Origin of the sequence: Bacillus sp. SG-1 (assembly GCF_000181495.1) — a bacterium.
In the GTDB taxonomy this organism is placed as follows: domain Bacteria; phylum Bacillota; class Bacilli; order Bacillales; family Bacillaceae_B; genus Rossellomorea.
The window spans coordinates 230687-461372 of sequence record NZ_ABCF01000001.1 but is presented as its reverse complement, the minus strand read 5'-3'; the positions used below and the strand labels follow the sequence as shown (position 1 = coordinate 461372).

Here is a 230686-nt window from a genome sequence, read left to right as displayed (position 1 = left end):
TAAAGGATGATTTTCGGTTATATCGACATGCTCCAAATAAAACAATATAGTATCCTTTTCAACCAAAATTTCATCCGCCAGACAATCATGAAAACTTATAAATTGAATGTAATCGTTAGTAGTCCTGTATTTCCATTCCATCGGTTCACCTGCTTGTCTTTAATTTAATGAACGCATGTCACTTATTGACATTTTTTCGTTCTAAATTATTTTTTACCCCTATAAACATACCAATTATAATGTAAAATACCCCATTACCCAAGATGACTAAGCCTACAAACGCTCCTCCTATAGCTCCACCTGTTCCATTTCCGTCCCTGCTATGGTTAATCTTAACAAAGACACTACCTGAGATAAAACCAATGCTCGGTTCAAAGATTATCTCCTTCAAATGAATCCCCTTTAATAATGAAAGTACAGGAATCAAATGAATTTATGTTCTTCATCAGGCTTTTATGAATTAAACGATAAATCCCCTCTCAAAGTTCCGATTTCCCCTGAAACATTAGGTAAAGATATGACAAGGTATCGCAACGCAAAAATGCCCCCTATCCATTCATGAACAGGAGGCTTTGCTTTTGGGTGAAGCGGAGCTCTTATTGTTACTCCTCCGGCTGATCCATTGGAACATTCACATTGAAACTAACCCCGAACTTGTCCGTTACCATTCCGTATAAGGGGCTGAAATCCGTCTTATGAAGAGGGATAACGACTTGTCCGCCATCTTCTAAAGCAGCAAAGATTTCTTTTGCTCTTGCCTCTTCTTTAGGTTGAATCGCAATCTGAATTGAATTGCCCGGTTGATAAGGCATGCCTTCGTATGTATCGGAGAACATGAGATCACCTTCGCCGACTTTCAAGTGTGCATGCATAATGCGATTCTTCATGTCATCAGACAGTGGATAATCCGGATTATCCGGTCCTTCTCCATACGTCATGATACCCATCACTTTACCGCCAAGTGCTTTCTCGTAAAAATGGACCGCTTCTCTCGCATTACCATCAAAAAATAAATACGGATTCAAACTGATTGACATCATTCAACAACCCCTTTGGAATAATTTGGACATCTTATTTTAGGATACATGGTTATAGAACTTGCACCAGAAAAACAGACATAATGCACAGCTGTTTGACTTCTGACTAATTCATTTTATTTACAGCGCCATGTTCTGCAATACCGGTGTTTGCTTCGATTTTCGATAAGACGCCCAGCGGAAAATAGTCTTCTAAACATAAGAGCTATGAGCGTTTTATCGTTTTTAGATTCTTTTATACATCATATCCTTGCTTTCTCCATTGATAAATAACGGATCCAGGATAGAGCTTCTGGCTTCTGGATAACGGTATGTCAAACTCTTGCCCCGCCAGTTCGAACGCAAGCTTATGGGGGTGTCCCTCTTTAATAAGCTCAATGACCCTTTTCTTAAATTCTTTCCTAGGTGTTCTTTTTGTTTTAACTTCAGCGGGTCTCTTTTTAAAAGCAATTTTTGCTTTCAGAGACTTTCCAAAACTCCATAATGCTCTATCAATCTCCTTCACCTCGTTTAGGCTGTACTTCTCACTCTTCCCATAGTGAGAGACAAGAAATTCCTCGAAAAACTCTCTATAAGATAAGTAATCTCTTAGTTTTAAAGTAGTTCCTTTTTGATTGAGTTCCTCGGCAAGCAGTGCTCTCTTTGCTCTTTCTACATGTTGATCATATAATGGGTAAATTCCTGGTGATAAGATATGGAGGACGAATGTAGGTATGACAACGGAGCCAGAAGCCCACAGTGGAAGTTCTGACCCTGTAAGTTTATCTACTGCTGCTGAATCAAAAGATTTTTCATCACGGATGGTCGCGGCTAATTCATAAAATTTCCTACTATAAAAGATAGGTTTATGTTTGTCCTCATGGTAAGTATTAGGTTTAGGAGTTTTAAGTCTATAGGATACCCCTTTTAGGTTATAATCTCCTGCTGGATCCTTTACGACTTTGCCATCTTTCCAGTGAAGCATTCCTATTATACTCTCTGCAAGTTCATCAATATTGTTTGCTGTCTCAATACTTTTTAAAGACTCTGTGTAAAAGTGGTGAGGATACTTACTGTCATCAAATTTATTCGACCATGCATGAACAAAGGCCCTCATATTTCCCCTCCAGTTATCAAGCTATAAAATGGATAATTCCTTAACGATTTTTGCTGCATCCTCTAATCCTTCATAACTTGCTTGTCCTTGTCCGAAGAATGGTGTAACTAAAAAGTAGACTTTACGGTCAGAGGAAAGATTAACAGCGTAAATAGCAAATAGTTTGTTGCGTCTATCATTCCATTCTTTTATAAGTTCCGTTTGAAAATGCTCCAAAAACATCTTGGAGTACTTTCGATCATAGGAAAGCAGAAGCTTCACATTTGAATTTTCTAATAATGTCTCTTTAATAAGTGTAAATCGATTATCTCCTACACTTCTTAAATAAGCCCTGTTTGACTGCCATATATCATTATATTCTTCAATGTCCGTATTTGACCTCCTCGGAAGCGGAAGAAATTCACATAGAAAGTGATCGCCACCTTTTTTGCCAAGCTTTTTCTCTTCAAAAACAAAACTTCTTATTTCGTCACCAGTTGGTTCTACTCCATTTAAACTGAGGAGAAACGCAGCCATATATCTCCATACATTTGGTCCCTTAAATGTCTGTAGAGGTATTCCATATAACTCTTCCCAAACATGCTGAAAATCCATTTCAATTTCAAATTCACTTCTTAATGAAAGACTTCCCTCTAATGTTTTCGTTTGCTGTCTCCATATCTCAGCGCCTCCTTCTTCCATCCCCATAAACCAAATCGAACTGTTCACATTTCCATAACCGAGCCAATTATATAGACACTTATCTACTAATGATTGTACTACTGTCGCTATAATCTTCTCTCCTTTAGATTTATTCAATGGCAAATGCTATTTTTGTAAAAATCAGAAAATTACATCTCTAATATTACCAAATTATTGGTATATTTTCCATGTAATCACAGATAAATAAAAACGCCTGCAAAATCACAAGCGCTTTGTTCTCTCCTGATAAACGACAGGTACCCATCCCGCCTCTTTATCCTATGTAATGGTGTTGCATTGCTGTCACTGATTTCCTAATAAAAAGTTCTTTGTTTCACTCTCGAATGATCCCCCGGCTTGAACCCAGGAGGACTTCCTTTCCTCTCTGGTTTCGGTAGACGAAATCCATTTCCACCTTTTTGTACCCTTCTGATGGTTCCACTTTTGTAATCTGGAGCTCACATGTTATGGTGTCTCCTGTAAAAACAGGTCGGATGAATTCGTTGTGCATATCTCTTGCGATGTAATTCAAATCACCGCCGATTTTTGTACCGATGCTTGCCGTCAACAACCCTTGGACCATTACGCGGCCATGTTCATCAGGTTCCATATGATGTAGGCCCTGGTCACCTGACAGCTGTCCAAACTCCATGACCTCTTCCCGCGTGAACGTTCTCTCCCAAGTAAAAACATCTCCTGTTTTCATTCTCTTAGCTCCTTTTCTCCGACTCTTACCTGCTATTTTACTTTAGTTTATTTGTGATGAAAGAAGGGGAACTTTTTTGCATGAAATGACCGTCAGTGTTAGATAGAGCTGTTCTTATATCTATGTTTGAGAATCCGTTCAGTAATAAATCCAATGAAAGAACCAATTAAGACAGGAACAAATGAAGCGCCTACTTCAAAACTGAACCCATCCGATGAGATATCTTTATAATAACTCCACTGTAACAAGGAAATCTCAAATATGTTTCCAATCGCATATAGAATCGTTATGGAAAATAACGCCGCGATTAAAGGAAACCAAAATAATTTCTTCTTCATGGATTGAACCTCCATTCTTTAAGGCTTTACAGAAATCCCTTTAGGTTTTCCAGGGCTATACTTATTTGCTACTTTTGTAATTAGTGGTGTTCCAATTATTGTCGGCAGGAACCAAAAAATAAGGACAGGAAGTTCATTTAGCACCGGTACCCTCGGAATATTGACAACAATCGTTGCAGTGACGATGCCGATATACGAACCGAGCATAGCGCCGATGTGGGTGCTGAGCCAATTTTTCCACCTGATTTTCCCCGCCAGGTAACCCCAAAGCGCAAGCCCGTAAGAAAAAACCGCGATATAGAATAGGTAGGCACTTTCTTCCCAGTGCAGGATCGACAAGCTGACCGCTGTGAGGAAGACGATTACATAGAAGAAGTGATAAATCTCACCTGAGACCGTATGCCTCCCTTTCCGTTTCTTCGATGTCATCGCCAATACACCACTAATTAAACAAACGCAGCCTGCAGCGATATGAAACATTAATAACAGATTGAACATGAGCCACCCCTCCAGTTATTGTTATAAGTGATACCGTGTTCTCAATTTATTCGCCCTATGGCTTTCGATTTACAAAATCCGGGTCTTCTCACCGTCGTTTATTTTAATATGTATGTAACTTGAAGATCCCGAATGAATCCGGTTAGGTATTTCTGATACATCCAGCAATTCTTTCAAATCAATTTGTTTCTGACGATTTGCTTCTATGCTTATGGTATACGGACCGTTTTTATTCATGAGTGACTCTGCCCTATAATTACCATCCCAATCTGAATCGATGAATTCCAGCTTAAATGTCACATCTTCACTGCTGTGATTCTTAAGGACCAGGCTGCATTCGCCAGTCATTATATCTTCGCTCGCCTCTTCAAAGTGACATGATCCATTCTCACTGAGTGAAACAGCTGCAATGCCATTGGCCAGTGTTTCCTGGTAACTGTAAATCAGCATTTTGGGTAAGAAGGCATAAATAATGGAAATAATGACGAGTGTACGAAGTCGATATTTTTTTAAGCCGAAAACAATCAAACCAATGGTTATTAAAAATAACATGGAGCCTATGATACCCAGCAAGTTATATCCATCGCTGGTTCTTATCGGAAAAGACATGAACGTGGATCTGGCGTTTAATGGTTAATAATCAGGATAAGGGAAAAATAAGTATACACAGATTGCAAATAACACCACCGCTAAGATAAGTGCTGCTTTATTTCTTATGTAGTCATCTCCAACATTCCTTTGTTTACTTCTCATAGCTGCCTCCATATTGTTTTATCGGTCCTTCAGTATAAAAATGCCCGATGGGGGATGGTGTTTCCTTATTGTTCCTCGCAGGTTCAACCAAAGTAGTCAACTTTCGACCGTTCCCATGCCAGTGGAGTATCCCTCTTGTAGATAACGCCTTCTAAACCAGTGCCAGCAAGCAGGTCATGGAGATTCTCTTCCTTGGAAAAAAAGAGGGCTGCATTTCCATCGAAATAACAAGTCAGTACAAAGTCTGCATTCTCATCTTTAACCGTCACTGGTCCTGTACAAAGATTTGATAGATCTTCAATGCTTGCATTAAGAATATCAAGTGACCCGCCACCATCCATCATGCTCATATACTCTATTTTACGGGCTCCCTTTGAAGAAAATAGCTTCCTTATCGGTTCTAGCAGAAATAGAGACAGCTCATCCTCTTCAGGATAAAATAGCGAAGTGTCCATGGCAGCCTCCAACTTTGAAAGCATCCGGTGATGGGAGTTTTTAGCGAAGCCACCAAACAACCGGGCATGCATAGCAAAAGCAACTTCCCCCACCCTTTTAAGACCGCTGATTTTCATCATTTCTTTCCAGGACACAGGCGTACCATACTGAAGAATATCTTCCTTCACCGGGTAATAAACATTATACTTGGCACTTTTGTCTGACACCCACCCGTCTGGCATTTTAATAAATGGATAAAAAAGGCAGCTGCTGATTTATATTCATCAGGAAGCAAAGTTAAAAGCGGGTGATCTCTGGTTTTATCTAAATCAGGGAAAAAATATTTTACAGACAAGGTCCTCATCCTTTTTTGCTCATAATTTGGTATTCTTCATTTCCTATTCTTTAGATAGTAAATGATCAAGAAGATCAGGATTGACAAAATGATAAAGGGCACAAGCCCATACAAAAAGAGCCCAATAGGTCCCAATTGCATGTAACCACCCCCTTTATAGTCGTGAAATGAGCTTCCTCTATTCGAATGATTCCGCTATATCTAACATGGTTTCCTTGTTAACTACAGTATCAAAACCAATTGTGCGGTACTCTAAAATGTAATGATAATCACCTTCAGTCCAATGTAAAGATGGACCCGTTACTTCATTCTCGGTATAAAAGCCTTCATTCCCATTGATTTTGACATCTTCTTTTTCAATGTTCCCTTCATAGGAAACCGGTGCCGTGTGTACAGTTAACGTAAAAATTTCCCCGTTTTTCCCCGTTAGGCTTGTTTCGTACCTGCTTGATTTGTGCGGCGGCTCAAATATTTCATATCCTTCGATCGCCACAGGGAATTCCGTTGGCAGCTTAGGCTCAATCCCCTTTTCCGCCAGCTCAGCGGAAAGTTCACTGTGATTGTACTCCACCAGGTCTTCTCTGCTGTGGCTGCACCCGAAAAGAAGAGAAGGAAATGCAACCAGCATAAATAGTAATTTTTTCATATGATTAGCCTCCCTTATGTATATCTTTACGGGGCAATGAGGGAAAAGTTTCAATTTCCTATACGCTGAGCGGCTACTAGAATTTTGCAGGTTATTGAATATCTTTCTGGTACTAACTTCAAATTCCCTTTTCATAATCTTTTTCTACTCTTCTTTCCACTGACTGTATATACTCAGCAGTATATTTTTTACCAGGCAGAACGTCGGTGTCCGTCACTATCCATTTACCTCCCGCTTTTTGAAGAGATACTAATTGGTTGTTTCCGCTATTTGGATCTTTGTGTAGTACGAAGCCTTTTATTTCATTTCTGAAAGCAAGGGTGTATCTTGGATGAAATTGAGATGAGGACGGCAATTCATTTATTAAATCATTAGGCAGAGAGGTTAGTTCTATATTTACATATTCTGATAGGTTCAAGTGAAATTCTTCCTGGAATTCAACAAGCACGATTTCGTTAATAGCCTTTTGCTTTAACTCTTGTATTTCATCACGTTTCTTTAAATGCTTAGCATTAATCTTGTCAATTTCATCGAAACCTGCTAATTCTTCCTTGTAATCTGTTCGTGTATCTGTTTCATCGACAGTCATACTGAAAATCAAAAGAAAAATTGCAGTAAAACCTACTGTTAATACAACGATTGAGTTCTTGTTCTTCATACCTATCTCCCTTATCTAAAAACTAGAACCATTCGAAGCTTTCACACTTCTCACAATCTCTTAATCACCTTATTTAAAACTGTACCAACGACAATAAAAAAGCTGGTACTAATCAACACTTTTACAGATGAAATTCCGACTACCTTCGCCTCCTCACTGAGTTGTTTTACTTCCATGACTGTCCACCAATCACCTACATCTGACAGGTATATGGCAAAGAAAAGCCACGTCAGGAAAGATAAAAATATAAATAAGAAGACGCCTATTCTTCTGTTCAAGTTCTTTCCTCCTTAAACCGATCTCTGGTTGGTTAAATCCAGCAAAAAAAGAAAGATACTCATGGACTCTTCAGTATCTCGTTTCACTTCCCAACAGAAGACTCAGAAAGGCTGTAAATAGTATGAGTATCTTTCAGTTTCATAATGGTTCCTTGTTTTTCGTGCAGCCAAAGGAAATAAAGTCCTCATTATCTCCAAGTATGACTTTGTAGTAAGGGTCGGCCATATCTGAAATGCCTGGCAGCTTTCGCTTTCTTGAATGCTACCCTCACTATCTGAGATTACCAGTTCGTTCTTTTCCTTTGTTTCTGAAAAGCTCTTCAGCTGATGGATTTTAATTTGTAATATGTCTTCTTCAGAACAACCGCTCATGACAATTATCATAAGGCTCTTTTCGTAAACTTTGTTGCTATTTAATACAAACTTTAAAAACTATACTTAATTAACCAGAAATAGCCTGTTAAACAAGGAAGAAAAGAGCTAATTCACCTTGTTCAGAGAAAAAAGCCTTTGTCTCCAAGGGAAAAATCCGGTTCTTTGGATTTTTCCGAGAGCAACAATATATACGAAAACAGCGTATCATAAAAAGCAAACTGGCTTTAATCAGTATATTCATCTAGTGATATTCCTCACTTCTAATGTGTGATGCAGATAGAATTATTGCTAAACTTTTTTATAAAAGAGTCCTGTCAAGACAGTAATAAAGCCAACCGCTAACATATCTGTACAAAATTGAATGGGCATCAGGTTTCCATCTTGCTGACACTCTGAGAGACCTTATGCTCTTGTTCCATTTACGTATATAAGATTAGTCTAAAAACTTTTCACTCGGTAATAAAGATAATTTTTCTATAGAAATATCAACGTTCCTATCGAGATACCACTTCACCAAATAGTAGCCTAAAGAGTAACCACCCCAAAACGGTAAACCCTTTTCTTCACTTCCGAACATATAAGAGTCAGTTGAAGAGCCTGTTTCTTCAAAATGATGTTTATATTTGGTTTCACAAAGGACTTTTGCTTGTTGTTCGGTCAGGGCATCTTTGTAAGGTCCAAGATAACTGTTACCTAAGGTTAATCTCACAAAGTGTTCTGCTAGTCCCTCTAAGATCATTCGGTCGAGTAAATTTGTATTTTCTTCATCCATCTTGAGAGCACTTATACGCCAATGGTGATGGTACTCGTGAGTCAAAACAGATTTAAGGGTTTTGCGGACGCTTTCTTCTGGAAGTACAGCAAAACACATCCTTCCATCCCATTCCGTAAAGGCTGAGACTCCACCAAGCTTTGACTTAACAAATTGATCATTTTCATCCAGAATAAACAGTTCAAGATTAATAGGGATGTTTGAAGGATATTGTCCTTGCAATCGTTCAAGCTCTTCTTTTATAAAGGTTTCATAATCAAGTTCCAACATGTTTATTAATTGCTTTTCGAGTGAGTCAATATCATTGTTGAAATGGAACATTCCGAAAAATAACATCAATCCTAAGTTTTCTTCATTAAACTTAAAACTATCTATTAGGTACTTTTCTCTGTTTCCTTCCGGATTTAATTTCACGGTTGTTATGAATTCCTCCATATCGCCAAGTCTTGAATTGCTTTCAACTAGATTTTTTGTTTGACTAATTGTTCTCCACTCCCAGAAAAATTATTTTCATCACAGAGCTTCTATTGCTGACACGCTCTTTAATTGAACATTTTTCCATTTTATTTTACCATAGTTCCAATTTATTAGGTTTTCAGCGGTGACGAAAAAACAGACTAAAATCTGATTTTTAGTTGAAAATACATACAAAAAAAGAGAGTACCGAATCAATGATCTTCGGTACTCTTTTTGATAAATCGAAAACCAAAAATTAGATCCTTTGATCCTCGTTACCAACAGCAACAGCCAGCATCCGTGCAGCCGCTTCCGGTGATTTCCCTTGACTGATCGCTGTTATAACGGAAACACCGTCAGCCCCTGCCCCAATGATTGGCGCAGCATTTTCGGCCGTAATGCCTCCGATGCCTACAAGCGGAATAACAATGCCGGATTCGCGCAATTCCTGGATGAAGGTCAATCCTTGTACCGCCTTGGCGTCTTCCTTCGTTAATGTTGGATAGATCGGTCCGATGCCAAGATAATCAGCTCCTGCTGCTATGGCGTGCTCCGCTTCCTCCAGAGTATGTGCAGAGACCCCCAGGATTTTCTTATTTCCGATTTTTCGACGGACGTCTTCTGCTGGTTCATCTTCCTGACCGATATGAACCCCATCGGCATCCAGTTCAACCGCCAGTTCGATATCATCATTGACGATGAACGGAATCTGGTTTTCCTGACAGATAGATTGCAGCCTTTTGGCAAGCTGGAGTTTATCCTCACCTTGGAGGCAGCCGTTTCCTTTTTCACGGAATTGGAAGAGTGTAATGTCTCCTTTGATGGCGCCACGAAGCACTTCTTCCGGATGTTGAAGACAGTTGGCGCTGCCCATGATGAAATAGACTTTAAGAAGTTCTTTTATTTGTTGGCTGCTATAGGTCATTCGTCACGGTTCCCTTCTTACGCCGGTTAAAGGCCCAATGATTGGTCGGCCCGTGTCCATTCCCAAGTCCCAGATCATCTTCAATGGCGGCTTTGATGAAGTCCTTGGCCCGCTCAACGGCTACAGGGACAGGCAGCCCGTCTGCCAGACCAGCTGTAATCGCAGCAGAGTAGGTACAGCCTGTGCCATGCGTGTTGCGGGTGCCGAATCTCTTGGAGGTGAATTCATAAAATTCCTCCCCGTCAAACAGTAAATCAGAAGCATAGTCAGCAGTATCGTCGTGTCCGCCCTTGATGATCACATGCTTGGCGCCCATTTCGTGGAGCTTTCTTGCAGCTTCCTTTTTGCCTGCGGCCGTATTGATGTTTGCTCCCGTCAGTACTTCAGCCTCCGGAATATTCGGGGTAATGATCATCGAAAGAGGAATGAGGTATTCCTTCATCGCAGAAATCGCTTCTTTCTGAAGGAGGCTTGCCCCGCCTTTGGCAATCATGACCGGATCGATCACAATATTTTTCCATTGATACCGCTCTATCTCACGGGAAACCCTCTCTATGATTTCCGCATTAAAGAGCATTCCGGTTTTCACTGCATCAGGCGGAAGGTCTTCCCCGATGGATTGGATTTGGCTGACCACCGCATCGGCATCCATCGGAAAAACACCCTGGACGCCAGTTGTATTTTGCGCGGTGACAGCAGTGAGAGCCGACATGCCAAATACGCCGAGTTCCTGGAAGCTTTTTAAGTCTGCCTGAATCCCGGCTCCGCCGCCGCTGTCAGATCCAGCAATCGTCAATGCTTTATTTACGTTCATCTGACATTCCTCCTTACTGACTGATTTTTTCAAAAGAACCACGTTTTACAACATCTGAAACATTGATGTTATAAAGGCTGTTTAGTAACTCGATCTGGAAGGTTCCGGGACCTTGATCCCCTATTGCTCCCGCAGCAAGTTCTGCTGCTGTTCCGTACACTACAAGTGCCGCCACGGCCGCTTTGACCGGGTCTTTTTCAACTGCTGAGAATGCGCCTATGACCGATGTTAACAGACAACCCGTTCCAGTGACTTTCGTTAGCAGAGGGTGCCCGTTGTTCACAAGGTAGGTGGTCTCACCGTCTGACACAACATCCTGTTTTCCGGTTATCACCGCAACCGTTCTGAGTTCTTGAGCCGCCGTTTTCGCAAGTTCATGTGTATTCCCCTTTGCTTCACCGGCATCAACTCCTTTAATGTCCCACTGCTGTCCGGCTGCATTGGCGATTTCGGCCGCATTTCCTCTAAGAATGGATATATTCAATTCGCTCAGTACTCTTTTGGCTGTTTCGGTCCTGTAAGTCGTCGCTCCGACCCCAACCGGATCGAAAATGATCGGTACCTCATGTGTGTTCGCTGATTCCCCGGCGATCAGCATGCTCTTTACTTCTTTTTCCGTCAATGTCCCCATATTAAGGACGAGCGCTCCGGCTATTCCAGCCATTTCTGCCACCTCTTCATGGGCATAAGCCATGACAGGTGAAACACCCAGCGCCAAAAGGCCATTCGCTGTAAAATTGGTCACCACAACATTGGTAATATTATGGATAAGCGGGTTCACTTCCCTGACTTTATCTAGAAGACTTCCAATCTCTTGAATTTTCATTATCTTTCCCTCCTTTTATTTCTTAGTTCATGACAAGTCCGCCATCGACGACAAGATTCTGTCCTGTGACAGCCCTTGCCCATGGGGAAGCGAAAAATACGATCGCATCGGCTACCTCAGCGGGATCTGTGACTTTTTTCAAAGGAGTGGAAGATTCAATGATCTCGAACACTTCTTTGGAAGTAGCTGCACTGGCATCGGTCACTCTCAACAGGCCGCCTGATACCATATTGGCCGTAATACCGTATTGCCCCAGCTCATTCGCCATATTCCTTGTAAAGCCCAGTAATGCAGCTTTGCTTGTCGTGTAATCATGATAAGGAACGACTGGATTTTGAAAAAGATTGGTTCCGACAGAGATAATGCGCCCAAATCCGACCTCTTTCATATCCTGAAGACCTGCTTGTGTGGTATTCAATGCTCCCCGCACGGCTCCTTCAAGCTGCAGATTGTAATCGTCCCAAGAAATCGTTTCAGCATTTTTCTTGGATACCGGATCGAATTGAAAATTTACGAGCGCATTATTGATGATGGTCGTAACCGGTGAACCGAAGCGGTCTTTGGCTTCCGCGAACATGTCCTGTACCTGTTTGGCATCCCTTACGTCCGCCCTTACAGCAATTGCCCGTTCCCCGATTTCTCTTTGCAACTCACAGGCTTTCTCCTCACTATTAAAGTAGTTGATTACCACTCTGGCTCCTTCTCTGGCAAATGCCGCCACCGTTTCTTTCCCGAGACCTCTGCTTCCGCCTGTTACAAGAACTACCTGCTCTTGAAGTTTCATATACAAACCCTCCTATGTCCGAATAGACCCAACTCATTAACTGCCCCCTGGTAAAATAAAAAAACCAGATCCACTTAAGGACCTGGTTTGGTTTGAAGTATGTAAAGGAAATAATCGTTCCCTTAATGACTACTTTCCCACGCTGGTATAATCCAGATCAGGTCCAAAGGGTAAAAAACAGATCGGTTTTTTTCTCAGCCCGCGCAACAGGCACCCCTAGCAGTAAAACTATGTAGTTGGTTGAGTTCATCTTAATCCTAAATTTAGTTTCTGTAAAGTCTCTTGCTTATTTTTGGCCTTCTTTTAAAACTTGAATCTCCTCTTGGTAACCTTCTCTTTAACATACTGAAAGCCATACAGCATCAGGGATTGAATGAAAAAGATAAGCGACACTTGCTTTTCTTTTAACCCGAATATGGAGGCAATACCCGATCTGGTAAGAAATTTCACGAAAACATAAATAAACAAACAATCCACAAGGAGGTTAACCAAAGTGAACCTCAAAAACTTCCCATACGTCCATTTCATAATCCAAATTGATCCTATAAAGAATGGACTCAAAAAAGGTATGATTCCAGGAACTTTCGGATGAATTTTTTCATAGATCAACCACCATCTCCTCTTTTTAGCTATAAAATCGACCACTGCCATAATGGAAATAATAAAGATTCCTGCTGGCATGAATCTTTTAAATGACTTTTTTCCAATCAAAGGGAGTGATAGAAAAGGGAGAACCAGCATGGAACCTAATAATATTTTCGGATATCTAATCATCTTCATCCACCCCTTAAAGTTAGGATACATTGCAGGTGATTATGTATTTTTTGATTTTGACTTCACCGCAAATCCCATCAAAATACGAGGTACGTCATAAAGCCAGGATTCCCACTAACAGGGTTTTATTGATTTCACCATAAAAAGAAACTTATACTCGTTATGTATAGACAAGACATGGAGAATATCATGCCGATTGTATCATTTCCCCTTGAATATCAACGTGATGACCATCAATTAACAATCTGATCAACAACGACCATGAGCAAAGAGAAACTCTCTTATTCGTGACTTTCTCTTTAACATATTGAAAACCGTACAACAGCAACGCTTCAATGAAAAGAATGAGCGACAGGTGAATCTTTTTTATCCTGACGAGCGATGCGATTCCAGACTTGGTTAAATAGTTTACAAATACATAAGTGAACAAGGAATCCACAATCAAGCTTATTAGAACAAATCTCGTAAATTTCCCATATGTAAGTTTTAATATCCACCTATAAAAAAGGGGCCGATGAAAGGAGTGATACCAGGGATTCGCGTATGAAGTTTTTCATACCACCACCATTTCCACTTCCTGGCCATAACACTGACTGCCCCGACAACTAGACTGATTAAGATTCCTGCTGGCATAAAACGTTTGAACGTTTTTTTCCAATCAAAGGGATTGACAGGAATGGAATAACCACCATGGCTCCCAATAAGAGCTTCGTGTTTCTTATCATCTTAATCCCCTTTACAATTAGGGTGTTAGACATTACGTGTGTACTTCTTGGTTAATAAATATTTCAACACCCAGCCAACCAAGATTCCAGGGACGATACATAACATGGGGAGCCACAAAACACCGCCTACCCCCAAAATATTCATTGTACCGGAATACATGACCCCTACCGTAACGAAATAAGCAGAAAACACAAATGGAAGATAGGAAAATGGTTTCTTTCCTCCTCCAGCATCCTTGAACGCATCCCACATCGCAAAAAAGTATATACATGGATAAAACATCAGCCATTGTTTGTCTGCAATCAGCTCCGCCTGCGTAAATTCTCCGTTGAAGCTGAGATAAATGACCTGATTGAAATGGGAGTATATATTGACCAGCACCTCTAAAAAGAGAAATAATATCCCCTTTATATACCTGCCATTCAGGATTTGACCGAAACCCGGAAGAGCGATACTCCAGACCAGACTCTCAATCGCTTTGTCTCGTTTTACCATGTCGGTATCACTTACGCTTTGACAAGCTATCGTGGTCCGTAGCTGTAGGAGGCTGCTCCATCCAGCCGTTCTCGATTAAGAGGTTCATTCCATCTTCCGCAAGTATCCCAATTTCAGCTATCATTTTCATGTAAGCCGCTGAAAAATCCCGTCTTTGAGACATTGACAATGCCTCCCCATAATAACCAACAGCAGAAGAAAGCAGCGTCGTGACATGGTATAACATCAGCTTATCGGAAAAAGGTGGAACAGTTGAATCGGTTACTTCAGTCTCAAATGTTGTTGGAACATGCAGGTTATCTTCCTTTAACATTTGTGACAGTCGTTCATATTGCTTCTGACATACCTTTCTTCCTCTGTCCATATAGTCGCGGACCTTTTTAGACCGTGCCACTTGACCAAAACCTAATTCCAGTACCATTTTCCCTACTGTTTTTTGGATATTGAGGTAAGTACCGCTAATTTCAATTGCATTAATAGGACGCCGGTCACCGAACCAACCGGTCATAAACGATTGTTTGTCAATAAAGTCCACCTTTGCTTTATTGTTAAGCACCGGCGGTTTGCTGATAATCCCTTTTTCCAACAAGATTTTGCTTGTCTTTTCGTAAAGCTCCATCGTTTCTTTTATACATTCACTAATATACTTTATATAGTCTTCCCGTAAACAACCGGCTATCCCTCCTGAATATCTGGTCATGCCATGGATTGCCATGATATGCACATAGACAATCATATATGTATCTGTAAATAAAGGAGGTGCGCCAACCGTCACATCTTCATCTGTGAATCCCGCTGGTATCGGTTCATTCTCTGCTTTTAAAAATTGCTTGACTTTAACGACATGCCCTTCTGCAAGTCCCAAGGCAAACTCAAGAACACCCCTGATTTGCTCATCTTTGACATGTTTTAAAAAATATTTAAAGACACATATTGAAAGAGTGTCATTAATATATTGCGACCAAAATAGGCCATGTTCAGAAGCATTCATATTCACCTGGTGATTTCCCATTAACCATATCTCCCTTCCATATACTGTACATTAGTTTAACCCCGTTCATAATGATTCATTCAAATTTGACACTATTTTGCCTGGATTATTAGAGAATGCTTTTTCAAGCCCTCAAACGTTTAGAAATGCTAGGCCCTTTTGTGATTTAAGGGCGTATTGCCTTTATAAATTTCCTTGAGACACTTTTCTGGTTCCTGAGCGTTCAAAAGTGTCTCTACAACCTCTCTTGAGACACTTTCAAGAATCCCGGGCGTTCAAAACTGTCTTTAAAAACTCTCTTGAGACACTTTGGCGGGTCCCTGGCGTTCAAAACTGCCTTTAAAACCTCTCTTGAGACACTTTCGAGGTTCCCGAGTAACCAAAACTGTCTTTAGAAACTCCCTTGTGACACTCTCGAGGGCCCCGAGCATTCAAAACTGCCTCTAGAAACTCTTTTGTGACCCTTTCAAGGTTCTCGAGTAACCAAAACTGTCTTTAGAGATACTTAGACGGACCCCGAAAGGTTTCCCAGGCGCCATATGCACCTTTACATAACCGCTTTTCTTAGGTTTCCCAAACACTATGCCCTCGACACCTAGCGTCTGAATAAGATAACCCCCACTAGCAAACCATATAAGCATACTTCATAGGACTTGGTGGGAAACTCACAATGCAAAAGAAATTGTTAAAGATCTTTTTAGGTATTGGCATGGTTTTAGTCCCATTTGCTTTTACAAGAGAACGGCTGAAAGACTGGATTCTTGTTTTTTTCCTAAAAGGCTACCTATCCAGTTTTATTGCCACAATGGTAGTGAAAAATAAGAATATCAGTTACCCGGTCAGGTTTATGCCAAAATACTTTAGTATCAGTGTAGTGTTTGATTATCTGCTGTTTCCTTTGTTATGTGTTTTTTATAATCGGACTTCACTCTCTTCCAAGCCTATCCCTCTTATCGGGCAATCGTTCCTTTATGCCATACCAATGACATTGCTGGAGAGTTTGCTGGAGCGATATACAGACTTGATCAAGTATAAAAAGAATTGGAATTGGATCATCACCTATGGCACACTGGTAACCACCTTTTTATTCGTACGTGGCTTTATGGCAGTCACAAGAAAATACAATATAGAAAAAGAGGTTCACCATCATCACCAATATGATTGACCACCCATACCACAAAAAAAATCGAGCATAGAACCTCAGGGGTCCTATACTCGATTTTTCTTTATTACTTCAAAAACGCTTGATAGTAACGAGTCATCGCTACTGCGAAATCTCCGCGTGTTACTTTCTCTTCAGGACTGAAGGAAGCCTTAAGAACCGGTATCAGGTCATAAGGTCCTTGCTCTGTTGAGAACTGCGCGTTAAGGATGTTCAGGTCCAGTGCAAGCTGCACATAACCTTTTAGTTCTGCCGGTACATTTCCAGCATCTTCAATTGCGATTCTTTCATCTTTGTACTGAACTGTTAAGTTACCATCAAATTGCTTTGCTTCTTCTTGCAATCCAAGCGCTTGAACAAGGGAATAAGCAAGTTCTGCACGAGTTACACTTGCGTTAGGAGAAAATTTCCCGCTTCCATCTACAAGCACAACTGGATTTTGAGTGTGGCTCTCATCGCGGAAAGCACCACCTTTTGCAACTGCTGCTTCTACAAACGCTCTATCTTCTGCTTTTACATCCTTGAAAGTCCCTTTTGGATCACCAGGAAGTGACTGGCGAATCTCAGCTCCCATTACCAGGTAGCGGGCAAGATGCTTTCTATCAAGGTTTGCATCAGGATTGAAATCTCCACTTGAAAGACCATCAAACAAACGTTCTTTGATTCCCATTTGGATGGCAGATGCAGCAGGATGCCCACTGATATCGTTCAGGCCGTCAAACCCGCTGACTTTTGTGAAAGCCAATTGTCCATCAACCGTTTCTGGAAGGCTCACACTAAGAGGGTTTGCTGCATTTCCTTTCAGTCCTCTTAATTCCGCTTTCCATACACCAGGCTGAGGAGAATTAACAGAAACAGTGCGGTCAGTATACAAAGGAAAGAGCAAGCTGATACCTGAGCTGTATTCCTCTCCATTTGGTGCAATCAGAACAAGGTTTACCGGATTTCCTGTTTCTTCAAGAAGTCCTTTTGCATTGACTTTTGCTGTAAGGGAAGATACCCCTTCTTCAACATTGAATTCATGCTGGTTAGTTGATACAAGTTTCATAGGATCATAATCAACTGAAAAGTCTTCACGAGTAGTTTCAGCTTCTACAGAGCTGTTAAAGTTTTGATTCACATTAAGTGTTTTACCGAACTCTTTGCCGTTGTAGATGGCATCAAGAGCTGCATAAGCATTCACATAGCCAGCTCCCACTTCCCAAGATTCATATCCTGGCATATTAGTAGCTGTTTGCTGAAGGATATTTTTCACTTCAGCTGGAGATAGAGTTGGATCAGCTTCAAGCATCAAAGCAACGATACCGGCAACATGAGGAGTTGCCATCGATGTACCACTCATTGTTGTATAGTATGGTACGTGTGCAGGATCAAGAGTTTCAACATCATCCTGAATCGCAAGGCTTGATACAGGAGCGATTACACGTGTCGATACGATATCCACACCAGGTGCAGTTAGAGAAGGCTCATCTTTCCACGTCCATTCCTGGCCGTCCATAACAAATGTTCCGCCTACTCCTTTTGTCCCTCTGGAAGAGAAGTCAGCAAGCGTACCGTCTTTAACGCCAGCTCCTACAGAAATGACCCATGGTGCTTTCGCATAAGGGTTATGAGTGTTTTCGCCAGGTCCTTCATTTCCTGCCGCGAACAAAACAGTGATGCCTCTGTCATACGCTTTTTTACTTGCAATGTTGATTGGATGGTTAGGATCGAAATCTCCCGAAGAACCCCAAGAGTTTGTGATGACTTTAATTCCGTACTGATATTGATTTGCGATTGCATAATCAAATCCGCCGATTCCATCAAGAACGAATAATGCTGCGCCGGATCCATAACCGATCAAATCCGCTCCAGGAGCTGCACCTTCATATTTACCTGAAGACATAGCACCTGTTCCGCCAACTGTACCCGCAACGTGTGTTCCGTGACCGGAGTTTGTATCCGTGTTGGCCACGTTTTCTTGATATGTTACTGGTAAAAGTGATGGAGACAAAGCATTCAGATTAGTAGATGCCATTACGTTTTGAACAAGATTTCTTCCTAGTTCATGGTCTTTGTGAGTACCGTCTACTCCACTGTCATTGACTACTACACCGACGCCTTCACCCGTTACAGGGAATCCGCCATTTACTTCTTGAAAAGATCTGTCAGTTCTTGCTTTGTCAACGCCTGTGATGGCTGTTGCATCTGCATTGAAGTATTCCAATTTCTCATTTAGATAGATGGATTGAACTTCAGATGATTCTGCAAGTTTTTCAATCCCTGCTTTAGTAGCTACAATCCCAGCCATCGGAAGGGATTTTAAAGTAACCCCTGTCGTTACTCCGGCTGCTTTTAAAAGATCAAGATGTCCTGCTTCAGGAGCACCGTCCCCTTTGAATGTAACAATCGCTTCTACAGATGTTGCGTTCTCCAGTGTTTTAAAGATCTTGGAATCTACCACAGCCCCCGTTGTCGTCTGTGCAGCAGCACCTCCGACGAAGAAGGAAGGAATGATCAAGAACACAGCCAGTAAAATCATACTAATTCGCTTCATAGTATTCCCCTCTCTCTTATTCTATTATTTAAGGCCAAAAGCTTTTTCAACTGCTTTGTATGCATCGATATAACCTGCACCTGTTTCCCAAGCTTCATAACCTGGCATTGGCTTAGCTGTCTCTTCAAGTATACTCTTCACTTCTAATGGTGTAAGAGTCGGATCTGCATCAAGCATTAGCGCAATCACGCCGGCAGCATGTGGTGCAGCCATTGAAGTACCGCTCATTGTTGTGTAGTAAGGGATATGTGCCGGATCAATATTTTGTACATCCTTTGCTGCTCCTAGTGCCACAAGCGGTGAAATTACGCGTGTCGAGATAATGTCGACGCCAGGTGCCGTGATAGTCGGTCGATCGGACCAAGTCCACTCCATTCCGTCCACGACTACTGTACCACCCTTGCCTTTTTCTCCTCTGGAAGAAAAGTCAGCAAGCTCATAATTGTCATTTCCTGCAGCTACTGTAACTACCCAAGGAGCTTTCTTGTAGTTTCCGGAGATCGTTGCCGCATCAGGTCCTGAGTTTCCTGCTGAGAAGACTGTAATGATTCCTCTGTCAAATAGTTTCTTTGTTGCGATATTGATAGGATCATATGGATCAAATGCTTGACCTGCCTGGCTAGTAGCTCCCCAGGAGTTAGTGATGACACGGATGTTGTATTCTCTTTGGTGAGTCAAGGCGTAATCAAATCCGCCGATAGTATCCAGCATCGCCAGCCCTGCACCAGAACCATATCCGATCAAGTCTGCAGCTGGTGCAGCACCTTCATACTTTCCTCCCGACATCGCTCCTGTACCGCCAACGATACCAGCAACATGAGTTCCATGTCCTGAGTTGTTATCTGTATTCGGTACATTTTCCGTATATGTAACCGGAAGGATTCCACTTAATGCATTCAGGTTGGTTGAGCCCATGACATTTTGAACAAGGTGACTGCCGTATTTCAGATCATTGTGGGTACCATCCACCCCGCTGTCATTGATGACGACTCCGATGCCTTTCCCGGCAACAGGAAAACCGCCATTTTCCTTCGTCCAAGCTGAGTTGGTACGAACTTCATCCACACCAGTGATGGAAGTTGCATCTTCATTTTCATACTCCAAAGCCTGGTTCAAGTAAATGGACACAACTTCAGAGGATTCTGCAAGTTTTTCTACCTGGCTTTTAGTGGCCAGCACTCCTGCCATTGGCAGACTTTCAAAGCTGATACCTGCATTAATGCCAGCTTTCTTCAAGATATCTGCTCTGTTATCCAGAACCCCATCTTTGAAAGTGACAATCACTTCCACCGGCTCCAATGCTGAAACCAGCTTCTCCACAAGGTTTTCATCTACAACTGCCTTGCTGTCCATTGAATTACTCGATGCCTCATGAGCCCAAGAGGAAGAGAACACCGAAATCATCAACAGCAACGAAATAAGTATTGATTTGATTTTCATTTTTTCATCTCCTTTCATTATAATCATTGTCTCACTTCCCCAATTTTCTGACTATTATGCAACAGGAGTAAAAAGACAGAGCAGGAGTTGTATATGAATACTACTTTAGTAGTAATGGGACTAGTACTTTTTAATAGGAAGAAACCGTTGATTTGTGAGGTTACGAGGGTAATAGAGGGATCGTACACAACCTAAGTACCCCATTCAGGACATAAAAAACGGTCAGAGGCTTATGCCTTGACCGTTTCCATATATTACATACTGATACTTTTCCCTCTCCCCTTCTTCAGGGCATTAACTACCAGAAAACCTACTATAAGCAGAAAGATGTAGAACAGGGTGTAGAACGTAGGAGTAAGGAGGACTGACAGTGTCTCTGAAAAAGATAAATCTGAGAAAACAGCGAACCCCTTTCCTTCTGCATTCCGTTCGATTCCGGGTAACCCTCCTTCTGTCAGATAAAAGAAAGCCAGGTTTGAGAAGAAGAATCCCAAGATGAGGACAATTAGTACATTCACCTTTGTAGTCTTAAAGAGGATTCCCAATACCACACCCATAAGCAAAAAAGCTGCAGGATACCAAAAAAGCAATGCTGCAAAAGAGGTCAATTCCTCAACTCCTTTTTGAATATTCGGAAATATTATAACATGACTTGTTGGATAAATGTGGGATTACTTCAAAATAAAAAAGCTGCCCACTAAAGGCAGCTTTTCTGATACAAAGAAAGTTTGAGCTGGAAGTTGATGTAGGTCCATCAGGCGTTTCTTCTATTATTTTTGATACCTGGCAGACAGTAGAATATAATCACTATAAGGACGAACGCATTGCTCAATCTAACCATCACTTATATGAGAAGGAAGATCATTCCCCTACGAATAACTGCCTTTACTGCACCTCTTGTGTCCCAGTTAATTTAAATGTGAGGTGACCAAATGATAAAGAAGAAAAGATTCATCTTTTTATTTATTGCGGTAGGTTTGATTTCACTTTTTGTTTTCCTTCATAACAGACCATCAGCTGATGTAGATGAAGTATTTTTACTTCCCGAAGGATTTAAGGGGTGTGTCTATATACACTATAATCAACCTGATGGTCAAAAACTTGAAGTTACAGATAAAAAGATTTTCTATAATGTTCCGAGGAGTGGAATCATTCACACATCTTCCCCTGCTGATTTTGCAAATTTAAGTTGGCATAAAATCTATGTCCAATATGTCAATAATGATGGAGAAAGATTAGATGAAGCCCAGGATGTAACAGCCAATTATAAAGGCGGGATGAGTTCCTCAAATAATGACAAGACCTCCGAAAGAAGATGGTTTTTATTTAATGAAAATGATTCATGTCATTAGGTGCAATTTTATATTTCAACAAAGTTTGAAATTGTTCCCCATACTCAAGAAGTCGGCGGCAAAGGCACCAATTTGTTCTGCACTGCATAAATCACGACCTGCGAACGGCTCTTCACATTCAACTTTTTAAAGATGTTGCTCACATGAATTTTGACCGTTTTGTCACTGACGTAGAGACGCTTGCCAATTTCTTTGTTTGATAATCCTTCGACCAGACAGCCGAGGACTTCCCGCTCTCTTTCAGTGAGGGAATTATCATCCCTGTCCTGCCTTTGGTTCTGCTGATGAAAGGTTAGCAGTTTTCTAGTCAGGGAAGGATGAATGACAGATTCCCCTGAAAACACGGTTCTTACTGCCTCCACCACTTGCTCTGATGGGGCGTCTTTTAAAAGATATCCGTCTGCGCCTTCTTTAATGGCCGCCATGAAATATTCTTCATGGCTGTGCATGGTCAGCATCAGTACTTTGATGTGCGGATACTGCTGTTTAAGGACCTTCGTTACCTCTACTCCATTCATCCCAGGCATATTGATATCCATCAGAATAATATCCGGATCCAACTCCCTTACTTTACTTAGCGCATCACTTCCGGAAACGGCTTCCCCGACAACGTTTATATCATCTTCAGACTCGAGGATGGTTTTCAGGCCATCCCGGAGTACCGCATGATCATCCACTAACATTAATTTGATCATAGTCTTTTTCTCCTTCCAATCCCATCTTTGGCACGATGATGGTCACTTCTGTACCTTCTCCTTCTTTACTGTCAATCTGCAGGGAGGCATTGATCTTTTCGGCAGAGTCATTGATTTGCAGGATGCCGAAATGAGGGCGTTCCCTCGCATTGAGCATCGCCTGGAAAAGCGAGAATCCCACACCGTCGTCTTTGATTCGGAGCAGAATATTTTCAGATTGATAGCTCAAAAGGATTTCTATTGAAGAAGCCTTTGCATGCTTAATGACGTTCTGTAAACTTTCTTGAAAAATATCAAACAATACCTTTTCCACCATCGAACTCAATTCAATTTCTTCTCCTCTGATTTCAAAGGAGATATTGAGATCGAATTCCTTCTTGACCGCCTCGATTTTTGAACCTACTGCTTTGGACAGGCCTACCCTTTCTGTAGGATACGGCCTCAACGCATAGATGGATTCCCTGACTTCTCGTAAGCTGTCCCGCAGTCCATAGACACTTTCATCCATGAGTTTCAGGGTCTCCTCCGGCTTTTTATTGAACCTGCGCCCGGCGGATTCTAATTTCATGATGGCCCCTGCAAGAGTCTGAGCGATTCCATCATGGATATCCCTCGCAATCCTATTCCGTTCTTCCAGCAGGATCCGCTTTTCCTTTTCTTTAAAAAGCATGCGTGTCTTGATGGTCACCGCCAGCTGGTTCGAAAGCGTTGCAATCGATTGGACGTCTTCATCTGTAAAACTTTTTGTCCTGTTCCTCGCGGCAACAAGCATTCCCACCGTTTCTTTTTCAACACGAAGCGGAAAATACACAAAGGCTTTGAGGCGGTCATTGAATAAGCTTCTGGATTTAGTTAAGTTAGTCCGTAAATCACCATGTATAATGGGCTCTTTCACTTCTTCAAACTCATTTGCCACTTCCTGGTCAAGCTCCGTATGCTGAACGTTGTCCCCTTTCTGGAATTGCATATACCAGTTCCCATCTTCCTTCACCCATAGTGCAAATGCATCTGCATTGATGAATTCTGAAAAATTGTGCTTCAATTCATGCAGCCAGCGTTCTCCTGGTACAAACTGATTAAGTTGGGAAGTGATGATAAAAAGCGACTTTAACCTTTTCTTTTCGGCACGCAGCCCCACAATCGCAGAGCTTAAAAGTGCAAAACCGACCAGCGGGGAAAAGAAAAAGAAGTATGAAAAAACATCGATTTCTCCCCTGTTCTGGCTTCCAAGCACATATAACATACCGCCATACAGCAAAGAAATAAGCACACAGTTTAATTCGGTAATCGTTTTCGTCGCCCACGCCTTCAATGTGTAAGCTTGCGGACGGATCAACAGAACGATATCGACTATAAGATTATTCACTAAGAAAAAGAATAACTGCAGGAAGAAATACTGTGTAATTCCCAGTAAGAAAGGGGTTTCTATAGCATTTTGAATGAACGGATCGAGCATTTTAAGAAAAACTGTTGCGACATACAGGCTGAGGACCAGCTGGGCAGGGTTGAAAATGATCGTCCTGAGAGGCCGCTGATGTTTAATGTTCACCAGTAGAACCGCAGCCGCGTAGGTCAGGGCTGCAACTGAAAAACCAAACAACAGGAAAATGACATAAACAATCGGAAACGTGATGGCCGTAAAACCTCTCCACACGGGCATCGGATAATATTCACTCACCATCAAAAATAGGAATAATAGAAAAAGAATCAGATAGTTTCCGATCGGCTCGACCGAAAGCAGTGCGGAAAACACTGTCAGCCAGCCTAGGAAAGAAATCATATATAAATAGACCCGTGAGTAAAGTTCCCTCTTTTCAAAAAGTGCCGGTTTCACCTTAACCCCCTCCTGATTTTTTCTAATTTTCGATAAATTCCCCTTTATATAATGTTATACTATCTGTCCTATATTTGTAGATAGTGAATATGGACTAAAATCATTCCATAATATTGCAATTCGCACCCCTGTTGTACACACTCATACCAGAGTTCTAGGCAGATTCGATAATCTATGTACATATCTTCACCTCATTCAGACCATTCGTGTACCAAGTGCCTCTTCCTAAGGACATGTCTCCACCTGAATCAGTCCACTCATGTACCAAGAGAACCATTCTTAGAACATGTCTCTACTTGAATTAGTCAACTCTTGTACCAAGTACTTAATTTTAGGCACATATCTTCTATTTATTCAAGACACTCGTATATCTAGAACACTATTATATACACACGTTTCCATTTCAATGAAAAAACTGCTTAAAAAGCAAAAAAAGCAGTCCCATGAAAATTATCATAGAACTGCTTTATTTAGGTCTCTTTTAATCTGGCAATTATTGTTGAGTATAAATAGACACTGAACCGCCATTAACATGGAAATTGCCCCAGCCATCATTATTGATGACGACTTGAGTACTATTATTGCCGGTTGTATCCACCCATGTTTCACCAGCATTTCTTTTTCCAACATACATCCACTTATTACCGCCGGGACCGTCCGTAATCAAAGTTGCCAATCCTGATTTGGAACGGGTTGTATTTCCTTCCCTAGTCCATCCAATAATGTCCCAGTGGTCAAGGTAGTCATGCTGGGTCCCGTAAGCATAGTTTTTACGAGCTTTGAGGATAGGTTCCAATTCACTTTGCAGTGCAGGAACTTCATAGGATGTATTGCCTTTTGTTCCATAGTAGTCTCCGTAAAATAGCGTTGGATATCCTTGAGAACGCGTAAGGATAAAAGCGTATGCCAGCGGCTTAAACCATGGCTGAACCGTTGACTCTAATGCCTGACCCGGCTGGGAATCATGATTTTCTACGATAGTTACTGCTTTTGTAGGCTGACTGGCAACAAGCGTTCCATTCAGAATGTTTCTCATATCATAATTGCCTCCGCTGTTCGATGCATAATGAAAATTATAGTGCAACGGAACATCAAACGCAGAATGGGTCCAGCCTGTTTTCGATAAGTAATTTTCTATGGCGCTTAAGTCATTCTGCCAGTATTCAGCCACCGTAAACAATTCTTTTCCAGTATTACTGCGAACGGTTGATACCCAATCCTGCAGGTAAGAATGCTTAATATGCTTGACTGCATCTAAACGGAAGCCGTCTAAATTCAGCTCATTTGCATACCATGTTCCCCAATTTTTATACTCCTGTTGTACATCAGGATGATCGAAGTCCACATCAGCGTACATTAGATAATCATAGTTTCCTTTTTCACTTGCTACTTCCCAATCCCAAGCCTTGCCTGTGCCCCTGAACTTGTACACTCTGCTCAGCTTCCGGGATTCATCCCAATCTGTTCCATCAAAATGATACCATTGCCATTTAAAATTAGAATGAACATTATTTCTACCAGGAAAATCAAATCCAGTCCAAGCCTCAATTTGATAATCCCCTGAAGTTTCATAGTTTCGATTATTGGGATCTACTTCCACAGCAGTGACCGATTGCGTATAATCCGCTCCTCCTTTATGGTTCATCACCACATCTCCATACACCTGCAGTCCATTCTGGTGCAAGGAGGAAATTGCATTCTGCAATTGCTGCTTTGTTCCATATTTCGTCCTGGTAGTCCCCTTCTGGTAAAACTCCCCTAAATCATACAAGTCATAAGCTCCATATCCCACATCGTTTTGTGAAGTACCCTTGTAGGCAGGCGGAATCCATACAGCACTTATGCCAATATCATTAAGATGGGCCGCATCATTATTCAGCCGATTCCAATGCTCACCATCATTTGGCAGATACCACTCAAAGTATTGCATCAGCGTACCATTCGTGCTGGCGAGTCCCTGAACGGGTGCTGCAGATAAAAGAAGAAATACCGCGACTAAAATAACCATCATTCTTTTACAAACTTTCATAGTAATCAACTCCTTTAATTGTGTGAAAGCGTTTGCACAAATATAGATTATCATAAAAAACTATACTTTTATCAAGATATAACTATATGAATAATTTTTGACATTCCCTATAAAAAAATCTCTCCTGGAAAAAAGAGAGCTCCTGTAAAGTCATGGGTTAGAAAAAGCTAATAATAGGTACCTGCTCATAAACACAAGCCTGAAAAATTGTCAGGTGAATTACCCTTTTTCTTACCAATTGCCTTAATATGCTCCTTGCAACTAATTTAGGCTTCCCTTGTTATTGGAACTATCCTTTAACACTTTAAAGCGCTAAGAGGGACAGTCCCTCTTAGCGCTTTAAAGTGTTAAAGTCAAACTTATATAAAAAGCCCTGGAAGTATCCCCCCAGGTATGTTTTTGCGATTTATAAATCATCTCCAAAGCAATCTATAATTATGGTTTATTCTGGAGGAGGTGCAACCGGAAAGGACAATGTTGTAGTAGTCCCCTCATTTAACTTACTGGTTACTTTTATCTTCCCATTCATGATTTGCACCAACTGGAAGACCGTCATCATTCCAAGCCCGGTCCCATTCTTCCCTTTGAGTGAGAAATAAGGTTCGCCGAGACGTGTCACTTGTTCTTCAGTCATTCCTATACCAGTGTCTATGATCTTGATAAACACCCTATTGTCTTTTTCATAGCACTTTATATCGAGCACTCCTCCACTTTCCATTGCTTCAATACTATTCTTTAAGATATTAATCATCACTTGTTGGAACTTATTTGGTTCACCGATAATCGTATGCTTGTTAGTCAGATCCATGTTAACGATGACATTATTTTTCATCGCTAGCGGCAAAATGATTTCCTTGGATTTTTGTATTTCATTTCTTATATCTAAATTTACACTTGTTTCAGGATGTGGCTTAGCAAACGAAAGATATTGATTGATGACCTCAGTAGCCCGGTCGATTTCTTCCACTGCGATTTGTGAGAGTTCTTTGTTTGCGCGGATATTTGCGGAGTCTTCATGAATCAATTGCAAGAAGCCCCTTACTGTGGTTAAAGGATTTCTTACCTCATGGCTGATGCTCGCTGCCAAGTGGCTGACCACCTGCATTTTTTCAAATTTAACAGATTCCAGCTGCAGAATATTTGTCGTTTTGATGATTTCACATAAATAAAAAACCAAAAAGGTGGAACCAGCCAGCATGCCTGTATAAATCATAAAAGAAATATAATCATAAAAATCAAAGACCATAGAAGGGATAAAGAAACCAAAGAAAGAATATCCAAGCGATAACAGCGTAAAAAGGTAAACCCTTTCTGTCCATGTTTTACCCGATAACTTCCGTGACAAATATAAGATGGCGAGACCTGTAAGCAAGGTAATAATAACCGTAAACATCAGACCGGTTCCCGAAAGTGGAATTCGAATCACCACCATTACCACCGACAAGCCAAGTAATACTCTCTTTCCTCCATAAATTCCACCTAACAAAAAAGGAATCAAACGAAGGTCATAAACAAAACCATTTTTCAAATCTACAGATAGACATAAACTTAAAAAGATGAGAAGCGTACTAACAATAAAAATAAGGAGTGGTTTGTTTAGAAGATGATAGTATTTGTGTTTTGATTGAAGATAAAAATTTAACATTAATATGATTATGAGGATAACAAGGAGGTTGATCAGTAATCCATTCAATAACTGGGAATAAATCATTCTTCTACCTCCTCCGTCACAGGTCTATAGTACTCTTTAAATATATAAAACTTATAAGAAAATAGCAAAAAATATTTGATTTTACGCCAAAAAACGCATCCCTCGTGATGGAATGCGCCTTCTAGATATGAGGTACATTAACACCTGACATACTTCCGTTTAAAGCCAACCCTACCTTTGTCTGCATCCTTCTGAATAGTTTCAAAGGCATTCAGTACAGCAGTCTTTTTCTTGCCGCGGCTAATCTCCACCGGGCCGATTGCCTTTGCGGTTTCTACTGCCTTTTCATGAAGGGGCGCGTAGGAAATCCCGACTGTATAGATAAAATTGTTCATAGAAGATTTAGTCCGATCAGGAGATTCATGAATCGTTTGCTCTACCTGCTTTAGCATGTGACTGAGCTTATCAGAGCTGAATTCTTCGTCCGGTCGATTCCCCAATAACCAGCAGTAACAGCTCCAGCCTGCCGACATTTTTAGTTCCTCGCCGCTTGCAATCCATTTATCAGAAACTTCCTGGGCAATATCGGTTTCCGCCAGTGTGACGGCAACCACATAATCGGACAGCATATAAAAATAGGCACTATCCATCCAGCGATCAAAATCTGACGCTGTCATGGCCATCGGGTCTGCAATGATGCCTGCAAAATACATGGCATCGTAGTTTCCAGTGGCGTAAAGCTCTTCTGCCAGGGCCTGATTTTTCTTGATTTTCTTTGCCAGCGGTTTCATTTTTCCAGTTGGTACGCCAAAAAGCGGCTCATGCGCACCGCTGCTTATGTATGATTTCTTCGTACGTTCCGTCGCGAGTGCTTCCAGTTCTTCCATGACAGTTTCAAGATTCATTGCGGCACTTCCTTTCTGTACTATCTTTCTTGTGAATAATAATGAACGTTATGTAAAAACTAAATGAATAGATATCATCTGAGACTCTAGGAAAGGAAACCCTATGACTTACTTACTTTTGTCCTGTATAGTTTTTATACTAGTTGCTTATTTCTCCCCCAAAAATCTTACCAAACCCGAGTTGTATGCTGTGTCAATGTTTTCAATACTGTTGGGATTTGTGATTGATATCATCCTGGATCTTAAATTAAATGTATATGGATATTTTGAACCAGGCGTCCAATTTGCAGGCTTCTTACCCATACTTATCTTGTTCCCAACATCCGGCGTCTTGTATATCAATTTTTACCCATTCAAAAAATCACTTAAATCTAAATTGCTTTACATCCTATTTTGGACAGTATTCAGCCTGGCCTATGAGTTCTTTGCCATTGTAGCTGGGTTCTTCTATCACAATGGCTGGACGTATACCTATTCTGCTCTCACCTATCCATTTTTATTAGTTCTGCAGCTTGTCCATTTTCATTTTTTCAAACATCTAGTAAAAAAGGAGTGAGAAAAACCTGTCCCAGGTATTTACTTGAGGCAGGTCTTTAACAGTTTACTTCGCGTTTTCATCAGGTTGATGAATTCCAAAAATGTTCCCTTCGGTGTCTTTGTAATAACCCTGCCACGCCATTCCTGGTAAAGCATACTTCGGCAAAGCGACCGTTCCGCCGCTTGCAAGGATCTTCTCTTCAGTGGAATCGTAATCTTCCACGCCCATCGTACAGGCGTACCCATTCATTGGCTGACCCGCTTCGGGTGGAGGACCTTGGCGCTGCATCAGTGCTCCATTGATCCCTGGCTGGTCTTCCCCGCCTCTCACCGCCCCCATATACGGCATGCCGGCAAATTCGCTCCAATCTTCAAACGTCCACCCAAACACTTCCCCATAAAACTTCACTGCGCGCTCCATGTCATCCACATGAACTTCAAAATGAACTATTCTTCCCATAACTGCCTCCCAGTGTTAATAATTTTGAACCTCTATTAGCTAGTTCGCCAATCCGGCTCGTTATCCTTCTTTTTTCCGAACAAATATTCGGTGTTTGGATTGAGTACATTTTGAATTATTAATTTATACGTCCTTTAGGCTCCTCTTGAAGACTTTAATTCTGTTTTCTGTGATCATCATTCTTTACAACAAATACCCTTAAGACCAACAAGCGACAGCAACCTCTCTGTATATGAATCCCAGCATTGGCACATCCTACTACAGATAAACTGCGAAAGGATGGGTGTTTTGAAAACTGAAGACAATAGAAACATCACATTGACTGCGACTGAGCTTAGCGAGCTTTGGAAGAATTACATTGGAGAAACGCTGCTCGACTGTGTTTACACGCACTTTAAAACTAATACCAATGATGAGCGCATAAAAGAATTGCTGGAGAAGGCGCACAATATGACGCAAAAGCATATTACAAAACTTAAAGAGATCTTCGATAAAGATGAATTTGTCCTTCCCAATGGTTTCGGTGACAAAGATGTCATCCGGGATGCCCCTCCGCTCTTTACTGATAAATTTTATTTGTTTTATTTAAAAGAAGTCTCCCGTATCAACCTGATTCAATTTTCAAATGCCCTGACGGTTTCGTTCAGGGAGGATATAAGAGAATACTTCGATGAGTGCATAGATGATACTAGTGAAATTCACCAAGATGTCATGAACTCCATGCTTACAAAGGGAATGGTCATCCGGGCACCTTATATACCTATTCCGAAAACCGTGGAATTTATTGAATCTAATAAGTTCTTGAATAATTTTTTTGGAAAAGAACGGCCTATCTCCGCTACTGAAATTATGGGGGTCTATGTAAACCTTGATTCCAACCAATTTGGAAAGTCACTGATGATAGGCTTCAGCCAAGTAATAGAGTCAGAAGAAATTAAAAAGTATATGCTGGAGGGGAGAGACCTTGCGCAAAAGAATGTCAAAGCTCTTCAAGATATGCTTACAAAAGATCACCTGCCTGCTCCGCAACTATGGGATCCAGAAGTATTAGAATCGAAGGCAGCCCCCTTTTCTGAAAAACTAATGTTGTACCATATTGCCCTTGCGAATGTGGGCAGTGTCTTGAACTATGGAGTAGGATTTACGTCAACCTATAGATATGACTTGGCCACCGATTTTCTGCGATTGGTTTCGGAAATAGCAAAGTTCTCAAATAAGGGAGTTAAATTGCTTATTGAAAAAGGATGGCTAGAGCAACCTCCGTTAGCTGCTGACCGTGATAAATTAGCGAAGTAGTGTGGAAAAGGTACAAGTTCATGGAGGATCCCCTCACACAGTCTCGCTGCACCTTATAACTTAAAAAACAATTCTCCGCCAATCGTTGATCAGCATGTCTGATTACACACTTATATTGGCGGTATTTTTTGTGAGCTCAACTAATTGTCCGGGTCCAATTGGTTTTGTTTCAAGAATATTCATAGGAAGAAAACTAAGGGAAAAGGTGATTATCAATGATTAATAAAATCGGGAAGATCTCGGTGTATGTGGAAGATCAGCAGCAAGCCAAAGACTTCTGATTAAGTAAAGGGGACTTCGTTTTTAAAAATTGGCAGCCGAAGGGACCTGGGGAGGATGAATTTACCACTCTAGTCCTCTACTCCAAAGCCGCGATGGAAATGAGTATTTATCAAGGGAAGATCAATAAGTACATATATAAGAAAAATACAGGCGTGTCTAATGGGTTGAATTGAGAAGTGCAAAATTATCTAATAACATTACATTAAACGCTCCGACCTAAGAGTAACGGGTTCGGTTTAGAAGTAGAAAAATGAAATTAACACTATGTTTAGGATACTAATTCGCATATGGATTGGTATCCCTTTTTTTGCTTATATATAAGGGTTTTACCGATTTCAACATATGATTTAGAGAGTGAATTAGCATACAAATCAGCAAGTATCTGCTAGACAGCAGACACCTGCCATTTAGTATGTTAATTACAATGTTAAATTGGAATATAAAAAGGTCAGCGGCTATCACCACTGACCGAACAGTTTATTCCATTAAAGCCCCCTATAATGGAACAACGATTTTCTTAGCCCCTAATTCTGAATGAACGTAAAGGAGTTTGACTTCCCTTTAATTTCTCCCTCAGGAGTAATGGAATAATCAGCAATCGAGTTTGTAGCTTTTTCAGGGTTTGTTAAGCCATCCTTCAAGTTAAAGGTCACTTCCCAGGCTTTTGAAGTGCTGCTGAAATGTGTCTCATTAGATAACAACTCAACATCCTCCATAGCTATATCCTCATTGCTCTCTTCATTGAATACAGCTAAGTCTTTCTCCAACTCCTCCATAGCGATTTCTTCAGCTTGTTCCTTGGTTATTTCTTCTGTCTCACTATTTCCGCAACCGACCAAAGAGAAGATTGCTAATAAGGATACTAATATAACAGAAATCTTTTTCATAAGTTTTCCCCTCCTAGTTATTACTTTTACGACAACGAACAGTAAAAAGTTTCAATTTTAATCTTCATCTTCCATTACCCTTTAATTCACACAAAGGGTGACTGTTACTTCAGCAAACTCCCCCTATAATTGAAGATAGCTACTCAATAACTTGTTATTCCAAAGATAAGTTTAAAAGCATTTCGATTCTTCTTCATCTTTTTAAAACCTTCTTTAAAGTCCATAACTATGACGGTTTTCAAGAGCCATATTCTTAAATATACAGAACGGAACTTTATAGGAGGGATGATTCCTTTTTGCTCATACTCGGTGCCATCCTCAAGTTCAGTTTCCGTCCTAACAATCCAAGTGTTCCCTATTCCAAACTCTATATATTTCATCCAGTATCCCCCATTACATAAAAGAAGTAACCACCATACGCTTAGAGTCTTCCAACACTTTATAAATAGATAAAAATCAAATTTCGATTTATTCCGTTAACCTGCTCCTTTAAACTAACAAACCCTTTATCTATATATTAACATATAATCCCATAAACCCCTCGATTACAGTGTTAAAGGCTTGCGAATAGTAATGAAAAAAGGGATGTCAAAAACATCCCTTTTTGTGCTGCTAATTATCGTTTTCTACTTCTGTTCCGAAACCGTTATGCTAAATCCACTGCTTTTTTTAATGATAATAAAGTGTTGAATATGGTTTGAAATAATTGTGATTTTGATTGCGATATCGAGTTTTGTACTTCAAAACCGAACCCGTTAGTTTAACTTAACAATCTTACTTTTCCTTCTTTGAATTAAAGAATTTAACGACAAAACCAGAGCCAAAGGATAACAACGTATAAACAAACACCCATCCCCAAAAAGATGAATTAAATATAGTATAAGTTGCAATAACAGAAGCTATAAAGACTAACAAAGGTACGATAAATATATTTCTGAAAATATAATATCCAAGTATTCCTAATACGATTGATAACAAAGGGAAAACAAACAAAACCAACTCAATTAAATTCACATAATCCCTCCCAAAAGCCTTTATTTATATATTAACATAAAGTCCCATAACCCCTCGATTAAGGTGTTAAAAGGCCTGCGAATAGTTATGTAAAAGGGGATGTCAATAACATCCCTTTTTGTGCTGTTAATTATCATTTTCTACTTCTGTTCCGAACCCGTTAACCTAAGAGCGTTTCTTTTTTTATCCACTTGTGGGCCTAGAACCGCAATTCATAAAAATTACCTTTCACGAGTTCTTAATTACTTTAAAACACAAACTTGAAATAATAAATGACAATACTAAAAGAGCAGGGAGGACGATAAAAAGTCCCAATAAATCAGTTTTATAATTCCACGGCACAAAAGCTTCCCATATTTCAGCCGTCACGTTCCATAGCACCAGAAAGATAAATAGAGTAAAGATGTAATATATTATTCTCTCTAACATTAGCTTCATCTTACAGACTCTCCCTTTAAAAGCTTTTTCAAACTATTTATAAATCAACATGGTTAAAAACTATTGAAATAAAATAACAGTCCATTTCCATTACTGGATGGACTGCTTTTTGGCCAGTATTTTTGTTCGCTTAAAACGCATTTAATTCTCAACAAATACAAGTCTTCCTCTTCATGCCAACCCTGTCCTTCGCTTCGATCTTTTTTATATAATCTTTCGCTACAGGAACTTTACAGGCAGTGTTTCCTACATCGACATGCACTTTGCCGATATGTTCGGCCACTTGTTTTGCTTCTTCCGGCAGCTCACTTACATAGCTGCCGACCGCGATTACAAATCCATTCATCACATATCTTACTCGGTTTCTTTCCTCGTGAATCGTGTCTTTCACTCTCTGTAGCAAAGTTCTAATCTCATCGATATCCAGCTCTTCATCGGCAGTGATGGATAGATAGTTGGAATAAGTGCTCCAGCCGCTCACTGCCGTCATCTCGTCATCGGACTTCATCCACTCTCTCGCTAATTCCAATGCATAATTGCTTTCAGCAGCTACACCGGCCACTGTATACTCCGCAATCATATACCAATAGGCGCCCTGTACCCATTCCTGCAGAGTTTCTTTTGACATCAGCTTCGGATTGATCGAGAGGCCCGCCAAATACATGGCATCATGATTTCCTGACCGAAAAAACTGAAGTGCCAGGTCGTGATCCTTCTTTACGTATTCCACCATCTTCTTCAAATCGCCTATCTTCACTCCGAAATATGGTTCCTTTACCCCGTGATTTTCATAGATTTTCTTCGTTTGCTTAGAACCCAGCGCTTCAAGCTTTTGCATGATATCTTCATATGTCATTCTACTCACCTTCTTTTTAAGCCTTCGTCAAACTCTTTTTCTCCAAGTAATCACGCAGCGAATCCAAATCCTTCGCACATGCTTTTTTGAATGGTCCCACCATCAATTTTCCAAACCATTTGGATAAGCCATTCAAGCCTTTGATTTCACCGATCATCGTGACGTCTGTTTGGTCCCCTGCTCCTGTAAGTAAGTAGGTAAACACAAACTCTCCCTTTCCAGTCGTTCCCTTCGTCCCGTCGCATCTCACGACAACTTTATCTGGTTCTTCCAGTTCGGCCACTTCAAAAAATTCGGTTGCCTCTTTCCCAAACATTTTTCTCGTTTCCCGCCACTGGCTGCCTTCTTTCATTAGTCCCTCATCATCTCTTTCGATTCTGACTAACCCCTGCATCCACTGTTCTGCCGAATCGAGATCAATAAGCGCCCGATAAGCTTCTTGCTTAGGTACTGGTAATGTTCTTTTTACTTCAAATTGAATACCCACTGTTTTCCTCCTTTAAATGCCTACATATGTACTTTATTAGACAACTTTGACACAATTCCTTTATTTAAGCCTCTTCATTACAGGTTTTATTCCTGTTTCATAATGACCTTTGCCTTACTTCTATACTACCTTAACTTTAAAGGAAGGTAAAAAAACCTCAGCCTGAAGTGTTTATGGCTGAGGGGGTTAAGAGGAATCACCTTAATTTCTCGCTAAATATTTTAAACTATTGGCCTTTTAACAATAATAATCTAGTTATCTACTTGATCGGCTTGTGTATTTTTAGTGGTCTTTCCTAGTGAAAAATGGATATTTACGCGGATTTGTTAGTTTCACCCATACAAGCCTGTCTAAAGTTACATACAATATAACAGTTTAGTGCAGGAGGTGAGATTAGTGGAAAAATTCATTGCAAAGCTAAGTGGACGAAATGAAGTTCCACCAGTAGACACAGATGCTTTTGGGGTAGCAAAATTTGTTTCTAACAAGTACTGTACAAAAATTAAATTCTTCCTCAAAGTCAAAGATATAGATAATTTCGTCCAAGCCCATATTCACTTTGGGAAGAGAGGAGAAAATGGTCCTGTCCTTGCTTTTCTTTTTGGAGCCGACTTAGCTACACTAGAGGAACAAAACGGAATTTCAACACGGCGCGGGATTGTTACAGGCGTGATTACAGATAAAGATATCGTTGATAATAATGTGGGTGTCGACGATGTCGAAGATTTACTGGAGCTTATGGAAGATGAACTCACATACGTGAACGTTCATACCGAGCAAAATCCTGGCGGGGAAATCAGGGGGCAGATCATTCCTCTTCGCCGCAGAAAATACTAGTGAACATTCCTGTATAAAAAGGGGCTTCTTATTTCAGAAGCCCCTTTAAGTATTACACTATATGTAAAAAGTAGCAGATACCAATAAACTCAGTGCCAGACAGATGACCGCCCACTTCTTGGATTGACTTACCAGCCGGGCATCTCCCTCTTTAAGATATTGAAAAAAGCTAAGTGTGAAATAATAGCAGAATACCATCAGGATCGCAGAAAGGATCCCGGAACATGTTGCAGCCATGCCATCGCTCCTTAATTTTATATGAATTTCTTGTTGAAGTTTTTTAATTGTTCGTTTGGTGGTAGTACTCTTAAAAGTTGTATATTCCTCCGGTCATTGATCCAATTTTACAATTAGCCTCCTCATTTCCGGACAATTCCTAAACTCAACACCCTTGGCATACCTAAGCCACCCTTCCCCTCTATAAAAGCTGACGTTTAATGGAGCGAATCTGTCCCCGGTGATTGATCTCATCTTCAAAAACATGGAACCATAAATAATAGTGATTATATGGGGCGCCATGACCCCATTCTTTTTCTGTCAGCAGCCAGTCATCATTGAGTTTTTTCAGTTGGCTGATCGTCTTTTCCTGACTTTGGTTAACTCACTCAAATAATATTCAAGAGGCTGGTTTCGAATTTCCAGCCTGGCCTTCTCACCCAGCTCCAAAGCTGTTTTCCATTGCTGAAGTTCCACCTCATTCAAGTCACGTTCTTCAAACGAAATCACTTGATGAACAAACTCAATGGAGGCAATATGTAATAGCAGTGCGCCAATGGAGTTGGCTCCTTCATCAACACTGTAATCCAACTCTTCCTGGCTCAGGTCTTTGATTTCTTCTAGAGTGACCGCCCTGGTATGATCGAGCATGGAGACCAGTTCTCCTATTTTTTCAGTGAACCCTTCTCTACTCTTGATTCTGTAATCAATCATCCATCCAACCTCCCCAGTAGTCTAGTTAACAGATTAACAAAATAATCATAAAATAATAGACTGATATTTATTGGATAGAAATGGTACAATAGAATCAGAGTTACATAATCACCGCTTAATCACCAAAAGGCATGATCACATTCCATCCATTCTGCTCAAACAGCATCTTTAACCCCCACAAATGATCGCTTCCAATTAAAAGAAATATTCTTTCACCCGCTTCGTCATCTGTTAAATCCACGACGTTTTTATAAATCATCATTTCCCTTTCCAGCCACTTTTTCATGAAGTTAATTCCTACCCTATCCCCTGTGCCATCCTCTATAGCAGTAAAGGACCAATATAACTTTTCTAATTCTTCCTGTAAGTTACGGCTGTTTAAAAGTTGAAAAGATGTCAGTAAGTGGGATTCCTCACTCAAAATAGGAATTTTTTCTTGCACAGAACTCATTAGCTTTAAAACTTCAGGATATGTATTTTGAATGGCACTGTTTAGTTTCTTCATTTCTTCACTTGAAATACCTGCATCCCAGTCAACTGCATAAACTTGATTATGTTCTAATTTCTTTGCTAACCGGAATCCAATCTGCTCAATTTCATGAACCTCATAACGCCGGTCAGCATGACTGAATTTTTCACTGAGTTGATAATGTTCTCCCTTATCCCATTCCAATGCTACTTTGGTTGGTCTTAATTGAGATAAGCAGTCAACAAGCTCTACCACTTCTTGTTCTTTCTTCTTTATCATATTTTCTTCCTGTTCGAAGTGAAAGGTCCCCGTCAGGATGATTTCTTTCTTCAGTTTCGTTTCCTCCTTACTCCCTGCATTTTCATTGTGGATAGACACGTGCCGAGTCATCCACCTTAAATTGCTCTCCAATTTCATTTATATATCCTTTTATCTTACTTAGGGCTATCCATTGCTTTTGAGATTAGAAAAAGTCCTCTTTAACCTTGCAAGCAATAAGTTTATATGTTTATCTTATTCATTGTATTTCTCAAAAACTTCATTTTTCATTTTGTTAAATCGATTTGGGCTTTCACCAACATAGTCTACTTTTTCTAATTTTTCTTTTGAAATGCTGGTATATGTTGTGGCTTTCTTTGTGATACTTAAATCATATTTCCCTTGATTTACACCCATCACTACGTACTCGCCTTTAGGATTTTCTTGTAAGAAGAGAAGATAATTGCCTCTTTTGTTCATGGGTACATAACCTTCCATGGTTTCTAAAATGTTATCTCGTACGAATCCTGGTTCATATACAATGATTATTGTTCCTTCGCTTACTTGACCTTTAAATATGTCATTGATCTTTATTTCTGTTTTTCCAACAGAATCAATATGTACTCCATTCTGATATATGTTTTGAATCGTTGGCTCTCCGTATAGCTTGCCTTTCACGATAAGGTCAGAATTATTTTCTAATTCTTCAAGTGATTCATACACTTGATAGTCTGCACTTCCACTTGAAACTGTGATTGCTGCACTTGAGGAAGAGGTAGTTAAGGGACTATTTCCATTACTAAAATAATATGCAAATACGAAAAAAGCTGAAATAATCAAAAAGTACTTAAGCGATTTCTTCAAACTCATCCCCCATTTTCATAAACCTTTTTTCTCAATGTAACGTCCTTTGGTTAAGTCAAGGCCTAAAACCAGTGTTACTTAACTGATAGTAATTGGAAGTGAATTGAATTTAGCTTTTCAATAACGGAGTCTAAATTTTCTTGTTGAAAATTCATAGTAATCATTGTATCAGGTAAGCTAATCCCCCATTCTCCTTTTCCAACCAAATCTCTATAAGCATCATCCAAAGCTTTTGACGTTTCAATCAATTGTTCCTGATTTATCAAAGGCAATTTTTCTTTAAAGGTATCTATTATGTCTTCAAATGTCTCATCAAACGTCAATATGAAAGAAGAGTGTTCATGATCTAGTACATAATCAGTTGATTTTAAAACAACTGACTCCATTGGTTTCGCCAACTCCCAATACACATCTGACTGGCTATCCGAAACAGGAAAACTACCACTCCTGGAAAGCTCTCTGATAAAATCATTAAAATTCCGCCACTCTTTTGCTCTTTCACTAAATTCATTGATTACTATAGCATTCTCCAATAGAGTCTCTTGTTTTTCCAGATAGGTATTCGTATTGAAAAGTAGTATACCTAATACACAGTTAGAGATTAGTGAGAGTATAAGAAAGACCTTTATCGATAACTTTTTCATATTGTCACCCTCCACTCTATTTCTTAATCTCAGTTCCTGCTGCTTTTTTGGTTAGTAAAAAGCCCTGAATTGCTACAAATAAAGGTAATATAAAAACACCTACAAGTGAGAGTCCAATTGTTTTTCGCTCTTTTTGTATTTCTTCGATACCCATGACCAACATTGCTAGACCTAAGAGAAAGACAATAATGTGGCTAAGCTCATAATTTAATTTTTGTATTCAATGCGAGTAGAGCTAATGTAAAAGTTGATAGTGAAAGAACATATCGTAAAATTTTCAACAAAATCACCTCCACCTTCTTTCATATAACTGATTACTTCTTAACATCCATTTAGGGTTAACTGGTCCATCACTGAGCCTTTTTCTCTTTTCTTATCTGATTACGAGTTATCTTCAGACCCGTAAATCCGGCTGCAAAGGATGGCGCTATACTCCAGGTAAGATAATTCCATTGCCCGGTCCCCAGTGAGATCAATAGAAATACAATCGGAAAACCGACTAACACCGTTAGAGAAACAAAAAGTGCTAATGTACTATTCTTCATACCTAACCTCCAGTTTATATTTATAACAGTAACCTAAACCTCTGCTACGGTTTCATTAATATTAGCTGTCCCAAACTTATGAACGTCATTGCTTTATCGCTATGTATAGAAGTAACCCCAGAATTGCACCGTTGATGATCAGTTGAACAATTTCCATATTCCCAAAATACGAAAGTAACCCGATTGCTAAAAGAATGCCCATGATAACAAATAATATAACTTTGAAAAAATTCATATTTTCTCCTTTATTTATGTGATAACCGGCTTTTGCTGCTAGAGGCTACTTAAATGAATAAAACTTCCGATTTAAAAAGAAGCCAAAAGCAGCTTTCATTTACTATTTTCTGTAATTACCCTATCATCATTAAATTCTTTCATTGCTTTCATCAGATTATTTTTTTGGTGAGGAGTATTCCGCATTCCAGCATCGAACAGCATGATTAAGTACTCCTTCACTTCTTCCGTGTGTCTTTCTGTGTAACGCCCCTCACTTTGTACTTCTTGAATCAGAGAGAGCTTTCTCTCATCCGGCAAATCGGGCCAATGATTGACAATCAGCTCCTCATCTAATATTTCTTTTACGTTTTCTGCATCCGAACTCGAGCAGCCAATTAGCATCGCAGAAAATAAAAGCATGAATAAAAGTAAAAATAACTTCTTCAATGGATCTTGCCCCCTCACCAAAGGTATCCCTCTATAGATCACAAAAAAAATTTAAATGGGATAAAGATATTTTCTCCACCAGAGATGTTGACCGATGAAAAGCCTTCCTGCCACTCCCTCATTTTCTACCTTTCTTAAAACAGGGTTACTGCCTAAAAATGGAATATTCATTAATTACAATGATAACATAAACGGCAATATAAGAGAGGTCTCGTTCATACAAAAGGGTAAAATTAAAACAAGCTATTTAGCTCACCTGTTAAAAACGGGCAGGATGCTAATTTACCTTAAAAATGTAAAAACAAAAGCAGGTCTAATTCACATCGAAATTAGCCTGCTATATCTGATGGTTTTTTATTATAAGGTTGTATTTAGGTGGAATCTTTGAACACCTACGCCATAGAGGTTACTGCCCAAAGAATTAAGCCCGAAATTATTAGCAAAAACACCATAAACGCACTAGAAATAAGGATAAGTGTCTTTACTATTACTGGCTCTTTCATTTGTTTATAAGCCACAAACCCCAATACAATTGAAGTTAACCAAACAAATACTCCCCACAATGAAAATAAGTAGGACGAATTGGCCAACCAAAACACAGTGATCAGTATGTGAAAAAACATCAAAAAGACTGTTAACCCCTTCATACCTCTCTCCTTTCAAATACCTCTTTTCTAAACATTCAGTTTTATAAAAGCTCCAATTTGCATCATAACATAATTTCCCTTTTTTTATTTTTAACTTCTTGATTTAGTTTGGAGACCCTACTCCACAGTTTATTCGTGTACACAACATTCGCTCATTGTGAATGTCTGTCCAAGGCAAAATCCCTTCATCCCTTTTATTTCATGATTGTGATAATATTCTATGTATTAACTTGTAACTCCACTATTTTGACAGTCAAAGGTGATAAGATTGGAATTTCATTTAATTGAATGGCTCGGTTCCTTTAATGCAGCTTCTGCCATCCTATTCAGCATATTATTGAACATAATCATCAGCATCCTGGGGATTATCCCAAGTGCCTTTTTAACAGCTGCCAACATTAAACTTTTCGGCTTTGAGTATGGTTTGATGATCTCCTTCATTGGTGAGGTGCTCGGTGCGATTGTCAGTTTCATCCTTTATCGTAAAGGAATCCAGAAATTCGTTCATAGTCAACGGATCAATCATAGATACTTGCTTAGGTTGAGGGAGTCAACTGGTACAGAAGCTTTTCTCCTTGTTTTAGGCTTAAGGTTATTCCCACTGATGCCTTCAGGGTTAGTGACTTTGTCAGGAGCATTCAGCAAAATGGGGACCATCAATTTTGCGGTGGCCAGCTCTCTTGGTAAAATCCCTTCCATCATTATTGAAGCTTATTCGATACAGGAAGTACTTATCATGAGCTGGAAAGGGAAAGTCATCCTTTTGGCATTGGCTTTGTTTCTGATTGTGTCACTGTGGAAACGGATGAACATGTCTGGAAAGTAGGTGCAATTCCACCTTTTGTAACAGGTTAATCATATAAAAAAAAATGCTCAGAGCATCCTCTGAGCATTTTTAATAGTCTAGTCTGCCTTTATTTGTTCTCTAGTGCTTTTACTAACTCTTCACCCATCAGTTCAGAAGAGAATGGGTCACGGCTTGTGATAATTTGGTCATCAGCCCACACAGCATGGGCTTTTTCATTTAGATCGCCTTTATCATAGTGGGCGACCTTTGTCATTTCCTGCTCAAGGCTGAACGGCAGGATATCAAGCAATCCTTCAGGTTCGATTTCATCTGGGTAACCTGTCACTTTCTTCCCTTCAATAATGCTTTTGCCGTCAGGGCGAAGCGTCCAAATCAGCGGAGCAGGACCATGACACTCTGCAGCCACTATCCCTCCGTTATCATAGACAGTATTGATGATTCGATGTAAATCCTCATCTTTAGCAAGATCATACATTGCTCCGTGTCCGCCTACAACTAGTACTACATCATATTCTTCAGCAAGTACCTCTGTTAGTTTTTGGGTTTCATCTGCACGTCCAGATTCATATAAAGCTTTATACGTTCCTTCAGGATCATAATCTGGTAAAAAGCTCACTTGATCCACAACAGGTTTTCCTCCCAGCGGAGAGGCGATATCTACTTGATGTCCTGCTTTCTCCAAGGCTTCTAATGGGGCGAATAGCTCTTCTCCCCACCATCCCGTTTCGTAATTATTCTCTTCATCCTTATATCCACTTGATAAAACAGCCAATACTTTTGCCATTTCCTATACCTCCTAAAATGATTGTGACTATTAAAAATATCGTAATATATATTTAGACTTAAAAGGACAGGCCAAACACTTCGGGGGTTCATTCTGACCCTGTAGGCAACTTCTCTTGATCCCTTAGATTATTTCACCTTAATGACAATTTTACCGCGTGCATGATGCGTTTCACTCAAGGCATGAGCATCTTTCAGCCCTTGCTCACTGAAGTCAAAAGTCTCGCCGATGACAGGCTTCACTTTCCCTTCAACATAGAGGTCAGCTAATTTTTGCAGCTGCTCGCCATTCGGTTCTAACCATACGAACCCTGCTTCCGCGTTGTAATTTGCTGCCTCTTCCTCAGAAGGCGGCTGGACGATAGAAACAAGCTTTCCATTCTCTTTCAGCACTTTATAGCTTTTGGATTGGATCTCTCCACCCATGGAGTCCAGGACAAGATCAAAATCATTTACTACCTCACTGAAATCCTCTTCTTTATAATTAATGACTTCATCAGCTCCGAGCGACTTTAAGAACTCTGTATTCTTCTCGCTTGCGGTTGTCGCAACATGGGCACCAAAGCTTTTGGCAATTTGGATGGCAAAGAGTCCAACTCCGCCTGCACCAGCATGGATCAATACCTTGTCTCCCTCTTGAATTTTCCCAAAGTCTACAAGACACTGCCATGCCGTCAATCCAGCAAGTGGAATGGATGCTGCTTCATCGAAACTCATCTCTTCCGGCATTTTTGCAAGCAGGTTGTCGTGAACTGACAGGTATTCGGCATAAGTACCCCGGTTCGTTGTTGCCGGACGCGTAAACACACGGTCCCCCACTTTAAAACCTTTTACATTGCTCCCTGTTTCCACAATGACTCCTGCTGCATCCCATCCTAAAACGATCGGGAATTCGAACGGTAGCATTTCTTTTAAATAACCTTCCCGAACCTTCCAATCAATCGGATTAATAGAAGTGGCATGCATTTCTACTAAGACCTGATTTTCCGCAATGCTTGGTTTTTCGATATCTTTCTCTACTAAAACGTCTTTATCTCCATATTCCTCAATAACTATCGCTTTCATCAAGCTTCCTCCTTATATCTTTTATTATTCACAAACACCGTCTGGCCCGCACGTCATGCCTTCACCAAAAAATTCAATTTTCGGCTTTACTTCGAATTCCTTCAAAGTGGCTTGTGGCAAGAGGATTTTTTGGAAATCAAAATCATCCAAGTCCTTGCCGTTTTTCACTTTGTCAGCCCAGTCTTGATTCGCAAGTGCCGCTTTCCCAATCGTGACGATATCTGCTTTTCCGTCTTTAAGTAATGCTTCAGCAGCATTAGGATCTCCTAAAGACCCGTTGGCAATGACCACTGTATCCGTATATTTTTTTACCAGTTCAACAAGAGATGGACCGTTATCACTGAATGCAGGGGCCGCTGCATCAGGCTCTGCAATATGAATATAGTCAATGCCCGCTTCTTCTATTTTGCTAAAAATGACTTCAGCATCTGATTCCCCGCCTGCCCATTTATGATCAGAATCGTTTACTTTCGTTTGGGAGAGGCGGATTCCGACTGGGTAATCGGCACCGACCGCTTCACGAACTGCTTTTATAACCTGGATTGGAAGGCGAAGACGATTTTCAAGAGATCCGCCATATTGGTCCTCGCGTTGATTGGTATAGTCCGTCAAGAATTGGTCAAGGACATATCCGTTTGCACCATGAATTTCAATGCCATCAAACCCTGCTTCCTTAGCATTTTTCGCAGCCTCCACAAATCCATTGATGACACCTTGAATGTCCTCTTCCGTCATTTCCTTTGGCATCGCGAACTCTCCGCTGCCGCCATAGAAACCAAGTTGCTCCCCTTTTGGTTTTACAGCAGATGGGCCAGCCGTTTCTGAAGAGAAGCGATTTCCCTGCGATAATGCGCCTGCATGCATAAGCTGAACGAAGATTTTAGCGCCTTGTTGTCTTACGGAATCAGTCACTTTTTTCCACGCATTGATTTGTTCATCATTAATAATTCCCGGTTGATTGAGATAACCCTGGCTGTATCGATCATCTGTATATGTGCCTTCCGTCAAGATGAAACTAAAACCGCCCTTGGCGAAATTCGTATAGTATTGAGCCATATCTTCTGTAGCCAATCCTTCCGGCGTCGCACTTGTACGTGTCATTGGAGCCAGGCCGATACGATTGGTTAATGAAATGTCCTTAATAGTTGTATTTGAAAATATAGTTGAAAAATCTTCTCTGGTCATGATTGGTGATTCCCTCCATTTATTGATCTTATTTAGGGTTCTTTTTATTCCCATAATTATTCGTATATAAACTGTACCGGATGGTAGGTACAATCCTAACAAAAAAAGAAAAACGGAGTCAACGAAACTGCTTGAGTGTCATCCATTTTCCTATTTCTCCTTTTTATCAACTTGTTAATTGATATTCATATTGAATCATTTCGATAATATCCCTAATTACTTCGATATCTTGTTTAACTTTCATTAATAAAATACCGCCCTCGATTGTCGCAATCAACGCCCGGGCTTTTTTCTGGGTGTTTAGTCCTGACGCAATCTCACCATTTTGCTGCATCTCATCAAGGAGCTGCTGTACTTTTTTCTCCCACTGTTCAAAAAAATGTGCGAGCTTCTCTCTGAATAGCGGATCATGTTCACTCAATTCTATTGCCAGGTTGCCAATGGGACATCCGCGTTTCCCTTCGTGTTCCATCTGTAACGTCAGGACTGTATCAAGCATTTTCTGCAGCTTTACTTTAGGAGGCAGAGACTGGTCAAGAATGCCGACAAACAATTCCTCTGTCATTTCAGCAATTAAATGATCGATGACCGCTTCTCCCAACTCCCGCTTCGACTTGAAGTAATGATAGAACTGCCCTTTCCCGATCCCTGTTTCTGCCAGAATCTCTGAAAGTTTGGTGTTCTCGTATCCTTTCGAGTGAAAAAGGGCGGAAACTGTGCAGATGATGTCATTAACTTTTGAACTCATTAGACTGATGCCTCCTCTCGTGGATTCTGGTTTATATAAAGTCATTCTGATTAGTAGAATTCAAGTAACATCTTTTTTGAATTTTATCATTAGATGGGGAAAAACGGAAGGGAGCTAATGAATGTAAATGAGTGGTGGATAAATTCCGAACCATTCGCAATGGAAAAAGAGGTGTTCTCCGAAAGTCCGAAAGAACACCTCACTTATTAAAACTCTAGAAACGAAGTAGCTTTCTGGGCACCCTTCCTTTTAAAACTCATGCCATTTGTAATCTTTATCCGAGAATTCGTTAGTGTTTTTTGGATAACCAAAATAATAAAGCTTGTTACCATTTGCATCATAGGCCACAGGATTGAGGTTTTCTAATTGCTCGCTAAAAGGAAATAAAAATGAAATACGTTCTCCCTTACTAACCTCCTGCCTTCTAACATATGGCTCTATGCCAGCCTCGATATAAGATACATTTTCATCCATGGACAGGATACTCATATAAGTGAGCGCATTATTTTCAGTGGTTACACTCATTCCGCCAACTAGTCTGACAGGGTCAGAATTATAAGACACATACGTAGAGGTATAACCTTTATACAACCAACCTGATTTACTAGCCAAAACCGTTCGATACTCTTTCTGTTCATCACTCTTATATAACATAACGGTATCGGAATAAACTTCATGCGTATCTATAAGTTCAAAATCTTTTGATAGACCCGCGGAACTTTCTGCAGCACTCTCCGGGGTAAACCGATAACCATTAACCACAATAAACAAAACAATGATTGCTGATATAATCATAACAAAGATTCCTTTTTTCATTGTCCCCTCCTGGTTGTTCTTTTCTTAAAATAGTTAGTGCTCATTATAAAGCAGCTCTTCTTTCCCACTTACTGTATTGATATACCGCCAAGTATGATCCTTGTCACTTAACCCGTACGCATGAACAGGCACCATACCGCCTGAAGTGGAAGAATAAATTACAAAAGTATCAATGTATTCATATTGTCTTTTTTCCGCCAGCTTTCCATCTTCTATTTGTACTTTTTCGGTGAGTGTGTTTAGACCTTGCTCGGGTGAAATCTTTTCGGTGATATCCACTTTCGTATCCGGTTTTAACGGGATTTCCTTGACGCTGCGCATCATCTTGAACTCACCTGATCTCGCATCAAAATGCATGGTGAAGGATCCGTCCGAAAATGCATATACAGGCAATGAGTCGAACATTGGCATAAAGCCAAATGAGTAAAACTTCGCATCATTATTGCTGGATATGTTCACATTGACACCGAGGTACTCGACATTAAAGTTCTTATCTTTTCCGTAAATCCTATTTATCATCGATGTTGCTTTTTCCTTTGCATCATCGACATCTAAAAGCTTCCCTTTCAGCTTAACAGAACCGGAGTCATCGATCCGCAGTGGATAGCCTGAGAATGCATCGACTTCTCCGCTAACATTTTTGTTTTTAGAGGTGAATCTATAGCTGTAATTATCATTTTTCTCCAAATGGATATTAGTGGAGTCCAGATTGAAAATAGATCCGATTCTTTGTTTTAGCTCAGTCTCATTTAATTGTTTTACTTCATCAGGCAGTTGATGGAACCGATTATACGTATAAGTCAGCTTATTGATTTCCTCGAGCGGCTTACTTAATCCCTCAATATCTACAGTTTCAAAATAGGAACTGTATCCATGATTGAACTTGTCGTAGTCCTCTTCAACTACCTGCCAATACTCCTCTGCAAGTTGAATCAGTAAGGCAAACACCTGCTGGTCGGTATTATCCCATCTGCCATCTGATTTCCTTAAGTTAAGATTGTCCAGCGTGGTATAGAGGGATTGCTGCTCTAAATACATGTTGAAATCCTTACGTTTTTGTTCCTCCAACCAGTTTAAGGACTGAGTCAGCTCTTCGACTCCTTCATTCAAGCCTGCAAAAGCCACCTCTTTTAAAAAGTTCAATTCCTCTACTGATGCTTCTGGAGCTGATTGAACGAGATACACTAGATCTTCAGCACCTCTGTGGACTTGATGGTACGCGGAAACCACTCCTTGTCGCTGGTTCTGATAATGATTTGCCAAGATTAATAGGAGGATACTGCTTATGATTACAAGAAAAAACTTCATCCGCCGCAACTTCATCGTTAATCGGATACGCTCATCCAAAGACTGGGGCACAGCAGGTTCCATGTCGCTTAAGCCGCTTGAGGCAAAGCCTTCACCAGAAGTATAGACTGTCCTGCAGTTCTCACACTCACTTAGATGTTCCTCCACTTTTTCTTTGACTGAAGGACTGAGGTCGCCCTCTTCATATAATGGGTATAAATCCTGAACTAGGTCACATGAATATTTCACTATCACTCACCTCCAAACTCCTGTTGATATTTCTCTTTGAACCTTTTCCTGGCTCGATAAATTCCCACCTTGACGCTCCCTTCTGTTTCACCAATTATGGCCGCAATTTCAACATAGGTCATTCCCTGTTGATCTCTAAGCAGCAGGAAAGTTCGGTCCCTTTCAGAAAGACTAGATAAAATGGATGAAATACTGGCCTTCTCCTCCATCGCTTTGAAGCCATCCTCCTTGTCCTGCCACTCTTCATCTATGAGATCGTTACTAATCTCGAACTTTGTGGAACTTTTTTTGCAGTAGCTTAGATATGTATTTCTTGCAATTGTAAACAGCCAGGATTTCAAAGAACTTTCTCCACGGAAGTTCTTCAGGGATTTAAACGCTTTGGTGAAAGTATCATGAGTCAGCTCTTCTGCTATATGGGGATTGCCTGTGTTCTTCAATAAGTAAGAGTAAATAGAACCTTTATATGTTTCGTACAACTCACTAAACGGTTCGGCCATCTCATCCCCCTTCTCCCTCACACGTATTGACTCTTTCGTTTGGAAAAAGTTACAGGGGAAATTTATTTTCAAAAAAAAAATCCTAAGAGTTTATTTTATCCCATCTGAGTTACAAACCTTTCCAATTTTAACATACTAATGCGCTGGATCCCGAGGGGGTTTTTCAATAAACGTAGTGGAATAATTTTTAAAGTGGCAAAATCGGTGAAACGAGAGCCTAATACTAACGGGTATTCGGGGGACGAATGAAGCGGAAATTGCATGCTAAAGAGAGACTAGCGGGCCAGTGATTCCCACCGCCCCTAAAAAACCTTGTGGTGAATTAGGGGCGGCTGCTTGTTCAGCAAATGCCCGGCTTTTGAATTTATTATTGGTTGCTTAACTTATAGTTCATCGATTGTCTTAAAAATCCCTGAATACATGTCCTTAATATGAGCATCTGTTTTTTCATCATTATATAAGCCAAATCCCCAGCTGTTTAATGTCTCGCCGTCTTCCGACATAAGAATTCCCACAGAGTGGTTAGTACCGCTGCTCCAGCCCCAAGAATCAGAATACTTTTCATCTTCCACAGTAAAAGGGATATGACTCCTAGCTGATATAAAAAAGATGGGAATAGCAGAATTCTTATACAGCTCAGCGTATTGACTTTCTGATGCCTCTATAAGATGCTCCTTTGTAATAAATATTGCATCATAGGGACTCAAATCTCTATTATTTAACTCATCAAAAGAAATCTCATTGAATTTCACTTGTACTTCTTTAATTGCAGGCGGCTCTCCAATAACGCCAATATTAAGGGCTTCCCCTTCGTACATCTCAAAGTCGGGATTTTGAAAACAAGCAGATAGCATGCCAAAGAGTACGATAACAATTATAAAAATGTGTTTTCCCTTCAATTTATCCCCCTCCACATAACATAAAACAGCAGTAATTAGACGACTGCAGAACATTTATAGTTTCGAATTATTCAGTCGCCATTGACACCTGAAGCATTTAGTTGACCTCTGGTTATTGCCCACAACTCAATTAGCAAAATTCAGCACCATTTATCATTCTTTTTAAAAATTCTATTTTTCTACTATCTTTATTATTATTGTTGTCTGCCCGGTAGCTATCCTTTGAAGAAGCTTCATAAACCCTTAAATATTGCTCTGGATTCAGTAGATAATACTTTACGTCTCCCAATTGATGCATTTGTAGATCATTTAACTGTATTCCTGCAAAACTCGGTAAAGTGTCAATAATACCAAACTCAACTGATAATCCATCTTTAGTGAACTCGTGTTCGTGCAAATCTATTAAGCTATATCCCATTAGCTCCATAATGTTCACTACATCGTTCCAGTTATGTATATTTAATTCAGGCGGTACTTCCCAGCCTCTTTCGTCACCTGGTATATGAATATCTAAGTCTTGTGCATCCCAACTCTTTCCGGTAACTATCTCCAAACCAACCGACCCCATTAACAATGGGATAATATTGATATCATTTAGCTTTTTTGTAATTTTAATAAACTCATTGAACTTGTGATTATCCATATGTCCACCTCTTTTCATTTTCACAATTATTTCTCTCGGCAAAACCTGTCTCAAGCAGGCCAGAGTCCCATCATAACCAGGAAAGAATGTTATCTTTCAATGCCCCTTTTAAAAGGAAACCCCAATAATCCATTTTCCTAATGTATAGCCTGCTGAAAGGCATAAAAAGCCAAACGTCACATAAAAACTATACTTTAAAAACGGATTTTTCTTTACAATTTCTTTCATCAGTTTCTGTCCTCCATCAGCTGTAAATCACCTTAATAATCTCTTTGTTTTCTTTTACGCGGCATATTAAGAAAAACCAATGCTATTCCTAGACTTAACAAGATCACATTAGAAAAAGTTACTCCTTTGTAAAATATATAATATGCACCTATCCCGGTTACGAAATAACCAAGTGCTTCTTTAATTGTACTAATAACTTTTTGTTTCAAAATCAGTACATCCCCCTCATTCTTTCACTATCTTTTTCTATTAAGCGTTACCCTCTCGTAAATATACGCTTGGCCAGACTCCCTTTATAAAGAGCACCCGCTGTTCTACGTTACTTCAAGCACAAATAGGATACTATTTTCTCTTTACCACCTTAGTATATAACCAAGGAATTCCCACATATAAAATAATCCCAGACAGAAAGGAAAGGAAGAGGAACTGACTAATAACATTATTTAAGAAAAGCAGCACTATCGTCCCTAAGACAAATATCCTCCAATAGAGAATTAAATTTTTCAGAACTATTCCCCCTGTTATCGAGATTTGATTTCAAGAAAAATTACGGATTTAATTTGAAATCTCCTATTAAATTCTTAATAATTAGGATAAATAGTTATAGGGAATTAGTAACTTATGTGCATAACAGATTTCACTCATTTTTATAAGCCTTATACCAATGATATGGTTGTATTTCTTTCAACAATTTGTATTCTAGTTCTCCACTTGGATGGGTTACAGCTGCTTTAACATTTTCTCCCCAGTAAAATAACCTCTCCTGACAGATGCCACAAGGAGTTAGAATTTTAAACTCGGAGTTTTCATCTTCCCGCACTACACAAATACTATGTGTGACCTTGGCGTTAAATTTATGTGCTTCAAGGATTGCACCAGTTTCAATACACAATTCTGTTGAAGCATTGATTATCTCTGGAGAGACACTGGTTAAGATTCGACCGTCTTCAGTGTGCATCGCCGCTGTTCCTCCCCAACCTTCTGGATACCTTTCTTTGATTAAATCAACCGCTGATTGATAAAGTTGTTCTTCAATATTCATTTTCATCCCTACAATATAATCAAATTTTTTATCTTTATTGACCCAAAACAAAACTCTCACCAATTATTTCGAAACAAATCACTTTCTCAAGGATATTTTAGAAGTATAAGCCTATCCTGTTATGGAAAAGCCCCTTTAGCATTTTGTCCTAATTTGCTTCCCGAACAAAGATTATCTCTATGTAAGAAGCACTTCCGTATGATCCTGTTCCTGGGGCAAAGATTTGAACTAATTCCCACCCCTCCTTGGCATGTGCATGAATGACTTCTTGATAATCTGAAGAAGGTTTGCTGTTAACCCCTTTCAAACCTGATAATTCAATCTTTTCAAATTTGTATTCTTTCACCATAATCATCTCCTTTATGATATACATCTACGAGTGACTATTAATAAAGTTTCATTTTTAGATGGGATTTTATAACATTTTTTAGCGAGTCAGAAATCTTATTCTCAGGCCGGTTTTAGTAGAAGTTGAAGATTGATTTAGTAAGGTCCTGGTAGAAATTATGATTACTACTGCGAGTGTTCGCTTCTAATTAACAAAGGTTTTACGCAAATACGGTCATGGTTTCATAGGACAAATTATATTATAGAGAGCCCAACTATACATTTTTATGTAATACCAATCCGGTCAAAAATTGAGCAGCTTACTCAAGAAAAAAAGAAGCTCATCCTTATCCGGATAGCCCTCATTGCTTGAATAAGAAAAGACATAATGACAAAACTAAAATATATTATCTTACTATCATTAACTATAAGCGGAGGCAGAAATGAAGATACTGAGTTTATTTGTAGTCTGTAGTATGGTGATGAGTGCTCTTACTGGCTTTGAAAAGCAACAGTATTTCAATATAAAAGAGGTTAATATCGAGGTAAAAGATAATATTCTTAGCTATGAGGTCATATTACAAACAGATGATGGGACACCCATTGAAAGCCGCTACGATTATCCAGGGCAAAAGATTCAGGGATTTGAATTAGCAGTGATTCCAAATAAACCATTGGCAGACCTTATGGAGCTTGAAATATATAAAGAGTCAAAGTTTACAAAAATGCGTCCAAACCAAATTGGAACTCGAGCTTCTTCTAGAGAGGATGAGATCATTTTATTTAGTGAATATGTTATAAAAAATAATTCAGACCTGGTAAAATTAGAAAAACTAGCAATGCAAGAGGCAATTTTATTCATCTTTGATGGTGCAAACAAAATAAAAGAACAGCCAATTTCAAGGAACTTATATTGAGTTTTTAAGGCTTCCAGGGGGCGTTTGCTTGTGCAGTAATCGCCCTTTTATCCGAAAATATAGGTGCATTTCACCTGATAGTTTTTGCAATCTCAACCATTTCATTTTTCGTTAAATAAGAACTGTCCATTTGCAGATATGTCCCATCTTTTATCCAAGTTAAAAGCCCGCCACTTATTAACTTTCCATTTAATTTTCTTCCACTGTTAGCCCATTCTTGATAACAAGCTGGGGGCATCATTGATTTTTATCCTATCTCCCTTCGAAAACTCTTCTGCCCATTGACTGATTACCCCTTTTGGAGGCTTTTTTTTCTTCTATCCTTATCATTAATTTCTCCTTATTTTCATTCAAATAATGCAAAGTAATGCCGCTTACATTTCCATCCTTATAATCGTGGGTTTTTATTTCTAAAGTCCACTCTTCAGGAATCTTTACTGGAACCAGCAATTTAAAATCCATCTTTTCCTTTAATTCATCTATTGTTATGCTGTTGTGTTTATACTTAATTTCATTAGCGGAGACTATTAAAGTAATAGTACTGAGAAATATAATCAGCAATAAACTTGAAATAAGTTTCATCCAAACACCTCGTATTCCTTTTAAACAGTATTATTCCCAATACTCTATATATAATTTAAATAAAGCGGATTGCATAAATAGCAACCGCTCCAGACTGAATGTATTTCTTTCGTTTATAGTTATTATCTAAGCTTTATCAGCAAACGCCCCTGCTGAAAATATGTATTGGCCAAAATCATTGACTTATCTTCAAGTAATGCCACGTTAATTGAAGACCCTATATACTTACTAAAATAGAATAAACAAATAGTAAAACTAAACTGACTCCAGTAACATATTTTGAGATTTGTTTAAGTCGATCACTTTCATATGTTTTAATTAACAAGTAGAAAAAGCCGATTACCCAAATACCGTTTTGAAAAAAAGTAGAAATTATATTTCTAAGCATATTGAAATAAAAAAAATAGTCCATCAGCGGCCCTCCTGTTGGCATAGTTCCATACCTGATTTACGTCCTTTTTTTGAACCCCAATCTTTTAGTGCTAACGTTAACCTGATCATTTACTTGAACAAAGGGCGACTGCCTGCTGAGCAAGCGCCCTCTTTACTTTAAGAAAGGAAGGGATTTTCTTAATAATATGTTGTATTCGTGGGTGTTAATCACACCATATATTAACATCCAATCAAGAACGAGTACAATGTCCTCTTGTCTTACTTCGTTCCTAATCTCCTTTCTAATGGTTCTGTCTCTGCTGTAGCCATGACTGATATAGAACACCGTAATGATGAAACCTAATAAAATCACGACGAGGAAATATAGCTCATTCAACTTGCTTCACCTCAGTTCTGCCGGCTGCCCGGATTCCTACTCTTTTCTTCTTTTTATGTTTCCTTCGTGGCTATCTAAATAGTTATGAGTTCAATTTCTCAAGTTTCATTGAATAGAGAGCTGCCGCTTGTTCAAAAAATTCAACAGTTATCGAAAGCTATTCTTAACGGTGTTCTACTCTGTTCTTCCTTCATATGCACCACCATCATAAACCCCTGATATCCAATAGAGTTCTCCGTCCATATCATAAGCCTCAATTTTAAGTGGGTCAGGTTCACCTTTTTGCGTTTCCTCTAATCCTTCAAAAGTAGTAAACCAATATCTTTCGCCTTCTGGTATATCAATTATTTTAGCTTGTTGCTCAATCGTCCTTTGTTTTACAATCACGGTCTTGATCTTTTCGTCTGTAATAACTCCAGCAAAAATAGCCATATGTGTATTATTATCCATTGTCCAATCAAACCCATCTTGGGGGGTTAATTCTGCATTTGTTGTATCTTGAAAGTAATCAAGTTCTTCTTCATAAAAAGCACCTCTAAATCCACTCTTATCTATATATAGAATCATTTTCCCGCCCTTATGCTCTTCAATATAAAGAATATTTGTCGATTGTGGAAACGGTACTAGTTTCATAACTTGTTCCTCAACTGTTGTTTTATTATTTGTACAAGCACTTATTGTGAGAATACAGAAAAACAAAACACCCAATTTTATTAATGGTTTTAGTTTCAAATAAGCCCTCCTCACCGCAGCTTTTTATCGTTTAATTAAACTGCCGTCTCATTTATGGAATAATGTTACATATTTTTATTTTAACATTTTTTTCTAACAGTCTTCGTTATTCACATACACAAAATAATTCAGTAAATATCTGATAAACAAAAAACGCACCGTAATTCTAAAGAATTACAGTGCGTATTGCTTTGATATTTACTTGATTGCATTTGTGAAGTAATCCTGTAAATGGTTCACAATGGCCTTTCCAAATAAACTAATTAACAGCAATCACTTTCGTTCCCGACAAGGGCTAATCCATTTTGTTCTTCATTGAATTCAAGAGTCATGTTCTCTGTCGTGGATTCAATTTGGGGGTCAATAGCCACCTTGATGTAGTTTATGGTAATTACTTTATCATTCTCATCCGGCTCATCCAGAGCCAGTCCTACTTTTGGCTGTCCTCAGCCAAAGCCGGCAAAATAAAGTCGAACATTCTGTGCGTCGTGTTCTTGGAGTAATTGCTTCAAGACGTCACGCGCTTGATCTGTAATATTCACGTTCTACACACCTCAATTTATTATTTGTAACCTTCCTTTGCTATTGTAACTTATGAAATGGGATAAAGTCGATTCAAAGACTCTTTCATTTCGGGTTTTACCTTAATTTTCGGTCGGACAGCCATTGCCATGGATTCTGCTTCTTCTATGCTGCCGGCTTTTCCAAGGGCCAATAAGGTTCCGATTGCGACGGTCCCTGTCCGATTGCTGCCGCCGCCACAGTGGAAATAGACTTTCTTTCCTTCGTTGTATGCGTCCACCACTTGGTCGACAGATTTCTTTATAGACTCATCCTGCATGTCGGCATCGTCTACAATCGGGCTGTGGATTCTGTCAAATTCCACTTTTGATGTTTCTGCACGCAAATCGAAGATGACATCCACCTTTTCATTTTCCAGCACCTCTTTTGCATCATCTGCGCCCCCGATAAAAATTCGGTCTTTGATTAATTCATTATAGTTTCTGGTTGTCATTTTTTTACCCGCTTTCTTTTTTAAAATAACAGCTAAGACTGTTCTGTATATTTTCTTAATTCGTCATATCCGGTGCGGTCATCACTCATCAAAGGAACAATTGCACATCGATCGCTCAACTCATTTGATACTTTTTGGATCCAAACAGTTTCCGCTATAGCTCTTCCTTTCAGCACCGGGTCACTCGTTTCGGTTGCGTAAAGGCTTTGATTGATCAACCACCATTTCGGGTTGATGTCAGCCCGTTTCAGATCATCCTGTAAGCGGCTGGCTTCCAATACTGGTGTCGCTTCCGCCAATGTCACGATCACAACACTTGTTTCTTCAGGGTTTCGCAATCGAGGCAATAATTCCTTGACACTCGCTGGGATTTCACCTGTGGAGCGAGCCAGTTCTTTATGGTAAGACTGGGCTGCATCGAGAAGCAGCAAGGTATGCCCGGATGGTGCCGTATCAATGACAACGATTTCTTCCTTAGCTTTATCGACCACTTCTGCAAAGGCACGGAAGACGGCAATCTCCTCAGTACATGGTGAATTCAAATCTTCTTCTATATAAGCCAGCGCCTCTTCATCAAGGTCCTCGCTCACATTGGACAACACTTCTGTTTTATAATCTTCTACCTCTTTTTTCGGATCGATGCGGCTTATCGAAAGGTTCGGATTCAATTCTCCCTGTTTGAACATGAACTCAAGATGAGCAGCAGGATCCGTAGTGGTCAGATGGACTTTATGCCCCTTTTCCACCAACCCAACAGCAATCGCAGAGGCCATTGTTGTTTTTCCAACTCCGCCTTTTCCCATTGTAAAAATAACTCTTGTACCATTGGATGAGAAGTCCTCCACCATCTCGTTTAATCCAGGCAGCTTGATGGTCTGTTTCTCTGAAGAAGCTTCTTCATCAGAAATGATTTGCTGATTCAAAAGATTTCGCAAGTTCGATAATCCCGTTAATGAATAAGAAACGAATGGCAGAGAAAAACTCGACACTCTTTTTAACTCTTCCGGCATGTGCTGTAATGCAGTTTGCTGACGGTGATATAACGATGCCGAAATTTTATCCTCTTCAACATGTGTTTGCATGAGGCCGTTAATGATAAGATGCTGGTTGCCGATGCCGATCTCCCGTAATTCTTTTGAGGCCCGGCTTGCTTCCTGTAATGATGATTCATCCGGTCGTGCTACAAGGTAAAGGGTCGTTTGCTCAGAATCTGCCAAAGCTTTCATTGTGTCGCTATACGCTTGTTTCTTTTCGGCAAGCCCCGATAACGGTCCTAAACAAGAAGCTCCATGTGTGCTCTCCTCAAGGAAACCGCTCCACGCCGTCGGCAGCTGAAGCAGACGAAGGGTATGCCCTGTAGGCGCCGTATCAAAAAGGATATGATCATATGATTCGATGACGGATCGATCGGATAATAAATTAGTGAACTCATCAAATGCTGCAATTTCGACCGTGCAGGCACCCGACAGTTGTTCTTCCATCGTCGAAACGACTGACTCAGGCAGCTTTCCTCTGAAGGGACCGATGACCTTTTCCCTGTATGTACGGGCTGCTTCCTCAGGATCGAGATTGCATGCTGAAAGATTCGAGGCCCCTGGGACTGGCATTGGCGTGTTGGTGAGATCCACTTCCAGAACATCCTGAAGGTTGGAAGCAGGATCTGTGCTGACAAGCAGAACTTTTTCCCCTTCTTCCGCAAGCTTCAGCGCGGTTGCACAGGCAGTCGACGTTTTACCGACTCCGCCTTTTCCTGTGAAAAATATAAATTTCGCACCTGCGATCGTTTGTGTATTGAACGGCTGGAACAAAGCTGTCATCCTCTCTATAGTAAATCCAGTTTCACGCGCGGCTTTTTCTCTGTTAGATCCTCCAATTTGATTTCGAACCACTCTGCCAGTTCGCTGTTTGAAGGATACTCGCCTGTCTTCACCAATTCTCCGTTCAATAATACAGCAGGCAGGGCCTCTGGTCCTTTCTCATGAAGCAATTGGTTGATTTCTTTATATTCCACAAAGGCTGCAGGATCATTAGCAAGGTTGAACCTTTTGACATGGAACCCTTTTTTCTCGAGAATGAATGCCGCTGATGCCATCCTGGTTAACTCCGGATCCACACTTGGTCCGCAAACACCTGTCGGACAGCATAGGGCCGGGTCGAAAATTTCAATTTTCGTCATATTTGTCCACTCCAATCTATAAAAAACCAATTCGATTTTTATATAAGTCTATGCTTATATAATAGAACTCTTATATAAGGAATTCAAGAAATTAAATGTTAAGACTATGTTAAGAGCTTTTCCATCGCCATAACGTCGACATATATTCCATCCAGAATCCCCTGGTTTTTAAACGTTCCCACTTCCCGGTAACCGCATTTTTGATAGAGCTGCTGCCCCAGCTTATTAAAGGGAAAGGTGAAAAGAACCAACTTGTGAAACCCATTTTCCCTCGCCTTCACTTCCAGGCTTGATAGAAGCTTTCTTCCTATACCTTTTCCTCTTGAATTTCTTTCTATGTAAACAGAAATGTCTGCCACTCCCGCGTAGGCTTTGCGAGGGCTGTACGGGTTTAAGGACGCCCAGCCGATTACCTCGCCTTCCAATTCTGCGACGATCCCCGTATATCTGCCTTGATGTGCTTTCAACCACTCCGCCATATATGTACGATCTTTGGGTTCCGTCTCCAACGTGGCCACCCGGTCTTCAATCCCCTGATTGTAAATGGTCAAAATCCTGTCGATGTCCCTAATCTCGGCCTTGCGGATGATGATTCTCTCCATACCCAGTCCACCCCTTTTACCGTAGGATAGCATAATCGAGTACGAGTGTAATCATGGAAAGCTCCTGGTCAACTGATATAGGGGGGATTGTTTCTCACGTTCAACAACGGGGTCGATTTTCCCCTTTTGGGATTCCACGGGGTCTATACACCTCTTTAACCGGGTCGAATTTTTCTTTTTGGATTCCACCTAGTCAGACCGCCTCTTCGACCGGGTCGATTCTCTTTTTTGGGGATTCCACCGGGTCCAAACACCTCTTTAACCCGGTCGATTCTCTTTTTTGGGGATTCCACCTGGTCCAAACACCTCTTTAACCCGGTCGATTCTCTTCTTTTCGGATTCCACCGGGTCCAAACACCTCTTTGACATGGCCGATTCTCTTCTTTTCGGATTCCACCGGGTCCAAACACCTCTTTAACCCGGTCGATTCTCTTCTTTTTGAATTCCGCCTGGTCGAAACACCTCTTTAACCCAGTCGATTCTCTTCTTTTTGAATTCCACCGGGTCTATACACCTCTTTAACCGGGGCGATTCTCTTCTTTTTGAATTCCGCCGGGTCTATACACCTCTTTAACCGGGGCGATTCTCTTCACTGGGGATTCCAGCTGGTCTAAACATTACGTGTATCACTAATTTCATTTCTTACCTAGCTTGTGACTCCTCCTCAAGGACATCAACTCATCCCAAACAAAAAATGCCTTTGAGACAACTCTCAAAGACACTAATTTCATATTTCAGCTACCCCACAAAGAAGCTGCACATAGCTGTTATTCATTTATAAAAGGCAGCTCATCTAATTCTTCCACATACTTGTCTTCAAACTTTGAAGGCAGGATATTTTCCTTGGTAAATTCATGTCTGGACACAAGATATTGTTCATCACCATTATCAAAATAGATCTGTGTCTCCTTTGAACTTCCATATTCAGTCTCAGAAAAAACATGTGCTACCTGGTAAAAGCCTCTTTCATTGAATTGGACATTATATTGATGTTTGCTTTCTTCTTCACTCCAAGATTGGTTTAAGGTTTTCTCTTCTATGACGACTTCCCTAGTTTGGAGTTCTGTTGTTACCCGGGTATCTTCCGGCATCCCGGAACTCATTGCAGTTAATACCATTAAAATGGTCAGAGAAAATTGCATCGTTCTCCTCCTTTGGTACTTTGATTTCCGTGATTTTTTGATGTCGATAACAGCAGTCGCTGACTATGTACAAATTTGGTGAAAAATTTTAAGAGACTCGCGTAGATCTATTCATGACACCTTACCCTATACCCAGATGTTTAAGAGCTAAACTTTATTTAAGCTATAAAACTATAATTTTTGTTTCACATAAATTAATAATCAAACTAATGGATGATTCTGGTAAATTATAGAAGGACCCATGCAATCTTTTTAAGGGAGGATTTTGATGGACATTCAAGCAATCACAGCTTATTTTTTGTCTTGTTAGCATTGGTCGGAATCATTTGTTTTTTCATTGGCCATTTTGTACTGAAAAGAACGAAGAGTTTTAAATCCGGTTATAGAACAGTGATTGGAGTAAGTATTCTAATGCTTGTTTTTCTGTTTAATTGGTTTCAATCCTCTGCATCCCATGCTTTTATGGGAACAATACCATGGTTATTCAATCAGGTATTAGCAATTTTTTTATGGGGTTTTTCTCATGATCACATGGTTTCTATTTAAGAGGATAGGAACCAAACTGCAAAATGAAGTTAAATAGAGATCGAATTTACACGCTATCTAATTTTCAAAGGGCTGTTATAACAAAGTGTGGGGTAATTTAATATAAGAGTTTAGTATTGAACATTTGTCGATTGAAGTGGAAGGTGTGCGACCTCCTGCGGGATTAGCGGGACAGGCGAGACCCCGCAGGCGAAGCTGAGGAGGCTCACCGCCCGCCCCGCGGAGTCGCACACCTGGAACGGAAATCGCTTTAGCTATAAGTCTACGAAAAAAGGTACCTCAAATAATCTGCTCCTCCCCTAAAAAAACTCCACAACAGTACAAAACCTGTTGCGGAGCTTTAATTCATCATTACCTTTTCCGTCTATCCTTCGCTTTGAGAAGCTGATTCATTTTATCAGCCCGACTGCTTTCATTAACTTCTGGTTTCTTTTTCTCAGGCGGTCTTTGCACTTTCTTCGGCTTGACCGTTTCAGCAGTCTCAACCGGTTTCTTTTCTGTTTTCGAAACCGCAGTCTTCTTACCTGCAGACGTTTTAAGTTTCTGGAATCGCTCAACCTTTTCTTGCTGGCTCTGTTTCCGCTTTGTTTGTCTCTGAACCTGTTTCTCACTCCACTTGGAGGCTGGTCCCAGCAGGCCAAAGCGGCGGAGGGCAATTTCCAGGAATAGCAGAAAGAATACAGCTAACAACAGCCATTGAGAAATACTAGACTTAGTAAAAGACTTAGGAAGGTCATCCTTATACAAGTTTTCGGACGAGTCGAGGACTTCCCCGCCTCCTGCCGCAGCAATTTCTTCAAGATTGGAACGGTTGGCTGTCAGTAGCTGGTATTCTGAAGAATAGGGAACTGAGATTCCTGTTTTGAATAACCCGGTTCCTTCTTCTCCACTTCCTTCATTTAATTGTAGGAAGTAGTTACCCGGTTGGGCAGCAAAAGTCATTTCGTACTGTCCTGGTCCCGTGGTTTTAAAGGAGGAGGGAATGTGCTCCCCATTATTATTCACCAGTACGGCTTCCATCGGTACCGCCTGAAAATCAGGCTGTGTGATCGTTACCTTCATGTCATTTCCTTCTCTTGCTTGCTTGACTTCGAAAGCGGTGTTTTGATAGTTTGGAAAGCTCCAGGTAATCAGCCTATTCCACATGTCAGGCCAGCCTTCCCAGCTCGGCCAGTCACCCGACCACGCACCGGGAATATCGGAGGTCCATGCGGCTGTACGGCCGATTCCATATTGCCACCTTGCCAGTACCGGATCTTCTTTTCCGCTCATCAGGATGGACTCTGCCCTGCCTTTCAGGGACGTCGCCACATACGTGTTCATTTGCGGAATGCCGCCACTGAATAAATCTGTAAAACCGCTGGCATCTATCACCGTTGGATAAAATGGATCATCCTCTATATAGGTTCTCGTTGTCAGGACGGTTTCCCTTGATAGAATGCTGGGGATGGTGGAAGAATCATTGACATCATAGAATCTGCCTCCACCTTCATCTGACAGCTCTTCAAGGAGCACACTATCCGACCCTTCCCCGATCGCCACAGTTGAAAGGGTAATGTTATTTTCCTTCCCTTCCTGGATGGTAGTCAGATAGTCCGGCGATGTAGCAGACTGGCCATCTGTGAGAAGGATAATATGCTTCCGCTGCAGTTCGAGCGGTGTGAGCTGCTCATAAGCAAGCTCGAGGGAAGGAAAAATATTGGTTCCGCCCCCGGAGGTCAATCCATTAATTTTTTCAATGACTTTCTCTTTATCCTTGATCGGTTCGGTATCGATGATCTGCCACGGCCTGTCATCGAAGGCAATAAACCCGAGCGTATCCTTTTCACGTAGAAGTTCCGCCGACCGGATGGCCGCCTCTTTCGCCAGTTGTATTTTGTATCCTGCCATACTCCCTGAACGATCCAGTACGATGACCATTCCCAGTGATGGCAGCTCTTTCTTGCCTTTCAGGTCCATATCGACGGGAAGCAGTTTTTCAATCGGTGTTTTGAAATATCCTCCCAGTCCAAAGCTGCTGTCTCCCCCAGCCATGATAAAACCTGTCCCGAAATCTTTTACCGCGCTGTGGATCGCGTCCATCTGCTGCTGCGTCACGCTTGTCGCAGGGACATTCACGAACACGATGGACTGATACTGTACATAGCCTGACAGGACGGTTGGCAGCAATTCGGTTGGGATGACATCGACCGACAAGCCGGATGCTGTCAGGGAATCAATCAAGTTTTTCCCTTGACCTTGTTCATCTTCTACAACGAGTACTTTCGGCTCTCCCTTTACATTCGAAAAAGCAAAGGCCTCATTATTCTCGATGATACTGTCTCCTTCGGTGATGACTTCTGCCCGGTATTGCCTGAACCCATCTTCAGCCGCTTTGTGCTGAAAGGTGAAACGGTTCTTTCCCGTTTCGATCGTTACATTGCTGTCAACAATCGGCACTTCATTTTCATAGATTCTGATTCTGCTTTCTTTGCGAACATTGCTTTCGAGTTCAATGTCCAGCTTTGCCGTTTCTCCGCGGAACTGATTGTCGGGGACATCAAAAGAACCCATCGCCACATCTTCACCAAATACCGGATCAACCGGAAAGACGTCGACAGTCAGTCCCTGTTGTTTGAGATAGGCTGCCTGTTTTACAGCATCCCCGGTGTTTTCGTTCCCGTCCGACAGCAGGACGACCCTGCCGTTCGTATAGGATGGAATGAGACTGCCGCCGAGCCTCAGCCCGCTGGATATGTCAGTGCTGTAAGTTTCGAGTTGACTCCGGAACTGTACTCCAGCCTCGGATTTTTCCTTCAATGGACGCTCGACGACCGCACTTCCACCGGCAGACACGACTCCAAACTTATCTTCCCGCTTCATTTCCTTAACTGCCTGGTCAATTGTCTGACGCAGGTGCTCTCTTTGATTGTCCAAGCTGTCAGACAGATCGGCGACATACACAGTCGAGTTCCCTTTTAGGGGTATCAGCACTTGAATCCCGGCCAATGCAAGGACAAGCATTAGGATAATCAGGGAGCGGAACGTGAGAATCAGGCGCTTTTCAAGCAGCGGTATACCTGTCCGGCTTTTCCAGTAGAAAAATAATCCCGTTGCCGCAATGGGCAGGAGCAATAGCCATAATGGCTGATCAAGCTGAAATTCCACGTCGGTACACCTCCCATTCCACGATCAGCAGGATGAATGCCAGCAGTGCCGCCCACTTCCAAAGCGGGTGGATGCTTTTATTTTCTTCCTGTTCTCCTTCACCTGCACTGCCAATAGTAAAGGACTTTTCCGGTGTGATAGCTTGCTCTTTTTCAGGCAGCAATACGGCCAGATAGCGGTCCCTCGTCCCGGTCGCAACCGTTTCTTTCAACTGATAGATACCAGGACTGCCAGGCATCTGCATGGTCTCTGAATCTACTGAAATATCATTTACCGATTGATCATTTTGGACATAAACCATTTCTGCCCCAGTAGCATCAGAAGAAAAGGTTACCTGTCTCTGTTCATTTGGAGAAGCATACCCGAGGGATTGATTTTCCTGTTGAAGAAACTCAAGGGCATTTTTCATAAAAATCGGGAAGCCGGGCTGCAGCGGCCAATCCGAATCTTGCAGGTCGAATCCGACCATCACCAATGGACTGCCATTGAAACTTCCCTTGCTGATGACAGGCTCATCGCCGCTGGAGACGACAGTTTCAAGCTTTGTACTTTCATACGGAGTTCTCTGTTGAAGGTAGACCTTCTCCATCTCCACATAGCTGAGGAGCGGACTGGATTCTGATCCCTTAAGTTCTTCTCCCGCTTCCACTTTCGCTTTCACCCCTAGAGTTCCGCCTACAGCAGGCGACAAAATCAGCTTGGGACCCGCTGGCCATTTTTCTTCCTCGATACCCGTTAAAATGTATAATCCATTTCCACCCTCAGGATACTCCCATTCTCCTGCATCATTTGCAGAGAGGACAACAGGATCATATCCAAGAAGAGGCAGGACTTTTTCCAAAAACGGGTTGGTCTCCCCTGCCAGATACACCTCTGTTTCTGCAGCTCCACCCAAAAATGCGGAAATCCGGTTATCTGCCTCATAGGCATCTTCGTATTCAATCGCCGCTTCATAAAACGGTGATTCTGGAAGGCCTTCGACATACAGCATTTCCGAACTATCCGCTTTTACTTCAATACTTTTTTTCACAATAGCTTCCGTCCCTTGGATAGAAACCTCGATCGTTCGGTCTTCCTCGCTTTCATTCGCTACCGTCACCACACCTGAGATGTTATCTCGCTTCTTAGCAACGCCGAATGAGCGCAGCGAAAGGTTATTCCGCTGATCTCCGATATTATGCACGACAAGCTTGTTGCTTATAGGAACATTGGCGAGCATTTCTTTATTCAGAGAGTCGGTATAGAGATGGATTTCCCCTTCTCCTTCCGGCACCAGTGAAAAAGCATATCCTGCCGCCTGCACCATATTGTCCTCTTCATAGGTCGGGGACAATTGCTTTAATGCGCTTTTCATGACTTGTTTCTCAGATTCACCTGTAAAAATCAATTCCGGAATCCTTCCTCCGGTCAGCAGGCTCATCTTCTGCCCGTCACCAAGTGAGTCGATTATTTCCAGAATGTCTTCTTTCGCTTCTTGGAACCTGGTCCCTTCCCCTTCAGCAGTCTGCATCGAAGCTGAGGTATCGATTACGGCAACCAGGTGATCTCCACTGATTCCTTTTCCGGAAAAATAAGGCTGAGCGAGTGCAAGAATCAGCATCAACACAATCAGAATTTGGAGAAGCAGAAGGAGATGACGTTGAAGCTTCCGCCACCACCGATTTGCTTTCCATTCCTGGATCAGCGAATCCCAGAGGAGCGTGGAGGAAATCTCTTTTTCTGTAAATTCTTTTCGAAACAAATAGAATAATAGTAGAATGGCCAGCGAGCTTCCCAGCCAGAAAAAAGCCGGTGTTAAAAATCCCATGTTTTCACCTCACATTACCCATCCTTTTGCAGCCATCTTGGAGAAAATCAACTCTTCCAGGTCTTGTGCAGACGAACACTGCAAAAAGCCGATTCCCCTTCCCTGGCAAAATTCCTCAAGCCCGGCAGTGTGAGCTTTCAGCCTTTCACTGTAATCCAGAAGAACTCTCTTGCTGATGGAGACTTCACTTTGCTGCCGGGATTCACTGTCAATAAGCTTTAAATCTCCATGGTAGGCTGGATTCAGTTCATCAGGGCTCAATACCTGAATGATCCTGATTTCCTGCCTGGAAGCCTGCATTCGTTTCAATGCTTCTTTCAGCTCTTCTATCGGTTCCAGGAAATCACTGATGATGATACTGAGCCCGTTCCTTTTCTGTTGTATGGTTTGTAGCCCGGTAGCAAAGCTCGTGCTGCTCCCTTCTCCATTCAAATCGGCCAAATAGTTCAACAGCCTGCCGGCATACGCCCGGCCCTTCTTGTATGTAAAAGGCGCGTCACCGGTTCCGACTTGATAGACCGAAATCCGATCATCATTTGCCAGGGACATATATCCAAGGCAGGCCGTAATGGACCGCGCCATTTCCCACTTTCCCTGTGGAACCATCATCGATTTCGACCCATCCAGGAATAAGGATACAAACAGTTCCTGCTCATCAAGATAGCGTTTAATATAATGCTTCTGAGTCCTCGCAAAGGCGTTCCAGTCGATCAACCGCGGATCGTCCCCAAGTGTATATGTCCGGAAATCGGAAAACTCAAGGGAGGTTCCCTGTTTGGAAGAACGCCTTTCACCTTTATGCATCCCTCTTACCGACTTGCGGAGTACAAGCGAATGCTTGGTGGACCGCTGTAAAATCCTTGGAGAAAGCAGGGTCATCCTTTTGCACTCCCTGCTTTGTCCAACTCAGCGAGAACTTCCCGGATGATTTCGTCCTGCGTGACGCCGGATGCCTCTCCTTCGAAATTCAGGAATATCCGGTGACGGAGGACTGGGAATGCGGCTTTCTTCAGATCTCCGACAGAAACGTGATACCTTCCTGAGAACAGGGCCCTGACCCGGGCGATTTTTATTAAGCTTTGCAGTCCGCGGGGACCCGATCCGTACCGGACATTTTTCTTCACGATGTCAGGTGCCCCCTCTTCATCAGGCTGCGTTGTCATGATTAGCGTAACTGCATAATCAAGGACATGGTCTGACAGCACAATTTCTTTTGCAAGTTTCTGAGTTGAGAGGATGAAATCTGCATCCACCTGTTTATTCAGCGAGATTTCCTCTACACCGGTCGTCCTCAGGGCAATTTTTTTCAATTCCTCCCGGCTCGGAGCTTCCACATTGATTTTCAGAAGAAAACGATCCATCTGGGCTTCCGGAAGCGGATACGTTCCTTCCAATTCAATCGGGTTCTGGGTTGCAAGAACGAAGAAAGGATTCGGCAGACGCTTCATTTCCCCGAGCACCGTGACGGTCTGTTCCTGCATTGCTTCCAAAAGGGAGCTTTGGGTCTTCGGTGTCGCCCGGTTGATTTCATCCGCGAGGACGATATTAAAAAATAACGGTCCCGGATGAAAATGAAATGTCTGTCGGCCTTCTTCGTCCGGCTGAATCATCATCGTTCCGGTGATATCTGTCGGCATCAAATCTGGTGTATACTGGATACGCGAAAACTGTAAATCCATGACATCAGATATAGTGCGGACCAGCATAGTTTTACCAAGGCCGGGCAATCCTTCTAGAAGAGCGTGTCCGCCGGCAAAGACGGCCCATAACACCTGTTCGACTGTTTCATCCTGTCCCACGATGAACTTCCCGATTTCCTCCTTGATGTGTTGATACGTTTCAGCTGCCTGCTGCAGCTCCTGTTCTTTCATTGCAAGTTCTGTCAATGGTCTATTCCCCCTGTGGATTCAATTCACTGAAGTAATTCTTCACAACATTTTCGAGGTTACCGGGAAGCGCCATTCTATCGACACTCTCCCTGTACGCCTGTTCATATTCTCCATATACTTCACTATAAGGCCTGGCGGATCCTCTCACAGACGGCGCCTGGCCGGATATCTCTTGTTCACCTGGACCTTGACCAAGCGGGCCGTTTTCGACCGACTGATTATTTTGACCGCCAAGTCGGTCCGGAACGGTCACAAGTTCTCTTGAACCCTGACCACTTCCTGCACCGCCGCCTCCGTTTCCTGAACCTGAACCACTTCCACTGCCGGAACCGGAGCCTGAACCAGAACCGGATCCCGAGCCCGAGCCACTGCCGGAGCCATTTCCAGACCCCGCTCCATTTCCGGAAGAGCTGTTCCCTGATCCCTGGCTACTTCCTTGGCCGCTTTGGCCTTGGGATGCCGATCCGTTACCGTTCGCTGCATTCTGTCCGGAACTGCCCTGACCGGCAGAAGCATCATTGAACGACAATGATTGAGCGGTACCTAAACCAGCGGCGGCCATGCCGTCATTCAAACCGGATGCGAGCTGCTGAAGCGACTTTTGGACAGAAGCGGCCTGGGATAATGAAGACGCTGAAGCCATCAAATCCTCAAGAGACTTTTCAAGTTCTGCCAGCATCTTTTCCAGCTGCTCTTCGGTCAATTGTTCCTCTCCCAGGTTCTCTCCGTCAACCGCCTTCTTCATCTGCCCAAGGGCATCCAGCTCCTCCCCGCTCAGGTTTTGTTTGTTCTTAAGCTTCTCCATCGCTTCCTGGAGTTTTTTCTGATCCATCTCCTTTAATGCTTTGGACAACTCGTTCAGGCTGCTTCCGGCTGCTTCTTCCGAAAGTGCATTCAGTGTTTTTTCAGCCATTTCGGCTTCTTTTTTCAATTCCGCTGCTTTTCTTTCTTTTTCCAATAATTTTTTCAGCGATTGTTCTGCCGTCTTACTTTCATTGAGTTCTTTTTGTAGCTGTGCCAGTTCTTTTTCAAGCTCTTCGCCGCGGTTCTTTTCCTTCTTTTTCGCCAATTTCTCTACTTTTTCTCTCGTTTCTTTCATGATCTTTTCCTCGGCTTCTTTCTGTTCCGCATGCTCCATCACCGTGTTTGGAAATACAAATGACAATGAAATAAGCAAGCCCAGGACAAGTGCAGAATAAAGAGGCTTCCGAGGCAGGTTAAACGGCTTTAATCGATCGACTTGCCTCTTAGTCTCCTTCATCTTGCTCAGCGCATCCCTCCGCTGTAGCTGATGCATGATGTCTTGTTTATCAAGGGCGGATAAGGCGGTCGAAACCGTCTCTTCACCTGTAAAATCATCGTATTTGCGGGCGGCCTCATCTCGTTTGGGCCTGGTGAAAATGGCGTACACCACGAAACCTGCCAAAACAAGTCCGCAGCTTAGAGCCATCTTTTCAATAAGAAATGGGATGATGAAGAGCCTTCCGGCAAACGCCCACACCGCGGCAGCCCCGGCGGCACTTAAAAGGCCATACGCCAATATGACGCTGAAGTGCCTGACCAGGAGTTTCTTCTGAAGCGGTAACAGCAAGGAAAGAAACAGTTTTTGCTCATGCATCCTTCTTTCTTCCTCGTTTGGAAGGTTTCATTCTCGGACGGAGCTTTGAAATGCTGATCCATAGGGATACTGCGGTAATGACCCCAAAGCTGATGACAAAACTGATCCAAAACGGGAAGTCTATCCCTGTTCTGTTCACAAATTCATCTTTCATATTCGGCTCAAAAATCGTCATTAGAACGAATGCAGGATTTGACATAATCATGAAATAGGGAGCCGGATTCGTCTGTGTCCCCGTTCCCATATAAAATGCCGTCATGGCAAACATCGTCAGAAAACCTGTGCCTGCCGTTAACAAGAGGGCTACACCATAGGTTGCAATCATGGACACAATCGTCTTCTGCAGGATCGTAGAGAACAAGATCCCGACACTTCCAATCGTAATGATTGTCATGACATACAAACCAAAAGTTGCTAAAAGGACCCCTGGTGATACACCTCCATATAAAAACACAATGCTATATAGCGGCAGAGAAGCTGAAATCATCAAGAATAAGAAAGCGACAGAAGAAATCAGCTTGCTCAGGATAATGCTTGTCGATGATTGCTCCGTCGTCAGCAGCATATTGAGCGTCTGCCTCTCCCGCTCCCCGCTGATGACACCGGCAGTCAGTCCCGGTGTCATAAACATGATCAAAGCAAGCTGGACCATGGACAGCACCGTAAACATAAATCGGCTTTCCTCCGGCCGGATATAACCTGATTGACTGTGCATCGTGGTGATATAAATGAAGCCGATAGCAATAACGCCCAAAGTGGCCAGGTAAAACAGAATCCCAAGAAAGCTTTTCAGCGACCGCAGCCTTAATTTGATTTCTTTATTCAGTACCGGGTTGATCAGAAGCGATTTCATCTACTCATCCCCTTTCGTAATTTCCAGGAAGATGTCTTCCAGATCTGTTTTCTTCTGAGTGAAGTCTGTTATCAAGAGACCGGCCCCAATGGCTTTTGCCAGAAGCTCCACTTGCTCGCGGTCCGTTCCCGAGTAGGCAAAATGGATCGTCCCCGGCTCCTTTTCATCTCTTATTACTTCCGCTACATGCGGGTCGTCTTCGAAGAAAGCAACTGCCTTTTCGATGTCTTCCATCACAGTGACATTCAAGATTTTGTTTGCCTGCAGCTTCTGATGGATGACCGACACCGAACCGGAAGCGACAAGCTTTCCATTTTCGATGACTCCCAGTTCATCACACATTTCAGCTAGTTCCGGGAGGATGTGGGAAGAAATCAGGATTGTCTTACCCATTGTTTTCAGTTCTTTTAAAATATCCCTCATTTCGATCCTTGCCCGTGGATCCAATCCGGAAGCAGGTTCATCAAGAATCAGCACTTCCGGGTCATGAATCAGGCATCGGGCGAGGCAGAGCCTTTGCTTCATCCCGCGTGAGAGAAGGTCGACGTAGGAATCTTTTTTATGTGAAAGATTCACGAGTTCCAAAAGCTGTGGAATCAGCGCTTTCCGTTCTGCAGCAGTAAGCCCGTAACTTGCTCCATAAAAATCGAGGTATTCGGAAGCCTTGAACTGATCATACACACCAAAGAAATCCGGCATGTAGCCAATCTGCTTTCGTACCATTTTAGGGTCTTTCGTTACATCAAATCCGTTAACATACGCGGTCCCCTCAGTCGGTGCCAGCAGGGTTGCCAGAATGGAGAAGGTGGTCGATTTGCCGGCACCGTTCGGACCCACCACGCCGAAAACCGTCCCTTTTTCAATGGAGAGGTTCATGTCATCAAGTGCGGTAAATGAACCATATTTTTTCGATAAGTTGACGATTTCAATCATTGGACGAACTCTCCTTCTATCGTTACTCCCGGTACAGGTACCTGCGGGTTATTCTTACCTCTTTTTTCAATACGGACAGTCAGTCTGCCGTCCTTGTCAATATAACGGCCGATATTTTCCTCCATCTTGATCTGCCTCAATCCGGACTCCAGCTCCTCTGCTTCTCCGGTTTCCACATCGATGATGAAAATGCCGTCATTACTTACAGCTTCCCTGAAAGTAAGCAGGAGCTTTGAATAATTCACTTCATTTTCCACAACTGAATCTGGAAGCTGGAACACAAGATCATATGTCCCTGGTTCGGCATCCACAAAGTAGTCGTCTCCCATAAACTCCTGGTGGTAGATCATGCCCTCTACGACGGAAACTTTCGGCTCCAGTTGATCATTTCTCAACGTGAATTCTCCACTGTTTTCCGTTTCAATAGAGATAGGCTGCAGGAACAGGTTCAATGATTCTTCATTGACCTCCTTGCCGTTGATCGTCATATCCATAAGAGATTCTTCTGCATAGCCGACAATCAACGGCTTATTTGTTGAAGAATTGTACATTTTCTTATCAAGCGCAAAATGGAGCAGGTTAAATTTCTTCCATTCATCACCCTTTCCATTCTGAACGCTTGGTCCATACATGTGTGGCTGCATGCCCGGGAACGCCCTGGATGCGGTATAACTGTTCGGCGCCCCCACCAATGCGGCCGGCTTCTTTTCAACCTCAACCTTTATCGTTTCTCCTTTTGCGATCGAACCGATTTCGTAGGCACTGCCCCCTGCAAGGATGAATACGTCTTTCAAATCATAGTTCATATTATTGGACACCGTACCCGTGATCAGCGTACCAGCAGCCGACAGATCCCCTTCAATGCGGCCAGTATCTATTGACGAGAATCGGTTCAATATTGAACGGGCAGACCAGAATTCAACATCCTGAAAGATCACTTTCGGACTTTCTCCCGTCGTTTGGACCATTGGATATTTATCGTAATTGACTTGTTCAACAAACTCCTGGTTGAACGGAATAGGATGCAGGCTTTCACTGCCGAATTCTACAGAATAATCCCCTCCGCTGCTGGAAAGCATGGAAGCGAAATGATACCCTGTACCAATGCCTTCCTCATTCACTGAGACAATCGCAGCTTGATTGACGCTTTCACCGCCGGCACGGTCTGATGCCCCGGTAAAAAAGATTCCCAGACTTGTCACGATGGCGATGGACGGGATGATCCACCATCCCCATTCCCGCTTATCCGCCTTTTTCAAAATAAAGTAAAGGACTGGTACGATGATGATAATGTAAGCCGCAAACAACCAAGCTATCAGCGAAACCGGGAGAAACGCGGATGAGAACATCTCCGTTGTGTATCGTAAAATGTCACGAACGCTATCATAAAAAGACATCGGATGATGCATTTGCGAGTCTACAGAAACCGTTAAAATCCTGTTCCACCAGCCACTGTTGCCTTCCCATGAAGCCAAAGGCTCTTCCGAAAGGTTATACGTCAGCTGGGAAACTTTCCCCATCCCAAAGCCTTTCTCGACTGCAAGCGGTTTCCCGCCTTCAACGATCAATTCGTCAGTATTCGAATCCGTTTCCCCAGTCATAAGTGTCATTTCCTGCAGTGATAACGGCTTTTCGCTGTATCCATTGAGAAAAGAGAGATCCTTCAGTTTGTCCTCCCCTGTAACATTCATAGGGATCATAGAAGCCAGATCACCCATCTTCTGCTGCAGATCCGGGGTGCTGCCGATAATCAAGTGGCCGCCCAAATCAATCCACTGCTTCAACGCTGCCTGTTTCTTATCTGGCAATTGATCAATTGAATAGTCATGGACCACCACTGCGTCAAACATATCGAACCCAAGGCTGTCCTCCGGCAATGTCTCAGCCGACAGTGGAAGCACCTCAGGCGTTTCCCCTTGATAGGAAGTCAATTTCAACACATTCATTCCATCAGGATTGTCACTCAACAGTCCAAGAACAAGCTTGTTTTCTTGAATGGTACTTGGCGAGAGATTAGAATCGCCTTTAATTTTGACTTGTTTTCCATCCTCCCATCCGCCTTCATAAAAACGGATGCTTTTTTGCTTGTTTGTATGCATGGGACCGCCAAAGTCATTCATCCCTGGTATAGAAAGCTGAATTCTCTGCTCTGTCCCAGCGGCGATTTCTATAGGAACGACCACATTTTCATAGGCATGATAATACGCACTTGAAGAGATCACCAGATCCCCGGCAAGGTCGTCTCCATCATTTGTAATGGTCACTGTCACAGGAAACGCTTTCCCCTGCTTGACCTTCCCATTGATTCCTTCCTCTACATCAATTGTAATTGATCCTGCTGCGGCAGCTCCCGTTCCCATCCAAGGCATAAATCCCATAAACAGGAACAGCACCGCCAAAATTTTCATTATGTACTGTTTCACCAAAAAACTCCCCCTATTAATCTTCTCTCTATTAAAGACGATGGACAGAACAAAAAAGTTCTCCTTTATTACGAAAATATTAATTTTTTTCTTTTCTGTGAATTCAACCCTCTCCCCCTCTCCTTCCATATCCAGGGCAAAACGAAAGGCGTAATCTCAGTTGTGGGGATTACGCCTTTTTTGACAGCATGTTATTTTGGCTTGTTGTTTAGATTATTTCGGTAGGTTTGTGGGAACTTCCTGCTTTTTGTTGGACTTTTCTGTGCTGAGATTCATGAAAGTATTGGGATTCTACTTGTCTTAAGTACCGATTGATGTGCGTTTTTCTAGTGGATGTTGATTGGGGACATACTCTCTGCATTTTCCGAGAATTCATCTCGTCATAATGCTGTTGGAAAGATGCTCCTTTCGCAAGTATCGTTGCTATATGATGAGATAGTTGATTTCCGCTCCAGGTGTGCGACTCCGCGGGGCGGGCGGTGAGCCTCCCTCTAGAAATGTTGGAGTATCAACCTTTGAAGCCGTTTTTCTGGTTAGAAAACTTTTTTGAACTGAATCAATTTAATAATATTTTCTAGATGTTCAATAATTTGTAAGGGGAAGCTTACGCTTCGCTAGAGCTAAATGGAAATCATTAACTCTAAAGTGCTTATGTGATGCACATTGGATCTCTGCGAATCTTATGATGACGTACCCTCCCATGTCTCTTGGCGTCTAGCGCGTACATTCCTTCGTTCGGTCTATTCATAAGGCAGAGGCTGGCAATGCTCCTCGAGGGACTCGTGGTCTAATGGCTCATTATGTGCCGGCTTCTCCGTGTCATCCTCTTGTTTAGATTTCAAACTACTTAGAAGTAGCTCAAGCCGCCTCTTGGAGGCAATGGAGGTCTCTCATCATAAGACTTGCATTAAAGTGCATACGTTTCACACACAAAGCGTGTAGAATCTTAAGTAACTTCCCACATAATACAACCATAGCTTCTTTCTTCTTCAATGGATTGACAGTTCGAGTTGTGTAGTAATGGTATAGGGATTTAAAGGCGATGTTATGTTGAATCAAAGGAAGTATGACTCGAAATAATATAGCCCTCAGTTTCCTTCTACCCCTTTTTGAGATTTTCTTCTGGCCTTTGTGTTGTCCGGAAGAGTTTTCCCTTAGTGTGAGGCCCGCTAATTTAATTAATTGGCGTGGATGCTCATATAGACTAAGAGAGCCTGTCTCAGAGAGTAATTCAACAACTGTGTTTTCACCTAAACCATCAACTGACAGTACAAACTCATAATCTGTCATTTGTTGTGCGAGTTCATTTAACCTGGACGATAAGGTCTCAAGTTGTTTTGAAAGAGCTTTGAATTGAGAAATTAAAGTACCCATCTCAAAACGTGCCATCTCTAACCCTTCTGTCAGTCCGATTGACTGTTTAGCCATTGATTTTAACTTTTTAATCTTAGAAAAGGAAAGGCATTGTAGCCCTTCTACACTTTTGTATAGGTAGATTAAATCTTCATCACTTTTTCTATAAAGGTCAATGGGTAAAGGGGTCATTTCAAGTACAGCACAAGCGTTTTTCCCAAAGCTTTTAAATATGTGGTGAAACTCAGGGAAATAAAGATCTGTCCAACGAACCATTCGATTTTTAATGGCTGTAAGATCTTCTTGTATCTTAGATCGCAGGCTTGCGCCATTTCGAAGTTCAGCTTCGACCCCTTCTAAGGTTCGTGTATAGTTGAACCGGCCGTCACGTATTAAGCTAGCGATAACACGAGCGTCCTTTTGATCATTTTTAGTTTGAAGGTTGTCATCTAATTCTTTAGTTCTATTCACATGCATAGGATTCACCATGACAAAACGGATACGCTGGCCAACCAAATACGCAGCTAAGTTCATCCAATAGTGTCCTGTAGGTTCAAATCCCACGATAACCTCTGATTTTTGATGTTGAATTTGTAGAGATTGAATCCTTTTATCCAGCTGATCAAATCCTGCACCTGATTGAAAGAAGGGAAACGATTTTTGTAAAATACGACCACGATCATCCATTGCACATGCGAAGTGTTTCTTTTTGGCAATGTCGATTCCAATGACCATAGTATCTTCAGAAACTTGATTAATTTTATGATTCGTATTACTATTCATTATGGTCCTCCTGTATGGTATTGAGTTTCGATTTGGTTGTTGATACTCAAGCATCATACAAGAGGACTTTTTCTTTTTCAAGACCGCTAAAGATTATAAACAGGAATGCTCCTCGGCTGCGCCTGTGGGGTCTCACCTGTCCCGCTAGTCCCGCAGGAGGTCGCACACCTTACGCTTCCAATCAACCATTCGTATATAGATCCAGAAAAGTTTGTGTAAAAAGCAACAAGCTATTAAAATACAGCCTAGTAAAAAATCGCAAACAGGTTCCAAAGTGAGTGAGCAATAATTGGAACTAGTAGATTTCTAAACCGGATGGCAAGAATACCTAATGCAATACCTAGAATAAGGGCGTCCCAGAAATTAGGGTGGAAGGAGGCAAAGACAACAGAGGATATAATCAACATTGGATAGCTGAACTTCTTAGGAGGAACTAGTATCAATAACCCTCTAAACATCAGTTCTTCATAAATAGGAGTAATAATAGTAATGATAATTAAGAGTTGCATGTACTCAAAAAAGTCTAAAGGTAACAAGTGAAACGAAAAAGGATGGTGCTGAATTAAAACAACGGTTGTTAACACACCCACGATCCATAGGTATGTTCTTTTCTTTTTTAAAGGGAAGAGATAACAAATAGCATAGTACTCCTTTTTTGCTATCAGTACTAATAAAATGACAAAATACATAATTACTAAGAGTTTATTTTGCAGTTTGGCGATATATATTTCTTCCGAGATGGTGCTCTTAATTAAGACGAATTGTTCTGGAATTTGTATACCGCTAATAAAAAGACCAATGAAAAAAATCACCAGGATCAGAATTGCATTCATGCCGGTCTTAATGCTCCCTTTTAGAGCCAAAATCCTTCCCCCAATCATCCACATTCTTATTTCTACTGTTGATTTGCGCTATTTCTATTAATAACTCCATAATAAACAAGGTCTTCAAATCTGCCTTCCTTCAAAACATGTTCTTTCAATTCACCTTCATTTTCCATTCCTATTTTCCGAAGTACTCTGCCAGAAGCAGGATTTGACCCAAAGTGACGGGCAAATACTTTATGATAGTTTTTCTCTTTAAAAGCAAACTCAAGAATTGCATGGGCTGCTTCAGTAGCATACCCTTTTCCCCAATAAGGCTCCCCGATCCAATAGGCTATTTCACCATTTTTAAAAGATTGATTGTTTGATAAGGCAATTGCGCCTAGTAACTTTCCAGTAGTCTTGTCTGTAACTGCAAACTCATACAACTTATCTTTATTATAGTTGTCCAAGTGATTTTTTATCCAAGACACTGCATCCTCCAAAGTATATGGATAAGGCAGGTATAAAGTATTTATATATAATTGATAATTATTACAGAGACCGGCTACTTCGGTGGCATCCCGTTGTTGAAACAACCTCAAAACCAACCGTTCAGTGGTTATGGTTCTACTTATACTATTGAATACCAACTCTTCTCCCCCCTTGCATTCCCATCATTATTTGTTTACTAATTTAAGAATCGGAGACTCCATATCTACCTGTTTTCGCACATAATCATCATGCAGAATTCCATAAACCGCACAGTCTTTATATTGGTTTTTCGAATTGCGAATCATATCCCTGATTATGCCTTCCTTCAGCATCCCTGCTTTACTCATAATTTTTCCGGACGCGGGGTTATCTGTATTATGGGCACCGGAAATTTTATGAACGTTCATATATGTAAAACCGAAATCCACAACGGCCTTTAAGGCTTCAGTGCCGTATCCCTTGTTCCACCAATGGTATCCAAGCGAATAACTTACTTCACAATTTTCTGTGGCTTGATCAAAATCATATAAATCGATTTCCCCAATCAGCTCGCCATCCACCTTTAGTTTAATGGCCCAGTAACAGAAATCATCCTTTTCATAATTAAAGACAATCTTCGTCAAACGCTCAATCGTTTGAGAAAGAGAGGTATGCGCTGCACTGATTCGATTGTCTGAAATCCTTTCATCCGATAACCAATGAGCGAACGCTTTTTGAGCATCAGTAAGTCTGAACTCTTCAAGGATTAATCGTTCGGTCTCTATAGAAGGTGTTCCTAAGTAATTCATCATTTTCCACCTTGCTATATTAGGTAGCAATTTTACGCTGCCGTCCTAATATTTCTGCATATTTTGGCCTAAGCATCCCATTAACTTAATCTATTTAATTTTTTCCTTATTAAATCAATAAGTAGATAAAAGAAAGTTACGTATATTAACCATTGAAAATTCTTCATTCCAATGCACATAATGCCCGCCTCTTACAGGTTGATATGTGATTGGGAGGGTATGCCTTTTAATTCTATTTATATAGTATTCTGTGCTTTTGGACTCATTTTCGTCTAAATCTTCAAAAGTACTGTAGATTAAATAGGTCGGGGTTCGCAGCTTCTTTAACAAGTTAGGGAGATTAAGATTATAATATCCAAACATAAGGTTAAGGCCACTTAATGAGAATTCTGCTGGATGTTTCAAAGCCGTTCGTATGTAATCGTTCTCTTTTATAAATACACGGTTACAAAATTTCTCTACTGTTAAATCAAAAGGATTTTCCTGCTCTTCATTCTGAGAAAATAAGGGTTCAAGTTTCTTCAAGAATGGTTTCCCGAATAATTTTACACATACATTCAGCATGGGAAAAGCATACGCAAACGGACCGAATTCAGATTTTGGGATTCTGGGAAACGGCTTATGTCCTTGGTCCAGTAATATGAGTTTATTGACTTTGTGAGGGTAATGAACTGCAAAAGCCAGTAATATAGCTCCGCCTAATGAATGCCCTATTAAGTTGGCTTGTTCCATCTGCATCTGTTCCATATATTCATTTACCCAATCCGCTAATTGAATAGCTGTTATTCTGCCTTCAATCCCCTTGCTTTTACCTAATCCAGGCAAGTCAATTAAATGAGTTTCAAACTCACCACTCAAATAGTCACCTATATTAAGTCCCTCATTCCCTGAGAAACCCGCAGCAGGCAGGAAAATCACAGGTTCCCCTTGGCCTACTCTTTCAACGAAATAATCATAATTTGAATTAATGTCTCTCACCTCCTAATAAATTTTGACTACTAAGGATTTTTATAAAGTAAAGATTGTAACGAAAATAATAGATGCCGAGGCAACAAAAGAAATGATGGCAGAGATATTTCGTTTCTCTATTAACTCAGTTAATCCCAAAACTTACATATATACTCGTAAGATAAAGAGCATTTATCATTTCTAACTTCCCATCAACCTTAATCTTCCTTATCCCATTTTGATAAGCAAACGATCAAACCATAAATTTCGTAAACCAGGCAATATATTTTGCACCCCAAATAAATATCAATTGAGCCAGTAATGTACCAAGCAAACGGGAAGTGATCATCATTAGGGACATACTCTTCCGCTTATTGTAACTTCCCCTCTCGTTGACCACATCATCTGCCATGACTGATAATTTAGGGTCGATGAATATAACCAAGAGAATGGTTGCGATTCCGTTGATCAAGCCTGATGCCATTGTCGCCGTATATCCCCTATCAGGAGCCAGCAATGCTGCATACAAAGCAGCCAAAACACCGATGGTATATATAGCGGTTACGAGCATATTGACAATAAATAAACGAACCGGAATATCTTTAACATTCGTATCACGCAAATACGAAAATTTAGGCAGGCTAAAATGGGTAATTCCTCGTTTTATGTACTCTAACGAAAAGATTCTTTTCATTAAAGAAGGAACGGATCCTTTTTCCTCAGATAAATGAATGATCGCCCTGGAAAACAGCGCGATGAAAGTCGGAAGTAAGATCATCCCGAACACTGTGCCGACTGTCGATGCTCCTATCAATATGAGAAATTGAGCTTCTACAAAGGCCAGCGTATTCTCTTCCGGTGCTGTATCGATCAAGGTTCCAGTGAAAGGCTGCTGCATCATATTGGCCATTCTTGAGACGATGACCATTATATTAAAGAGTGATAATGCTGATGCAATCATTTTAACTCTTGCACCTGAAAGCCTCACTGCATAGGCGAGCGTTTCGATTGAATGGATGATAAAAATGAACAAAGCGATAAATAATAATTTTTCTGTTAAAATTCCCATAGAGTACCCTTCTTCTTTAACATAATTTTGAGTCTATACTTCAAATACCAGCCATTCACAAACTTCGGTCATGCCATTTAGCTTTCTGCCAGGAAGACCCGGTATTTCATCAGACTGAAAGAATATAATTTCGCAAGGCCTTTGGTCTTACCATTATGTTAGGATTCACTAGTTTTATAGCATACTTGCCTTCCGTGGTTTCAACTGCATACATTCTATGTAAAAGCCCGCCAGTCAGTACTTGGGGTACATTCGTTAGTTCCCCCAGTTGAGAAGATTGGCATATCTGGTCCCAGTCCATCTGATATTCCTCAGCCATTTCGCCCCTCCTTCATCCACATATTTCCTTTCCTATATCTTACCATCCATTTCATAAGGACAAAACACTTTCCTGATATCGATTTCTGTTCGTTTTGTATGCTATTTTCGTTTACACTTAAAATAAATGCAAAAATATTTAAACTTTTTTGAACCAAACATGCAAAATTACTATCTAATAAGTATCGACCGAATCAGAGTCAGTCTTCTTATTCGATTTAATCATGCCAACTATAAATTAATCGTTCCTAATGAAGTGACCAGGAGGTGTGAACGTTTGCAGGAAAAAAAATTAATCAAGAAAGCTAAGAAAGGACATCATCCATCTTTTATACAATTGATGAAACAATATGAAGTTTCGATGTATCGAGTCGCAAAAGGAATCTTAAAGAAAGATCATGATTGCGCGGATGCCATTCAAGAAACCATCTTAATCTGCTTCAAAAAAATCGCTACTCTTCAAGAGGATAAATATTTCAAAACCTGGCTGATTAGAATACTGATCAATGAGTGTTATGCGCTCTTGGATAAGCGGAAAGTGGTCATTCCTGTCGAGTCCTGGAATGAAAGCGATAACTCCGAACTTGACTTGAAACTCTCCGTTCAGGAAGCCGTTTCTTCCTTGAATGATTCTTTAAGAACGGTGACCACACTCTATTATTTTGAGGACATGTCGATCAAGGATATTTCTGAAGCTATCAATATACCGGAAGGCACCGTCAAGTCCCGCTTATCTACTGCCAGACAGCAAATGATGACGTTTCTGGAGGAAGAAAAAACCCCTTTTAGAAGGAGCGTGTGGAAATGAATGAAGATAAATTCGACAGCAAAATGAAAGAGCTGTTTAACGATGATTCAATCCCCTCCATTGTGAAAAATAGAATAAATGATACATATGACATGATCGAATCGGAAAGTAAGAGGAGAAGAAAATTTTTTCCTTTTTCCATAAGTAAAGGATTGCGTGCCGCGCTTATAGGCGGTGGGCTGGTTGCACTATCAACTGTCGGAGTCATTGCCTCCCAAGGGTTTCAGTTATTCGATTCGGAAGGAGACGTCGTGATGGAATTGACAGAACCCCCTTATGATATCAGGGCGTGGGATGCTGAGAATGCAGAAGCATATAAGGAAAAAGTGGAACCGGGTGAAGCTCTCGTTTCCTATAGGGTTAGCGATTATCCTGAGAAAATTTTCACTGTCTACCGGCAGCCGAGATTGTTTTCCGACCATCAAGAATACAAAAATTCCATCAACCACGGATATGCTCCGAGCGAAACACTTCCTTTCGGGCTGACTTTCACAGAAGGAAAAATAACTGTCGATGCTGAGGAAAGCCAATTTAAGCCAGCGGAATCAGAACTTTATGCAAAAGCCAGATACAGTGAAGAAGAAGTTCTTTCAAAAATTGTGAAGGTAAAAGAAAAGAAAGATCAAATCGTGGCTGTAACCCACTATAAAAATGAAAAATTTGATGTATTTATCCGAAGCTCTTCAAAAGTGGAATTATACGAAAAAATGCCTTTGGATGATGGCGAGCTCGTTATCTCCAAAACGAAGATCAATCATCATGATGAGGCCTTTCACCTTAAACAGGAAACCGGGGCATTTCCATACCAGTCCATTCTCTGGATAAAGGAATATGACGGAGAGAAGCTCATGTATGAAGTACTTACTTACGCCCTGGATAAAGTAACAAAGGAACAGCTTATAGAAATTGCTGAGAGTGTTAATGGATAGAGCGGGCAACCATGATTCAACACTGCTCTACTTATGATTTTCATTTAACAGGAGGACTTTTATGAAACCATTGAAATCATCCGGAATACAAGTCCTGTTCATCCTGACAGGTATCCTTGCGATCAGTATCCTGCCTGCCATCATTAATGAAGTGTGGCATATCCTTTCAGGGTTCTTTTCCCTCGCAAACTTAGTATATATTAATCCGATTTCACACGTGGAAAGAGAACTTTTTCCATTCTTTTGGAACGCTTATGAATATTCACTTACGATATTTTTCTCTGCCCTGTTTTTGTCCCTATTCATCGCGATAATCGTTCTCTTTTTCTACTTTTTGCTCGGCAAGCCATTTCAAGTCCTGGTCGATTTTATTTCCTTTACGATGAGTTCACTTCCTGACATTTTCGTCATTGTCGGCAGCCAGCTGCTCGTTGTATGGATATTCAAAAGAACCGGGGTATTCTTGTTCGACTTTGTGGCGTTGGGAGAAGACAGGGCTTATATCCTGCCGATCCTTTGCTTGTCCATCCTCCCCACCATGTACTTCATCAAGACTTTGACCGTCCTCATGAAAGAGGAATTTGAGAAACAGTATGTAGAGCTCGCAAAGAGTAAAGGTGTGACTTATTTCGGTATCTTGTTTGTGCACGTATTCAGAAATACGATCATCAGTCTGGCCTACCACGGGAAAAATGTCATGTGGCTGATGCTCTCCAACCTTCTGATTTTGGAGTATCTATTCAATATGCTGGGTGTGACCACGTTTTTATTTTCTTATAACACCCCCACCCTATTTGCTGTGACTTCCATATTGCTGTTCGTCCCTATCTTTGTGTTTTTAAAGATTATCCAAAGATGGGCCAATTCAATGACAGGAAATGAGGTGGAATTATAATGTTAAGAGTAATCAGACAGCCATTATTCATCATCGGGTTTTCCATCATCTTTTTTATTACAGCAGCGAGCATCATCCATGCCACACATTATGACTCTGTCATCCCGCAAACCGAATGGCTGACAGACAGTGAAGGAAATATGATCAAAGGGGCTCCATTGCCACCGGCAAAAGACCACCCTTTGGGAACAGATAAATTTGGCTACCACATGCTTCAACGACTGCTGCAAGGGGCAAAATATACATTTGGTGCTGCCTTTCTGACATCGGTCCTCGGCTTTTTCCTGGCTTTTGTACTTGGGATCCTTCTAGCCTTTTGGCGAAAAAAAGGATCAAAAGCAATGGTAAAAGGAATCTCATCCTCCTTTTATTTTGTGCCTCAATCCATCATTGCCTATAATATCTTGTATCCTGTCCTATGGGAATCTCCTGAAGGATTTCCTTATTCATTAACAGGGAGAGTGGTCTATCAGATTGTCATGCTGGCGCTCATCCTGGCCCCAACGACAGCTTTGTTGATAGCCGATGAGACAAGGGAAATATTGAAGAAGGAATTTATCGAAAGCGCCATTACACTTGGAGCTTCTCCCTTTCACATTTTCAGGAAACATGTGCTGCCCCACCTGCGTCCAAGGCTGTTCATGATTTTCCCAAGGATTGTCGTCCAGGTGCTGCTTATCATCGCGCATCTAGGTATCTTCCAAATTTACTTTGGAGGCACCTCGGTTTGTTACGATATTATGTGCGACCCTCCGATGCCTGTTGCCAACGAATGGTCAGGGCTGCTCGGGATGTATATCAAACAGATCAATTACCAGTGGTGGCTCGCCCTTGGACCTCTGGGCTGCTTCACCTTAACCATCTTGGCCATCAACAGTATGGCTGCCGGAATTGAAAAAGGCTTAACACCACCAAAAGCTTATCGCAGAAGATGGAAAATCTGGAGAAAGAGAAAAATAGCTCCCATCCCCGGCTCTTCTTATTCTGTGGATGCCAATGATTTTAAAAGAGTTTCGAATGGGTGATAATTGATTTACCTGTGGGGCGGGTGATTATTTTAACAGCTATCACTCTGAGCCAGGCTCAACTCACCCTTTTTGAGCCTGGCTCAATTCACCCCTTTTGAAACTGGCTCAGCTAACAATAAGCTTCTAACAGAAATAGGATAAAAACGAGGAAAGGTACTGCAAATAAATGCTAATATATACATAGATTTAAATATAAGAGTTTAAACGGAACAAAACTGAATGGCTTCTAACACACTGTTAGAACCGCCATTAGTGATCGTTTACAAGAGGGAGTGGGGAAAAATGAAGATAAAAATAAAATGGTTGTTCATAGCAATACCAATAGTCTTACTTATCATGTTTGCGTTAACATATATTCCTCATAAAGTTGTGAGTATTGATCCATCCAACGTCTCCAAGATAAAGATCTTTGATGGAAACACAGGAAACCAAATGGAAATCACCGATGAAAGCAACATAAAACATGTCATTAATAACCTGAATGAAGTAACTTTCCAAAAAGGCAAATCCTCATTTGGATATATGGGTTTCAGCTTTAAAACAACCATTTTTGATAAAAAGGGAAAAGCCATAAAAGAGTTAACCATACACTCTAGTGATACAATCAGGTACAAAGGTTTTTTCTACAAGTCCGCTGATAACTCAATAGACTATGATTATATAGAGAAATTAGTTCGAAGATGAACACGTGGATGGGTTTTTAACTTGAAATTGTATAGAAACAAAATTGTTCTTACCAAAAAGGCTTAAAAAGTCCTCTAGGCCTTTTATAAGATGGAATTAAATTCTAAACCAGTAATAATAGCTTAATAGCAATAAACTGGCTGACATAATAAATGTGAAACTTCGTCTGTTTTCCGTTTTACGGGTTCCTCCGAAATAGAAATATAGAGAAGCCGATATAAAAGCCACATAAGCAATTAACTTAAAAATTATATCCATCTTCCACCTCAGGAAAGCCTTCTTTTTTCAGATGTTGACCTTTGATTAGCTTTTTGAACAGTCTCCTTAATTTGTAAGTATTTCTACGATTGATTCAACTATCCTCTCTACAGGTAAGGTACCGTCTATTACAAGATCGGAATCAGGTTTAATTGTTTTTTCCATTTCCAAGTATGCTCTACGTCCAGAATCTAAATACAACCTTATGTTTTCCTGTATATCTGAAGCTGAATTATCATTTGAAAAATCACGTAAAATCCGCCTACCCATCGCGACATCCAAAGGAGTATCTATATAAACAGAGACATCGATTAAATTTCTCATACCATAGTTCCTATAAGCAAAAGGGTAATCGATAACTATATACGCCGGCGCTTCCTTCAAGGTTGATAATTGCTGGATATCTTTAATGAGTGGCTCTAAATTCCACTCGTTATAATCCGCTCCCTCCTCCACCCACTGAATCAGGTCATCGGGGGATTCATGAAAATCGTACTCATCAAATAATAATTTCCTGGAATCTCCCAGGGTTTGATTCAGCGCATTCGTTACAGCTGTTTTCCCGCCTCCTGACACGGCTGCGATTGAGATGACTTTAGGCTTTACACTCATCCACATACTTCCTTCCTATCTATGAGAATTAAGGTATTGAAATCTTTCAAGAGCACTTCCCCAATCTACATCGTGATTTTCTTTTACAGCATAAATCAACTCATGAAAGATAGGCTGCAGTCCGTAAAACGACTGAACTCTTTCGAAGATACCTGTTTTATCTTTCCCATCATAATAGGTCAGTAATTTTTTTGTGAACTCCGGCCCATATGCCCAATAAAGTCCCGCAAAGTCAAAGGCAGGATCGGCTATTTGCGCATCCGTGAAGTCTATGATACCGCTGACACATTCTTCTTCTTTGTTATACAGTATATTTGCAGCCGTTAAGTCTCCGTGAATTACCGCTTTATTAACATTTGAATAAATGGGATTATTTGAAAAATCTTCATAGAATTGCTGGATTTCAGCTCTTTCAGAATGAGTTATATTAGGAAATACATAAGTCTTAGCTGATTCATACAGATTTTCCCAGTAAGTATCAGTATGAAAGGAAGTTATGTTCGTCTCCTTCAAAGCTGATAATTCAATACTGTGCAGCCTGCTGAGGAAGTCACCGAGGAGCTCGGCACTATGCAGGTCAAGTCGGGAATTTTTAATCTCACTCAATGACTTCCCCTTCATGAAATTATACTTGACACACTTGAGATTTCCGTCCATTTCGATTCCTTTATAACGAGGTATATCAAGCTTTGGCTCTTTGTGGGCCAAGTGCTTCAGTAAGATTATCTCATCCTTTACTTTCGACGCAACTTCTTCTGATCTGGGAAACCTGAATACAATTTCTTTGTTCACTATGAAAATATCATTGTCCCAGCCCTTCTCATATGCTGTTACTTCTTGGATTATTATGTCAGGAAACAAGACCTCGATTACTTTTTCAAATTGTGCTTGGTTCAAGATCGTCCCCCCTCAAATTATGTCAAACGGGAAGCGCCTATCCATTATGAACATCAGCCTCTTCAGCTTTCCTTTTTGCATACTTTCCGGCTTGAATGATCAGGATGGCGAATGTAGATAGAAAGGCATTCATAACAATAAAGAACCAGGCCCCGGATGGGATTTCCATGATAAAAGCATACAGCAGTCCCGCTAACATGCTGATCCCTACGACCACTACCAAATGGATGGTTTTGTCCAACAGAAAACTCGCTGCCCCGCTAAACAGTATTACTACCGCTCCCATGATGAAGACGTGGAAACCTATGACGAATAAGAATTCCATTTTCACAAGCCCCCTTGAATCCTACTTAATACCAATTATTTCAAAAATATTAGCCTTTATCAATGGATACTTTCTTATCTGACTCTAAAATAAAAAGGAGCAATCAACTAAGATTACGCCTCCACTACCAGTTTCCTTTCATACTATAGCTCTTTCCTATTGTTGAAGGAGAAAAAGTAACGCTGTATCGGCACCCGAGTTCCTTGATAACGGAATCCGTTAATTCACTTCCTTTTCTATTATGCTCTTCTTCGATTTCTATCCCATCTGACACTAATTTGTCTGCGGTCCAATCAACCCATCTGCCGTAATCAGCGGCCCACTTTATGAATTCTTCTTGCAGACCTTTTGAAAAATTGAAATCTTCAAGATCTAAATTGCAACCACATTTTCTGCACCATATCGGATCTGCCGCCATATCTCCTTCGACTTTTAGGTTAAAGGTTTCGTTTTGCTTACATAAACAACGCAAATAAGTTCCTGCTTTTTTTTAAATGGCTATTTTCGTAAGATTGTTGCTTCCAAAATAACCCCAAGTGCCGGGTTTTCCTTTCTTGTTTACCAGGGGATATTCTGTGAAATATGGCTAAATTCTTTGTAATTCATATTAGATATACTTCTCCATCCGGATATCCTTCCACATTCTTTCCTGCCAATATGTAAAATCCTCTATCTCGCCGATTTTCTTGTAGCCTAATCGTTGATAAAGCTTGATGGCTTGCTTGTTAAACTCAAATACACCAAGCTCAATCCGTTTAAGGTCTTCTTTCCCAATCTCTTTTTCCAAATGCTGAATAGCGTGAAAGCCAATGCCCTTGCCACGACCTTCCGGTTCCCCAATGGTAATTCCGATCCAGGCCGTTCCTTTTTCTTTTTTATAAAGATGCCCGGGATCGACCATATAATTCATTTCGCCAACAAGATGGTCATCCAAGTAAATTAAGTAATATGTATGGTTTTTCAGCCTGCTCGTCAATTCTTCGCGGGTCACTTCTTCCCTGCGGTGTAATTCTGTTTGGTTGAGATTTGGACGGATCAAGGGAATGATGCTGGGATCATTCTCCCACCGGCTGAAAGCTTCAGCTATTTCTGTTGTAGGTTCGACTACTCTTTCAAAACGCAAATTCATGTTTTCTCTCCCACCCCTTTTGTATAAATGTACCAAGAATCCTCCAACATGTCATCAGCATAAAAACGGGAACATCCTTTACGAGGACGTTCCCATATTGATGTTAAAATATAATCAAAGCATAAAGAGCAGCATGCTAATAGACACTGTCACAAGTCCCGCCTACCGGCTCATAATAGCAGTGATTTTTATATTGGCCAGCAAAAGGCTGACCGTACCAGGTTGGAGGACATGGCGCATAGGGGTTAAAATACCAAAGGGCATATTTCCCTGGATGCTGGGCCCAGTAATCCAAGTTCTTCTTGGCTAACTTTTTTTCTACAGACCTTGCTCTGTTATAAAACAAATTCCCTTTTTGAACCGCTTCAAAAGAGTAATTTCCACCCTGCACTTGGTAAATGACATCATAAATCGATCGTACATCTTTAAAATCCAGGCAATCTGCTTTCGCACGGTTAACGATGACATTACCGACATACAACATCCCCTGTTTTCCTTCACCTTCAGCTTCGGCTCTCATCATCCTTGCCATTAAGGCTACATCTGAATCCCGGTATTTTACTCTTGGCATTTTTTTCACCTCAGAAATATTGTATGAAAAATGCCCGCTTTCATGTCATTATTTATGAATTCCGGAAGCTTTTGTTTTTCTAAAAGATTAATAAGTTGCTAAGTAAATAGATGGCTGTCCCCCAAATAATCAAGGCAGATACTTTATTCAACATCACTAAATAGGCTGCTGCGTTACGCAGACTGCCTATCTGTTTGCCTAAGAAGGCCAGAGCCAAAAACCATATCCAGGATACGCCGATACAGGCTGCAGTAAACCCGAATTTCTCCATACCTGAATAGGAGATCGAACTGGTGCCAATAACGCCGATTGTGTCCATTATCGCGTGAGGATTCAACAATGAAACAGATGCCGCAAAGATAATTTGTCTTTTCGGCGAAAGAACTTTTCCTTCAGTTGAGGCCGAATCACCCTTGCTATTCCATGTCACTAAGCCCATATAGAGCAGAAAGATAATTCCGGCTGATAAAAGAACAACTTTTATCCAGTAAATCCCCAGGACAAGAATAGATACTCCTAAGACGGCCATCGAAATGAGGATGGTGTCACAAACGGATGCGGTAATGACAACCGGCAGGGTCCTGCTGAATTTCGGCTGAAGGGACCCCTGATTAAAAACAAAGACATTTTGGACTCCCAGCGGAAGAATCAGCCCAAACGCTAAAATGACACCGTGAAATATCGCACTTATCATTGCTGCTACATACCTTCCTCGTCTGCCAAATCAATCAACACTTGAATCTTGGCTGGCAGCTCATTTCGCTTGTTTTTCAAACGCTGTTTTCGTACATATTGTTGCTCTCGGAAAAATCCAAAGAGCCGGATTTTCCCCTTGGAGACAAGGGTTTTTTCTCTAAACAAGGTGAATTAGCTCTTTTCTTCTTGTTTTTCAGCTATTTCTGGTTCATTAAGTAAGTATTTTTTATAGAATGTATTAAATAGCAACAAAGTTTACGAAAAGAGCCTTTTAAAAGTTAAATAATATTCGTACCCCAGCATGGCTGCTCCTATTAAAGCAATTAAGATACTTAATATAAATGGAAATCCTAAGAAAAGAGATTGTACAACTTCATCCCCATATTGTTTATCACCAAAAATCGCAAACCATAACTTCGAATCACCAGACCAGGATGTAATGCTTGTTGCAAATACAGAGCCCGCTATTATGATTGACCCAGCAAAGATCAATCCGCCAAGAAAAAAGAAGCCGCCAATTATTGTTCTTTGCATCATGACTCCCCCTATTTCACGCCTTTGTTTTACATTCAACAAAATTTATAAACTCTTCAACTTCTTCAGAACTCCTTAAAATAATGATTTCCTTTTCTGTTGAAAGGTTTTCAAGTTTCGCTAAAACGATCGGCTTTTTTGTTTTAGGATAATCCCAAATCCACTTCAAAAATTTCAGATTCAGCTTTTCATGACAACCTTCTTTCATATCAGGCCTAGTCTTATTTCGGAATTTAATCATTCTTTTAAAAACACGATAGACACATACATAACGGGAAATATCCAAGAAAATGATTGTATCCGCGGCTTCCAGCCTGATGTTCAATGTGCTATTGTAATTCCCATCAATAATCCACTTATCATTTTTGACCAGAGCTTCTTGTATTTCTGTTTGCTCTTCTCTTTTAACAGGTGTCCAGTTCGGTTTCCAAAGCAGTTGATCCAGGTGCCAAACATTTGTATCCAGCGCTAGTCCTAATCTCCTTGCCAAGGTTGATTTCCCTGACCCTCCAGAACCTATAATTGCAACCTTCTTCATGTAATCCCTCTTCATCACGTTATGTAAATTATTACGAAAAAAGAAGCCTATCTTGTCTAAAGTAGAGGCACGAGTAATTCACCTTCTTATCACAGTGTTAATTGCCTCCGCCTCCACCGATATGCGGCCCTCCGCGTTTGGATCTCTCCAGTTCAATCGCCTTCTCTACTTCCTTCTCTTGCTCAGTCTGTTCTCTATAAGGCGAGTGATATCTCTTTTTGTGTTTTCGTCTTTCAGAATAGAACAATAGAGCAGCAAACAGTACTACAAACAACCCCCATAATATAGTAGAAAGCAATGTATCCCTCCTTTAATAATATGTACGATTGACGGGAGTTTAAGTTTCAGCTGAATTAGTGTGTCGGCACCCATATCGTGTCATTTGCCTGATAACACAGTTTGCTTGCCTGAATTTTAACAAACGATAATCTCAATGACCAATTTTTTCGGGTTATGGGACATCATCCCTTCAAGTATCCATTCTCACTGGTCTATTTAGTCCTTATTCTGACCATAATCCCGTTCTCATTAGATCGTTTACTCCCTTTTCAGACCAACATCCCTCACAAAATCCATTCTCATTGGTCTATTTGAACCCTATTCAGACCAACAACATTCATAAATTCCATTCCCGTTGGTCTAATTACTCCCTTTTCAAACCAACATCCCTCACATAATCCATTCTCCTTGGTCTGATTACTCCCTTTTCAAACCAACATCTCACATATAATCCATTCTCATTGGTCTATTTAAACCCTATTCAGACCAACAACATTCATAAATTCCATTCCCGTTGGTCTAATTACTCCCTTTTCAAACCAACATCCCTCACATAATCCATTCTCACTGGTCTGTTTACTCCCTTTTCAGACCAACAACATTCATAAATTCCATTCCCGTTGGTCTAATTACCCCCTTTTCAAACCAACATCCCTCACTTAATCCATTCTCACTGGTCTGTTTACTCCCTTTTCAAACCAACATCTCACATATAATCCATTCCCGTTGGTCTAATTACTCCCTTTTCAAACCAACATCCCTCACACAATCCATTCCCGTTGGTCTATTTAAACCCTATTCAGACCAACAACATTCATAAAATCCATTCCCGTTGGTCTAATTACTCCCTTTTCAGACCAACATCCCTCACTTAATCGATTCTCACTGGTCTGATTACTCCCTTTTCAGACCAACATCCCTACAAAAAGCCAATCTCAATGGGTCGTTTACTAAAATCAATGACAACTCTTCTTCAACACTCAATTAATCTATAATTTTGAACCTGATAAATCCGTAATAAAACCTTAATTAATCCTCACCTTTACTCGACTCTTCCAATAACGGAGCCAGTATCTCTCCATGTATCTCTTCGGCCGTCTTTCCATCGAGTGAATATGGTCAGCCTGCAACACCTTCACCTACAGGGAATGAGGTGCCGCCGATTATTTCACCTTCATACATAAAAACCCTGAATTCTGCTTCACCTGTAAATCCTGGTTGAGAATTATAAATTTTGCTTATTGGGTGTCCCTCCAAGATAAAGATTTCCTGCGTGATCTTTTTCCCACTATATGAACCTGGAGCAACCGGTTGAACTGCCCAGATTGCTAGATGCGGCAAATCGCCGAGTTCTTCCTTCGTAAAGGAATACTCATGGGTGCCTTCATACGAGATAATATCATACTGTTTATTCTGTAAGTACTGCCTAGCAATCTACCATCAGCTCCCAGTTTATCTTCACAAGCTGCCAGCAATAAGATAATAGCTATCACATTAGTTTTTTCATCAGTAATCCCCTAATGGGCTGACATATTGCCTGGAGTGTTAAACTCTATTTTTCTTCTGCTCTAACAACAAAACTCGTCAGGTGCTCGTCATCCACAGAAACATCAATCTTCCAAAGCCCTTCTTTATCCAAAGCAAATTTGGCTCCGCTTTGATTATTGTCAATTCCCCATTCATATAGTTGCACAGTCTCATCGGTCTCCTTGTGAGTGGCTGTCATAGTGTACTTTTTACCGTTAAAATCTGCTGAATCATCCAACAGGTATACATAGTAATGCCGCCCCTGCCCCACCGGAAAAGCCGGTTCATCCTCTTCCCCGTTGACCTTAGTTATCCCGAACTCCCCTTCCGTTCCATACAAAGTAAGATTGTCCTTAATAAATGGTTCAGACTCCTGCCAAACAATTTCTTCATTATTACTGCTGCAGGCTGACAAACTGAACAAGATCAGAACTAATAGAAACTTGAATTTAGATAAAGTACTCATTTTCACTCCTCCTTATTAATAAAAGATTCAATAATCTTTTCCATAATCCTGCCAGTTTAAAGTCTCCCTCCTAAATTTAAGCTTTTTTTAGATACCTGGTAAAAAACCCTCATCGCGTATCACAATGAGGGTCACAAATTAATTTTCCAAATGCTCAAGCTTGTAACCTCTCTTTTGCTCCCTCCCGCTTCAATAACCAGCCCATCGGGAGATACGTAAGGTAGAACACGAACAGAGTTGCAATTTCAAGATTAATGTAATACATAATACCTGATCCAAAGAAGGACAAAATAGTTTTGGATTCCGTAGGATTTGCCAAGTAGAAGAAATTAGTGCCGAGAAGATGATTAATAAAAAAGATAGGCAGCGCGATAAGGTTTAACAACAGGAAGCCGGTCCAGATAGCTTTCTTTGGCACCCGGTACCCTTCATAAACGATTAAATAGAGGACCGACCATGGAAGCGCCGAATGATGAAGGAAGTACTTGATAAAGCGATAATGAGGAAATTGATAAAACACTTCAGGTGTGACCATACTCAGAATTGCAGGCAGCGATCCGATAAAAAACAATAAATAAAACGCTTTCTTGCTAGGCTTCAAGAACAAAAAGATGCATAAGAAAGTACTGATGGAACACATGTGCAGAGGCAGATTCCCCACCTCCCATTGCTGTGTCAAAACAAGCCAGAGGTGCTGCGAAATTTCACCGAGAATCAGAATCCAGAATAACGTCCACTTGATAATCGATTTGTGAGGACTCAAGTGATGTCTGAATAAAATCAGCCAGAAAAAGACAGCCACAAACAGTATAAGCACAGTGATATGCGGTACAGAAAACAACTCAAATGTTCGCATTTCCGTAGCCGAAAACATCATGCCACCCCTATCCCTTTAGAAATAAAGTGGTTATCATGGATAGTTTATTCGGCATACATGGGAGTTTAGACGTTGTCCGCGAATTTTTGACAAAATCAGAGGCTGTCTTTCTGGAAAAAAGACCTGAAAGTATTTTCATGCAGGTCAGGAAAGGTGAATATCAAACTAATGCTCCACTCTGTTCCGATAATATTCAACCGCTTCTTTCAACCGATCATTCTCCTGTTTAAGGTCTTCTTTACTTATGTCTTGTCTCCACTTAAAAATTAGCAAACTAATAATAACAACTAAAGAAATACCCCATCCGAACAGATAAAAAGAATCCAAAGTTCCCGGATTAATCCAAGCGATATATTTATATTGCAATATCGTAAATAAAATCAGCATGGTAAACGCAACATATAACACCTTCCACCATGTCCTCATGAAATCACTCCAAACCGTATTAAGTAACCTCTTCCTTAATTCTCCTGTCAAAACCCAGATATCGCGTCCCTTGAAAAGTTAACTTTCCTAAATCTTCTTCAGCAAGCAACCCGTATTCCTGCCCTGAAACATGAAATTCCTTCCGATCACCACTTTCAAACTCAAAAGTAACATAATATCTTGTTTGAGATCTTGAAGAATGATGGTGATGGCTGTCTCCGTGATCATGCATATTCGCTCGTCTTGAAACATTCATTCGCTTAGATTTTACGATTGCAGGCACACTCAGCTTAGGTGACTGTTCATTCTTCTGCCACTGGCCTATTCCTTTGATAACAGAAAAAAGAATACCGCCAATTACAATAACAAAAATAATTCCGATAAAAATAGGGACAATTTGAAACATTGGATCTGGTGCAAATGGACCTGACATGAAACCATTCCTTTCATAACTTCTTTATTAACTTTACGAATCTATAGATAAAAAGGTTTCATCATCCATAAAGATATGGACATTTCATCTATAGGAAGTTCCAAATTTATTGCTCTTACTACATAATTATTTGGTCAATTACTCGTTTGGGTTGATCTTGTTTCCTTTAATTCGAACAAGTTTGGTGTTTCCAGTTTTTGTTGTAGAAAACTTTAGTTAAAGCTCTTTATCCGGATTTATTTTAAAATTTTCAAACTACCCATTCAACAAGAACCTAAGGCTTCGCCTACACATACAATATTCCATCCTGAAAAAAGGTGGTGTTGTGAATGAGCGCTGGAGGATACGGTTATGGATCAGGCTTTGCTCTGATCGTTGTGTTGTTCATCCTTTTAATTATCATTGGAGCTTCCTGGGTTGGAGGCGGCTACGGCTACTAATCAAAAATGAATGATGGAAGGCAGGTCTGTTCAGGCCTGTTTTTTTCTTGTCTTTAGGGGATTTATTTCGGAAGATTCTTGTAGCGAGTGTGAGATATGGCTTCATTCGACAAGGGGTTAGACGATTTTCTGGATTGGTTCAGTTCTCCGGGTATTGGACCATCTTTTTTGTTCTCAAAAATATTGGGTGTATTCCCGCGTTTATTAGTCCATTTGTTCTATTATTCTAAAGAAATTCGGATCATTCCGAAGGGTACTAGTCCATTTTTTCTGCTACTCTAATAAGTTATGTTTCATTCCTCCGGGCATTAGAGCATACCCCTAAAAAGTTCACCTGATATTCCCAAAAATCAGGCTCATCTTCCGGGGAAGAAGTCCACTCCTTACAAATTTTTCACCATACTATGTACTATCCGTCCCATACCTTCTCGTCGTTGCCTCGCACTCCCCCATCAATCGGGGGATTTTTTCCTTTTAGTGTTAGATTAGTACATAATATCAGCCAGCTACCTCCCCCCCCTATAGCGAAGAGGCTTTCAGTTTCCCCCTCTTTTTCTGAGGTTTATTTACAAGGTAAATTCCCAGTAGGATGATGCTTCCACCTGCCAAAGTGGTTAGATGCAGTTGTTCATCCAGCAGGAGCCATCCTGTTATGACACCAAATAAAGGTGCCAGGAATAAAAACGAGCTCACCTTCGCCGGATCTTCTTTTTTCAAAAGGTAAAACCAAATGGCAAATTGGACAATCGAAGCCATAATGGCAAGCCACATGATAATTCCAATAGAAGTAGAAGTAAAAATAATTTCTACCGGTTCAAAAAGGACACTGATCAGCAGAAGGAGAATTCCCCCGAACAGCATTTGATAGGCCGTCATTACCCAAGTATCGAATGACTGCCCCCATTTTTTCATGACAAGTGTGGCACTTGCCCAAAATACGGCACTCATCAATCCGAGGATAAATCCGACTTCTTGGATATCAAGGCTAGCTCCCAGTGTAATGAAGACACCGAGTATCCCCATCAATACTCCGAGCCACTGAAGCTTACGGTATTTCATCCCCATGAACAATGTACCAAACACCACAACCAGCAGCGGATTTGTAAATGTCAGAATGGAGGATTCCCCAGCTGTGATTGTTCTCAGGCTCAAGAAAATACTTCCCATGACACCGGCCGTCTGCAGGCTTCCAACCAGGATGATTTTGCTCCACTCTTTGAATTGGGCAGGATGCGGACGTTTAAACACTTTTACAGCAAGTGCCATAAGGATTCCTGCAATTGTGAAACGCAGCCCGACCAGCATCAAAGGAGAGACATATTCCAGCCCGATCTTACCGACTGCAAATGATGAGCCCATTAAGCCCGTTGTGGTGACTAATAGTAATACAAACAAGAATTTGTTCACGTTTCCCCCAGCTCCCGCTTTTCATTTATCTGATCTCTTTATCAAGCTATGATGTTAAAAAGTATATCAGGACTACCAACGAACTGGAAAATAATATGTCTTATTTCAAATAAAAAAGACCCTGCAGCCGAAGACGATTGCAGGGCCTATAAGTAAAATTTAGTTGTGGACCCGCAAGGTCAGGCCTTTAATTCAGCTTAGAAAGCTCATCATCAATGATCTGCTCCAAGACTTCTCTCGGGCGGGCACCTCGCAGTTCCGCATCTCCAATGATAAATGTTGGAACCGCCTGAATGTTGGCTTCTTCATAAACATGTTGTAATGCTTTTTGATGCACTTCTTTATATTTTCTCGTCTCAAGTGCTGTTCGGTACTCTTCCTGGTCCAAACCTAATTCACCAGCCAGCTTTGTCAATACATCTATATCACCTATATCGAGCTCGTCCTGGAAAAATGCTGTGAACATCCGGTGATTATATTCATTCGCTTTGCCGTGTTCCTTGGCGTACTGATAGCCTTCAAATGCCAGATGCGTATGAGGTTGCGGAGAAACTTTCGGCAGCACTATATTAACGCCAAGTCTGTCTGCCATCGGATATACACTGCTCTTCCACGTGGTTTGCAGATAATCTCCCTCCGGCTTCAATGTTTCAGTCGGATAGGGTCTTAGTTCATAAGGCATCCATTCAATCTCTACATCCTTGCCTTTTATCGCTTCTTCAAGCGGAAACTCCGCTAAGAAACAAAATGGTCAAACATAATCTGAATAAATTTTAATCTTCAGTGACATTATTGTCCTCCTTCATTTATTTTGACTTTTAAAATAAACCCTTTATACTTTCGGCGCAATGCATCAGCCTTGTTAACCCTTATTTTCTCTTTAAAAATCAAAATTAAACTGAGAGTCTCTTTTTTCAGTAACAAACTTAATTGGAGGATTAAAAGTAACCAGCCAGTACTTAAATAAGTAGTTCACTTTAGAGGTGCAAGTCCTAAAGTTTATAGTCTTTAGCATACACATCCGCACCATCATTGGTATGCTGTCTATTATTGAGATTACAGCATATCTTTTACTTCCAAATCTAAAATCGCATCACGTTTCGCAACACTTCAAGATATTTTGTAGTCCTTTGATTTACGCGGCGAATTCACTTGCGGAATGATATACAAAACCTAGAAGAAGGAATCATTTTTCTACCAGTTGCTAAGTTATTTTAATCTCCCAGTACATAGCTCATATTATAAGGTAAGAAATTTCCCTTATTAATGAATTGTCGAGGAAAATAGGTCAAATAAGCGAAAAATCTTCCGCTATTAACTAAAAAAACATGAAAATTGGGCTGCTGAGCATGTCTGTTATTTAACTCTCCCTAGCTAAATTCAGCAGTTTAACAGAAAAATTCCCCTTATTTTAAGTCCCCTTCCCCTTATTGTGTGATTTTTATTGCGAATCCATAGTAAAAAGCAGTCCGTTTTAAACTGCTTTTTCTAGTTTTGTACTACAGAACTGAAATACTAAGTACTTAAATGTATTGCTTTTTTCACGATGCTTTTAAGTATGAATTAAAGGGAAACAGTTCTTTTTATCTAGTCCAATGTATGGTTCTGGAAATTAGAGTAATAATATAGAAAAACTAAAAAGGTGAATTTTCAGTGGAGAATCAAAAACAAGTAATCGACACACTTAATGAAAAACAAAAAGCGTTTACACAGGACTGGTCCGAGTATTGGCACCAGTATTCTTCCTTTGATACATGGCAGTTTTGGTTCATGGTCATTATTTTTTTCGTTCCTCTGATTGTACTGTATTTTAAGCTTGATAGAAGCAAGGCTTTCCACCTCGGTTTTTTCGGTTTTAATATTCATGTTTGGCTTGGGTATATAGACCGGTTTGGGGTGGGTTACGGTTTTTGGGAATACCCATACCAGTCCGTGATCTATTTGCCCAACAACGTTAATCTTGATGCTTCACTAATCCCTGTTGTCTTCATACTGATGTATCAGTGGATTCTTGCAAATAATAAGAATTATTACCTCTATATGATTATTTTAAGTGCAGGATTGGCTTTCATCTTTAAACCTTTATTAGCTCTTCATTTTTTTATGACTTTTTATATCGATTTTCCTTATTTTCACTTATTTCTTGGATATTTAGTCATCTTTACCCTCTCTAAAGTTATAACGGATATTTTTCTTCACTTTCAACTGGGGAAATAGAAAAAGTGAAAGGTTCATTGATATGCAGGAAATAGTAGTGTTTGTTAATTACAAATGGCCCGCCATCGGCAAGGTATTCATGTAATTGCAGTGCTTCTGTAAACTGGGATAAAGTAATTTCGGCCTGCTTTACTCCCCGCCGCTTGAGTATCTATTGTCACCCATCATATAGTTTGAACTTTCCCCTTGCTTAGCGTTCGGGTTTGTTGGAATATGGGGATTATTATTGTTCTTCCTGCGTCGTAAATCAATGAAAAGAGCAAATAATAAAATACCGCCAATTACTGCTGCTGCCCACCACATATTTACACCCCTTTTTATATAGTTATACGAATGAACACAAAAATAAGTTTCAATATTATGCAAGCATTTTTTATCCGATTCCCTGCATCATTTCTAATCCGCCTTAGTTGTCAGATATACAAAAAACACCACATAATCAGGAGATTGCCCCTTAATGTGGTGTTTTCTGAGTTGATTAAGTACTAGTAAATTTTCTATACAGTTAGTTATCCAACCGAAAAGAAGCCTGGATTTCCTTCATGAGCTTTTCGGCACCTTCGCGGCTCAATGTCAATTTACCGTCAGCAATCTCAAGATTCCGTTCAGATTCTTCCCCGGTAATATCACAGGTCATACTAGGTTTATACTTCTGCAGGATGATTCTGTTTTCATCCATATAAATTTCCAAAGAATCTTTGACAGCAATCCCTAAAGTACGGCGTAACTCTATCGGAATGACGACCCTTCCCAGTTCATCTACTTTCCGCACAATACCAGTCGATTTCATAATGATGATCTCCTCTCACTATATTCAAACAGCGAAATTTTCTACATAGTCTAATACGAGTACCAAAATTCACAAGAATTACAGATACCTATTTCCAGCCGTGGAAAGATTCCCTCCGGCTCTGACAGGTCGCCAGATCACTTAAAAAAGACAGTTCTCCCGCAGTGTTGTACCACTTGGTAGTATATTTAAATTTAACCATAACCTAGGGCAAATCACCATATAATTACATGTGGCTGTCTTGCAACAAATAAAAACACCCCGTGATAATTCACGGGGTGATTAACTTTCTAAAAATTATTGTAAGCTTCCTCCCGCCTGGGTATAACGGGCATTGAATTCCTGCAAAAATTGGTTCGTGATCGCTGAATCATGGATGAAAAGCATGTTTTCATCATTAATATCATTTCCGTTCGTGCTCCAGTTTGTCGAGCCGACAATTACGGTTGGATCACTTGTCGTATCTGCATCGATCAACATTGTCTTGGCGTGAAGCTTTCTTGACTCGTTTGCTTTCAATACGGGTGCTGGGTTTGCCCAGCGGGTATTCGGGTTATTTGCACTTCCGGTCACGGTCCTTCCTGTCATATCAATGCTTGCAGACCAATATTGATTCCAGAAACTTGGATCAAAGACCCCTTTTAAGTCAAAACCTGTTGTTGTTCCTTCAAGGTCATTATAGGAGCCTTCCCATTTATATTTTAATTCATCGACCAGCGCCTGATCACTCCAGGCGAAAATCGTAAAATAGGTGTTTATATCAGCCGAAGTCTTAACAAAGTCAGTCATTTTTCCTACAGCATTATCGCCGGCAGAAAAATAGATTTCCACTTTAGTCCCATTAATATCAATCACATGAGTGGTATTATCTACTTTTCTTGTATTGAAATTAGAAATCGTTTTATCAGGTGTTAAAGAACTGCTTCCCCACATCTCGTTGAATTCAACCTCATAGATGCTTGCAAGCTCCGGCCAGTTGATTTCTACTACATGCTGCTGGTTCCCGTCCAGAATTCCTTGCTGCATGTTGGTTTCTGTACCATACAAGCCTGTTACGGTAAAATTCCAGCTGCCGGTGAATACCCACTTATCATCAATGACGGCAAATTTATTATGCATTTGCGTGTCAGGGCTGTAGTACGCATTTGCACTTTTCTCTTCAGCATCGACCAGCAGATGGCCTGTTTCATTGCTGTTTCCAATCCCAACTGTTACAACCGGAAAGTCAGAAGGAGTCGCAGGAAGACCCTCGCTTGTCCTGGCGGTACTTTCTTCAACTGCAAACATAGGAGAATCGGAAAATACAATAATATCATCAGCTGTTCCTACTTTTCCATCAAGCCCGCGGACCATTTTCTCAACATAAATCCTCATCGTCTGGAAACGCTCGATATAGTGAGGATCAGTTGCATCCTTGGAATCCGCGATCACCCTGACATCAATGCCTTCTGCCGCTTTATTGATCAGAGTATCCACGATACTTGGCAGATTGATTTCATATGTAGCAAAATCGATACTTTTTGTCGCTTCGTTCAGACGCTTGATCAACCGTTCTTCAAGATTTACATTATAGTTCGCTTCGTTCCCTGGGGATGAAGATGAAATATCAGCACATTTATTAAAGTACACATTAATGGCACCCGTCATTTCTGATACACTATTGAGGCGCTCTCCCGGGTCCCCGCATCCGGATCCGACCGTGCCGCTATTGGAAGTACTGCCTGAATTTAATCCTTTAGGTGTACCATATCCCCCGGCATATACGTCAGTCGAAGTATGCCAATTATTCGCTTCATTACCGCTGACCAGGGCATCGATCCTCTCCATCGTCGCTTTTGAAGAGTTATCGCCACTGTACCATGCGTCGACTGTGTCGACTATATTCCCTGCTGAATCTTTCAAAGTCAGGGACTCTCCGCTGTTACCCATGGCTCCAGAGTAGATAAGGTCAGCTGTTACACCACCAACCGTATTGTCGCTTGTTCTTTCCAATAAAAAATACTCTCCGGGGGCTACCGTTCCGGACAAAGCAATGGAAGGTGTCCCATCTGCCGAAGCCAGTGTCCATCCATTTAAATCGACACTGCTATCGGTCGGGTTATGTAATTCCATCCATTCATCATTATAGCTTGCGGTTGTCCCCATCCAGGCAATTTCATTGATGATCACGCCTGAACCCGTTGATGCACTGAGCGCATCTTGTTTCAGTGGTGCAAAAACAGAAAAAATAAGTGAAGCAATAACGGTGAATCTCAAACTTAACTTCATCTTAACCAACTCCCCTTTGTTTGTAAGCAGGCTATCTCGCTGCAAATACAACTATAAACAACCTCAAACATTATGTCGGCAGGTTTATTGTTAAATGTTATTAAGATTCTGTAAATAGGTACATTACTACCAGGAAAAGACGAAATGAAAAAACGCAACCCGGTAAAAAGGTTGCGCTTTTTCTCCATTATCTGTTAGTTCATTATTTGTACAAGGTAGTTGACTTCCGCTCCAGGTGCGCGACTCCGCGGGGCGGGCGGTAAGCCTCCTCGGCTGCGCCTGCGGGGTCTCACCTGTCCCGCAAGTCCCGCAGGAGATCGCACACCTTCCGCTCCACTCAACCACACGGAAATCAATCATCCCCTAAACACTATGTATACAAAAAGTCGGTCACAAGTTCCTCTTACCATTCATATTTGAATTTCGTCCAGCTACTCTATGGATTCATTCACCTCATATGTTTTGAGGTTTAACTTTTTCAGCTTGCCGGCATCATTGATAAGTACGCTGTTCTTCTTGAGAAAACCAGCTGCATAAATTAAAACAGCTAACTAAAACTTTCAGACACATCACACCATACCGCATTTCATTTGAACACTTTCTCCCTCATCCCCCTTGTCTGTCAATCACTTCACCGTTTTCAGAGAGTCCTCTGACTATGGTTTCTTCGCCAATCTTAAGGTAATAACGGTTTCCTTTATGGCTAACGATTTTAGCTGGATTAAACACTGTCAGGCCAGCAGAGCCTGCTGAAGCTTTTGTCTCCACTTTTGCAATTTTAGGATTGGTAAGTTCCCCAAAAACAACATGAAATTTATGAAGGTTGTTGCCTTCACTGTCGTCCACGATAAGGTGTTGATCATAGATTGTAAAGTTGTCATTTTCATAGTGTTCCCAGCCATGAACACCAACGTTTTCCCAACCGCTTTCATCATCCCCTTTAAAGAACGCAACTGCCAATGCTTCATAATCTGCAAAAGGAAAATCTTTTTTGTCAGGGAGAGTTGTGTACAACAAAACCGTAATGCCATCATAATGATGAGTATGTATAACATTTTCCACATCATAGGGGATTCCTTTTTCTATTGCTTCTTGCAAGGAATCGTATTTGCCCCATTCATAATCAGAAAACAGGAGCCAGACGGATATTCCTAATAAAGTAAGTGCCATGATGATTAAACTTTTTATTCTTCGCATATTTGCCTCCTTTCTGTACTATTCAACAGGCGCATAAGGTCTTCGTCCATGGAGAACACCGGACTTTGCTTCAAAGCCTCAACAAATACCTCCGTTATTTTTTCTGCTGATTCCTGGACACTTTCAACCGTGATGGTTTCCGGATAGGTTGTAAGATATGCAGTGATAAAAGCAGGATGTAGCGTTTCATACGCCTTAAACTGATGTAGTTTTTTATCTTCATTCAAGGCCTGTACACTGAGGGTGAACCCCCTCATTTCCTCGAGCATCCTGAGGGCATAGATAAGATTGTTCCGCTTTAACTCCTTCTGCATTGACAAGGTACAATAGACAAACTCAAAAGGCAAATCAAAACCTACATTATACCTGACAGGTTTGTTGGCGAAATGTTCGTTTTCCTTTTTCATTTTCAGCGACACAAGGCCTGTTTTATCCACGACTACTTTCCATAATGGTGATCTTACAGTCAATAATTCTCGTGGAACAATGGAAACATTGAATTCCAGTTTATTCTCCAACAACACAATTAACAGGAAAATATCTTTGCTGAACTTCTTTTCTTTGATATAGGCAGGTTTGAAGCTGCTGAGAATTTGATGCACCGCCTTTTTGGCGGCTTCTGCATCCTCTATCTCTGAAGTCGCAACCATCAAATCGATATCGGAATATTCATCCTTAAACCCATTCACACCCGAGCCGATTTGAACGACTCCTTCAACCAATTCAGCAGCCTCTAATCTTTTGATTGTTTGGTCAAAATAAGCCTTTCTCTCTTCTGCGCTATACATCTTCATCTCTCCATTCCTTCTATTTAGCTTGATAAGTGAAAATCTTCTTCATTAGACTTACGGTTCACTGTCTCAGCATTGTCAGACTTGTCTACTTCATCTATAGCAGGCTCCCATTTATTTTCTTCTGCTGATAAACCTTCAAGTCCTTTTGTAATCCCGTTCAATGACAGAATCGTCAAGGAGAAGAAGAACATTGGCACCATGAAAATCCACCAGTCGTTGAAGATGGAACGGTAATTCATCGCCATCAGACTGGCCCATTCCTGAACGAATGGCTTTGGCGGATCACAAAACGGGCCATAACAAACATCTGTTCCACCATAAAACAACTTGAAGAAACCCAAATGAGCGATGATCAACAGAACCTGAATGATGATTTTCGGGAAGATAATGAACAGTCTCACTTTTAAATGCGGCAACAAATGCTTCCTGAATAGAAAAAAAGGACTGCCCCCCAACACACGGGCACTCAGGATGAATTCCTTCTGTAATATCTCCCTTGTTTCATTCGCAATCAAAATCGCTGTCGTCGGGACAGTAATGACCGCCAGAGTGATGGACTGCCAAAGAACCCTCTCTGCAAACGTTGTCTCAAACCCTTGAGGCGGCTCCCACAGCAAGGGGTAGAGCACATTATAAGCAATGATGGACTGCGGGATAAAATAGAAAGAAGTGAAAACGGTTTGGGTTATGTATTTAGACGTGGTGTTAATAAATCCACCCGCTATTCCAACCAAGAATGCTATCACGAAACTTAATACAGATATGACAATCGCCGCTCCCAGTGTATACTGAGCTCCTTGCAGCACTTTGAAAAACATATCGTACCCTTCCCGGTCGGTCCCGAATGGAAATTCTGCTGACGGTTCAAAAGGTGCTCCGCCTGTAAGTTTACCGGATTTGTCATATGTAAGAACCGTTTGCGGGATTTCCCCATTAAATCCGAAATTAAAAACCAAACTACCTGCCAACATGAATATCACAAAACCTGCACAAAGAATGACCAGCCACTTATACTTCCGCTTTCCCATCACAGACTCATCTCCTTCCCAATTCTTCGTTTGAGCAAAAATTGCAGTCCTTTTAACAAAGAATATATCGGAATGAAGAGCAATATCGCCGTAATCGCAAAAATGGAAGGTGTGTTATACGTGAATAAAAAGGCAGTGACTCCGAACACATTAAACAAATATTCCAGTATGAGAAGGTTCGATAGCATCATCCAGACAATCTGTTTTGCGTGATACGTTAAACTGATTAAGATGTTCCGCATCATATGTACGAACAGCAGGTGGTACTTCCCCAGGCCTTTTCCCTTGGCTAGCTCAACGTAGGGCAGACTCTCTTCCTCTTTGGTAAACGAGACCATCAATCCCAAAAAGAAAAAAGCAGGCAGGATACTCAAGGTCACAGCCGGAAAAAGAATCACTTGATTTTGACCCGTGGATGCAACATCGATCAAGAGAATACCGGTCTTCTTGAAGTACCAAATCACAAAGATCTGCAGTGCAGCAATCACAAAAATATCCGGCAGCGAACTTACGATGACTGAGAACGTCTTGACGAGTTCCCTGATCCATTTTCCAACAGAGTAATAAAGCACAAGAAGCACCACTGACGCCGAAATAGCCAATAACAAAGCCAGGAATACAATCTTCGCGCTGCTAAAAAACGCTGTTAAAATAATCGGGAATAAGTCCCTTTCTACATCTGAAATTGGATTCACATAAACAAGATTAAACGGGGAAGACAAATCCTTTAAAACACTTAAGAGGCTGTCCCAATACCCCTCTACTGAAAATTTCTGTCCCTGAAAAAGACCTGCCCCCGCACTTACCAATATAATGCCGGAAATGGTCAGCAATGGCTGGAGCAAGTTTCTTATCAATGTCATTGCTAAAAACCGCCACCCTTTCCACATCGATTCATAATAGTTCTAATATTAACATAATTAACGCTCTGCGGATGATATTTTTACATTAATTAACAACTCATAGGATAGCGTGAATGCACCATCTAATAATGACTTCACCGACAATTGGCTTCGGGAGCTTGTACTTACCTAAGGGACATCAAAATTCGAAACGAAACTCAAAGCTGTCTTGAGATATCTTTCTAAAGAACATCAATCCCTCAAAACAAGCTCCAAACTGCCTTGAGACAACTCCTCAAGGACATCAAATCCCCAACAAAACTGACTTGAGGCCCCTTTCTCAAGTACTTCAAAACAAATACTAATCATAAAATGTCTCCATTTTCCAAATTTTCACCTTACATAATTCAAAACCAGATGAAAATACTAATGACGGTTGAAAAAAATTACTGGAGGAATTCACATGCAAAATCAAATGAACAACCAGCCCAATGCACAGCAAGTCCCGAATATGGCACCGAATCAAACACCCAATAAAAATCATGGTGGTCATGAGCTCTTTGATGCCCACGAAGTGATTGCCGGCATCATCTCTATGCTCGATCAATACCAAATGTACGATCAACACATCAAAGATCCTGAATTGAAGGATATCCTGCAGCGTCAATCTGCGTTTGTTACTCAAACTTACAATACAATGGTGAACAGTTTTTCAACTGGCCAGGACCCAAAAGTTCCGACACAGCAATATAAAATGACACAAAACAATAATACGGTGTACGGTGTCAAACCTGGACAGCCGAAAAAACCGAACCAATCTGTCAACGATCTTTCCGATCAAGGGCTCTCTGCTTATATGCTTGGAAACACAAAGTCTCTTTCCGGTCTGCTGGCAATGACTGCACTGGAAATGACAAACCCAGTTTTGCGCCGGGTTGTAGCTGACAGCATACCTAACTTCATTGAAATGAGTTATGAAATATTCTTGTACCAAAACAAGCACGGATATTACCAAGTACCTCAGCTTAAAGACCAAGATATGAATTTGATGCTGCAAAGTTATGCTCAGGCACCAATGAACAATCCCACTCACTAAGCTGCTAGAGGCTGGATATAAGAAAATTCTTATATCCGGCTTTATTTTTTCAATCCATCCGGTAGATTTGTTAAACTATTGCAAAACCCATTTATCACAAGCCTTTTTTTAAAATAAAATCCACCAGGATTCATACCTCCCGCAACAACTCCTACTACCCCTACTCCCCATTAAATATAAAAAGGTATACATATTAAAAGGAGGAGCGTTCATGAACGTCTTTTTCAGCTACATATTACTCGGATTATCGTTATCAGCGCCAATGGGGCCTATCAACGCAGCTCAATTAGACAAGGGGATCCGCTTTGGGTTCATGCATGCCTGGCTCGTCGGTGTGGGAGCAATGGCCGCCGACGCCATTTTCATGCTCCTGATCTACTTTGGTGTAGCTTCTTTCATTGACACTCCCATTATCAAAACATTCCTTTGGCTGTTCGGCTTTTTTGTCCTATGCTACACGGGGATTGAAAGCATCATTCACTCTTCACCTGAAAAAACAAGTACAGCAAGCAGGTCTGAATCCAGAGAAAAATCATTCCGCACAGGCTTTTTCATGGCCGCCTCCAATCCGCTGAACATCCTGTTTTGGCTGGGTATTTACGGTTCAATTCTGGCCAAAACTTCTGAATCAGCGAGTTCGATCCAGCTGTTACTATACAGCGGCTTCATCTTCCTAGGGATCACCATCTGGGACGTGACGATGGCCGGCATTGCAACAGGTGCAAGAAAATGGGCCAAGCCTATCTTTCTTCAAGGCATCTCTATTTTATCCGGCCTTGTGTTAATTGGATTTGGCATCTATTTTGGCCTTCAGGCGTATCAGCAGTTATTCGGATGATAGACAGACACCCATAGCTCCTTTCTCTAATAGGATACGATGTGTAGCCTATTGAAAGGAGTTTCAAGATGAACCTTTTGACAAAAAGTTGGATTGATGCAAATCAAACTGAACTGGAAGAATGGAAAAGAAACGCTTACAGCGAATTTTCTTCGATGATGCTTAGCACAGAAAATCCCTACCCATGCGTACCGGGTATCCAAGGATTTCAAAAAGACCAGCTGCGTTTTGGGTTTACAGGAAATCCGCATGACGATGCTTCGCGCAAGGAATTCGCATCGATGCTGAAAGAATATGGAAAGATATCCCGCGAGACGGGAAACTATGCCTCCATCGTCGTCTTTTTTGATTCACGGGAAGTTACCTATGAGAAAGATGCCAATAATCAATATCAAGACTTATTCTGGTCCATTCTTAACCGCGTACATGAACTGGATGAAGCTCCCTGGCCTGAAGACATTCCTGAAGATCCCCATGATACTGCGTGGGAATTTTGTTTTGATGGAGAACCGTATTTTGCCTTCTGCGCCACACCATCACATTTCGAACGAAAAAGCAGGCACTTCCCTTACTTTTTACTAGCCCTCCAGCCAAGATGGGTGTTTGACGAAATCAATGCATCCACTACCTTTGGTCAAAAGCTGAAAAAAGTCATCCGTAAACGCCTTAAGGATTTCGACGGTGCTGACGCACATCCAAACTTAAAATGGTATGGCCAGGACGATAACCATGAGTGGAAACAATATTTTTTAAGCGATGATGGGCAAACTCCTTCCAAATGTCCTTTTACTGCTATGAAAAACCGTTTAAAAAAGATACGGATCTAATCTTACAATTAAAAAACAAACGGATGAAACCTTTAGTAACGGGAAAAATGAAACAGAATGAAATCGTTATTAAAGGAGTCAATACCTGTGATAAATATTCAGCCTAATTGTTGGAACGAACACGGTGAGCTAAAAGCGGTAATTGTGTGCTCCCCGACAACGTTAGATGTACCCGATAAACAAACGGCAAAAGATGTACAATGGGAAAAACCTGTAAATCAAAAAAAATCACACGAAAATTTTAAGGATATGGTAGAGGCGATGAAAAATGCCGGGGTCAATGTCATAAACTATTCGGATTACCTTTCTCCAGAGGAACTAAAGCTTAATGAACAGCTGATCAACCGAGTATTTGTAAGGGACCTTGCCTGTGCTTTCGGCAATACATTGATTCCCGGGGAACCAGGCACCTCAATGAGACGCCCTGAGTATGTGCAATCCCATATCCTTTTCCAGCATTGGTATGGACCGGAAACTTTCGATATAAAAGCGAATAATCAGCTAGATGCACTGGAATATGGAGACGTACTGATTTTAAATAAAGATGCGGTATTTGTTAATGTAGGAATGCGCTCTAGCATGAAAAGCATCAAAGCCTTAAAGGAAAAAATCTTTCAAGCCGGATTCTCCGAAATTGGTGTCATCGACCTGCCGCGGAGAGCAGATACCCTCCATCTGGACATGAATTGCAATGTCGCTGGGGATGACCTGCTGATTGCCAAAAGCTACATGCGGTATTTCCCGGTTGAGGTGCTGACCGAATCAGGTTCAAATTTTCAAATGATGCAGCAATTTTTGAACCGGCATGGCTTTGATGTTGAGTGGTCAACAGAGATCAAACATACCGTCGCAGATATCAACTTTTTTAATCTCGATCCTGAAACTATACTGATCAGCACCGCTGCAACCCCAAAAATTTTCAAAGAACATCCAAAGCTCAAAAAGAAAAGATACATACAAGTTGATGTCAACGAGCTCGAAAAAGGCGGAGGCGGCATTCGCTGTATGACCCTTCCTCTTGTACGATCCATTTAATATTTTTTTATCCTCTGCTTAAAGGCGGTTGTCTCCTTACTAAATCTCGTGAGACAACCGCAATTTCTAAACCCTTGTATTGTGTCTGTTCTATCCAAAAAAAAATAAGCAGCGGACCTCTCGCTGCTTAATCTTTAAACCTTGCTATCAAAAACGAATCATACTATTTCAAGGTAGAAAGTGCCTCCCTCTCTGTGAAGAACCCTCCCTTTGAATGCCAACCTTATCATAGATCTTGATCGCATATTTATTTGCCGCAGGAACACTACAGCTAATTTATACTTTTACAGGTTTTCCCTATTCCATCTTCCCAATAATCCTGTAGAACCGTCACTCCGAACTTCACTTCACCAACTCGCATCTTGAAAAAGCCGGATGATTTCCGTCCGATTCCGTCACTTTTTCAAAATCTTCTTTATCGCCCTTCTCCACTTTCTTGGTCCAAACATTCCGTTTTCACCATCTAATTTAAATCTGAATTTTACAGCCGCTTAGCACCTTCACTCACTTCTGGACGGATCTCATATGATAACTTTTTATCATATATTCACCCACCTTCCCCTCCTATTCTCGACAGAATCTAAGTTTACATCAGGTGAAAAGAGGTCATTTATTTATTCCCATCTTTATTTAGGACTGTGATCCGTTAACTTTTTCATTTCTTCTACATTAATTATCCCCATTGACTTAAATACAAAGGCATATGCTGTGATTTTTCTTTGTACCCTTTTGGAAGGAAACATTTTCGTCACCCCTTCTTTTTTGGTTTTACTTAATAATATTCCTCTATGAACAAAATGTTTCCTTAAACCAAAATAATTGCTCTCTAAGATAATTCTTGCTCCAACTCCAGCAGCCTTTTCATCTCCTGTTGCTTCAACTGCCTCAATTCCGAGCGGCAGAGGGAGCAGTGCATCAATATATTGCCCTTATGATAAAATGTCTCAGCCGAAAAGGGTACTCCACATCGTTTACAAGATTGATGCATTGTGTGTTTCATGAAATACCTCCCAATACAAGGTTACCCCTAGTATTTTAATATCCAGCCATATTATTCTCTCTATCACTTTTCTAGAACAGGTGTAGTCTGTTTATGTTTCTCTTTTATCGACTTCCAATAGTCTCATTGGCCCGTTTATCTTGTTAATGGGCCAGTATCACTTCGTTATTTGAATCTCGTTGGCCCATTTATACCTTTAACGGGCCAACATCCCTTCTATATCTAATTCTAATTGGGCCATTTACACCTTTAATGGCCCATCATCTCTTCTATATCTTATTCTCATTGGCCCATTTACACCTTTAACGGCCCAACATCCCTTCTATACTTGATCCTCGTTGGCCCATTTACACCTTTAACGGCCCAACATCTTTTCTATATCTTATTCTCGTTGGGCCATTTACATCGTTAACGGCCCATCATCTCTTCTATATCTTATTCTCATTGGACCATTTACACCTTTAATGGCCCAACATCTCTTCTATATCTAAATCTCATTGGGCCAATTACATCGTTAATGGCCCAACACCTCTTCTATATCTTATTCTCATTGGGCCATTTACACCTTTAACGGCCCAACATCCCTTCTATATCTAATACTCATTGGGCCATTTACACCTTTATCGGCCCAACATCTCTTCTATATCTAATTCTCATTGGACCATTTACATCGTTAACGGCCCAACATCCCTTCTATTTCTTAATCTCATTGGCCCATTTACACAGCTATTAGACCAACACCCCTGCCAATTCTGATTCTCATTGGGCCATTTACCGTTAATGGCCCTGCATCCATTCTAATTTGATTCTTATTGGGATTCCACAAGCTAAATACAGTGGCTTCCTGTCTTCCATAGTTCATGAAGGCAAGAAACTCCATTTCCATTTAAAACTCCCTATAGAGGTTAAAAGGGAAATAGAACCAACCAAGTCGGGGAATGATAAAGACAATATATATACAGGAGGAATCCAGTTATGAGTGAAAATTCCAGCCTACTATCGATTTTTGCCCTTGGCGGCTGCAATGAAATCGGAAAAAATATGTATGTTCTTCAATATGGAGAGGATATTGTCATCATCGATTGTGGAGGGAAATTTCCCGATGAGACGCTTATGGGCATTGACTTGATCATCCCGGATATCAGCTACCTTGAAGAAAATGCGGATAAAGTGAAAGCACTTCTCATCACACATGGACATGAAGATCATATCGGCGGCGTCCCTTATCTTTTGAAGAAACTGAACGTACCAGTGTATGCCACTAACTTCACCCTTGGGCTAATAGAATTAAAACTAGAAGAACACAAACTCAGAAGAGAAACAACACTTGTTCCGATTGATGCCAATTCTACTGCAGACTTCGGGCAGATCAAAACTTCCTTCTTCAATGTCACCCATAGTATTCCGGACTGCCTCGGAATTGTATTTGATACGCCGGAAGGAACCGTCGTACATACAGGGGATTTCAAATTTGACTGGACCCCTCTCAACAATCAGAAAGGGGATATTCATAGAATGGCCGAAATCGGAAAAAAAGGGATCCTGGCTTTGCTGTCTGAAAGCACAAATGCTGAACGCGGCGGCCTTTCGCCATCAGAGCAAATTGTCAGCAGCCATATGGATGAAGCCTTTATGAAAGCTGACGGGAAAATATTTGTATCTACTTTCGCCTCTAATGTCAACCGGGTCCAGCAGGTTGTCCATGCGGCGATGAAAACCAACAGAAAGCTCGCCCTTCTTGGAAGAAGTATGATCAATGTGGTTGACGTTGCTATAGAAAGAGGTTATTTGAATGTCCCCGAAGGAATGATCATTGACCACAGGGACATCGACACTTTCAACTCCGAAAAAGTCGCCATTTTATGTACAGGCAGCCAAGGTGAACAAATGGCAGCACTTGGCCGGCTCTCTTCGGGCCAGTTCCGTGATGTGACCATTGATCCGGGTGATACCGTCATCCTGGCTGCATCCCCTATCCCCGGCAATGAAAAAGGAGTTTCCAGGATTATTGATAACCTGTTTAATCTCGGTGCCCATGTTATTTACGGAACAGGAAGTTCAACCGGCATGCATGTTTCCGGCCACGGATATCAAGAAGACTTGAAGCTGATGCTGACCCTCATGAACCCAACATACTTTATCCCGATTCACGGAGAAACCAGGATGCTGCATCATCACCGGATGCTTGCGGAATCTGTTGGGGTGGAGCCCGGCAATACCTTTATCATAAAAAATGGTGAGGTCGTCGATATCGAAGGGGGCGCAGCCAGACAGACACGTTCATTACCGGCTGGAGACACTTATGTCGATGGAGTCAGTGTAGGAGACGTCGGGAATGTTGTGCTTCGCGACCGCCGTCAATTGTCTGAGGACGGAATCCTGGTCATCGTCATTACATTGAGCAAAGCCGACCAACAGCTCTTATCCGGACCGGATACCATCAGCCGCGGATTTGTCTATGTAAAAGATTCCGAGGGCCTCCTCCGAAAAGTAAACAACATCGTCAGAGACACGCTAGATGACCTCCCGCAAGGTCATTTGCAATGGAAAGTCATCAAACAGAGCATCATGAAATCAGTCGGTCAGTATTTGTTTAAACAGACAAGACGAAAGCCGATGATCATTCCGATTATTATCGAAGTGTAAGGTTTTTGGGACTTACCAATTGAAGTATGAATAAGACCAAACATGCGGGTTTGGTCTTATTCCAAAATAGTTCTATAGAGATTTCAACTGGGTATTCCTTATTTAGATACTCTACATAGAGGACCTTAATTCCACATTCTTTCTCTATCGTCCTTTAAAAAACCTTTATAGGACTTTGACTATCAAAACTCTTTTCTACCGTCCTAGTGTCTAAAGGATCAGGAGTTGCTACTTTTTAAAAGTATCCGGCATGACCACTGCGACTACTTCCCCTTTCGCGCACATTTGATCATTTGCATAGACCTCTGTTTCCACCTTCCACTTTTTCGGATGAATTTCTTGAATATAGCCGTACGCTTTCAACGGAGTTTCCGCTGGAGTTGGCTTCAAGAAATCCACGTGCAAGGATGCCGTCACAAACCGGGGAGGTTCTTCTCCGCTTCCTATCTCGTGTCCATTTTTTCTGTGCAGGGCAATAGCGGCAGAACCAGTACCATGGCAATCTATAAGGGAAGCAATCAGCCCGCCGTAGACAAACCCAGGCATTGCCATATGCTCTTTCTTCGGTTCATAGATCGTGATAGTTCTTTCACCGTCCCAGCCTGTCCTAAATTGGTGTCCCTTTTCATTTAACCGGCCGCACCCATGACACCAGGCGAAGTCATCGGGATAATCATCTTGAATGGCCTTCTTCACTTCTTCCATTCCTATCATCCTTTCTATAATTCTACTTTATATAAAGTTACTTCTTTTATTTTGCTAGAAGTCCTGCTTTTTTTTTACTTCAATAGGACTACAACTTGACCGGCAATTCATACAATAGGATAGAATAGGTATATCTCACTCATCCGGCTGAATCAAAGCACTCTAGCCCGTTCGGTTACAAAGTGGAGTTTACCTGAGGTCCCGACCTCAGAGTCGGGGACCCCCGTCATAATGGCAAGAGTTTTACTGCCAAGGCTGGTCACTTTTTAGTAAAGGAGGAAATCTAATTTTCTATGAATATTTCAATTCGGGAAGTCAGACATTAAGAGTTGGTGCAAATTCGCAAACAACGCATACTTGCATACCAAGACCATATCCCATCCATTCCACCTAAACACTGGGGGGCGCTAAAAAGCGCCATTTCTTCAGAAGCCGATCAACAACCTGGTGTTGATCTTCTTGCAGCTGAGATTGATGGAAACATAGTCGGCAGCGTTGCTTTATTTCCTGCCAGAACGGACGCATATGAAGGCTGCGTTGATGAATTGGATTACCCTGAAACTCGTGTGCTTGCCGTAGCTCCGGAAGCCAGGGGGAAAGGGGTTGCCGCTGCCTTGATCAAGGAATCCATTAAACGTGCCAAAGCCAAAGGTTTTAACTTTATAGGCTTGCACACAGGTGAGTTTATGCATGAAGCCATCAGCTTATATGAACGTTTCGGTTTTAAGCGGCTGCCTCAATATGACTTCGAGCCAGCAGATGATGGCATCATCGTGAAGCTTTTCGACTTGCAATCTAAAAAAATTGTGAGTAAATGAGCGTTATACCGCCCATTTACTCACAAAAAGAGGCATTACATAATATGATGCAATGCCTCTTCCCTTACTATTCAAGTGAAATAACAGTCATTCACCTCTATTCAATTCTTCCCACTCTTTTCTTAATATCCCCATCTTAATGGCATCGAAGTATTCTCCATTGACAACCCTGGCATCTCTGACTCTTGCCTCTTCTTTCATCCCTAACTTTTCTGCAACCTTGACCATTCTTGTGTTTCCTGACCACGTTGACATTCCCAGTCTGTGCAGTTCACTGGAAGTGAAAAGGGTATCAATCCATAGTTTATAGGCTTCCGTACCGTATCCGCCGTTCCAATAATAAGGATCATAAATAACGATTCCTGTTTCGAGCCAGTTCGTATTTTTGTCAATCCAATAGGCACCAACGTACCCAATGGCCTTTCCATCGCATTTTATAACAAGTGCAGCTGGAAAGCCTGGAAAGATCAATTGCCCCCACTGTTGATGGTAGTCTGCTTTAGAAATTTTTTCTTCTGGAATATAAGGTCCATTCCACTTTTTTGCTTCTTGTCCCCTTTCTTCAAACTTCCAGAAGTACAGCTCCTCCATATCTTCTTGTGCTGCCTCTTTCAAGACAACTTTGTCACCAATAACTTCAATCATATTAAAAAAAACTCCAATCTATGTAATACTGCCCTATCATAATTTCAAAGGCTATTTTTGATCCCTTATCTTCTTCTCTACAATAAAAGCCAGATACCCTACAGCAAGAACACCCAATCCGCCCATAATAACGGCTGTAATTGAAAGTTGAGTAGGATTAAAGTTAATGAACATTGTTATAAAACTAAAGCCGGTAATGAATAGTAATAACCAGTGTGAATATCTCGAAAAAAATCGTTTCATTCCTTAACCTCCAAATTTAATTGCCTTTTAATGTTTTCTATCAAAATACGCTAATTCCTTCCTAACTGAATAAATCTCATGTTAGAAAAACATCTTCCCTTAGTGAATGAATTCTGTTTAGTAACATTTTATATAAAAGATAAATTAAGATTCATTTATATACGAAGGTGTGGTACTTTAGTAATGGTGATTAAAATGATAATTAAACAACTTTTTTCAAACTTGGCTATCCTCTCCTCCCTGTTATTTTTGTATATCCAATTAACAAACACTTCGCCCTTGAAGAGGTCTTCATCTCTTAACAGAAAATTGGTTATGGGGATTTCAGGCGGGTTATTCAGCAATATCCTGATGCAGTACAGTATGCAAATCGGAAACACCATTATAGATCTAAGGCATGTGCCTGTAATATTAGTTGCCTATTATGGCGGGAGCATCCCAGCTTTGATTGCCATGGTAATGGTCATCATCGGGCGTTTCATCATTGGCATTAATACTTCTTCCTATCTTGCGGTGATTCTGATTTGTACCATTACGGCTGCAGCCATCTATATTTCAAAAAGAAAACTACCAAAAAAGACAAAGATCCTACTGATCCTGACTTTTTCAAACGTTATCTTTTCTGTGCTGGTTTCTTATTTGTTAAAAGACCCAAGCACACTTTTGTTCCTTCTTCCGACCTATTGGATCATCTCCTATAGTGCAGGCTTTATCTCTTTTTATATTGTTGAGTACCTGCGCCGGAGCCAGGCCTTATTTGACCGTTACAAGTCTGAGTCTGCAACAGATGGACTTACGGGGCTGAATAACGTAAGGAAGTTTGATGAAATCTTTAATGACCTTCTAAGAACAATTCCAAATAATAACGAGAAGCTCTCACTTTTATATCTGGATATTGATTTTTTCAAAAAGGTTAATGATACATACGGACATCAAAATGGAGATATTATTTTGAAAGATTTAGGAAAGATCTTGCAAGAATCTGTTCGCTCCTTTGATATTGTCAGCCGCAATGGCGGAGAGGAATTCACCGTCATCTTACTGGATTGCCCTGTCGATCGGGCGAAAGAAATCAGTGAAAAGATCAGAAAAGCAGTAGAAGATCATGAATTCACGTTAACAGACGGACAAATCATCCACATTACCATCTCAATCGGCATTGCATGTTTTAACGATACAACTGATGATGTAACCTCATTGATTGAAGATGCAGACAGTGCTTTATACATGGCTAAAAAAACCGGCAGAAACAGAGTCTGTGTCTCTGAGAATATAAAAGCAGTAAAGATAACATATTAACCGCAGTAAGGTCCAAACTTGTTTTGGGCCTTTTTGTTATTGGGGGAAAAGATTTATCGGCGATTCCGCTCTACTTATCGGCGATTCATAAATTTTATCAGCGGTTAAGATCAATTTATCGACCAATCCACACATTTCGACACGATCCCCCCTCCCCGCTCTATTTGAGGCAACATGCCGCCTCCTGCCAATTTTTCCTTTTCACTACTATTTCCCATGATTGAAGCATAAATTGTACAAGCGATTGCCTTCAGAGACCGCCAGTTATTTTACATACCGTGACTAGAGAAATGAGGAGACTTAAGATGTTTGTTTTTATAGAAAAAGCTATTTTGGCGATGTCCGCCTTGAGGATTCTTTCGGGAAGCATTGAAATCGGTGCCGCATTACTTATGCTGAAGGTCAATGACATGGAAAAGGCGTTTGCCATTAACACGCTCCTAGCCTTTGTAGGCCCGACGATTTTCTTCTCGACTACTGCCATCGGGTTGATGGGTTTGTCAGGGAAAATTTCTTTGATGAAAGCCATTTGTTTGATATCAGGGGTTTTGCTGATTGGGCTTAGTTTGAAGATGAAATAAAACCGCCAGCATTCAACTTGCATGAATGCTGGCGGTTAATAGTGTTATAGATACATATGCACACCAGGACCGAATGGAATCCCGAGAAGAGCAAATGCAATTAATAGAATGAGCCAAATAATATAGAAGATGATACTATATGGCAGCATAAGGGCAATTAATGTTCCAAGCCCTGCTTTCTTATCGTACTCTTTCATAAATGCCAGGACAATCAAGATATATGGATTCAGCGGAGTTATGATATTAGTCGATGAATCTGCTATTCTATAAGCCGCCTGGATGAAGGCAGGATGGTAATCGAGCAGCATCAACATTGGCACGAATACCGGTGCTTCAAGTGCCCATTGAGCTGATCCGCTGAAGATGATAAGATTCAATACTGCAGTCAGCATAGAGAACCCCACGATTACCGGAAGGCCCGTCAGTTCAAGAGAGGTTAACGCTTCTGCTCCGTTAACCGCCACCCATGTTCCAAGATTGGTCCAATTGAAATAGGAAATGAATTGAGCTGCGGCGAATATCAAGACGATATAGCCTGACATATCTTTCATAGCCTCTGCCATGTACTTCGGAATATCACTTGTGCTCGTAATCTTTTTTACAGTGACCCCATAGGCAACACCCACGGTAATAAAGAAAAACAAAATGATAGGTACAATTCCGCTTAAGAACGGTGAAGGGATGATGCCTCCGTCTTCATTCCGAAGCGGTGAGTTCGGCCAGAACAGAACCAATGCAACCAATCCTAGGAATACCAGACCTGCTATTAAGCTGTTACGCAGGCCTTTACTTTCTAGAGGACTTGCTTCTTCCAAAACCTTGTCGACATCCCCTTTGTAGGTACCGAGACGAGGTTCAATAATTTTCTCAGTGATAAGTGCACCAACAACGGATAGAATGATAACGGATACAATCATGAAATACCAGTTATCTACTGGTGTTACGATAATATCAGAGTTTACACTTTTCGCTGCTTCTGTCGAAATCCCGGAAAGCAGTGCATCAGTACCGGCGATAAAAATATTGGCAGTAAAACCTGCTCCTACACCGGCAAAACCGGCTGCAAGCCCGGCCAGCGGATGACGTCCTACAGTATAGAACACCATGGCTGCTAAAGGCGGGACAAGAACAAACGCTGCATCAGATGCAAGATTTCCTAATATTCCGACAAAAATAACTGCATATGTGATCATTTTTGTCGGCGCTTTTAATATTGATTTTTTTATTGCACTTTCCATAAGGCCAACCTTCTCAGCCAAACCTATACCAAGCATCATTGCCAACACGAGGCCAAGCGGTTTGAAACCGGTAAAATTCGTCAGCATGGAAGAAAGTATGTATTGCAGGCCTTCTCCTGAAATTAAACTCTTGATCGGCAGCTCCTCTCCTGTTCCAGGGTGGACGACCGAAGCCCCCACACTGCTGACGATCCAGGAAATAATCATTACAAATGCTGCCAGATAAATAAAAATAAAAAATGGATCAGGCAGTTTGTTTCCAAGCTTTTCGATTCCATTCAGGAACCTGGTCATGCCTTTTGACTGTGGCTGATTCTCTACATTTGTTTCTGGCTGTGCCATTCCCTTCAACTCCCTCTTCCTCATTAACGGACCTTTTCCTTTTTATGTCCTTTATTAAGTATTATTCAACAAATAATTTAATAATCCTTTATTATTTGAAAATTTAAACTATTTTTTCTCCAGCAATAGTTCGTATACCTTTCGCGGCCTGCCACGACCAGTTGACTCTTCTCCCGTTACTCTGGCAACACCGATTCGTTCCATTTCAGACAGGATCCTTCTTGCATTTCTCTCTGTATTCTTCAACCATCTCGCAAGGTCTTGAGAAGTAAGAGTATCTTTATGATAGTGGTGAGAGAGTGATTGGATTTTCGATACAATCTGGGAACTAATATCTGCATCCTTGAATCGCTCTTGCCATAATTCTCCTGATTCCCGGGTATGATAGGCAACTTGTGGTGCATCATTTTCACTGAAGCTGGAGACTTCTTTATCTTCATTGATACTGATGATGACTGTCCCTTTCTCTTCCCTCGCTTTATCCAATGCCATTCGCACATGATCTTCTGCTTCCAGGACGGTAGAGCCAAACCCGATTCCTATACGGATGGGAAGATTGCTATTTACATAGCATTCATCGATAAGAGTGCGTGGAGAATGTTTTTTCGTGTATAACTCCAGTTCACCCCTGGTCGAATATAGATAAAATAGTCCGTCGCCCATTTGCACGATAGAACCGTTGATATCCTCCACGAAATCCAGCAGCGTCCGATGCAGTTCCAATTCTTGATGCTTTATCTTAAATGACATCTGATTGTTTCTTCCTGAAGGCGAAGGGTAGATTGCCTCTATTCCAACAATCACAAGCTGAGATTTTCTGTACCAGGTTGACTGGGCACGTTCTTTAATTAAGCCAAGCGCACGATGGACTGCCAATTCAGACTGAAAGACCCTGTATACCGGGATTCCCATATTTTTCAAGGCTGTGTATACAGAATGGATGCAAGTGACCGCTGCTTCAACATGTCCATCTTCAAATAATCTTTTATGAAATTGAATAATCTCATCCGCAGGAGAGTATCCATAAAATTCATTTGTAACAAATGAAAGGTCATGCAATGAGAATTGATCCTTAACCGCCTCGATTTCTTCCATCATAAGGGTGTCCAAGCTCAGTTTGCAGAGGATTTTCTTTTCTCTTACAAACGCCTCAAGCAACGTCCCCAGCAAGCTGGACCCATTTAATGGCGTATAGCTTCCATCGTTTTCTGTAATAAGTCCTTTAGATAAAGCAAAATAGTATGGTGCCTGCCCAGAGAAAAACCATTGATCGATGAATTCTTTATTCCTCTTGATGATCCCTTCTGTTTCTTCTGTTCTTTCATATACATAAGGGATGAGATTGAGTTCACTGAAGTGATCACCAGCCTTCATAATTTCAGTTACAGAATCTTCAGGTCCCACTACTCCGACTCTTATTTTCAACTTAACCACCTGCTTCTAGTTTTAAATATCCTGCCAACAATTCAACTCCCATCTTCAGGTCCTCCAATGTGGCGTATTCATCAGGGTGATGACTGAGTCCTTCTTTACAAGGTATGAAAATTAACCCAGAAGGCCATTTCTTTGCCATGTTCATGACATCATGCCCAGCACCGCTGTTCATTACCAGACTGGAGTATCCTTCATTATCTCCGACCTGGAGTAACTTTTCCTGAACTTCAGAATCCAGCGAGACAGAGGGATTATTGACAAGTGTATCTATCACTATTTTAACATTGTACTGTTGTTCAATCTCCTTGCATTTTTCTTTTACCATTTCCTCAAAAGAAGATTTCAGGCCATCATCGACACTGCGTATGTCAATTCCCAACTCAACAAGGGATGGAATGACATTCATGACATTTGGCTGTAGGTGAATGGTGCTTACAGTAGCGACGATTGGCTGTTCGCTTTCATTGCTCATTTGCGTCGCCCGGACTTCAATATCACTTATTAGAGGAGCAGCTGCAACTAGTGCATCCTTCCGATTCCCCATGGGGGTCGTCCCCGTATGACCAGCCTTTCCCTCAATCTTCACTTTCAGCCTGATTGGGCAGGCAACACCATGAACAACCCCGTATTGCTTCTGATGATCCTCAATCTGGGTCCCTTGTTCAATATGAAGTTCGACAAAACTTTTAATCTCGGAAGACTCACGTTCTGCCCCGGTAATTTCTCCCCACTTGAATCCTGTTTTTTCAACTGCCTCCCTAATGGTTGTTCCCTCTTCATCTTCAACACTGCCAATCTCTTTGTTTATCAGTCCGGACATCGCTTTACTGCCAATCGTTGATATTCCAAATCTTGCAGACTCTTCTGATCGGAAGCAAATTACTTCTATTGGATGTTTCGGTTGAAAGCCTTCTTCTTTTAATTTCTTGACTGCTCCAAGGCTGCACAAGACTCCTGCCGCTCCATCGTACCCGCCGCCCATTGAAACAGTGTCCAGATGGGAACCTGTAGCTACTGCAGGGAGACCTGATCGGTTTTCAGGTTCCCACCTTGCAATGATATTTCCAGCCTGGTCTTCAATAATGGTGAGACCCAGTTCTTCGGCTGTAGCCTTGAACACTTCTATAGAGCGGTCCTCTTCCTCTGTATAGCCCAATCTCGTGAAACCTTCAGCTCTTTTCATCGTTTCTGTCAAATTAAATGCCTTCAACGTTTCATCTAACCATTTGATCATTTTGACTCCTCCTTGTATCCAAATTGGATGACCGTTCTGATTAATGCATCGATTGCACACGGAATCACTTTTTCATCAAAGTCAAATGATGGATGGTGATGACCTGCCGGTAATGGGGAAGGAAAGATCAAGAATGTAGCCAATCCCCCTCGCTTTTGAACACGGTCAATCATGAATGTGACATCCTCAGAAGCCCCAAGAGGAAGACTAGGAATGACCTCTGTTACGGTGCTGCTATCTGCACAAGCTTCTTCTATTAGATTTATCAGTTCTGTATCACAATTACTTGCTATGGCAGTACCTGCCACCTCAGTCTCCGCCCTTACAGCGTACATGTCGGCAGAAGCTTGAATGATTCTCCTTGCTTCCTTAACCATGTACTCATTCAATTCGGTGGTTTCACCCCTGGTTTCAATTTCCATCCTTGCATAATCGGCAATAATGTTGCGCCCGCTGCCTGCTTCAAGCTTTCCAATATTGATTCTCGTTGCTCCGTCCTGATGGCGGGTAATTCCGTTTAGATGCAAACTTGCAGCAGCAGATGCCAACAATGCATTCCTGCCTTGATTAGGCTGGAGTCCTGCATGGGCGGATTTCCCGTGATAGGTGACATTGATCTTAGTCGTGGCAAGGAAGTTTGTTGTGGATGCTGCAACAACACCCGGCGGATAATCATGTATTCCAATATGCCCGCTTAAAAACAGGTCCGCATCATCAAGCCAGCCGGCCTCTACCATCGTTTTAGCCCCTCTTCCGCCTTCTTCTGCAGGTTGAAACAAAAGTGTAAAGCGGCCGCTCAAAGAGCCGATATTTTCCTTTATGAATTGGGCAATCCCAATACCAATTACGGAATGTCCATCATGGCCGCAAGAATGCATAAAGCCTTCTCTTTCCGAAACAAAACTCTTCTTCATTGGCGTGTGTTCTTCACTCTTGTTTTCATTAATCGGAAGCCCGTCAATATCAAATCGCATCGCAACATGTTTTCCCGGCTTTCCTGTGTCAATCTTTGCAACCAGACCCGTATGCCCGCCTTTCATTTTTACAAGCCATTCTTCCGGCACCCTTGCATCTGCGGCACGTTTTTCATGTTTTTCATTTTCTTCTTCAGATGGAAAACCCAGTCTCGCTTCACTCTTGATAGCGTCTCTACCCACAGCAAGTTCATATCCCAAGTTTTCTAATATTCTGCCAATCTTATAGGTGGTGACATATTCAGTCCAAGCTGTTTCTGGATACCGATGCAATTCTCTCCGTAACTGAATCAAAGAAGGTGTTTGTTCATTAAGGTATGAGTTTATTTTTTCAAGTACCATTATTCTCCTCCTCTATCATTGAGACTGATTAAGGTATCAACCGTTGCTTTCATCATGACAGCAATTCCGATCGGCAGTGCTTCTTCATTCAATCGGAATTCAGGATCATGCAGCGGCTTTTGGCCATCCCCTACAGAAGTACCCAGCCAATAAAAAGCACCGGGATACCTTAATAAGTACCTTCCGAAGTCTTCTCCCCCCATGCTTGGCGGGACATCAGGTGTTCCCTTTTCACCCAGGAGTGATTGAGCTGATTTTCTTATTTGTTCTGCCCACTCTTCTGAATTGACGGTTGCCGGATATCCGTCAAGGTATTGGATTTCTACTCTTGCTCCCAAGGATTCCGCTGTTCCTTCAACTATCTTGTGAAAGCGTTCCTTCATTAACCTTTTCGTTTCATCCGTGAAGGTGCGGACTGTTCCTTCAAACACCACTTCATCAGCGATCACGTTATAGCGGTATCCACCTTCAATTTTTCCGATCGTCAATACAGCAGATGCGACCGGGTCGACATTCCTGCTGACAATTGTCTGCAGAGATGAAATTATTTGATTGGCCGTAATTATGGCATCTACCGTCTGATGAGGCATGCTTGCGTGGCCTCCCGATCCCCTTACAACTACTTTAAATCGATCCGAGTTACCCATTATAGGGCCGGTTCTCACTCCGATTTGGCCCACCGGTAAATCTGGCCATACATGCTGTCCTAAAATGACATCCGGCTTATATGTATCGAACACTCCATCATCCATCATTGCCTGCGCTCCCCCAATCGGGGCATTTTCTTCTGATGGCTGAAATACCAACAAAACAGTGCCTTCAAGATCTTCTTTCTGATTATTCAGTTCAATCCCAACTCCAAGAAGCATCGCCGTATGGGCATCATGACCGCAAGCATGCATTTTCCCTTCAACCTTCGAGGAAAATTCAACGCGCGACCTTTCAGTTATTGGAAGCGCATCAATGTCGGCTCTTAAAGCCACCGTCTTGCCAGGTTTTGCTCCTTCAATAACCCCTAAAACGCCAAAACCGGCAAATCCAGTATGATAAGGGATATTATGTTCCTCAAGCTTCTCTTGTATTTTCCTTGATGTCTCTTCCTCTTCACCACTTACCTCGGGATACTGATGAAGCTCCCTACGAAAAGCAATAACTTCAGCAGCTGTAGCACTCGAAATTTCATCAATCTTCATAGTGTTTTTCCTTTCCGGCATTCCCTCTTAATTAAGGAAAGTTTCCTTTTTTGTTCCGTTATTTCTCATATTAGCATAAACATTCTTTGTTTTCATTAATATTCTAAAAATTTAAGTAATTCAACCAATTCCATGCTTTGCTTTTGTAATGTGTAACTCCCTTCCTTTCTTTTTAATCATAAGATCATTTCCTTATAAAAAGAGCCCTTAAAGGAGCTCTGCTTGTGGCGGCCATTTCCAAGACACTGCGCTTATACATTTCTTATATAAGGAATCTAAGTATTTCTATTTTCAACCCGGAAACATTATAAAAAAGTCAACTGTCCGTAATCGTATTGTTTCAGTTGATTAAGAATTCTGACGGCTGGTGTGAGATGTGTTTGTTAGGTTGGTTTATTCCTATCAAATTACGACATTACTGCTGTTTCATCAGACACACCGCTAAACTGGTGACCTTCACCCACAATCCTCCTCAAAATGCTTTCCTTCCCGAGGAAGCATTCCTTCCGGCGGGGTCCAGACACTTTGACAGATTTTATTTTTATCCGCAACCGAATAGGTATAAGCCCAATCCTTCTCATTGTCAAAAGTCACTTCAAGATGATAGGGGTTGTATTGCCTTCCCACCTGCCTCTGTATCTCCCATTCTTCTCCCGGATACTTTTCTGATAAGTACTCTTTCAAAGCTTCCGTTTTCTTAGTCACTTGAAACTCCACCCAAAATGGGCGAACTGTGAAAAAGAGAACGAGAAGAAATATAATTACTACAGCTGCCATGAAACTGATTTTCCTTACCTTGGCTGGCATTAAGCGAGCTGCACCGAAATCAACAGGACAAACAAACAGGATGCAACAATTTCTATCACTGTTATAGGATGCATAACGACCCTCCAGTCTTTTTATTTCTGAAATTTCAATCATTAAAGTATATCATTATATTTATTCTATAAGAATCTTTATTATTAAATAAACAAAACCCGGAGATTCGATTCCTCCGGGTTCTTGGTTATGTATTTTTTTGAAAAGAAAAACCTATATAACTTAATGCATTGGCAAGGTTTGATTCGATTTTTATGTTAACCAGATCAACATGTGACCTTACAGCCTGCATTGCAATTTCCGGGCGTATACCTGTAAGGATAGGTTCAACACCAACCAGTTTCATCAAATTCACGATACGGAGCAAAGAAAAAACGACTTCATCATCAATGTGGGTAATTCCTGATAGATCGATGACTATGTATTCAAGCTGCATGTCCTGACTTTTGGCCAGTGTCAACTCAATAATTGTTTCTGCTCGATCATTATTGATGATGCCGACAATTGGAAGTACTGCAACTCCATTGGTGATGGGCACTAATGGAGCAGACAATGTTTCAATTTGCTTATTTGCGTTATCAAGTTCCAAAACATAGGAAAGCAGTGAACTCATTGTTTCAAATAATTCCTTGTGTTCCTCTGATATCTTAAATGGATTTGTATCAAGCCCGCAAATCGTTCCATAGTTTCTTCCATCTTCATAATAGATGGGAATGCCGACAAAGCTTCCGCTTCCCAAGTTGTGCGTTACATTCAGTGATTTTGTTAAGTTATCGTTTGTAATATCCGGAATAATCAAAACTTTTTTTCCTACATCAACACTCACCTTGCAGAACGTCTCTTCGAAAGGAAGGGTATCTCCTTTTCTTAATAGTACTTTATCCTTATTGATTACTTTGACAATTTCGTTTGTACACCGATCGTTTTTTGCTATAAAAAGAGTGTTGATATCCAACATTTTGCTGATCATTCTGAGGATGCTGTCAGCAGCTTCATCAAAGTTCCTGTATCGATGACTGTGAATGATGTTTACCTCTGTTGAATCCATAATACATATTCCTTCCTTAGTTAAAACTTGAATCGATTTATTATACCCTCTTTTAACGAAGATAAACATTTTTATAGAAGAAATTTAGGCTTAAGGTCCCGATAATGTGAAAAACCAGGAAGCATGGACTCCCTGGTTTTTCCTATCTTTATTGTTCCATCCATTCTGGTTTGCCAAACCCTTTGAATTCTTCATCAATGATTGCTTCGAATTCTTCAGATCCCACAACTTCTTGGATGTCTTGTGCTAATTTGGAATCAATATCCTTTGTATTCATTACGACACGGTTACGGTACTGGTCAGGCATGTTTTCTAACTGAAGGGCATCCAAAAGGTCCATCTTGGCAGCCAGTGCAAAGTTTCCTGGAACAGCGGAAAGATCTGTGCTGTCAACCGCTCTTGGAAGCTGTGCTGCTTCAATCGGCTGGAACTTAAGGTTTTTCACGTTTTCCTCCACATCTTTTTCAGAAACTGTCAGCGGGTCAGAATCAGGGTTCAATGTGATCAGGCCTGCATCCTGTAGAATTTGAAAGGCGCGTGCAGCATTCGTTGGGTCATTAGGGATGGCAATAGTACTTCCGTCTTCAATTGCATCGATTGAATCGAACTTGTTCGAGTAGATGCCCATAGGAGCTGTCGGTACAGAAATGACTTCTGATAATTCAAGGCCGTTTTGCTCCGAAAATGTTTCCATATAGATTTTGTGCTGAAACAGGTTTGCATCAAGATCTCCTTGAGCAAGGGCATTGTTTGGCTGGATATAGTCACTGAATTCCCTGACTTCCACAGTGTATCCCTTTTCTTCCAGGCCGGGCTTAAGAGCCTTTGTGACCATATCACTGTAGGGACCGGCTGTTGCTCCAATTGTAATTTCCTTGCTTTCGCTTTCTGAACCGCCCGCTTCTTCCCCTCCGCAAGCAGCCAATAGACTGATCGTTGCTGTTAAAGCTAAAAATAAAATCCATTTTTTCATGTTCTTTTCCCCCTGAAATTATTATCTTTTATCTACTAATCTTGCAAAAATATCACCCGTGTACTGGATGATTTGAACCAAACAAATCAAGATGACAACTGTCGTCACCATAATGACATTGTCATAGCGATAATATCCAAAGCGGATTGCCAGGTCACCGACTCCCCCGCCGCCGACAATGCCAGCCATCGCGGAAAAAGCAACAAGGCTGATGGTTGTAATTGTTACAGCCTGGATAAGAGCTGGCCTCGCTTCCGGTAGAAGGACATCTTTAATGATCATCCAAGGGCTCGCACCCACGGATACCGATGCTTCAATCACACCTTTGTCAATTTCCCGCAAAGAGGTTTCTACCATTCTTGCAAAAAACGGAATCCCGGCGACAGACAGTGAAACCGAAGCCGCTGTTGGACCAATCGTTGTCCCTGTCAGAATTTTCGTCAATGGCAGCAATGCAACCAGTAAAATGATAAATGGAATAGAGCGGATCATATTGACGAAAAACCCGACAACTTTTTTGATAAAACTGTTTTGAAGGAACAACCCTTTATCTGTGACGAACAACAAGATTCCCAGCGGCAAGCCGATAAGAATCGATACGGAAAGCGATATCCCCACCATATAAATCGTTTCAAAAAATGCTTTGTTCAGCTCCGGTATGATGGCCGTCAATGATTCAGGCAGCATGCTCAAGCACCTCCAAACTTTGCGTTTTAATACGGATATAACGAATGGCCGCGTCTATTTCCGCGGCATCACCGATCAATTCCATAATGAAGATTCCCAAAGGTATATTCTGAATGTACTCAATTTTCCCATGCAGGATATTGCCTCTCACTTTATACTTCTGGAAGACATCAGAAACAACACTTTCTTCAGCAATCGACCCTTTGAACTGGATTTTAATCAGCTTACCTTGTCTGGACTGAAGCAGATGCGGCGGCAACTCAAACTGCAGGATATTCTCAATGAATTGCCGGGTCAAGTGCTCTTGAGGATTAGCAAACAAATCGTAGACTGAGCCTTCCTCTATAATTCTCCCATCCTGCATCACGGCCATCCTGTCACAGATTTCTTTCACCACTTCCATTTCGTGTGTGATGAGCACAATGGTCAACCCTAGTTCTTTGTTGATATCTTTCAAGAGTCTGAGTATTGACTTTGTTGTACTCGGATCGAGAGCGGATGTTGCTTCATCACATAACAGAACCGAAGGATTGTTTGCCAGAGCCCGGGCAATTCCCACTCTCTGCTTCTGCCCCCCGCTGAGCTGGGCAGGATAGGCATTCGCTTTATCACTCAATCCAACCTTTTTCAATAACTCTGTCACCCTCGGCTTTACTTCAGCTTTGGGAACCCTGGCCGCTTTAAGAGCAAATGCAAGATTCTCAAACACGGTCTTCGCTTTGATCAAGTGAAAATGCTGAAAAATCATGCTGATCTTCTGGCGTGCCTGCCTCAAATCCCTTGACGAAAGCTTTGTCAAATCCTGCCCGTCAATAATGATCTCCCCCGAAGTCGGCTTCTCCAGAAGGTTTAAGCAACGGATCAATGAACTCTTCCCCGCCCCGCTGTAACCGACTATCCCAAAAATCTCACCTTTATTGATCGTGACAGAAACATGATCCACACCAATGACGGTCTGCTTCTTCGTTTTATATTCTTTAACCAGATTCCTTATCTTGATCATGATGTACCCCCTTTTTTTGCCAAAATAAAAAATGCCCCTTTCAACTGAAAGAAGCATCCGTGTATCGATCACTTATCTTTCAGAATGAAATCACTCTGCAGGAATTAGCACCGTTCCATACTGGAGGTTGCCGGACGTCATAGGGCCTGATCCCTCGGTCACTCTTGATAATTGAATTTATGAAATTATTTTTTAATTCTATACAGGATAATAATCCCTATATTGCTGGAAGTCAATACACATTTTTCCTGAAATATTCATGTAAGCGTTACCTTTATTGATAGATCAATAAATTTTTTTTTTGAGTATTGCGACTGTTTTCTTATTTACACGCCGGGGTGAATCTGGTTAAGTAGTAAAAAAGGCATGTGATTGAACAGCTGGTTTGGGGTTTTCATAAGTGTATATCTGTCAAGCCTGAAAATTCTCTTGAAGACTTTCCTCAAGGACATGTTTCCTTCTTTTGGAGCTTAAAACTGCCTTGAGAGTATTAAAAAATATTAAAGGAGATTGCTAATGAATTTACAATACGAAATTATAAGTGAAGAAGATGCCGAGTGTTTGAGAGATACATGCAATGAGCTTATGGCGTTTCAGAAGTCTAGAGCCTCCATCAGTCCTGAATTTTTTGACAACATGAACTTTGAAACAAGGATGATCCCTTCTCTGAACAAAGCCATACATAACTATCTGGCAGCAGTAAAAGACGGAAACAATATTGTAGGATATGTTTACTCCAATATTTCACCCAAAGAGGCCTATGACAGTGATTTTGCGACCTTTTTTGACCTTTCATCTGTAAGCAAGGAAAATGTGGGATGTCTTTCGCAATTTTATATAAAAGAAGAGTACAGGGCGTATGGAGTCGGCTCCACCTTATTTAAAATGTCCATGGATTGGCTGAATCAATTTAATGATATTGAGGACTACTTTATCTTTGTTTCAAATGGGAATGATAATGCCTTAGAGTTTTATAAACGGAAAGGGTTCAAGGTCAGTCATGACATTCTGGATGGGTTTATCACGGTTTTGCGGAGCAGCAGGAGTGACTAATTTAACGGAAACACGGAGGAGAGCTGGGCTTCATGGGTTTGTGTTACCTTTTAGTAGGTGAATTATAGGGGCTTCAAAGAGAAATTGACTATTTTTTTGGGTCTACTGAAAAAGACGGACTATTCCCTAAGAAACTTAAATAGTCAGGTACCCCTAAACATGAATCTGATTGCAAAAGATTGCATTCCTATCCAACATCGCCTTGCTCCCCTACCGCACCATTTTTCTTTATAATAACTCCCTCCTATTTCTTCTTGACAGTTTTAAGAAATCGCTTTCAAGTGTATAGGCACCCTGACTTTTTTAGGATATTATGGAAGTATTAGGAACCAAAGTAAAGAGGTGTTCAGATGGGGAAATGGGAGATTTTTAAAAGCAGAAATTTTGTTATGTATTGGTTGGGTTATCTTTTTTCTACACTGGGAGATGCCATTTTTATTCTTACTATATCCTGGCTCATTGTTAAGATGACCGGTTCAGGTGTAGTGATGGGTACCTTTCTCTTATTTGTCGGGGTTCCCCGTGTGGTGTTTATGCTTTTCGGAGGGATTGTGGTTGACCGCTTCTCTTCCCGTATTGTGATGTTTTGGTCAGATACACTGAGAGCAGTTGTGTTATTTACTTATGCTGGCACATCATTGACCGGACATGTATCCCTTCCGTTTATCTTCGGGCTGGGGACGATCTTTGGCATAGTGGACGCTTTTTATTGGCCAGCAGTCACCGCCATTCGCCAGCGGATCGTTCATAAAGAACAGTATACACAGTCCAATTCCGTACTGACGGGAACCTGGCAGATAGCTGCGATTGCTGGGCCGCTCCTGGGTGGCGTTTTAATCAATCTGTTTGGTTTCACCCTCAGTTTTACGCTCACTGCCTTCAGCTTCTTGATCTCGGCAGCTACCCTCTTTTTTATCCAACTGCTGCCTATAGTAAAAGAACTTGTGACAGAGAAAAAATCAGTATTATCCGACATGCTTGATGGTGCACGATTCGTCGCAGGAAGTTCTATCCTTCTTGTCATCATTGTAACCGCTGTTTTTGGCAATATGGCCATGAGTACAATTCTTGTCGGTCTTCCCTTTCTTGCAGAAGAATACGGAGTTGGTGCACCAGGGCTGAGTCAGATGCAAGCTGGACTGGGAACCGGAGGAATTGTCGCTTCGATTTTGCTGTCAGTTTTTATTGTAATTAGGAGACCCAGTCTTCGCGCAAAGATGGCCACCTTGTTCATGCAAGGTACAATCATTTTCTTTATCGGGTTTACTCAAAATCATTGGCAGGTCGCTTTTCTGGTGGCATTGATCGGTGCTGCCGGCGCTACCCTTGGTGTACTTGAACAGAGCATCTCGCAAATGATCATTCCACAGCATATGATGGGACGTGTATACAGTATCATTTTGATCGCCGCCCAGGGAATGACCCCCGTCGCGCAGGCTACCAGTGGCTGGCTGATTGATGCAGTCGGTGTGCATGAAATTTATTTTTATGGCGGTGCCCTTGGGATGCTGTCAGGATTTATCGGATTCTTCACACCTGCAGTAATAAAGTATGGAACAGCTGCTGGAGAGACGGTAAAAGCATAATGATTTGAAATGCCGCCTGGATGGCGGCTTTCCTGGTTTCAGGGGGATTCATTTTCAAAAAAACTGCCCTGACAGCATGTTTCTATTTACCTGCCCTTTTTGTTTTGTAGATCATTTTGCAGTTTAGCGCATACTAGATTGGCAGTTGATTTTCCCCTATTCTAGTAAATCACCTTCCCCTGATTTGTATGTTGTTACACTCACATAATAATCTATCGACTATTAATATGTGAGTATCAAACCCAGCACCCAATCCAATACACCTTCTAAATAAAGATAGGGGTAAATTTAAAAAAAGCCCATCCCCCACTAAGAAGATGAGCCAAAAAATTCACCCTTGAATATCCCGACGATTGTACCCCACAAAACCGGCAGCCATGACAACGAGGGCTATTAATGTCAAAGTGCTAATACTTAAGATATTCATCTTCTCAATCGGCAGTTCCGGTATATGGCCGAACGGGGACAGATTTCCCACCCATTCGTCAAACTGGAATAAACCGCCAAGGTAGATGACGAAGAACGAATATCCAAGATACATCCACGTCACCCCTGTGAGATTAGGCAGAAAGCCGACAAGGAGCACGCCAAGCGCGATTACCATCCATATTGCAGGAAGATAGACCATTCCGGCTTCAAGAAAAGTCGTTAAGCCAATTCCTTTATCCAACACCGCGTCTGCTGTTACACCAAGACCTATTGCGGCAATACCCTGCATGACTATTGAGACAATGAGTGATAGTGCCAAATAGCTGCCCAGCAAACGAGTTCTTGATACGGGACGTGCAAGAATGTGTTCTGTGCGCTGAGCCTTTTCTTCTCCTTTTAGCTTAAAGACGACCATGAGGGCTGGCACTGTGCTGATTATCGCTAATACGGACATTATCTTTGCCGTGAATTGTTCTGTCAGAGAAAATCCATCTGCAGAAGGCAAAAGCTGCTGCATCATTTCAATCTCATTGAAGAAGGATTCTAAGTCACCAAAAACGGAACCGTAAGAAACACCCATGAGCAGCATTCCGACACCCCATGTAATCATGCCCGTCCGTTGAAGCCTTACTGCCAGGCCAAAAGGGCTCTGCAAAAACACCGAAGCGAATCTTTTACCAGGCCTCGATGGCAGAAAACCTGAGCCTATATCTCTAATGCTGTTCAGATATAATGCCAGAAACATAAGTGCCAATGAAACAGCGGCAGTTAAAATGATCGGCCACCAGTAGTTGTTGACATAAACCTCTGACCCAAGAATCCAGCCGAGCGGAGAAAACCAGGAAAGCGTCTCATTGCTTACGTCTCCAACAGCCCTGACTAGATAGGCCGCCCCCAGAATGGTAAAAGAAAAACCAATCGTTCCTCTTGAGGAATCAGACAACTGGGCAAAAACTGATGTGACGCCTGAGAAAAATAGTCCTGTCGAACCAAGGGCGGCTCCGTAAAGCAAAGAGCCTTTCAAATCTATGCTTTCGATTCCCATTGCATACAATCCTAAACCGACAATGAAGGCAAGCAGGACGTTTGTTAAAGCTACAACCAAAAGCGTCCCATTCAAATTAGCCAGCCTTCCTACGGGAAGCGACCGAATCATCTCAATTCGTCCTTCTTCTTCCTCGGCACGGGTATGGCGGACAGTCAGAAGAATACTCATGATGGCCACTGCAATCGCGGTAAAAAGAAGCATTTCATGAGCAAACATTGCACCATACGTATAGTTATCAATACCATAAGATTTACCGAGCATTGCCGTCATGGCAGGATTCATCATCGTTTCGGCAATCGCCTGCCTGCTTTCCTTTGTAGGATACAAACCTTTAAACGCTCCTGCCGTCATGTATGACAAAATTGCCAGCGATACAATCCATATCCCAATCCGAATTCGATCCTGACGCAATATGGTCTGTATCAACATACCTGTATTACTGAACAAGGGGCCAGCCATCAGGATTCACCTCCGGCTCCTGAAACGGTAACCGTCCTGTCAGCATCATAATGCCTCATGAATAAATCTTCCAACGTAGGAGGTGCACTTTCGAGCCTTTTGATTCCAAAGCCGCTGACAAAACGAATGACATTATCAAGCTCTTCGGAGTCTGCCTGGAAGGAAACCTCTTCACCGTTTTTCTTGATATCATGTACGCCTGCAACCTGATCAAGCGAGTCAAGCGGCCGAATGGTTTCCAGCAGTAAATGAGTTCTGGTTAAATGACGCAGCTCAGTCAATGTGCCTGTTTCTATGATTTGTCCTTGGCGGATAATTCCGACTCGGTCACATAGCTTTTCTACTTCTGATAAAATATGGCTTGATAACAGAACACTTTTCCCTTCTGCTTTCACTTCCCCGACACATTCCTGGAAAACCCGTTCCATCAACGGATCCAGACCGGAAGTCGGTTCATCCAGGATATAGAGATCAGCGTCAGATGCAAACGCGGCAACAAGGGCTACCTTCTGGCGATTCCCTTTTGAGTAGGTTCTGCATTTCTTCGTCGGGTCCAAGTTGAATTTCTCAATAAGCATTTCACGTTTTTCCTTATTTACTACATCTCTCAGTTTCATAAACAGGTCGATGACTTCCCCGCCGGTCAGATTCGGCCAGAGATTCACGTCTCCTGGAACGTAGGCTATCCTCTTGTGAATGTCGACTGCATCTTTCCATGCATCCTTTCCGAAGATTGTTGCTTCTCCGTTGGATGCTTTTAAGGCACCCAGCAGAATTCGGATGGTTGTTGATTTACCTGCCCCATTAGGACCAATGAAGCCAAAGACCTCCCCTTGGTTCACCTCGATGTCGACTCCGTTCAGGGCCGTGAATTCCCCAAATTTCTTGGTTAAGTTTCTCGTTTTTAATACAGCCATACCCTCTCCCCCTCTTCCTTGAGCTTACTTATAAAATGAATTTTTTAACACATTCAGATATTCATCCATTTGAGCAAGGGTTTCTTCTATATTTATTTCTTGCAGATTCATTCCTTTAACTTTCGCTTGTATTCTGTTTGAAAATCCCTCCAGCGACCAGGCGATGATGTCTACCGCTTTCTCGATATCCACTCCCTCTCTGAATTGGCTAGTGTCGATATCTTTCATCATATCCCTGTAGTTTTTGCTCAAAAACTCATTTTTGCGATATTCCAATTCTTTGCTTATGTCCTTATCCTCTTCAAAGAAGATTCCATTAAAAAAATCAAACACCTGAGGATATTCGTGAAATAATTCCATTTTCACTACAGCCATTTCTCGGTTTCTCACAAAAATGTCCCTTACTTTCCAATTGACTTCCTGCTTCATTTTCTCAATCAAAATGTCTACAAAATGATCGAACAGGAACAGATACAAGTCTTTTTTACTCTTGAAATAGTGAAACAACAACCCTTTAGAAATACCGGCCTCTCTCACAATTTCATTTGTGGAGGCATTTTTATAGCCTTTCATAGCAAACTCTTTTAAAGCAGCATTCAATATCCTGTCTTGCTTTTCTTGATCAATACTGAAAAATTTTATATCCATTGCAACACCTCCACGGAGTCGGATATATCATTGACCACTCCGGTCAACTACATGATACCCCTCGTTGACCAGAGTGGTCAATAGGAGTTCTTGTCAAAAAAAATCGAAAATAAAAACAACCCATAATTTGAGTTGTTTTTTATTATTCATCAGCTTTTATTCCTGCTCCGAAAGCTTTTTGCGGTCGGCAGCAGTTGGCGGTTCTTCCAGCCATCCATTCTCGATCATCATATTCAAAGCATCATTGGCATATTTGCCAACCCCTGTTGAAAGTGTCAGAAGTTGAGTATGAATGTCATGTCGCAATATCTTTGACAAAGCGGCCCATAATTCGTAATACCGGTGGCAGTGGCTATAGACGCATGTGATAACAATAACTTATCTGAAAATGGCGAGATTGTTGAATCAGTCACCTGGTCATCAAGCACCCGGGGACTTGGCAAATCATCTCTTTGCAGGAAGGAACTCAGCTCTGTGATCTGTTTGCCAGCCAATTGGGAGCCTTCCCGAAAAAACTGTCTGAGTTTTTCTGAAGAGGCAACCTGGCTGAAAGCAAGCATTAGGGCTTTTCCCAAAGCATTTGTGTAGATGTTTACTTGCAGATGTTTGATCTCCACGCCCAGTAGCGGTCGACCTTTACCTGCAATTATTGAAATAAAAGATTCTTTTTCAACAAAATCCACTTTAGCCGGATACGGAATTTCTGGTGCTGTGATGTCAAAGCCCTTAGACAGTAAAAGTGCAGTCGCTTTTTTATATACTTGAACAGAGTCTTGCAAACAACCTTCAAAATAAGAGACCACATCCTGGCGATAGGAGGTCGACAGAGCAGAACCATAGGCTAAAAAAGCAGCTCTGGCCATTTCTCTTGTGTAAAATACCATGAATATATCACTGAAGAGCCGCGGAGCTCCCCTGTGTACATCCTGTTCTCCGAATGCAGTAGGAATAGGGATACTCTCATGTTTGAACAGCATACTGATTTGCTCAAGATGTTTTTTTGAAAATGAAAGTGCCATATCAACAAAATCCCGTACCTCATCATCTTCTACCACTTCTAAGAAATGTTCAAAAACACAGCTGTATACGGAATCCCCTTGATAATTTGCGAACAGTTTTCCCAGCTCCGACGACACTAGATTCTTTTTTTCTGGTGTTCCAAGATTTTACTTTCTATGTTTCCAGTACTTCCGTTATCCAATATTCATCACCCCTTTTCTAAAAAAAATGCGGTTATTTGTCAGGCAAGCCAGGCGGATAATAATAAGGTGGTACTTTAAGCCAACCACGTTTTCTCATCAGCATTTTCAAAGTAGTACCGAACGTTGTCCACTCTGTATAGAAGCCAAACCACATCAAACCGACATCATTCCGTACTGAATCCGCCTGACCTTTGGCACTGGCCGTCATACAAGTCACCAATTTAAAAGCAATACCATTGGTAATCTCATCATCCGTCAATTTCACCCCAAGAGGAATATCATTAGGCTCAGACTCCGGCTTTGCTGATGTTACATCAGCCAGCGGAATTCCTTCTTTCTTCATAAAATCTGATAAAGCTTTAACCTGGCCTTCACAGAGACTTATAATGTCTTTCAACATCTCCTTAACCTCATCATCCGTCGTTGTATTCAAGCCGATTTCTTCGTAACGAATGAATTCTTCCATAAGTGTTAGATAGTTCCAGCAATCCCCTGCTTCAATGATATGTAATGGAGATTTAGGTTCGTCTATGTTATCAATGGCTGTTTTTAGTGTATTCCAAACTGTTTCAAATGGATTTGCCATGCCCACACCTCCTTTCTCCTATTATTTCTAATTAATTTTTAAAAATGTAAATAAGCGGACAATAGTTTTTCAGTATGAATCTTATTAAGCAGGAAAAAATACGGAATAACAGGAGGTGTAGCATGACAAACATATTTGCGTCTATAAAAGATTACTTACAAATGAAGTTGGATGATGAACCGAAAAATCCTTTGCATGTAGGAGAGGTGATGAGCCTTTGGATGTATCTGGCATTAATGGATGAAGCGACTGTCTATATCCAAATAGGGTTGAATACCACCAATGATGATGTTGTCCATAAGATGCTGACAGACAGCCTTAAACAATGTGATGAGCAGGGGAAGCGATTCCGTGAATTCATGAAAACCGAAGGCGTCCATTTACCAAGCACAAGTGAACAACGCCCTAACTCGGATTCGAATGCTGTGCCGCTAGGGGTCAAACTGACTGACGATGAAATCATGAATGGCCTCAGCATGAAAACGATGGCCGCTGTCATGCATTGCGCCGTATCAGCGAGTCAATCCATAAGAAATGATATCAGCTTGTTGTTCACCCAGACCATGATAGAAAAAATGAAGTTTGGTGTGGAACTGAAAGATGTCATGAGGAAGAGAGGCTGGATCAAAGTTCCGCCTTACTACTATCCACCAGGTATGCCGAAACAGCAATGAAACAAAGAGAAATCCTTCCTGGGTTTTTCTTTTTTCATTTTAGCGTTCACTTCGTTACTCAGTCAGATAGGAGCAGTTGTGGTTCTGAATGATTATCGAGACGTTTTGTTCAGCCACCACCTCGGGGACTGGCGTGATTATGAAAAGCATGATTAAGATAAGATTCGTTTTAAAAAAGGAGGTCATCCAATGTTACATGCTGCTCTATGGGGCGGAATCACCAGCTTATCACTCTTTATAGGGGCGTTAGCAGGAATCTACCTAAGAATTCCTAAACGCATTGTGGCTTATATAATGGCTTTTGGGACAGGGTTGATTATAGGATCTGCCACCTTTGACTTGTTAAGTGAAGCGCAAGGAAACGCAAACTTGCTTTTGATTACTGTTATGTTTTTACTGGGTGCCCTTCTCTTCACGATTTTTGAATTGGTTATTAGTAAAAAGGGCGGCAATGAACGAAAAAGATCTAAGAAGAACCCCCACGGTCATGCCGGCTTGGCTATTTATGTCGGTACACTTATGGATGCGATTCCAGAGTCCATCATCATAGGAATCAGTTTCATCGGCAGCCAGCCGATTCAATGGGTTTTTATTTTCGCCATTTTCATAAGCAACCTCCCTGAATCCCTTTCCAGCTCTATTGGGTTGCGGAAAGATAACTATAGTGTAAGGAAGATTTTATTTTTATGGGGCAGTGTAGTGGTACTTTCTTCCGTAAGTGCTATGCTGGGGTATGTCTTTCTGCAGGGAGCTTCCGAAAGTGTGAGCTATCTGATAGGTGCCTTCGGTGCTGGAGGTCTGATCGCCATGGTATCCTCGACCATGCTTCCAGAAGCATTTGAACAAGGGGGCCCGGTTGTCGGTTTTATTTCTTCATTAGGGATCATTCTTTCTTACATTCTCACAAACCTGCAGGGACCGGCATTTTGATTTGTAAAGGGATATCCGCTTCGAGAGGGTGGTGCTGGAAAAGAAGGAGGTCACGCACCTGCCGCTTTAATCATTTGTATGAATAACGAACTATAGAATTTGTATGAACAACGCAAAAAAACAGAGCCTCTCCATATGGAAAGACTCATTTGAGGCAGGTGATCAACCGCCCATTTTCCGGCGGGTGACACTCGCTTTTTTCGCTTGCTGACTTTTCATTCTTTGGTTGCCGGCAAATCCATTGCCTTGCTGCTTGTCATTACCCTGTGCCTGTTTCTTTCTTTCAAGCTGTTGTTTCATTGCTTCCTGTAAACTGATTTTCTTTTGGTCCTGCTGGTCTGCCATTGGGCTTTTCTCCTTCACATGTCATGCATGCATAATAAATTTAACTACACCTTCATTATAGTACAAGCCCTTCAATAAAACACCCACATTTTCGCTTTAATGCTTTAAATCACTAAGAGGGACTGTCCCGTGTTACTTTAGCGTAGCAGCGTGCTAGCAATTTGCTAAACCCCTGAGAGGTGGCTGGTTTGGTTGTATTCTTTGACGTCCCACTTGTTGTCCTGGAAATGAATCGTGTTGATGCAGGCATTGATCAGATGGGTTTTCCCGTAAACAAATTCACCCTCTGAGAGGTATTCCAACAGGATTCCGATTAGTGCCCCGTGTGCCACTAACAGTACATTTTTATCAGGGTAGGCACTCTGTATTTCGCCTATTCCTTTAAGAACTCGAGACAAAACCTCACTTCTTGTTTCTTGTCCTGGACTTCCCCCATTCGGATATTTCCTTCTGCTTTCCTCAATCAACTTACCCTCAGCTTCACCAAAGTTCCTTTCCACGAATTCTCCTTTCACAATAAGTGGAATCGTTAATCCTTCATTAATGATCTCAGCCGTCCTTCGGGCCCGTTTCAAAGGCGAAGTAACGATAACATCCCACTCTCCCTCTTTCAAGTGGTCCCGGGCCTGCCTCGCTTGAAGCTCACCCATTTCATTCAGTTCAATATCTGTGCTGCCCTGTAGTCTCCTTTCTTTATTCCAGTCGGTTTGTCCATGCCGGACGATGCAGATTTTCGTCATTCTTGCTTCCCCTCTCTTCTTTTTGTAGGGAGCTCCCCATTTTATCAACTATATTCTATCATAATTCCAAAATATGCTATCGACCACTGATACTCGTCCATTCCCTGCAAAGCTTGTTCGCATATAAAGATAGTAAGTCAAAAGATAAGAGAATTTTTATAGCGTTTTTTTATCTTTTGGCCAAAATAAAAAAGGAGTGAATTGGATGAAGAAGAATACTTGCGGTACCCATCACAAGGGGTGTCCTCCAGCGTTAAAGTGCGACACAGCCAAAACTAAACATGTCGATTGTGATGCCAAGTCCTGGTATCCTTACGGCGATGTCTATGTTCCTGTTGTGCTTGCGGATGTAAAGCTTCAAGCAAATGTAGAAGCGGATATCAAACTTCCTACACCGGCGAAAGAAATCAAGATGATCAAGAAGAACGTCTCCTTGAAGCAATGCGAAGCCCTTCGCCACCCTTACAGTGAATACAAAGTGAAGCTTTATATTACTGGTGTTGTACACAAAAACATCCAGTATGTAGATGCTTGCACAGGTTTTGTAAGAGACTACAGCGTAGATGTACCTTTCACTTGCAGTGATGAAGTGAAAATCCACCACCTGGTTGAGCAAATGAAGAGCAAGAAGAGCTCTTTGACAGCAGAATTCAGATTCCTTGCTAAAGACGGCCACGGTGCTGACAGATGCAGAGAGGGCTCACACACATTTGAATACTTCAATGAGCCAATTGATTGTATTCTTAAGATGGCTGACGTGTTCGAACTTGACTTGTTCAAAGATCACGATAAATGGGGCCGCTTCACACGCATCACTGAAAAAATGGACGTCAACCTTTGGTTCAAGCTTGTCCAAAAACAGGAAAAACCTGTATGCCCTCCAACATCTTATGAGCCATGTCATGATGGAGATGGCGATGGTGATGAATACCCAGAACCAAAAACAATGCTTGACAGAATCAAAGACAGAGTTGACCGCTTAAGCTAATTTGTTTGTTGGGTGTCTTTTTTGAGACACCCTTTTTTATGTTTAATAACTCTTTGTTCTCATAAGCCCGATTGAGAGCCTCATAGACCCTCTAGGACGCCGCCGATTCCTTTCAATTGTCCAATCGACAACCTCATTGGCTCTCTTTGACACCACCGATCCCTCTCAACTGTCCAATCGACAACCTCATTGGCTCTCTTTGACACCACCGATCCCTCTCAACTGTTCAATCGACAACCCCGTAGGCTCTCTTTGACGCCGCCGATTCCTCTCAAACAGCCAATCGACAACCCCATAGGATCTCTTGGACACCACCGATCCCTCTCAACTGTCCAATCGACAACCCCATAAGCACTCTTTGACACCACCGATTCCTCTCAAACACCCAATCGACAACCCCATAGGCTCTCTTTGACACCACCGATCCCTCTCAACTGTCCAATCAACAACCCCATAGGCACTCTTTGACACCGCCGATTCCTCTCAAACACCCAATCGACCACCTCATTGGCTCTCTTTGACCCACCGATTCCTCTCAAACAGCCAATCGACAACCCTATTGGCTCTCTTTGACACCATCGATTCCACTCAAACAACCAATCGACCACCTCATTGGCTCTCTTGGACACCGCTGATTCCACTCAAACATCCAATCGACAACCTCATTGGCTCTCTTTGACACCGCTGATTCCACTCAAACAGCCAATCGACAACCTCTTTGGCTCTTTTTGACGCCGCCGATTCCTCTCAAACAGCCAATCGACAACCCCATAGGCACTCTTGGACACCATCGATTCCTCTCAATTGTCCAATCGACAACCCCTAGGCTCTCTTTGGACGCCGCCGATTCCACTCAAACAGCCAATCGACAACCCTATAGGCACTCATTGGCACCACCGATTCCTCTCAAACAGTCAATCGACATTCCCCACCGTTGCCTCTACACACTTTTAACCCCTGTTTGCATTAGTAGTCAGCAGAAGATGATGGGCCATCTTTGCTGCAACGTTGAATTTCCACAAGTTGACTCTGAAAACCTTCAACCGACAACTCCGCACATCCTTTTAGGGCTACCCTTTGATCTCCTCCCGGTGTTGTAATCATTTCCTGATGCCATATGATATCGAAGGAGTTATATTTGAAGTTCACCGGAGAAACAAGAGTTTCTTCAAAGGAACGGTGTACACTGATATCTGGATCCATTTTTGAACGGAACCAGTACTCATGACTTTCAGCATATGAGATTTCCGGACTTGTAATGCAATTAACATTCACATGCCGCTCTAATGGCACTTCCATTTGAAGAGTATGCATTCTTCCACTTCCTGAAACAAATTCAAGATCCCCTATTAAGATCAATTTTATGAAGACGGTGTTAGATGGAAGAACAGCGTGCCCCTTGAAGGATTTGATTTTCCATGACATATTTGTCACTTCCATGACAGAATCCATAAGATTGAAACTGTCAAAAATATCAATTACAACCGTCTCCTTAAAAAGCATTACGGGCAATTTAACCAGCACTGGTTTGCTTTTCTTCGTGCAAGGCTTCTCGACTTTTTCTTCTACTGATTCACACTCAGTCGTTTCTTCGTCATCCATTTCCTCGCATTCTTCTGGTTTGTCTACAAGCTCTTCTTCCTCTCCATACAAGAATTCATAGTCATCTTCAGACAGAATGTCGGCTTCCTTCTCTTTTTCCGCCTTTACCAGATACTCATCTATCGATTCATCCGGTACCGAAATGATTTCATCTTTCTTTCGTTTTTTTGGAGCTGGGGATTCTTCCTCTTTATCCTCTTTGTTTTCCACTACCTCTTCCTTCTTAGAACTTCGAATAACTGCAGGTACAGGCGGAGGAGAGAAAATCAGCGGCGGTGCAATAGTGTCTCGTTTTCTTTCAACCTTTTCTTCCACTGAGTCTGACGATTCTTCTTCATTGTCCTTATAAAACGAACTTGGAAATGGATCTTTCCGCTTGGCAGCCACCTGTTCCCATAAAGAGGTAATCGTCCTTCTCTCTTCTCTGTTTTGGGCATATCCAAATCTATTTTCCCTTTGACTCATAAATTATTAGAAAGAGCAGCTTCACAGCGGCCTCTCTTTTTCACCTCCTCCTATAAAATTAAAATAGAAGATGGGATTACACTTTTCTCTAGTGTAACCCCTGTTCACCTTGTACTTTAATAGAAGTCCTTGTCTTCACAGTCATCGTCATGGTCATCATGATGATCATGGTGGCAATCGTCATTTGTGTGAGAAGCCACTCTGACCTGCTGTTCTTGAAGGACTCTGATTGTGAAGTCCAGGACCATTTTTTCCTCCACTACAGTGAACACTCCTTCTGCAAGCGGTGCTGCGCCGGTAGGAATCGGTCCTCTGTCGATAGCTTCATCCCACTCGATGATTTTGCTGGAAACCAGTTCACAGAATGGAAGTTCGTTATAGAACTGAGAGCTGGTCTGGTGGAATTGAGATAGGTCGCTGGACAGAAGCTCATCCTTCTCAGGGAAACCAGATGGAAGCGGCTGTGCGACAAAGAAATCAAACTCTTCTCTGGAATTGTTCCGCGGCAGCACCGGATCAGAAATATACTTATTAATTTCAGTAATGACAGTGAACGGAACGTCTACTGTATAGGAATGTAAATCTGATGCGATTGAGCTTGTAGTCGTTTGTTCGATATCAGTTGATGGGCTGGCATATTGAATGTTCTTACGGACAAACCCGCTGATGAATAATTTATTGGAAGGCAGCAGTAATCTGCACTGTGTAATCTTTACTCTCTTCTTAACATCCTTGATTTCCAATACAGGTTCAGGGAACGTAATTGTGGCACTCATATTAGCTGTTAAGGACAGTTCAGCCAATAGAACAGGCACCTTAGTAATCACCTTTCCGATTTTCACATGGGGATGATGGTGTTTCGGCTTGCAATGATTTTCATTTTTCTCTTTATAAGAATCTGACATTTTGGGGCCTCCTTAAATCTCAAGATAGTTCAATGTATGATGCACAGGAGTCTATGTATAGGCGGGCGCCCATGGTCAAACCCAGAATTTTCTAAGTGTTCCTTGGGATACTTGCCCATCGCTTGATATGACTGAGTTTTTAAAGGAGAAAAAAAGACACTATCCCTATTGAGGGATAATGCCTTCGTTCATATGGGAGTGGAAGTTGACAATTAGCAGTCGTTTAAGGTACCTAGAGTTGCTGTCGTTACTGCAAGCTGCTGGTTTTGAAGAACTTTAATAACAAATCTCAACTGCATTTTTTCCACCATTTTGTAAAAGCAGCCTTCTCCAACTGGGCCAGTGCCGTAAGTTTCACGGTCTGTTGCTTCATCCCATTCAACAATTGTGCTTCTTAACAACTCACAGAATGGAAGCTGGTTGTAGAATTGCGTGCTGAATTGATGGAATTGGGAGATGTCGCTTGATAGGAATTGATCTTTTTCCGGGAAGCCTTTGCCTAAGTCTTGCGCTCTGAAGTAATCAAATTCCTCGCGAGTATTAGAAGCAGGCAGTGCTACAGGGAAATCCAAGTCGATGTTTGTAAAACACTCAAACGGTACTCTAACAGTCAATGACTTAATGTCTGAAGATACACAGTGCCCATCAGCATCATAGCAAGGTGTTGCATATTGGATGTTTTTGCGCACATATCCCTTAATATATAAAGGGAAAGTATCGTTATTTTCCACCGAAAATGCCGGTGTCGCAACAGGCGGGGTAATCAAACGGCATTGAACTATCTCTACCCTTTTCTTAATGTCCTTGATTTCCATTACCGGTTCCGGGAATTCAATGTTGGCAACCATGTTTGTTGTCACCGCTCTTACAGCCAGTTGAACCGGTGTATGGATGATTCTCGTGTTGCCACCGGGTACAGCGAGAAAATCTACTACTTGATTATCGCATTCTCCGATATTTGCAGATTTATCAAAATCCACACAACCGTTGTGACGATCGTACTTATCACTCATTTTTATTCCTCCTTTGTATTTTACCTTCACTTTATCCTATGCGTACAGGCGTCATAAGCTTGGTCACTTTCATCAGTATAAATGCGGAATTTTAATTAAAATTACCTGTATTCGGTTATTACATTTTCAAAAAGTTAAGTTGAAAAATTTTAACTGGGTACGTGCACAGCCCCATTCCCTTCTTGCATAGGATTCATCATGAGGAGGGATTACATGGAAAGAAGTAACTTTCTTGCCGTTGATATAGGGAACAGCTGGTACAAAGTACTCGCATCTACTGATGGTGTCGTATCTGAATACCAGATGCCCAATGCAATTGCATTATTTGATGATGAATTTTATGAAATGCCTTATGAAGAAGAAGATGTTGAAATCGAGGAAAATCTGATTGTTGAGGTTAAAAGTCCTTCAGTAATGAATAAGAGGGAAATATTCTACGCAGGTAAATCTGCAGCAAGACAACGAAATGTCAGCTTGACGTCTGTCAACAACCAAAAAGTTGATGAGGTCCGTACTTACATCCTGTTGTTTTCGGCTGCCGCCTACCATGCCTTATTGACCAGTGAAAACGAAATGGATATTGTCTATGAGATCGACCAGCTGGCAGTATCATTGCCGACCACTCAATATAAAGAGAAAAAAGAGCAGCTGAAGCAGAGGCTCATCGGAAGTCATACCGTAATTCTGCACAAAGTGCCGGGAGTGCCGGAACCGAAAGAAGTTTGTGTCAAAATTAAAATCAATGATGTGATTGTAGGGGCTGAAGGTGCCTGCGCATACCTTGGTTTGACGCGTGATCAAGAAACATTGGGAATCAAAGACGACGGTCTCGTAAAGGATTCCGCCAAAGGCATATTGATCGGTGACTTGGGCGGAGATTCAGTCGATTTTGTCGGAATTAAAAACAGCAAACCGGTTGCGTCTGTAGAAGGAGAACACTTTGGCATCAACCAGTTCCTGGACATCATCATCCAAAAAGTCAGCAAGAATGAATTGTATAAGTTCGATTCCCGCTCCGAACTGGAGGAAAAACTATACGCAGGTCAGTCGGAATGGTATGTTGAACCATTTGCCGGAGTGCGGAAAGATATCAGTAAATATGTCATCCCGCAACTGAAATCCATGGCCATCAAATACCTGGAACTGTTTGACCGTGTAAGAAGCAGTTCGAATGAAATCAAAGGGGCGTCACGGTACATCGCAGTAGGCGGCGCAGCAAAACTTGCTCAAAAGCAAATACAGGAAGCGGCTGTGAGATGGAGCGAAAAGGGTCGCCCAATCAACCTTTATTTCCCTGAGGATCTGGAAAAACTGAACGTTCTGGGACTTATGATCCTTGCTAAAATGAATCATCTAAAAAAACAACAAGAAGAAACTACTGATCTAGCTGCCACTAGGGGTTGATCATGATGGGAGAAACGTACACTGACTATGTCAATAAAGTGGCGGTCACAATACCGGAAAAATACATTGACATTAAAACCGGTGATTCCCATGCAGTCTCAAAACTGATTCAGGAACAAATCGAATACCATGCCCATAATCACACCCTGGTCCACCTGGTCTTTTCAGCACTCGATCAATATTTCAGGCCTGCCGCTAAAAGCGGCGGCACCAACGCTGAAATTATCCAGGAACTCCAAGCAATCAAATTAATGTTGCAGCAAGGGTATGTTCCTGGCAGCACAAGACCCCCACATCCCACTTCCCAAGGCAGGCAAGACACTTCACCACTAAATATGAGAGACTTGAATGACATACTCGAAGCCTTCGGGGGCTGACACCCTGGAGGTTTTTTTATATTAGTGCCAGGCTCTACCCGACATTTGTCGAACTCCACTTTTTGGAGAGGAAACCATAGTCAGTACCCTGACATGGTTAGCTAATAGGGAATTTTCCTCTTCTGATGTGCCTCTGTAATAAATCTGTACAACAAAAAAACCAGCTCCCCATCAGGAACTGGTTTTGTATTGGTGGTAGTATGTAGGCCGCATTTGCCGTAAATCGTCTAAGAAAGTTTTAAACCACCACTCCTCAAAGTGGGTGTTTGCAGAAACGTTCCTGTCTTCCGCTATCCATGGCGGCCTGACATTCCGGCTTCGATGTAAAACTCCCTATTACAGTTTAAAGGTTAAAACTTTATTATCATTACGTACAACGCAGCTTGTATTAGTATACTATCTCATCCAGTTCGGAATATCAAGAGAAGTTTTTTCCATCATATCCTAATGATAAATGGGGTTATCGATCACAGAAAGCTTTACGAACCTGCATTCCGGCAAGCTTAATTTCTCATTGGGCTGATTAGTCCGGTTTCAGACCAACATTATCACAAGGATTCAATCTCATTGGGCTGATTAGTCTGGTTTCAGACCAACATCACACCAGGAATCCAATCTCATTGGGTCGATTAGTCCGTTTTCACACCAACATCCTCACAAAGATTCAATCTCATTGGGCTGATTAGTCCGTTTTCACACCAACATCCTCACAAAGATTCAATCTCATTGGGCTGATTAGTCCGTTTTCACACCAACATCCTCACAAAGATTCAATCTCATTGGGTCGATTAGTCCGTTTTCACACCAGCATCCTCACAAAGATTCAATCTCATTGGGCTGATTAGTCCGTTTTCACACCAGCATCCTCACAAAGATTCAATCTCATTGTGCTGATTAGCCCGTTTTCACACCAGCATCCTCACAAAGATGCAATCTCATTGTGCTGATTAGTCCGTTTTCACACCATCACCCTCACACAATTCTAATCTCATTAGTCTGATTGGCCCGTTTTCAGACCAACATCACACCATAAATCCAATCTCATTGTGCTAATTACTCCGTTTACAAACCAACATCCGAACAATCCAGAATATCACCGGCCCATTTAAGTCACTAACAGGCCAACGTCGCTCGCAAAATCCAACCTCATTGGCCCAATGACTCTGTTAAGGGGCCAATTCCGCAGCAACCTCCTAAGCTCACAAGTCACTCACTGCCTAAAAAATCATCCTTATATTACAAATTTTTGTGAATCCAACACTAACAAAGTCAACAAAAAAACCAGCTCCCCATCAGGAACTGGTTTTGTGATTGGTAGTAGTATGTAGGCCGCATTTGCCGTAAATCGTCTAAGAAAGTTTTAAACCACCACTCCTCAAAGTGGGTGTTTGCAGAAACGTTCTTGTCTTCCGCTATCCATGGCGGCCTGACATTCCGGCTTCGATGTAAAACTCCCTATTACAGTTTAAAGGTTAAAACTTTATTATCATTACGTACAACGCAGCTTGTATTAGTATATTATCTCATCTTCCATCAAATATCAAGAGCAGTTTTTTCCAAAGCTTCCTCTTATTCAACGCTACCCTTTCCCCACTCAAAAAATTACCCAAGAAAATAATTTCCATGCTTTAGCTAACGCTTGTTCGACAAACTATATACTAATTGAAGGTTTTTATAATTCGTCCAAAACGCACGTAACAAGGGTTTTTCCTATATAACTTGGTTCAATTACGACACATCTTTCAATTCTTCAAACCACTGAATCGACAAACTTCGGGTCGCGCCTGGCACTCCCCGAATTAGCAATCGACAAAACCGGGTGGTCACTGACCAACCGGTCATCTTCTTGATTCGACAAAACCTAGGGCGTACCAGGAACTAAAATAAATACACTTTCGACAAGCAATTTATGTGACAAATTCGGTCTTGAAGGATATTCTATTCATATCTGATTGGAATAGTCTCCTTTATTCCCTTTTACTAACCAGAAAAGGAGGTGGATGAATGAAGGTGATTTTGGCCTCTCCTGATTTTCATCAGCAGCGGGGAAATACGGTGACGGTCCAGAGGATTGCCGATGGGCTGGAGACTCACGGAGTCGATACAGAAATCGTTTCAGTGACAGGAGATCCTGGTTACACATCTCTACCCGAAGCCGATTTGATACACGGCTTTCATGCATATAAATTTTTTTCATTTAAACAACGACTCAAAGAAAACCAGGCCCCTTTTGTCATCACAATGACGGGAACTGATTTAAATCATGATTTATTTGATGAAAGTAGACGTGCCATGGTCCTTGAATGCTTGAAAGAAGCCAGTGCCATTACAGTTTTTGATGAAACTGCAAAAGAAACTTTAATGAAAGAAATGAATGGCATCCATTCTAAAATTCATGTAATCCATCAAGGTACCAGCAATTTGCAAGCTACTCAGAGAAAATTCTCAAAACAAAACGGAACGTTCCTTTTCGTACTTCCTGCAGGTATCCGAAAGGTAAAAAACATTCCTTTTGCCATTCATGCATTAAAGAAGCTTCACAACCGGCACCCGAAGATTCGCCTGCTGCTTGTCGGTCCAATTATTGAACATGATGAGGGGCGGTTGGTTGAAAATCTTACTGAAGAAAATTCTGATTGGATCTCATACATCGGCCAGCTTCCCCATAAAGAGATGGGAGCCGCATATGAACATGCCGATGTGGTTTTAAACACTTCCCATTCAGAAGGACAACCCGCGGCTATTTTGGAAGCCATGGAACATGGGTTGCCGGTCATTGCCTCAAGCAATACCGGAAACCGGAATATCGTGACACATGGAAAGACAGGCTTTGTATACACTAATGAGAGCGAATTCCTTGATTATGCAGAAACTTTGCTCAATAATAACCAGATGAGGAAAATATTTGGCAGGTCAGCCAAATCCTACATACTTCAGCACCATTCCAGGGAGTATGAAACAAATAAACTTCTCTCAATTTATAAAGAAGTAATCCAAACAAAGAAATCCTCAGAAATCAAAACAACAAGGAGTGAATGAATATGACGAAAAAAGAAATCATCAAATTGACTTCCCTTTCATCAAAAGGCGGCTGAGGATGCAAAATTGGTCCTGAAGACCTGGCGCAGGTTCTGCGTCATTTACCCCGTTCTGTTGAAGACCCTAATTTACTTGTAGGACTGGATACTTCGGACGATGCCGGAGTTTACAAGATCAATGAAGATACGGCCCTCGTTCAAACATTGGATTATTTCACTCCTATCGTGGACGACCCGTATATGTTCGGCCAAATCGCGGCTGCGAATGCACTTAGTGACGTGTATGCAATGGGCGGTAAACCGATCACTGTCATGAACATCGTCGGGTTCCCTATCACAACTTTGGATAAAAGCGTACTTGCCGATATTTTATCCGGCGCCTCAGATAAAGTTCGTGAATCAGGCGCAGTCCTAGTCGGCGGGCATTCAATCGATGACCAGGAGCCTAAGTTTGGCTTATCCGTTACAGGAACAGTTCATCCTGATCGAATCCGTTCTAATGCCGCTGCTAAACCTGGTGACAAATTGATTCTTACGAAACCGATAGGCATCGGTATCCTTACGACTGCCATCAAAAATGATAAACTTCCACAAGAAAATATCGAGGAAGTCATGCAGACAATGGCTGCTCTTAATAAGGAAGCAGCAGAAGCAATGGATTCCTTCCCTGTCAATGCATGTACAGATGTAACAGGTTTTGGTCTATTAGGTCATGCCATGGAAATTGCAGAAGGAAGCAAAAATGGTATCACTATCGAGAAAGATGCAGTTCCTGTTCTCGACAAAACGAGGGAACTTGCAGAACAAAATATCATTCCTGGCGGGACCCGAAAAAACCACAAATGGCTAGCCGGCCGGATTGATTACGATGAATCTGTTAAGGAAATTGACCAGTTGATCCTTTGTGATGCCATTACTTCTGGCGGCCTGCTCATCTCAATACCGGAAGAACACGCAGAAGCCCTTCAGAAGGAACTGAGTAACAGAAACTTAACTTCCGCTATTATTGGAACAGTAACAGCAGAAAACCCTGGAAAGATAACGGTAAAATAAAAAAGGGCTCTACTCGAGTCCTTTTTTACACATTCCCCCCGCTTCTTACAGGTTACTTAAAAACAAAAATTGGACTAACACGAAAAAAGAGGTGCACAAAGTTGAAAAAAAGCATATTTATTACAATATTATTATCCCTTGCCCTTTTGATTGCAGCCTGCGGAAATGGAAACAATGGGAACACAGGCAATAATAATGAAGAAACGAATAATGATAGTGCAAATGGTGAAGCCTTCACAATCGGTGTCATTCCTGCACAGACAGAAGGCGCCATGGAAAGCGCAATGGATAAATTGCAAGACTATCTGACGGATGAACTGGGAAGAGAAGTCAAAGTTGAAGTCTATCCCGATTATAATGGTGTAGTCGAAGCCATGAACTATGACAAAATCGATATGGCTTACTTCGGTCCGTTATCCTATGTCATTGCCCATGAAAAAAGCGGTGCAAAAGCAATCATTACGCAATTGATTGACGGAGAGCCATTCTACCATTCCTATATCATCACACATAATGATAATCCTTGGAACTCAATCGAAGAATTGCTTGAGAACAGCCAGGAAGTTAATTTCGCATTTGGTGATCCCAACTCTACATCAGGTTCACTTATCCCGTCCATCGAGCTTCAAGACCGCGGTGTATATCAATCAGACGATGAGCATGAATTTGAATCCGTTCGTTTTACAGGTTCACATGATGCAACCGCATTAGCTGTTCAAAATCAACAAGTCGATGCCGGTGCCATTGACAGCGCGATCTTCAACCAGCTTGTTGAATCAGGCAAGGTAGACGGCGAGCAAATCAAGACTATTTGGGAATCTGATAAGTTGTTCCAATATCCTTGGGCAGTCCACCAGAACACAGATGAAAAAACAATCGAAGCTTTGCAATCTGCTTTTCTTGCTATAGAGGATCAGGAAGTACTTGATGCCTTTGGTGCTACAGGTTTTACTGAAGCCAGCAATGAAGACTATGAGAGCATAAGGCAGGCAGCCCTAAAGCAGGGACTTATCGAAGAATAGAGTGATACAGCGTGTGGTTTAAAAGGAGAAGCTTCTTTACTTTTCTAATACTAATCATATTCGTTTACTTCAGTATGAAGCTGACAGAATTTGATTTATCCAAGTTCAGGGATTTCCGCAATATGATCGACTTTTTATCTCAGTGGTTCCCTATGGACTTTTCCCTCTTGCCGAAGATGATCGAAGATGGGTTGGAAACATTGGCAATGGCGTTTTTGGGGAGCTTCTTCGGCCTCCTGCTCGCCTTGCCTTTAAGTTTCATTTCAGCTAAAAACACATCCCCCTCCCCCCTCCTTTATAACACTGCAAGGGTGGGGTTGAGTTTTGTAAGGTCTGTACCGGAGATCGTTTTTGGATTGATTTTGCTGACTGCTCTAGGTCTTGGACCATTTCCTGCCGTGATTGCCATCATGATTCATAATATAGGTGTCCTTGGAAAACTGATATCAGAGCTCATTGAAGCTTCAGACCCTGGACCCCAAGATGCGATGAAAGCGGTTGGAGCTCAAAAGTGGTTCGCCTATTTTTTCAGCATCCTTCCACAGATCTGGCCAAATGTTCTATCCCACTACTTCTACCGATTTGAAGTGGCGATAAGAACATCACTGGTACTCGGTTTCATCGGTGGCGGCGGAATCGGGCAGCGTTTATTCAATGATTTCAAGACATTCCAATATTCTTCTGTTTCATTAGATGTGTTAATTATAATGATAATGGTAATTGTCGTCGACTTCTTGGGAAGTTATGTGAGGAATAAAGTCATTTAGGAGGCAGCGAATATGCTACATTTAAAAGATATCAGTGTTCATTACAGAGGCTCGAGTTTTCCAGCGCTGTCTTCTGTCAATCTTGATTTTAATAAAGGCGAATTCGTTTGTATATTAGGGAAAAGCGGTGCTGGTAAATCAACGTTAATCCGGACCATTAATGGATTACAGTCCCTTTCCAGTGGAGAAGTGTTGTGGAAAGGCAGCCCCCTTTCTTCTCATAATGAAGAAGAAAGCAGAAAGGCAAGGAGAGAAATGGGCATGATTTTCCAGCATTTCAACCTTGTTCCACGTCTTTCTGTCATGCAAAATGTGTTGACCGGGATGTTCGGGTATCGTTCTTCTTTTAAAAATCTTATTGGCTGGTTCACTTCCGAGGAAGTTCAACGAGCAAAGAAAGTGATTGAAGAAGTTGGCCTCTCCGATTTTACTGACAGACGCGTTGAGCACTTAAGCGGCGGACAGAAGCAAAGGGTCGGGATTGCCCGTGCACTTGTCCAAAATCCGAAAGTCCTATTAGGTGACGAACCTGTGGCCAGCCTGGACCCGGGCACTTCTAATCATATCTTTTCACTGATTCAGCTAATGCATGAACAACATGATTTATTGACCATCATCAATGTTCATGATGTTTCACTGGCAAAGAAATTTGCAGACCGTATCATTGCGTTGAAAGACGGTTCAGTAATTTTTGATGGCCTGCCGGCTGATTTTACAGAAAAAAAATATGAAGAGACATATGGATCCGCTAATTACCAACATCTTTAAACGAAAGGAAATCGAGCTTATGCATAAGAGTCCTTGAGTAGTAGATTGCACTAGGGTCGTGTACGACTCTGATCATAGAAATGTCATCACCAAACTAGTTGGCCATAATGAAAAATCGGTTATGCTGACTTTTGATGATGGTCCAGGAAGAGCTTTACCAGAGATTTTGGACATATTAGAAAAAGAAGATGTCAAAGCCGGATTCTTCTGGCAGTCCCGTCTGCTGCATCATCAACGACCTTGGAAAAGAGCTCTTGATTCCGGCCACTTAATAGGCACTCATTCCTGTAATCATAAGAATCTTACCCGGCTTTCATTTGAAGAACAGCTTGCCGATCTCTCTCGAAGCAAGGAAGCCATCAGTAAAGTAACAGGACAAAATGTTACTTATTTCCGTCCCCCTTTCGGTCAATTTAATGAAGATACGATTGCTGCTGCCTCTGAACTTGGAATGCACACAGTCATGTGGAGAATAGCTTCTATGGATTGGGAACTGAAAAATGATCCAGATCAAATTAAAACGTTTATCATGGACCATTTAGAGGATAAAGCGATCATTCTGTTACATGAATTGCCGCAGACTGTAAAAATCCTCCCGTCCTTAATCCGCCAAATTAAACAACAAGGCTATCATTTTCAATTGCTGGGCAGCTAGCTAAAATGCTTAGAAGTCTTACTTCTAAGCATTTTTCACATTCTACACGTTAAAAATTTACATCCTCTTTATTTACATTTTATAATAGGTAATTGGGGAACTCTTTACCGACAACACTATTCTTACAAATACAAATTGCCTATTATTTAGAGGAGGCCTCGGAATGCGAAGAGAACATAAGGATGTAAACGGATCATTTTTTGAGTGGGACTTGGATAACGGTGACATCTTTTTTGAAAATGATGAAGTCGTTTTATTCTGGGTGAAAACAGCGTTTAAAACCCTGTTTGATTCAATAGAAGAAATTGCGGGTGACAAGGAAGCACAGCTTGTCTTGGAAACTGCAGGCTATCGTACAGGAAAGATTGTATCCAACTTTTACAGCAATACTATTGGTGATCCGCAAGACATTTTAAAAAAGCTGCCAAACACGTATTTAACGGCGGGTTGGGGCAAAACCGATATTGTATCGGTTTCGTTTGAAGAAAAAACGGCCAAGATTCACGTTCGAAACGGCTGGGAATATAAGGTTAACGTTGCACAGAAAAAACAAGATGAAGGAACGTTCCTCCCCGGGCATTGGGCCGGAGTCTTTTCAGGTCTTTTCAATAACAATGTCTGGTACAAGGTGACAAAAAGCCAAGTCAAAGGAGAGGAATACAGCGAATATGAATTCTTCCCTTCATCTGTCACGCCTTCCTTGAATGTCAAGACCATGATTCAAGAACAGAAAGAGGCCGCGCAAGCAGAACTCGAGAAAGTCACACGTGAACGGACTAACTCCTTGTCTGAAATCATCAAAGAGATATCATCACCTATCATTCCTGTCATGGACTCCATTTTGGTCGTTCCCTTGATAGGTCGTTATGATGAGTTAAGGGCGGAAGAGCTGCTTGACAGGACGTTATTAAATCTGCCGCGGTATAAGGCAACTCATCTTATTGCGGATTTGACCAGCCTCAAGGGAGTCAATGATTATACACTCGACTTTATCGATAAGTTTGTAAAAGCCACCTCCATTTTGGGGACAAAGTGCATATTAGTAGGGATTTCTTCTGAATTAAGTATTCAAATCACCCAAAGAGGTCATAGAATTGATAAAGTCCCATGTTTATCCACCCTTCAGAAAGGCGTAATGCACGCATTGGATGAACTCGGACTGGAACTAACGAAAAAATAATAGAAATGATGGAGCATTAGTTTTTTATCTAATGCTCTTTTTTCGTATATAATAATGCTTTTTGAATGAAGAAAGTTGATTTCCGCTCTAGGTGTGCGACTCCAATAAACCATTCGTAAACCGAATCCAGAAGATGTATTGTAAAAAGCAACAGTCTATTAAGAAAAAAAGCCTTTTTAAACTCATCATATATCTGCTTGGTTCCCTGGTTTAGCTAAGAGATGAAAAGTCAACTCCTTTATAAAAATCTTGCTCTCCCCCATTCTTTCCTTCTTTCATTTTTACATTTTAATTATAAATATAGATTTGAGTGGGACAGCCGTGACATCCAAGTTGAGCCCGTTTTAACTTACCACTTATCACAAAGGAACAATGTTTTAGAGAAGACCATTCTTATAAGTAAGTTATTTTTGTTCTGTAATGGGAAAAGTAATGAGGACACTTTTTTAACAAGGAGGTTTGAGAATGAAGAAATGGGCGTTTGTTTCTGACTTCGATGGAACGATTTCAGATAGGGATTACTACGATCTTATCCTCGAAAACCACTATAACGAAGGGGAACAATTATACAAACAGTGGAAAAAAGGGGAAATGAAAGATATTGAATTCCTGCGAGAAGTATTTAAAAATATTAATGAGGACGAAGAAAACATCATAGATGAAATACGGACCCTCCCCATTGATGAGTATTCAATGGACTTTATAAAGAAGGTACAACAAAACGGTGGAGATTTTTACATCCTTAGTGCAGGTACCGATTACTATATCGACCATCTCCTTGATCACTATGGAATAGAAGATGTTAAGGTATTCTCAAATGAGGGCTACTATGAAAATCAAGGAATCCATTTAAACCTTGATGAATCACACCCCCACTACCATGATCGATATGGTATCGACAAATCCAAGGTCATACAGGACCTACAGAATGAATACGAGACCGTGCATTTCATTGGTGACAGCGAACCGGACACCCATCCTGCACAGCATGCCGACATTGTCTTCGCCAAAAAAGCTTTGCAGGAAATGCTTCGCGAGAAAAATGTTGACTTCGTTCCCGTAAAAACATTCAAAGAAGTAGAGGACTACTTACGAAAAGAAGGATATGTGGTATAAAATTAATGGGCAAAGAACGTTTTTATGTTCTTTGCCTTCAATCAATGAATAATACTCTCTAAAAGTTTTACATGTTCACGGTCTTCGTCCAATATTTTCTCGATGATTTGTCTGCTTTCAGGATCCAGGTCTCCTTTGACCATTTCCTCTGAGATTTCAATTCCATAATAACTTTCACCCTTTAAAGCACTTTGAAGGATCCCTTCCTTATCATCAGGAATCATGAATTCTCCTATATACCCTTGCACCTTTCCGATAGTGCCTTCATCATCCACTGGGGTGCCATTCAATTTCTGTATCCTCTCAGCAACCATCATGGCATGTTGTTTGTGGTTTTGCTGAATTTCCTGAAACCTTTGTTTTAACCCTGAATCATCAATCTTTTCAATTAAGTGCTCATACGCATGAATTCCCATATACTGTCCCCTCAGAAATTCATTCAAAGTTTTAATGACACTTTCACCTGGCATTTGTTTCACTCCTTTCTCTTTTTAGATTCTACCTGCCTCAAATTGTTATGTACGGTTTTAAAACTGCATTGTATTTTTACGCACAAATAATCCCCTAACCTAAGGAAAGGGGACGTATGAGTTCAATTTTGGTTTATCTCGATGAATAAATTCCTTCGACCTTATAAGCTACAGCTTCGGTTAACTCTGTCGTCATCTCAGGTAAAATTGAATTCAGCAAAGGATTCACCATTTTGGCAAGTGGTCCCTCCGCATTGATCTCAAGATAACCCGTCATGTTGGAAGTATCTTTCCCGATGGATTCTGACTCAAAAAAACCATGTCCTTGAAATCGCTCATTAATGCCTGTGAGATTAAACGTCACCTTTGATGGTTCCTGCCAATCTGTAATGTCGACCTTCAGGTGTATTTTCTTCTTTAGGAAACCCATATCCGTCTTAAATTTCCATGTTGATTCACTTTCGCTCAGGATTTTATGGTCGATATAACCAGGGACTAACGGTGCCCAAACATCCATTACACTCACATATTTCCAAAGCTCCTCCACCGAAGCTTCCACCTGCATTTTATGAAGGCCTGACGGCATGCTATCTCCTCCTGGATGTGTTCTCGTCTTCTTTATATGATATTAGAGAAAGTGGAGGTTATTACTGGAATATGGTATAAGCAAGGGTTCTCTATGCTGCAGGGGAGAATGTTTTCGGCTTTGAAACACCAAAGCCCTTACGATTTATAGGTAAGTTGGAGTAAATTGCTCCTCTCTCCTACAAATCCTTCTATAATTAATGCATCGTTTGGCTAAGCTGCTTCATTTACCTACAAAATAGCACGCTTTTTGTAGGTGAATATAAGAATTCGGCTTCAATACACAGAAATCCCCTAATGATTTGTATGTGACTTAGAGGAAACTGTCTCTCTCTCCTTCAAATCCACAATGCTAATAAATCAAACATAAAAAAGAGAGCCGATTCAGAATCAGCCCTCCCTGTAAAATATTAGTCTTCAATAACAACTTTCTGCATAACATCGCCGTTTCTTAGGTTTTTCGCAGTATCCAGACCAGAAGTCACTTTACCGAATACCGTGTGAACACCGTTCAAATGAGGCTGTGGCTCATGAACGATGAAGAATTGGCTTCCGCCTGTGTCTTTTCCTGCATGCGCCATAGAAAGAGAGCCCGCTTCGTGTTTGTGAGGGTTTCCTTCTGTTTCACAAGGGATTGTGTATCCAGGACCGCCAGTACCTGTTCCGTTAGGGCAACCGCCTTGGCTTACGAAACCAGGGATGACACGGTGGAATGAAAGACCATCGTAGAATCCTTCTTTTGCAAGTTTAGAAAAGTTTTCAACTGTTCCTGGTGCTTCATTCGGGAACAAATCGAATTCGATCTTTTCACCATTTTCAAATTGTATGTATCCTTTTTTAGCCATAGTGATAACACTCCTATTCATTAGAAATCAACTATTATCATACCATGATTTTCTTCAGAAGAAAAAGATTGTGAAAGATTTAAGGAAAAACAGCACCAGAATAGTCTGATGTTGTTTACTCAGCGCGGGAATTAGTCTTATTATCCTGCGGCCAATCCCATGCATCCTGTTCAACCAATCCAAGCAATTGCTCTCTTCTTGTAACAAGATTTGATAGGGCAATATTAAACTCCTGCGTTGATTTCACAGGCAGTCCCTCTTCCCTTAACGGTTTTATATCCAATGGCGGCGGGCTGCTCGGTGCAGGTTTAAAGAATACGGCATGCAACGTATCAAGGTAGTCGGTTACACTTGACCGCCCTTCTTTTATCCATACCTGATTTGGCTTATTTTCGTCCTTCACCCCAAATTCGTATACCGTCAATACCTCATCAAAGAGTGCCAATGCAACTGATGAAGACTGTTCCTTATCCTGAGAATGATAGTAGTGCAAAATTGGATAAGCTTTGTGCTGCTGAGTCAACACAATTAACTGTGAAGAAATATCTTTCATAAATAAGTCAATATTGTGGAGGTCTTGGCCATTCCAGCTGTTCTTCACAATTGTTACCCAGTCATTTCCAAGTCCGGTGATACTTTTCGCAAAAGCTCTCTTTTGAACGACACCGCTGACTACCGAAACAACATAAGAGACAGAAAGAGTGATAAAAAGCATACCTGTCCCGGTTGCAAAAGTGGTGACGATTTGCCAGAATCCTCTCTTGGGAATGTAGTCCCCTATACCCAGTGTAAATAAGGTAAAGCCGACAAAATAGATTCTCTCCGCTACAGTGGTGATAGGGTTCTTATTTTGGGAAAGAAGAATAGATTCAACATCAGCCGAAAACACAAGGGTCCAGCCAATCCAAAGCAAAAGAATCCATATAATAAGCGTCAACGATAATATCATTGGTCCAGCCAGCCTAAGTATCTTAGAATTATCGCTGCTTATTTTTCTAAGTGTGTACCAAAATCCTTTTCCTAATCTTCTTGATAACGGACCTCCTCCCCCATCCACCCAGATGGTGGTCCATAGGAGATCGACAATCACAAGAGCCAGAACAAGGATACCTGAAATTAAATATAGTACATTCAATCGCAAAACTTCCTTTCCCAATTAAAAAGTTATTCTCCGATAGTTGTATAAAATACCCTTCCCTCTTCTGGAGCAAACATTATCTGGAAAGGAAACATTTCCCCCTTCACGCGTTTATTATTCTGTGATAGGGTATAATACAGTAAGGCTCCTCCCGAATTCTATTCGCTTGTTGCGGGACACTTAACCACTGTACGGATCGGGAGGGGCCTTTTACTTATCTACATACGACACAACTGTTGAAACGCCGCGCTTATTGCTATCTACGGTAATAGCAGCGGTATATACAATCAGCAGCCTGAAAAGCTTGCGGTCCATTTGACTGCAAGCTTTTTGGTGTTAATTACCTGTTTTAAAATACCGGTCCACCCTTTATACTGACAAGTTGAAGAGAGGTGATGGCCCATGGCCGAATTAAAACAGTTTATTTTCTTTGACTTCGAGATGAAATGTGATGATAGAGGCATGGCATACGAAAACATGGAAGCCATTCGATTAGGGGCAGTCAAATATGACCTTAAAACAAAAAGCATCACTCAATTTGACCGTTATATACAGCCTGCCACACAGGAACCTTTAAGTGACTTTTGCAAAAAACTCACAGGTATAAACGATCGGGACCTGGAAACGGCAGACCCTTTCCCACTTGTCTTCAAGGAATTTCTTTACTGGGTGGGCGGTGTTAAGAAGTCCCGCTTCTTCTCTTGGTCTAAAAGTGATATGTCAAGGTTGAAAATGGACAGTGCGCTCCATGGGCTCCCTTCCGTAACAATCGATAAAATTCAAAGCCGGTATGTTGATTTCCAGCAAACATTCACTCAGCGTGTTTCCAAGGATAATCTATCTGTCGAAAACGCACTGGCTTTATATGGACTGCATTTTGAAGGTGAACCCCATAACCCTATGTATGACGCCTACAATACCCTGCAAATCTTTATGCATTATTACAGCCACCCGCTGACCTCAGAAATTGCAATGGTCAAAGCGTTCATCCTGCCTGATGAAGAGCTGGATCTGAAAACTATCAATAAAAAAATCAGCGAAGCATTGATACAGGATTTAACGACGTTGACAGCGAACCTGCACAACGCCTTTCGCTTAAGAGACGCTAAGAAACTATTGAAACAAGTAAGCAAAACTGTCCGGAAGTATGAAAACATCCTACTGAACCGGTCTGGTATTTTCACAAAGGATGTCCACCAGCTCGTGCAGCAATTAGTAAACTTCCATGAAAACTTAAAAGACTCTTACCATGAACATTTTGTTAGTTCCTCAAGAGTGATGATTCTTGATCATCATTCCATGCAATGCATCCAAAATATGAAGTGAAGCCGGAACGCTTCCTTCTACATACTCACGCCCTTTGTCTGACAAGGAGTATCATCATCATTCCGAAGAGTCCGATAACACCTATCAAGGCGCCGGTTAAAGCAAACGGCAGACTATCCCAGCCGCCAAGGAAAACAGCAGATATAAGGGCAAAGCCTCCTCCCGCCAACGCAATAACATAAAAAGCGGCAAATCGTTTTGACCTCGTAACATTTTTACTCAAAGCCAATGTGACAATCAAAAGCAGAATACTTACAACCACCAGCATCGAATCCCTCCTTCATAAGAAAAAGGAATGGAGAAAATCTCCACTCCGCCTTACTGAATCCATGTCACCGCATCTGTTCGGTGATCCTTATCAAAATGTTTCACTTCCAGATCAGGCATCATATCTTCCAACTTTGCGCCCATCTCCAGAAACTTCTTGTCACTGACCACCGCTACCTTATTAAACTCATGCATATGGTCTTTCCCGAACAAGAAATCCTCTTTCAACGCTTTCATGGAAAAATCCATATCATTCACAACGACCAGAAGATTCATCTCTTCATTCGGTGTCTTCTTTTCATGGAACGCTTTTTCAAATTTCTCCATATCTTCTTTTGTATAATCCCCTGTTACTTCCACTTCCATGAGATCATTTCGTCCACTCGGAATAATGTTAATCATGTTCATTCCTCCTTCATTAATGTCTCATTTGGTTTATACCCTTTTTGGACAGGGAGTTAAACGTAGTGAACATATGGTGATTTTCTTCGCGCTTATGCCTGTCAAAGTAACGAATTCCTTTATAACCTTACTAGAGGACGTTAATTTCAAATTCGACTAACTAACGTCCTTTAAAGGGCTTCTATAGGACGTTAATCTCATACACCCCAAATTATCGTCCTTTGAACCCGGCTAGAGGACGATTATCTAAAATTCAACTAACTAACGTCCTTTAAAGGGCTTCTATAGGACGTTAATCTCCTACACCCCAAATTATCGTCCTTTAAAACCCGGCTAGAGAACGATAATCTAAAATTCAACTAACTAACGTCCTTTAAAGAGCTTCTATGGTACGTTAATCTCCTGCACCCCAATTTATCGTCCTTTAAAGGGCTTCTATAGGACGTTATTTTCCTGCACCCCAATTTATCGTCCTTTAAAACCCGGCTAGAGGACGTTAATCTAAAAATTCAACTAACTAACGTCCTTTAAAGGGCTTCTATAGGACGTTAATCTCCTGCACCCTAAATTTTCGTCCTTTAAAACCCGGCTAGAGGACGTTAATTTCAAATTCGACTAACTAACGTCCTTTAAAGGGCTTCTATGGTACGTTAATCTCCTGCACCCCCATTTATCGTCCTTTAGAACCCGTCTAGAGAACGTTAATCTAAAATTCAACTAACTAACGTCCTTTAAAGGGCTTCTATAGGACGTTAATCTACTACCACCTCAATTTATCGTCCTTTAAAGGGCTTCTATAGGACGTTATTTTCCTGCACCCCAATTTATCGTCCTTTAAAACCCGGCTAGAGGACGATAATCTAAAAATTCAACTAACTAACGTCCTTTAAAGGGCTTCTATAAGACGTTAATCTCCTACCACCTTAATTTATCGTCCTTTAGAACCCGTCTAGCCGACGTTAATTTAAAATTCAACTAACTAACGTCCTTTAAAGGGCTTCTATAAGACGTTAATCTCCTACACCCTAAATTATAGTCCTGTAAGTTCAAACTAAAACCGTTAATCAATATAGACTGCGTGTTTCCCGTACCCTTCCTTCTTAAAATTAGTTGAAAGAGCTCTATAAATTCTTTTCTTGCCTAATAAACTGTCACAAATCTGATAAGTAAGTTGATTAGTAACTTTTAAATCTGGAAACAATAACCTGAATTCTTTGATCGTTCTTAATACAGCTTTTTCACAACTCTCCTTTCGCCCACAATGTGAGCAAACCAAAATCTTTCTGTTAAAATCCTGATAAAATCTCAAACACCCCGCACACAAAATCCCCTTCCGCAGATCCTCAAACCGATACTCCGGCAAACGGGAAAAATCCGACGACTTTTTATGGAGCGACAATAGCTTCTCCGCGAGCCTGATATCTGTCTTACTCGCTCGTAGATTTCTGTTTTGGAGTTTTTAAAAAAACGAGAAATTTGTGTAGGGTAAACAATTGAGGCTGTTTTAGCTGGAGGATTATCGAGGTGAAATTGTGGATTCACAAAAATGAGGTAGGATTCGATGGGATACCGAAAACCGGATTGTTCTGTAATCTGTTTAATCAATGATGCCGCCCTGCTCACCTGTATCAGAGGGTTTTTGATTCCTTTACCAATGGGAGACCGCCACTCGCCGTCATCGATGATAAAGTCTCCTTCGAAATTTTTTACTTCAAAATGGAAGATCGTTTTGGATGCAACGGCAAAGGAATCGATTTGAAATTCACTCCCTTGATGTTCCAGCAGCAAATCATTCAAAACCACCATGTCATTTACAAGAGGTTTTGTCCATTCATCGAACTGCACCTCTCCCTCATACCCTTTTTCTGCAGAAAGATAAGAATCTTTATCCTTCTTCTCCAACACCGTCATTGCGTTTAACGAGCGCAGGAACTTCAGTTCATCTGATTCACTTCTATTTTTTATAATCAATCAACATCTCTCCTTTCTAATCCATTTTATCCCAACAGTAAAACGAGTACCATTTTAAACCTCAAAAAACCGCGAACAAAATATCGCGGCTTTTCCTCCTACTTCATCAATCTTTCAGTTCCGGTCAACCGCTGCCCCTCAAAACTTAGGCGATAAATATCCGGCATCTCCAGCTGCTTCCAAAACTCGAAGTCAAAATGGGCATTAAAATAATTCATGATTAACACCATAATATTTCCGTGTGTTCCAATCACTATATTCTTTCCTTCATACTCTTCCAGAACCTCAAGTAAAACCTTTACTCCTCGTTCCTGCGCAGCTAGGTTGGATTCTCCTCCCTCCCAGGAAAAATCCCAATCCTCCCACACTTTCTCGATCGCCTGTTCAAAATTCTCTACTGGCTTTTCAGACAGAGTGCGTTCTTTAAACCCATCCATTAAAATAATATCCTGGTCAGATCTTTGTGCTGCTCCCTGAATAGTTTGGACCGCACGCAAATATGGGCTGGATATGAACACATCCACTCTTTCCTCTGCCAGCACTTCTGATATTTTAGCTGCATCAGCAATGCCTTTATCAGATAACGGTCTCCCCAATTCATCAGGTGTATAGGTCGAAAGAGCATGCCGTACAAAATATATATTCGTTTTCATCCCGCTTCCTCCTCAATCGAAAAATTCCATGTGCGGTTTGGTCGCACGATAGTAGTTCAGCCTGTCTTCCAATGTACCTGTGTGGAACTCAAATTTATGGCCGTCGGGATCTGTAAAATATACCGATTTCTTGTCCTCATCACTTCTATTTCGTCCTGGCAATATGTAACCCCTGGTCCCAATAGTTTCTCAAACACTACATGATAGTCTTCTTCTTCAATCGAAAATGCTATATGGGTATAAGAATCATTCCCACGCTCCACATCGGTCTCCTCATTTAGTGCCAGCCACATACCATTCAAATCAAAGTAAGCTGTTGTCCGTCCTTTAACCAACAACCTTGCATCAAACACTTTCTGATAAAATTGAATCGATCGCTCCAAGTCACTGACTGAAAACAAAAAATGGTTGAACCCTTTAACCAACATACTATCACCCTCCTCTTTGTACTTCTTGAGATTAGCTCGTCATTCATAGAGGTAAACCAGCATTATTTACTGGCAATACACGAGCTTTCCTTCCACCCCTATCCAACTAGTAATAGCCAGTGACTCATTTATGCTTGCCAACTCTGATACTGTACATTGCACAAAAACATGTACCAAATAGAACAATCAGTCTAGTAATCTACCAGCCTCTCTCAACAACACTCTTCAATAACCAATAATCCACCTCATCAATGATCCCGATACCTTCCTCCATATCCCACAACATAACCTCAGAAGTCTCATCATTCTTCTTAAAAGGCTGCAATTCTTGCATCACCCCTGAAAATACAGGATTATACTTAAGGGTTCCATCTTCTTTTTTTACTTTCATCAATCCTTGGAATTTCAAGTTCTCCGGAATCTGTCCAGTCTCTTCATAGAGCTCCCTCCAAGCACATTCGGCTGCTGCTTCGTCCAACTCTCTTTTCCCGGCAGGAAGCTCCCATTGTTTCCTCCAAGTGTTATAACCCAAAAGGAATTTCCCTTCACACTTTATGACAGCAAATGAGCCGGCGATGGGGTGAAATCTGTCCTGGTCCTCTTCTTTCATAGAAAGGAAGTCAAGATATTCCCACCCGTTATTTTTAGGGTTAATCAATTTCCCGTCCTCCCTTTCTTGGTAAAATACTGTTTGAAGCTATCGACAACATTGAACATAAATGAGATTTAAAACCTTACGATACTTACTCTTGATGAATCCCTTCAAAAGAGTTACGCTTAATTGTAGGAAGGAAGTGAAGAAATTGAGTATGGACATTTCAAATATTGATTATCGTCAAATCATCGAATATTCACTTGATCCAATAGTTATTCACAGCGATCTTAGAATTCTTTACATAAATAATGCGGCTGCTGAATTTTTCAATGGGAAAAAAGAGGACATCCTCGGGTTAAGTCCTCTGGATATTTTCCAGGAATCCTCCAAAGCTGCTATTGCAAAAAGAATCCAGTCAGCATATGAACGGCCTGCTGATGTAATAGAAGAAACAGTCTACAGGATGGATGGTTCAACTGTTGATGTTGAACTGTATTGCCACCCTGCTTTAATAGGGAATATTAAGGCGATTCAGAGTTCCATGAAAGACATCACCCAGAAAAAAGAAGATGAAAAGAAACATGCTGAGATGCTGCAGCAAGTTAATGCTTTATCTTCTACATTGGTTCCTGTTTCCGAAGGGGTATCAGTCCTGCCGCTTGTAGGTTCCTTTGATGACGAACGGGCGATGCAGCTTTTGGAAGATGTTCCAATGAAGGCTCATGAACAAAATGTTGAATGTTTAATTATTGATTTTTCAGGTATTTATAACATGGATACCGTAGTTACCAATACTCTTTTTAAAATAACCGGTGTCATGTCATTGCTAGGCGTCCATCCAATTATTACAGGACTCAGACCAGAATTGGCACAGCAGGTGACTAGAATCGGGGTCAATGTTGACTCTGCAAATATCTATTCAACAGTGAAGGAAGCGATCCGTCACTGTTGGAAATTGAAAGCCCATTAAAGGTTATTACTAATCTTCCTTGCCACTTCTTCAGGTCTTATATCCAATAAAGGAAAGTCATCCAGAGGGACCCATACCGGTTTATAGGTTCCTCTGGAGGAACCATTGAATTCTTCCGCTTTGCCTTCTCCTATTTTTCCATGCAATATGTCCGCAGAGTAAAAATACTGTCTCCCTTTAAAATTGACTTCAGCAATACATTCATTGAGCCGTACCCTTACCCCAAGTTCTTCGTATGCTTCCCGTATCGCTGCTTTTTCAGGTGTCTCTCCTTGTTCAATTCCCCCACCTGGAAAAACATAGTACTCTTCACCATTGTTTACCCTTTTAATCAGGACAGCGCTTCTCTCTTTAATAATAACAACAGATCCTCTATTTCTCATGGATTACTTATCCTATTCTTTCAAAAGACGATCTAGTTTCTCTTCCATTCTCTCCAGCCGTTCATGATCATCTTTTTTGTTTTTTCTGCCCAACAACAGTAGCAGAATCAAGACAACAGGGATCCCCAAAAGAAGAATAAACATTAGGAATTGAAAAAGGATATCGCCGCCATTAAAATTTGCCTGCATTAGGTACATCTTCATTCTCCTTAATTTCATATTCCATCTTTAAAAATTCGTATGTACTGCCATTTGTATCCTGCATAAACGTTTCTATTGGCAAAAAGCCGGCTTTTTCATAAACTTTTATTGCCCTTTGGTTAAAACTCGCAACGGAGAGTGATAGTTTAAGTGGCTCATAGTTTGCAATAGCAAACCTCATGCCTTCAAGAGCGAACTCCAATCCTAGCCCATTGCCCGTTAGTGCTGGTTTCATTCCCAACCCGATATCAACCGTGCCTGACTCTTTTTTCTGAAAACAAAAGTAGCCGATCATCTTTCCGTCTTTTTCAACTGTATAATAGCCTGACCTGTCTGGATGAAGGAATTCTTCCAGATCCTCTTGGTCTGCAGTCATGTTGTAAAACGAGTATTCGCCTTCATAGTTCCATTGATAGGCAATTTCCTCGGCAGCTTCATCTGTCATTGGTAAAAACTCATACATCTGTATCACCCTTTTTGACCATTTTATAATTTGTCAGTTCAACGCCTCTTTTTAAAACTTTCTGGGAGAAGATTACTTGAAAGCCCTTATTTTCAAAGAAAGGTTTAGCTGTAATACTGGCAAAGGTTTCAAGGTCCTGAATGTCATTTTTTCTTGCTGCCACTTCTAACTTATTCAACAGGGCTGAGGCAACCCCCTGCCCTTGATAATCTTTATGTACATACAAGCGGTCCAGCAACCCTGAAGAATCCATATCAGCAAAACCAACTATTTTAGCCTTGGCTATTGCTTTATAGCTGAAATTTTCATCGAAAGAACGGATCCATCTTTCCCTCATTTCATTGATGTCCCTCTTGGACACCCACGCCTCCAATTGATCCTGAGAATAATCTCTTGCATTCACATTGTGAACCGTTTCATAAAAAAGAGTAAGGATTTCATCTATATCATGAGTATTAATTTCAGTTATATTCATTTCAACCTCCTCATTCTTTTATTGGCCCAACTTTTACACGGGATAATTACAACGGCTATCCCCAACATGCAGCCTAGCATTCTTGAAAGGTATCTACATCATGAGTCTTTGTATATAGAGGAAATTCGTGATCGGTGCGATTGATCCTCCTTGATTTCTGACCATCTTATGTATAATGTTACCATTTTACAATCCCGATGTCTTCTCTCTACTGAATAGCAGGGTTACCATGAAATAATCACTACATAATACTTACGACAATAGTTAAACTACCAAGAGGAGGTGTAATAATGCGAAGGAAAAGGTCTGCCGTTTCTGTTGCCTTTTTGATTTTGACTACTTTAGCTGGAATCGTGTTATTGCCATTCGCAATCGTCAAACGTTCATTCAAGGACTGGCTCATTGTTTATTTAGTCGGAGTTATGGGAAACTCTTTGGCTGACCGGTACCTTGTGTCTAAGGGGTATTTGCGTTACAACATCAGACCCTATAAAGGGAAGTTCAAAATTCATTTGCCTTTTGACTACATTCATTATCCACTCATGCTTCTTTATTACAACCAATGGACATTAAACAGCAAGCCGGCTGGTATATTCTTAAAGCTTTTTCCTTTTGTTATCCCTCAGGTCATTTTTGAGACGATTGCTGAGAAAAAAACAAAGTTAATTTCCTGGAGAAAAGGATGGTCGTGGTATCACTCACTCATCTCACTGGTCATAAAACTATTACTCTGCAGAGGTACCATCGCGTTAGTAAGAATCATCAATAACGATAGAATCTCTGCCAAGAAAACACCGTTCCATGACGACCCGTCTCAAAATAACCAATAAAAAACGCTTCTCGCTTTGGAGAAACGTTAATTATCTTGATTCCTAATATCTTCCTCGGTGAACCTCTTCATGTGGATATCTCTGAGGATGTGTAGAAGCGCGCGAAAAATCATCATGAAACTGCCACCGAGGAAAAAGCTGGTGGCTAGAACTTGTTCAGCTTCAGTGATGAACAAAATGCTCCCAATCATGTACAGAATTCCTAACAGGATATCATTGAAGTATCCAATAATCCTGTACCGGTTTCCGATCACCATTTTTTTCTTTCGGCTTAAGTGTATCTGGATTGAATTGTCTTCAAACTCTTCCATTCGGTTTTTGATTTTTTTAAACACATAAATCACCTCTTGCTGCTATATCATCAGGCTACACTATATTTTGCTACATGTTATCCTTTTTACCCAGTGGTCATTTTTTTTAAAATCTTATCTTGAAAAAAATTGAATTTCCACTATTTTCTTTGGTCTATACTGCCGAACTTATTATTTACTTTTAAGCTGACTCGGTAAAAGATTGGTGAAAGAACATCCATATGTAGATTTTGGGAGGATTGGCAGGTACTTAGCTTCAAATGAATAGCTCACCTACAAATCCCAACCTAATTGGCAGGTGTATAGTTCCAACGAAAAAAAAAGGACGAAATTATATGCGATTTCATCCCCAAACTCTTGTGATATTTTTTCAAGACTACCGTACTCAATACATTTCAACGTTACTACATCTTCATCCCTTTGCCTCTCGCGGAAACCAGCATATCCCCTTTCGCCTTAACTTCTATTTTCCTGCTGTAAAAACTGTGCAGGAGCATCCCTAATACGATGATGAAGAGTCCTGCCATTGCCACGCCATTTGGAAACGGAGCCGATAACAGGAGAAATTCTCCGATAATGACGAACAAGACCTGCGTTGATTGAGTGGCCTCAACGGCAGCCAGTTTTGTCTGGCTTCCCCTGGCTTTATCGGTTGCGATGAAGAAAAGAGTGGTTGCAATGACCCCTGAACATATGGCGACTATGAAAGATTGCAGGATTTGATCTGTTTCCGGAACTCCGGCTTCCACCAAGCCTACCGCACCAATGATCAGCCAGAATGGAATGGTAGCCAGAGTCATCCCCAGTACCCTCTGAAAAGTATCCAGTCTTCCTCCACATACTTCCATCATCTTCCGATTACCCAATGGATAAGCGATTGAAGCAAGAAGAACCGGAAGGATACCCACCACGAGCATCTGTATGGTGATCCCATTTGCTTCCTGCATCTGTATGAGAATCACTCCTGACAAAATCAGTAAAGAAATAAGAAGTGCTTTCATCGGTACTCTTTGCCTTACCATAATAGCTCCTACTTCAGTTTGCCGGGTTTCAAAAAACAGCGGGCCAAGCAGCACACCCGCCACGATCGTCAGCTGCCATGTACCTGCAACAAGCCATCCTGGTCCATACGCAGCGGCATAGGTCAACGGCGCGTAAAACAAGACGAATCCGACAAAACTCCAGCCCAGCCACTGCCATGGATATCTGAACATCTCAACGAACAACTGCTTTAAATTCTTCCTGGCAAGGACAATAAGGAATAAAAACGGCACCATAAAGAAAAATCTTAACGAGGAACTCCAAAGCCAGCTTCCACCCGAAAGCTCCATGGACCGGTTTAGAATGAACGTTACTGCAAAAAACATCGATGCCAAAATACCAATTAAGATTTCTCTCATAGGGACACCACACTTTATTTAGGTAATAATAATATATGCCAGAGGAGATTGGTTTTTTCTTTTCACCTTTCTAACACGAAAAGAACTCTTATTGCACCAGAACACCTGTCATAATAGAGCCTTTCTTCCTCCTGATACAACAAATCCAGATTTTTGATTTATTCCTCATAGGCAGCTTGCCATTGCGTTTTATTTTTTATAGGAAGCAGCCTCTCAACATTCACACTCATAACTTCACCTTCTCTGAATAGATGTAGCTCTGTATAAAAGCAGCAAAGAGGAAAAAGACTGGTGAAAACACCAGGATGATGGTCCATGGCTCTCTTAGCGGGGGAAGAAAGAGAACGATTATTCCTAAGAACAATTGAGGAATGGCCCAAACCATCATCACCTTTGCTCCAAATTTATTAATTTGGTACCAGGCTTCTTCTGATTCAAAAGACCTTGGCAGCCTGACTCCATACCAGGAGTCCATACTGATCCTCCCTAAATACAGTGGGATGGCCAAACCAATAAACAAAATGGCAAGCCCTATCAGCATTAATCCCACAAAAATATTCATAATCCCCCTCCTTTGCTTAGGGCTAATGCATTCAATATAAACCTGTAATCACAATATTGAATACCAACCACTCTGCATTTTATTTATTTAAAACCGAACAACCTAAAAAATCATTTACAATGCGTGTGAATTTGTCAGGCGTTTCATAATGAGGTGTGTGTCCACAATTTTCTACCGTATATATACTCGCATTCTCTGCTTCCTTAAAGACGGCAACCTGTGTATTGCACGGTACAGGGTCACTTTCACCCATCAACAAAAGCATTTCATGCGGCAGTTCCTTCAGTGCAGGAAGCAGGGATTTAAAGATCTGCCCTTCTTCTCTTAATCTGTTGTAATGAACTTCAGACCGGTCAAAGAACAATTCCCATTCCTCATCTGTATAAAATGAGTAGTCGACTCCTGAATCAAGGTCATACCTATAAATCTTCATTCTTTCTTCCCCGAGCAAATCGCTGAATTCCATATACTTTTCCGTCAGTTCACGGATAGTCATTGGTTTCTTGGTGTCTGCCAATGATAGGCAGTCCTTTGCAGCTGCCTCATTTCCGGCTTCCGTAAGAAGGGATGCTGTTTTTCTTAATAGATTCCTTGACGTCAGTTGGAAATCAAACGTCGGCCCCTCAAGGATTATTTTATGTATAGAAGCTGGATATTCCGATGCATATAACACGCTCAAAAACCCTCCAAATGAATGGCCGATCAAAGACCACTTCGAAATATCCAATTGATTTCTGAGCGCTTCACAGTCATGGATAATATCCATCAGTCCAAAGGTTTCATCCGGACCGATTCCCTCAGACCGGCAAACTCCCCTTTGGTCAATGGCAACGACCATGAAATTCTCCGCCAGTTTTTCCGCCTGTGCAACGGAAAAGTCATAACAACTCTCTCCTGGTCCTCCATGCAAATATAAAATCGCATCCTTCTCAGATGCTCCATATACCTCAACATATAAATCTTTTCCTCTAATATTTATCAATTTACCTGGTTTCATATTCTCCCTCTTTTAGATCTGACCAGTCTCTTTTCAACAAAGAATAGCTAAAATGGTCATAGTATTTTCCTCTGTATAAGTGCTTCTCGCGATATATACCTTCTTTGACAAACCCTAATGACTCCAATAACTTGAACGATTTCTTGTTACCGATAGCAATATACGCATTGATTCGGTTAAGAGACAGATTGTGAAATCCACTGTCGATAGCGGTTATCAACGCCTCTTTCATATATCCCTTGCCCCAAAAATCAATCCATAAATCGTAACCAATTTCGGCAATATTGTTGACGGAATCCCAGGAATCAAACCCGCATGTCCCTAATGGTTCCCCATCACTTTTTCTGAAGATAATCCAACGGTTATTCCCTTTATCTTCCGGATTCTGGTTCCACTTTATGAACTCTTTCGCCTCTTCCCTACTGGAATAAATCTCTTCATCGTATAGATACCTGCATACTTCCTGATTGCTGTAGAGCTTGAAAATAAAATCTTCATCCCCCGGAGTGACGTTCCTTAAAAGTAATCGCTCTGTCTCCAAGTCGGGATAACTGCAGCCGGTTTTATCCACTTGTTTTCACCTCTTCCGTCTTATTCCTATACCAAATGAGTGTAGATAGAACGATTAAAATCAGCGCAGAACTTCTCACACTATTGAGAAAAACGCCCGTCCCCTGTTCATTCGGAATAATAGTAAAAGAAAAAATCAAAATGATTGCGTAAAAGGCCATGAGCGGCATTACGATCTTCTTGTTTTTAAAAGGATAAACTATGAAAAACAGCAAAAGGAGAAAAACACCATCATGCTTGATGGGAACAGGGGGTGAAACTTTATGGCATACAGGAAGAAATCAAATTGAGATATTTCGCTTTTTCCAAGCACTTCGCCATCGTCCATCCATCCTGAAATCAGCGCTGTATATTCCCACTGGTGAGGATCATCCATTAAGCCGCTTCCTTCGTACCAAGAAAAAATGGCTGTCATCATTATAAACAGTACCAAAACCGCAAGAATCAAAGATTTATTTTTCACTTTTTATCCTCGGCTTTCTTTTTTTGAATCGTGTCTAGATCTGCATATAAATAGCAGCCGCCGATCACCAATGCAGCCCAAGGAAAAAACCATAACAGGGAATTCATCAATTGCAGAACCTCTTTTGCCAGGATCAAGAGAAAAAACAGTAACAGCGAAACAGAAATATAAATTGAAGAAACAATTCTGTTCACATTCATCCCCCCTTTATAATTTTCGGAATATACTCATTTTAACACTTCCTATAATTGGTTATAATGGTAAAACAAAACTTCCGCCTAATTTTGGACGGAAGTTTCCCATTCACTATCTTTTTTTCTTGAATAAAGCCACTCTCAACCCGGCCAGCCCAAACACACTTTTCGAATTTGGCCTATCCTCCATGAAACGAATTTCCACTGGAGCGAAGGTTTGAAAGATGGTTTTCAGTTTCTTTTCTGAATACCCCAGCCCCCCTCTCATGCTCTTTAATCGGTAGACATCCCAATCTGATATGTCTGCCCCACCGAGAGGCCCTCCTTCTATGAAAGTGCTAAGCGCAAAGTACCCTCCCGGCTTTAATGCTTTTTCGACCAACTCAATATAATCCATTCTCCTGTGTGGGGCAATATGATGAAAACACCCGGAGTCATAGACAAAGTCATAATCTTGCTCTTTATAATCCATATCAAAAAGGTCTTCTCTTCTAAAATTAATAGCTACTCCCTTTTCTTTCGCACGTTCTGCCGCCCAATTCAACCCCTCCTCTGATGAGTCAACGGCATCAACTAAAAAACCCTTCTCTGCAAGGTATATTGCATTCCTCCCTGGACCGCAGCCCAATTCCAATGCCTTTCCCCCCGGTAGGATGCCTTTCTCTATGTACTTCACCAAATTTTCATCCGGCAGGTCAACAAAGAAAGGGACCTTTTTGTTTCTGTCTGCATAAAAGCCGTCCCAGTCAAAGCTTCTCTGTTCTTGAAGCAGTCCGTCCAACATTGTCAAAACATCGTTATTGCTCATAATCAATTCTTTCATTTTCCCATCCCCGCTTTCCAATTATCCTCTCTTCCATTTTACTAAAAGGAGCTGGAAAGCTTGTTACAACAGTATTAATACTTCTTTATTTTGGTGAAGATCCCTAAGCGCTTCTTACCCCTATATTCCATCTTCAGTACCCCCTGCATTCCTAAATTAACGAGATAACAACCTTCAAGGATCATGCACTTCAAAAGATTAGAAGTCTTATAAAAAGGAAATTCAGTCTTTTTAAGATGAGGTGTTTTAGGGATTCTCCTAATTTTTATTACAAATGTTACATATAGATGACAAAGGCTGGCTGCTCCGTCTGAAGTTGGATGAATATTCGTACTATTTACGTTATACTAATACAGGTGGAAGAGTTTAACATTTTTGCAGGGGGTATTGTAATGGAAAAAACGATCAGTAAGAATTGGGATTTGGATAGTATTTATTCGGACGGAAGCCAATCAGCGGATTTGCAAGATTTTATGAAACAGCTTGCATTATCCATTAAAGAAATTCAAACAGAAATGAAAACCATTCAAACTCATGAGTGTTTCTCGGTTAGTACAATGGTGAACCTGTTAAGAAGAATACAATCAGTTATGGAAGGCACGTTGCAAGTAGATGAATTTCTGATTTGTCTAACTTCCAATAACGTGGAAGATCATTCTGCCTCAGGCCTTGTTAACGAAAGTGCCAGATTGAGAAGCTCTTTTGAAATTCTCTTAGGGGAGCTTGACCACCTTCTTGCTTCCATGGCCGACGAAGACTGGAACCTGTTGATTAATAACGAAGAAGTAACCCAGTACCGTTTCTTCCTTGAAGAGAGAAAACAGCAGGCAAAGGAAAAGCTGTCATTGCCGATGGAGCAACTGATCCACACTCTCTCCGTCAATGGTTTTACAGCTTGGGAAAATCATTATGACCAGCAGATTGCGCAGCTGAAAATCCCGCTGGAGAAAGAGGGAGAAATAAAGGAGTTAACCTTAACAGAGGCCTATTATGAGATATTAACTTCCACAGACAGAAGTCATAAGCAAGATGTAATGAATGCCTATAATGAAGCATGTGAAAAAGTTTCCGATACATACGCGTCGATTTTGAATTCTATTTCCGGATTCCGCCTCGATGTTTATAAGCAGCGTGGGTGGGACAATATTTTAAAAGAAGCCCTTGACCAAAACAGGATAAAACAAAGCACCTTGAACACGATGATGGCTGTAATAAAATCCAATTATGGACTTCTTCACCGATTCTTAAAAAGAAAAGCGGAGCTGTCCAAAGTGGAAAAATTGAAATGGTTTGAAATTCCCGCCAACACTTTCACCACTGAAAAAACCTTCACTTATGAAGAAACCCGGGAAATCATCGTAAGCCAATTTCATGGATTCAGCGAAAAGCTGGGGAACTTTGCAGAAAAAACTTTTGAAGAGAGATGGATCGAAGCAGAGGATCGCCGGAATAAAGCTGGCGGGGCGTTTTGTGCTTCCATGCCACTGCAGAAGGAAAGCAGGATTTTAATGACGTTCAAAGGTACCTATCACGATATCATTACACTCGCACATGAACTTGGTCATGCCTATCATAACTTCATACTGGATGAGGAACCTGCTTTTGCAAGAAAAAAAGGAACGAGTGTCGCAGAATCCGCCTCTACTTTTTGTGAAAACCTTGTCCTGGATGCTGCTCTTTCACATGCAGAAGACAAGAAAGAACGACTGTCTTTACTGGAGTCCAAGATTTCCGCAGGGATGACCTACCTTGGATTAATACCGGCCAGGTTCCAATTTGAACAGAACCTCTATGAAAAGAGAAAAGAAGGGTTATTGAGCAGTCAGGAAATCACCGGATTAATGGCAGCAGCTGAGACGGATATCTACGGGGAGCATGTTGACGGTGTTCATGAATACAGCTGGGTTACCACTTCACATTTGTACAGTACAGAAAAGGCATTTTATAATATCCCTTATACCATCGGCTATCTTTTCAGTAATGGTGTCTATTCACTAGCCAAAAAACAAGGAGATTCATTCATCGATCAGTACGATGAACTCTTAAGAAATTCAGGCCGCATGACCGTCGAACAGCTTGCAGAATTCTATCTTAATGAAGACTTAACACAAGAGTCATTCTGGAAGGCGGCCATCCAGCCAGTTGCAGAAGCAATCGACGAATATATTAAACTTTCAGAAGATCTTATCTAATGCCTGTCATCTAAAATGTTGTGGTTATCTAACTGACTAAAAAGAAGGAAATTAATTAAAGAGAGTTGATTGGAATGGACGGTGCGTGACCTCCTGCGGGAGTAGCGTGACGTCTAGTTCCAGCGCCCAGCCCCTCGGGGTCAAATAACCCTGAGAGAATAAAAGGAAAAATCGCCTTTTTTTCTCTCAGGAACATTTGCCTGTCGGGACTGACCAGGGCGCTTCCACTTTTGATGACAGGTGAGACCAAGGTTACGTACCCACTGGAACGTAACCTCACAGGCGCTTGCGCCGAGGAGCATTCCTGTTTATAATCTTTAGCGGTCTTGAAAAAGAAAAAGTCCTCTTGTATGATGCTTGAGTATCAACAACCAAATCGAAACTCAATACCATACAGGAGGACCATAATGAATAGTAATACGAATCATAAAATTAATCAAGTTTCTGAAGATACTATGGTCATTGGAATCGACATTGCCAAAAAGAAACACTTCGCATGTGCAATGGATGATCGTGGTCGTATTTTACAAAAATCGTTTCCCTTCTTTCAATCAGGTGCAGGATTTGATCAGCTGGATAAAAGGATTCAATCTCTACAAATTCAACATCAAAAATCAGAGGTTATCGTGGGATTTGAACCTACAGGACACTATTGGATGAACTTAGCTGCGTATTTGGTTGGCCAGCGTATCCGTTTTGTCATGGTGAATCCTATGCATGTGAATAGAACTAAAGAATTAGATGACAACCTTCAAACTAAAAATGATCAAAAGGACGCTCGTGTTATCGCTAGCTTAATACGTGACGGCCGGTTCAACTATACACGAACCTTAGAAGGGGTCGAAGCTGAACTTCGAAATGGCGCAAGCCTGCGATCTAAGATACAAGAAGATCTTACAGCCATTAAAAATCGAATGGTTCGTTGGACAGATCTTTATTTCCCTGAGTTTCACCACATATTTAAAAGCTTTGGGAAAAACGCTTGTGCTGTACTTGAAATGACCCCTTTACCCATTGACCTTTATAGAAAAAGTGATGAAGATTTAATCTACCTATACAAAAGTGTAGAAGGGCTACAATGCCTTTCCTTTTCTAAGATTAAAAAGTTAAAATCAATGGCTAAACAGTCAATCGGACTGACAGAAGGGTTAGAGATGGCACGTTTTGAGATGGGTACTTTAATTTCTCAATTCAAAGCTCTTTCAAAACAACTTGAGACCTTATCGTCCAGGTTAAATGAACTCGCACAACAAATGACAGATTATGAGTTTGTACTGTCAGTTGATGGTTTAGGTGAAAACACAGTTGTTGAATTACTCTCTGAGACAGGCTCTCTTAGTCTATATGAGCATCCACGCCAATTAATTAAATTAGCGGGCCTCACACTAAGGGAAAACTCTTCCGGACAACACAAAGGCCAGAAGAAAATCTCAAAAAGGGGTAGAAGGAAACTGAGGGCTATATTATTTCGAGTCATACTTCCTTTGATTCAACATAACATCGCCTTTAAATCCCTATACCATTACTACACAACTCGAACTGTCAATCCATTGAAGAAGAAAGAAGCTATGGTTGTATTATGTGGGAAGTTACTTAAGATTCTACACGCTTTGTGTGTGAAACGTATGCACTTTAATGCAAGTCTTATGATGAGAGACCTCCATTGCCTCCAAGAGGCGGCTTGAGCTACTTCTAAGTAGTTTGAAATCTAAACAAGAGGATGACACGGAGAAGCCGGCACATAATGAGCCATTAGACCACGAGTCCCTCGAGGAGCATTGCCAGCCTCTGCCTTATGAATAGACCGAACGAAGGAATGTACGCGCTAGACGCCAAGAGACATGGGAGGGTACGTCATCATAAGATTCGCAGAGATCCAATGTGCATCACATAAGCACTTTAGAGTTAATGATTTCCATTTAGCTCTAGCGAAGCGTAAGCTTCCCCTTACAAATTATTGAACATCTAGAAAATATTATTAAATTGATTCAGTTCAAAAAAGTTTTCTAACCAGAAAAACGGCTTCAAAGGTTGATACTCCAACATTTCTAGAGGGAGGCTCACCGCACACCCCGCGGAGTCACGCCCCTGGAATGGAAATCAACAGACTCTATCACAAAATCACCATATTTACGAATAGAGCATATCTAATATAATCCCGAAAACCAATGGTTTCCGGGATTTTAGTTTATACTTTGATACTGGATGGTTTCTTTTAAATAGCCGGCATCTTGAGGAGAAACACTGAAATACTGCGCTTTCTCCCAGCTGTCTCCCAGTCGCTGCGCAATAATAGCCCCCTCTTCATGAAACCAAACTCGGGAATCTATTAAACCAGTATGCTGTCTTGGACTCATCACTGATATGTAAACATCCGGGTGGTTCAGGTCCATATGGGGGATCAATTTTTTCCTTATTAAGATAAATCATCATAATGTTATCGATGGCAGACTGATCTTCTATATTCGTGATAACTTTTTCAATACGGATAACTTCTTGATTACCCCCTTCCTGGTAACCTACTCTGATTTCCCGGGTTGCTTCCTCCACAGAAGTGTACAATCCAGTCAGAACCCCTATTGGAAAAAGTAAAATCATCACTAGTACCAACTTCCACTTTTTCATGAATCCATTCTCTCTTTACTGAAATTCCGGCTCTCCAGTTTACTCAAAATCTCGGATACTCCCATGGCTATTGATGCATTCAGCATGCCAAACAGTGAAAGCAGAAAACCTCTCCCATTATATTCACCGAAGAAGTTCATGATGCAGAAGATAAAGCTGCCGGCAAAAAAGACTAAACCGAAAAGAAATAAAAATCTCATCAACTATCACATCCTTAGTTACTAGGCTTGGTCGCCTGTTTATTTTGATCGACTCTCCACGATAGAATCGTCGTGCTGTCTCTTACATTGTTTTCACGTATTGTGTTTAAAAGTTCTGCAACCCCCTGTTGATTCGTCCTGCCATTAAAGACAGAAAAGATCTTGTCGGGACGTGCAAACTCTGTACCCGGACACTCTGTTAATCCATCAGTAGTTAAAAATATGTGATTGGTACCTTTTCTCAATTCTTATATGCCGGTACTGTAGCAAGGAACAGATTTATTAAAAGTGCTTTCTTGGCCAACCCACTCAAAAAAGCTGCGGTGGTTCTGCTGATATTCTCCAAGCTTGGACAAATCAGGATGATACAAGTTAAGAATACAGTCGCCGATGGAAAACCAGGAAAGGAAGTTTTCTTTTCTGATGACAAAAAGGCAGGCAGTCTCCCCCTTGATGGTTTTGCAAGCCTCCTGAAAAGACTCTCCTTTAAACGTTTGAAGAATCAAATCATTGATCTGATTGAAGGCCGGTTCACACTCTAAGTCCAGAAGATTCAATATCTCTTGTTTCCGCTCGTAAAACTCCGAAATGACAAGCTCGGCACTTTGAGCTGTGTTATGAGCATCCAGCAGGATAGCAAACTCCCAATCTTTCTCCTTGTTAGACCAAAGAAGGCATCCATCTTCATTTTTGCTTTGACCCGCAGACGAGTTTCCGCCAAAGTGCCCGACAACTACCCTATCAATCTCTTTCATGTGAACCTCATCCACAAAGGAATTTTCAGACCCTGCCCATTTATATTCTTTCATCAGTTTGACCTCATTTATGTTTGTATTTTTAAGTGATCGGTGACAACTTTAAATACTCTAGCAACTTTCTTAGCGGCCCTCATTGGAAGGTGTATCTTAGCTTTTTTATCACTTACATACAAATCGACCGCTGATTTGTGTGTCTTTCTACCAAAATCCTGAATCGACCTACCAAATAATGTTCGATTGGTGGTCATTTTAAAAATCGACCTACCATTTCCAGCACCTTGAGAATGCGAATCAATGCATTCCAATCACTTACCTACAAATTACTCCTTTATAGGTTCCTCTTATTTTCCGGCTGTTTCAGCCAATAGCGAAGCCCTTTTCCAGCTAATGGTTCGTCATTATACCGGGGGATCACGTGGAGGTGACTGTGAAAAATGAATTGATTGGAAACTTCGCCTACATTCCAGCCAAGCGTATATCCATCGGGTGAAAATTTCTCGTCCAGGTATGCTTTTGCTTCCTGTAATAATTCGTATGTATCGTTCCATTCTTCTTGGGTCAGTTCAAAAGCGTTGGCATGATGCTTTTTTGGCACTATAACGCCACAGCCTTCCAAAACATCCTGTTGATCATTATGCTGAAGAAAAAAACAAGTATCATTTTCAAATACGATATTTTGTTCAGGGTCCTTTTGCGGGTTGCAAAAAGGACAATCTTTACTGTCGGGCATATCCTTCCCCCTCTACTTTCTCTACTAATAATTTGCGATACATTCCATTGAGCATGACCGGGTCGTCCTTTTGAATACGCAGGGCACCATCCATTTTACTAATTAGTTCCCAATGATTAATCCCTATGTCTGTACCAAGGACCTTGATGACCGGCCGGAGAATCTTTGTAAGATAGAAGCCACTCTTATTAGATGAAAACTTATCGAATATCAGTATCGATCCGCCATTCTTTAACACCCGATTCATTTCTTGCAGACTTTTCAAAGGGTCAGGCACAACCGAAAGAATGAGGCTGGCAACAATGAAATCGAAAGAATCATCTGGGAAATTTATGTCCTGTGCATCCATTTGAACAAAATCTATATTTGAGTTTTTGTACTTCCCTCGAGCTATTTTCAACATATCACTGGAAAAATCGATGGCTGTCAAGTCCAGCAATCTATCATTAAAGAATTCAAGGTCTGCTCCAGTACCTATCCCGACAAATAGTACTTTACTTCCTTTAGGTAACTCCAGCCCTGTAAAAACTTTCTTTCTTGCATCCAAAAACAACCCTCTATTGAACAATTGGTCATAAATTGGAGACCAAACCTTATAAATGATTTTATTCCATGTACTGTTCATATTTTTAAACCCTTCAAAAAGTTATTTCATATTTCGAATGTTTCCCATATACATCAGCAACCCCCTTGAGAGGGTTATGTCGTTGATAAAAGGAGTTTAAACCATCATTACTGTACAGGCAATCAAAACGGATATACTTTTTCCCGCGATGATTTACCTCGTTTTTTGCCCACTCAATCAAGGCTTCACCTAATCCTAGACCGGCATATTCACGGTTTACAACAAGTCTATGCATGTAAACCGCATCACCTTGAGCCGCTTCTACTCCCCATATCTCCATGTCCCACTCGCCAGGTTCCTCTTCAAGAGTAAGGGATGCGACTGCCTCTCTTTCAATTTCAGCAAGATAGGTATTTTGTCTGTTTATGGATTCCATCACTTCTCCCATATTTCCTTCTAAATCAGTCAAATAATAATTCCACTGGGTTGTCCCCTTTGTCTTCAGCCACTCTGCAGCTTCAACCAGCAAGCTTAAAACTTTGCTGATATCTTCTTGTTTGGCTTTCCTTATAGTGAACATGCGGCCATTCACATGAAGATTCATCGGTATTCCTCCTTTGTAAAAGGTGCATTCGTATGGATTGTTGCTTTCGGACAAATCCCAAGAGCCGGTTTTCCCTTGGGTACAAGGTTTTTTACTCTCTGAACAGGGAGAGTAGCTCTTTTCTTTCTTACTTACAGGATATTTACTGTGAATTATTCCTATATTTTTTAAAATACAAATTAAATAGCAACAAAGTTTATGAAAAGAGCCTTGTTAAATTGAAGAGGGACAGTTCCCTGCTGCTAAATGTAACAGGGGACTGTCCCTAATTTGATTTATCGGAACGTAATTTCTTTAAAAGGGTTGATGGCTTCTGAGTATTCCTCTTCACCGATCAGCAGGATGGTCGGTTTCGTGGTATATGTTTCTCCACTTGATGCTGACCATTCTTCTGTTGATGCTGTGACAAATACTTCTTGATTCATATAAAGTTCAGACAGTCTGCGGGAGGCAGAATGAATGAAGGTGATTTTGCTTTCCCAATCTTCTGACCCCACTGTCACATATTCTGTGTCACCGAGCATGAACTCCTCAATGCCGGCAAAATATTTTTCAACTACTCCTTCGGAAGGCACCTTGGCAAAGCATGAAGTAAGTTCATCCCCTGGTTTGAAAAATGCTTCTAAATCGAGCAGTTCTCCTTTGAATGTACGGCCGGAGTTTTGAAGAATCTCTCCATAGCATGCCAGGACAGGGACCTCTGGCAGGGTAAGTGCGTACTGCTTCAACGTCGTCCCTTTCATGGTTTCATGTTCTGTAAACTCAGTCGTCAGGCAAAGGCCTTTCCAAGTATGGCCATTTTGGTCAATCCTGCTCACCGGCTCGACTTTCGTATTCTCTTTCATCATCGAGTATGGGCTGACATTCTGGAAATAATAGCGAATCCCGCCACCCCAAGGGTTCCACCATGCTTTTGGTCCAGCTTCAGGATACTGATTATGCAAGGCTTCCTTACCGTTCACTGTTAAGGAATAGATTCCCGGAAAATAAGCAGGTGACGCTTTAAACGAAAGGGCACCGTTATCGACAGACCAGTTACCATCGCTATTTTCCACCATGACTTCAGTCCGGCCTTTTACTAGCTGAATGGACTCAAAGACTGCTTTTTGACCTGGTGCACGGAAGCTTCCATTAACACGTTTTATCCCCGGAGAGCTATGTTCCACCTGAAGATCGATCTTCGTGACCTCATCCGCTTTTTTAGCAGCGCCCTCATAATTTTCACCATCACTGTTCAATCGAAGACTTCCGTGTACATAAGGAGTCAGCATCGACCTGAATGAATATTCCACCGTATGGCCAACAGAAGAAATAACATCACCATCTGCTGTTTGAAGAGCATACAAGGGTTGTTCCTTCAGGTCAGGTATATCTTCGCCTACTATGAATTCACGCCATTGTCTCCACGTACGGGAAGTATTAATACCTACTGCGACAGGGCCAAAGCAGATTTCTTCCTCCGGCTGGAGTTCCTCAACATTATACTCAACGCCGAAACGCCATTCGTCTTTCCTTCCATTGGCTGTCTCAGGCCAAGTCAATCCAGTGGTATCCCCTTGATTTCCTTTGATGAAAAACCAGTTTTCCGAGATCTCTTTATCTTTAATATAGTCGATGAACGGAATGGCAGCCTCTGTACCAACAACTACTCCATCCTTCTGAGGAAGAGCCATGCCTTTAAACTGTGGATACACAGGCTGAAGGAGATAAACATCCTTTTTCGCCTCAGTCCCTTTGTTGACTATTTCATGATTCATCTCAATGTAGCCGTCTCCAAAGATCTTTAAATAGGTATTCAACGTAAGTGAAGGAAAGGCTTCAGAATCCAGTGTAGTCTTCATTACGAACCCTTCAACAAGCTCTATGAATTCGATCGTTGAGGCTTCCTTCTTTGAGAACTCTTCACTGAATGGTTTTCCCAGTTTAGGTGAAAAGAAGGTTAAGGCCTCCCCTGAAGAGTAAATTGATCCAACTTTCACGATATGATTCCGCTTTTCCACTTCTACATAATATGGCCCGTTATAACCATACCAGTGTTCATCGGTCTCACCGCCAAACTTACTTCCATAACCAGGAAATGCCAATGCCATTTTAGCTTGGATTTTCATAGGCTGCTGATTTTCCCGTGATACAACTATTTCTATTTCTTCTGATAAAAAATCATTTTTTTTCAGTTTGACAGGAATCGGAAAAGAAGCTCTTTCTTTCCCTTTCAATACAGCCTTTACTTCTCTCCGTTCCCACTTAAGAACGGGATTCTCAGGCAATTGAATACTTAATGTACATTCTTCGTCCAGTTGGCTTTCAATATCAAGATGGACCAGCCCTTTTTGCCCTGCTCTCCAATTTTTATTGGTAGACCGGACAAAGACTTTAGCAGCCTGTTTTGGAAACACTCCTACTTTCAACGGAAAATCCATCCCATTGATGTTAACGATAGAACTAACTACCGGATGTGTCTTCCATGGGCTTGGTTCACGGTCAGGAATTGACAGGCTTACCGGAAACTCTCCTGTCCATTCTTCTTCCACTTGACCTGAATGATGGAATGAGTGTTCAACAATCTCATCAGCATGACCTGAAAGGGAAACATTAAGCGGCTCTCCTGTTTTGTTCACAACTCGGTATTTTACAGGATGCTTTTCTTTTTCCAGCAGTTTAAAGCCAGGCAAGCTGACTTCCAAAAACAGATCCTGGGTTTCAATCAGTCGTATCCCGCGCCCTGTACGTTCAATTTGCACTCGGACAAATTCTTCTCCTGCCTGCCACTTGTATTCAAAGAAGGTATGGTCATGTTCTTTTACACCATCCGGCTTCACTGTAATTTCGCGCTGACTGGTGGTGTACCAGTCATGTTTTTCAAAGAAAGGACGAAGCCATTCTATTTGCATCACCATTGGAATGAAGTTCATTAAATGAGTACTGTCATCTCTTTCTTCCCAAAAGAAACCGCATTTCTTATAAAGCGGAACGGCTTTCGTATTGCCCGGCCATGTGAATAAATCCAAGCGTGGCCATTTTAATTCTATTGTTTTATTCAATGCTTCTAAGACCAGCTTCTTGCCGATCTTCAACCCTTGATACCCTGGGTGTACATTCAGCAATGGGATGTACAATGCACCCGTGTCTTCCCGATATTGAGACAGCCCGCAGTAACCTACAACCTCATCTCCTGCCATAGCTAAAAATAAATGGAGATTAGTAGAGTTTGCCTCTTTTTCTATGACATCCTGTCCGGTTGTTATACCTGTATCTCCACCCCAGTTCTCGCGGCTTTCATTCCACATTTTCGCAATTCCTTTTGCAAGGCCCTCATGGTATTCTACTATTTTCACTTGTTCTGTTTTCGTTTTCATATGATCCTCCTGAGCTACGTCTTTAATGATCTAACCTCACATTTTTTACTTTCCTGAATAACATCGATAAATTTAATCATCCTTTTCTCCTCCTTCAAAAAATAGTTTTATGGAAAATTTTACTGCACTTCATAGTGTAAAATGATATGTCTCATAAGTAAAGAATATTCTAATTTGGCAGTAAATTCACCTTATGATAATGCTCTTTTTTTTGAGGTTCGGGAGAGTATTCGTCTGTTCGTTATTTAATGGGATCAAGCAATTCAACAGAAAGGCGACCTTTGTCTTTCCAATCATGATAGATTTCAAGACACCAGGTTCCCGTCAACCTGCTAAAATTTCGTTCATCAATCCAATTATGAAGGTCTTCATAAGCCTTCCGGATATGAGAATTGACACCCTGGTAATGGTATACTGCGTAACGCCGGGGAGGAACAGTAAGCGTCACCATACCCTCCGGAATTCCCTCAAACTTGCTCACTTCCTTGCAGATCCAGTAACCATCTTCTTCATCTGTACATTCACCTGCGATAAAAACTCCTATCTGCGTGCGGGGGTTTACGAGATGCTTAATTTCATGAGTGTGATTCTCCAGCCTATATGCTGCCACGGGAATTTCATTTATATATTGGTCGCCGGGACAAAGAACCCTGAAACCAACCAGTTGGATATCCTGCATATCAATCATTTTTATTTTCATTGCAGATTGTGCCATCTTCTGAACACCTCTTTTTTAATCAACTACACTACGAGATTTTGAGAAACAGAACAAACTTATGACCAGACACTTCATACTCACAGCCCAAGTCATTCCTGCCACACCGACTCTCAAGGATATCTCCTCTGAAACCATTGTGTGATCAGCTCTGTAATTCATAGCTTGGATGAAAATATAAACAGCAGCAGAAAAAATGAGAAAATGTATGAGCATCCATAAATACCCTGCCGAATTTCTCTTCGTTCTTACCCATAGTAGAAGAACACACAGGATCGTTCCCCCCATGACGATTGAAAATCCAGCCAATAACTTTGGCACTATCTCTTGCTCAAGCGGCATACTATTCTCCTCCTACCTTAAATATCACCATTATTCATCCATGTGTATAACTGTACGCTACCGAAAACCGAAACAAAAAGCAGGCAGAGCACGGCAACAACCCATACTGACAGCCGGTTAATATCAGCCAGCCCTTCAGCTCTCACGGCAACAAACAATGAAACACCCATCAGCATGACATAGCAGAAGATATTTAAAGTGATCCAGGCCATCCGTAGTTTTGTGCTCTTCAATTCGACCCCCTCCTTTAAAAGTTGGGTTTCTTTTAAATTTAATTACTTTCATGGGACCCGTTAGAAGCAGATTTTGCTCACTTTTAGCCTTATGAACCTTCCATGAGACATCCTAACCGCTAAACGAGCTCGCTTTTCCCCTTTTAAACTTTCCAAGAGCCCGCCTAACCCCTCAATTCACCTAGCCTCGGATCTCCACAAACCTTTTACACTTAATTGACCACGTCTTCTTTCTGCTCAAGCAGTGGTTCATACATCATCAAGGCATGATTTTCTGTTATATACTGATCGTCTATCAACGTCCGCTGAGAACTGAAAACTTTGCGGTGCAGTCGGTTATGCCTGATATATCCGCCCCAATGTTCATATGTAATCAGGTGGTCTTTTTCATAGACCTCGTATGACTGCAGAGGCTTATGGATCGTTCTCCATTCTCCAACGAGGTGAGTGTCGTTCAGATAGACATGGAGCTGGTATGGCGCGTCGGTCGTATTTTTGATTTGAAGGTCCAGGTAGTTATACGCACATGTTGCTCCGCTGCCGAAGGGCTGAGTCCGGTTGGAATCCGGAAACACGTCATAGCTGTGGCGATGCCGTTCCGTTACCGTCAAGGGGGTATGCAGGGTCATCCAATAAATCAAGTTGCTCAACTGGCAAAGACCGCCTCCAATGCCCGGTTTAAAAGAGCCGTAATGAAGAATCATCGCATCGACATAGCCTTTTCGTTTCGTTGTATTTCCGAGCAGCTTCCAATAGGAAAAGGTTTCTCCGGGCTCAATGACTATTCCGTCCAATGCCTTGACGGCAATTTTTAAATTGATTATTTTGTTATATTGGTACCACATCTCCACGTCTTTTAGCTTCCGAAGCAGAAGAGATTGATGTTTGAACGCAGTAGAGGGAAGTAATTCCTTGTGTTGATTCTTGGCGAAGGTTTCTGTGGATGTCGTCCACTCCATGTATCTTTTGGCACGATAATAGGCGGTCCCCAGTTGTATCCTAAGCTTCGAACGTTTTTTGGGCTTCATGGCCATAGATTTCAGAAAATCCAAACTTGTCACCGACTTTCTTTTATATTCCTATCTACCATTTTATACAGGTTAGTTCACGCAGGTTAATTCTTTATCTACTAAACCTGAAAATGACTAGCCATTTGTAGGTACTTTTCCGAGGTCCACAAAACCGGCATTCCCGACGGCTCCTCCTCCTTGCTTGGCGATAGCAGCAAAAACCCCTTCCGCCAGTTCTTACGCCTGAAAATGAATACTCATACACTTCACCCCTGGCTATTTTTAAAATAAATCAGGTTATCCGTCCACTCACCAAACTCGTAGATGAACGCTTTCCTAATGCATTCAAATTCCATCCCGACACTTTCAGCCAAACGAATGGAGGCCTGGTTATCAAGATTGATATGTGCCTCGATTCGATGATACTTCAGTTCTGAAAAAGCGATTTCCAGTGCGCCAGCGACAGCTTCTTTTCCAAACCCATTTCCCCAATATTGATTATGGATGCTGTAACCAAGTCTCCCCCATTGGAAGTCCTCCCTTGCCAATGTTGAAAAATCAACCATGCCAAGGTGTTTCCCACTCACTTTACCAAATACTCCAAACACATAAGCGGTATCTTCCGAAGCCAGAGTTTGGTGCTTTTCAACCAAGGAAGAAAACCATTCTTCCGTACATTCGCCCATATCCAGTTTTCCCTGATCATGCCTATACTGCGAAGCTCGTCTTCCATTAAATCCTCTATACCATTCAGAGTAATCCTTCTCAGCTAAGGGTCTTACTATTAATCTCTCTGTTTCTGTTTTATATGTAAATGTATTCAAATTCCCACCTGCTCCTCAATAATCAAAACATATTCTTAATTAAATTCATCCAGATTTCTCACTCTTTTCTTGAGTCAGGTTGAAGCCCTTTTAACAGCTCAATCATTTCCTCATTCTGTTTCACTGTTTTTCTTACCGATACCTCAATCGAAAATAAGGTGATCATTATTACAAGAATGAAAACTATCACGGTCCTCACCCTTTTCCTAGGATATTACTAAAATACCAATGACCTTCATTACACCCCAGCAGAATAAGGCAATACCCAAAAAGATCAGAGTTTTCAAATACTCTTTGGACCCTTTTAAAAACTTCCATTGCATGAAGGACTGAAAACCTAAAAACACAATGATAAATGAAATCCAATATATATTCATGGCAAGCCTTTGGTCGGACATATCCCCGACTTTTGTAAGGAAAACGAGAGCAATGAGAAGGATGACTCCTCTTCCCCAGCGATCCAGCAACTTTCCTTCCGTGTCGGAAATTTTTCGTGTGTCCTTGCCCAGCCATTTTGTCAACAGTTTCTCAGTAACCCAAAACAAAACAATAATACTTATGATAAAAATTATAAATTTCATACTTCTCCCCCACTATAAGACGAATGGAGTGATAGAAATGTTTCAAATATTTCAAAATCCGAGCAAACAAACTTAGGACCATGACAAAAAGGACGCTTAGACAAACAACGTCCTTCTCGAATACTACATTTGCACTCTCCTAAAATCCTCTTTCCGCACCTCATGTTTAAAATCTTTATCAGCACTCAAAACACTACTCTTAAACTTCCTTCCATAATAAGAATAGCCGGATGTTGCCTGGATGTACCCTTCCATCATAAGAGCAACCGCAAACATGACGGCGGCAAAGAACAGGATCGGCGTTAAGGGAACCCAAGGAGCACCTTGCAGATAACGGAATGTATCGCCAATCAATCCAGACCACTCGTAGGTGATCGACCTTGGTGGATCTGCTACAAGCTGGTAGTCCACATCCGTCCCTCCCAGGAAAAGTTTTAACAGTCCGAGGTGGATGAAGATGATCAATGTTTGAATTACCTGCTGGCCGAATAAAATTACTATCCTACCCCTCATTGCAGGGAGAATATGCTTAAGGATAATACGGAACTTGCCGGCACCCAAAACTTTTGCCCCCAAAATATACTCCTCCTTATAAACCCGGGCAATTACGTTTCCAAAAAGTGAGGAGAGGACCGGGACCGTCAGGAGAGTCAGAATAAGGATTTCCAGAAAAAAGCGTTCTGTTATAGTGGTTGAAAATCCCTGAGGAGGCTCCCAAAGTATGGGGAAGAGCAAGAAATAAGCCAAAATGGAGAGGGGAATATAGTGAAAGGAATCCACCGTACCATTGATGAATTTTCTGTATTTTTCGAGGTGAATACCCAAGATGATTCCTACTGGAAAAGATAAGATGAGACGCAAAAATGCTATGGTGAACGCTGATATTATGGTGTATTTCGCCCCAATGATTACTTTGCCCAACATATCCAATCCGAGTGGGTCCGTGCCAAACGGATACGCCCATTTTGGAGAGATAGGTGTGGACTCGACAGGCACATGATTTTCAGAAATATAGTAGAGCTTTCTGACTTCATTTCCCCATAGGAAACTATAGACAAAGCTGCTAATCAGCAAAATAACAATAAGAATAAAGCCTGTCAGAAAAAAGGGATGCTTCCAAATACTCCTTTTCACTAAAGCTCCTCCCCTCTATTTGCTTTTTTAGAAAGGAACAGCTCTCCCAAATTGTAAAAAACAAATAGTGGAATAAAAATCGAGAGAAGCGCAAGCACAAATAATTTAGGCTGCATCGTGGACATCAGAAACCTTGTTATACCCGGAATATTAAACAGGAGCTCAATCACAAATAAATTGGACAGCATGAACCACACCGTCTTCTTTGATTGAAAAAACACCGTAATGATGCTATTCCGCAGAACATGTATGACTAAGATCATGATTCTACCAACACCAATTGACTTTGCAAGCAGGACATAATCTTTTTGAATTTCCTCTTCAAACGAAATAAGGGTAACTCGAAAAAGCTGGATCGCCGGCAGTATTGCCAGAAGGAATATTGGCAGCATGTATGCTTTGTCATCGTAAGTTGAAGCCGTATTGAAAAGAAGGATGCCTGACTTTTTATAAAAGTAAATAATAGCGAGCTGCACAGTCATGATGATGAAGAGATCCGGCAGTGATTCGAACAAATAAAATACCATCTTAATCCTGTCTCGCACCCTTTTTCTAAAAAGCATTGTCAGGATTGTACTTCCTATTGCAATGAGCAAAGCTAAAACGAATGCAGAGAAGAGGATGGTCAAAGAATAAAAAATGGGATCAAAGAGATACGGAAACAACTCTCTTTCTTTCTGTCCGCCGATGACTGTATATTTGAGGGCTCCCGGATTAACAAGGGCGTGTACTATCTCTTCTATATCCCGCCAATAGTGGGAGAAATACAGGTCCTTTTCATTAAGTCCGGCGAGCAAAGCAGGAAGCCCTCCTGCAAGAATGATACCCGCAATTGATATCAGGAAAATGATCAACCGATGAAGGAATTTCATTCAGTTCCCCCTAACTGTCGGAATGGAACTTTTCAAGCTGCCGAACATTTTTTTCGATTCGTTCATATACTCCCTGTCTGCTTCTCCATATAAACGGACGCCTGTATGAAGGGTATCATCAATAATATAGTGGTAAATACCTGCAACCTGGCTGCTGCTGTATAACTTTTCTCCTTTGTGTCCGAGAATCTTCCTGATTTTCTCGCTTTGAAGATGAGGAAATAATTCCAACATAATTACATAGTCTTCCTTTTGTTGGGGGACCTCAAAAGACACAGAGAAAGAACCCCCTTTTTCAATTACAATTTCCTCTTCCATAACGACTGTTTTTAAATCGTCCTTTACTAACTTGGCTTGAAGAACTGAACCATGCGGAAGAGCACTCTCTCCTTTAAGGACTGCTTTCTCTTCCGTTCTGATGGTCTCTCCTTCGATGACATACTGTTTATGATGAAAAGCGGCTTCCTTGGAAGACTGGTCAAGGGAAGGACTGTTGAGAATAAAGCTTCCGATAACCGGCGCCAATATCAAAAGAGTACAAAGGATTGCCAGATTATGTTTTAGAGAATGAAAATACTTATCCAGCCAACGTCGCCTGTTCGCCTTCCTCCAGATCGTATCAAACTCGATAGATGTTTCTTCGTTTTTATCCACCTCATCAAAAAGTTTAGAGAAGTGTTCATCCTTCAACCTTATCGCCACCTTCCCGAAAGAACCTGTGGTTATCCATCCGCCGGAGTTGTTTCAATGCTGTATTTAACCTGGATTTTGCAGTTCCCAAAGGGATATTTAATGTTTCTGCAGACTCTCTTAACGTTAAGCCCAGATAAAAATGAAGGATGAGAATCTCCCGGCTTTTCAGGGACAGCTGTTTCACCGCATCCCATATCTCCTTCACTTCTTCATTTTTCATAAAGATTTCTTCAATTGAATTGATTTGGTCATCTTCCATGGTGTCGGTAAAGATGGAAAATGTATTGATCCATTTTTGCTTTCTCATGATGGACCTGGTCACATTGATCGTAATGGTATATATCCATGGTTTAATCGGGCGCAGCTGGTCATATTTATGATAGTTTGTCAGAACCCTGATGAAAGTCTCTTGTGTAATGTCGTCTGCCAAACTTCTAGACTTCGTCAGCATCAGGGCAGTCCTGTATACATAATTTTTATGGTCACGGTATAGATTCGCTGCATCTGATTCATTGAGCTGCAGTTCCATGTCATCCCCCTTCCTTTTCTGTTTAACTGTATTACTCCATAACTAATGAAATGGTTCGGTGTATTAGGAAATTTTTTCTGACTTATAAAAAAGGATAAAGAACACTCACTAAGGAGCTGAATCCGCACGCAACTTTTATGTTTAACCATATCTCTCGTATTCTATAAAAAAAGAGAACTTCCTTTTTACAGAAGTTCCCCAAATAAAATATGAGTCGCTATTTTTAAAACGGGACAAAGAATGGCTGGTCTTCAGGAGACAATATTTTCTGTATCCGTTCGCTGAAGTTTCCCCAAGTGACCATCTCCAGCGCTTGTTCCAAGGTAAAAAAACCTACCTCCAGACTCTCTTCACTCCTCCTTGGTTCTCCACCAACCGCTTTTCCAAGCCAGCAGGTCGCACAGACACCCTCTGTCAGATTCTGATAAATTCCACAAAACTTTGTTATTTCCATGATAATTCCTGACTCTTCCACAACTTCTCTAATAATTCCAACGGCTATCGATTCCCCTCTTTCGATAACACCTCCCGGAAATTCCCAGCCCCGTTTTTGCCCCCGGATAAGAAGGATCTTCCCTTCATCGTTCAAGACTACTGCCCCGGCTGATAAAGAATGCTCAGCACCCATTATGATTGCCTTTCAACAGTTAATGACTTCTCGATATAAGCCTTTATGTAACCTCTGTACTCATCGATTAACCCTTCCGGCAAGTCATCAAGGCTATAATACTCTAAATCAACAGATTCATCCCGGTTTATGATCAGTTCTCCATTTGCCTCTCTAGTAAAATAAACAGCTGTAACTGAATAGAGTTCATCTCCATTAGAGGGAACTTTAAAATAATAGTCCGGCCCCGAGAAAATATTAACCAATTGGAGTCCTCCAATTGTTAGTCCCGTTTCCTCCTTTACCTCACGCCTGGCTGTATCCTCAAGGCTTTCCCCAAGTTCCATCAAGCCTCCAGGCAGTCCCCAACCTCCGTCCGTTCGATGCTGAAGGAGCACTTCATTATTGTGATTAAAAATCAGGACAACGGCCCCCGGCAAGATCAATGGACGTGTGCCTACTATTTTTCTTAACTCTTTTACGTATTCCATGTTCATCCTCCTTTTTTCTCGTTTAGAGAATATCTTTCGTTTGCTTTCTGGGATGTACCATTTCATTTTACAGACTGCTGCTATTACAATTACAGACCAATAAGGAAAAAACCCGGGGTACAGATCCCCCCAGGGTATTTCATTAAATAACAAATACCTCAATCAAAAGTAATTAGTTCCTTTTTAATCCGCTCGGCAGCACCTTCCTTGAACTGAAGATAATGAGTATCATTAATCGATGCAGGCTCCAATTCATCATTTAACGAGATCGTTTCCATTGTATTTAATTTAGTCGCCGCCATCTCGCCAAGAACTTTCTCCAGTTCCGTATTGGTTTCTGCACTGCCAAATAAAAGATTAATATTGTTAGTCCCTAATTGCTTCAGCAAGTTTTTCAACACTGCTCCCGACAATTCCATTTTGTCTTGTTCATCCCAACCGTCTACATTCTCTTCCCAAGGAACATGTGCAGTCAGGAGCTCAACAGCTTTTTTCCCATCTATGGAATTCAGGCCTTTGTCCAGGTTTACCTGAATACCTTCCGGGGAAGTCCATGATACATCTCCTTCCGATTCGTATTCAGTTCCTTCCAAGGATCTTAGCATAAATTCAAACTCATCAACCTTAACAGCTGCGTAATAGTCAATCCGCATTCCCAGTGCTTCTGACACTGATTCCTTTACTGCTTGTGAACCCTTTTCATAAGCGTATATATGGGTAAGTTTATCTTTACTTTCTGCTGCTGTATCCGATTTTACAACAGGGACATAAGTATCCGAGGGAAGTGAAAGGAGATTGATGCTTCCCTTGTGTTTGCTGTAAGAGATGAGCAAATGGAGATCCGTTCTGTGATCTTCATTGGTTACTAAAAATAACAGAGTCGTCTGTTGATTCTGTTCCAAGGCTGTCAGCTTTTCCGCCTGATCAGCATTTTGATTGTTCGTGCCGCTAATAAAAGAGAAAGCGAGGATTACTGAAAGCGACAAGAGTACAGCCATTGCCATTAGTGGAGCTGCCCGATAACGTAAAGATTGCAGGATGCCTGATTGTTTTTGTCTTTCTTCCTCCTCAATCTTTCGGAACACTTTTTCTCTGTCCTCTTTCGTAAAAGTGAGGTCGGTATGATGAAATTCTTTCAATGATTTTTCTAAATCTTTATCTTTCATATACGTCGGCCTCCTCCAGTTTAATTTTTAACCTCTGCTTTGCTCTTCTTAGCCTGGTCTTCACAGTATTCACAGCAAGATCGGTTACTTCTGCGACTTCTTCAATGTTTAATGACTCAAAATAATATAGGTGAATCACTTCTCTGTATTTCTTTGGCAGTGAAAGTACGATATTTTTAATTTGCTGATTCTTGGCTTCCTTGAGCACTGTCGTTTCAGCTGAAGGAAGCTGGGATTTCGTATTTTCCTGTATGTAATCCAGCACTTGTACTTTTTTATGGTTCCAGCTCTTTAGATGGTCCTTGCATTCATTGATGGTAATCCGGTACAGCCATGTTTTTATTTTGGAATCACCCCTGAATGAATCAAGCTTTTTATAACATTTAACAAAAGAATTCTGAGTGATATCTTTTGCAATATCTGCATCTTTTACATAGGAATAGGCAAGTCTGACCAACTCATCTCCATACTCTTTCATGATTTCTTCCAGTAACAAATTTCGGTTGCTTTTATCCATGCTGCAGCTCCCTTTTCCCCTCACCTGTGTATGGATTTATTATTTGACGATTAACCCTGTCTAAAAAGTTTCATTTCTTCACATTTTTTTCTAAGTATTGCTGTTATTGATGTAAATATATAGATTTCCACTCCAGGTGCGTGACCACAAACTAAGCCTATATCGCGTTTACACATCAACCTTGAGACGAAAATTACATTTTAACACATAAAAGAGAGCCGATTTTGAAATCAGCCCTCCTTTTAGAGTCCTAAAACCTGTATCTTTTTATAACGCTGTTTTCGTATATATTGTTGCTCTCGGAAAAATCCAAAAAGCCGGATTTTTCCCTTGGAGACAAGGGCTTTTTTCTCTGAATAAGGTGAATTAGCTCTTTTCTTCTTGTTTATCAGCTATTTTTAGTTAATTAAGTAAGTATTTTTTATAGTTTGTATTAAATAGCAACAAAGTTTACGAAAAGAGCCTTTTATAATCCTATATTCCATTTTCCAATACTAAATGCTCTTTCAATGTCTGCTGCAAAGTAGCTTTTGTTTCCACATGACGTTCAAAGGAAACACCTGCATTGATCATTTTCCTGACTAGTTCGACCCTCAATCCCGTAAGGACAGCTTTACATCCCATCATTTGAATTCCGTTTAAAATCTTTTCAAACTGAACGATGACGTCCAATTCCATTTCGGCAACACCAGACAGATCAATGATTAAAGTATGAATTCTCATATTATTGATTCCCATTAATACCTTTTCTTCAAGTGTCTTAACGCGATCTGTGTCCATCATTCCGATCAAAGGAAGCACCGCTATCGAGCTGTTGATTGGAATGATCGGTACGGATAAGTTTTCGACTAGCTTTCTTTGGGACAGCAGCTGCTGATCTTTATAATCAGAGTAACTGATAAAGAAAGTATTAAGGAACTGATCAACACAGTCATTGATCCTTTTCTCCAAATCGAAGAATTCCTTTCGGGAAAATGGATGGTCCTCATTCACTTTGTCGTATTGATAAAGAAAATACCATAGCGTACGCCTGATAGCATGAACCCATTCCAATTTGAATGCTAGTGTAAGAGAATGCTCCGCCCAGGCAACCCCTTCTATTTTCGCAAAATCCACCAGCTCATCTTCCCTGTTTTCAGCAATGAAGAGGGCAAGCTTTTCTGCATTTTTTAATAGATCAATATTTCCTTTTTCTAAGATATCATTGATTTTGTTTCTAACGTTTACAGCTTCCGATAATAGTTTTTCTTTAAAGTTGTCTCGGTTCGCCTTAATAAACTCGGCAATTTCTTCTTTACTGGTAAATTCAATACTCATAAAGTACACGCTCCTTTAGGCAATCCTGTTAGTACCTCTATTCGATACTTCGAAGGAAAATCCTTCTAAAAATTTTACTGATTGTCATTCTTTTAGGCTCTTTTCTAAAACTTTGTTGCTATTTAGTATGAAATTCAAGAGAAAGAGACATATTTCACAGGAATTATCCTGGTAAACAAGAAAGAAAAGGGCAATTCACCCTGTTCAGTTAGATAAGCCCTTGTACCCGAGGGAAAAATCCGGCCCTTTGGATTTTTCCGATAGCAACAATCTATACGAACACAGCGTTCTTTTAAGAATATCTAGCGATTTTTAAATGAATGTGTAAAATAATGTCGTTTCTTATTTCTGCTCCCATGTGCGTGACACCAAGGGGCAGAATTATGCACTTGGCTGAGCGATTCAAAGTGTCATGCCAGCCTTTAGTAAGGGGCCTTCTAGTGAACTCCACTGCTATTTAACCTTTTCATTGACCAATTCAAACTTCTCTTTTGTGTTTAAGCTGTGATTACCATACTTTTCGTTTCCTGCTGGTATCTCCTCCGCTTCTTCAAGGGCTTTTGTCAGTCCCAGCAGCATCATTTTGGCTGCCAATACTGTCAACGTGAAGAACAGAACAGGGATAAAGGCAATCCAAGGGTAGGTGGTCCAAAGAAATTCCCACCATGCCCCTAAGGAACCTGACCACTCATGAGATAACGAAAGCATTTTATTATTATCAAAAACATCGGTTTCAATTTCAAACCCACCCATGAATATTCCCAGGACACCAAGGTGTGATATTAAAATCATCACAGAAATGAACTCTCTTAAGAAAACGATATAGATTTGGGGAACTAAGTAGGGACGGATGTGTAACAAAATAAAGTGACGTTTAAGGGCACCCAGCACTTTTGCACTTTCAATAAACTGTTTCTTCATGATCGTTTCGATTTCATTGCTGAATAACAAAGACACTGACGGCATGGATATACCCACCAAGATTGTAATGTAGATGAATAACTTATCACTGAATGAATAGTCAAAGGTTTCAGGATTCATTAACGGGCCGTACATCATCACCCACTGCATCAGTAAAAATGCCAGAAGTGTTGTTGGAAAATAATTAAATGCATCCACTATCGAGGCAAATAGTTTCTTCATTTTATAAAAGTAAAAATGGATTGCCAATCCTATCAGCACTGAAGGAACAACCCGCAGGAAAGCAATCAGCAGCGCAGCCCCAATCGTATACTTCGCACCTGTCAGCATCAGCAAAAAAACATCATGGCCAAAATTATCCGTTCCGAGAGGAGGGAATTCCAAAGGTGAGTAAGGCGGTCTGAGATACTCCCCATCTTCCCCTTTTAAAAGTCCGGTTCTAGGGACCTGATCCCCGGAAAACCAGTAATATACTAAACTTGCTGTGAAAAGGCCGAACAAAAAAATGAAGCCGGTCAGGAACTGAGGATTTCTAATAAGCCTTTTGATAATCATGCGGCTACTCCTTCCTGCCCTGTCTTCAACCGTATGAAGATACCGATAGCAGTAAGTATGATAAAAATTGGCACATAAAAAAGAATTAAGCTGAAACAAATCACATCTATCTGCGGAAATGCGAGAATAAAATGCGTCAGGCCATATATGTTGAACAATCTCTCAAAAACAATAAGGTTAGACAGAAGGATGAGAATGAAAGATTTCATATGGTTCATCAGGGAGGAAGAGAAGTTCCTGATGATATGCATCGAGAATATATACACCTTTCCCAGCCCTTTGCTTTCAGCCAGTTCCACATAGGGCTTGGTCAATTCATCTTCGACAAACAAGAGCAGCAGCTTAAAGATGAAGATTGTCGGAAGGATAGACAAAGTCACAATCGGAAGGATATAAACCGGGTCGTTTCCTCCTGCAACGGGGGCCAGCAGAATTCCTGTTCTTTTAAAAGTAACAATGACTGTAAATTGAATGATAATGATGATGAAAATATCGGGAATAGATTCTAGCAGTGATAATACTTTCAGCAAGTATGCAGACAATTTTCTAGGAAGTCGAATGGTCATGAAGGTTAAAATAAATGCAATCATTACTGCCAGCAGCAAAGACCCCAGAAAGATGATCAATGAATAATTGTAATACGCCCAAAAAGTTGGAAACATTGGATAGGTATTTCCTAACTCGTTCGTAATGGTCATTTCTCCAGGGTTGCTCAATGAACGAATAATCTCCCAAACATTGAGTATGTATTGCTTGAAATCCAGACTAATGCCATTTGTAAACAACCCTATAACCCCAGATATTAAGATCAGGCCAAGGGAAACAAAAAAGAATTTTACCACCATCAACATGATACTGCGAAAATGCTCCATCCTGCTGAACGTCCCTCCCTTATAAAATTTGATAGTCAGATAGAATAGGAAATTAACTAAACTTTGTTCAATATACAGTCTACATACTGTTTTTTTGCGGCAGTGTAGGAAGCCTCATCTTCCGGAAAGTCTTGGGCAAGGCGAATTTTTAAATTTTCGTATTCTTCCGCTGTGGATGGGTGACTGTTCAAATAGTCCCGAAAAGTGATGTGTTCTTTCCACCAGTCTCCTTCATATTCCACCACATGAAGAATATGCGTTTTGGTCAGGCTTTCTAGGTCTACGAATCTTGCAAATACCTGCTTACCTGGAATGTTCACCTGTGGCAATCGATAGTATCCTTCTTCTTTTAAACGGATTGTGTCAAACTGTTCGATATCCTCCATTGACTTGACCCCAGCCAGAATATCAATGATCGGTTTAGCTTTGATTCCGCAGATGGCTGTACTGCCAAAGTGCTCAAAATCCACCACGGATTCTCCGAGGATCTCCATCAATACTTGTTTTTCCTTTTGAAAAAGATCCGCCCAATCCTTTGAGTGCTCTTTCAGAAATACTTCACCTTTCTTTACACCAAGCATGTTATCCCCCTAAGTTTAAAACGTTTTTTTTAAACATACCGTTGATTCCCGCTCCATGTGTGTGACTTCAATAAAGAAATTCCACGAGCTAATTGTAAAATGGCATTACTTAATCACTGCCTTTTTCCGGTGCGACTAATTCTACTTTTATTCGATCGGGGTCCTCTAAGAATAACGCATAGTAAGACTCTCCACCTGCATAAGGGTGCTTGTCAGGATATAAAATCTCAATCCCTTTGTCTTTCAATTTATTAGTCATTTCATCTACTTGTTCCCTTGAAGTTGCATGAAAGGCCAGGTGGTTCAACCCGACTCTGCACCGGTGATAAGGAACCTCAAGAAATCGGTCTTCAGCCTGCACGAATACAAGATAAGTCTCGTTCATTTTCCAACTTTGGCCGCTCTCCCATTTTTGGTAAGATTGATAACCCAGTTCCTCCAGAAACCAACCCCAAAATTCCCTGGATTTCTTTATATCAGAAACATATATTTCAACATGATGAAGCATGCTGCTCTCTCCCTTCTCTTACTTCAACCGAACCCTATGAATAACAGGTGCGGTATCCCCTTGGACTTTAATTAAGGCTATATCGGTAATTTCCCCTGAAATGTTATCCAATCTATTTAAGCAGTATAGAAAGGCTTCACTTAATTTTTCTTGGGACAGCCTGTTGGCCAGAGTACAGTGTGGTATCCATTTATCCGGCATGTACAAAGTAGAGGCACAATTATTCCATTGGGTGAACGCCAGATAATGCCTTGAGTGCAATCCCTTCAATTCTTCAGTCATAACCGGGGGAAGATAAAGTGCTCCGGATTTCAAAAAAGAACCCAGAGAAGTAAAGTGGATGTCAATTGGCTTCTCCCTGCTATAAACTTCATCCATTCTTTCAATAAAGGAACGTTCATCGATCTTTTCATAACTCCCCAGGGTTATATGGGGGATTCTATCCATGACCTCATGGGCATAAAAGGATATGGACTTCTCATGTAATTCCTGCCATACTTCCCTGATGGCCTCGTCCGTTTCCTTATCAAATACCGCTATCACCCCATACATGACGTTCCCCTCCTTACCTCTATGAACAGCACATGACCGCTTTTTTTGAATCACTTTTCTTGATGAGGAGATTCCCTTCATCATCAAACTTGAATTCAATATTGGCCTCTCTCAATCTTTTATAAGCTGAAACAGCCAAGTCTTGATTTTGCTGAGAGACCTCCATCCATACGATGTAACGCTCTTTTTCAGCCTCAGGTGATTGGCAGCCTGTTGAAAATAGGATGAATAGCAGCAAAAGGACTTTCTGTAATGGTTTGTGCACCTTTATATCGTAACCCATTCATTTTCCAATATGGAATACAGGTGTGAGTCTCTCCATCCGTCCTTCATCTTTAAGTGGTGTCTCATTGTCCCTTCTTTTATCAGGCCCGCTTTTTCCAACACTCTGGTGGAGGCAGCATTTTCAGGATTGCATGTAGCATATATCCTGTGAAGGTTCAGAACTTTAAAACCAAATTCAACAGCCAATCTTGCCGCCTCAGTTGCTAATCCGTTTCCCCAGCTTTTCGGATTCAAAATGTAGCCAATTTCGCCCGCCCGATTCTGTATATCACTAATATTAATTTCAACTGCACCTATAACCTTGTCTTCTTCAATGGTAGTAATAACAAACAAGTAGCGGGTTCTGGGGTTTCTTTTGGCATCTGCCAATGCTTCTTTAACAAACACTTTCGTCTCATCAACTGTATTCGGGCCCCAGGGTTGATAGCGGCAAGCCTGCTCTTGTGAGGCGTAGTCATGGATTCCTTCCCAGTCGTTTTCCTGTAGTTCCCTCAACATCATTCTTTCCCCAGTCATAGTCAGCATCTGTACCAGCCTCCATTAAAGCTGAGTCCCAAGACATTGCCAAGATGTGTACCGAACTCAATGAAGCCTCTCCCTCTTGCCGTTAACACCTTTCCGTCTTGTACAACCAACTCATCAGAATAGTTTTCTTTTTCAAAAATACCTGATGACTCCCGTGCTTCTTCTGCTAGCCCGACTGTGTATCTTTTTCCTTTTAGGAGACCGGCTCTTGCTAAAAGATATGGCGAGCTTGAGATGGCTGCAATAACCGAAACCTTATCAGCCGCCGCTTCGAGAAAATGAAATATTTCTTCCTCATCTTTTAATAGCATGATATCCATACAGCCCGGGAGCAGTACACTATCAATTTCATCAAGGTCAATCTCCTGGATCATTCTATCGGGCAAACATGTTAATCCGGATTCACCTCTAACCGCTTCATTCCTCGTCCAGCACGTTACAACAGGCTTCTTCCCCTGCATTAGCACTGATAGAGCCACACTCAATTCATACTCACTGAACTGAGGATATAACAGTACTGCCGTTTTCTTCATTAGTATCCACCCTCACTCTTTGCATCCATTCCTTTTGAAGCATCCCGTAAATGACACGGTTATGATATTCTCCATTAAGAAATTCATAATCTCGTATAATGCCCTCCTGTTTAAAACCAAGTCTTTCAGCAACAGCTCTGCTCTGAATATTTCCACTTGCCATGTTGATTTCAACCTTGTTTAGTGTCCATTTTTCAAAAGCATGCTGGATGAAGCACTTACAGGAACGCGTCACCAAACCCCTGCCTTCAAAATCATTTCCAAGCCAATAACCAATTTCCGCTTTTCGATTGACAGAATCCACATATATAAATCCAATGGCACCAGCAAGTTCGCTGCCGGACCATATCCCTGCCCAAAATCCGTTATCATTGGCGAACCTGGTCAATGACTTTTCAATGAAGGTCTTGGAATCTGCGACTGACTTAGTTTTCTGAGGAAAGGATAGCCACTTTCCCAGATTTTCACGATTGGCATCGACCAACTTAAAAAGTTGTACAGCATGGTGTGGCTGCAATAGCGAAATATAGGTATCTCCGTCCAATTCAATTTTAAACATGTTTTCCCACTTCCTTTAAAGGCACTGAGAAAATAATAGGGGCTTCCAATTGATCTCCTTGGTTGTCAGCCATTTCAATCAGTGCAATTTCAGTGATCCTTCCTTTAATGGAGTCGTTTCTCTTCAAGCAATATCGAAACACCTTTGCCAGATCCTCTTCCGGCAATTTGTTTGCCAACGTACAGTGGGGGATCCATTTACCCGGCTCGTACAATGAGTTTGACGTGACATTATTGTTAAAGGTTTCATGATGTGATGCGTGAAGATCCAGAAGTTCCTTCGTCATAGTGGGAGAGAAAAAAAGAGTCCCGTAATTCAGGAAGGAACCAAGAGTATTGAAACAAATCTCCATTTCAGTTTTGTTCTCATATAATTTCTTTAATCCATCTATGTACACGTCTTTATCTATTTCACTATAGCTGGCTATTGTGATATGCGGCCTTGGGTTCTTGATTTCTTCCTCATAAAAAGAGAGCGATTCTTGAGCTAGCTCTTTCCATATTTGTTTAATCAACTTCTCTGTTTTTTCATCGAATAATGCTGCAATCCAATACATTACATTTCTCCTTTATCTACTCTTATGTGCCTTAATCTATTTGCCTAAATCAGCTTCTTTTCAAACATGACCATATCCAGGGCCCTGATTCCGTTTTCATAAATCGGTTCGGTGTATTCCGAAAAGAAATCCCTCTTTATCTCATTCATTCTAAAACCTGCTTTTTGATAAAAGGCAATGTTATCAATGCTGGAGTTGGCAGTTCCTACTATTATTTGCTTCACATTTCTTTTTTTGTAAAGAGAAAGAGCTTCATTTATCGCCGCTTTGCCAAGTCCCTTTCCTCTGAACTCAGGCACAATGGCAAAGTTCTTTAATTCAAGAGTACCTTTATTAACAGGAGTGAACAAGATTACACCAGCCATATGATCATTGTAGTGAATAGAAAACATCTCTCCTTCATCAATATAGCTGTTGACGGCGTCCTCACTTTCATCAGCAATCAACAGCAGAGGAAGGTAATCTCTTCTATTTTCTAATCTGACAGGTGATAATAAGAGTTTCATAGTTGTGCTGCTTTCTCGAATATATGTAAGGAGCTGTTTGTTTCCGTAAAAGCGTCATGTATTCTCTTCCTATTCCAGGGATGCATAGCTTCTGGAAGGGAGTCGAGGGCGAAAAATTTCCGTTGCTGAATTTCTTTATTTGGCAAGAACCTTCCCTCCTTATGAATGTCCGCCCTGAACAGCAGGACGAGATCATCTTTTTCAGGAGAAGAATAGACACCAACAAAATCAACGACCTCTACTTCGTATCCCGTTTCCTCGAACACTTCACGCATCACCCCTTCAATGGGGGATTCGTTATTTTCCAAATGTCCTCCAGGTAAGGTCCAGTTGCCTGACCCATAATTCAATTTGACACAAAGAACTTTATTCTCTTCGTTTCTCACAACTGCGAATACGCCTACAGAAGGCATGGTCACTCCTCCTTTTTTCCTTATGTCCAAACATCATTTTCGGCAGTCAGTTCTCCTTCTGCCTCCCCGGTATTCACCACACCTTTTGGTTCTACCAGCATAATGTGGCACTCGTTTTCAGCATGAGGTTTGTGCTCCACTCCTTTAGGAACAACGTACATTTCCCCTTTTGCAAGATTGACTATGCCATCACGAAATTCAATCGACATTTCACCTTCAATGACGATGAAGACCTCATCCGTTTCCTTATGCTCGTGCCATACAAAATCACCTTGAATCTTCACAAGCTTGATTTGATAGTCATTCATCTCAGCAATGACCTTCGGCGACCACTGTTCCGCAAACTTACTAAGCTTTTCTTTTAAATTAATGGGTTGATCGTTCATGGGCTTTACACTCCTGTTTTCAAATTTTGAATTGCAGCTAGAACCTTTTTAAAGGCACTTTCAACTTATATTTCACTCGGATTTGGTCTTTAGAACCTCTCTAAAAGCACTTTCCCCCATAACTCCACTCGAATTAGGTGTCTCCGGAACCCAACAGACTAGCAAGTGACCCAAATAGCCCTTAGGCACTTCTGTACAAATAGTGCAACCTTTAACCACCTAATTTATCGGCACATATCCTGTTTTCTGAATGAGCTCCTGCCCCTGTTGGGAGGTAATCCACTCGATGAACGGTTCGACGTGCGGATTATCCGTGCCGTTCGTAATGGCGTAGAACTCACCTGTTAGTAGGTACTCTTCACTTTGAATGCCCTCAATGTCTGGATCTACACCTTCGACCTTCAATAGTTTTATGCCTTTATTTTCTATCATACCAGTGGCAAAAAAACGATAGGAAAAACCAATGGCGTTACGGTAATTTCGGTAGTTTGAGGCTTTTTCGATGACTCCACCCATACCGCTGACTTTCTGATCGGTTGGAGGCTTCATAATTGGAACATCTCCCATCATCTTTTGCAATCCCGTTTGGCTGCCGCTTCCTTCCGGCCTTTGAAAAGCGATAATCTCTTTATCTTTCCCGCCGACTTCTTTCCAGTTCGTGATTTTGCCGGAATAGATTTGCTGAAGTTGTTCAATCGAGAGACTCTCAACCGGATTGCTTTTATGTACAAAAAAGACAAAGGCTTCTTTACCGATTGGTGTCATATTCATATTCTGCAATCTGGATTCCTGAAGCTCAGAGGGGCCTGCAGTAAATATTATATCCACATCGTTTTTGGCCAATCTATCATAGGCATTACCGGTCTTTGATGCCACCGCTTCACTCTCAGACGGATTGTCATGAGGATACTCCCCTTCAGGGTACACCGCCTGGACAAAAGATGCGATAACAGGATACAGTGCAGTCGCGCCGTCAAGTGTCGGCAATTGACCGTCTATCGAATAACTTGCCCCTCCATCCAGTGACACAGCGTCCGTGTCCTTTTTAAACGGTTCATAGTCACTAAGATCGACTTCTGCATTCTCGATTTCTATATGGTTTATGTAAGCTTCATATCCTCCGTACCCCGCCAAAGGAAGTAAAATAATCAACCCTGGAACCAACATCCTTGCCTTTTTAGGCAGACGTGCAAGCAATCCGAGGAAATACAAGTTACCTATTACAAGTATGGCTGCTGTCACTATCCCCGTGTAAATATATCCATTCTGTGAAGAAGTAAGAATTGAGTACCCCACAACGAACATACTCACAATTCCAAAAAAGACTGTGAAAGCTGCAGCCTGAATAATTCTCGTCCACATAACCGATCGATCTCCTTCACCATTATTCTCTTATTCTTCATCAGTACTTTTTCAACTAATTGACAGATATGTCTACATGGTTCATATGTATCCACACCTTTATATAGCTCCTTTTCCTGTAAAAACAGCTCAGTAATATCTCTCCAAAAGCTTATAGTCTTTTGTCTTTGCTACTGAAATGCCATGGTCCGCGGCAAAGCTTTCTAAATCCGTAAATATTGTTGAAGGTTGATAATCCAGCACCTTTATGTTCGCTCTTTGTTTCAGCTTGATTACAGCCTTCTTTTTTGACCAGTCTGTTCTTTTGAAAATGACTGATTTTATAAGCGAAGGGGGAAGCGCCTTTTTATATAATCGGAGGGTTAAGAAAAAAATACTGTATTCCAACTGACTTCCCTTAACCCGTAATTGATATTTAACCCCCAGAGACATGACCAGGCAGACGAGAATAAGCCACAGTATACCGTTAATTAATTGACTCCCAGAAAAAATATCGAAATTGATAAGTAAGAAGATAACTACTATCGAAGCTGAATGCGATTTTGCAATTCTCGTATAAGGCATTTCTATTTGTTTCCTTTCATTTCAGCGAATTCATCTTTAGTGTTGGTTGGCTTTTAACTCGGTACTATTAATCTTAAATATTGATAGATTTCTTACTGGAAACAAAAAAACCATAACTTGGTCTTTATTAATGAAACTCTCATCCACTGCATTCCGTATTAAGGTTAAGGAGTGGTACGTATGAAATTCAAATCAAGGAAAGACCTGTTATTTTATATAATATTTTGGGGCAGCATTATCGGTATTCTACTAACAGAAATCTCGAACAATGAGTATGGTCTAACGGCATGGCTTTTAAAGGCGTTAGCAGGTTTCTTGTTAATAATCCTCCTCTGGATTTGGTTCGGCACATGCTACATTTTCAAAGAGCAAAAGCTGCTTATCAGATATGGGCCTTTCCGGTGGAGAATATTAATTAAAGATATTAAGTCCATCAGAAAAGTAAAAAGCCCCTTCACCTCACCTGCCCTTGCTGTAAACAGACTCGAAATTTATTATCAAAAGTACGAAGTGGTCCAGATCTCACCCCAAGATCAGGATGCCTTTATCAATTATTTATGTAACCAGAATCAAAATATCAAACTGGAAACCCTTTAATCTTTCTCCTCTATCTGCCTTTTCAGTTCTTTTTCTATTTCTTCGTCCGAAGTCTTAGAAGGATATTCTTCCATCTGGCCTTCAATCATTTCCCGGATCATTTTTCCCGTTTTGGAATTATCAATTCCATTTCTTACTCCTGCTTCTATAATGGAATGAATAATATATAGGAACAAAATAATTAATAACACACCGAAAATAAGTTCCATGGAAACCCTCCCAGTTCATCATACAATTCAGAATTTTATCATAGTTGTCTTTCCTTTTGGGGCTAATCAGGAAAATCAGTAAAAATTTTGAAAATAAGTACCTGCGTTTAACCCTTTAAAAAGTTTGAATTACTAGTTTTGTTGTAAAAAAAGAATGCACCCTTTAAAGAGTGCATCAATAATTTGATGACGACCGGCTAAAAATGCCTGTTTATCCCTGTTCCTGATAGGTCTCCTTGAGAAAATCAACGGATTGCCGAATCAATTCCTTTAGTACCTCCACATCAATATCTGCCACTTTATTGATATATACACACGCTTTTCCCGAGGTGTGCTTTCCGAAACGCTCCAGAAGCCTTTCCCTGTCTGGATCACCGGTGGCAAAATATAGGCTGATCTTTGCTTTTCTCGGAGAAAACCCTACGAGTGGTGCGTCACCTTCATGCCCTGTTTTGTACTTGTAGTGATATGAGCCGAAACCTATGATACTGGGTCCCCACATTTTTGCTTCAAACCCTGTAGTTTCGGTGAAAATATCTAACAGTATATATGCATCCTCCCTTTTCCGTGGGTTCTCGACTGCCTCAATAAACTCAATCACATTGCTGTCATTTTCTTTTGTTTTAAGCTCATACATGACTTTCATCTCCTTCCAGTCCTGTAAAGACCGTGCTCTTATTTACAAAGCATAATGGGTTGCCGAAGGGGTCCTTTGCATAGAAAGATTCTTCCCCCCAGGGCCGCGTATTTATACCTTCTTCCAAGTATAACGCCTTTGAATCTTTCACTCTGTTATAAACTTCCTCAAGGCCTGAAACGGCAAGGTATATGTGTTCCGGATTACAACGGGACTCCACCCCATCACCATCAGCCATGGGATCAAAGCACGCAAGTATGGTCCCGCCACAATCAAAATAGTATCTTCCAGGTGAAACCCTTCGTCCTTCCACACCTAAGATATGCTTATAAAAATTGGCCGCTTCCTCAATATTGGATACCGGCAAGATGACTCGGTATAAATTCATTCTACAATTCTCTCCCTCTATATACTTTTGAGTGATAAGATTCTGTTCTATGTATCATCTCAACTATTAAATACACTGCTTAATTTTATTCAGATGCGTTTCTGCTCTCAGAATGCTCTGCTTCAACCATTCAGGCGATCTAGGGTGAGTCAAGACTTCCTTCGTTGTCATCCAATATATATCGTCGACCTCATCTTTGGCTTTTGGAAAAGGTTCGCCCTCGTCTATTTCACATAGCAACACGATGTTCAACACCTGTGAACCATCGCCCAGCAAGAAGGACGTGTTATTGACATGAGACATTTCCGGCTTAATCGTTATACCGACTTCCTCAAGCAATTCCCTTTTTAACGTCCTCTCAAGGATATCCTTTGAGTTCCCTTCCTTTTCTACCGTTCCTCCTGCAAATGATAAAAGCCCGCCAGCATGCTCTTCTTTTTGGCTGCGCTCAATAATCAGCCACTTATCTCCTCTGAACACAGCACCTTCTACATTGACATGAAACATAGTATTCACCCTATCTTTCTATTTACCTCTACCGGCATGACCATCCTTAACATTTTGGATTTATGCCCGTACAGGTCATCCTCGAATTCGGAAACCTCTTGAAACCCTTTATTGCTATAAAAAGCCTTTCCTGTTAGATTCTCTTCTTCTACATTTATATAAATTTTCTCAATGCCATCGATTGATTGGATACCTTTTTCCAAGAGTGCCGCTCCGAGTCCGTATCCTTGATTTTCAGGCAGCAAATAAATCGCTCCGAGTTCGACTTCCCCACCTTCTTTTACTTGCGAGAAATTGGCAAACCCTTTGATTTCCCCTTTTATTTCAACTACGTATAAAAAAGAAGTTTCCAATCGCTTTTCCATCATTTCGTGACTATATGCGCTCGCAAGGAACCGCTTTTGGATCTCGATTGGAATGATATCTTTATAGGTATCCTCCCAGCTGACTTCCGCCACTTTTTGTACCGCTTCAATATCACCCTGTTTCATCTCCCGAATAAGATATTCCACTCGTATTACCCCTTCAACTATGGATTTTTTCCTCTCTTAACCCTTTCAACGTTTGTCCCTTACATTCCTCCCCCTCTGAATTGCATGCGGCTTAAATATGTTTAATCAAGAGCTCCCCTCTTGATTAGCTAGCCTTTTAAAAGAAGGTCATTCCCTATCCATTCGACTGCACCTACAAGGTCTTCTGTGACGGCATCTGGTTCAATCCCTTGCCATGTATGACGGTGTGTTGTGAGTGAACTGATTCCCCAGCCCGTTTTGACAAGAACTTTCTTTGCTCCAACAGCCTCTGCCGCCGCCATATCAGAACTCCCTGTGTCTCCGACGATATAACATTGTTCAAGCTTCAGGTTATACTCGCTCTTCGCTTTTAGAAGCATACCCGCTTTCGGTTTTTGACAACTGCATTCATCATCAGGTTTATGCGGGCAGTAATAGATAGCATCCAGAAACGCCGAGTGTTCGGCCAAATCGCCCTTCATCCGCTCCAACCCTTTTAAAAGTTCCTCTTCTGTAAAATACCCTCTTCCAACCCTGGTCTGGTTGGTGAACAAAAAGACTTTTATACCTAGTTCGTTCAGCTTCTTTATGGCATGTGGGGAGAAGTCATACATTGAAAATTCAGAAGGGTGCACTCCCCCGCCTGTCCCGCCTATTGTTCCATCTCTATCTAAAAATACGGCGATAATGACTATCACTTCCTTCACTTACATTCATGCCAGAACAGGAAATATTACTGCATTTCAACGGAACTTCATTGAATAACGGTTCCAGCCAAGCCTGCATCGCTCTATGGTCCGTTCCCATTGAGTGCAAAATGACTAACGGTTTGCCCTCCCCTATAATCTTATAATGAATTCTGCCATAGCTCACTTTACATTCCATAGGTTTCATCTTCTTTCTTTTCGCTTATCTTTTATGATTTCGACCCTCTCTTATATTTCTCCTCCTGATTAAGATTCTGTTAAAATGGAATACATGATTGACTAAGGAGGAAACACTATGGCTGAGCACCACTTTCACTTAAAAGCAAACTGGCCTGGATTGCGAAATGATATCGGTGATATTGAAACGAAAAACATGAAAACCGCAATCTCCATTCCGAAAGAAATGGATGGACCTGGAATTGGAACAAACCCTGATGAAATGCTTCTTGGGGCAGCGGGGACTTGCTTCATTATCACATTGGCAGCCATGATGGAAAGAAGCCGGCTGGAGAAAATCGATCTGACCTTAGATTCAGAAGGAATTGTTGACGTTACCAAAGGAATCATCACTTATAAAAAAATCATTCACAAACCACTTATCACCTTGAAAAGTGACGCAACAGAAAGAGACATATCGCTTGCCAAAAAACTGGCGGAAAAAGCCGAGGCTTCCTGTATGATTACCCGCGCCATTAAAGGAAATGTAGAGGTTGAACTTCAAGCTGAAGTAGTGAAGTCAGAAGAGTAATTTATTAAAGCTAATTTGCACAATAACGATTTAATGGTTGCTTTCTTCTCAACGAACTGACAAACTAGAGAAACAAGATTGATACTGACAGAATAGAAGGTGAAGATATGATTGAAGTACGAACGTCCAAAGTCAGCGACGGAGAATTAAATAGAGGAGTATTTGCCACAAGGGATATTAAAAAAGGTGAGCTGCTGCATGAAGCTCCTGTCCTGCCTTACCCAAACAAAGAGCATGAGCACATTGAAAAAACACTTCTTGCTGATTATGCATTTGAATACGGCATTAACCATAGCGCATTGCTTCTTGGCTACGGGATGCTTTTTAACCATTCCTATGAACCGAATGCAACTTATGAAATAAATTTCCCTAACTTTACCTTCGACTTTTATGCCTACAAGGATATAAAAGCCGGAGAAGAAATTATGATTAACTATAACGGCGAAGTCGATGACAATGAGCCGCTTTGGTTTAATAAATAACATTTAAAAACGGAAGGCAGCCTGAGAGGCATGCTTTCCGTTTTTACTTTGAAGAATTTATTCAAATGCCCCTTAAATTCCTCAACCCCATAATAATTCCTATTGAGAGCATGACAATCAGAATGGACAATACCATAACAGAGACTTTTCCATTATAAACAACAGGCTCTTTTGCTCCGTATATTCCTTTTTTATCTGCCCTATGATAAATTCCATTATCCACTTCAACCGCAATCGCATTATCTGTACTTATATTTTTTATAGTATAAAATTTTGTCCCCATACTAAATTCATTGGAAAAATTCGCGGGGAGCTGCTGCATATCAGAAAATGCCGTCACCTCTCCGATTTTCATTTCAATATCAATAACAGGTTCTTCCGTAACTACATAAATGTGACCTTGCCAAACAATGAATGGATACGCCCATGAAGTGGCAATCGTATTAGATGCTATAGAGGTAAAAGATAACATTATTCCTAGTAAGCAAAACGTTATGCGAGCCATAGCTGAACCCCTTAAAATTAGAATTTTCCTATTTTATTAGACGTTCATTCTTTAAAAAGGTTTCTTTTGAAAGGTGCTATACCATTGATTAATGGTTGATTTAAAGTGTAGATTTGAGCAAAGGAAATGAGGTTTTTGCTTAATTACCTTTCTTTTTAAATCTGTTTCCGGTATTAAAATAAACTAATCCAAAAAGAATAAAACAAAAAAATAAAACCAGACCTATGAAATACATAGCTTGGATTTCTAATATTTCACTTAATGCCCACAATAAAATACTAAAGCTTATTCCGTACATAATTTTCCCTGTAAACTTGCAGAGCGCCATCTCATCAAATTCAGCCTTTTCACTGTCAGACATTGTATTATACCCTGCAATTAAGAATGCTCCCTTTCCTTTTGAAAGAAAGCTAGCTAGGATAAAAAAAGCAATAAATCCAATAATATTGATAATAGTTCCCACCATGCAAATACCTAACCTCCATTTCTTAAATGTTTATTCGTTATTTTTTCTATGCAGTTCTACTATTTATACGGTATTATGCAACTAAGGTTTCATTCATCAGTTTATTTCTCACTACAAAAAAGCGGATCCATTATCGGAACCGCTTTTCAACCATCTTACTATTTTCTCAGAAGGATAGTTTTGTCGCCCTGGTGCTAATAAAGGTTTTAATATATTGATCCAGCATCCTGTTACCACCGAAATCGTCTTCATACAAGCCCGTTATCGCCAGCCCGGCATCAACCTGCCCTTGTATTTGATCTTCTAAAGTATGACCGAATTCTACTGTATGGTTGGCTTCGAGATATTCCTTTATCTGTTCCTCATCCATATGATCCAATGAAGTAGAAGGAATCGAATGACGAACCACCAGTTTTCCCTGCATTTCCATTTCATCATCGAAAATAAATAATAACGGATTTGTAAACCCGGAAATCAGGGTACCGCCTTGTTTTAACACTCTGGCAGCTTCCTTCCAAACAGGTTTGATATCTTCTACAAATAAATTGGACACCGGGTGAATGATGATATCAAAGGTTTCGTTGTCAAACATATGTAAATCGGACATATCCCCCTGCACAGTTTTTAACTGGAGTCCGTCCCTTCCAGCTACAGCGATGTCTTGTTCTAATTGCGCTTCAGAGATATCCATTACTGTTACCTCTCCGCCCGCGGCTGCAAGTACAGGGCCCTGCTGGCCGCCGCCTGATGCCAGGCAAAGAATCTTCTTATCTAATAGTGATTCAGGAAACCAAGACCTCGGTACCGGTTTGGTCGTGGTCACTGTTATCTCCCAGTCTCCTGCCTTGCTTCTGCTGATTACCTCTTCACTCACTGCCTTTGTATAGACAGCTCCCTCTTCCACTTTTTTATTCCAAGCTTTTCTATTCTGATTCCTCATATCCATATTAACTGTTCCTTCCCTGATTGTTACTTTGATCGCTATTGAGGCATATGAATTTCATCATATATCTCCCTTTACCAATTCCCTGAAAACGTTATTAATCTCTTCATGAGGGACTTTATTATGATCCCTAAATGTTAGGGTAGTTCTAGAAAGCTTTTCCATTTCCGCCTCTATGAATGAGTAGAGAGCGGGGACTGTTATATTAATGACTTCTGCACCGGCTTTTTTCAGCTCTACTATACTGGCCAGATCCTCACAAACCCTGCGGTCCTTAACCGTTTGTTCATATAGAGTCTGAAATTTTACTGGAGGAAAGGTCTCGTGCTCTTTTATCCATAAACAGCAGAGAATTCCCCTCAGTAGATGGAGTGACAGTTTTGGGGATTTCACTTCACCCTTCAGCCATTTATTCCAATTTGACTTGGACATGCTGAGGTAGTGATAGTAGCAGGATACAGCCGAAAACAGCTCAGTTTCCAACGGAAGCACACTTTCGCAAAAGTGTTGATCTGCTATCAACCGTTCCTTTGTATGAAGCCATTCCAGCATGGAGGGGTTCGATTTTTTGAATAGATTTAAAGCCTTCCTGAGATCCCAGCCGCTTATTTCTAAATCTTCATTGACCTGCTTTTCAATAACATCACTCTTCTTCTCCAGCGACAAATACCAATCCAATGAATGTTTATAGATAAACCTTATATCCCAGTCACTCTTCGGAGAATGAAAGCCCCACGCCCTGCTCCCGGCCTGGACAGCATAGAGGATTTTAACACCGTATTCTCTTTCCATTCTATTTAATTCACTGAGGACCAGGTCATCCATAAGCATTTCACCTCATTGTGAAAGATTTTCAATCACTTTTGCTAATAGCAGGGTGCGTTCGGAAAGCGAGGACACATCGAGGTATTCTTTGTCACTATGTGCATTGCCGCCAATCGGTCCCATCCCATCAATGGTTGCAACCCTTGCAGCTGAGGTGAAGGACGCATCGGACCCGCCGCCTGTTGACGTATCGGTGATTTCAATCCCCATCTCTTCACCTACAGCAATAATTTTTTGCAGTAACTGGTTATTCCGTTTATTTTTCTCCATAGGAGGTCTGTTGATTTCACCTTCAAAAATGATTTCAGTGCCGGGGACATCGGTTTTGGAACAAATTTCTTCCATTTTTTCTTCTACCGAATGGGCCTGCTCTGACTCTGTAATCCTTATTTCCATTTGCGCACTTGCGTGGTCGGAAACCGTATTGACTGAAGAGCCCCCTTCTATCAACCCGACATTGACACTGATACCATTTTCATGGTCATTCAATTCGTGCATCTGTATGACTTTATGAGCAAGTTCCTCTATCGCACTTCTGCCTTTTTCAGGTTCGATTCCGGAGTGTGCAGCTCTTCCAATCACATTCAGTGTATAATTTCCTTTTCCTCTTCGTGACGAAACAAGGGACCCGTCTTTCCTGGCAGGCTCCATGATCAAAGCATATTTCTTCCCTTTTGCAGCCTCTTTTATCAAATCTTGTGAAGAAGGGGAGCCAATCTCCTCATCACTGTTCAGCAAAATTTGCACATTACGGGAATGAGGTGATTTTTCCGCCAGCAAAGCTTTCATGGCATATAACAGAGTGACAAGACTGGACTTCATATCAATGACACCAGGTCCGTAAGCCATATTCCCCTCCAGCCTGAATGGCCTTTCCAAAGCAGTTCCTTCCGGAAAAACAGTATCCATGTGAGCGATCACGAGAATATCCGGATCTACTGCTTCCCTATGTTGGATGATCAAATGATTTCCGTACTCGTCCTGATGTACAACATCTATATTAAATCCAATCTTTTCATATTCCCTTTTTAAAAGAGATCCTATCCTGTCAACACCAGCTTTATTTCCCGACCCGCTGTCAATATTCACCAGTGTTTCAATCAACTTCAGCATTTCTTCTTGCCTATTCGATATATATTCTTGCACTATACTCTCTCCCAGCTTTCTCCATGAATCTCAATACAACGTTTGGTTTTACCTTCTATTATACCATGTGTCGATGGAGAAACGATTGATTTACAGATATAAGAATATATTCAAGCTTCATTTCACACATGCCAAGACTGGTGCGTAACCTATCGAATGAGGTAAAAACCTTTTTGCCGCTTCGCCATGTAATGAACTTTTCCCCCGCTGAAAGATATAGGTTCCTCAAGGTATATTGGAATATATTGATTCCATTCAGGAATATATGTGCGAACATTGAATTCGAGTGCATAACAGGTATTATCCTGGATGAGCAGTTCCCCTCTGCCTGGTATCTCTTCCTGTTTATCGTACAGACCAATATAAGGGCCAGCCCCATGGCAGTGGGTCCCGAGTGGATGAGAATACAGCATGGCCCTTAAGTTTCCTTCCTCCGCTGCCTTAATACTGTTTACAAACACATCATTGCCGCTTTTTCCAGTTTCAATAAAACCCGTTACAATATCCGCAAACCTTAATGCATTTTCAAATGCACGTGATAGCCCTTCCGGAGGCTCATTCTCTCCCTTTTTTAAAACGTATGCGAGCTGCTGTGTGTCTGTCGCCAGCCCGAGATAATGAATGCCAAAATCAAGGTGTACAATGTCTCCTGGAAGGATGATCGTATCCTCCAACCGGTCCTCTACACACCCTTGTCTTTGGATATCAACAGTAGGATAGAAAGAAGTTTGGAGGCCCAGGTCTAAAACTTGCTGCCTTATCCAGTCGACTACCTCCCCTGTGGAAGTAATCCCCGGATGGATGACCTTATTCGAAAGAGCCTCCTGTCCAATTTCCCTCGCAAGCTCACAAATATGCGGATAAGCTGCCATTTCCAGTGTACTTCTGGTCTGCAGCCAGTCCACTGCCAGTGATTCAGCACTAACAAAGCTGCATTTCTCACCCTCGGCCGCTTTCTCTAGTTTATTGAATAAGCTCACAGTCAAACCATCACTTGCTGCGTGTAACCCTCCTCTATTAACACCAATTTCAGCCGGTTTTTTTTCACGAATAATTCTTACTGCACATTCCCATTGGGTTTCCTTACCAGAGTCCCAGACATTTTGGTAAAAAGGCTGAAATGCCGGGTTTGGATGAAGAACAAACCGGTCCACACCGCCCTCTCCATCACTGCAAAAAATAAATATTGTCAGCCTCCTGGAACTGTCAATTGCTGAAGGAAAGAATGTGTGGATGATAGGATCTTCATTATACTCCCGACCAAACGTAATCCACATTTCAATACCGGATTCATTCATCACCCTAGGTAAGATAGTGTTCAGTCGCTCCTCAAGGACTCGATCTCTAAATGTATCCCGCCCTTTTACCGACATAATTTTCGAATATACTCGCTCCATATTCAGCCTCCCTCCTACTATAAACTTCTCTATTTTTGGGTGGTTTCCTTTATTATTGAGGAAATGTTGATGTATGTATTTACAGGGTGCTGAGGAATGAGATTGGGCCAGTGTGTTTGCTAAAACGAGAGCATGTTGGCCCATTTATTGGATTATTGGGCCAGTGAGATTCCTAAAGCCTGAGCATGTTGGCCCACTTATCGGGTTATTGGGCCAGTGAGATCCTTAAAACCATTTCATGTTGGCCCACTTATCGGGTTATTGGGCCAGTGAGATCGCTAAAACCATTTCATGGTGGCCCATTTATCGGATTATTGGGCCAGTGAGATTGCTAGAACCAGAGCTTGGTGGCCCATTTATTGGATTATTGGGCCAGTGTGGTTGCTAAAACCACATCTTGTTAGCCCATTTATTGAATTATTGGTCCAGTGAGATCGCTAAAACCAGATCTTGCTGGTCCATTAACTAGTTTATTGGGCCAGTGAGATGGCTTAAACCATATAATGTCGGCCCACTAATTCGCTTATTTTATTATTGTGCAGCATTCCCAACTGCAATAATCAGCGACTATGCTTAGAAAACATCCTTGATAGTGGATATACCAATGGACTTTGAATAATCAGGGACAGTACGATAGCTCCGTATGTGAGAGACAGAATCGCATCCGCCTGTCCGGTGCTTTCCGACGCCAGTCCCAATAATAAGGCAACGGACATTGTGCCCTTGATGCCTGACCAGGTAATCAATGAGATGTCATCCCATAGAAATTCTTTTCTCCACTTCTTAAACAGTTTTAATATGCCCGCCAACACAACAAAACGAACGATTAGGGACAGGCCGAAAATAATAAAAGTGAATCCGATATTCTGAAAGTCAATATGCTTCATAAATTCAATTCCAATCAGTAAAAACAAGATGGACAGGATACTCGGTTCGATGACCTCCCAAAAAGCATCCAGGTAACTTCGATAATCCTTCTCATTATCGGTGGTTTGCAGCTTCCATGACAGCATGATTCCTGAGGAAACCGAAGCGAGTACTCCCGAAACACCTAAGTGTTCGGCCAGATAAAAACTTCCGTAGGCGAGCACAATGCTCAACATAACCTGATACTGACGGTGATGAGTAAAATGATAAATTCTGCTGACCAGCCACCCGAAGACAATTCCAATTAGTAATCCTCCAAAAGACACAGATACAAAACTCCACAGAGCTGAAACCAGTTTCAATTCTTCATTAGACAAATACAGGTGTGAAATGACCGTGAATAACACGACACTCGTTCCGTCATTCACCATTGATTCTCCTTCAACCACCTCTGCGATTTTAGGACTGTTGGATGATTTCTTTAAAATGGATACTACAGACACAGGGTCAGTAGGCGTCAAAATGGCCGCTATCAATAAAGCTCCCATAAAGGATAACGATACTATTCCTACAAAGTAGACAGAGGCACCCAAAATAAAGACCGTCAAAATTAACCCAAGGGTGCTGAGTACACTAATAACACCCATATTTTTCTTTAAGCCATTGATTTTGAACTGATAAGCGGAAACAAATAAGAGAGCGGGTAAAAATACATCAAAAATCATATCCTTTGTGATTTCTATATCAGCAAAGAACGGGGTAAATGATAAGCCAATGCCAATCAGCAGAAGAACCATCGGAACGGGGAAATTTTTCTGTTTCTTATCAATCGTAAAAACAACGTATCCAATAAGAAGTAAAATAAATACATGTGTGTAACCCATGGCTGCACCTCCAGAAAAGTCTTTTAGTTTCTCTATTTCCTCCTTTTATCCGTGTTAAACTGGCCTTCCCCTGAGGTGATATGTGTAACAATGTTTACTACTTCTGAAGCCGGGTAAAAAATTACAAATTACCTTTTTAAATTTCTTGAAGGAGGAATCAGGGTATGAGACTGAAATCAAGTTTGCTTGTCGGTGCGGCTGCTGCTGGTGCCGGAATGTATATGAGAAAAAAAGACAATCGTGTTAAAATGCAAAATATGATGGAAAGCCTGAAACATAAGTGGAAAAACCGTAATAAAGACTTACCTGTAGAAAAAGCCGGTCACCCCCATCCGGATGATCTCGAAGATAACAAAATGGTCAGCGAAGGTGCTCAGACTTCTGTTCATTACTATAATTCAACGGCACAATAGCCACCAATATAAAAAGGATCTTACGGCTTGTAAGATCCTTTTTTCTATGTTCGCTATTAAGCTATTCTGATACCCGGAACGCAATCTTTCCTAAGTTCTCACTATTTTTCAGGCGATCCATTGCCTTTTCGTATTCTTCCAAGGGATACACACTGTCCACTACCGGAGTAATACTGTGTTCGGAAATGAACTCCAGCATTTCTTTAAACTCTTCTGCACTTCCCATGGTCGAGCCAAGGAGATTCAATTGACTGTAGAAGAAATCGCGGATATTTATTTCGATTTCATCCTCAGTTGTGGCTCCAAATGTTACGAGCGTACCGCCTTTTCTAAGCCCTTTAAGGGATTTAGTAAAAGTGGCTCTGCCAATGCTTTCGATGACAATATCTATCGTTTCATCTTTAAGCTCCTCATTCCAGTCACTGTTTGTCGATATACTGAAATCCGCACCAAGTTCGATTGCCGTTTTCTGTTTTTCTTCGCTGCGGGAAGTTACGATGACTCTTGCTCCTGCAGCTTTTGCAAATTTAAGCAGGAAAGTTCCGACTCCGCTGCCGATCCCAGGGATCAGAACGGTATCTCCTTCTTTTATTCTGGCACGGGTAAACAAGACCCGGTAAGCTGTCAAAGCAGCCAATGATAGTACGCCTGCTTCTTCCCAGTTCAGGTGCCCAGGCTTCTTCTCTACATTTTCGGCAGGAAGAACAATATATTCAGAGAATGTCCCGTGATCCGGAAGGCCGACAATTTCAAATCCTTCAGGCGGTGCATCGCTGTTATGTTTCCATCCGAGCCCCGGGTTAATGATAACTTCATCACCTTGGGCAACGTTCGTCACTCCGTCTCCTGTTCCCACTATTGTACCCGCACCATCCGAACCGATGATCAAAGGCGGCTGATCTTCTTTGTGCCTTGTTAAAACAATGAGATCCCTGCGGTTTAATCCTGCCGTTTTCAATTTGACCTTCACCATACCGCTGCTGACTTCAGGCTCTTGAAAATCCCTTACTGAGAGTCCCTGCATCCCCTGTCTGCCTTCATGGACAATCGCTTTCATGGTATTCCTCCTCTATTGAATCTATAAAAAGTTCTGTATATAGTTCTAAAAAACTCACTTCGTATGTATCTGTGCTATTGGATTGAGCTAGGTAACCACGGATTCCGAGTGGGTTGGCGCTGCAACTGGACGTGCCTGAGAAGAACGCACACCTTTCACTCATTCACCCAGTCGTACACACTGTAAAAAGTAAGTAAATAGCCATCTATATTGATTTTTTTAAAGGTCTTTGACAATTTTAATGCTGTCTTCATCCGTCGGGTCGACTGCCTGCGGAATATCCACAGTTGTGCGAAGAAACGTTTCTGTTTTCTCATCCGTCAGTGGATGGTCCTTTGAAAGGGAAAACTTAAATGGTATCCGTTTCTCTTCATGCGCTTTTACGACTCCAACATCGGTCAACGCACATCCGTGCAGCTCTTTTTCATGGTAGGAAAAATCGCTGTCTTTCCGATAATCATCAGTCCGGATAAAAACGGTCAGAACAATTTTATTAACTTGCTGATCTGACATGCCCCCCTCTATAATGACTTCCCCCTTAAGGTCACTTGATGGAGTCAAAGCAGGATTTTCGACAACCGTGTCCACTTTGATATTTCCAATACCAATACTCGACAAAAAATCTTTCCACATACCTCACTCACCCTTTCTTCACTTTTTGACATTCCGAATGAACCGCTATGTAATAATCATTTTTTAGATGCTTTTGCAGAAAATGATACTAACTACCAGAGGGAAAAGCAAGGAATACACCAAAAAGAGACCAACGCCGGCCGGTCTCCTTCAATAAGTATTATTTTTATTATTGCACGATCTTCTTTACAACTGAAATTGCATGGTCTATATCTTCACTGCTGACATCGAAATGGGTAGTAAAGCGGACAAGTGATGGACCAAACGTGACGGCAAGCACACCCTCTCCCTTCAATTGTTCAGTGAATTGGGCAGAAGTCAATCCGAGTTCAGATACATCTGCAACCACAATATTGGTGTCTACGCGATTAGCAATTTTCAATTTATCAATCGAGTTTAGTCCCTCAGCAAGCATCTTAGCGTTTTCATGATCATCAGCCAGTCTTTCCCGCATATTAGTTAAAGCATACAACCCTGGTGCTGCGATGATTCCTGCCTGCCGCAAACCGCCTCCGAGACGTTTCCTCCATTTTCTTGCTTTTTTAATGAAGTCGTTACTTCCAGCCAGAATTGAGCCAACCGGTGCACCAAGCCCTTTGGACAGGCAAACCTGAACAGTATCACTATACTGGGTGAACTCAGTCAATGGGACTCCTGCAGCTGCGGATGCATTAAAAAGTCTCGCGCCATCCACATGGACTGGAATGCCATACTTCTGGGCTGCGGTATAAATATCCTTCATATTGGAAGTGGGAACAATCGCACCACCAGCACGGTTGTGGGTGTTTTCTAGACAAATCAGACCCGTTTCCGGAAAATGCTGATCATCTTCACGGATGGCTGCTTTTACTTCTTCAGGGTCCATCGCTCCCCGGTTTCCCTTGATGGTCCTTGGCTGCACTCCCGCAAAAGCAGAGATGGCGCCTGATTCATAATAAAAAATATGTGACTCTGCTTCCAGTATCACTTCATTCCCAGGAGAGCAATGTGTCAAAACGGCAATTTGATTACCTTGGGTACCGCTCGTCACAAACAAGGCTGCCTCTTTTCCCAAAAGTTCTGCTGCCGTTTGTTCAAGCTCGATTACTGATGGATCTTCGCCATAAACATCGTCACCGACTTTGGCATTAAAAGCTGCCTCTCTCATTTCTTTCGTCGGTTTTGTCACCGTGTCGCTTCTTAAATCGATCATTTTATTCACTCCCATCTATGTAATTATCCCTATAATGACCGTCTATAAAATTATAACATTATTAGTTCAATTCAGTCTTATTCCGGTTATCACCAAGCATTCAAATCAAAATATAATTATAGTAATATTCGGACTATTTTCCTTTTTTCTGTGGTAATCTTAATATTGTTGATTGTTAAACTTGAGGAAAATTTTCATAGATTCTTCCTCATTTCACATATTCATTAAGGGGTGGTCAGGGGTATTTTCCCAAATAGCCAGATTCGTTCTAATTAGGGGAATATTTTATACTATTACTATAGATAGAGGGGAGAAAAAATCGTGACGATCGGAAGCAAAATCCGTTACCATCGCATGAAGAAGAAATTAACACAAGAAGAGCTTGCAACAGGAATTCTTTCCGTCTCTTATCTTTCCAAAATCGAGAATAACCAAACCACCGCCTCCTCTGAAGTGATAGAACTTCTCTGCAAACGTCTCGGAATCGAGTTACTTCAGGAAAATGATGAGGCTCTAAAAAAAACCTTCTCGGATTGGAATAAGGCGTTGTTGAGGAATGATCTCGAAGAAGCAGTACGCCTATTTGAGCTTGTTTCGGGCCACGTCATTCAAATAGATGATATCAATCTTCTTAACAGCTATCATATCCTCATGATCCGCTATCATATTTTACTAAAAGAATTCGAGCAGCCCAGAGAAATCATCGCTTCCCTGGAGAAAAGCTATAAAGGTCTCTCTGATAGACTCCGCTTCTATTTCCACAAGTTTGCCGGAAACTTTTGCTACATACAGGGGCAATTTGAGAAAGCCAATAACCATCTTGTAGAGGCAGAACATTATTTCGTCCTTGGAAACATTATCGACCATGAGGAAAAAGCGGATTTATTCTACTTAAAATCCCTCACTCTTGTTCAATTGAGGAAGCATGCCCTTGCCATTCATTACTCCGAGGAATCTCTGGCTCTCTATCAAAGTCTGTATCATAACAAAAGATGTGCAGAAATCCATTTGCTGCTTGGTGTCTGCTTCAGGCGGATCCAGAACATCAAAGAGGCCATCACGCATTATGAATGGGCAAATGAAATCAGTATAAATACCGGATACTCATCATTAAGAGGCAAGGTTGAACAAAATCTCGGGTACCTCAAATCCATGGATAACAGAACAGAAGATGCAATTGCTCATTATTTAAAAAGCCTGCAATTCAAACATGAAGATCAAAATAGCAAACTGACCACTATTCTCTCTCTGGTCAAGGAATATTACAAACTCAAAAGATTCGATGAAGTCATGCAATGGCTTCAAGAAGGAATTCATCTTTCCCTGCAAGAGAATAATAAGGAAAAGTATTATGAATTCAGAATCTATGAATTTGCTGTAGAAAAACTGGATGAGGAATTTGAGCACTTTATGAAAACTGAAGCGCTTCCCTACTTTGAGAACACAGGGAATCCCCATCTGCTGGCTCAGTATTCTAAATTTCTTGGTACTTACTATCAGGAAATTAGAAAATATAAATATGCCGCACATTACCTCACCAAGGCGAATGTGGCATATGAAAAAATTATAGGATTATAGGAGGAGATTGAGAATGAAAAAGCTAAAAAGAATCACAGTTGCCGCCCTGGTACTAATCGCCCTATCCGCAGCCGGAACATCCGTAAGTGCACAAGAGGAAGACCTGCCTCCGCCAAATGGCGGAATGCCGGCTTTGTCTGGACAATAATCACTACAGCTCCTGCCTCCTTTCTTGGAAGCAGGAGCTTTTTAACGCTTTAAAGCACTAAGAGGGACAGTCCCTCTTAGTGCTTTAAAGTACGAAAGCATCTTTATTATAAATGGAAAGTTTACGCAATGGATAGTATATTTAACTAGTAAGTTACTGCGAAGGGGGATATATGTATGATTTCTAAAGAGACTAAATTAGAGAGATATGCCGATTTACTGATCCGGGTGGGACTCAACATCCAGAAAGGGCAAACGCTGCTAATCAATGCTCCTATCAAGCAATCGGATTTTGTCGCTCAGTTATCTGAGAAAGCGTATGATGCCGGAGCCAAGAATGTTCTTGTCGAGTACTCAGATGAAAGATTGACTAGATTGAAGATGGAGAAAGCTCCGGAGGAAGGATTAAGAGACTTTCCGACTTGGAAAGCAAAAGGTTTTGTAGAAATGGCCAAGAACAACGTCGCTGTACTTAATCTTAATTCCCCTAATCCAACGTTGCTTAAAGGTATCGATGCCCAGCGTGTCGCGATGGCCAACAAAGCTAGCGGTGAAGCATTCAAGGAGTTCCAGCCTTACATCTCAGGCGGACGGATCAGCTGGCTGATTGCAGCGGTTCCTTCAGTAGCATGGGCCAAAAGTGTTTTTCCAGAGCTCTCTGAAGAGAAAGCTGTCGAGGAGCTGTGGGAGAAGATCTTCTACACAACAAGAGTGGATCAGGAAAACGCTGTCCAGCTCTGGAAAGAACATATTGAACACATGACACAGAACGCCGATCACCTTAATGACCGTGACTATCGGAAGCTGCATTATAAGGGCCCTGGCACCGATTTCACAGTCGAAATTCATTCAAAGAGCAAATGGATCTGTGCTCAGTTCACTAACGATCAAGGTATTCATTTTGTGCCGAATCTTCCTACCGAGGAAGTGTTTACGATTCCTGTGCGTAACAGTGTAAATGGAACTGTCAGCAGCACCAAACCATTAAATTACAGCGGCAACCTGATCAACAACTTCAGCCTGACCTTCAAAGACGGGAAAGTGACAGATTTCCACGCAGAAGAAGGCTATGAAACATTAAAAGGATTGCTTGAAACAGATGAGGGTGCGTCTTTCCTTGGAGAGATTGCGCTTGTTCCGCACAACTCACCAATTTCAAATACAAATATTATTTTCAACAACACCCTGTTCGATGAAAATGCCTCATGCCATATCGCCTTAGGGAATGCCCTTTCTATTTGTGTAGAAAACGGGAAAGAAATGAGCAAGGATGAATTAAAAGAAATCGGATTCAACGAGAGTCTGACTCATGTGGATTTCATGATCGGTTCAGAACAATTGGATATCGACGGAATACGAGAAGACGGCTCAGTTGAACCCATCTTCCGCAAAGGCAATTGGGCGTTTTAATTAATGGTTTTTGTAAATGTTAACTAATGAATAGAAAGACAGTCTGAAACATAAAAGAAGAAGAGCTGCATCCCCTTGTGGAGGCAGCTCTTCTTTCTATTTGTCCTTCTCAGATCCATTTCCGCCTTTGGTACCCTTGCTTGTATATGGCTTGGCTGCTTTTTTCTTTGCACTTTTCTGCCAGCGGTTCCAGCCTTTCTTTCCGGTTCCCTTGCCTGTTCCGCCGCCTTTACTTTTGCTCACTTTATATCAACTCCATTATATGGTACTCAGTTTCACTTGTATTGAAGGTCTATTATATCAAAAAGACGTTTATGAAAACAGAGGAGAAAATGGTTGGGGCCATTTTTATATCAATATAACTTCAGGTTTTACTCCTCCATAATCAGGGAAAGAAAAAATTGAAGACTTAGAAAGGAGCGATATATATGAAAGAATATTACGTAGTACCTAATAAGGATGAAACCGGCTGGTATGTGAAAATTGAAGATGTAGCTCCAACAACACTTTACAATGGACGCTCGGAAGCTATTGATGAAGCTGAAAAACTTGCCAAAGAAAATCAGCCAGCAAAAGTGTTAATAGAAAAAGAAAACCATGAAGTGATAAGCGAAAAAACCTTTTCCTAATACGAATGTTTGAAAAGCCATTTCGGCCAAGACCCCTGGCCGGAAGCGGCTTTTTTTCATTTGTCTTAATGATTTACCAAATATTACTTGGTTTGTTACAAAAGAATTTCATTTAAAACATTTTCAAGTCATACATAATCGTTTATCATAGATATATTAGTACTAAAAGGAGATTACCTCTTATGAAATCCACCCTTAATAAAAAGAAGGTTTTGTCCGTCGGAGCTATGCTCTTACTCGCCTTCACATTAATTTATATATCATTGAAATCACAGATTGCTGAATCAAAAGAAAATAACTCTGCGCAAACCGACACACCTACTGTTTTTGTTCATGGCTATAAAGGAACCTATAACTCTTTCAAAACGATGCTCTATCGATTTGAAGAAAACAAGTGGGGAAAAAGGCAATTAGTTGTGTATGTGTCCGCTACAGGAGATATCACTTGGAAAGGTTCACTTCTTTCCGGCTCGAAGCTCCCGCCTCTTGTTCAAGTTATCTTTGAGAAAAATAAAGCATCTATTGCAGAAACGTCCACATGGCTTCAGCATGTCATGGCAGGCTTGAAAAACAAGTATGGAGTTGAACAGGTCAACCTGGTTGGACACTCGATGGGCGGTCTCGTCTCTACACACTATCTTGAGACGGTCAATGGTAGTGAAGAGCACCCCGAAACGGTGAAATTTGCTGCTATTGGAAGCCCTTTTGACGGGATCTCCCATGAATCTTATCACCAAGTGAATACCGGGGAAGCCGTCATAGATTTAAAACCTGATTCAGAAGCCTTGAAGAGCCTCGTGAAAAACAAGGATCAGTTTCCAGCCAACCTCGAAGTATTGGCCATTGCTGGATCAGGAGATGGAGTCGTCGACATCGACAGCGCCTTCGCCATCCGAAACATTGTTATGGAGGAAAAACTGCAAATACAGCTGATTGAAGATGAAAAAATTGATCACAGCGGGTTGCATGAAACAGAAAAAGTAGATAAATTGCTGAAGAAGTTCCTATGGGATTAGAGAGCCTGATTTTTAAATCAGGCTTTTTTGTTTGAATTCTATTCTAAACATTCGTGTTCCTTCTATAAGAATGCCATGCAACTGTCAAATAAATGCCTTTTAAAAATTTTTCGGCTTTCATTACTTTCATGTAGACTAACATTACTTCTTCTCTATACCAACCTTCCCTTTCATTTAAGTTCACGCGCCTTATAGGGGCACATTTCCTCTCTTATCGTTACCCTCCATCTCTGTTCAGAGCCATGAAGGGGTACGATTCCACTCTAATCGTTACCCTTCCTCTCGGTTCCAAGCCATGAAGGGACACGATTCCACTCTAATCGTTATCCTTCATCTCGGTTCCAAGCCATGAAGGGGCACATTTCCTCTCAAATCGTTACCCTTCCTCTCGGTTCCAGACCATGAAGGGGTACATTTCCTCTCTAATCGGTACCCTTCCCCTAGGTCGCGCCTTGTAGGGATACACTTTTTTCTAATCATTAATTACCCCTTCTTATATTAAAAAAAATGGCTGCCGCGAAATGCGGCAGCCTGTTATCTCTGATTAATAAAACGCCATATTCTTATTTTTGCCTTTAAGAATCTGAAATACTCCGTATGCTGCAAGACCTATTGCAACAAATCCCAGCATCCATTGTCCAAACGGCTGTTGTGCAATTTCTGAAAGTGCTGCATCAAGACCCTTTGCCTTGTTTGGATTCGTTGTGATTGCCGTCTGAATCAGAAAATATCCAGTTATACAAAAGACGACGCCTCTGGCCATCAATCCGGCTTTACCAGTTTTCTTTCCAAGCTGATACTCTTTCTTATCCATTTTGCTTCTTTGGAAGGAGTCGGCAAATTTTTCACTGTATCCTTTATAAATTTCATAAATTCCATATCCAATAACAGCTGCACCTGCAATGCCGACCATCCATTGACCAAATGGCTGGGCAAGAACCTGGGCCGTTATAGTTTGCCTGCTGCTTCCTCCCCCGCTGCTTCCAGCATTCGTAGCGATTTGAACTGCTTTGGCGGCAAGTCCTGCATATACAATCGCACTAAACAAAAATCCGATTCTTACCAAGATTCCTTTTGCATCATGTCCTTTGTTCTGCGGATCGGTTATGGCTTCGACAATCTTCCATAGTACATATCCAGCCAGACCTACTGCCAGTACCCACAGCAAAATTTCACCAAACGGCTGACTGGCAATCGAGGCCAATGCCCCATCGGTTCCAGTGGTTTTACCTCCTGCACCAATGGCTGCCATGAAAGCAAGAACACCTATCAAGACGTATACGCTCCCCTTTGCCAAATATCCCATGCGCCCCAGTCCTTTAACCCAAGGCTTCGCTTCATGAGCGCCTTTTTTGGCATGTCCTTTCGCCTGTTCTTTATTCATGTCAAATACTCCTCTCAATTGTAAATGGTATCTTTCTTTATCTTGTAATTTCCCATATTTCCATAATCGGAAACTTCTTTCTGTACAAGATTATAGATTCAGTCAGAAAAGAAAATACTGATAGAAGAGCAAAGTATTAACAATAATAATTGATGAAATTTTCTGTTATTTCCCCGGAAAGCGCAGGATATGACAAAATGCGCTTAACTAGAGAATAATCTGTATGAAAAAGGAGAATTATCATGGAAAAAGCCGTTTTTTTAGATCGTGACGGAGTAATAAATGAGGTTTTATCGAAAAGGGTTAAATTCGTCAATAAACCTTCCGACATTTATTACCTGGAGAAAGTTCCCGAAGCAATCAAAATGTTGAATGATAAGGGCTATAAAATCTTTATAGTGACAAACCAGGGAGGCGTCGGGCTGGGCTACCTTTCTAAAGAAGGCTTAGAAAGAATTCATACTAGAATGAAGCATGACATAGAAAAAGAAGGCGGCATAATCGAGGAATTCTCCAGCTGCATCCATAAGCCTTATGAAGGATGTGCCTGCAGAAAACCTGAAGCTGGAATGATTTTGTCTCTGGCTGAAAAATATGAGATCGACATATCACAAAGCTATATGATTGGAGACCGGGAGCCGGATATTGAGGCGGGTAAAAAAGCCGGCTGTGCCACTATTCTAATTGCCAATCAGGATCCTGAAAACCTTGCTGACCATTACTTCCCCTCTCTTTATGAAGCCGCTAAATTTTTATACGGTCAATCTTAAATATATAGTTAATTTCAACATCATACTTTTGGTTAAAGATAAAAGACCGTTATATAAGTTAAAGACTATGCTGGTTCAGAGTCCCTCTCTTTACTGCCTTTTTAATTCCAAGGGTTTTAAGCAAAATCATTAATGGGACTATGCTTATGTGTTAAGGTTACATATAGTAGTATGTTCTTTTACAATGGCTCTTTTCGTAAACTTTGTGTTGCTCTTATATACAAACTAAAAAAAATACTTACTTAATTAACTAAAAATAGCTGATAAACAAGAAGAAAAGAGCTAATTCGCCTTGTTCAGAGAAAAAAGCTCTTGTCTCAAAGGGAAAAATCCGGCTCTTTGTATTTTTCCAAGAGCAACATAAACAGCGTTTACAATAATATCCGAATTGAATAGAGTCCATGATTCTTGCTTTTTTTATAAGAATGCTTTCACAAAGTTTGTGGCTTGTTAATATGAGAATATTTTTGAATATATTGTTAATCGGAGCGCATTCAGCTCTACATATCAAACGCAACAATGGCTACGAAAAGAGTCCCTAAATTTAAAAGACAAGGAGGCTGTCAGAGTGAACAAAGCCGAATTCCATAATATCATCCAATCTTCCTACCCATTTGACCTTTTATCACAAGAACAACTGGAGCATTTGGTGTCTCATACTAAGTTCCAAAAGTTTGCAAAAAACGAATTTATTTTTCATGAAAGAGAATCCGAGGAAGAGCTGGACGTCTATTTACTCATCTCAGGTACAGCCAAAAACGTCCTTCATAGACCTTCAGGTAAGCAAGTTTCACTTCGTTATTATTACCCTGGAGATCTTGTCGGCCTGATGATTCTTTGGACGAGCGGAGATATGAGTTTTTCGGTACAAGCGATTGAAGAATGCACCTTATTCCGATTCAATAAAAAGGTTTTCTTTGATATGCTTTCGAATAACAAAGAGTTCTCACAAATCATCTTTGAGAGCCTTGGAAGCCGCATGAAAACTCTTTATGATGAAATAAAATATAAAGAATCACAGGAAGAATCTGCGGATTTATCCCTTTTCCGTACAAGGGTCAATGTCCTAATGGAATCTCCTGTCACTCTGCCAAAAACGGCAACCATGGAAGAAGCAGCACAAAAAATGCTCGATGAACAAGTTGAGGCAATAGTAATAACCGATGAAGAAACTGCCTTGGAAGGACTTGTCATCCAAACGGATATCCTTCGTTATTTAACCAGCAGTAAGGATGCCATTTCAGTTTCAGAATGGATGAATAAGAAACCTTATTGGGTAAGGGATGAAGCATTTGCCTATGAAGCCCTGTCCCTTTTTAATTATGAAGGAGCAAAATTTGTTCCCGTCCTCCGAAATGGGATTGTTGTTGGTTTGTTGACAGGACTATCTTTTGTTAATATTTATGACTCCAGTTACCTTGATCTGTCTTACAGCATTACATCGGCTTCCAGCACTGAAGAACTTATCCCTTTATCCCCAATTGAAAATACGGTATTTACCTCCTTCATCAGCGGTTTGCTGGAACAGGACAGTTTTGCCTATAACGTCAGTGAAGTATTGACGAATTACAATGATCGTTTGTACCGGAAAGTTATCATGCTCTCAGAAGAGGAAATGATATCGGAAGGATACGGTTCACCTCCTGTCAACTACTGCTTCATCGTGATGGGCAGCCAGGGGCGCAGTGAACAGTCTTTCAATACCGATCAGGACAACGGAATCATCTTATCCGATTATGCACACCTTGAAAACGCCAGTTCAGTAGAGAACTATTTTGAACGTTTCACGGAAAAAATCAATACCAAACTGGCTCTCTGCGGCTTTCATGAATGTACTGGCGGCATAATGGCAAAAGAACCTAAATGGCGCAAATCTTATACTGAGTGGCTGGCTGCAATTGATGACTGGCTTTACGAGATCGATGCAGAAGAAGTCCAAAGCTTCACAATGTTTTACGACTTCAGGCCAATCTTCGGAGATTACAGCCTCGCTGAAGAGATACGAGCTTACATAGCCCAAAAAGCCGGGAAATCACTGAACCTTCAACAGCTATTGAGAAAAGATGCCATACGCTTTCGTATCCCTGTCAATGCCTTAGGGCGAATCAATTTAAAAGGAAGAAACAAACGGTTTAACATAAAAAAAGCCGGACTGATGCAAATAGTGAACATGATTCGCATCCACTCCATCAAACATGGCATCAAGGAAGTGAACACGGTTCACCGTCTGGATGCTCTCAAGGATAAGAAGGTGTTTCACCCGAGGGATGCGGAAAATGCCAAAACAGCCCTGCATTACCTCTTATATTACCGCTTGAATCAAAACCTGTCTGAACTTGCAGAAAATCAGGAACTGACAAATGAATTACTGGTAGATCAAATTTCAAAAGAAGATAAACGAAAACTCAGAGAAGCCCTTCAAATCGCTAACAGGATGCAGCAAGTAATGGAGATCAGCTTCAATCGCAACCGGGTGGTTTAATTATGAATGATGCTGGATTTAATGTAGGATATCGCTTAATTAAATATTATCTTTGGCATAGATATCTATTTAAAAAACAAGTAAAAAAAGAAAAGAAAAACCCTTCATATCAGAAATTAATTACAATGCTGAAGGAATTTGAAGAAGAGAAACCCCTGTATCAGCAGCAACAGCTTGACAGCTGCACTTTTACGATTTTTGATTTGGAAACAACGGGCTTTTTTCCTGAAATAGGAGATGAAATCGTTTCTATTGGAGCCATTAAGATGCAAGGAAACAAAATTCTCGATCAAAAGACATTCTATGAAGTTATCAATCCCCTGCAAAACGTCTCATTAGAAACGAAGAGATTCACCGGATTAAGAAGGACAGACTTCATTAAAGCGAAAACCTTGCCGGTCGGTTTAAAAGACTTTCTGGAATTTTGCAAGGGAACCATACTGGTCGCTCATCCGGCGTCTTTTGACATCAATTTTCTTCAAAAGAGAATCCGCAAATGGGATCTCCCCTCTTTTGAACCGGAATATATCGATTCGTATGCTCTCGCTAAAGAATTGTTGAATGAGCAAAAATGCTACCTTGATGACCTGGTGAAAAAATTTCAAATCTCAGAGAAAACGCGTCATCATGCATTGAATGATGCCATCATGACAGCGGAAGTTTTTCAGGAACTATTAATATTGTGTAAAGAGAAAAAGGTCGAAACTATCAGCGAATTGCATGAAGTGGCAGGGATATAAAGGGGTTTAGGAAGAGGCAGCCACGGGGCTGCCTCTTGTTTAAACTGATGTTTTCTACACGTCTATAATTCTTTCCTTAACGACTTTAATTTCACCTTTAAAAATTTGGTTGTGTTATGAAGGAAATGTTGTTTTATTAGGCACATTGATTAATGATTAACAGATTTCCGCTTCAGGCATGCGACTCCGCGGGGCGGGCGGTGAGTCTCCTCGGCTTTGCCTGCGGGGTTACGTTCCAGTGGGTACGTAACCTTGGTCTCACCTGTCATCAAAAGTGGAAGCGCCCCGTTCAGGCCCGACAGGCAAATGTTCCTGAGAGAAAAAAGGTGACCTTTCCTTTTATTCTCTCAGGGTTATTTGACCCCGAGGGGCTGGGCGCTGGAACTAGACGTCCCGCTAGGCCCGCAGGAGGTCGCACACCTTCCGCTCCAATCTAACAACTTATTTCTCTGAAGCTATATAATCAATCGTCTTTTAGACTTATATAACCACAACATTACCTAACAAATCCATAATCTTAAAAGCCTTTTAAAGATTCGTAAAGGACTTTAATACCGCCATTTAAATTTTATAAGCCTTTAAACCATTTCTAAAGGACTTTAGTTTCCCCCTTTTCAAATTTAAAAGCCTTTATAGATGTGCTTAAGGACTAATCCGATTTTTTTAAAGCTAAACTCTCTCTAAGATTTAATCACCCACTCTTCCTACAAATGAAAAAGTGCCCCTTGCAAGGAGGGGCACTTTACATTAAACTTATCGGATTTGACCGTTACCAGTCATCATATATTTCACTGTTGTTAATGCAGGCAGTCCCATAGGTCCGCGTGCATGCAGCTTTTGTGTGGAAATACCGATTTCCGCACCAAAGCCAAGTGCTCCACCGTCAGTGAAACGGGTAGATGCATTGTGATAGATCGCTGCTGCATCCACAAGTGTCATGAATGTTTTAGCTGTATCTGCATTTTCCGTTATGATTGCTTCTGAATGCTTTGTGCCGTACCGTTCAATGTGGTTGATGGCATCTGCCGTTGTATCGACTGTTTTTACAGCGATATCTAAGCTCAGGTACTCATTTGCCCAGTCTTCTTCACCTGCTGGTGTACATCCCGGGATGGTTTCGCAGGCATGCTCATCGCCATGCACTGAGATATTATGCTTGTTCAATGTTTCAATCAGTTGTTCTTTGTTTGCAGCCAGCCAGTCACGGTGAATGATTACTGTTTCGGCCGCATTACATACTGCCGGACGGTCCGTTTTCGCGTTTACCAGGATATTCAGCGCCATACCGACCTCAGCATCTTTATCAATGTAAATATGGCAGTTTCCTACTCCTGTTTCAAGGACAGGAACAGTTGCATTATTTACAACTGCATTAATCAAAGCACCGCCTCCACGTGGAATCAAAACATCCACATGTTCTTTCATCGTGAATAACTGTTGTGTAGCTTCGCGATCTGTTGTGTTGATGAACTGCACCGCTTCTTTAGGAATCTTTGTATTCTTTAATGCATTATGCATTACATCCACAATTGCTTTGTTGGAAGTAATCGCATTTGATCCGCCTTTTAACACGATGGCATTACCCGATTTCAAAGCCAGACCTGTGGCATCCACCGTTACATTCGGACGGGCTTCATAAATCATTCCGATGACGCCGAGTGGTACTGTCACTTTAGCGACATCCAATCCATTATCAAGTACCCAGTCACTGACAGTCAAACCTGTTGGATCCTCAAGCTCTGCCACTTCACGGAGTCCGTTGGCAAAGTCATAGATGCGCTCTTTAGAAAGAGATAAGCGATCCATGAAAGCTTCGTCAAAGCCTTTCTCACGCCCGCGGCTAAGGTCTTTTTCATTAGCTTCCAGGATTGTTTCGAACTGCTCTTCCAGTGTGGATGCAAGTGTCAAAAGAGCTTCATTCTTTTCTTTCGTTGTTAATAATGAGAGTGATTTTGCTGCTTTCTTTGCTGCTATCGCTTGTTCTTCTACATTCGTTTTATTGGCTGTTAAAGTCATCCAATACCTCCATTTAGTATTTATTGAA

At 41.2% G+C, this 230686-nt stretch carries 257 protein-coding genes, 2 other RNA genes, 3 pseudogenes and 2 riboswitches (1 of these 264 only partly in view); of the genes and pseudogenes, 54 read left to right on the top strand and 208 right to left on the bottom strand.

Annotation, left to right across the window (positions count from 1 at the left end):
• The 21 genes from BSG1_RS02445 to BSG1_RS02340 all read right to left on the bottom strand — a co-directional run.
• Nucleotides 1-141, bottom strand: partial view of a hypothetical protein gene (locus BSG1_RS02445; RefSeq protein WP_006835228.1) — the beginning only. Its footprint begins 306 nt before the window's first position; 141 of the gene's 447 nt are visible here — the first part of the coding sequence; its start codon is at nt 139-141; its stop codon lies beyond the left edge, outside the window.
• A gap of 37 nt (nt 142-178) precedes the next feature.
• Nucleotides 179-391, bottom strand: coding sequence for a hypothetical protein (locus BSG1_RS02440; protein ID WP_052302343.1), 213 nt, complete (start codon nt 389-391; stop codon nt 179-181).
• Between the two features lie 211 nt (nt 392-602).
• Nucleotides 603-1037: a VOC family protein gene (locus BSG1_RS02435; RefSeq protein ID WP_006835226.1), complete on the bottom strand. Its 435-nt coding sequence runs from the start codon at nt 1035-1037 to the stop codon at nt 603-605.
• Between the two features lie 235 nt (nt 1038-1272).
• Nucleotides 1273-2133, bottom strand: coding sequence for a hypothetical protein (locus BSG1_RS02430; RefSeq protein WP_006835225.1), 861 nt, complete (start codon nt 2131-2133; stop codon nt 1273-1275).
• 21 nt (nt 2134-2154) lie between these two features.
• The gene (locus BSG1_RS02425; protein WP_156791344.1) at nt 2155-2931 is read right to left on the bottom strand and encodes a hypothetical protein; all 777 of its coding nucleotides are present in this window, start codon (nt 2929-2931) and stop codon (nt 2155-2157) included.
• A gap of 217 nt (nt 2932-3148) precedes the next feature.
• Nucleotides 3149-3520, bottom strand: a complete 372-nt coding sequence (locus BSG1_RS02420; protein ID WP_006835223.1) for an FAS1-like dehydratase domain-containing protein — start codon at nt 3518-3520, stop codon at nt 3149-3151.
• Nucleotides 3521-3618: 98 nt separating this feature from the next.
• Nucleotides 3619-3858: a hypothetical protein gene (locus tag BSG1_RS02415; RefSeq protein ID WP_044022224.1), complete on the bottom strand. Its 240-nt coding sequence runs from the start codon at nt 3856-3858 to the stop codon at nt 3619-3621.
• An 18-nt stretch (nt 3859-3876) separates the two neighbouring features.
• Nucleotides 3877-4356, bottom strand: coding sequence for a hypothetical protein (locus BSG1_RS02410; RefSeq protein ID WP_044022223.1), 480 nt, complete (start codon nt 4354-4356; stop codon nt 3877-3879).
• 69 nt (nt 4357-4425) lie between these two features.
• A complete protein-coding gene (locus BSG1_RS02405; RefSeq protein WP_232214169.1) occupies nt 4426-4929 on the bottom strand; it encodes a hypothetical protein in 504 nt (167 codons plus the stop codon).
• A gap of 263 nt (nt 4930-5192) precedes the next feature.
• A complete protein-coding gene (locus tag BSG1_RS19675; RefSeq protein WP_269479308.1) occupies nt 5193-5819 on the bottom strand; it encodes a DUF2711 family protein in 627 nt (208 codons plus the stop codon).
• A 258-nt stretch (nt 5820-6077) separates the two neighbouring features.
• Nucleotides 6078-6545 carry a DUF4367 domain-containing protein gene (locus BSG1_RS02395; protein ID WP_006835217.1) on the bottom strand — a complete coding sequence of 156 codons (468 nt, stop codon included), beginning with the start codon at nt 6543-6545 and terminating at the stop codon, nt 6078-6080.
• Between the two features lie 118 nt (nt 6546-6663).
• On the bottom strand, nt 6664-7203 hold the full coding sequence (locus BSG1_RS02390; protein ID WP_006835216.1) for a hypothetical protein: 540 nt from the start codon (nt 7201-7203) through the stop codon (nt 6664-6666).
• A gap of 50 nt (nt 7204-7253) precedes the next feature.
• Nucleotides 7254-7481, bottom strand: coding sequence for a hypothetical protein (locus tag BSG1_RS02385; RefSeq protein ID WP_006835215.1), 228 nt, complete (start codon nt 7479-7481; stop codon nt 7254-7256).
• Nucleotides 7482-8289: 808 nt separating this feature from the next.
• The gene (locus BSG1_RS02375) at nt 8290-9042 is read right to left on the bottom strand and encodes a DUF2268 domain-containing putative Zn-dependent protease (RefSeq protein ID WP_232214168.1); all 753 of its coding nucleotides are present in this window, start codon (nt 9040-9042) and stop codon (nt 8290-8292) included.
• A gap of 298 nt (nt 9043-9340) precedes the next feature.
• Nucleotides 9341-10009, bottom strand: coding sequence for a thiamine phosphate synthase (gene thiE, locus BSG1_RS02370; RefSeq protein WP_006835212.1), 669 nt, complete (start codon nt 10007-10009; stop codon nt 9341-9343).
• Nucleotides 9999-10823, bottom strand: a complete 825-nt coding sequence (thiD, locus tag BSG1_RS02365; protein ID WP_044022222.1) for a bifunctional hydroxymethylpyrimidine kinase/phosphomethylpyrimidine kinase — start codon at nt 10821-10823, stop codon at nt 9999-10001. Before thiD ends, thiE begins: the two co-directional genes overlap by 11 nt.
• Nucleotides 10824-10836: 13 nt before the next feature.
• Nucleotides 10837-11649 carry a hydroxyethylthiazole kinase gene (thiM, locus tag BSG1_RS02360; protein ID WP_006835210.1) on the bottom strand — a complete coding sequence of 271 codons (813 nt, stop codon included), beginning with the start codon at nt 11647-11649 and terminating at the stop codon, nt 10837-10839.
• Between the two features lie 22 nt (nt 11650-11671).
• Nucleotides 11672-12433: a 3-oxoacyl-ACP reductase gene (locus BSG1_RS02355; protein ID WP_006835209.1), complete on the bottom strand. Its 762-nt coding sequence runs from the start codon at nt 12431-12433 to the stop codon at nt 11672-11674.
• A 117-nt stretch (nt 12434-12550) separates the two neighbouring features.
• Nucleotides 12551-12661, bottom strand: a riboswitch (TPP riboswitch).
• A 75-nt stretch (nt 12662-12736) separates the two neighbouring features.
• The gene (locus tag BSG1_RS02350; protein WP_044022221.1) at nt 12737-13207 is read right to left on the bottom strand and encodes a hypothetical protein; all 471 of its coding nucleotides are present in this window, start codon (nt 13205-13207) and stop codon (nt 12737-12739) included.
• 750 nt (nt 13208-13957) lie between these two features.
• Nucleotides 13958-14428 (bottom strand): hypothetical protein, encoded by a 471-nt coding sequence (locus tag BSG1_RS02345; RefSeq protein WP_006835205.1) that lies wholly within the window; start codon nt 14426-14428, stop codon nt 13958-13960.
• A gap of 7 nt (nt 14429-14435) precedes the next feature.
• Nucleotides 14436-15440, bottom strand: coding sequence for a DUF3231 family protein (locus tag BSG1_RS02340; protein WP_006835204.1), 1005 nt, complete (start codon nt 15438-15440; stop codon nt 14436-14438).
• 649 nt (nt 15441-16089) lie between these two features.
• Here BSG1_RS02340 and BSG1_RS02335 point away from each other — a divergent pair.
• A complete protein-coding gene (locus BSG1_RS02335; RefSeq protein ID WP_006835202.1) occupies nt 16090-16584 on the top strand; it encodes a CBO0543 family protein in 495 nt (164 codons plus the stop codon).
• Nucleotides 16585-16648: 64 nt separating this feature from the next.
• Here BSG1_RS02335 and BSG1_RS02330 read toward each other — a convergent pair whose 3' ends face one another.
• The 3 genes from BSG1_RS02330 to BSG1_RS02320 all read right to left on the bottom strand — a co-directional run bounded on the left by BSG1_RS02330 (nt 16649) and on the right by BSG1_RS02320 (nt 21165).
• Nucleotides 16649-19117 (bottom strand): S8 family peptidase, encoded by a 2469-nt coding sequence (locus BSG1_RS02330; protein ID WP_156791340.1) that lies wholly within the window; start codon nt 19115-19117, stop codon nt 16649-16651.
• 24 nt (nt 19118-19141) lie between these two features.
• Nucleotides 19142-20557 (bottom strand): S8 family serine peptidase, encoded by a 1416-nt coding sequence (locus BSG1_RS02325; RefSeq protein WP_044022326.1) that lies wholly within the window; start codon nt 20555-20557, stop codon nt 19142-19144.
• A gap of 254 nt (nt 20558-20811) precedes the next feature.
• Nucleotides 20812-21165, bottom strand: coding sequence for a hypothetical protein (locus BSG1_RS02320; protein WP_006835199.1), 354 nt, complete (start codon nt 21163-21165; stop codon nt 20812-20814).
• A gap of 324 nt (nt 21166-21489) precedes the next feature.
• On the opposite strand from BSG1_RS02320, the gene BSG1_RS02315 reads away from it, so the two are divergent.
• Nucleotides 21490-21909 (top strand): DUF6843 domain-containing protein, encoded by a 420-nt coding sequence (locus tag BSG1_RS02315; protein WP_006835198.1) that lies wholly within the window; start codon nt 21490-21492, stop codon nt 21907-21909.
• Between the two features lie 44 nt (nt 21910-21953).
• On the opposite strand, the gene BSG1_RS02310 is transcribed toward BSG1_RS02315, so the two are convergent.
• The 5 genes from BSG1_RS02310 to BSG1_RS02290 form a co-directional block, all read right to left on the bottom strand.
• Complete coding sequence (locus BSG1_RS02310) at nt 21954-22604, bottom strand: response regulator (protein ID WP_006835197.1); 651 nt, start codon at nt 22602-22604, stop codon at nt 21954-21956.
• Nucleotides 22579-24438 (bottom strand): GAF domain-containing sensor histidine kinase, encoded by a 1860-nt coding sequence (locus tag BSG1_RS02305; RefSeq protein WP_006835196.1) that lies wholly within the window; start codon nt 24436-24438, stop codon nt 22579-22581. The genes BSG1_RS02310 and BSG1_RS02305 overlap by 26 nt, the downstream gene beginning before the upstream one ends.
• Nucleotides 24439-24931: 493 nt before the next feature.
• Nucleotides 24932-26467 (bottom strand): alpha-amylase, encoded by a 1536-nt coding sequence (gene amyS / locus BSG1_RS02300; RefSeq protein ID WP_044022220.1) that lies wholly within the window; start codon nt 26465-26467, stop codon nt 24932-24934.
• 442 nt (nt 26468-26909) lie between these two features.
• Nucleotides 26910-28178, bottom strand: coding sequence for an ATP-binding protein (locus tag BSG1_RS02295; RefSeq protein WP_006835194.1), 1269 nt, complete (start codon nt 28176-28178; stop codon nt 26910-26912).
• 137 nt (nt 28179-28315) lie between these two features.
• A complete protein-coding gene (locus tag BSG1_RS02290; RefSeq protein ID WP_006835193.1) occupies nt 28316-29023 on the bottom strand; it encodes a DNA alkylation repair protein in 708 nt (235 codons plus the stop codon).
• Between the two features lie 103 nt (nt 29024-29126).
• Here BSG1_RS02290 and BSG1_RS02285 point away from each other — a divergent pair, with 103 nt between their 5' ends.
• Nucleotides 29127-29579, top strand: coding sequence for a CBO0543 family protein (locus BSG1_RS02285; RefSeq protein WP_044022219.1), 453 nt, complete (start codon nt 29127-29129; stop codon nt 29577-29579).
• Nucleotides 29580-29624: 45 nt separating this feature from the next.
• Here the strand turns inward: BSG1_RS02285 and BSG1_RS02280 are convergent, their stop codons facing one another.
• The gene (locus BSG1_RS02280; RefSeq protein WP_006835191.1) at nt 29625-30020 is read right to left on the bottom strand and encodes a VOC family protein; all 396 of its coding nucleotides are present in this window, start codon (nt 30018-30020) and stop codon (nt 29625-29627) included.
• A gap of 288 nt (nt 30021-30308) precedes the next feature.
• On the opposite strand from BSG1_RS02280, the gene BSG1_RS02275 reads away from it, so the two are divergent.
• The gene (locus BSG1_RS02275; RefSeq protein ID WP_198008166.1) at nt 30309-31316 is read left to right on the top strand and encodes a DUF3231 family protein; all 1008 of its coding nucleotides are present in this window, start codon (nt 30309-30311) and stop codon (nt 31314-31316) included.
• Between the two features lie 806 nt (nt 31317-32122).
• Here the strand turns inward: BSG1_RS02275 and BSG1_RS02270 are convergent.
• The 5 genes from BSG1_RS02270 to BSG1_RS02245 form a co-directional block, all read right to left on the bottom strand.
• Nucleotides 32123-32485 carry a hypothetical protein gene (locus BSG1_RS02270; RefSeq protein ID WP_006835188.1) on the bottom strand — a complete coding sequence of 121 codons (363 nt, stop codon included), beginning with the start codon at nt 32483-32485 and terminating at the stop codon, nt 32123-32125.
• 143 nt (nt 32486-32628) lie between these two features.
• Nucleotides 32629-32865, bottom strand: a complete 237-nt coding sequence (locus BSG1_RS02265; RefSeq protein WP_006835187.1) for a DUF3977 family protein — start codon at nt 32863-32865, stop codon at nt 32629-32631.
• Nucleotides 32866-33259: 394 nt separating this feature from the next.
• The gene (locus BSG1_RS02260; RefSeq protein ID WP_044022218.1) at nt 33260-33499 is read right to left on the bottom strand and encodes a DUF2651 family protein; all 240 of its coding nucleotides are present in this window, start codon (nt 33497-33499) and stop codon (nt 33260-33262) included.
• A 586-nt stretch (nt 33500-34085) separates the two neighbouring features.
• Nucleotides 34086-34793, bottom strand: a complete 708-nt coding sequence (locus BSG1_RS02250; RefSeq protein WP_006835185.1) for a DNA alkylation repair protein — start codon at nt 34791-34793, stop codon at nt 34086-34088.
• 16 nt (nt 34794-34809) lie between these two features.
• Complete coding sequence (locus BSG1_RS02245) at nt 34810-35280, bottom strand: SRPBCC family protein (RefSeq protein ID WP_006835184.1); 471 nt, start codon at nt 35278-35280, stop codon at nt 34810-34812.
• A 396-nt stretch (nt 35281-35676) separates the two neighbouring features.
• On the opposite strand from BSG1_RS02245, the gene BSG1_RS02240 reads away from it, so the two are divergent.
• Nucleotides 35677-36117, top strand: a complete 441-nt coding sequence (locus BSG1_RS02240) for a CHRD domain-containing protein (RefSeq protein ID WP_044022217.1) — start codon at nt 35677-35679, stop codon at nt 36115-36117.
• Between the two features lie 57 nt (nt 36118-36174).
• Here the strand turns inward: BSG1_RS02240 and BSG1_RS02235 are convergent, their stop codons facing one another.
• The 9 genes and pseudogenes from BSG1_RS02235 to BSG1_RS02205 form a co-directional block, all read right to left on the bottom strand.
• Nucleotides 36175-36354: a hypothetical protein gene (locus tag BSG1_RS02235; RefSeq protein WP_006835182.1), complete on the bottom strand. Its 180-nt coding sequence runs from the start codon at nt 36352-36354 to the stop codon at nt 36175-36177.
• Between the two features lie 181 nt (nt 36355-36535).
• A pseudogene (locus BSG1_RS02230) lies at nt 36536-37047 on the bottom strand (DinB family protein).
• Between the two features lie 115 nt (nt 37048-37162).
• Nucleotides 37163-37795, bottom strand: coding sequence for a DUF5694 domain-containing protein (locus tag BSG1_RS02225; RefSeq protein ID WP_156791337.1), 633 nt, complete (start codon nt 37793-37795; stop codon nt 37163-37165).
• A gap of 234 nt (nt 37796-38029) precedes the next feature.
• Entirely contained in the window at nt 38030-38638 is a 609-nt protein-coding gene (locus tag BSG1_RS02220; protein ID WP_044022216.1) for a hypothetical protein, read from the bottom strand.
• Nucleotides 38639-38712: 74 nt separating this feature from the next.
• Nucleotides 38713-39282, bottom strand: coding sequence for a hypothetical protein (locus BSG1_RS02215; RefSeq protein WP_044022215.1), 570 nt, complete (start codon nt 39280-39282; stop codon nt 38713-38715).
• A gap of 16 nt (nt 39283-39298) precedes the next feature.
• Complete coding sequence (locus tag BSG1_RS20030) at nt 39299-39469, bottom strand: DUF3953 domain-containing protein (protein ID WP_156791335.1); 171 nt, start codon at nt 39467-39469, stop codon at nt 39299-39301.
• Nucleotides 39470-39632: 163 nt separating this feature from the next.
• Nucleotides 39633-39827 carry a hypothetical protein gene (locus tag BSG1_RS02210; protein ID WP_006835174.1) on the bottom strand — a complete coding sequence of 65 codons (195 nt, stop codon included), beginning with the start codon at nt 39825-39827 and terminating at the stop codon, nt 39633-39635.
• A gap of 85 nt (nt 39828-39912) precedes the next feature.
• Complete coding sequence (locus BSG1_RS20695) at nt 39913-40062, bottom strand: hypothetical protein (RefSeq protein WP_006835173.1); 150 nt, start codon at nt 40060-40062, stop codon at nt 39913-39915.
• Nucleotides 40063-40157: 95 nt separating this feature from the next.
• The gene (locus BSG1_RS02205; RefSeq protein ID WP_044022214.1) at nt 40158-40490 is read right to left on the bottom strand and encodes a hypothetical protein; all 333 of its coding nucleotides are present in this window, start codon (nt 40488-40490) and stop codon (nt 40158-40160) included.
• A 915-nt stretch (nt 40491-41405) separates the two neighbouring features.
• Here BSG1_RS02205 and BSG1_RS02190 point away from each other — a divergent pair.
• A complete protein-coding gene (locus tag BSG1_RS02190; protein WP_006835169.1) occupies nt 41406-41963 on the top strand; it encodes a TVP38/TMEM64 family protein in 558 nt (185 codons plus the stop codon).
• An 88-nt stretch (nt 41964-42051) separates the two neighbouring features.
• Here BSG1_RS02190 and BSG1_RS02185 read toward each other — a convergent pair whose 3' ends face one another.
• The 12 genes from BSG1_RS02185 to BSG1_RS02135 form a co-directional block, all read right to left on the bottom strand.
• Nucleotides 42052-42729 (bottom strand): type 1 glutamine amidotransferase domain-containing protein, encoded by a 678-nt coding sequence (locus BSG1_RS02185; RefSeq protein WP_006835168.1) that lies wholly within the window; start codon nt 42727-42729, stop codon nt 42052-42054.
• Between the two features lie 128 nt (nt 42730-42857).
• Entirely contained in the window at nt 42858-43793 is a 936-nt protein-coding gene (locus BSG1_RS02180) for an NADP-dependent oxidoreductase (RefSeq protein WP_006835167.1), read from the bottom strand.
• 24 nt (nt 43794-43817) lie between these two features.
• Nucleotides 43818-44978, bottom strand: a complete 1161-nt coding sequence (locus BSG1_RS02175; RefSeq protein WP_044022213.1) for an oxidoreductase — start codon at nt 44976-44978, stop codon at nt 43818-43820.
• Between the two features lie 166 nt (nt 44979-45144).
• A complete protein-coding gene (locus BSG1_RS02170; protein ID WP_044022212.1) occupies nt 45145-45726 on the bottom strand; it encodes a TetR/AcrR family transcriptional regulator in 582 nt (193 codons plus the stop codon).
• Between the two features lie 249 nt (nt 45727-45975).
• Complete coding sequence (locus tag BSG1_RS02165) at nt 45976-46542, bottom strand: hypothetical protein (protein ID WP_006835163.1); 567 nt, start codon at nt 46540-46542, stop codon at nt 45976-45978.
• Nucleotides 46543-46575: 33 nt separating this feature from the next.
• Nucleotides 46576-48078, bottom strand: coding sequence for a zf-HC2 domain-containing protein (locus BSG1_RS02160; RefSeq protein ID WP_044022211.1), 1503 nt, complete (start codon nt 48076-48078; stop codon nt 46576-46578).
• 2 nt (nt 48079-48080) lie between these two features.
• The gene (locus BSG1_RS02155; protein ID WP_044022210.1) at nt 48081-48578 is read right to left on the bottom strand and encodes an RNA polymerase sigma factor; all 498 of its coding nucleotides are present in this window, start codon (nt 48576-48578) and stop codon (nt 48081-48083) included.
• A 383-nt stretch (nt 48579-48961) separates the two neighbouring features.
• Nucleotides 48962-49477 carry a hypothetical protein gene (locus BSG1_RS02150; RefSeq protein WP_232214166.1) on the bottom strand — a complete coding sequence of 172 codons (516 nt, stop codon included), beginning with the start codon at nt 49475-49477 and terminating at the stop codon, nt 48962-48964.
• A 130-nt stretch (nt 49478-49607) separates the two neighbouring features.
• Nucleotides 49608-50120 (bottom strand): hypothetical protein, encoded by a 513-nt coding sequence (locus tag BSG1_RS02145; RefSeq protein WP_044022209.1) that lies wholly within the window; start codon nt 50118-50120, stop codon nt 49608-49610.
• 260 nt (nt 50121-50380) lie between these two features.
• The gene (locus BSG1_RS21250) at nt 50381-50557 is read right to left on the bottom strand and encodes a hypothetical protein (protein ID WP_156791333.1); all 177 of its coding nucleotides are present in this window, start codon (nt 50555-50557) and stop codon (nt 50381-50383) included.
• 428 nt (nt 50558-50985) lie between these two features.
• Nucleotides 50986-51390, bottom strand: a complete 405-nt coding sequence (locus BSG1_RS02140) for a cytidine deaminase (protein WP_044022323.1) — start codon at nt 51388-51390, stop codon at nt 50986-50988.
• 148 nt (nt 51391-51538) lie between these two features.
• Nucleotides 51539-51739 carry a DUF4177 domain-containing protein gene (locus BSG1_RS02135; protein ID WP_442852148.1) on the bottom strand — a complete coding sequence of 67 codons (201 nt, stop codon included), beginning with the start codon at nt 51737-51739 and terminating at the stop codon, nt 51539-51541.
• Between the two features lie 421 nt (nt 51740-52160).
• Here BSG1_RS02135 and BSG1_RS02130 point away from each other — a divergent pair, with 421 nt between their 5' ends.
• Nucleotides 52161-52634: a hypothetical protein gene (locus BSG1_RS02130; RefSeq protein WP_044022208.1), complete on the top strand. Its 474-nt coding sequence runs from the start codon at nt 52161-52163 to the stop codon at nt 52632-52634.
• Nucleotides 52635-52886: 252 nt separating this feature from the next.
• Here the strand turns inward: BSG1_RS02130 and BSG1_RS02125 are convergent, their stop codons facing one another.
• The 23 genes from BSG1_RS02125 to BSG1_RS02010 form a co-directional block, all read right to left on the bottom strand.
• Nucleotides 52887-53216, bottom strand: coding sequence for a hypothetical protein (locus BSG1_RS02125; RefSeq protein WP_006835153.1), 330 nt, complete (start codon nt 53214-53216; stop codon nt 52887-52889).
• Between the two features lie 544 nt (nt 53217-53760).
• A complete protein-coding gene (locus tag BSG1_RS02115; RefSeq protein WP_044022207.1) occupies nt 53761-53985 on the bottom strand; it encodes a hypothetical protein in 225 nt (74 codons plus the stop codon).
• Between the two features lie 174 nt (nt 53986-54159).
• The gene (locus BSG1_RS02110; protein WP_006835152.1) at nt 54160-54717 is read right to left on the bottom strand and encodes a hypothetical protein; all 558 of its coding nucleotides are present in this window, start codon (nt 54715-54717) and stop codon (nt 54160-54162) included.
• Between the two features lie 592 nt (nt 54718-55309).
• Nucleotides 55310-55732, bottom strand: coding sequence for a protein-tyrosine phosphatase family protein (locus tag BSG1_RS02105; RefSeq protein WP_006835150.1), 423 nt, complete (start codon nt 55730-55732; stop codon nt 55310-55312).
• A gap of 32 nt (nt 55733-55764) precedes the next feature.
• The gene (gene arsA / locus BSG1_RS02100) at nt 55765-57549 is read right to left on the bottom strand and encodes an arsenical pump-driving ATPase (protein WP_006835149.1); all 1785 of its coding nucleotides are present in this window, start codon (nt 57547-57549) and stop codon (nt 55765-55767) included.
• A 5-nt stretch (nt 57550-57554) separates the two neighbouring features.
• The gene (gene arsD / locus BSG1_RS02095; RefSeq protein WP_006835148.1) at nt 57555-57908 is read right to left on the bottom strand and encodes an arsenite efflux transporter metallochaperone ArsD; all 354 of its coding nucleotides are present in this window, start codon (nt 57906-57908) and stop codon (nt 57555-57557) included.
• A gap of 104 nt (nt 57909-58012) precedes the next feature.
• Nucleotides 58013-58510: an arsinothricin resistance N-acetyltransferase ArsN1 family A gene (locus BSG1_RS02090; protein WP_044022206.1), complete on the bottom strand. Its 498-nt coding sequence runs from the start codon at nt 58508-58510 to the stop codon at nt 58013-58015.
• A gap of 767 nt (nt 58511-59277) precedes the next feature.
• On the bottom strand, nt 59278-59652 hold the full coding sequence (locus tag BSG1_RS02085) for a hypothetical protein (RefSeq protein ID WP_006835146.1): 375 nt from the start codon (nt 59650-59652) through the stop codon (nt 59278-59280).
• 897 nt (nt 59653-60549) lie between these two features.
• On the bottom strand, nt 60550-63345 hold the full coding sequence (locus BSG1_RS02080) for a VWA domain-containing protein (RefSeq protein WP_006835144.1): 2796 nt from the start codon (nt 63343-63345) through the stop codon (nt 60550-60552).
• Nucleotides 63329-65152, bottom strand: coding sequence for a vWA domain-containing protein (locus tag BSG1_RS02075; protein WP_006835143.1), 1824 nt, complete (start codon nt 65150-65152; stop codon nt 63329-63331). The genes BSG1_RS02080 and BSG1_RS02075 overlap by 17 nt, the downstream gene beginning before the upstream one ends.
• A 9-nt stretch (nt 65153-65161) precedes the next feature.
• Nucleotides 65162-66031 carry a DUF58 domain-containing protein gene (locus tag BSG1_RS02070; RefSeq protein WP_006835142.1) on the bottom strand — a complete coding sequence of 290 codons (870 nt, stop codon included), beginning with the start codon at nt 66029-66031 and terminating at the stop codon, nt 65162-65164.
• Complete coding sequence (locus BSG1_RS02065; protein WP_006835141.1) at nt 66028-67038, bottom strand: AAA family ATPase; 1011 nt, start codon at nt 67036-67038, stop codon at nt 66028-66030. The genes BSG1_RS02070 and BSG1_RS02065 overlap by 4 nt, the downstream gene beginning before the upstream one ends.
• A 4-nt stretch (nt 67039-67042) precedes the next feature.
• The gene (locus BSG1_RS02060) at nt 67043-68659 is read right to left on the bottom strand and encodes a hypothetical protein (RefSeq protein ID WP_006835140.1); all 1617 of its coding nucleotides are present in this window, start codon (nt 68657-68659) and stop codon (nt 67043-67045) included.
• Entirely contained in the window at nt 68652-69512 is an 861-nt protein-coding gene (locus BSG1_RS02055) for an ABC transporter permease (RefSeq protein ID WP_006835139.1), read from the bottom strand. The genes BSG1_RS02060 and BSG1_RS02055 overlap by 8 nt, the downstream gene beginning before the upstream one ends.
• A complete protein-coding gene (locus BSG1_RS02050; RefSeq protein ID WP_006835138.1) occupies nt 69513-70445 on the bottom strand; it encodes an ABC transporter ATP-binding protein in 933 nt (310 codons plus the stop codon).
• Nucleotides 70442-72868, bottom strand: coding sequence for a hypothetical protein (locus tag BSG1_RS02045; protein WP_156791331.1), 2427 nt, complete (start codon nt 72866-72868; stop codon nt 70442-70444). Before BSG1_RS02045 ends, BSG1_RS02050 begins: the two co-directional genes overlap by 4 nt.
• Nucleotides 72869-73726: 858 nt before the next feature.
• The gene (locus tag BSG1_RS02040; RefSeq protein WP_006835136.1) at nt 73727-75004 is read right to left on the bottom strand and encodes an IS110 family transposase; all 1278 of its coding nucleotides are present in this window, start codon (nt 75002-75004) and stop codon (nt 73727-73729) included.
• Nucleotides 75005-75249: 245 nt separating this feature from the next.
• Nucleotides 75250-75891 carry a CPBP family intramembrane glutamic endopeptidase gene (locus BSG1_RS02035; protein WP_006835135.1) on the bottom strand — a complete coding sequence of 214 codons (642 nt, stop codon included), beginning with the start codon at nt 75889-75891 and terminating at the stop codon, nt 75250-75252.
• 8 nt (nt 75892-75899) lie between these two features.
• The gene (locus BSG1_RS02030) at nt 75900-76460 is read right to left on the bottom strand and encodes a GNAT family N-acetyltransferase (protein WP_044022203.1); all 561 of its coding nucleotides are present in this window, start codon (nt 76458-76460) and stop codon (nt 75900-75902) included.
• A 27-nt stretch (nt 76461-76487) separates the two neighbouring features.
• On the bottom strand, nt 76488-77090 hold the full coding sequence (locus tag BSG1_RS02025) for a GNAT family N-acetyltransferase (protein ID WP_232214165.1): 603 nt from the start codon (nt 77088-77090) through the stop codon (nt 76488-76490).
• A gap of 114 nt (nt 77091-77204) precedes the next feature.
• Nucleotides 77205-78008 (bottom strand): alpha/beta hydrolase, encoded by an 804-nt coding sequence (locus BSG1_RS02020; protein WP_232214164.1) that lies wholly within the window; start codon nt 78006-78008, stop codon nt 77205-77207.
• Between the two features lie 283 nt (nt 78009-78291).
• Nucleotides 78292-79107 carry a lipid II flippase Amj family protein gene (locus BSG1_RS02015; protein WP_006835130.1) on the bottom strand — a complete coding sequence of 272 codons (816 nt, stop codon included), beginning with the start codon at nt 79105-79107 and terminating at the stop codon, nt 78292-78294.
• A gap of 109 nt (nt 79108-79216) precedes the next feature.
• Nucleotides 79217-79426 carry a hypothetical protein gene (locus BSG1_RS02010; protein WP_006835129.1) on the bottom strand — a complete coding sequence of 70 codons (210 nt, stop codon included), beginning with the start codon at nt 79424-79426 and terminating at the stop codon, nt 79217-79219.
• A gap of 276 nt (nt 79427-79702) precedes the next feature.
• Between BSG1_RS02010 and BSG1_RS02005 the strand changes: the two genes are divergently transcribed.
• The 5 genes from BSG1_RS02005 to BSG1_RS01985 all read left to right on the top strand — a co-directional run bounded on the left by BSG1_RS02005 (nt 79703) and on the right by BSG1_RS01985 (nt 83769).
• Complete coding sequence (locus tag BSG1_RS02005) at nt 79703-80233, top strand: sigma-70 family RNA polymerase sigma factor (RefSeq protein WP_044022202.1); 531 nt, start codon at nt 79703-79705, stop codon at nt 80231-80233.
• Nucleotides 80230-81162: a hypothetical protein gene (locus tag BSG1_RS02000; RefSeq protein ID WP_006835127.1), complete on the top strand. Its 933-nt coding sequence runs from the start codon at nt 80230-80232 to the stop codon at nt 81160-81162. The genes BSG1_RS02005 and BSG1_RS02000 overlap by 4 nt, the downstream gene beginning before the upstream one ends.
• Before the next feature lie 61 nt (nt 81163-81223).
• Nucleotides 81224-82057 (top strand): ABC transporter permease subunit, encoded by an 834-nt coding sequence (locus tag BSG1_RS01995; RefSeq protein WP_006835126.1) that lies wholly within the window; start codon nt 81224-81226, stop codon nt 82055-82057.
• On the top strand, nt 82057-83082 hold the full coding sequence (locus BSG1_RS01990) for an ABC transporter permease (RefSeq protein ID WP_006835125.1): 1026 nt from the start codon (nt 82057-82059) through the stop codon (nt 83080-83082). The genes BSG1_RS01995 and BSG1_RS01990 overlap by 1 nt, the downstream gene beginning before the upstream one ends.
• 285 nt (nt 83083-83367) lie before the next feature.
• The gene (locus tag BSG1_RS01985) at nt 83368-83769 is read left to right on the top strand and encodes a hypothetical protein (RefSeq protein WP_044022201.1); all 402 of its coding nucleotides are present in this window, start codon (nt 83368-83370) and stop codon (nt 83767-83769) included.
• A 324-nt stretch (nt 83770-84093) separates the two neighbouring features.
• Here BSG1_RS01985 and BSG1_RS01980 read toward each other — a convergent pair whose 3' ends face one another.
• The 15 genes from BSG1_RS01980 to BSG1_RS01910 all read right to left on the bottom strand — a co-directional run bounded on the left by BSG1_RS01980 (nt 84094) and on the right by BSG1_RS01910 (nt 93337).
• Nucleotides 84094-84645 (bottom strand): hypothetical protein, encoded by a 552-nt coding sequence (locus BSG1_RS01980; protein WP_006835123.1) that lies wholly within the window; start codon nt 84643-84645, stop codon nt 84094-84096.
• Between the two features lie 9 nt (nt 84646-84654).
• Complete coding sequence (locus BSG1_RS01975) at nt 84655-85536, bottom strand: aminoglycoside phosphotransferase family protein (protein WP_006835122.1); 882 nt, start codon at nt 85534-85536, stop codon at nt 84655-84657.
• Nucleotides 85537-85573: 37 nt separating this feature from the next.
• Nucleotides 85574-85861: a hypothetical protein gene (locus tag BSG1_RS01970; RefSeq protein ID WP_006835121.1), complete on the bottom strand. Its 288-nt coding sequence runs from the start codon at nt 85859-85861 to the stop codon at nt 85574-85576.
• Nucleotides 85862-85985: 124 nt separating this feature from the next.
• Nucleotides 85986-86333 (bottom strand): hypothetical protein, encoded by a 348-nt coding sequence (locus BSG1_RS01965; RefSeq protein ID WP_044022199.1) that lies wholly within the window; start codon nt 86331-86333, stop codon nt 85986-85988.
• 135 nt (nt 86334-86468) lie between these two features.
• Nucleotides 86469-86990 carry a GNAT family N-acetyltransferase gene (locus BSG1_RS01960; RefSeq protein ID WP_006835119.1) on the bottom strand — a complete coding sequence of 174 codons (522 nt, stop codon included), beginning with the start codon at nt 86988-86990 and terminating at the stop codon, nt 86469-86471.
• Between the two features lie 136 nt (nt 86991-87126).
• Nucleotides 87127-87561, bottom strand: coding sequence for a cell wall hydrolase (locus BSG1_RS01955; protein ID WP_006835118.1), 435 nt, complete (start codon nt 87559-87561; stop codon nt 87127-87129).
• Between the two features lie 79 nt (nt 87562-87640).
• Nucleotides 87641-88255: a LysE/ArgO family amino acid transporter gene (locus tag BSG1_RS01950; protein WP_006835117.1), complete on the bottom strand. Its 615-nt coding sequence runs from the start codon at nt 88253-88255 to the stop codon at nt 87641-87643.
• Nucleotides 88256-88512: 257 nt separating this feature from the next.
• Complete coding sequence (locus BSG1_RS01945; protein ID WP_044022198.1) at nt 88513-88791, bottom strand: hypothetical protein; 279 nt, start codon at nt 88789-88791, stop codon at nt 88513-88515.
• A gap of 16 nt (nt 88792-88807) precedes the next feature.
• On the bottom strand, nt 88808-89329 hold the full coding sequence (locus tag BSG1_RS01940; protein WP_044022197.1) for a DNA topology modulation protein: 522 nt from the start codon (nt 89327-89329) through the stop codon (nt 88808-88810).
• A gap of 97 nt (nt 89330-89426) precedes the next feature.
• Complete coding sequence (locus BSG1_RS01935; RefSeq protein WP_006835113.1) at nt 89427-89627, bottom strand: hypothetical protein; 201 nt, start codon at nt 89625-89627, stop codon at nt 89427-89429.
• 1100 nt (nt 89628-90727) lie between these two features.
• Nucleotides 90728-90949 carry a hypothetical protein gene (locus BSG1_RS01930; protein WP_006835112.1) on the bottom strand — a complete coding sequence of 74 codons (222 nt, stop codon included), beginning with the start codon at nt 90947-90949 and terminating at the stop codon, nt 90728-90730.
• Nucleotides 90950-91160: 211 nt separating this feature from the next.
• Entirely contained in the window at nt 91161-91601 is a 441-nt protein-coding gene (locus BSG1_RS01925) for a hypothetical protein (protein WP_006835111.1), read from the bottom strand.
• 154 nt (nt 91602-91755) lie between these two features.
• Nucleotides 91756-92475, bottom strand: coding sequence for a YwaF family protein (locus BSG1_RS01920; protein ID WP_006835110.1), 720 nt, complete (start codon nt 92473-92475; stop codon nt 91756-91758).
• Nucleotides 92476-92643: 168 nt separating this feature from the next.
• Nucleotides 92644-92904, bottom strand: coding sequence for a hypothetical protein (locus BSG1_RS01915; RefSeq protein ID WP_006835109.1), 261 nt, complete (start codon nt 92902-92904; stop codon nt 92644-92646).
• A 19-nt stretch (nt 92905-92923) separates the two neighbouring features.
• A complete protein-coding gene (locus BSG1_RS01910) occupies nt 92924-93337 on the bottom strand; it encodes a DUF2500 domain-containing protein (RefSeq protein ID WP_006835108.1) in 414 nt (137 codons plus the stop codon).
• 329 nt (nt 93338-93666) lie between these two features.
• Here BSG1_RS01910 and BSG1_RS20025 point away from each other — a divergent pair, with 329 nt between their 5' ends.
• The gene (locus tag BSG1_RS20025; RefSeq protein WP_006835107.1) at nt 93667-93777 is read left to right on the top strand and encodes a YjcZ family sporulation protein; all 111 of its coding nucleotides are present in this window, start codon (nt 93667-93669) and stop codon (nt 93775-93777) included.
• Between the two features lie 519 nt (nt 93778-94296).
• Here the strand turns inward: BSG1_RS20025 and BSG1_RS01905 are convergent.
• Both BSG1_RS01905 and BSG1_RS01900 read right to left on the bottom strand, forming a co-directional pair.
• A complete protein-coding gene (locus BSG1_RS01905; protein ID WP_083802819.1) occupies nt 94297-95184 on the bottom strand; it encodes a DMT family transporter in 888 nt (295 codons plus the stop codon).
• Nucleotides 95185-95371: 187 nt separating this feature from the next.
• Nucleotides 95372-95974, bottom strand: a complete 603-nt coding sequence (locus BSG1_RS01900) for a DsbA family oxidoreductase (RefSeq protein WP_083802818.1) — start codon at nt 95972-95974, stop codon at nt 95372-95374.
• 863 nt (nt 95975-96837) lie between these two features.
• On the opposite strand from BSG1_RS01900, the gene BSG1_RS01895 reads away from it, so the two are divergent.
• Nucleotides 96838-97401 (top strand): hypothetical protein, encoded by a 564-nt coding sequence (locus BSG1_RS01895; RefSeq protein ID WP_006835103.1) that lies wholly within the window; start codon nt 96838-96840, stop codon nt 97399-97401.
• Nucleotides 97402-97530: 129 nt separating this feature from the next.
• Here the strand turns inward: BSG1_RS01895 and BSG1_RS21055 are convergent, their stop codons facing one another.
• The 7 genes from BSG1_RS21055 to BSG1_RS01865 all read right to left on the bottom strand — a co-directional run bounded on the left by BSG1_RS21055 (nt 97531) and on the right by BSG1_RS01865 (nt 104341).
• Nucleotides 97531-97704, bottom strand: coding sequence for a hypothetical protein (locus BSG1_RS21055; protein ID WP_006835102.1), 174 nt, complete (start codon nt 97702-97704; stop codon nt 97531-97533).
• A 202-nt stretch (nt 97705-97906) separates the two neighbouring features.
• Nucleotides 97907-98191 carry an AbrB/MazE/SpoVT family DNA-binding domain-containing protein gene (locus BSG1_RS01890; protein ID WP_006835101.1) on the bottom strand — a complete coding sequence of 95 codons (285 nt, stop codon included), beginning with the start codon at nt 98189-98191 and terminating at the stop codon, nt 97907-97909.
• Between the two features lie 297 nt (nt 98192-98488).
• Entirely contained in the window at nt 98489-100459 is a 1971-nt protein-coding gene (locus BSG1_RS01885) for a phospholipase D-like domain-containing protein (protein WP_044022196.1), read from the bottom strand.
• A gap of 606 nt (nt 100460-101065) precedes the next feature.
• On the bottom strand, nt 101066-101656 hold the full coding sequence (locus BSG1_RS01880) for a hypothetical protein (RefSeq protein WP_006835099.1): 591 nt from the start codon (nt 101654-101656) through the stop codon (nt 101066-101068).
• Complete coding sequence (locus BSG1_RS01875; RefSeq protein WP_006835098.1) at nt 101644-102450, bottom strand: aminoglycoside 6-adenylyltransferase; 807 nt, start codon at nt 102448-102450, stop codon at nt 101644-101646. Before BSG1_RS01875 ends, BSG1_RS01880 begins: the two co-directional genes overlap by 13 nt.
• Before the next feature lie 17 nt (nt 102451-102467).
• Nucleotides 102468-103478: an ABC transporter permease gene (locus BSG1_RS01870; RefSeq protein WP_006835097.1), complete on the bottom strand. Its 1011-nt coding sequence runs from the start codon at nt 103476-103478 to the stop codon at nt 102468-102470.
• A complete protein-coding gene (locus tag BSG1_RS01865; protein WP_044022194.1) occupies nt 103478-104341 on the bottom strand; it encodes an ABC transporter permease subunit in 864 nt (287 codons plus the stop codon). The genes BSG1_RS01870 and BSG1_RS01865 overlap by 1 nt, the downstream gene beginning before the upstream one ends.
• A 442-nt stretch (nt 104342-104783) precedes the next feature.
• On the opposite strand from BSG1_RS01865, the gene BSG1_RS01860 reads away from it, so the two are divergent.
• From BSG1_RS01860 to BSG1_RS01840, 5 genes are all read left to right on the top strand, one after another.
• Nucleotides 104784-105416, top strand: coding sequence for a spore coat protein (locus BSG1_RS01860; RefSeq protein WP_044022193.1), 633 nt, complete (start codon nt 104784-104786; stop codon nt 105414-105416).
• Between the two features lie 211 nt (nt 105417-105627).
• The gene (locus BSG1_RS01855) at nt 105628-106254 is read left to right on the top strand and encodes a LysE family transporter (RefSeq protein ID WP_044022192.1); all 627 of its coding nucleotides are present in this window, start codon (nt 105628-105630) and stop codon (nt 106252-106254) included.
• A gap of 68 nt (nt 106255-106322) precedes the next feature.
• Entirely contained in the window at nt 106323-107081 is a 759-nt protein-coding gene (locus tag BSG1_RS01850) for a YqcI/YcgG family protein (RefSeq protein WP_006835093.1), read from the top strand.
• A gap of 57 nt (nt 107082-107138) precedes the next feature.
• Nucleotides 107139-108116, top strand: coding sequence for an arginine deiminase family protein (locus tag BSG1_RS01845; protein WP_006835092.1), 978 nt, complete (start codon nt 107139-107141; stop codon nt 108114-108116).
• 1975 nt (nt 108117-110091) lie between these two features.
• The gene (locus BSG1_RS01840) at nt 110092-111762 is read left to right on the top strand and encodes a ribonuclease J (protein WP_006835088.1); all 1671 of its coding nucleotides are present in this window, start codon (nt 110092-110094) and stop codon (nt 111760-111762) included.
• Nucleotides 111763-111990: 228 nt separating this feature from the next.
• Here the strand turns inward: BSG1_RS01840 and BSG1_RS01835 are convergent, their stop codons facing one another.
• On the bottom strand, nt 111991-112467 hold the full coding sequence (locus BSG1_RS01835; protein ID WP_044022191.1) for a PaaI family thioesterase: 477 nt from the start codon (nt 112465-112467) through the stop codon (nt 111991-111993).
• Between the two features lie 329 nt (nt 112468-112796).
• On the opposite strand from BSG1_RS01835, the gene BSG1_RS01830 reads away from it, so the two are divergent.
• Complete coding sequence (locus BSG1_RS01830) at nt 112797-113285, top strand: GNAT family N-acetyltransferase (protein WP_006835086.1); 489 nt, start codon at nt 112797-112799, stop codon at nt 113283-113285.
• 87 nt (nt 113286-113372) lie between these two features.
• Here BSG1_RS01830 and BSG1_RS01825 read toward each other — a convergent pair whose 3' ends face one another.
• On the bottom strand, nt 113373-113930 hold the full coding sequence (locus tag BSG1_RS01825) for a GNAT family N-acetyltransferase (protein WP_006835085.1): 558 nt from the start codon (nt 113928-113930) through the stop codon (nt 113373-113375).
• Between the two features lie 51 nt (nt 113931-113981).
• Entirely contained in the window at nt 113982-114173 is a 192-nt protein-coding gene (locus BSG1_RS01820) for a hypothetical protein (RefSeq protein WP_044022190.1), read from the bottom strand.
• A gap of 195 nt (nt 114174-114368) precedes the next feature.
• On the opposite strand from BSG1_RS01820, the gene BSG1_RS01815 reads away from it, so the two are divergent.
• Both BSG1_RS01815 and BSG1_RS01810 read left to right on the top strand, forming a co-directional pair.
• On the top strand, nt 114369-115472 hold the full coding sequence (locus BSG1_RS01815; protein WP_044022317.1) for a GGDEF domain-containing protein: 1104 nt from the start codon (nt 114369-114371) through the stop codon (nt 115470-115472).
• 305 nt (nt 115473-115777) lie between these two features.
• A complete protein-coding gene (locus BSG1_RS01810; RefSeq protein WP_006835082.1) occupies nt 115778-116053 on the top strand; it encodes a YqhV family protein in 276 nt (91 codons plus the stop codon).
• A 44-nt stretch (nt 116054-116097) separates the two neighbouring features.
• Here the strand turns inward: BSG1_RS01810 and BSG1_RS01805 are convergent, their stop codons facing one another.
• The 10 genes from BSG1_RS01805 to BSG1_RS01760 form a co-directional block, all read right to left on the bottom strand.
• Nucleotides 116098-117633, bottom strand: a complete 1536-nt coding sequence (locus BSG1_RS01805) for an AbgT family transporter (protein WP_044022189.1) — start codon at nt 117631-117633, stop codon at nt 116098-116100.
• A 108-nt stretch (nt 117634-117741) separates the two neighbouring features.
• On the bottom strand, nt 117742-119067 hold the full coding sequence (locus tag BSG1_RS01800) for a hypothetical protein (RefSeq protein ID WP_006835080.1): 1326 nt from the start codon (nt 119065-119067) through the stop codon (nt 117742-117744).
• Nucleotides 119060-120301, bottom strand: coding sequence for a M20 family metallo-hydrolase (locus BSG1_RS01795; protein ID WP_006835079.1), 1242 nt, complete (start codon nt 120299-120301; stop codon nt 119060-119062). Before BSG1_RS01795 ends, BSG1_RS01800 begins: the two co-directional genes overlap by 8 nt.
• Nucleotides 120298-121617: an amidohydrolase gene (locus tag BSG1_RS01790; protein WP_006835078.1), complete on the bottom strand. Its 1320-nt coding sequence runs from the start codon at nt 121615-121617 to the stop codon at nt 120298-120300. Before BSG1_RS01790 ends, BSG1_RS01795 begins: the two co-directional genes overlap by 4 nt.
• Nucleotides 121617-122810, bottom strand: a complete 1194-nt coding sequence (locus BSG1_RS01785) for a M20 metallopeptidase family protein (RefSeq protein WP_156791329.1) — start codon at nt 122808-122810, stop codon at nt 121617-121619. The genes BSG1_RS01790 and BSG1_RS01785 overlap by 1 nt, the downstream gene beginning before the upstream one ends.
• 456 nt (nt 122811-123266) lie before the next feature.
• Entirely contained in the window at nt 123267-123515 is a 249-nt protein-coding gene (locus BSG1_RS20685; RefSeq protein WP_156791327.1) for a hypothetical protein, read from the bottom strand.
• Nucleotides 123516-123816: 301 nt separating this feature from the next.
• Nucleotides 123817-124677 carry an STAS domain-containing protein gene (locus BSG1_RS01775; protein ID WP_044022187.1) on the bottom strand — a complete coding sequence of 287 codons (861 nt, stop codon included), beginning with the start codon at nt 124675-124677 and terminating at the stop codon, nt 123817-123819.
• A 148-nt stretch (nt 124678-124825) separates the two neighbouring features.
• Nucleotides 124826-125650, bottom strand: a complete 825-nt coding sequence (locus BSG1_RS01770; protein ID WP_006835074.1) for a MetQ/NlpA family ABC transporter substrate-binding protein — start codon at nt 125648-125650, stop codon at nt 124826-124828.
• Between the two features lie 21 nt (nt 125651-125671).
• Nucleotides 125672-126337, bottom strand: coding sequence for a methionine ABC transporter permease (locus tag BSG1_RS01765; protein WP_006835073.1), 666 nt, complete (start codon nt 126335-126337; stop codon nt 125672-125674).
• Nucleotides 126327-127340 (bottom strand): methionine ABC transporter ATP-binding protein, encoded by a 1014-nt coding sequence (locus BSG1_RS01760; RefSeq protein ID WP_044022186.1) that lies wholly within the window; start codon nt 127338-127340, stop codon nt 126327-126329. The genes BSG1_RS01765 and BSG1_RS01760 overlap by 11 nt, the downstream gene beginning before the upstream one ends.
• A gap of 69 nt (nt 127341-127409) precedes the next feature.
• Nucleotides 127410-127514, bottom strand: a riboswitch (SAM riboswitch).
• Between the two features lie 342 nt (nt 127515-127856).
• On the opposite strand from BSG1_RS01760, the gene BSG1_RS01755 reads away from it, so the two are divergent.
• Together BSG1_RS01755 and BSG1_RS01750 are read left to right on the top strand one after the other, a co-directional pair.
• Nucleotides 127857-128393 (top strand): GNAT family N-acetyltransferase, encoded by a 537-nt coding sequence (locus tag BSG1_RS01755; RefSeq protein ID WP_006835071.1) that lies wholly within the window; start codon nt 127857-127859, stop codon nt 128391-128393.
• Between the two features lie 350 nt (nt 128394-128743).
• Entirely contained in the window at nt 128744-129979 is a 1236-nt protein-coding gene (locus BSG1_RS01750) for an MFS transporter (protein WP_006835070.1), read from the top strand.
• Between the two features lie 331 nt (nt 129980-130310).
• Here BSG1_RS01750 and BSG1_RS01745 read toward each other — a convergent pair whose 3' ends face one another.
• The 5 genes and pseudogenes from BSG1_RS01745 to BSG1_RS01725 form a co-directional block, all read right to left on the bottom strand.
• Nucleotides 130311-131915, bottom strand: coding sequence for an ABC transporter permease (locus BSG1_RS01745; RefSeq protein ID WP_006835068.1), 1605 nt, complete (start codon nt 131913-131915; stop codon nt 130311-130313).
• Nucleotides 131915-132832 carry an ABC transporter ATP-binding protein gene (locus tag BSG1_RS01740; RefSeq protein ID WP_006835067.1) on the bottom strand — a complete coding sequence of 306 codons (918 nt, stop codon included), beginning with the start codon at nt 132830-132832 and terminating at the stop codon, nt 131915-131917. The genes BSG1_RS01745 and BSG1_RS01740 overlap by 1 nt, the downstream gene beginning before the upstream one ends.
• A gap of 24 nt (nt 132833-132856) precedes the next feature.
• Nucleotides 132857-133480 carry a TetR/AcrR family transcriptional regulator gene (locus tag BSG1_RS01735; protein WP_006835066.1) on the bottom strand — a complete coding sequence of 208 codons (624 nt, stop codon included), beginning with the start codon at nt 133478-133480 and terminating at the stop codon, nt 132857-132859.
• A 156-nt stretch (nt 133481-133636) separates the two neighbouring features.
• A pseudogene (locus BSG1_RS01730) lies at nt 133637-134616 on the bottom strand (DUF3231 family protein).
• Between the two features lie 97 nt (nt 134617-134713).
• On the bottom strand, nt 134714-135268 hold the full coding sequence (locus BSG1_RS01725; protein ID WP_006835063.1) for a DUF3231 family protein: 555 nt from the start codon (nt 135266-135268) through the stop codon (nt 134714-134716).
• Nucleotides 135269-135390: 122 nt separating this feature from the next.
• Between BSG1_RS01725 and BSG1_RS01720 the strand changes: the two genes are divergently transcribed.
• The gene (locus BSG1_RS01720) at nt 135391-135942 is read left to right on the top strand and encodes a DUF3231 family protein (RefSeq protein WP_006835062.1); all 552 of its coding nucleotides are present in this window, start codon (nt 135391-135393) and stop codon (nt 135940-135942) included.
• Nucleotides 135943-136131: 189 nt separating this feature from the next.
• Nucleotides 136132-136872: a ZIP family metal transporter gene (locus BSG1_RS01715; protein WP_006835061.1), complete on the top strand. Its 741-nt coding sequence runs from the start codon at nt 136132-136134 to the stop codon at nt 136870-136872.
• Nucleotides 136873-137034: 162 nt separating this feature from the next.
• Here BSG1_RS01715 and BSG1_RS01710 read toward each other — a convergent pair whose 3' ends face one another.
• Nucleotides 137035-137217, bottom strand: a complete 183-nt coding sequence (locus BSG1_RS01710) for a hypothetical protein (protein WP_006835060.1) — start codon at nt 137215-137217, stop codon at nt 137035-137037.
• Between the two features lie 164 nt (nt 137218-137381).
• Entirely contained in the window at nt 137382-137957 is a 576-nt protein-coding gene (locus BSG1_RS01705) for a histidine phosphatase family protein (protein WP_044022185.1), read from the bottom strand.
• A 205-nt stretch (nt 137958-138162) separates the two neighbouring features.
• On the opposite strand from BSG1_RS01705, the gene BSG1_RS01700 reads away from it, so the two are divergent.
• Nucleotides 138163-138945, top strand: coding sequence for a CsxC family protein (locus tag BSG1_RS01700; RefSeq protein WP_006835058.1), 783 nt, complete (start codon nt 138163-138165; stop codon nt 138943-138945).
• Nucleotides 138946-139131: 186 nt separating this feature from the next.
• On the opposite strand, the gene BSG1_RS21500 is transcribed toward BSG1_RS01700, so the two are convergent.
• The 4 genes from BSG1_RS21500 to BSG1_RS01680 form a co-directional block, all read right to left on the bottom strand.
• The gene (locus BSG1_RS21500; protein WP_269479306.1) at nt 139132-139257 is read right to left on the bottom strand and encodes a hypothetical protein; all 126 of its coding nucleotides are present in this window, start codon (nt 139255-139257) and stop codon (nt 139132-139134) included.
• Nucleotides 139258-139911: 654 nt separating this feature from the next.
• A complete protein-coding gene (locus BSG1_RS01690) occupies nt 139912-141012 on the bottom strand; it encodes a hypothetical protein (protein ID WP_006835057.1) in 1101 nt (366 codons plus the stop codon).
• Between the two features lie 116 nt (nt 141013-141128).
• On the bottom strand, nt 141129-141917 hold the full coding sequence (locus BSG1_RS01685) for a CsxC family protein (RefSeq protein WP_006835056.1): 789 nt from the start codon (nt 141915-141917) through the stop codon (nt 141129-141131).
• Between the two features lie 212 nt (nt 141918-142129).
• Nucleotides 142130-142930, bottom strand: a complete 801-nt coding sequence (locus BSG1_RS01680) for a CsxC family protein (protein WP_044022183.1) — start codon at nt 142928-142930, stop codon at nt 142130-142132.
• A gap of 213 nt (nt 142931-143143) precedes the next feature.
• On the opposite strand from BSG1_RS01680, the gene BSG1_RS01675 reads away from it, so the two are divergent.
• Both BSG1_RS01675 and BSG1_RS01670 read left to right on the top strand, forming a co-directional pair.
• On the top strand, nt 143144-144334 hold the full coding sequence (locus BSG1_RS01675) for a ParM/StbA family protein (RefSeq protein ID WP_044022182.1): 1191 nt from the start codon (nt 143144-143146) through the stop codon (nt 144332-144334).
• A 5-nt stretch (nt 144335-144339) separates the two neighbouring features.
• Complete coding sequence (locus BSG1_RS01670; protein WP_044022315.1) at nt 144340-144711, top strand: hypothetical protein; 372 nt, start codon at nt 144340-144342, stop codon at nt 144709-144711.
• A gap of 200 nt (nt 144712-144911) precedes the next feature.
• On the opposite strand, the gene ssrS (BSG1_RS20015) is transcribed toward BSG1_RS01670, so the two are convergent.
• Both ssrS (BSG1_RS20015) and ssrS (BSG1_RS20010) read right to left on the bottom strand, forming a co-directional pair.
• Nucleotides 144912-145099, bottom strand: a non-coding RNA gene (ssrS, locus tag BSG1_RS20015) — 6S RNA.
• Between the two features lie 934 nt (nt 145100-146033).
• Nucleotides 146034-146221, bottom strand: a non-coding RNA gene (gene ssrS, locus BSG1_RS20010) — 6S RNA.
• Nucleotides 146222-146715: 494 nt separating this feature from the next.
• Here ssrS (BSG1_RS20010) and BSG1_RS01665 point away from each other — a divergent pair.
• From BSG1_RS01665 to BSG1_RS01630, 8 genes are all read left to right on the top strand, one after another.
• Nucleotides 146716-147750 carry a glycosyltransferase gene (locus BSG1_RS01665; protein WP_006835052.1) on the top strand — a complete coding sequence of 345 codons (1035 nt, stop codon included), beginning with the start codon at nt 146716-146718 and terminating at the stop codon, nt 147748-147750.
• A gap of 2 nt (nt 147751-147752) precedes the next feature.
• Nucleotides 147753-148802, top strand: a complete 1050-nt coding sequence (gene selD, locus BSG1_RS01660) for a selenide, water dikinase SelD (RefSeq protein WP_083802816.1) — start codon at nt 147753-147755, stop codon at nt 148800-148802.
• A 101-nt stretch (nt 148803-148903) separates the two neighbouring features.
• A complete protein-coding gene (gene phnD, locus BSG1_RS01655; RefSeq protein ID WP_006835050.1) occupies nt 148904-149824 on the top strand; it encodes a phosphate/phosphite/phosphonate ABC transporter substrate-binding protein in 921 nt (306 codons plus the stop codon).
• An 11-nt stretch (nt 149825-149835) separates the two neighbouring features.
• Nucleotides 149836-150591, top strand: a complete 756-nt coding sequence (gene phnE / locus BSG1_RS01650; RefSeq protein ID WP_044022180.1) for a phosphonate ABC transporter, permease protein PhnE — start codon at nt 149836-149838, stop codon at nt 150589-150591.
• A gap of 12 nt (nt 150592-150603) precedes the next feature.
• On the top strand, nt 150604-151359 hold the full coding sequence (phnC, locus tag BSG1_RS01645; RefSeq protein ID WP_006835048.1) for a phosphonate ABC transporter ATP-binding protein: 756 nt from the start codon (nt 150604-150606) through the stop codon (nt 151357-151359).
• 58 nt (nt 151360-151417) lie between these two features.
• The gene (locus BSG1_RS01640; protein WP_044022179.1) at nt 151418-152014 is read left to right on the top strand and encodes a polysaccharide deacetylase family protein; all 597 of its coding nucleotides are present in this window, start codon (nt 151418-151420) and stop codon (nt 152012-152014) included.
• Between the two features lie 163 nt (nt 152015-152177).
• The gene (locus tag BSG1_RS01635; RefSeq protein WP_006835046.1) at nt 152178-153194 is read left to right on the top strand and encodes an STAS domain-containing protein; all 1017 of its coding nucleotides are present in this window, start codon (nt 152178-152180) and stop codon (nt 153192-153194) included.
• 465 nt (nt 153195-153659) lie between these two features.
• Nucleotides 153660-154310, top strand: coding sequence for an MtnX-like HAD-IB family phosphatase (locus tag BSG1_RS01630; protein WP_006835045.1), 651 nt, complete (start codon nt 153660-153662; stop codon nt 154308-154310).
• A 41-nt stretch (nt 154311-154351) separates the two neighbouring features.
• On the opposite strand, the gene BSG1_RS01625 is transcribed toward BSG1_RS01630, so the two are convergent.
• The 4 genes from BSG1_RS01625 to BSG1_RS01610 all read right to left on the bottom strand — a co-directional run bounded on the left by BSG1_RS01625 (nt 154352) and on the right by BSG1_RS01610 (nt 157345).
• Nucleotides 154352-154780: a ferritin-like domain-containing protein gene (locus BSG1_RS01625; RefSeq protein WP_006835044.1), complete on the bottom strand. Its 429-nt coding sequence runs from the start codon at nt 154778-154780 to the stop codon at nt 154352-154354.
• A gap of 133 nt (nt 154781-154913) precedes the next feature.
• On the bottom strand, nt 154914-155366 hold the full coding sequence (locus BSG1_RS01620) for a CoxG family protein (protein WP_006835043.1): 453 nt from the start codon (nt 155364-155366) through the stop codon (nt 154914-154916).
• 409 nt (nt 155367-155775) lie between these two features.
• Nucleotides 155776-156210, bottom strand: a complete 435-nt coding sequence (locus BSG1_RS01615) for a peptidylprolyl isomerase (RefSeq protein ID WP_006835041.1) — start codon at nt 156208-156210, stop codon at nt 155776-155778.
• A gap of 115 nt (nt 156211-156325) precedes the next feature.
• Complete coding sequence (locus BSG1_RS01610) at nt 156326-157345, bottom strand: ion channel (protein ID WP_044022178.1); 1020 nt, start codon at nt 157343-157345, stop codon at nt 156326-156328.
• A gap of 405 nt (nt 157346-157750) precedes the next feature.
• Between BSG1_RS01610 and BSG1_RS01605 the strand changes: the two genes are divergently transcribed.
• Complete coding sequence (locus BSG1_RS01605) at nt 157751-158674, top strand: 3'-5' exonuclease (RefSeq protein WP_006835039.1); 924 nt, start codon at nt 157751-157753, stop codon at nt 158672-158674.
• A gap of 25 nt (nt 158675-158699) precedes the next feature.
• On the opposite strand, the gene BSG1_RS01600 is transcribed toward BSG1_RS01605, so the two are convergent.
• The 6 genes and pseudogenes from BSG1_RS01600 to BSG1_RS01575 all read right to left on the bottom strand — a co-directional run bounded on the left by BSG1_RS01600 (nt 158700) and on the right by BSG1_RS01575 (nt 163053).
• Nucleotides 158700-158942, bottom strand: a complete 243-nt coding sequence (locus BSG1_RS01600; protein ID WP_006835038.1) for a hypothetical protein — start codon at nt 158940-158942, stop codon at nt 158700-158702.
• A 50-nt stretch (nt 158943-158992) separates the two neighbouring features.
• A complete protein-coding gene (locus BSG1_RS01595) occupies nt 158993-159343 on the bottom strand; it encodes an STAS/SEC14 domain-containing protein (protein ID WP_044022177.1) in 351 nt (116 codons plus the stop codon).
• Between the two features lie 1305 nt (nt 159344-160648).
• Nucleotides 160649-161314, bottom strand: coding sequence for a nuclease-related domain-containing protein (locus BSG1_RS01590; protein WP_006835035.1), 666 nt, complete (start codon nt 161312-161314; stop codon nt 160649-160651).
• Nucleotides 161315-161412: 98 nt separating this feature from the next.
• On the bottom strand, nt 161413-161967 hold the full coding sequence (locus BSG1_RS01585) for a histidine phosphatase family protein (protein ID WP_006835034.1): 555 nt from the start codon (nt 161965-161967) through the stop codon (nt 161413-161415).
• 12 nt (nt 161968-161979) lie between these two features.
• A pseudogene (gene fosB, locus BSG1_RS01580) lies at nt 161980-162392 on the bottom strand (metallothiol transferase FosB).
• Between the two features lie 202 nt (nt 162393-162594).
• Nucleotides 162595-163053 (bottom strand): NUDIX domain-containing protein, encoded by a 459-nt coding sequence (locus tag BSG1_RS01575; RefSeq protein WP_006835032.1) that lies wholly within the window; start codon nt 163051-163053, stop codon nt 162595-162597.
• A gap of 151 nt (nt 163054-163204) precedes the next feature.
• Here BSG1_RS01575 and BSG1_RS01570 point away from each other — a divergent pair, with 151 nt between their 5' ends.
• On the top strand, nt 163205-163960 hold the full coding sequence (locus BSG1_RS01570; RefSeq protein WP_006835031.1) for a PAS domain S-box protein: 756 nt from the start codon (nt 163205-163207) through the stop codon (nt 163958-163960).
• Here BSG1_RS01570 and BSG1_RS01565 read toward each other — a convergent pair.
• From BSG1_RS01565 to BSG1_RS01550, 4 genes are read right to left on the bottom strand one after another with little or no spacing between them, the layout of a single operon-like run.
• Entirely contained in the window at nt 163957-164343 is a 387-nt protein-coding gene (locus BSG1_RS01565; RefSeq protein WP_006835030.1) for an NUDIX hydrolase, read from the bottom strand. The two genes, BSG1_RS01570 and BSG1_RS01565, sit on opposite strands and share 4 nt — an antisense overlap.
• A gap of 12 nt (nt 164344-164355) precedes the next feature.
• Entirely contained in the window at nt 164356-164541 is a 186-nt protein-coding gene (locus tag BSG1_RS01560; RefSeq protein WP_083802815.1) for a hypothetical protein, read from the bottom strand.
• Nucleotides 164516-165007: a GNAT family N-acetyltransferase gene (locus BSG1_RS01555; RefSeq protein WP_006835028.1), complete on the bottom strand. Its 492-nt coding sequence runs from the start codon at nt 165005-165007 to the stop codon at nt 164516-164518. The genes BSG1_RS01560 and BSG1_RS01555 overlap by 26 nt, the downstream gene beginning before the upstream one ends.
• Complete coding sequence (locus BSG1_RS01550) at nt 165000-165482, bottom strand: GNAT family N-acetyltransferase (protein ID WP_006835027.1); 483 nt, start codon at nt 165480-165482, stop codon at nt 165000-165002. The genes BSG1_RS01555 and BSG1_RS01550 overlap by 8 nt, the downstream gene beginning before the upstream one ends.
• A 290-nt stretch (nt 165483-165772) precedes the next feature.
• Between BSG1_RS01550 and BSG1_RS01545 the strand changes: the two genes are divergently transcribed.
• On the top strand, nt 165773-166312 hold the full coding sequence (locus tag BSG1_RS01545) for a CBO0543 family protein (protein WP_006835026.1): 540 nt from the start codon (nt 165773-165775) through the stop codon (nt 166310-166312).
• Between the two features lie 26 nt (nt 166313-166338).
• Here the strand turns inward: BSG1_RS01545 and BSG1_RS01540 are convergent, their stop codons facing one another.
• The 8 genes from BSG1_RS01540 to BSG1_RS01500 form a co-directional block, all read right to left on the bottom strand.
• Complete coding sequence (locus tag BSG1_RS01540; protein WP_052302340.1) at nt 166339-166647, bottom strand: YrhK family protein; 309 nt, start codon at nt 166645-166647, stop codon at nt 166339-166341.
• A gap of 380 nt (nt 166648-167027) precedes the next feature.
• Entirely contained in the window at nt 167028-168023 is a 996-nt protein-coding gene (locus BSG1_RS01535; RefSeq protein ID WP_006835024.1) for a DMT family transporter, read from the bottom strand.
• Between the two features lie 226 nt (nt 168024-168249).
• Complete coding sequence (locus tag BSG1_RS01530) at nt 168250-168585, bottom strand: SdpI family protein (protein ID WP_006835023.1); 336 nt, start codon at nt 168583-168585, stop codon at nt 168250-168252.
• Between the two features lie 79 nt (nt 168586-168664).
• On the bottom strand, nt 168665-169582 hold the full coding sequence (locus BSG1_RS01525; protein WP_006835022.1) for an alpha/beta fold hydrolase: 918 nt from the start codon (nt 169580-169582) through the stop codon (nt 168665-168667).
• On the bottom strand, nt 169569-170153 hold the full coding sequence (locus tag BSG1_RS01520) for a GNAT family N-acetyltransferase (protein ID WP_006835021.1): 585 nt from the start codon (nt 170151-170153) through the stop codon (nt 169569-169571). Before BSG1_RS01520 ends, BSG1_RS01525 begins: the two co-directional genes overlap by 14 nt.
• Nucleotides 170154-170351: 198 nt before the next feature.
• Nucleotides 170352-170615 carry a DUF4306 domain-containing protein gene (locus BSG1_RS01510; protein ID WP_006835019.1) on the bottom strand — a complete coding sequence of 88 codons (264 nt, stop codon included), beginning with the start codon at nt 170613-170615 and terminating at the stop codon, nt 170352-170354.
• Complete coding sequence (locus BSG1_RS01505) at nt 170612-170809, bottom strand: hypothetical protein (protein ID WP_044022174.1); 198 nt, start codon at nt 170807-170809, stop codon at nt 170612-170614. Before BSG1_RS01505 ends, BSG1_RS01510 begins: the two co-directional genes overlap by 4 nt.
• A gap of 112 nt (nt 170810-170921) precedes the next feature.
• Complete coding sequence (locus tag BSG1_RS01500; RefSeq protein WP_044022311.1) at nt 170922-171632, bottom strand: class I SAM-dependent methyltransferase; 711 nt, start codon at nt 171630-171632, stop codon at nt 170922-170924.
• Between the two features lie 392 nt (nt 171633-172024).
• On the opposite strand from BSG1_RS01500, the gene BSG1_RS01495 reads away from it, so the two are divergent.
• Together BSG1_RS01495 and BSG1_RS01490 are read left to right on the top strand one after the other, a co-directional pair.
• The gene (locus BSG1_RS01495; RefSeq protein WP_044022173.1) at nt 172025-173824 is read left to right on the top strand and encodes a M3 family oligoendopeptidase; all 1800 of its coding nucleotides are present in this window, start codon (nt 172025-172027) and stop codon (nt 173822-173824) included.
• Between the two features lie 407 nt (nt 173825-174231).
• The gene (locus BSG1_RS01490; RefSeq protein WP_006835136.1) at nt 174232-175509 is read left to right on the top strand and encodes an IS110 family transposase; all 1278 of its coding nucleotides are present in this window, start codon (nt 174232-174234) and stop codon (nt 175507-175509) included.
• Between the two features lie 619 nt (nt 175510-176128).
• Here the strand turns inward: BSG1_RS01490 and BSG1_RS01485 are convergent.
• The 38 genes from BSG1_RS01485 to BSG1_RS01305 all read right to left on the bottom strand — a co-directional run bounded on the left by BSG1_RS01485 (nt 176129) and on the right by BSG1_RS01305 (nt 202807).
• A complete protein-coding gene (locus BSG1_RS01485; protein ID WP_006835014.1) occupies nt 176129-176449 on the bottom strand; it encodes a hypothetical protein in 321 nt (106 codons plus the stop codon).
• Nucleotides 176446-176649, bottom strand: coding sequence for a hypothetical protein (locus tag BSG1_RS01480; RefSeq protein WP_006835013.1), 204 nt, complete (start codon nt 176647-176649; stop codon nt 176446-176448). The genes BSG1_RS01485 and BSG1_RS01480 overlap by 4 nt, the downstream gene beginning before the upstream one ends.
• Nucleotides 176650-176663: 14 nt before the next feature.
• Complete coding sequence (locus tag BSG1_RS21615; RefSeq protein ID WP_006835012.1) at nt 176664-176894, bottom strand: hypothetical protein; 231 nt, start codon at nt 176892-176894, stop codon at nt 176664-176666.
• Nucleotides 176895-176897: 3 nt separating this feature from the next.
• Nucleotides 176898-177458, bottom strand: coding sequence for a protein phosphatase 2C domain-containing protein (locus BSG1_RS01475; RefSeq protein ID WP_006835011.1), 561 nt, complete (start codon nt 177456-177458; stop codon nt 176898-176900).
• A 277-nt stretch (nt 177459-177735) separates the two neighbouring features.
• A complete protein-coding gene (locus BSG1_RS01465; protein WP_006835009.1) occupies nt 177736-178137 on the bottom strand; it encodes an HIT family protein in 402 nt (133 codons plus the stop codon).
• On the bottom strand, nt 178124-178762 hold the full coding sequence (locus tag BSG1_RS01460) for a class I SAM-dependent methyltransferase (protein WP_006835008.1): 639 nt from the start codon (nt 178760-178762) through the stop codon (nt 178124-178126). Before BSG1_RS01460 ends, BSG1_RS01465 begins: the two co-directional genes overlap by 14 nt.
• A gap of 13 nt (nt 178763-178775) precedes the next feature.
• Nucleotides 178776-179306, bottom strand: a complete 531-nt coding sequence (locus BSG1_RS01455; RefSeq protein WP_006835007.1) for a GNAT family N-acetyltransferase — start codon at nt 179304-179306, stop codon at nt 178776-178778.
• 275 nt (nt 179307-179581) lie between these two features.
• Nucleotides 179582-182662, bottom strand: coding sequence for a GNAT family N-acetyltransferase (locus BSG1_RS01450; protein WP_006835006.1), 3081 nt, complete (start codon nt 182660-182662; stop codon nt 179582-179584).
• 241 nt (nt 182663-182903) lie between these two features.
• Nucleotides 182904-183377, bottom strand: coding sequence for a GyrI-like domain-containing protein (locus tag BSG1_RS01445; protein WP_006835005.1), 474 nt, complete (start codon nt 183375-183377; stop codon nt 182904-182906).
• An 18-nt stretch (nt 183378-183395) separates the two neighbouring features.
• On the bottom strand, nt 183396-183719 hold the full coding sequence (locus BSG1_RS01440; protein ID WP_006835004.1) for a hypothetical protein: 324 nt from the start codon (nt 183717-183719) through the stop codon (nt 183396-183398).
• Between the two features lie 17 nt (nt 183720-183736).
• Complete coding sequence (locus BSG1_RS01435; protein ID WP_052302339.1) at nt 183737-183952, bottom strand: hypothetical protein; 216 nt, start codon at nt 183950-183952, stop codon at nt 183737-183739.
• A 212-nt stretch (nt 183953-184164) separates the two neighbouring features.
• Nucleotides 184165-184986, bottom strand: a complete 822-nt coding sequence (locus BSG1_RS01430) for a VanW family protein (RefSeq protein ID WP_006835002.1) — start codon at nt 184984-184986, stop codon at nt 184165-184167.
• Nucleotides 184987-185228: 242 nt separating this feature from the next.
• Nucleotides 185229-185786 (bottom strand): GNAT family N-acetyltransferase, encoded by a 558-nt coding sequence (locus tag BSG1_RS01425; RefSeq protein WP_044022171.1) that lies wholly within the window; start codon nt 185784-185786, stop codon nt 185229-185231.
• A 58-nt stretch (nt 185787-185844) separates the two neighbouring features.
• Entirely contained in the window at nt 185845-185976 is a 132-nt protein-coding gene (locus BSG1_RS21495) for a hypothetical protein (RefSeq protein WP_269479305.1), read from the bottom strand.
• Nucleotides 185977-185992: 16 nt separating this feature from the next.
• A complete protein-coding gene (locus BSG1_RS01420) occupies nt 185993-186367 on the bottom strand; it encodes a DUF4181 domain-containing protein (RefSeq protein ID WP_006834999.1) in 375 nt (124 codons plus the stop codon).
• 123 nt (nt 186368-186490) lie between these two features.
• A complete protein-coding gene (locus BSG1_RS01415; protein WP_006834998.1) occupies nt 186491-187501 on the bottom strand; it encodes an ABC transporter permease subunit in 1011 nt (336 codons plus the stop codon).
• The gene (locus BSG1_RS01410; RefSeq protein ID WP_006834997.1) at nt 187501-188373 is read right to left on the bottom strand and encodes an ABC transporter permease subunit; all 873 of its coding nucleotides are present in this window, start codon (nt 188371-188373) and stop codon (nt 187501-187503) included. Before BSG1_RS01410 ends, BSG1_RS01415 begins: the two co-directional genes overlap by 1 nt.
• The gene (locus BSG1_RS01405; protein WP_006834996.1) at nt 188374-189063 is read right to left on the bottom strand and encodes a hypothetical protein; all 690 of its coding nucleotides are present in this window, start codon (nt 189061-189063) and stop codon (nt 188374-188376) included.
• Nucleotides 189053-189595 carry an RNA polymerase sigma factor gene (locus BSG1_RS01400; RefSeq protein WP_006834995.1) on the bottom strand — a complete coding sequence of 181 codons (543 nt, stop codon included), beginning with the start codon at nt 189593-189595 and terminating at the stop codon, nt 189053-189055. The genes BSG1_RS01405 and BSG1_RS01400 overlap by 11 nt, the downstream gene beginning before the upstream one ends.
• A gap of 223 nt (nt 189596-189818) precedes the next feature.
• Nucleotides 189819-190223, bottom strand: coding sequence for an NUDIX hydrolase (locus BSG1_RS01395; RefSeq protein WP_006834994.1), 405 nt, complete (start codon nt 190221-190223; stop codon nt 189819-189821).
• Nucleotides 190223-190693 carry an NUDIX hydrolase gene (locus BSG1_RS01390; RefSeq protein ID WP_044022169.1) on the bottom strand — a complete coding sequence of 157 codons (471 nt, stop codon included), beginning with the start codon at nt 190691-190693 and terminating at the stop codon, nt 190223-190225. The genes BSG1_RS01395 and BSG1_RS01390 overlap by 1 nt, the downstream gene beginning before the upstream one ends.
• Nucleotides 190694-190851: 158 nt before the next feature.
• Entirely contained in the window at nt 190852-191859 is a 1008-nt protein-coding gene (locus BSG1_RS01385; RefSeq protein ID WP_006834992.1) for an LCP family protein, read from the bottom strand.
• Entirely contained in the window at nt 191849-192376 is a 528-nt protein-coding gene (locus BSG1_RS01380) for a sigma-70 family RNA polymerase sigma factor (protein WP_006834991.1), read from the bottom strand. The genes BSG1_RS01385 and BSG1_RS01380 overlap by 11 nt, the downstream gene beginning before the upstream one ends.
• 474 nt (nt 192377-192850) lie before the next feature.
• Nucleotides 192851-193693, bottom strand: coding sequence for an STAS domain-containing protein (locus tag BSG1_RS01375; RefSeq protein WP_006834990.1), 843 nt, complete (start codon nt 193691-193693; stop codon nt 192851-192853).
• A 453-nt stretch (nt 193694-194146) separates the two neighbouring features.
• The gene (locus BSG1_RS01370) at nt 194147-195169 is read right to left on the bottom strand and encodes a hypothetical protein (protein ID WP_006834989.1); all 1023 of its coding nucleotides are present in this window, start codon (nt 195167-195169) and stop codon (nt 194147-194149) included.
• Nucleotides 195166-196041: an ABC transporter permease subunit gene (locus tag BSG1_RS01365; RefSeq protein ID WP_006834988.1), complete on the bottom strand. Its 876-nt coding sequence runs from the start codon at nt 196039-196041 to the stop codon at nt 195166-195168. Before BSG1_RS01365 ends, BSG1_RS01370 begins: the two co-directional genes overlap by 4 nt.
• Before the next feature lie 56 nt (nt 196042-196097).
• Entirely contained in the window at nt 196098-196622 is a 525-nt protein-coding gene (locus tag BSG1_RS01360; RefSeq protein WP_006834987.1) for a GrpB family protein, read from the bottom strand.
• 109 nt (nt 196623-196731) lie between these two features.
• Entirely contained in the window at nt 196732-197130 is a 399-nt protein-coding gene (locus tag BSG1_RS01355) for a VOC family protein (RefSeq protein WP_006834986.1), read from the bottom strand.
• An 18-nt stretch (nt 197131-197148) separates the two neighbouring features.
• A complete protein-coding gene (locus BSG1_RS01350; protein WP_006834985.1) occupies nt 197149-197682 on the bottom strand; it encodes a 2'-5' RNA ligase family protein in 534 nt (177 codons plus the stop codon).
• Between the two features lie 19 nt (nt 197683-197701).
• The gene (locus BSG1_RS01345) at nt 197702-197947 is read right to left on the bottom strand and encodes a hypothetical protein (protein ID WP_156791323.1); all 246 of its coding nucleotides are present in this window, start codon (nt 197945-197947) and stop codon (nt 197702-197704) included.
• A 2-nt stretch (nt 197948-197949) separates the two neighbouring features.
• Entirely contained in the window at nt 197950-198492 is a 543-nt protein-coding gene (locus tag BSG1_RS01340; RefSeq protein WP_006834983.1) for a GNAT family N-acetyltransferase, read from the bottom strand.
• Nucleotides 198486-199025 (bottom strand): DJ-1/PfpI family protein, encoded by a 540-nt coding sequence (locus BSG1_RS01335; RefSeq protein ID WP_044022168.1) that lies wholly within the window; start codon nt 199023-199025, stop codon nt 198486-198488. The genes BSG1_RS01340 and BSG1_RS01335 overlap by 7 nt, the downstream gene beginning before the upstream one ends.
• Nucleotides 198985-199584, bottom strand: coding sequence for a GNAT family N-acetyltransferase (locus BSG1_RS01330; protein WP_006834980.1), 600 nt, complete (start codon nt 199582-199584; stop codon nt 198985-198987). Before BSG1_RS01330 ends, BSG1_RS01335 begins: the two co-directional genes overlap by 41 nt.
• A complete protein-coding gene (locus tag BSG1_RS01325) occupies nt 199577-200140 on the bottom strand; it encodes a 2'-5' RNA ligase family protein (protein ID WP_006834979.1) in 564 nt (187 codons plus the stop codon). The genes BSG1_RS01330 and BSG1_RS01325 overlap by 8 nt, the downstream gene beginning before the upstream one ends.
• Nucleotides 200141-200184: 44 nt before the next feature.
• Nucleotides 200185-200646 (bottom strand): GNAT family N-acetyltransferase, encoded by a 462-nt coding sequence (locus BSG1_RS01320; RefSeq protein WP_006834978.1) that lies wholly within the window; start codon nt 200644-200646, stop codon nt 200185-200187.
• Nucleotides 200643-201059 (bottom strand): NUDIX hydrolase, encoded by a 417-nt coding sequence (locus BSG1_RS01315; protein ID WP_044022167.1) that lies wholly within the window; start codon nt 201057-201059, stop codon nt 200643-200645. Before BSG1_RS01315 ends, BSG1_RS01320 begins: the two co-directional genes overlap by 4 nt.
• Nucleotides 201060-201079: 20 nt before the next feature.
• Nucleotides 201080-201445: a cupin domain-containing protein gene (locus BSG1_RS01310; protein ID WP_006834976.1), complete on the bottom strand. Its 366-nt coding sequence runs from the start codon at nt 201443-201445 to the stop codon at nt 201080-201082.
• Nucleotides 201446-201664: 219 nt separating this feature from the next.
• Nucleotides 201665-202807, bottom strand: a complete 1143-nt coding sequence (locus tag BSG1_RS01305; RefSeq protein ID WP_006834975.1) for a PstS family phosphate ABC transporter substrate-binding protein — start codon at nt 202805-202807, stop codon at nt 201665-201667.
• Nucleotides 202808-203551: 744 nt separating this feature from the next.
• Between BSG1_RS01305 and BSG1_RS01295 the strand changes: the two genes are divergently transcribed.
• Nucleotides 203552-203968: a PH domain-containing protein gene (locus BSG1_RS01295; protein WP_006834973.1), complete on the top strand. Its 417-nt coding sequence runs from the start codon at nt 203552-203554 to the stop codon at nt 203966-203968.
• Here BSG1_RS01295 and BSG1_RS01290 read toward each other — a convergent pair.
• The 6 genes from BSG1_RS01290 to BSG1_RS01265 form a co-directional block, all read right to left on the bottom strand.
• The gene (locus BSG1_RS01290) at nt 203965-204177 is read right to left on the bottom strand and encodes a hypothetical protein (RefSeq protein ID WP_006834972.1); all 213 of its coding nucleotides are present in this window, start codon (nt 204175-204177) and stop codon (nt 203965-203967) included. The genes BSG1_RS01295 and BSG1_RS01290 overlap by 4 nt on opposite strands.
• Before the next feature lie 211 nt (nt 204178-204388).
• Complete coding sequence (locus BSG1_RS01285) at nt 204389-204814, bottom strand: DUF1801 domain-containing protein (RefSeq protein ID WP_044022166.1); 426 nt, start codon at nt 204812-204814, stop codon at nt 204389-204391.
• Nucleotides 204807-205202, bottom strand: coding sequence for a VOC family protein (locus tag BSG1_RS01280; RefSeq protein ID WP_006834970.1), 396 nt, complete (start codon nt 205200-205202; stop codon nt 204807-204809). Before BSG1_RS01280 ends, BSG1_RS01285 begins: the two co-directional genes overlap by 8 nt.
• Nucleotides 205203-205268: 66 nt before the next feature.
• Nucleotides 205269-205709, bottom strand: a complete 441-nt coding sequence (locus tag BSG1_RS01275; protein WP_006834969.1) for an NUDIX hydrolase — start codon at nt 205707-205709, stop codon at nt 205269-205271.
• A gap of 5 nt (nt 205710-205714) precedes the next feature.
• Nucleotides 205715-206200, bottom strand: coding sequence for a GNAT family N-acetyltransferase (locus BSG1_RS01270; protein ID WP_006834968.1), 486 nt, complete (start codon nt 206198-206200; stop codon nt 205715-205717).
• A 149-nt stretch (nt 206201-206349) separates the two neighbouring features.
• Nucleotides 206350-206928 carry a D-glycero-alpha-D-manno-heptose-1,7-bisphosphate 7-phosphatase gene (locus BSG1_RS01265; protein ID WP_006834967.1) on the bottom strand — a complete coding sequence of 193 codons (579 nt, stop codon included), beginning with the start codon at nt 206926-206928 and terminating at the stop codon, nt 206350-206352.
• Nucleotides 206929-207223: 295 nt separating this feature from the next.
• Between BSG1_RS01265 and BSG1_RS01260 the strand changes: the two genes are divergently transcribed.
• Together BSG1_RS01260 and BSG1_RS01255 are read left to right on the top strand one after the other, a co-directional pair.
• Complete coding sequence (locus BSG1_RS01260; protein ID WP_006834965.1) at nt 207224-207676, top strand: OsmC family protein; 453 nt, start codon at nt 207224-207226, stop codon at nt 207674-207676.
• Nucleotides 207677-207783: 107 nt separating this feature from the next.
• Nucleotides 207784-208158 carry an SET domain-containing protein gene (locus BSG1_RS01255; protein WP_006834964.1) on the top strand — a complete coding sequence of 125 codons (375 nt, stop codon included), beginning with the start codon at nt 207784-207786 and terminating at the stop codon, nt 208156-208158.
• Between the two features lie 61 nt (nt 208159-208219).
• On the opposite strand, the gene BSG1_RS19665 is transcribed toward BSG1_RS01255, so the two are convergent.
• The 7 genes from BSG1_RS19665 to BSG1_RS01220 form a co-directional block, all read right to left on the bottom strand.
• Nucleotides 208220-208663 (bottom strand): hypothetical protein, encoded by a 444-nt coding sequence (locus BSG1_RS19665; RefSeq protein WP_052302338.1) that lies wholly within the window; start codon nt 208661-208663, stop codon nt 208220-208222.
• 139 nt (nt 208664-208802) lie between these two features.
• Entirely contained in the window at nt 208803-209129 is a 327-nt protein-coding gene (locus BSG1_RS01245; RefSeq protein WP_006834962.1) for a DUF3784 domain-containing protein, read from the bottom strand.
• Between the two features lie 166 nt (nt 209130-209295).
• Nucleotides 209296-210075, bottom strand: a complete 780-nt coding sequence (locus tag BSG1_RS01240) for a class I SAM-dependent methyltransferase (RefSeq protein ID WP_006834961.1) — start codon at nt 210073-210075, stop codon at nt 209296-209298.
• A gap of 57 nt (nt 210076-210132) precedes the next feature.
• Entirely contained in the window at nt 210133-210897 is a 765-nt protein-coding gene (locus BSG1_RS01235) for a nucleotidyltransferase domain-containing protein (RefSeq protein ID WP_044022164.1), read from the bottom strand.
• 12 nt (nt 210898-210909) lie between these two features.
• Entirely contained in the window at nt 210910-212043 is a 1134-nt protein-coding gene (locus tag BSG1_RS01230) for a M20 family metallopeptidase (protein WP_006834959.1), read from the bottom strand.
• A gap of 149 nt (nt 212044-212192) precedes the next feature.
• The gene (locus BSG1_RS01225) at nt 212193-213440 is read right to left on the bottom strand and encodes a M24 family metallopeptidase (RefSeq protein ID WP_044022163.1); all 1248 of its coding nucleotides are present in this window, start codon (nt 213438-213440) and stop codon (nt 212193-212195) included.
• 560 nt (nt 213441-214000) lie between these two features.
• Nucleotides 214001-215191 (bottom strand): cation:proton antiporter, encoded by a 1191-nt coding sequence (locus tag BSG1_RS01220; RefSeq protein ID WP_006834957.1) that lies wholly within the window; start codon nt 215189-215191, stop codon nt 214001-214003.
• Nucleotides 215192-215355: 164 nt separating this feature from the next.
• Here BSG1_RS01220 and BSG1_RS01215 point away from each other — a divergent pair, with 164 nt between their 5' ends.
• Nucleotides 215356-215604: a hypothetical protein gene (locus BSG1_RS01215; protein ID WP_006834956.1), complete on the top strand. Its 249-nt coding sequence runs from the start codon at nt 215356-215358 to the stop codon at nt 215602-215604.
• Between the two features lie 61 nt (nt 215605-215665).
• On the opposite strand, the gene BSG1_RS01210 is transcribed toward BSG1_RS01215, so the two are convergent.
• The 3 genes from BSG1_RS01210 to ltaE form a co-directional block, all read right to left on the bottom strand.
• The gene (locus BSG1_RS01210) at nt 215666-216661 is read right to left on the bottom strand and encodes a zinc-binding dehydrogenase (protein WP_006834955.1); all 996 of its coding nucleotides are present in this window, start codon (nt 216659-216661) and stop codon (nt 215666-215668) included.
• A gap of 219 nt (nt 216662-216880) precedes the next feature.
• On the bottom strand, nt 216881-217294 hold the full coding sequence (locus BSG1_RS01205) for a sporulation protein (RefSeq protein WP_006834954.1): 414 nt from the start codon (nt 217292-217294) through the stop codon (nt 216881-216883).
• A gap of 169 nt (nt 217295-217463) precedes the next feature.
• Nucleotides 217464-218486 (bottom strand): low-specificity L-threonine aldolase, encoded by a 1023-nt coding sequence (ltaE, locus tag BSG1_RS01200; RefSeq protein ID WP_044022162.1) that lies wholly within the window; start codon nt 218484-218486, stop codon nt 217464-217466.
• A gap of 321 nt (nt 218487-218807) precedes the next feature.
• Between ltaE and BSG1_RS01195 the strand changes: the two genes are divergently transcribed.
• The 3 genes from BSG1_RS01195 to BSG1_RS01190 all read left to right on the top strand — a co-directional run bounded on the left by BSG1_RS01195 (nt 218808) and on the right by BSG1_RS01190 (nt 221621).
• Nucleotides 218808-220064 (top strand): helix-turn-helix transcriptional regulator, encoded by a 1257-nt coding sequence (locus BSG1_RS01195; protein WP_006834952.1) that lies wholly within the window; start codon nt 218808-218810, stop codon nt 220062-220064.
• A 13-nt stretch (nt 220065-220077) separates the two neighbouring features.
• Entirely contained in the window at nt 220078-220212 is a 135-nt protein-coding gene (locus BSG1_RS21490; RefSeq protein WP_006834951.1) for a hypothetical protein, read from the top strand.
• Nucleotides 220213-220388: 176 nt separating this feature from the next.
• Nucleotides 220389-221621 carry an aminopeptidase gene (locus tag BSG1_RS01190; RefSeq protein WP_006834950.1) on the top strand — a complete coding sequence of 411 codons (1233 nt, stop codon included), beginning with the start codon at nt 220389-220391 and terminating at the stop codon, nt 221619-221621.
• 96 nt (nt 221622-221717) lie between these two features.
• On the opposite strand, the gene BSG1_RS19995 is transcribed toward BSG1_RS01190, so the two are convergent.
• Nucleotides 221718-221864 carry a DUF3934 family protein gene (locus tag BSG1_RS19995; RefSeq protein WP_006834949.1) on the bottom strand — a complete coding sequence of 49 codons (147 nt, stop codon included), beginning with the start codon at nt 221862-221864 and terminating at the stop codon, nt 221718-221720.
• A gap of 185 nt (nt 221865-222049) precedes the next feature.
• Between BSG1_RS19995 and BSG1_RS01185 the strand changes: the two genes are divergently transcribed.
• Nucleotides 222050-222250, top strand: a complete 201-nt coding sequence (locus BSG1_RS01185; RefSeq protein WP_006834948.1) for a DUF2188 domain-containing protein — start codon at nt 222050-222052, stop codon at nt 222248-222250.
• Between the two features lie 182 nt (nt 222251-222432).
• Nucleotides 222433-223266 (top strand): alpha/beta fold hydrolase, encoded by an 834-nt coding sequence (locus BSG1_RS01180; RefSeq protein WP_006834947.1) that lies wholly within the window; start codon nt 222433-222435, stop codon nt 223264-223266.
• 544 nt (nt 223267-223810) lie between these two features.
• On the opposite strand, the gene BSG1_RS01175 is transcribed toward BSG1_RS01180, so the two are convergent.
• Nucleotides 223811-224650 (bottom strand): DUF1206 domain-containing protein, encoded by an 840-nt coding sequence (locus BSG1_RS01175; RefSeq protein ID WP_006834945.1) that lies wholly within the window; start codon nt 224648-224650, stop codon nt 223811-223813.
• A gap of 242 nt (nt 224651-224892) precedes the next feature.
• Between BSG1_RS01175 and BSG1_RS01170 the strand changes: the two genes are divergently transcribed.
• The 3 genes from BSG1_RS01170 to BSG1_RS01160 all read left to right on the top strand — a co-directional run bounded on the left by BSG1_RS01170 (nt 224893) and on the right by BSG1_RS01160 (nt 228642).
• On the top strand, nt 224893-225420 hold the full coding sequence (locus BSG1_RS01170) for a D-glycero-alpha-D-manno-heptose-1,7-bisphosphate 7-phosphatase (protein ID WP_006834944.1): 528 nt from the start codon (nt 224893-224895) through the stop codon (nt 225418-225420).
• A 568-nt stretch (nt 225421-225988) separates the two neighbouring features.
• The gene (locus tag BSG1_RS01165) at nt 225989-227902 is read left to right on the top strand and encodes a DUF294 nucleotidyltransferase-like domain-containing protein (RefSeq protein WP_006834943.1); all 1914 of its coding nucleotides are present in this window, start codon (nt 225989-225991) and stop codon (nt 227900-227902) included.
• A gap of 2 nt (nt 227903-227904) precedes the next feature.
• Nucleotides 227905-228642, top strand: coding sequence for a 3'-5' exonuclease (locus tag BSG1_RS01160; protein ID WP_006834942.1), 738 nt, complete (start codon nt 227905-227907; stop codon nt 228640-228642).
• A gap of 753 nt (nt 228643-229395) precedes the next feature.
• On the opposite strand, the gene BSG1_RS01150 is transcribed toward BSG1_RS01160, so the two are convergent.
• Complete coding sequence (locus tag BSG1_RS01150) at nt 229396-230658, bottom strand: glutamate-5-semialdehyde dehydrogenase (RefSeq protein WP_006834940.1); 1263 nt, start codon at nt 230656-230658, stop codon at nt 229396-229398.
• Nucleotides 230659-230686 lie beyond the last annotated feature (28 nt).

What these genes read in the sequence shown, in the direction of transcription:
- BSG1_RS02435 (WP_006835226.1), bottom strand. Translation starts at nt 1,037, where the DNA reads ATGTCAATCAGTTTGAATCCGTATTTATTTTTTGATGGTAATGCGAGA.
- BSG1_RS02430 (WP_006835225.1), bottom strand. Translation starts at nt 2,133, where the DNA reads ATGAGGGCCTTTGTTCATGCATGGTCGAATAAATTTGATGACAGTAAG.
- BSG1_RS02420 (WP_006835223.1), bottom strand. Translation starts at nt 3,520, where the DNA reads ATGAAAACAGGAGATGTTTTTACTTGGGAGAGAACGTTCACGCGGGAA.
- BSG1_RS02415 (WP_044022224.1), bottom strand. Translation starts at nt 3,858, where the DNA reads ATGAAGAAGAAATTATTTTGGTTTCCTTTAATCGCGGCGTTATTTTCC.
- BSG1_RS02410 (WP_044022223.1), bottom strand. Translation starts at nt 4,356, where the DNA reads ATGTTCAATCTGTTATTAATGTTTCATATCGCTGCAGGCTGCGTTTGT.
- BSG1_RS02395 (WP_006835217.1), bottom strand. Translation starts at nt 6,545, where the DNA reads ATGAAAAAATTACTATTTATGCTGGTTGCATTTCCTTCTCTTCTTTTC.
- BSG1_RS02390 (WP_006835216.1), bottom strand. Translation starts at nt 7,203, where the DNA reads ATGAAGAACAAGAACTCAATCGTTGTATTAACAGTAGGTTTTACTGCA.
- thiE (WP_006835212.1), bottom strand. Translation starts at nt 10,009, where the DNA reads ATGACCTATAGCAGCCAACAAATAAAAGAACTTCTTAAAGTCTATTTC.
- thiD (WP_044022222.1), bottom strand. Translation starts at nt 10,823, where the DNA reads ATGAACGTAAATAAAGCATTGACGATTGCTGGATCTGACAGCGGCGGC.
- thiM (WP_006835210.1), bottom strand. Translation starts at nt 11,649, where the DNA reads ATGAAAATTCAAGAGATTGGAAGTCTTCTAGATAAAGTCAGGGAAGTG.
- BSG1_RS02355 (WP_006835209.1), bottom strand. Translation starts at nt 12,433, where the DNA reads ATGAAACTTCAAGAGCAGGTAGTTCTTGTAACAGGCGGAAGCAGAGGT.
- BSG1_RS02350 (WP_044022221.1), bottom strand. Translation starts at nt 13,207, where the DNA reads ATGATTAGATATCCGAAAATATTATTAGGTTCCATGCTGGTTCTCCCT.
- BSG1_RS02345 (WP_006835205.1), bottom strand. Translation starts at nt 14,428, where the DNA reads ATGGTAAAACGAGACAAAGCGATTGAGAGTCTGGTCTGGAGTATCGCT.
- BSG1_RS02340 (WP_006835204.1), bottom strand. Translation starts at nt 15,440, where the DNA reads ATGGGAAATCACCAGGTGAATATGAATGCTTCTGAACATGGCCTATTT.
- BSG1_RS02335 (WP_006835202.1), top strand. Translation starts at nt 16,090, where the DNA reads ATGCAAAAGAAATTGTTAAAGATCTTTTTAGGTATTGGCATGGTTTTA.
- BSG1_RS02330 (WP_156791340.1), bottom strand. Translation starts at nt 19,117, where the DNA reads ATGAAGCGAATTAGTATGATTTTACTGGCTGTGTTCTTGATCATTCCT.
- BSG1_RS02325 (WP_044022326.1), bottom strand. Translation starts at nt 20,557, where the DNA reads ATGAAAATCAAATCAATACTTATTTCGTTGCTGTTGATGATTTCGGTG.
- BSG1_RS02315 (WP_006835198.1), top strand. Translation starts at nt 21,490, where the DNA reads ATGATAAAGAAGAAAAGATTCATCTTTTTATTTATTGCGGTAGGTTTG.
- BSG1_RS02310 (WP_006835197.1), bottom strand. Translation starts at nt 22,604, where the DNA reads ATGATCAAATTAATGTTAGTGGATGATCATGCGGTACTCCGGGATGGC.
- amyS (WP_044022220.1), bottom strand. Translation starts at nt 26,467, where the DNA reads ATGAAAGTTTGTAAAAGAATGATGGTTATTTTAGTCGCGGTATTTCTT.
- BSG1_RS02295 (WP_006835194.1), bottom strand. Translation starts at nt 28,178, where the DNA reads ATGATTTATTCCCAGTTATTGAATGGATTACTGATCAACCTCCTTGTT.
- BSG1_RS02290 (WP_006835193.1), bottom strand. Translation starts at nt 29,023, where the DNA reads ATGAATCTTGAAACTGTCATGGAAGAACTGGAAGCACTCGCGACGGAA.
- BSG1_RS02285 (WP_044022219.1), top strand. Translation starts at nt 29,127, where the DNA reads ATGACTTACTTACTTTTGTCCTGTATAGTTTTTATACTAGTTGCTTAT.
- BSG1_RS02280 (WP_006835191.1), bottom strand. Translation starts at nt 30,020, where the DNA reads ATGGGAAGAATAGTTCATTTTGAAGTTCATGTGGATGACATGGAGCGC.
- BSG1_RS02270 (WP_006835188.1), bottom strand. Translation starts at nt 32,485, where the DNA reads ATGAAAAAGATTTCTGTTATATTAGTATCCTTATTAGCAATCTTCTCT.
- BSG1_RS02265 (WP_006835187.1), bottom strand. Translation starts at nt 32,865, where the DNA reads ATGAAATATATAGAGTTTGGAATAGGGAACACTTGGATTGTTAGGACG.
- BSG1_RS02250 (WP_006835185.1), bottom strand. Translation starts at nt 34,793, where the DNA reads ATGACATATGAAGATATCATGCAAAAGCTTGAAGCGCTGGGTTCTAAG.
- BSG1_RS02235 (WP_006835182.1), bottom strand. Translation starts at nt 36,354, where the DNA reads ATGGCTGCAACATGTTCCGGGATCCTTTCTGCGATCCTGATGGTATTC.
- BSG1_RS02225 (WP_156791337.1), bottom strand. Translation starts at nt 37,795, where the DNA reads ATGATAAAGAAGAAAGAACAAGAAGTGGTAGAGCTTGTTGACTGCTTA.
- BSG1_RS02215 (WP_044022215.1), bottom strand. Translation starts at nt 39,282, where the DNA reads ATGAAAAAGTTATCGATAAAGGTCTTTCTTATACTCTCACTAATCTCT.
- BSG1_RS02210 (WP_006835174.1), bottom strand. Translation starts at nt 39,827, where the DNA reads ATGAAGAATAGTACATTAGCACTTTTTGTTTCTCTAACGGTGTTAGTC.
- BSG1_RS20695 (WP_006835173.1), bottom strand. Translation starts at nt 40,062, where the DNA reads ATGAATTTTTTCAAAGTTATATTATTTGTTATCATGGGCATTCTTTTA.
- BSG1_RS02185 (WP_006835168.1), bottom strand. Translation starts at nt 42,729, where the DNA reads ATGGCAAAAGTATTGGCTGTTTTATCAAGTGGATATAAGGATGAAGAG.
- BSG1_RS02180 (WP_006835167.1), bottom strand. Translation starts at nt 43,793, where the DNA reads ATGAAAGCGATAGTTATTGAGGAATATGGAGATAAAGACGTTTTAGTA.
- BSG1_RS02175 (WP_044022213.1), bottom strand. Translation starts at nt 44,978, where the DNA reads ATGACCAGAGAAGATTTTTCAACTATATTTTCAAATACAACTATTAAG.
- BSG1_RS02170 (WP_044022212.1), bottom strand. Translation starts at nt 45,726, where the DNA reads ATGAGTTCAAAAGTTAATGACATCATCTGCACAGTTTCCGCCCTTTTT.
- BSG1_RS02165 (WP_006835163.1), bottom strand. Translation starts at nt 46,542, where the DNA reads ATGAAAAAAGGAATCTTTGTTATGATTATATCAGCAATCATTGTTTTG.
- BSG1_RS02155 (WP_044022210.1), bottom strand. Translation starts at nt 48,578, where the DNA reads ATGGCCGAACCGTTTAGTGAGTTGTACGAAACATATAAAGGTTCTATT.
- BSG1_RS02145 (WP_044022209.1), bottom strand. Translation starts at nt 50,120, where the DNA reads ATGGATAATCACAAGTTCAATGAGTTTATTAAAATTACAAAAAAGCTA.
- BSG1_RS02140 (WP_044022323.1), bottom strand. Translation starts at nt 51,390, where the DNA reads ATGAATATTGAAGAACAACTTTATCAATCAGCGGTTGATTTAATCAAA.
- BSG1_RS02135 (WP_442852148.1), bottom strand. Translation starts at nt 51,739, where the DNA reads ATGGTGAAAGAATACAAATTTGAAAAGATTGAATTATCAGGTTTGAAA.
- BSG1_RS02130 (WP_044022208.1), top strand. Translation starts at nt 52,161, where the DNA reads ATGAAGATACTGAGTTTATTTGTAGTCTGTAGTATGGTGATGAGTGCT.
- BSG1_RS02125 (WP_006835153.1), bottom strand. Translation starts at nt 53,216, where the DNA reads ATGAAACTTATTTCAAGTTTATTGCTGATTATATTTCTCAGTACTATT.
- BSG1_RS02105 (WP_006835150.1), bottom strand. Translation starts at nt 55,732, where the DNA reads ATGACAACCAGAAACTATAATGAATTAATCAAAGACCGAATTTTTATC.
- arsA (WP_006835149.1), bottom strand. Translation starts at nt 57,549, where the DNA reads ATGACAGCTTTGTTCCAGCCGTTCAATACACAAACGATCGCAGGTGCG.
- arsD (WP_006835148.1), bottom strand. Translation starts at nt 57,908, where the DNA reads ATGACGAAAATTGAAATTTTCGACCCGGCCCTATGCTGTCCGACAGGT.
- BSG1_RS02090 (WP_044022206.1), bottom strand. Translation starts at nt 58,510, where the DNA reads ATGGAGAGAATCATCATCCGCAAGGCCGAGATTAGGGACATCGACAGG.
- BSG1_RS02085 (WP_006835146.1), bottom strand. Translation starts at nt 59,652, where the DNA reads ATGCAATTTTCTCTGACCATTTTAATGGTATTAACTGCAATGAGTTCC.
- BSG1_RS02075 (WP_006835143.1), bottom strand. Translation starts at nt 65,152, where the DNA reads ATGGGATTTTTAACACCGGCTTTTTTCTGGCTGGGAAGCTCGCTGGCC.
- BSG1_RS02070 (WP_006835142.1), bottom strand. Translation starts at nt 66,031, where the DNA reads ATGACCCTGCTTTCTCCAAGGATTTTACAGCGGTCCACCAAGCATTCG.
- BSG1_RS02060 (WP_006835140.1), bottom strand. Translation starts at nt 68,659, where the DNA reads ATGCATGAGCAAAAACTGTTTCTTTCCTTGCTGTTACCGCTTCAGAAG.
- BSG1_RS02055 (WP_006835139.1), bottom strand. Translation starts at nt 69,512, where the DNA reads ATGAAATCGCTTCTGATCAACCCGGTACTGAATAAAGAAATCAAATTA.
- BSG1_RS02050 (WP_006835138.1), bottom strand. Translation starts at nt 70,445, where the DNA reads ATGATTGAAATCGTCAACTTATCGAAAAAATATGGTTCATTTACCGCA.
- BSG1_RS02040 (WP_006835136.1), bottom strand. Translation starts at nt 75,004, where the DNA reads ATGAATAGTAATACGAATCATAAAATTAATCAAGTTTCTGAAGATACT.
- BSG1_RS02035 (WP_006835135.1), bottom strand. Translation starts at nt 75,891, where the DNA reads ATGTGGATGATTGGGGGAAGGATTTTGGCTCTAAAAGGGAGCATTAAG.
- BSG1_RS02025 (WP_232214165.1), bottom strand. Translation starts at nt 77,090, where the DNA reads ATGAATTACTTAGGAACACCTTCTATAGAGACCGAACGATTAATCCTT.
- BSG1_RS02015 (WP_006835130.1), bottom strand. Translation starts at nt 79,107, where the DNA reads ATGGGAATTTTAACAGAAAAATTATTATTTATCGCTTTGTTCATTTTT.
- BSG1_RS02010 (WP_006835129.1), bottom strand. Translation starts at nt 79,426, where the DNA reads ATGGCTGAGGAATATCAGATGGACTGGGACCAGATATGCCAATCTTCT.
- BSG1_RS02000 (WP_006835127.1), top strand. Translation starts at nt 80,230, where the DNA reads ATGAATGAAGATAAATTCGACAGCAAAATGAAAGAGCTGTTTAACGAT.
- BSG1_RS01995 (WP_006835126.1), top strand. Translation starts at nt 81,224, where the DNA reads ATGAAACCATTGAAATCATCCGGAATACAAGTCCTGTTCATCCTGACA.
- BSG1_RS01990 (WP_006835125.1), top strand. Translation starts at nt 82,057, where the DNA reads ATGTTAAGAGTAATCAGACAGCCATTATTCATCATCGGGTTTTCCATC.
- BSG1_RS01985 (WP_044022201.1), top strand. Translation starts at nt 83,368, where the DNA reads ATGAAGATAAAAATAAAATGGTTGTTCATAGCAATACCAATAGTCTTA.
- BSG1_RS01980 (WP_006835123.1), bottom strand. Translation starts at nt 84,645, where the DNA reads ATGTGGATGAGTGTAAAGCCTAAAGTCATCTCAATCGCAGCCGTGTCA.
- BSG1_RS01970 (WP_006835121.1), bottom strand. Translation starts at nt 85,861, where the DNA reads ATGGAATTCTTATTCGTCATAGGTTTCCACGTCTTCATCATGGGAGCG.
- BSG1_RS01960 (WP_006835119.1), bottom strand. Translation starts at nt 86,990, where the DNA reads ATGAATTTGCGTTTTGAAAGAGTAGTCGAACCTACAACAGAAATAGCT.
- BSG1_RS01955 (WP_006835118.1), bottom strand. Translation starts at nt 87,561, where the DNA reads ATGCCAAGAGTAAAATACCGGGATTCAGATGTAGCCTTAATGGCAAGG.
- BSG1_RS01950 (WP_006835117.1), bottom strand. Translation starts at nt 88,255, where the DNA reads ATGATAAGTGCGATATTTCACGGTGTCATTTTAGCGTTTGGGCTGATT.
- BSG1_RS01945 (WP_044022198.1), bottom strand. Translation starts at nt 88,791, where the DNA reads ATGCAAAGAACAATAATTGGCGGCTTCTTTTTTCTTGGCGGATTGATC.
- BSG1_RS01940 (WP_044022197.1), bottom strand. Translation starts at nt 89,329, where the DNA reads ATGAAGAAGGTTGCAATTATAGGTTCTGGAGGGTCAGGGAAATCAACC.
- BSG1_RS01925 (WP_006835111.1), bottom strand. Translation starts at nt 91,601, where the DNA reads ATGAGTACTTTATCTAAATTCAAGTTTCTATTAGTTCTGATCTTGTTC.
- BSG1_RS01920 (WP_006835110.1), bottom strand. Translation starts at nt 92,475, where the DNA reads ATGTTTTCGGCTACGGAAATGCGAACATTTGAGTTGTTTTCTGTACCG.
- BSG1_RS01915 (WP_006835109.1), bottom strand. Translation starts at nt 92,904, where the DNA reads ATGAGGACATGGTGGAAGGTGTTATATGTTGCGTTTACCATGCTGATT.
- BSG1_RS01910 (WP_006835108.1), bottom strand. Translation starts at nt 93,337, where the DNA reads ATGTCAGGTCCATTTGCACCAGATCCAATGTTTCAAATTGTCCCTATT.
- BSG1_RS20025 (WP_006835107.1), top strand. Translation starts at nt 93,667, where the DNA reads ATGAGCGCTGGAGGATACGGTTATGGATCAGGCTTTGCTCTGATCGTT.
- BSG1_RS21055 (WP_006835102.1), bottom strand. Translation starts at nt 97,704, where the DNA reads ATGTGGTGGGCAGCAGCAGTAATTGGCGGTATTTTATTATTTGCTCTT.
- BSG1_RS01890 (WP_006835101.1), bottom strand. Translation starts at nt 98,191, where the DNA reads ATGAAATCGACTGGTATTGTGCGGAAAGTAGATGAACTGGGAAGGGTC.
- BSG1_RS01885 (WP_044022196.1), bottom strand. Translation starts at nt 100,459, where the DNA reads ATGAAGTTAAGTTTGAGATTCACCGTTATTGCTTCACTTATTTTTTCT.
- BSG1_RS01880 (WP_006835099.1), bottom strand. Translation starts at nt 101,656, where the DNA reads ATGCGAAGAATAAAAAGTTTAATCATCATGGCACTTACTTTATTAGGA.
- BSG1_RS01875 (WP_006835098.1), bottom strand. Translation starts at nt 102,450, where the DNA reads ATGAAGATGTATAGCGCAGAAGAGAGAAAGGCTTATTTTGACCAAACA.
- BSG1_RS01870 (WP_006835097.1), bottom strand. Translation starts at nt 103,478, where the DNA reads ATGGGAAAGCGGAAGTATAAGTGGCTGGTCATTCTTTGTGCAGGTTTT.
- BSG1_RS01865 (WP_044022194.1), bottom strand. Translation starts at nt 104,341, where the DNA reads ATGACATTGATAAGAAACTTGCTCCAGCCATTGCTGACCATTTCCGGC.
- BSG1_RS01860 (WP_044022193.1), top strand. Translation starts at nt 104,784, where the DNA reads ATGCAAAATCAAATGAACAACCAGCCCAATGCACAGCAAGTCCCGAAT.
- BSG1_RS01855 (WP_044022192.1), top strand. Translation starts at nt 105,628, where the DNA reads ATGAACGTCTTTTTCAGCTACATATTACTCGGATTATCGTTATCAGCG.
- BSG1_RS01850 (WP_006835093.1), top strand. Translation starts at nt 106,323, where the DNA reads ATGAACCTTTTGACAAAAAGTTGGATTGATGCAAATCAAACTGAACTG.
- BSG1_RS01845 (WP_006835092.1), top strand. Translation starts at nt 107,139, where the DNA reads ATGAAATCGTTATTAAAGGAGTCAATACCTGTGATAAATATTCAGCCT.
- BSG1_RS01840 (WP_006835088.1), top strand. Translation starts at nt 110,092, where the DNA reads ATGAGTGAAAATTCCAGCCTACTATCGATTTTTGCCCTTGGCGGCTGC.
- BSG1_RS01835 (WP_044022191.1), bottom strand. Translation starts at nt 112,467, where the DNA reads ATGGAAGAAGTGAAGAAGGCCATTCAAGATGATTATCCCGATGACTTC.
- BSG1_RS01825 (WP_006835085.1), bottom strand. Translation starts at nt 113,930, where the DNA reads ATGATTGAAGTTATTGGTGACAAAGTTGTCTTGAAAGAGGCAGCACAA.
- BSG1_RS01820 (WP_044022190.1), bottom strand. Translation starts at nt 114,173, where the DNA reads ATGAAACGATTTTTTTCGAGATATTCACACTGGTTATTACTATTCATT.
- BSG1_RS01815 (WP_044022317.1), top strand. Translation starts at nt 114,369, where the DNA reads ATGATAATTAAACAACTTTTTTCAAACTTGGCTATCCTCTCCTCCCTG.
- BSG1_RS01810 (WP_006835082.1), top strand. Translation starts at nt 115,778, where the DNA reads ATGTTTGTTTTTATAGAAAAAGCTATTTTGGCGATGTCCGCCTTGAGG.
- BSG1_RS01805 (WP_044022189.1), bottom strand. Translation starts at nt 117,633, where the DNA reads ATGGCACAGCCAGAAACAAATGTAGAGAATCAGCCACAGTCAAAAGGC.
- BSG1_RS01795 (WP_006835079.1), bottom strand. Translation starts at nt 120,301, where the DNA reads ATGATCAAATGGTTAGATGAAACGTTGAAGGCATTTAATTTGACAGAA.
- BSG1_RS01790 (WP_006835078.1), bottom strand. Translation starts at nt 121,617, where the DNA reads ATGGTACTTGAAAAAATAAACTCATACCTTAATGAACAAACACCTTCT.
- BSG1_RS01785 (WP_156791329.1), bottom strand. Translation starts at nt 122,810, where the DNA reads ATGAAGATTGATGAAATTTCGAGTGCTACAGCTGCTGAAGTTATTGCT.
- BSG1_RS01775 (WP_044022187.1), bottom strand. Translation starts at nt 124,677, where the DNA reads ATGGATTCAACAGAGGTAAACATCATTCACAGTCATCGATACAGGAAC.
- BSG1_RS01770 (WP_006835074.1), bottom strand. Translation starts at nt 125,650, where the DNA reads ATGAAAAAATGGATTTTATTTTTAGCTTTAACAGCAACGATCAGTCTA.
- BSG1_RS01765 (WP_006835073.1), bottom strand. Translation starts at nt 126,337, where the DNA reads ATGCTGCCTGAATCATTGACGGCCATCATACCGGAGCTGAACAAAGCA.
- BSG1_RS01760 (WP_044022186.1), bottom strand. Translation starts at nt 127,340, where the DNA reads ATGATCAAGATAAGGAATCTGGTTAAAGAATATAAAACGAAGAAGCAG.
- BSG1_RS01755 (WP_006835071.1), top strand. Translation starts at nt 127,857, where the DNA reads ATGAATTTACAATACGAAATTATAAGTGAAGAAGATGCCGAGTGTTTG.
- BSG1_RS01750 (WP_006835070.1), top strand. Translation starts at nt 128,744, where the DNA reads ATGGGGAAATGGGAGATTTTTAAAAGCAGAAATTTTGTTATGTATTGG.
- BSG1_RS01745 (WP_006835068.1), bottom strand. Translation starts at nt 131,915, where the DNA reads ATGGCTGGCCCCTTGTTCAGTAATACAGGTATGTTGATACAGACCATA.
- BSG1_RS01740 (WP_006835067.1), bottom strand. Translation starts at nt 132,832, where the DNA reads ATGGCTGTATTAAAAACGAGAAACTTAACCAAGAAATTTGGGGAATTC.
- BSG1_RS01735 (WP_006835066.1), bottom strand. Translation starts at nt 133,480, where the DNA reads ATGGATATAAAATTTTTCAGTATTGATCAAGAAAAGCAAGACAGGATA.
- BSG1_RS01725 (WP_006835063.1), bottom strand. Translation starts at nt 135,268, where the DNA reads ATGGCAAATCCATTTGAAACAGTTTGGAATACACTAAAAACAGCCATT.
- BSG1_RS01720 (WP_006835062.1), top strand. Translation starts at nt 135,391, where the DNA reads ATGACAAACATATTTGCGTCTATAAAAGATTACTTACAAATGAAGTTG.
- BSG1_RS01715 (WP_006835061.1), top strand. Translation starts at nt 136,132, where the DNA reads ATGTTACATGCTGCTCTATGGGGCGGAATCACCAGCTTATCACTCTTT.
- BSG1_RS01710 (WP_006835060.1), bottom strand. Translation starts at nt 137,217, where the DNA reads ATGGCAGACCAGCAGGACCAAAAGAAAATCAGTTTACAGGAAGCAATG.
- BSG1_RS01705 (WP_044022185.1), bottom strand. Translation starts at nt 137,957, where the DNA reads ATGACGAAAATCTGCATCGTCCGGCATGGACAAACCGACTGGAATAAA.
- BSG1_RS01700 (WP_006835058.1), top strand. Translation starts at nt 138,163, where the DNA reads ATGAAGAAGAATACTTGCGGTACCCATCACAAGGGGTGTCCTCCAGCG.
- BSG1_RS01690 (WP_006835057.1), bottom strand. Translation starts at nt 141,012, where the DNA reads ATGAGTCAAAGGGAAAATAGATTTGGATATGCCCAAAACAGAGAAGAG.
- BSG1_RS01685 (WP_006835056.1), bottom strand. Translation starts at nt 141,917, where the DNA reads ATGTCAGATTCTTATAAAGAGAAAAATGAAAATCATTGCAAGCCGAAA.
- BSG1_RS01680 (WP_044022183.1), bottom strand. Translation starts at nt 142,930, where the DNA reads ATGAGTGATAAGTACGATCGTCACAACGGTTGTGTGGATTTTGATAAA.
- BSG1_RS01675 (WP_044022182.1), top strand. Translation starts at nt 143,144, where the DNA reads ATGGAAAGAAGTAACTTTCTTGCCGTTGATATAGGGAACAGCTGGTAC.
- BSG1_RS01670 (WP_044022315.1), top strand. Translation starts at nt 144,340, where the DNA reads ATGGGAGAAACGTACACTGACTATGTCAATAAAGTGGCGGTCACAATA.
- BSG1_RS01665 (WP_006835052.1), top strand. Translation starts at nt 146,716, where the DNA reads ATGAAGGTGATTTTGGCCTCTCCTGATTTTCATCAGCAGCGGGGAAAT.
- phnC (WP_006835048.1), top strand. Translation starts at nt 150,604, where the DNA reads ATGCTACATTTAAAAGATATCAGTGTTCATTACAGAGGCTCGAGTTTT.
- BSG1_RS01635 (WP_006835046.1), top strand. Translation starts at nt 152,178, where the DNA reads ATGCGAAGAGAACATAAGGATGTAAACGGATCATTTTTTGAGTGGGAC.
- BSG1_RS01630 (WP_006835045.1), top strand. Translation starts at nt 153,660, where the DNA reads ATGAAGAAATGGGCGTTTGTTTCTGACTTCGATGGAACGATTTCAGAT.
- BSG1_RS01625 (WP_006835044.1), bottom strand. Translation starts at nt 154,780, where the DNA reads ATGCCAGGTGAAAGTGTCATTAAAACTTTGAATGAATTTCTGAGGGGA.
- BSG1_RS01620 (WP_006835043.1), bottom strand. Translation starts at nt 155,366, where the DNA reads ATGCCGTCAGGCCTTCATAAAATGCAGGTGGAAGCTTCGGTGGAGGAG.
- BSG1_RS01615 (WP_006835041.1), bottom strand. Translation starts at nt 156,210, where the DNA reads ATGGCTAAAAAAGGATACATACAATTTGAAAATGGTGAAAAGATCGAA.
- BSG1_RS01605 (WP_006835039.1), top strand. Translation starts at nt 157,751, where the DNA reads ATGGCCGAATTAAAACAGTTTATTTTCTTTGACTTCGAGATGAAATGT.
- BSG1_RS01600 (WP_006835038.1), bottom strand. Translation starts at nt 158,942, where the DNA reads ATGCTGGTGGTTGTAAGTATTCTGCTTTTGATTGTCACATTGGCTTTG.
- BSG1_RS01595 (WP_044022177.1), bottom strand. Translation starts at nt 159,343, where the DNA reads ATGATTAACATTATTCCGAGTGGACGAAATGATCTCATGGAAGTGGAA.
- BSG1_RS01585 (WP_006835034.1), bottom strand. Translation starts at nt 161,967, where the DNA reads ATGAAAACGAATATATATTTTGTACGGCATGCTCTTTCGACCTATACA.
- BSG1_RS01570 (WP_006835031.1), top strand. Translation starts at nt 163,205, where the DNA reads ATGGACATTTCAAATATTGATTATCGTCAAATCATCGAATATTCACTT.
- BSG1_RS01565 (WP_006835030.1), bottom strand. Translation starts at nt 164,343, where the DNA reads ATGAGAAATAGAGGATCTGTTGTTATTATTAAAGAGAGAAGCGCTGTC.
- BSG1_RS01560 (WP_083802815.1), bottom strand. Translation starts at nt 164,541, where the DNA reads ATGTACCTAATGCAGGCAAATTTTAATGGCGGCGATATCCTTTTTCAA.
- BSG1_RS01555 (WP_006835028.1), bottom strand. Translation starts at nt 165,007, where the DNA reads ATGTATGAGTTTTTACCAATGACAGATGAAGCTGCCGAGGAAATTGCC.
- BSG1_RS01550 (WP_006835027.1), bottom strand. Translation starts at nt 165,482, where the DNA reads ATGAATATAACTGAAATTAATACTCATGATATAGATGAAATCCTTACT.
- BSG1_RS01545 (WP_006835026.1), top strand. Translation starts at nt 165,773, where the DNA reads ATGCGAAGGAAAAGGTCTGCCGTTTCTGTTGCCTTTTTGATTTTGACT.
- BSG1_RS01535 (WP_006835024.1), bottom strand. Translation starts at nt 168,023, where the DNA reads ATGAGAGAAATCTTAATTGGTATTTTGGCATCGATGTTTTTTGCAGTA.
- BSG1_RS01530 (WP_006835023.1), bottom strand. Translation starts at nt 168,585, where the DNA reads ATGAATATTTTTGTGGGATTAATGCTGATAGGGCTTGCCATTTTGTTT.
- BSG1_RS01525 (WP_006835022.1), bottom strand. Translation starts at nt 169,582, where the DNA reads ATGAAACCAGGTAAATTGATAAATATTAGAGGAAAAGATTTATATGTT.
- BSG1_RS01500 (WP_044022311.1), bottom strand. Translation starts at nt 171,632, where the DNA reads ATGAAAGAATTGATTATGAGCAATAACGATGTTTTGACAATGTTGGAC.
- BSG1_RS01495 (WP_044022173.1), top strand. Translation starts at nt 172,025, where the DNA reads ATGGAAAAAACGATCAGTAAGAATTGGGATTTGGATAGTATTTATTCG.
- BSG1_RS01490 (WP_006835136.1), top strand. Translation starts at nt 174,232, where the DNA reads ATGAATAGTAATACGAATCATAAAATTAATCAAGTTTCTGAAGATACT.
- BSG1_RS01485 (WP_006835014.1), bottom strand. Translation starts at nt 176,449, where the DNA reads ATGAAAAAGTGGAAGTTGGTACTAGTGATGATTTTACTTTTTCCAATA.
- BSG1_RS01480 (WP_006835013.1), bottom strand. Translation starts at nt 176,649, where the DNA reads ATGAGATTTTTATTTCTTTTCGGTTTAGTCTTTTTTGCCGGCAGCTTT.
- BSG1_RS01475 (WP_006835011.1), bottom strand. Translation starts at nt 177,458, where the DNA reads ATGAAAGAATATAAATGGGCAGGGTCTGAAAATTCCTTTGTGGATGAG.
- BSG1_RS01465 (WP_006835009.1), bottom strand. Translation starts at nt 178,137, where the DNA reads ATGCCCGACAGTAAAGATTGTCCTTTTTGCAACCCGCAAAAGGACCCT.
- BSG1_RS01460 (WP_006835008.1), bottom strand. Translation starts at nt 178,762, where the DNA reads ATGAACAGTACATGGAATAAAATCATTTATAAGGTTTGGTCTCCAATT.
- BSG1_RS01455 (WP_006835007.1), bottom strand. Translation starts at nt 179,306, where the DNA reads ATGAATCTTCATGTGAATGGCCGCATGTTCACTATAAGGAAAGCCAAA.
- BSG1_RS01450 (WP_006835006.1), bottom strand. Translation starts at nt 182,662, where the DNA reads ATGAAAACGAAAACAGAACAAGTGAAAATAGTAGAATACCATGAGGGC.
- BSG1_RS01445 (WP_006835005.1), bottom strand. Translation starts at nt 183,377, where the DNA reads ATGGCACAATCTGCAATGAAAATAAAAATGATTGATATGCAGGATATC.
- BSG1_RS01440 (WP_006835004.1), bottom strand. Translation starts at nt 183,719, where the DNA reads ATGCCGCTTGAGCAAGAGATAGTGCCAAAGTTATTGGCTGGATTTTCA.
- BSG1_RS01430 (WP_006835002.1), bottom strand. Translation starts at nt 184,986, where the DNA reads ATGGCCATGAAGCCCAAAAAACGTTCGAAGCTTAGGATACAACTGGGG.
- BSG1_RS01420 (WP_006834999.1), bottom strand. Translation starts at nt 186,367, where the DNA reads ATGAAATTTATAATTTTTATCATAAGTATTATTGTTTTGTTTTGGGTT.
- BSG1_RS01410 (WP_006834997.1), bottom strand. Translation starts at nt 188,373, where the DNA reads ATGAAATTCCTTCATCGGTTGATCATTTTCCTGATATCAATTGCGGGT.
- BSG1_RS01400 (WP_006834995.1), bottom strand. Translation starts at nt 189,595, where the DNA reads ATGGAACTGCAGCTCAATGAATCAGATGCAGCGAATCTATACCGTGAC.
- BSG1_RS01395 (WP_006834994.1), bottom strand. Translation starts at nt 190,223, where the DNA reads ATGGGTGCTGAGCATTCTTTATCAGCCGGGGCAGTAGTCTTGAACGAT.
- BSG1_RS01390 (WP_044022169.1), bottom strand. Translation starts at nt 190,693, where the DNA reads ATGGAATACGTAAAAGAGTTAAGAAAAATAGTAGGCACACGTCCATTG.
- BSG1_RS01385 (WP_006834992.1), bottom strand. Translation starts at nt 191,859, where the DNA reads ATGAAAGATAAAGATTTAGAAAAATCATTGAAAGAATTTCATCATACC.
- BSG1_RS01380 (WP_006834991.1), bottom strand. Translation starts at nt 192,376, where the DNA reads ATGGATAAAAGCAACCGAAATTTGTTACTGGAAGAAATCATGAAAGAG.
- BSG1_RS01375 (WP_006834990.1), bottom strand. Translation starts at nt 193,693, where the DNA reads ATGAGTATTGAATTTACCAGTAAAGAAGAAATTGCCGAGTTTATTAAG.
- BSG1_RS01370 (WP_006834989.1), bottom strand. Translation starts at nt 195,169, where the DNA reads ATGATTATCAAAAGGCTTATTAGAAATCCTCAGTTCCTGACCGGCTTC.
- BSG1_RS01365 (WP_006834988.1), bottom strand. Translation starts at nt 196,041, where the DNA reads ATGGAGCATTTTCGCAGTATCATGTTGATGGTGGTAAAATTCTTTTTT.
- BSG1_RS01360 (WP_006834987.1), bottom strand. Translation starts at nt 196,622, where the DNA reads ATGCTTGGTGTAAAGAAAGGTGAAGTATTTCTGAAAGAGCACTCAAAG.
- BSG1_RS01355 (WP_006834986.1), bottom strand. Translation starts at nt 197,130, where the DNA reads ATGCTTCATCATGTTGAAATATATGTTTCTGATATAAAGAAATCCAGG.
- BSG1_RS01350 (WP_006834985.1), bottom strand. Translation starts at nt 197,682, where the DNA reads ATGTATGGGGTGATAGCGGTATTTGATAAGGAAACGGACGAGGCCATC.
- BSG1_RS01340 (WP_006834983.1), bottom strand. Translation starts at nt 198,492, where the DNA reads ATGCTGACTATGACTGGGGAAAGAATGATGTTGAGGGAACTACAGGAA.
- BSG1_RS01335 (WP_044022168.1), bottom strand. Translation starts at nt 199,025, where the DNA reads ATGAAGAAAACGGCAGTACTGTTATATCCTCAGTTCAGTGAGTATGAA.
- BSG1_RS01330 (WP_006834980.1), bottom strand. Translation starts at nt 199,584, where the DNA reads ATGTTTAAAATTGAATTGGACGGAGATACCTATATTTCGCTATTGCAG.
- BSG1_RS01325 (WP_006834979.1), bottom strand. Translation starts at nt 200,140, where the DNA reads ATGTATTGGATTGCAGCATTATTCGATGAAAAAACAGAGAAGTTGATT.
- BSG1_RS01320 (WP_006834978.1), bottom strand. Translation starts at nt 200,646, where the DNA reads ATGAAACTCTTATTATCACCTGTCAGATTAGAAAATAGAAGAGATTAC.
- BSG1_RS01315 (WP_044022167.1), bottom strand. Translation starts at nt 201,059, where the DNA reads ATGCCTTCTGTAGGCGTATTCGCAGTTGTGAGAAACGAAGAGAATAAA.
- BSG1_RS01310 (WP_006834976.1), bottom strand. Translation starts at nt 201,445, where the DNA reads ATGAACGATCAACCCATTAATTTAAAAGAAAAGCTTAGTAAGTTTGCG.
- BSG1_RS01305 (WP_006834975.1), bottom strand. Translation starts at nt 202,807, where the DNA reads ATGTGGACGAGAATTATTCAGGCTGCAGCTTTCACAGTCTTTTTTGGA.
- BSG1_RS01295 (WP_006834973.1), top strand. Translation starts at nt 203,552, where the DNA reads ATGAAATTCAAATCAAGGAAAGACCTGTTATTTTATATAATATTTTGG.
- BSG1_RS01290 (WP_006834972.1), bottom strand. Translation starts at nt 204,177, where the DNA reads ATGGAACTTATTTTCGGTGTGTTATTAATTATTTTGTTCCTATATATT.
- BSG1_RS01285 (WP_044022166.1), bottom strand. Translation starts at nt 204,814, where the DNA reads ATGTATGAGCTTAAAACAAAAGAAAATGACAGCAATGTGATTGAGTTT.
- BSG1_RS01280 (WP_006834970.1), bottom strand. Translation starts at nt 205,202, where the DNA reads ATGAATTTATACCGAGTCATCTTGCCGGTATCCAATATTGAGGAAGCG.
- BSG1_RS01275 (WP_006834969.1), bottom strand. Translation starts at nt 205,709, where the DNA reads ATGTTTCATGTCAATGTAGAAGGTGCTGTGTTCAGAGGAGATAAGTGG.
- BSG1_RS01270 (WP_006834968.1), bottom strand. Translation starts at nt 206,200, where the DNA reads ATGAAACAGGGTGATATTGAAGCGGTACAAAAAGTGGCGGAAGTCAGC.
- BSG1_RS01260 (WP_006834965.1), top strand. Translation starts at nt 207,224, where the DNA reads ATGGCTGAGCACCACTTTCACTTAAAAGCAAACTGGCCTGGATTGCGA.
- BSG1_RS01255 (WP_006834964.1), top strand. Translation starts at nt 207,784, where the DNA reads ATGATTGAAGTACGAACGTCCAAAGTCAGCGACGGAGAATTAAATAGA.
- BSG1_RS19665 (WP_052302338.1), bottom strand. Translation starts at nt 208,663, where the DNA reads ATGGCTCGCATAACGTTTTGCTTACTAGGAATAATGTTATCTTTTACC.
- BSG1_RS01245 (WP_006834962.1), bottom strand. Translation starts at nt 209,129, where the DNA reads ATGGTGGGAACTATTATCAATATTATTGGATTTATTGCTTTTTTTATC.
- BSG1_RS01240 (WP_006834961.1), bottom strand. Translation starts at nt 210,075, where the DNA reads ATGGATATGAGGAATCAGAATAGAAAAGCTTGGAATAAAAAAGTGGAA.
- BSG1_RS01235 (WP_044022164.1), bottom strand. Translation starts at nt 210,897, where the DNA reads ATGGATGACCTGGTCCTCAGTGAATTAAATAGAATGGAAAGAGAATAC.
- BSG1_RS01225 (WP_044022163.1), bottom strand. Translation starts at nt 213,440, where the DNA reads ATGGAGCGAGTATATTCGAAAATTATGTCGGTAAAAGGGCGGGATACA.
- BSG1_RS01220 (WP_006834957.1), bottom strand. Translation starts at nt 215,191, where the DNA reads ATGGGTTACACACATGTATTTATTTTACTTCTTATTGGATACGTTGTT.
- BSG1_RS01215 (WP_006834956.1), top strand. Translation starts at nt 215,356, where the DNA reads ATGAGACTGAAATCAAGTTTGCTTGTCGGTGCGGCTGCTGCTGGTGCC.
- BSG1_RS01210 (WP_006834955.1), bottom strand. Translation starts at nt 216,661, where the DNA reads ATGAAAGCGATTGTCCATGAAGGCAGACAGGGGATGCAGGGACTCTCA.
- BSG1_RS01205 (WP_006834954.1), bottom strand. Translation starts at nt 217,294, where the DNA reads ATGTGGAAAGATTTTTTGTCGAGTATTGGTATTGGAAATATCAAAGTG.
- ltaE (WP_044022162.1), bottom strand. Translation starts at nt 218,486, where the DNA reads ATGATCGATTTAAGAAGCGACACGGTGACAAAACCGACGAAAGAAATG.
- BSG1_RS21490 (WP_006834951.1), top strand. Translation starts at nt 220,078, where the DNA reads ATGAAAAAGCTAAAAAGAATCACAGTTGCCGCCCTGGTACTAATCGCC.
- BSG1_RS01190 (WP_006834950.1), top strand. Translation starts at nt 220,389, where the DNA reads ATGATTTCTAAAGAGACTAAATTAGAGAGATATGCCGATTTACTGATC.
- BSG1_RS01185 (WP_006834948.1), top strand. Translation starts at nt 222,050, where the DNA reads ATGAAAGAATATTACGTAGTACCTAATAAGGATGAAACCGGCTGGTAT.
- BSG1_RS01180 (WP_006834947.1), top strand. Translation starts at nt 222,433, where the DNA reads ATGAAATCCACCCTTAATAAAAAGAAGGTTTTGTCCGTCGGAGCTATG.
- BSG1_RS01175 (WP_006834945.1), bottom strand. Translation starts at nt 224,650, where the DNA reads ATGAATAAAGAACAGGCGAAAGGACATGCCAAAAAAGGCGCTCATGAA.
- BSG1_RS01170 (WP_006834944.1), top strand. Translation starts at nt 224,893, where the DNA reads ATGGAAAAAGCCGTTTTTTTAGATCGTGACGGAGTAATAAATGAGGTT.
- BSG1_RS01160 (WP_006834942.1), top strand. Translation starts at nt 227,905, where the DNA reads ATGAATGATGCTGGATTTAATGTAGGATATCGCTTAATTAAATATTAT.
- BSG1_RS01150 (WP_006834940.1), bottom strand. Translation starts at nt 230,658, where the DNA reads ATGACTTTAACAGCCAATAAAACGAATGTAGAAGAACAAGCGATAGCA.